Source organism: Klebsiella sp. 141153, from assembly GCF_032601995.1.
In the GTDB taxonomy this organism is placed as follows: domain Bacteria; phylum Pseudomonadota; class Gammaproteobacteria; order Enterobacterales; family Enterobacteriaceae; genus Klebsiella; species Klebsiella aerogenes.
Map to the genome: position 1 here is coordinate 1 of NZ_JAQIRJ010000013.1, position 179,688 is coordinate 179,688.

General features: G+C 55.9%; 175 protein-coding genes, 3 tRNA genes, 1 rRNA gene and 1 other annotated feature. Of the genes, 91 read left to right on the forward strand and 88 right to left on the reverse strand.

Annotation, left to right across the window (positions count from 1 at the left end; translation table 11 throughout):
• The 3 genes from rrf to PGS10_RS21185 form a co-directional block, all read left to right on the forward strand.
• Window positions 1-87 (forward strand): 5S ribosomal RNA (rrf, locus tag PGS10_RS21175); the annotation flags it as partial.
• A gap of 334 nt (window positions 88-421) precedes the next feature.
• Window positions 422-697 (forward strand): DUF2574 family protein, encoded by a 276-nt coding sequence (locus tag PGS10_RS21180; RefSeq protein WP_020079736.1) that lies wholly within the window; start codon window positions 422-424, stop codon window positions 695-697.
• A gap of 324 nt (window positions 698-1,021) precedes the next feature.
• On the forward strand, window positions 1,022-1,339 hold the full coding sequence (locus PGS10_RS21185) for a hypothetical protein (RefSeq protein ID WP_020079735.1): 318 nt from the start codon (window positions 1,022-1,024) through the stop codon (window positions 1,337-1,339).
• Window positions 1,340-1,366: 27 nt separating this feature from the next.
• Here PGS10_RS21185 and PGS10_RS21190 read toward each other — a convergent pair whose 3' ends face one another.
• From PGS10_RS21190 to PGS10_RS21200, 3 genes are read right to left on the reverse strand one after another with little or no spacing between them, the layout of a single operon-like run.
• Entirely contained in the window at window positions 1,367-2,491 is a 1,125-nt protein-coding gene (locus tag PGS10_RS21190) for an ABC transporter permease (protein WP_047078045.1), read from the reverse strand.
• Window positions 2,491-5,250 (reverse strand): ribosome-associated ATPase/putative transporter RbbA, encoded by a 2,760-nt coding sequence (rbbA, locus tag PGS10_RS21195; RefSeq protein ID WP_316423451.1) that lies wholly within the window; start codon window positions 5,248-5,250, stop codon window positions 2,491-2,493. The genes PGS10_RS21190 and rbbA overlap by 1 nt, the downstream gene beginning before the upstream one ends.
• Entirely contained in the window at window positions 5,247-6,311 is a 1,065-nt protein-coding gene (locus PGS10_RS21200) for an HlyD family secretion protein (RefSeq protein ID WP_045395428.1), read from the reverse strand. The genes rbbA and PGS10_RS21200 overlap by 4 nt, the downstream gene beginning before the upstream one ends.
• Window positions 6,312-6,683: 372 nt before the next feature.
• Between PGS10_RS21200 and PGS10_RS21205 the strand changes: the two genes are divergently transcribed.
• Window positions 6,684-8,078, forward strand: coding sequence for a diguanylate cyclase (locus tag PGS10_RS21205; RefSeq protein WP_063416129.1), 1,395 nt, complete (start codon window positions 6,684-6,686; stop codon window positions 8,076-8,078).
• 47 nt (window positions 8,079-8,125) lie between these two features.
• Here the strand turns inward: PGS10_RS21205 and trpS are convergent, their stop codons facing one another.
• From trpS to dagR, 26 genes are all read right to left on the reverse strand, one after another.
• On the reverse strand, window positions 8,126-9,133 hold the full coding sequence (gene trpS / locus PGS10_RS21210) for a tryptophan--tRNA ligase (RefSeq protein ID WP_063416127.1): 1,008 nt from the start codon (window positions 9,131-9,133) through the stop codon (window positions 8,126-8,128).
• A gap of 275 nt (window positions 9,134-9,408) precedes the next feature.
• Window positions 9,409-9,999, reverse strand: a complete 591-nt coding sequence (locus tag PGS10_RS21215) for a hypothetical protein (RefSeq protein WP_047043809.1) — start codon at window positions 9,997-9,999, stop codon at window positions 9,409-9,411.
• A gap of 7 nt (window positions 10,000-10,006) precedes the next feature.
• Entirely contained in the window at window positions 10,007-10,972 is a 966-nt protein-coding gene (locus PGS10_RS21220) for a hypothetical protein (protein ID WP_047043810.1), read from the reverse strand.
• Window positions 10,973-11,238: 266 nt separating this feature from the next.
• Window positions 11,239-11,568 (reverse strand): DMT family transporter, encoded by a 330-nt coding sequence (locus tag PGS10_RS21225; protein WP_004204123.1) that lies wholly within the window; start codon window positions 11,566-11,568, stop codon window positions 11,239-11,241.
• 17 nt (window positions 11,569-11,585) lie between these two features.
• Window positions 11,586-11,999 carry a DMT family transporter gene (locus PGS10_RS21230; RefSeq protein WP_047043812.1) on the reverse strand — a complete coding sequence of 138 codons (414 nt, stop codon included), beginning with the start codon at window positions 11,997-11,999 and terminating at the stop codon, window positions 11,586-11,588.
• Window positions 12,000-12,030: 31 nt separating this feature from the next.
• The gene (locus PGS10_RS21235; protein WP_047043814.1) at window positions 12,031-12,699 is read right to left on the reverse strand and encodes a hypothetical protein; all 669 of its coding nucleotides are present in this window, start codon (window positions 12,697-12,699) and stop codon (window positions 12,031-12,033) included.
• Window positions 12,700-12,711: 12 nt separating this feature from the next.
• Window positions 12,712-13,332 (reverse strand): phosphate propanoyltransferase, encoded by a 621-nt coding sequence (locus PGS10_RS21240; RefSeq protein ID WP_047043816.1) that lies wholly within the window; start codon window positions 13,330-13,332, stop codon window positions 12,712-12,714.
• Window positions 13,329-13,727 carry a BMC domain-containing protein gene (locus tag PGS10_RS21245; protein WP_045395442.1) on the reverse strand — a complete coding sequence of 133 codons (399 nt, stop codon included), beginning with the start codon at window positions 13,725-13,727 and terminating at the stop codon, window positions 13,329-13,331. The genes PGS10_RS21240 and PGS10_RS21245 overlap by 4 nt, the downstream gene beginning before the upstream one ends.
• Before the next feature lie 12 nt (window positions 13,728-13,739).
• Window positions 13,740-14,687, reverse strand: a complete 948-nt coding sequence (gene cutD / locus PGS10_RS21250; protein WP_047043817.1) for a choline TMA-lyase-activating enzyme — start codon at window positions 14,685-14,687, stop codon at window positions 13,740-13,742.
• Between the two features lie 85 nt (window positions 14,688-14,772).
• A complete protein-coding gene (gene cutC / locus PGS10_RS21255) occupies window positions 14,773-18,159 on the reverse strand; it encodes a choline trimethylamine-lyase (RefSeq protein WP_316423453.1) in 3,387 nt (1,128 codons plus the stop codon).
• Window positions 18,160-18,292: 133 nt separating this feature from the next.
• Entirely contained in the window at window positions 18,293-19,474 is a 1,182-nt protein-coding gene (locus tag PGS10_RS21260; RefSeq protein ID WP_047043818.1) for a 1-propanol dehydrogenase PduQ, read from the reverse strand.
• A 17-nt stretch (window positions 19,475-19,491) separates the two neighbouring features.
• A complete protein-coding gene (locus PGS10_RS21265; RefSeq protein WP_015368471.1) occupies window positions 19,492-19,749 on the reverse strand; it encodes a EutN/CcmL family microcompartment protein in 258 nt (85 codons plus the stop codon).
• Window positions 19,750-19,773: 24 nt separating this feature from the next.
• Window positions 19,774-21,375: an acetaldehyde dehydrogenase (acetylating) gene (locus PGS10_RS21270; protein WP_316423454.1), complete on the reverse strand. Its 1,602-nt coding sequence runs from the start codon at window positions 21,373-21,375 to the stop codon at window positions 19,774-19,776.
• A 53-nt stretch (window positions 21,376-21,428) separates the two neighbouring features.
• Complete coding sequence (locus tag PGS10_RS21275; RefSeq protein ID WP_004146125.1) at window positions 21,429-21,707, reverse strand: BMC domain-containing protein; 279 nt, start codon at window positions 21,705-21,707, stop codon at window positions 21,429-21,431.
• Window positions 21,708-21,719: 12 nt separating this feature from the next.
• Complete coding sequence (locus PGS10_RS21280; RefSeq protein WP_002442227.1) at window positions 21,720-22,004, reverse strand: BMC domain-containing protein; 285 nt, start codon at window positions 22,002-22,004, stop codon at window positions 21,720-21,722.
• Between the two features lie 17 nt (window positions 22,005-22,021).
• On the reverse strand, window positions 22,022-22,300 hold the full coding sequence (locus tag PGS10_RS21285; protein WP_012542984.1) for a BMC domain-containing protein: 279 nt from the start codon (window positions 22,298-22,300) through the stop codon (window positions 22,022-22,024).
• 446 nt (window positions 22,301-22,746) lie between these two features.
• The gene (locus PGS10_RS21290) at window positions 22,747-23,265 is read right to left on the reverse strand and encodes a FidL-like protein (RefSeq protein WP_023322003.1); all 519 of its coding nucleotides are present in this window, start codon (window positions 23,263-23,265) and stop codon (window positions 22,747-22,749) included.
• A complete protein-coding gene (locus tag PGS10_RS21295; RefSeq protein ID WP_063416117.1) occupies window positions 23,262-24,065 on the reverse strand; it encodes a winged helix-turn-helix domain-containing protein in 804 nt (267 codons plus the stop codon). Before PGS10_RS21295 ends, PGS10_RS21290 begins: the two co-directional genes overlap by 4 nt.
• A gap of 21 nt (window positions 24,066-24,086) precedes the next feature.
• A complete protein-coding gene (locus PGS10_RS21300) occupies window positions 24,087-24,671 on the reverse strand; it encodes a TetR/AcrR family transcriptional regulator (RefSeq protein ID WP_015704263.1) in 585 nt (194 codons plus the stop codon).
• 166 nt (window positions 24,672-24,837) lie between these two features.
• On the reverse strand, window positions 24,838-25,584 hold the full coding sequence (gene dagF / locus PGS10_RS21305) for a 2-dehydro-3-deoxy-phosphogluconate aldolase (RefSeq protein ID WP_047043821.1): 747 nt from the start codon (window positions 25,582-25,584) through the stop codon (window positions 24,838-24,840).
• The gene (dgaE, locus tag PGS10_RS21310; RefSeq protein WP_047043822.1) at window positions 25,571-26,680 is read right to left on the reverse strand and encodes a D-glucosaminate-6-phosphate ammonia lyase; all 1,110 of its coding nucleotides are present in this window, start codon (window positions 26,678-26,680) and stop codon (window positions 25,571-25,573) included. Before dgaE ends, dagF begins: the two co-directional genes overlap by 14 nt.
• 3 nt (window positions 26,681-26,683) lie before the next feature.
• The gene (locus PGS10_RS21315; protein WP_162182316.1) at window positions 26,684-27,544 is read right to left on the reverse strand and encodes a PTS system mannose/fructose/sorbose family transporter subunit IID; all 861 of its coding nucleotides are present in this window, start codon (window positions 27,542-27,544) and stop codon (window positions 26,684-26,686) included.
• Window positions 27,541-28,290 carry a PTS mannose/fructose/sorbose/N-acetylgalactosamine transporter subunit IIC gene (locus tag PGS10_RS21320; RefSeq protein ID WP_015368463.1) on the reverse strand — a complete coding sequence of 250 codons (750 nt, stop codon included), beginning with the start codon at window positions 28,288-28,290 and terminating at the stop codon, window positions 27,541-27,543. Before PGS10_RS21320 ends, PGS10_RS21315 begins: the two co-directional genes overlap by 4 nt.
• Before the next feature lie 25 nt (window positions 28,291-28,315).
• Window positions 28,316-28,801 (reverse strand): PTS system mannose/fructose/N-acetylgalactosamine-transporter subunit IIB, encoded by a 486-nt coding sequence (locus PGS10_RS21325; protein WP_315712487.1) that lies wholly within the window; start codon window positions 28,799-28,801, stop codon window positions 28,316-28,318.
• 10 nt (window positions 28,802-28,811) lie between these two features.
• Window positions 28,812-29,240 (reverse strand): PTS sugar transporter subunit IIA, encoded by a 429-nt coding sequence (locus PGS10_RS21330; protein WP_015368461.1) that lies wholly within the window; start codon window positions 29,238-29,240, stop codon window positions 28,812-28,814.
• 119 nt (window positions 29,241-29,359) lie between these two features.
• Entirely contained in the window at window positions 29,360-32,161 is a 2,802-nt protein-coding gene (dagR, locus tag PGS10_RS21335) for a transcriptional regulator DagR (protein WP_316423455.1), read from the reverse strand.
• Window positions 32,162-32,340: 179 nt separating this feature from the next.
• Here dagR and fosA point away from each other — a divergent pair, with 179 nt between their 5' ends.
• Complete coding sequence (gene fosA, locus PGS10_RS21340) at window positions 32,341-32,760, forward strand: FosA5 family fosfomycin resistance glutathione transferase (RefSeq protein ID WP_047078040.1); 420 nt, start codon at window positions 32,341-32,343, stop codon at window positions 32,758-32,760.
• Window positions 32,761-32,860: 100 nt separating this feature from the next.
• Here fosA and PGS10_RS21345 read toward each other — a convergent pair whose 3' ends face one another.
• Window positions 32,861-34,273 (reverse strand): PLP-dependent aminotransferase family protein, encoded by a 1,413-nt coding sequence (locus tag PGS10_RS21345; RefSeq protein ID WP_020079716.1) that lies wholly within the window; start codon window positions 34,271-34,273, stop codon window positions 32,861-32,863.
• 177 nt (window positions 34,274-34,450) lie between these two features.
• Here PGS10_RS21345 and PGS10_RS21350 point away from each other — a divergent pair, with 177 nt between their 5' ends.
• The 4 genes from PGS10_RS21350 to PGS10_RS21365 all read left to right on the forward strand — a co-directional run bounded on the left by PGS10_RS21350 (window position 34,451) and on the right by PGS10_RS21365 (window position 37,355).
• Window positions 34,451-34,615 carry a DUF1127 domain-containing protein gene (locus PGS10_RS21350; protein ID WP_015368455.1) on the forward strand — a complete coding sequence of 55 codons (165 nt, stop codon included), beginning with the start codon at window positions 34,451-34,453 and terminating at the stop codon, window positions 34,613-34,615.
• Between the two features lie 147 nt (window positions 34,616-34,762).
• On the forward strand, window positions 34,763-35,227 hold the full coding sequence (locus PGS10_RS21355; RefSeq protein WP_045395468.1) for a MarR family winged helix-turn-helix transcriptional regulator: 465 nt from the start codon (window positions 34,763-34,765) through the stop codon (window positions 35,225-35,227).
• Between the two features lie 6 nt (window positions 35,228-35,233).
• Window positions 35,234-36,301: an HlyD family secretion protein gene (locus tag PGS10_RS21360; RefSeq protein WP_316423456.1), complete on the forward strand. Its 1,068-nt coding sequence runs from the start codon at window positions 35,234-35,236 to the stop codon at window positions 36,299-36,301.
• Window positions 36,291-37,355 carry a DUF2955 domain-containing protein gene (locus PGS10_RS21365; protein ID WP_045395472.1) on the forward strand — a complete coding sequence of 355 codons (1,065 nt, stop codon included), beginning with the start codon at window positions 36,291-36,293 and terminating at the stop codon, window positions 37,353-37,355. The genes PGS10_RS21360 and PGS10_RS21365 overlap by 11 nt, the downstream gene beginning before the upstream one ends.
• On the opposite strand, the gene PGS10_RS21370 is transcribed toward PGS10_RS21365, so the two are convergent.
• From PGS10_RS21370 to PGS10_RS21395, 6 genes are all read right to left on the reverse strand, one after another.
• Complete coding sequence (locus PGS10_RS21370; RefSeq protein WP_063415902.1) at window positions 37,352-37,606, reverse strand: DUF3343 domain-containing protein; 255 nt, start codon at window positions 37,604-37,606, stop codon at window positions 37,352-37,354. The genes PGS10_RS21365 and PGS10_RS21370 overlap by 4 nt on opposite strands.
• Window positions 37,603-38,370 carry a putative 2-hydroxyacyl-CoA dehydratase activator YjiL gene (gene yjiL / locus PGS10_RS21375; RefSeq protein WP_047078037.1) on the reverse strand — a complete coding sequence of 256 codons (768 nt, stop codon included), beginning with the start codon at window positions 38,368-38,370 and terminating at the stop codon, window positions 37,603-37,605. Before yjiL ends, PGS10_RS21370 begins: the two co-directional genes overlap by 4 nt.
• Window positions 38,371-38,379: 9 nt before the next feature.
• Complete coding sequence (locus PGS10_RS21380; protein WP_316423457.1) at window positions 38,380-39,531, reverse strand: double-cubane-cluster-containing anaerobic reductase; 1,152 nt, start codon at window positions 39,529-39,531, stop codon at window positions 38,380-38,382.
• A gap of 97 nt (window positions 39,532-39,628) precedes the next feature.
• The gene (locus PGS10_RS21385; RefSeq protein WP_045395479.1) at window positions 39,629-39,868 is read right to left on the reverse strand and encodes a DUF2164 domain-containing protein; all 240 of its coding nucleotides are present in this window, start codon (window positions 39,866-39,868) and stop codon (window positions 39,629-39,631) included.
• Window positions 39,869-39,892: 24 nt separating this feature from the next.
• Entirely contained in the window at window positions 39,893-41,137 is a 1,245-nt protein-coding gene (gene mdtM / locus PGS10_RS21390) for a multidrug efflux MFS transporter MdtM (protein ID WP_047078036.1), read from the reverse strand.
• A 56-nt stretch (window positions 41,138-41,193) separates the two neighbouring features.
• Entirely contained in the window at window positions 41,194-42,486 is a 1,293-nt protein-coding gene (locus PGS10_RS21395) for a DUF445 domain-containing protein (protein WP_165430622.1), read from the reverse strand.
• Between the two features lie 205 nt (window positions 42,487-42,691).
• Here PGS10_RS21395 and PGS10_RS21400 point away from each other — a divergent pair, with 205 nt between their 5' ends.
• Entirely contained in the window at window positions 42,692-43,630 is a 939-nt protein-coding gene (locus PGS10_RS21400) for an Rpn family recombination-promoting nuclease/putative transposase (protein ID WP_316423502.1), read from the forward strand.
• 166 nt (window positions 43,631-43,796) lie between these two features.
• On the forward strand, window positions 43,797-45,167 hold the full coding sequence (locus tag PGS10_RS21405) for an NAD-dependent succinate-semialdehyde dehydrogenase (protein WP_047078034.1): 1,371 nt from the start codon (window positions 43,797-43,799) through the stop codon (window positions 45,165-45,167).
• Window positions 45,168-45,224: 57 nt separating this feature from the next.
• Here PGS10_RS21405 and yjiA read toward each other — a convergent pair whose 3' ends face one another.
• The 14 genes from yjiA to PGS10_RS21475 form a co-directional block, all read right to left on the reverse strand.
• Window positions 45,225-46,181 (reverse strand): GTPase, encoded by a 957-nt coding sequence (gene yjiA / locus PGS10_RS21410; protein ID WP_015368442.1) that lies wholly within the window; start codon window positions 46,179-46,181, stop codon window positions 45,225-45,227.
• A gap of 11 nt (window positions 46,182-46,192) precedes the next feature.
• Window positions 46,193-46,396, reverse strand: a complete 204-nt coding sequence (locus PGS10_RS21415) for a YbdD/YjiX family protein (RefSeq protein WP_002887451.1) — start codon at window positions 46,394-46,396, stop codon at window positions 46,193-46,195.
• Window positions 46,397-46,505: 109 nt separating this feature from the next.
• On the reverse strand, window positions 46,506-48,656 hold the full coding sequence (locus PGS10_RS21420; RefSeq protein WP_045395482.1) for a carbon starvation CstA family protein: 2,151 nt from the start codon (window positions 48,654-48,656) through the stop codon (window positions 46,506-46,508).
• Between the two features lie 300 nt (window positions 48,657-48,956).
• Window positions 48,957-49,469: a 4-hydroxyphenylacetate 3-monooxygenase reductase subunit gene (locus PGS10_RS21425; RefSeq protein ID WP_002887467.1), complete on the reverse strand. Its 513-nt coding sequence runs from the start codon at window positions 49,467-49,469 to the stop codon at window positions 48,957-48,959.
• Window positions 49,470-49,488: 19 nt separating this feature from the next.
• Window positions 49,489-51,051 carry a 4-hydroxyphenylacetate 3-monooxygenase, oxygenase component gene (gene hpaB, locus PGS10_RS21430; RefSeq protein ID WP_002887473.1) on the reverse strand — a complete coding sequence of 521 codons (1,563 nt, stop codon included), beginning with the start codon at window positions 51,049-51,051 and terminating at the stop codon, window positions 49,489-49,491.
• Between the two features lie 225 nt (window positions 51,052-51,276).
• Window positions 51,277-52,167, reverse strand: coding sequence for a 4-hydroxyphenylacetate catabolism regulatory protein HpaA (hpaA, locus tag PGS10_RS21435; RefSeq protein ID WP_004182836.1), 891 nt, complete (start codon window positions 52,165-52,167; stop codon window positions 51,277-51,279).
• 9 nt (window positions 52,168-52,176) lie between these two features.
• Complete coding sequence (gene hpaX / locus PGS10_RS21440; RefSeq protein ID WP_316423459.1) at window positions 52,177-53,535, reverse strand: 4-hydroxyphenylacetate permease; 1,359 nt, start codon at window positions 53,533-53,535, stop codon at window positions 52,177-52,179.
• Between the two features lie 21 nt (window positions 53,536-53,556).
• On the reverse strand, window positions 53,557-54,354 hold the full coding sequence (gene hpaI / locus PGS10_RS21445; RefSeq protein WP_045395484.1) for a 4-hydroxy-2-oxoheptanedioate aldolase: 798 nt from the start codon (window positions 54,352-54,354) through the stop codon (window positions 53,557-53,559).
• A gap of 10 nt (window positions 54,355-54,364) precedes the next feature.
• The gene (gene hpaH / locus PGS10_RS21450) at window positions 54,365-55,168 is read right to left on the reverse strand and encodes a 2-oxo-hept-4-ene-1,7-dioate hydratase (RefSeq protein WP_002887487.1); all 804 of its coding nucleotides are present in this window, start codon (window positions 55,166-55,168) and stop codon (window positions 54,365-54,367) included.
• A gap of 137 nt (window positions 55,169-55,305) precedes the next feature.
• Window positions 55,306-55,686 (reverse strand): 5-carboxymethyl-2-hydroxymuconate Delta-isomerase, encoded by a 381-nt coding sequence (locus tag PGS10_RS21455; protein ID WP_213797743.1) that lies wholly within the window; start codon window positions 55,684-55,686, stop codon window positions 55,306-55,308.
• Window positions 55,687-55,695: 9 nt separating this feature from the next.
• Window positions 55,696-56,553: a 3,4-dihydroxyphenylacetate 2,3-dioxygenase gene (gene hpaD, locus PGS10_RS21460; protein ID WP_009485358.1), complete on the reverse strand. Its 858-nt coding sequence runs from the start codon at window positions 56,551-56,553 to the stop codon at window positions 55,696-55,698.
• A 1-nt stretch (window position 56,554) separates the two neighbouring features.
• Window positions 56,555-58,021 (reverse strand): 5-carboxymethyl-2-hydroxymuconate semialdehyde dehydrogenase, encoded by a 1,467-nt coding sequence (gene hpaE / locus PGS10_RS21465; RefSeq protein ID WP_063415892.1) that lies wholly within the window; start codon window positions 58,019-58,021, stop codon window positions 56,555-56,557.
• The gene (locus PGS10_RS21470) at window positions 58,018-58,782 is read right to left on the reverse strand and encodes a fumarylacetoacetate hydrolase family protein (protein WP_316423460.1); all 765 of its coding nucleotides are present in this window, start codon (window positions 58,780-58,782) and stop codon (window positions 58,018-58,020) included. Before PGS10_RS21470 ends, hpaE begins: the two co-directional genes overlap by 4 nt.
• Window positions 58,779-59,411, reverse strand: coding sequence for a fumarylacetoacetate hydrolase family protein (locus PGS10_RS21475; protein ID WP_004894500.1), 633 nt, complete (start codon window positions 59,409-59,411; stop codon window positions 58,779-58,781). The genes PGS10_RS21470 and PGS10_RS21475 overlap by 4 nt, the downstream gene beginning before the upstream one ends.
• A 287-nt stretch (window positions 59,412-59,698) precedes the next feature.
• Between PGS10_RS21475 and hpaR the strand changes: the two genes are divergently transcribed.
• Window positions 59,699-60,139 (forward strand): homoprotocatechuate degradation operon regulator HpaR, encoded by a 441-nt coding sequence (gene hpaR / locus PGS10_RS21480; RefSeq protein ID WP_045395485.1) that lies wholly within the window; start codon window positions 59,699-59,701, stop codon window positions 60,137-60,139.
• A gap of 3 nt (window positions 60,140-60,142) precedes the next feature.
• Here the strand turns inward: hpaR and PGS10_RS21485 are convergent, their stop codons facing one another.
• From PGS10_RS21485 to PGS10_RS21500, 4 genes are read right to left on the reverse strand one after another with little or no spacing between them, the layout of a single operon-like run.
• Window positions 60,143-61,405 (reverse strand): FAD/NAD(P)-binding oxidoreductase, encoded by a 1,263-nt coding sequence (locus PGS10_RS21485; protein ID WP_316423461.1) that lies wholly within the window; start codon window positions 61,403-61,405, stop codon window positions 60,143-60,145.
• Complete coding sequence (locus PGS10_RS21490) at window positions 61,386-61,649, reverse strand: (2Fe-2S)-binding protein (protein WP_045395487.1); 264 nt, start codon at window positions 61,647-61,649, stop codon at window positions 61,386-61,388. The genes PGS10_RS21485 and PGS10_RS21490 overlap by 20 nt, the downstream gene beginning before the upstream one ends.
• Window positions 61,646-62,755, reverse strand: coding sequence for an NAD(P)/FAD-dependent oxidoreductase (locus PGS10_RS21495; protein ID WP_289578323.1), 1,110 nt, complete (start codon window positions 62,753-62,755; stop codon window positions 61,646-61,648). Before PGS10_RS21495 ends, PGS10_RS21490 begins: the two co-directional genes overlap by 4 nt.
• Complete coding sequence (locus PGS10_RS21500; RefSeq protein WP_316423462.1) at window positions 62,752-63,699, reverse strand: 4-hydroxyproline epimerase; 948 nt, start codon at window positions 63,697-63,699, stop codon at window positions 62,752-62,754. The genes PGS10_RS21495 and PGS10_RS21500 overlap by 4 nt, the downstream gene beginning before the upstream one ends.
• Window positions 63,700-64,009: 310 nt before the next feature.
• Here PGS10_RS21500 and PGS10_RS21505 point away from each other — a divergent pair, with 310 nt between their 5' ends.
• The 5 genes from PGS10_RS21505 (at window position 64,010) to PGS10_RS21525 (ending at window position 70,170) form a co-directional block, all read left to right on the forward strand.
• Complete coding sequence (locus tag PGS10_RS21505) at window positions 64,010-64,834, forward strand: AraC family transcriptional regulator (RefSeq protein ID WP_023288209.1); 825 nt, start codon at window positions 64,010-64,012, stop codon at window positions 64,832-64,834.
• Window positions 64,835-64,985: 151 nt separating this feature from the next.
• The gene (locus PGS10_RS21510; protein WP_008807565.1) at window positions 64,986-65,906 is read left to right on the forward strand and encodes a dihydrodipicolinate synthase family protein; all 921 of its coding nucleotides are present in this window, start codon (window positions 64,986-64,988) and stop codon (window positions 65,904-65,906) included.
• 14 nt (window positions 65,907-65,920) lie between these two features.
• Window positions 65,921-67,525, forward strand: a complete 1,605-nt coding sequence (locus PGS10_RS21515; RefSeq protein WP_213797746.1) for an aldehyde dehydrogenase (NADP(+)) — start codon at window positions 65,921-65,923, stop codon at window positions 67,523-67,525.
• Window positions 67,526-67,540: 15 nt separating this feature from the next.
• Window positions 67,541-69,142: an APC family permease gene (locus PGS10_RS21520; RefSeq protein WP_045395494.1), complete on the forward strand. Its 1,602-nt coding sequence runs from the start codon at window positions 67,541-67,543 to the stop codon at window positions 69,140-69,142.
• 11 nt (window positions 69,143-69,153) lie between these two features.
• A complete protein-coding gene (locus PGS10_RS21525; RefSeq protein ID WP_316423463.1) occupies window positions 69,154-70,170 on the forward strand; it encodes an Ldh family oxidoreductase in 1,017 nt (338 codons plus the stop codon).
• Between the two features lie 137 nt (window positions 70,171-70,307).
• Here PGS10_RS21525 and PGS10_RS21530 read toward each other — a convergent pair whose 3' ends face one another.
• The gene (locus PGS10_RS21530; RefSeq protein WP_316423464.1) at window positions 70,308-71,528 is read right to left on the reverse strand and encodes an amino acid deaminase; all 1,221 of its coding nucleotides are present in this window, start codon (window positions 71,526-71,528) and stop codon (window positions 70,308-70,310) included.
• A gap of 43 nt (window positions 71,529-71,571) precedes the next feature.
• Window positions 71,572-71,751 carry a hypothetical protein gene (locus PGS10_RS21535; RefSeq protein ID WP_316423465.1) on the reverse strand — a complete coding sequence of 60 codons (180 nt, stop codon included), beginning with the start codon at window positions 71,749-71,751 and terminating at the stop codon, window positions 71,572-71,574.
• Between PGS10_RS21535 and PGS10_RS21540 the strand changes: the two genes are divergently transcribed.
• From PGS10_RS21540 to PGS10_RS21560, 5 genes are all read left to right on the forward strand, one after another.
• A complete protein-coding gene (locus PGS10_RS21540) occupies window positions 71,729-73,168 on the forward strand; it encodes an N-acyl-D-amino-acid deacylase family protein (protein ID WP_316423466.1) in 1,440 nt (479 codons plus the stop codon). The two genes, PGS10_RS21535 and PGS10_RS21540, sit on opposite strands and share 23 nt — an antisense overlap.
• A 10-nt stretch (window positions 73,169-73,178) precedes the next feature.
• Complete coding sequence (locus tag PGS10_RS21545) at window positions 73,179-73,571, forward strand: RidA family protein (protein ID WP_047043872.1); 393 nt, start codon at window positions 73,179-73,181, stop codon at window positions 73,569-73,571.
• A 186-nt stretch (window positions 73,572-73,757) separates the two neighbouring features.
• On the forward strand, window positions 73,758-75,245 hold the full coding sequence (locus PGS10_RS21550; protein WP_047043874.1) for a sodium:solute symporter family protein: 1,488 nt from the start codon (window positions 73,758-73,760) through the stop codon (window positions 75,243-75,245).
• Window positions 75,246-75,254: 9 nt separating this feature from the next.
• A complete protein-coding gene (locus tag PGS10_RS21555; RefSeq protein WP_047043876.1) occupies window positions 75,255-76,127 on the forward strand; it encodes a 2-dehydro-3-deoxygalactonokinase in 873 nt (290 codons plus the stop codon).
• Window positions 76,114-76,713, forward strand: coding sequence for a 2-dehydro-3-deoxy-6-phosphogalactonate aldolase (locus tag PGS10_RS21560; RefSeq protein WP_213797748.1), 600 nt, complete (start codon window positions 76,114-76,116; stop codon window positions 76,711-76,713). Before PGS10_RS21555 ends, PGS10_RS21560 begins: the two co-directional genes overlap by 14 nt.
• Here the strand turns inward: PGS10_RS21560 and PGS10_RS21565 are convergent.
• Both PGS10_RS21565 and PGS10_RS21570 read right to left on the reverse strand, forming a co-directional pair.
• On the reverse strand, window positions 76,710-77,573 hold the full coding sequence (locus tag PGS10_RS21565; protein WP_015368411.1) for a MurR/RpiR family transcriptional regulator: 864 nt from the start codon (window positions 77,571-77,573) through the stop codon (window positions 76,710-76,712). The genes PGS10_RS21560 and PGS10_RS21565 overlap by 4 nt on opposite strands.
• Before the next feature lie 81 nt (window positions 77,574-77,654).
• Window positions 77,655-78,188 (reverse strand): GNAT family N-acetyltransferase, encoded by a 534-nt coding sequence (locus PGS10_RS21570; protein ID WP_047043880.1) that lies wholly within the window; start codon window positions 78,186-78,188, stop codon window positions 77,655-77,657.
• Window positions 78,189-78,220: 32 nt separating this feature from the next.
• On the opposite strand from PGS10_RS21570, the gene PGS10_RS21575 reads away from it, so the two are divergent.
• Complete coding sequence (locus PGS10_RS21575; protein ID WP_047043882.1) at window positions 78,221-79,036, forward strand: GNAT family N-acetyltransferase; 816 nt, start codon at window positions 78,221-78,223, stop codon at window positions 79,034-79,036.
• A gap of 27 nt (window positions 79,037-79,063) precedes the next feature.
• On the opposite strand, the gene opgB is transcribed toward PGS10_RS21575, so the two are convergent.
• The 6 genes from opgB to PGS10_RS21605 form a co-directional block, all read right to left on the reverse strand.
• On the reverse strand, window positions 79,064-81,355 hold the full coding sequence (gene opgB / locus PGS10_RS21580; protein WP_045395509.1) for a phosphatidylglycerol--membrane-oligosaccharide glycerophosphotransferase: 2,292 nt from the start codon (window positions 81,353-81,355) through the stop codon (window positions 79,064-79,066).
• 256 nt (window positions 81,356-81,611) lie between these two features.
• Window positions 81,612-82,106, reverse strand: a complete 495-nt coding sequence (locus PGS10_RS21585; RefSeq protein ID WP_316423468.1) for a DUF2501 domain-containing protein — start codon at window positions 82,104-82,106, stop codon at window positions 81,612-81,614.
• 65 nt (window positions 82,107-82,171) lie between these two features.
• The gene (dnaC, locus tag PGS10_RS21590) at window positions 82,172-82,909 is read right to left on the reverse strand and encodes a DNA replication protein DnaC (protein WP_316423503.1); all 738 of its coding nucleotides are present in this window, start codon (window positions 82,907-82,909) and stop codon (window positions 82,172-82,174) included.
• A 2-nt stretch (window positions 82,910-82,911) separates the two neighbouring features.
• Window positions 82,912-83,451, reverse strand: a complete 540-nt coding sequence (gene dnaT, locus PGS10_RS21595) for a primosomal protein DnaT (RefSeq protein ID WP_289578334.1) — start codon at window positions 83,449-83,451, stop codon at window positions 82,912-82,914.
• A gap of 85 nt (window positions 83,452-83,536) precedes the next feature.
• On the reverse strand, window positions 83,537-84,010 hold the full coding sequence (locus PGS10_RS21600) for a threonine/serine exporter (RefSeq protein WP_045395512.1): 474 nt from the start codon (window positions 84,008-84,010) through the stop codon (window positions 83,537-83,539).
• Window positions 84,001-84,777 carry a threonine/serine ThrE exporter family protein gene (locus PGS10_RS21605; protein ID WP_047043890.1) on the reverse strand — a complete coding sequence of 259 codons (777 nt, stop codon included), beginning with the start codon at window positions 84,775-84,777 and terminating at the stop codon, window positions 84,001-84,003. The genes PGS10_RS21600 and PGS10_RS21605 overlap by 10 nt, the downstream gene beginning before the upstream one ends.
• 270 nt (window positions 84,778-85,047) lie before the next feature.
• Between PGS10_RS21605 and pobA the strand changes: the two genes are divergently transcribed.
• The 4 genes from pobA to bglJ all read left to right on the forward strand — a co-directional run bounded on the left by pobA (window position 85,048) and on the right by bglJ (window position 88,747).
• Window positions 85,048-86,232, forward strand: coding sequence for a 4-hydroxybenzoate 3-monooxygenase (pobA, locus tag PGS10_RS21610; RefSeq protein WP_045395516.1), 1,185 nt, complete (start codon window positions 85,048-85,050; stop codon window positions 86,230-86,232).
• 24 nt (window positions 86,233-86,256) lie between these two features.
• Window positions 86,257-87,126, forward strand: a complete 870-nt coding sequence (locus tag PGS10_RS21615) for a helix-turn-helix domain-containing protein (protein WP_045395518.1) — start codon at window positions 86,257-86,259, stop codon at window positions 87,124-87,126.
• Between the two features lie 257 nt (window positions 87,127-87,383).
• Window positions 87,384-88,106, forward strand: a complete 723-nt coding sequence (locus tag PGS10_RS21620; protein WP_047043894.1) for a helix-turn-helix domain-containing protein — start codon at window positions 87,384-87,386, stop codon at window positions 88,104-88,106.
• A complete protein-coding gene (bglJ, locus tag PGS10_RS21625; protein ID WP_045395522.1) occupies window positions 88,067-88,747 on the forward strand; it encodes a DNA-binding transcriptional activator BglJ in 681 nt (226 codons plus the stop codon). Before PGS10_RS21620 ends, bglJ begins: the two co-directional genes overlap by 40 nt.
• An 8-nt stretch (window positions 88,748-88,755) precedes the next feature.
• Here bglJ and PGS10_RS21630 read toward each other — a convergent pair whose 3' ends face one another.
• On the reverse strand, window positions 88,756-89,214 hold the full coding sequence (locus tag PGS10_RS21630; RefSeq protein WP_045395524.1) for a YbaK/EbsC family protein: 459 nt from the start codon (window positions 89,212-89,214) through the stop codon (window positions 88,756-88,758).
• A 336-nt stretch (window positions 89,215-89,550) separates the two neighbouring features.
• Here PGS10_RS21630 and PGS10_RS21635 point away from each other — a divergent pair, with 336 nt between their 5' ends.
• Window positions 89,551-90,894, forward strand: coding sequence for a PTS sugar transporter subunit IIC (locus PGS10_RS21635; protein ID WP_045395526.1), 1,344 nt, complete (start codon window positions 89,551-89,553; stop codon window positions 90,892-90,894).
• A 37-nt stretch (window positions 90,895-90,931) separates the two neighbouring features.
• On the opposite strand, the gene fhuF is transcribed toward PGS10_RS21635, so the two are convergent.
• Window positions 90,932-91,720: a siderophore-iron reductase FhuF gene (gene fhuF / locus PGS10_RS21640; RefSeq protein WP_045395528.1), complete on the reverse strand. Its 789-nt coding sequence runs from the start codon at window positions 91,718-91,720 to the stop codon at window positions 90,932-90,934.
• Between the two features lie 112 nt (window positions 91,721-91,832).
• Entirely contained in the window at window positions 91,833-92,879 is a 1,047-nt protein-coding gene (locus PGS10_RS21645) for a GGDEF domain-containing protein (RefSeq protein WP_316423470.1), read from the reverse strand.
• Between the two features lie 265 nt (window positions 92,880-93,144).
• On the opposite strand from PGS10_RS21645, the gene PGS10_RS21650 reads away from it, so the two are divergent.
• On the forward strand, window positions 93,145-93,384 hold the full coding sequence (locus tag PGS10_RS21650; protein WP_045395533.1) for a DUF1435 domain-containing protein: 240 nt from the start codon (window positions 93,145-93,147) through the stop codon (window positions 93,382-93,384).
• A 21-nt stretch (window positions 93,385-93,405) separates the two neighbouring features.
• Here the strand turns inward: PGS10_RS21650 and PGS10_RS21655 are convergent.
• The 4 genes from PGS10_RS21655 to rsmC all read right to left on the reverse strand — a co-directional run bounded on the left by PGS10_RS21655 (window position 93,406) and on the right by rsmC (window position 94,925).
• Window positions 93,406-93,492, reverse strand: a tRNA-Leu gene (locus PGS10_RS21655).
• A gap of 29 nt (window positions 93,493-93,521) precedes the next feature.
• Window positions 93,522-93,608, reverse strand: a tRNA-Leu gene (locus tag PGS10_RS21660).
• 28 nt (window positions 93,609-93,636) lie between these two features.
• A tRNA-Leu gene (locus PGS10_RS21665) sits at window positions 93,637-93,724 on the reverse strand.
• A 172-nt stretch (window positions 93,725-93,896) separates the two neighbouring features.
• Window positions 93,897-94,925, reverse strand: coding sequence for a 16S rRNA (guanine(1207)-N(2))-methyltransferase RsmC (rsmC, locus tag PGS10_RS21670; RefSeq protein WP_316423471.1), 1,029 nt, complete (start codon window positions 94,923-94,925; stop codon window positions 93,897-93,899).
• A gap of 102 nt (window positions 94,926-95,027) precedes the next feature.
• Between rsmC and PGS10_RS21675 the strand changes: the two genes are divergently transcribed.
• The 12 genes from PGS10_RS21675 (at window position 95,028) to deoD (ending at window position 106,165) form a co-directional block, all read left to right on the forward strand.
• Window positions 95,028-95,441: a DNA polymerase III subunit psi gene (locus PGS10_RS21675; protein WP_045395927.1), complete on the forward strand. Its 414-nt coding sequence runs from the start codon at window positions 95,028-95,030 to the stop codon at window positions 95,439-95,441.
• Window positions 95,410-95,856, forward strand: coding sequence for a ribosomal protein S18-alanine N-acetyltransferase (rimI, locus tag PGS10_RS21680; RefSeq protein WP_015368389.1), 447 nt, complete (start codon window positions 95,410-95,412; stop codon window positions 95,854-95,856). The genes PGS10_RS21675 and rimI overlap by 32 nt, the downstream gene beginning before the upstream one ends.
• Before the next feature lie 14 nt (window positions 95,857-95,870).
• Window positions 95,871-96,548 carry a pyrimidine 5'-nucleotidase gene (yjjG, locus tag PGS10_RS21685; protein WP_045395924.1) on the forward strand — a complete coding sequence of 226 codons (678 nt, stop codon included), beginning with the start codon at window positions 95,871-95,873 and terminating at the stop codon, window positions 96,546-96,548.
• Window positions 96,549-96,639: 91 nt separating this feature from the next.
• Window positions 96,640-98,229 carry a peptide chain release factor 3 gene (gene prfC / locus PGS10_RS21690; protein ID WP_045395922.1) on the forward strand — a complete coding sequence of 530 codons (1,590 nt, stop codon included), beginning with the start codon at window positions 96,640-96,642 and terminating at the stop codon, window positions 98,227-98,229.
• Window positions 98,230-98,446: 217 nt separating this feature from the next.
• Window positions 98,447-99,058 (forward strand): molecular chaperone OsmY, encoded by a 612-nt coding sequence (gene osmY, locus PGS10_RS21695; RefSeq protein WP_020079668.1) that lies wholly within the window; start codon window positions 98,447-98,449, stop codon window positions 99,056-99,058.
• 123 nt (window positions 99,059-99,181) lie between these two features.
• Entirely contained in the window at window positions 99,182-99,343 is a 162-nt protein-coding gene (locus tag PGS10_RS21700; RefSeq protein WP_015368384.1) for a DUF1328 domain-containing protein, read from the forward strand.
• 151 nt (window positions 99,344-99,494) lie between these two features.
• Complete coding sequence (locus PGS10_RS21705; RefSeq protein ID WP_047078014.1) at window positions 99,495-100,568, forward strand: patatin-like phospholipase family protein; 1,074 nt, start codon at window positions 99,495-99,497, stop codon at window positions 100,566-100,568.
• Window positions 100,565-101,350, forward strand: a complete 786-nt coding sequence (locus tag PGS10_RS21710; RefSeq protein ID WP_047078013.1) for a metal-dependent hydrolase — start codon at window positions 100,565-100,567, stop codon at window positions 101,348-101,350. Before PGS10_RS21705 ends, PGS10_RS21710 begins: the two co-directional genes overlap by 4 nt.
• A gap of 407 nt (window positions 101,351-101,757) precedes the next feature.
• Entirely contained in the window at window positions 101,758-102,537 is a 780-nt protein-coding gene (gene deoC, locus PGS10_RS21715; RefSeq protein WP_047078012.1) for a deoxyribose-phosphate aldolase, read from the forward strand.
• Window positions 102,538-102,650: 113 nt separating this feature from the next.
• Window positions 102,651-103,973, forward strand: a complete 1,323-nt coding sequence (deoA, locus tag PGS10_RS21720) for a thymidine phosphorylase (protein WP_045395933.1) — start codon at window positions 102,651-102,653, stop codon at window positions 103,971-103,973.
• 52 nt (window positions 103,974-104,025) lie between these two features.
• Window positions 104,026-105,249: a phosphopentomutase gene (gene deoB / locus PGS10_RS21725; protein WP_045395913.1), complete on the forward strand. Its 1,224-nt coding sequence runs from the start codon at window positions 104,026-104,028 to the stop codon at window positions 105,247-105,249.
• A 196-nt stretch (window positions 105,250-105,445) separates the two neighbouring features.
• A complete protein-coding gene (gene deoD, locus PGS10_RS21730) occupies window positions 105,446-106,165 on the forward strand; it encodes a purine-nucleoside phosphorylase (RefSeq protein WP_002887789.1) in 720 nt (239 codons plus the stop codon).
• Between the two features lie 79 nt (window positions 106,166-106,244).
• Here the strand turns inward: deoD and lplA are convergent, their stop codons facing one another.
• Window positions 106,245-107,261: a lipoate--protein ligase LplA gene (lplA, locus tag PGS10_RS21735; RefSeq protein ID WP_289578340.1), complete on the reverse strand. Its 1,017-nt coding sequence runs from the start codon at window positions 107,259-107,261 to the stop codon at window positions 106,245-106,247.
• A 17-nt stretch (window positions 107,262-107,278) separates the two neighbouring features.
• Window positions 107,279-107,911: a YtjB family periplasmic protein gene (locus PGS10_RS21740; protein WP_015368377.1), complete on the reverse strand. Its 633-nt coding sequence runs from the start codon at window positions 107,909-107,911 to the stop codon at window positions 107,279-107,281.
• Between the two features lie 104 nt (window positions 107,912-108,015).
• On the opposite strand from PGS10_RS21740, the gene serB reads away from it, so the two are divergent.
• The 3 genes from serB to nadR all read left to right on the forward strand — a co-directional run bounded on the left by serB (window position 108,016) and on the right by nadR (window position 111,679).
• Window positions 108,016-108,987 carry a phosphoserine phosphatase gene (serB, locus tag PGS10_RS21745; protein WP_015704324.1) on the forward strand — a complete coding sequence of 324 codons (972 nt, stop codon included), beginning with the start codon at window positions 108,016-108,018 and terminating at the stop codon, window positions 108,985-108,987.
• A 9-nt stretch (window positions 108,988-108,996) separates the two neighbouring features.
• Complete coding sequence (gene radA, locus PGS10_RS21750) at window positions 108,997-110,379, forward strand: DNA repair protein RadA (RefSeq protein WP_015368375.1); 1,383 nt, start codon at window positions 108,997-108,999, stop codon at window positions 110,377-110,379.
• 67 nt (window positions 110,380-110,446) lie between these two features.
• A complete protein-coding gene (nadR, locus tag PGS10_RS21755; protein ID WP_045395907.1) occupies window positions 110,447-111,679 on the forward strand; it encodes a multifunctional transcriptional regulator/nicotinamide-nucleotide adenylyltransferase/ribosylnicotinamide kinase NadR in 1,233 nt (410 codons plus the stop codon).
• A 175-nt stretch (window positions 111,680-111,854) separates the two neighbouring features.
• On the opposite strand, the gene ettA is transcribed toward nadR, so the two are convergent.
• Window positions 111,855-113,522, reverse strand: a complete 1,668-nt coding sequence (ettA, locus tag PGS10_RS21760) for an energy-dependent translational throttle protein EttA (RefSeq protein WP_023291900.1) — start codon at window positions 113,520-113,522, stop codon at window positions 111,855-111,857.
• 219 nt (window positions 113,523-113,741) lie between these two features.
• On the opposite strand from ettA, the gene sltY reads away from it, so the two are divergent.
• Window positions 113,742-115,679, forward strand: a complete 1,938-nt coding sequence (gene sltY / locus PGS10_RS21765) for a murein transglycosylase (protein WP_047043908.1) — start codon at window positions 113,742-113,744, stop codon at window positions 115,677-115,679.
• 87 nt (window positions 115,680-115,766) lie between these two features.
• Entirely contained in the window at window positions 115,767-116,093 is a 327-nt protein-coding gene (gene trpR, locus PGS10_RS21770) for a trp operon repressor (RefSeq protein WP_015368371.1), read from the forward strand.
• Here the strand turns inward: trpR and yjjX are convergent.
• A complete protein-coding gene (gene yjjX, locus PGS10_RS21775) occupies window positions 116,080-116,595 on the reverse strand; it encodes an inosine/xanthosine triphosphatase (RefSeq protein WP_045395903.1) in 516 nt (171 codons plus the stop codon). The two genes, trpR and yjjX, sit on opposite strands and share 14 nt — an antisense overlap.
• Window positions 116,596-116,708: 113 nt before the next feature.
• Here yjjX and gpmB point away from each other — a divergent pair, with 113 nt between their 5' ends.
• On the forward strand, window positions 116,709-117,356 hold the full coding sequence (gene gpmB / locus PGS10_RS21780) for a 2,3-diphosphoglycerate-dependent phosphoglycerate mutase GpmB (RefSeq protein ID WP_015368369.1): 648 nt from the start codon (window positions 116,709-116,711) through the stop codon (window positions 117,354-117,356).
• Here gpmB and robA read toward each other — a convergent pair.
• A complete protein-coding gene (gene robA, locus PGS10_RS21785; protein WP_045395899.1) occupies window positions 117,353-118,222 on the reverse strand; it encodes an MDR efflux pump AcrAB transcriptional activator RobA in 870 nt (289 codons plus the stop codon). The genes gpmB and robA overlap by 4 nt on opposite strands.
• Before the next feature lie 208 nt (window positions 118,223-118,430).
• Here robA and creA point away from each other — a divergent pair, with 208 nt between their 5' ends.
• The 4 genes from creA to creD are packed head-to-tail and all read left to right on the forward strand — an operon-like array spanning window position 118,431 to window position 122,445.
• The gene (gene creA / locus PGS10_RS21790; protein WP_020079661.1) at window positions 118,431-118,904 is read left to right on the forward strand and encodes a protein CreA; all 474 of its coding nucleotides are present in this window, start codon (window positions 118,431-118,433) and stop codon (window positions 118,902-118,904) included.
• Between the two features lie 12 nt (window positions 118,905-118,916).
• On the forward strand, window positions 118,917-119,606 hold the full coding sequence (gene creB / locus PGS10_RS21795; RefSeq protein WP_316423473.1) for a two-component system response regulator CreB: 690 nt from the start codon (window positions 118,917-118,919) through the stop codon (window positions 119,604-119,606).
• Window positions 119,606-121,030, forward strand: a complete 1,425-nt coding sequence (gene creC, locus PGS10_RS21800) for a two-component system sensor histidine kinase CreC (protein ID WP_316423474.1) — start codon at window positions 119,606-119,608, stop codon at window positions 121,028-121,030. The genes creB and creC overlap by 1 nt, the downstream gene beginning before the upstream one ends.
• 59 nt (window positions 121,031-121,089) lie before the next feature.
• Window positions 121,090-122,445, forward strand: a complete 1,356-nt coding sequence (gene creD, locus PGS10_RS21805; protein WP_316423475.1) for a cell envelope integrity protein CreD — start codon at window positions 121,090-121,092, stop codon at window positions 122,443-122,445.
• A gap of 65 nt (window positions 122,446-122,510) precedes the next feature.
• Here the strand turns inward: creD and arcA are convergent, their stop codons facing one another.
• Window positions 122,511-123,227, reverse strand: a complete 717-nt coding sequence (gene arcA, locus PGS10_RS21810; protein WP_002887843.1) for a two-component system response regulator ArcA — start codon at window positions 123,225-123,227, stop codon at window positions 122,511-122,513.
• 95 nt (window positions 123,228-123,322) lie between these two features.
• Between arcA and yjjY the strand changes: the two genes are divergently transcribed.
• The 7 genes from yjjY (at window position 123,323) to PGS10_RS21845 (ending at window position 130,078) form a co-directional block, all read left to right on the forward strand.
• Complete coding sequence (gene yjjY, locus PGS10_RS21815) at window positions 123,323-123,463, forward strand: protein YjjY (RefSeq protein ID WP_001541509.1); 141 nt, start codon at window positions 123,323-123,325, stop codon at window positions 123,461-123,463.
• Between the two features lie 395 nt (window positions 123,464-123,858).
• The gene (locus PGS10_RS21820) at window positions 123,859-124,545 is read left to right on the forward strand and encodes a tRNA/rRNA methyltransferase (protein ID WP_047078009.1); all 687 of its coding nucleotides are present in this window, start codon (window positions 123,859-123,861) and stop codon (window positions 124,543-124,545) included.
• A gap of 210 nt (window positions 124,546-124,755) precedes the next feature.
• On the forward strand, window positions 124,756-124,824 hold the full coding sequence (gene thrL / locus PGS10_RS21825; protein ID WP_004222578.1) for a thr operon leader peptide: 69 nt from the start codon (window positions 124,756-124,758) through the stop codon (window positions 124,822-124,824).
• Window positions 124,763-124,881: a sequence feature (Thr leader region), on the forward strand. It overlaps the preceding gene by 62 nt.
• 25 nt (window positions 124,882-124,906) lie before the next feature.
• Window positions 124,907-127,369, forward strand: coding sequence for a bifunctional aspartate kinase/homoserine dehydrogenase I (gene thrA, locus PGS10_RS21830; RefSeq protein ID WP_045395882.1), 2,463 nt, complete (start codon window positions 124,907-124,909; stop codon window positions 127,367-127,369).
• A 1-nt stretch (window position 127,370) separates the two neighbouring features.
• The gene (gene thrB / locus PGS10_RS21835) at window positions 127,371-128,300 is read left to right on the forward strand and encodes a homoserine kinase (protein WP_045395879.1); all 930 of its coding nucleotides are present in this window, start codon (window positions 127,371-127,373) and stop codon (window positions 128,298-128,300) included.
• A gap of 3 nt (window positions 128,301-128,303) precedes the next feature.
• Entirely contained in the window at window positions 128,304-129,584 is a 1,281-nt protein-coding gene (thrC, locus tag PGS10_RS21840; protein WP_047078008.1) for a threonine synthase, read from the forward strand.
• 194 nt (window positions 129,585-129,778) lie between these two features.
• Window positions 129,779-130,078, forward strand: coding sequence for a DUF2502 domain-containing protein (locus tag PGS10_RS21845; protein WP_316423477.1), 300 nt, complete (start codon window positions 129,779-129,781; stop codon window positions 130,076-130,078).
• Between the two features lie 38 nt (window positions 130,079-130,116).
• Here the strand turns inward: PGS10_RS21845 and yaaA are convergent, their stop codons facing one another.
• Together yaaA and PGS10_RS21855 are read right to left on the reverse strand one after the other, a co-directional pair.
• The gene (gene yaaA, locus PGS10_RS21850; protein ID WP_316423479.1) at window positions 130,117-130,890 is read right to left on the reverse strand and encodes a peroxide stress protein YaaA; all 774 of its coding nucleotides are present in this window, start codon (window positions 130,888-130,890) and stop codon (window positions 130,117-130,119) included.
• A gap of 77 nt (window positions 130,891-130,967) precedes the next feature.
• Window positions 130,968-132,398 carry an alanine/glycine:cation symporter family protein gene (locus tag PGS10_RS21855; protein WP_213797759.1) on the reverse strand — a complete coding sequence of 477 codons (1,431 nt, stop codon included), beginning with the start codon at window positions 132,396-132,398 and terminating at the stop codon, window positions 130,968-130,970.
• Between the two features lie 202 nt (window positions 132,399-132,600).
• On the opposite strand from PGS10_RS21855, the gene tal reads away from it, so the two are divergent.
• The 3 genes from tal to PGS10_RS21870 all read left to right on the forward strand — a co-directional run bounded on the left by tal (window position 132,601) and on the right by PGS10_RS21870 (window position 135,670).
• Entirely contained in the window at window positions 132,601-133,554 is a 954-nt protein-coding gene (tal, locus tag PGS10_RS21860) for a transaldolase (RefSeq protein ID WP_045395864.1), read from the forward strand.
• Between the two features lie 110 nt (window positions 133,555-133,664).
• Window positions 133,665-134,252: a molybdopterin adenylyltransferase gene (mog, locus tag PGS10_RS21865; RefSeq protein ID WP_047078005.1), complete on the forward strand. Its 588-nt coding sequence runs from the start codon at window positions 133,665-133,667 to the stop codon at window positions 134,250-134,252.
• 113 nt (window positions 134,253-134,365) lie between these two features.
• Window positions 134,366-135,670: an MFS transporter gene (locus PGS10_RS21870; protein WP_045395857.1), complete on the forward strand. Its 1,305-nt coding sequence runs from the start codon at window positions 134,366-134,368 to the stop codon at window positions 135,668-135,670.
• 40 nt (window positions 135,671-135,710) lie between these two features.
• Here PGS10_RS21870 and satP read toward each other — a convergent pair whose 3' ends face one another.
• Window positions 135,711-136,277 (reverse strand): acetate uptake transporter, encoded by a 567-nt coding sequence (gene satP, locus PGS10_RS21875; protein ID WP_045395854.1) that lies wholly within the window; start codon window positions 136,275-136,277, stop codon window positions 135,711-135,713.
• 443 nt (window positions 136,278-136,720) lie between these two features.
• Here satP and dnaK point away from each other — a divergent pair, with 443 nt between their 5' ends.
• From dnaK to PGS10_RS21895, 4 genes are all read left to right on the forward strand, one after another.
• A complete protein-coding gene (gene dnaK, locus PGS10_RS21880; RefSeq protein WP_045395850.1) occupies window positions 136,721-138,637 on the forward strand; it encodes a molecular chaperone DnaK in 1,917 nt (638 codons plus the stop codon).
• Window positions 138,638-138,724: 87 nt separating this feature from the next.
• Entirely contained in the window at window positions 138,725-139,867 is a 1,143-nt protein-coding gene (gene dnaJ, locus PGS10_RS21885) for a molecular chaperone DnaJ (RefSeq protein WP_020079653.1), read from the forward strand.
• A 170-nt stretch (window positions 139,868-140,037) separates the two neighbouring features.
• Window positions 140,038-140,982: a LysR family transcriptional regulator gene (locus tag PGS10_RS21890; RefSeq protein ID WP_047043928.1), complete on the forward strand. Its 945-nt coding sequence runs from the start codon at window positions 140,038-140,040 to the stop codon at window positions 140,980-140,982.
• 125 nt (window positions 140,983-141,107) lie between these two features.
• Window positions 141,108-141,452 carry a phage holin family protein gene (locus PGS10_RS21895; RefSeq protein ID WP_047043930.1) on the forward strand — a complete coding sequence of 115 codons (345 nt, stop codon included), beginning with the start codon at window positions 141,108-141,110 and terminating at the stop codon, window positions 141,450-141,452.
• Between the two features lie 60 nt (window positions 141,453-141,512).
• On the opposite strand, the gene PGS10_RS21900 is transcribed toward PGS10_RS21895, so the two are convergent.
• Both PGS10_RS21900 and PGS10_RS21905 read right to left on the reverse strand, forming a co-directional pair.
• Window positions 141,513-142,046, reverse strand: a complete 534-nt coding sequence (locus PGS10_RS21900) for a glycoside hydrolase family 108 protein (protein WP_316423480.1) — start codon at window positions 142,044-142,046, stop codon at window positions 141,513-141,515.
• 15 nt (window positions 142,047-142,061) lie between these two features.
• The gene (locus tag PGS10_RS21905; RefSeq protein WP_316423481.1) at window positions 142,062-142,505 is read right to left on the reverse strand and encodes a winged helix-turn-helix domain-containing protein; all 444 of its coding nucleotides are present in this window, start codon (window positions 142,503-142,505) and stop codon (window positions 142,062-142,064) included.
• 390 nt (window positions 142,506-142,895) lie between these two features.
• Between PGS10_RS21905 and PGS10_RS21910 the strand changes: the two genes are divergently transcribed.
• The 14 genes from PGS10_RS21910 to nhaR all read left to right on the forward strand — a co-directional run bounded on the left by PGS10_RS21910 (window position 142,896) and on the right by nhaR (window position 159,616).
• Window positions 142,896-145,007: a glycosyl hydrolase family 18 protein gene (locus PGS10_RS21910; protein ID WP_316423482.1), complete on the forward strand. Its 2,112-nt coding sequence runs from the start codon at window positions 142,896-142,898 to the stop codon at window positions 145,005-145,007.
• An 88-nt stretch (window positions 145,008-145,095) separates the two neighbouring features.
• Window positions 145,096-148,119, forward strand: a complete 3,024-nt coding sequence (locus PGS10_RS21915; RefSeq protein ID WP_316423483.1) for a chitinase — start codon at window positions 145,096-145,098, stop codon at window positions 148,117-148,119.
• Between the two features lie 320 nt (window positions 148,120-148,439).
• Window positions 148,440-149,132: a winged helix-turn-helix transcriptional regulator gene (locus tag PGS10_RS21920; protein WP_047043940.1), complete on the forward strand. Its 693-nt coding sequence runs from the start codon at window positions 148,440-148,442 to the stop codon at window positions 149,130-149,132.
• A 314-nt stretch (window positions 149,133-149,446) separates the two neighbouring features.
• Window positions 149,447-149,989: a fimbrial protein BcfA gene (locus PGS10_RS21925; protein WP_047043942.1), complete on the forward strand. Its 543-nt coding sequence runs from the start codon at window positions 149,447-149,449 to the stop codon at window positions 149,987-149,989.
• A 69-nt stretch (window positions 149,990-150,058) separates the two neighbouring features.
• Window positions 150,059-150,745, forward strand: a complete 687-nt coding sequence (locus tag PGS10_RS21930; RefSeq protein WP_045395831.1) for a fimbria/pilus periplasmic chaperone — start codon at window positions 150,059-150,061, stop codon at window positions 150,743-150,745.
• 7 nt (window positions 150,746-150,752) lie between these two features.
• The gene (locus PGS10_RS21935) at window positions 150,753-153,356 is read left to right on the forward strand and encodes a fimbrial biogenesis usher protein (protein ID WP_316423504.1); all 2,604 of its coding nucleotides are present in this window, start codon (window positions 150,753-150,755) and stop codon (window positions 153,354-153,356) included.
• Window positions 153,357-154,364, forward strand: a complete 1,008-nt coding sequence (locus PGS10_RS21940) for a fimbrial protein BcfD (protein WP_316423484.1) — start codon at window positions 153,357-153,359, stop codon at window positions 154,362-154,364.
• Window positions 154,364-154,900: a fimbrial protein BcfE gene (locus PGS10_RS21945; RefSeq protein ID WP_063413944.1), complete on the forward strand. Its 537-nt coding sequence runs from the start codon at window positions 154,364-154,366 to the stop codon at window positions 154,898-154,900. The genes PGS10_RS21940 and PGS10_RS21945 overlap by 1 nt, the downstream gene beginning before the upstream one ends.
• Before the next feature lie 10 nt (window positions 154,901-154,910).
• Complete coding sequence (locus PGS10_RS21950) at window positions 154,911-155,429, forward strand: fimbrial protein BcfF (protein WP_047043951.1); 519 nt, start codon at window positions 154,911-154,913, stop codon at window positions 155,427-155,429.
• The gene (locus tag PGS10_RS21955) at window positions 155,422-156,120 is read left to right on the forward strand and encodes a pili/flagellar-assembly chaperone (RefSeq protein WP_316423485.1); all 699 of its coding nucleotides are present in this window, start codon (window positions 155,422-155,424) and stop codon (window positions 156,118-156,120) included. The genes PGS10_RS21950 and PGS10_RS21955 overlap by 8 nt, the downstream gene beginning before the upstream one ends.
• Window positions 156,121-156,178: 58 nt before the next feature.
• Window positions 156,179-157,018: a DsbA family protein gene (locus tag PGS10_RS21960; RefSeq protein WP_316423486.1), complete on the forward strand. Its 840-nt coding sequence runs from the start codon at window positions 156,179-156,181 to the stop codon at window positions 157,016-157,018.
• Between the two features lie 60 nt (window positions 157,019-157,078).
• A complete protein-coding gene (locus PGS10_RS21965; RefSeq protein ID WP_045395811.1) occupies window positions 157,079-157,369 on the forward strand; it encodes a hypothetical protein in 291 nt (96 codons plus the stop codon).
• A gap of 121 nt (window positions 157,370-157,490) precedes the next feature.
• Entirely contained in the window at window positions 157,491-158,666 is a 1,176-nt protein-coding gene (nhaA, locus tag PGS10_RS21970; protein WP_045395807.1) for a Na+/H+ antiporter NhaA, read from the forward strand.
• 50 nt (window positions 158,667-158,716) lie between these two features.
• The gene (gene nhaR, locus PGS10_RS21975; protein WP_045395806.1) at window positions 158,717-159,616 is read left to right on the forward strand and encodes a transcriptional activator NhaR; all 900 of its coding nucleotides are present in this window, start codon (window positions 158,717-158,719) and stop codon (window positions 159,614-159,616) included.
• 97 nt (window positions 159,617-159,713) lie between these two features.
• Here nhaR and rpsT read toward each other — a convergent pair whose 3' ends face one another.
• Complete coding sequence (gene rpsT / locus PGS10_RS21980; RefSeq protein WP_001518655.1) at window positions 159,714-159,977, reverse strand: 30S ribosomal protein S20; 264 nt, start codon at window positions 159,975-159,977, stop codon at window positions 159,714-159,716.
• A 330-nt stretch (window positions 159,978-160,307) separates the two neighbouring features.
• Here rpsT and ribF point away from each other — a divergent pair, with 330 nt between their 5' ends.
• The 6 genes from ribF to rihC all read left to right on the forward strand — a co-directional run bounded on the left by ribF (window position 160,308) and on the right by rihC (window position 167,114).
• Window positions 160,308-161,246, forward strand: a complete 939-nt coding sequence (ribF, locus tag PGS10_RS21985) for a bifunctional riboflavin kinase/FAD synthetase (protein WP_045378895.1) — start codon at window positions 160,308-160,310, stop codon at window positions 161,244-161,246.
• Between the two features lie 45 nt (window positions 161,247-161,291).
• Complete coding sequence (ileS, locus tag PGS10_RS21990; protein ID WP_049052817.1) at window positions 161,292-164,108, forward strand: isoleucine--tRNA ligase; 2,817 nt, start codon at window positions 161,292-161,294, stop codon at window positions 164,106-164,108.
• Window positions 164,108-164,605 carry a signal peptidase II gene (gene lspA, locus PGS10_RS21995; protein WP_015368327.1) on the forward strand — a complete coding sequence of 166 codons (498 nt, stop codon included), beginning with the start codon at window positions 164,108-164,110 and terminating at the stop codon, window positions 164,603-164,605. Before ileS ends, lspA begins: the two co-directional genes overlap by 1 nt.
• A gap of 125 nt (window positions 164,606-164,730) precedes the next feature.
• Complete coding sequence (gene fkpB / locus PGS10_RS22000) at window positions 164,731-165,180, forward strand: FKBP-type peptidyl-prolyl cis-trans isomerase (protein WP_015368326.1); 450 nt, start codon at window positions 164,731-164,733, stop codon at window positions 165,178-165,180.
• A gap of 1 nt (window position 165,181) precedes the next feature.
• On the forward strand, window positions 165,182-166,132 hold the full coding sequence (gene ispH / locus PGS10_RS22005; protein WP_015368325.1) for a 4-hydroxy-3-methylbut-2-enyl diphosphate reductase: 951 nt from the start codon (window positions 165,182-165,184) through the stop codon (window positions 166,130-166,132).
• Between the two features lie 67 nt (window positions 166,133-166,199).
• Window positions 166,200-167,114 carry a ribonucleoside hydrolase RihC gene (rihC, locus tag PGS10_RS22010; protein ID WP_047065103.1) on the forward strand — a complete coding sequence of 305 codons (915 nt, stop codon included), beginning with the start codon at window positions 166,200-166,202 and terminating at the stop codon, window positions 167,112-167,114.
• Between the two features lie 9 nt (window positions 167,115-167,123).
• Here rihC and PGS10_RS22015 read toward each other — a convergent pair whose 3' ends face one another.
• Window positions 167,124-168,053 (reverse strand): LysR family transcriptional regulator, encoded by a 930-nt coding sequence (locus tag PGS10_RS22015; RefSeq protein ID WP_045395794.1) that lies wholly within the window; start codon window positions 168,051-168,053, stop codon window positions 167,124-167,126.
• Between the two features lie 270 nt (window positions 168,054-168,323).
• Here PGS10_RS22015 and PGS10_RS22020 point away from each other — a divergent pair, with 270 nt between their 5' ends.
• From PGS10_RS22020 to PGS10_RS22040, 5 genes are all read left to right on the forward strand, one after another.
• Entirely contained in the window at window positions 168,324-169,379 is a 1,056-nt protein-coding gene (locus PGS10_RS22020) for a 4-oxalomesaconate tautomerase (protein ID WP_063413954.1), read from the forward strand.
• A gap of 45 nt (window positions 169,380-169,424) precedes the next feature.
• Complete coding sequence (locus tag PGS10_RS22025) at window positions 169,425-170,858, forward strand: anion permease (RefSeq protein ID WP_316423499.1); 1,434 nt, start codon at window positions 169,425-169,427, stop codon at window positions 170,856-170,858.
• A gap of 91 nt (window positions 170,859-170,949) precedes the next feature.
• A complete protein-coding gene (locus PGS10_RS22030) occupies window positions 170,950-172,212 on the forward strand; it encodes an SLC13 family permease (protein WP_316423500.1) in 1,263 nt (420 codons plus the stop codon).
• Window positions 172,213-172,266: 54 nt separating this feature from the next.
• Window positions 172,267-174,552, forward strand: a complete 2,286-nt coding sequence (locus PGS10_RS22035; protein WP_316423501.1) for a hydratase — start codon at window positions 172,267-172,269, stop codon at window positions 174,550-174,552.
• Window positions 174,553-174,728: 176 nt separating this feature from the next.
• Window positions 174,729-175,094, forward strand: coding sequence for a DUF805 domain-containing protein (locus PGS10_RS22040; RefSeq protein ID WP_047050152.1), 366 nt, complete (start codon window positions 174,729-174,731; stop codon window positions 175,092-175,094).
• Here the strand turns inward: PGS10_RS22040 and PGS10_RS22045 are convergent.
• Window positions 175,039-175,971 carry a LysR family transcriptional regulator gene (locus tag PGS10_RS22045; RefSeq protein WP_045395780.1) on the reverse strand — a complete coding sequence of 311 codons (933 nt, stop codon included), beginning with the start codon at window positions 175,969-175,971 and terminating at the stop codon, window positions 175,039-175,041. The two genes, PGS10_RS22040 and PGS10_RS22045, sit on opposite strands and share 56 nt — an antisense overlap.
• Before the next feature lie 92 nt (window positions 175,972-176,063).
• On the opposite strand from PGS10_RS22045, the gene PGS10_RS22050 reads away from it, so the two are divergent.
• Complete coding sequence (locus PGS10_RS22050) at window positions 176,064-176,693, forward strand: alanyl-tRNA synthetase (protein ID WP_047043975.1); 630 nt, start codon at window positions 176,064-176,066, stop codon at window positions 176,691-176,693.
• Between the two features lie 5 nt (window positions 176,694-176,698).
• On the opposite strand, the gene citB is transcribed toward PGS10_RS22050, so the two are convergent.
• The 3 genes from citB to PGS10_RS22065 all read right to left on the reverse strand — a co-directional run.
• Window positions 176,699-177,403: a citrate response regulator transcription factor CitB gene (citB, locus tag PGS10_RS22055; protein ID WP_045395773.1), complete on the reverse strand. Its 705-nt coding sequence runs from the start codon at window positions 177,401-177,403 to the stop codon at window positions 176,699-176,701.
• A complete protein-coding gene (gene citA, locus PGS10_RS22060) occupies window positions 177,396-179,024 on the reverse strand; it encodes a citrate sensor histidine kinase CitA (RefSeq protein WP_047043977.1) in 1,629 nt (542 codons plus the stop codon). Before citA ends, citB begins: the two co-directional genes overlap by 8 nt.
• A gap of 514 nt (window positions 179,025-179,538) precedes the next feature.
• Window positions 179,539-179,688: sodium ion-translocating decarboxylase subunit beta (locus PGS10_RS22065; protein ID WP_142285316.1), on the reverse strand; the 150-nt coding region annotated here is incomplete at its 5' end.

Consider the following 179,688-nt stretch of genomic DNA (forward strand, 5'->3'; position numbering starts at 1 on the left):
TGACCCCATGCCGAACTCAGAAGTGAAACGCCGTAGCGCCGATGGTAGTGTGGGGTCTCCCCATGTGAGAGTAGGGAACTGCCAGGCATCAAATAGAACGAAAGGCTCAGTCGGAAGACTGGGCCTTTTGTTTTTGTGTTTTGCGGCCAGACGCGCCGCCGTCTTCCCCGGTGGCGCTGCGCTTACCGGGGCTACCGCTCCTTCCCCGGCCTACACCGCCTCCGGGGAAACACCCTGCCCAGCCGCCTGGTCCGCTAACATCAGTAATACCTATCACACTAATAGCTCTCAGTATAATTGTCCTTATTAATTATATGGATTATCTTTCCTGCGTGATGACATCAACGCATCACTTCTCCTGAGGGAGAAAAATAGAAAGCAAATCGCTTATTTCTCATCCTGTTAACTGGTTATAAATTCAATGAAAAAACCGCTAATTGGGATTCTGACATTAGCTTATGGATTGAGCTTGCCTGCATTCGCTGCTGATACCGCTACATTAACCATCTCCGGGCGTGTGGCGACACCTACCTGCAGCACCAATATCATTAACGAAAAAGCTCAACAGCGTTGTGGGCAAAATACTTACCTCATTAACACGCAAAATATGGCAGTCCCTTCTCATGGGGTGGTTACCCAAACGGTGAATTTACCGAATGATGCGAACAGGAAAATAATTATCAGCAGCTACGATTAATCATTCACTTATATTTCCGCGCCATTATATTGCCCAGCGGCGAAATAATGGCGCACTGCTATCAGATATAAAAATCAGCCAGTTGTGGACTTGAAAATTTATTCTCGCCGCTTAATACTTCTCCCCCCGCTTATTTCCATGAACGACAGGGTTATCTACTCTTTTTGGGGTTGATGCGATACATCATTAACACTTTGTTAACTTGATCTGGTTTAAGTGACGGTAAATTTGATATACAAATAGGGTAGATTGCCTGTACGGACGCTGCCCGGAATGCCTTGCGATGAATGTTGCAGGTCATCGGCTGGCAATATGAGAATATAAATGAAAATCCTGCTTAACTGGCCGCCGCTGCGCCAGATCGTTACTTACATTCAGGAGCGCTTTACCTTTCTGGTTCTGCTCTGCTGGCCGGCGATTATCTGGCTGTTCTGCCGGGTTGGCGTGTGGCTTACCGATAGCGCCTATCAACTGCTGGGAAAATCGCCTGCCCACTCTTTCACCGTTTATCTTCAGCCATTTATGACGCCTGGCACGTTGCTACGCATTTCTATCAGTTGGATTGTGCTGTTATTCATCCTTTTCAGTATGGCGATGGCCTTCACCTGGGGTCTACGTCGCTTTATGAATCGTCAAAAATAAGCCATCGGCGCAGCGCCCGGTTCAGGTTTATGCCATCTCACCAATTGTCTTGCGAAAACGCAGCAGCGCAATGGTAAAGAAAGCACTGCCGATAGCGAACAAAATTAAAAACTGCGGCCAGACGATGGCAAAGCTGGCGCCGCGGTACAGTATCGCCTGCGCGAGGCTGACGAAGTGGGTGGTCGGCATGGTCAACATAATGTCCTGAACCAGCTGCGGCATACTCTCCCGTGGCGTGGATCCGCCGGAGAGCATCTGCAGCGGCAGCAGCACCAGGATCATCAGTAGCCCCAGTTGCGGCATAGAACGGGCGAGCGTGCCCATAAAAATGCCGATGGAGGTGGTGGCGAACAGGCTGAGCGCTACCCCCAGCATAAACAGCGGGATCGACCCTTCAATCGGCACCTGCAACACTCCCTGTACCATAAGCAGTAGCGACAGCCCGGAGACAACCAGCACCACCAGACCCATCGACCATATCTTGGCCATCATTATCTCAAACGGCGTTACCGGCATCACCAGCAGGTGCTCAATGGTGCCGTGCTCTCGCTCGCGGATAAGCGCCGAACCGGTGAGGACAATGGCCAGCATGGTGATGTTGTTGATAATCGCCATCACCGCGCCGAAGCGCTCTTGTTCAAGGTTAGGGTTAAAGCGCATCCTCACCGCCAGCTCCACTGGCAGCGTACTGTTGTCGCGATAGCGGGCAACAAAGCTGTTCACTTCACCGCTGATAATATTCTGGATATAGCCGTTGCCGGTAAAGGCCTGGCTCATTCGCGTGGCGTCGACGTTGACCTGCACCTCCGGCTGACGACCGGCTAGCACATCGCGCTGGAAGTTTGGCGGAATATTAATGGCGAATGTGTATCGTCCGGCATCCAGCCCGGCATCCATTTCATCGGCGCTGATCAACTCTGGCGTTAAAAACCATGGCCGATAAAAGCCGTTAATGATCCGCGATGAGAGCTGTGATTTATCCATATCGGCAATAGCGATAGGCGCCAGGTGTAGAGAGCCGGGCATTACCGTGGCCGAGGAGTAAACCGACACGGTAAAAGCAAACACGATCAGCGCCAGCATCGCTTTATCGCCGAGCAGGCTGCGCAGCTCTTTGATGCCGAGGTTATAAATATTGCGTAATCCGCGCATCATCCCTCCTGTTTCTTCAGCAGCAACACGCTCAGCCCGAGCACCAGCGGCACCGCAATCAATAGTGGAATGAACGAAACCCACAAATCGCTAATATTCAGTGCCTTGGAGAAGGTGCCGCGGGCGATGGTCAGGAAATGGCTGGTCGGGTAGATTTGTCCGATCCAGCGACCTGGCCCCTCCAGAGATGCCACCGGATCGATCATCCCGGAGAATTGGGTGGCCGGAATCAGCGTAATAATCGCGGTACCGAAAATGGCGGCGATTTGGCTCTTCATAAATGTCGAGATCAGCAATCCCAGCCCGGTGGCGATGGTGACATACAGCAGCGCCGCCAGGGTGAGGGTCAGGAAACTCCCCTTATGCGCGACGCCAAACACGAAGACCGACAGCGCGCACAGCAGAAAGAAGTTAAACATGCCCAGCACGATGTAAGGCAGCTGTTTGCCGAGCAGGAATTCGCTGCGGGTGGTCGGCGTCACGTACAGGTTGATGATCGAACCGAGCTCTTTTTCCCGCACCACGCTCAGCGCGCTGAGCATTGCCGGGATCATCATCAGCAGCAGCGGGATCACCGCCGGGACGATGGCCGGCAGGCTCTTCACGTCCGGGTTATAGCGATAGCGGGTCTCGATAGAAATGAGCGAAGTATCACGAGTCGGGCTACTTTGCCGCCCGGCCATCTCCTGCAGCCAGGCCAGATGCATCGCCTGCACGTACCCGCGCACCGTTTCGGCGCGATTTGGCATTGCGCCGTCCACCCACACGCCAATCTGCACCGGCGTACCGCGAGCGATATCGCGGCCAAAGTTCGGCGGAATTTCTATCGCCACCGCCAGCTCGCCGTTACGCATTCGACGATCCAATTCGTCATAACTCTGCAGTGGCGCCTGCTCGATAAAGTAGCGTGAGCCAGCAATGTTCTGCGACCAGTTCTGGCTGCTGATCGTTTGATCGCGGTCGAGGACGGCAAAGCGCAGATCCTCGACATCCATGCTGATCCCATAGCCCATGATAAACATCAGGATCACCGTTCCCAGCAGCGCCAGCGTCGATCGCACCGGATCACGGCGCAGTTCCAGCGCTTCGCGGCGGCTATAGCTAAACAGGCGGCGCAGGCTGAATGACTGGCGTGGGGACGCGTTCTGCTGGCGTGCGGCGACAGCAGACTGGGTAGATTCTGTGGGGGCAGAAACGGTCGGCTGTGTGGCATCCGCCGCCTCCTGCAGCCAGGCGATAAACGCCTCTTCGAGGCTGGCGGAGCCACGTTGCTCAACCAGCGCCTGCGGCGTATCGCTGGCCAGCACCTTGCCGGCGTGCATCAGCGAGATGCGATCGCAGCGTTCCGCCTCATTCATAAAGTGGGTGGAGATGAAGATGGTGACGCGATCCTGCCGCGCCAGGTCAACCATCAGTTGCCAGAACATATCGCGCGCCACCGGGTCAACGCCGGAGGTGGGTTCATCGAGGATCAGCATCTCCGGGCGATGAATTACCGCGACCGCTAATGAAAGTCGCTGGCGGATCCCCAGCGGCAAGTCGGCGGGAAGCGCGTCTTCAACCTCGCTCAACATAAAACGCTCGCTCATTTCAGCTACCCGGCCGGCTATTTCATGATCCGGAATGTGAAACAAGCGGGCGTGTAGCTCCAGGTTTTGCCGTACGCTCAGTTCGCTATAGAGCGAGAAAGCCTGCGACATATAACCCACTCGCTGGCGGGTGGCGATATCTTTCGGGTCGACCGGTTGGCCAAACAGCCAGGCCTCGCCTTCGCTGGCGGGCAACAGGCCGGTGAGCATTTTCATGGTGGTGGATTTGCCGCAGCCGTTAGAGCCGAGGAAGCCAAAAATTTCGCCACGGGCGATACGAAAGTTAACGTGGTCGACGGCAACAAAGTTGCCGAAGCGCATAGTCAGGCCGCGCGCTTCAATGGCGATCTCTTCCTCGCTACAGTCGCGCGGCGGAATGACCACGTCTTTATGCGCCAGGCGCTGCGCTTCCGGCAGCAGGGCTATAAATGCCTGTTCCAGGGTCTGGCTGCCGGTCTGTTTTTTGAGCGCCGCCGCGCTACCGGTCGCCAGTATCTCGCCGGCGTTCATCGCCACCAGCCAGTCGAAGCGCTCGGCCTCTTCCATGTAGGCGGTAGCGACCAGTACGCTCATTTCCGGCTGGCGCTGGCGAATGCTGTCGATTAGATCCCAGAACTGCGCGCGGGAGAGCGGGTCGACGCCGGTAGTCGGTTCATCAAGGATGAGTAGCTGCGGATCGTGGATAAGAGCACAGCACAGCCCGAGCTTTTGTTTCATTCCACCGGAGAGTTTACCGGCAGGGCGATCGCGAAACGGCGCCAGCCCGGTGCTCTGCAGCAGTTCGTTAATACGAAGTTCACGCTCGGCTTTATCATGACCAAACAGGCGGGCGAAGAAGTCGACGTTTTCATAGACCGATAACGTATGGTAGAGGTTTTTCCCCAGGCCCTGCGGCATCCAGGCGATTTTCGGGCATACCTGCTGGCGGTGACGAACGTCGCGCATATCGCCGCCGAGCACCATCACGTTACCCTGCTCGATGGCCCGCGCCCCGGCGATAAGCGAGAGCAGGCTTGATTTGCCGACCCCGTCCGGGCCAATCAGGCCAACCATACGCCGCGCCGGGATCGCCAGGTTGATATCGCGCAACGCGATGGTGGCGCCAAACTGCTGGCCAACGTTTTCCAGCAGGGCGACGGGAGGCGAAGTATCCTGCGGCTTGAGTTTCATTGCGGCAACCTCACCGTCAGCGCTTCAGGCCAGCTTTTCTGCTTATCCAGTCGTACCCAGGCCATCCCAGGCAGGCCGGTTTTGACATATTCCAGATGCTGCTCCAGCAGCTCTGGCGGAATGCGCGCCTTGACGCGGAACATCAGCTTGAGCCGCTCGTCGCTGGTTTCTACCGTTTTTGGGGTGAATTGCGCGACGCTGGCGACAAAGCTGATATTTGCCGGGATCACTAGATCTGGCGCGGCATCCAGGATCAAGCGCGCTTCACTGCCGAGCGCCAGGAGACCCGCCTGTTCCGTTGGCAGGAAGAAGGTCATATAGACGTCTGCCAGGTCGACCATGTTTAATACCCGCCCCCCGGCGGCCAGCACTTCGCCTGGTTCGGCGACGCGGTACTGGATGCGGCCGTCGCGCGGCGCTTTCAGCTGGCTATCGTCAATATCGGCGAGGATCCGCCGCTCGGTGGCTTCGGCGGCTTCAACGCGGGTTTTAGCCTGGATGATGCTGGTGCGGGCAGCCTCGATGGCGGCGCGGGCGGCGGAGACCTGCGCTTTCGCCGATTCCAGCGCCGCGCGGGCGCTTTCAGCGGCCGCGCGATCGTCATCCAGCTGCTGAGCGGAGACGGCGCCGCGCTGTGAAAGAGTGCTGGAACGGACGTGACGTTTAGCGGTGGAGTCTAGCTCCGCCTGGCGCTGTTTCACCACCGCTTCGGTGGCGCGCATTTCGCTCTGCCGCTGGTCGAGTAACGCGTTGGCGGCGGCAACCGCGCTTTGCGCTTCTTTGATTTGCGCGGCGGCTTCGAGGCGCTGCTCGTTAAGTACCCGCGTATCCATCCGCGCCAGCACATCGCCTTTATGGACGAACTGCCCCTCTTTGACCAGAATCGTCTCGATACGCCCGGCAATTTTGGTGGCGATATCGACTTCCGTCGCCTCGATGCGGCCATTACTGGCGGCGAAGCCCGGCGGTAGCCCAGCCGGGCGCAACATCCACCATGCGGCGGCGATGACCACCGCTGCAACTACGATATACCCGGTCCAACGTCGTTTGTTCTTGTCCATACGCGACTCGCTCTGTTCCATATTGCTGAGTGGTGCGCGTTTCGCTATTTCGCCCGGCGGGACGATAAAACAAAAGGGAGATAAGGCCGTCCGGCGCAAAATCCTGTTACGTTGCCAACCGGTGGGGAAGATGTGATTTTAGAGTGGTCATCATCAGCAATCCTGGCCTTAAATGAAACACGCATATTTATAATCTGGATACTAACATCGGTAGCGTCAAAGTCCATATATAAACTATGGAATTGCGACCCCCTCGCTATAATGACTGAGAACTACGCTATCCCTATGATTTTCTTCGTCTGGTTGACCTGCGGCAACTCATGTATGATCGGCAACCCCGAAATAGACTAACGCCCGGCGAGCGCTTTATTCATGAACGATGAAAGCAAAAAATATATCTCTGTTATTTTTAAGGAGTGGCTACCGCTGTATGACAGCCTGACGCCAGCCGTTAAGGAGGTACTTAAAAATATCGCAGAGGAGCAATCGGAAGCGTTAGCGGCCCGGTTTTATGATTTTATTTTTCAGGATCCTGATATTGCCCGCCACCTGACTTATGATTTAGTTCAGGAACGACTGAGCCGCTCGCTGGCGCTATGGGTGAAGGAGATCCTGACCAGCGACAAAGCACAGTTGCCGGCGCTGGCGGAACGGCAATATCAGATTGGCAGCATCCATGCGCGGATCGGCATCCCGGCGGAGGCGGTGCTGCGCGGCGCCCGGCAAATTAAGGCCGGGCTTATCGAGTATATCCGCAGCCACGTTAACGACCGCCAGATTGCCGTCGATGCCATCTATTACGCTATTATGGCGATTAATATGGCCGTTGAGATGATGTGCCATGCCTATACCTTATCGCACTATCGGGCGACCAAAAACGAAGAGGCTTATCGCCTGTATAGTTTGATGGACAATGTCCCGATGGAATATGGCAAACAGCAGGCGGCGCTTTCCGGTTGGGAAAATACGGCAATTTTTAATATTGTTAGCGAAAATAAAGCGCATACTAACGCTACGTTATTATCTGAATCGGAATTTGGTCTCTGGTTCCGCCATAAATGTGTACGCTATTTTAACAAAAATAGCCAGATGGACGAAATCGCCGCATTAATTTCTCAGGTCGACGACTTATTAATAGGATGGCGGGCATCCGCCTCTGCCATGGATTATAAAAATACACAAAACCTGATTCAGGGGATCCATATTCATTGCCAGCAAATCGGCTGCCAACTGGGCGTAATTTTTAGCAGCCTGTCGCAGATGCAAAACGGCAAAGATGCATTAACCAGCCTGCTTAACCGCCGCTATTTGCCGGTGGTGCTCAAGCATGAAGTGACGCTGGCGATGGAGCATGAGTTGCCGATGACGGTGGCGATCGTCGACATCGATCATTTCAAAGGCATTAACGATAACTGGGGCCATATGGTCGGCGACCGGGCGATTAAACATGTCGCGGAACTGCTCAGCGACAATATCCGTTCCAGCGACTATATCTTCCGCTACGGCGGGGAAGAGTTTCTGCTGGTGCTGGTGGAGACCGGCGTGTCAGAAGCGTTTACCATCCTCGACCGCCTGCGGAAGAAAATTAGCCAACTGGCGTTTAACGTTGGCGGCGATACGCAGATCCCGATCACCGCCAGCATTGGCTACGCCGTGCACTCCGGCCATCCCGATTACAACCTGCTGTTGCGCGATGCCGATAATGCGCTGTACGCCGCCAAACGCGAGGGGCGCAACTGCGTGAAGATGCACAAAGGCAGGGTATAAAACCGAGCCCCGACAAGCGTAGCGCGACCGGGGTAGGGCTCTGAAGCTCAGAACAGCACCGGCAGCCCCAGCCCGCGCTTCACTTCATGCAGCGTCCGCTGTGTGAGCTGGTGGGCGCGTTCGCTGCCCTGGCGCAACAATTCCAGCAGCATTCCTTTATCCTGACTGTAAGTGGCCCGGCGTTCGCGGATCGGCGCCAGTAGCTCCTGCAAGCAGGTTTCCAGTTCATTCTTACACTGGCGATCGCCCAGCCCGCCGCGCTGATAGTGGGCTTTCATCTCAGCAACCAGCGCCTTATCGCTATGAAAAGCGTCAAGATAGGTGAACACCACGTTGCCGTCGACATGCCCCGGATCGCTGACTCTCAGGTGTGTCGGGTCGGTATACATCGCGCTAACCGCGCGGTGAATCTCCTCTTCACTGGCCGATAACGTCAGCGTATTGCCCAGCGATTTCGACATTTTGGCATTACCGTCGACGCCCGGCAGGCGGCTCACTTCGCTGAGTAGCGCTTTGCAGTGGCGCAGTACCGGTTCGCCGGTGAGGCTATTCATTTTGTGGACGATTTCGTTGGTCTGCTCAATCATCGGTAGCTGATCGTCGCCCACCGGCACCAGCTTGGCCTTGAAGGCGGTGATATCGGCGGCCTGGCTAATCGGATAGGCGAGAAAGCCAACCGGCAGCGAGCGGGCAAATCCCTTCTGGGCAATCTCATTTTTTACCGTCGGATTACGTTCCACGCGGGCGACGGTGACGATATTCATATACAGCGCGCTGAGCTCCGCCAGCGCGGGTAGAGCGGACTGCAGGCAAATAGTGGTGAGCCTGGGGTCGATGCCGACGGCCAGATAATCGGCCATGACTTCGAGGATATGGTGGCTGATTTTTTGCGGGTTGCTGCCGTTATCGGTGAGCCCTTGCAGGTCGGCGATCAGGATAAACTGCTGGTGGTCGTGCTGCAGCGCGACGCGCTGGCGCAGCGAGCCGACGTAGTGGCCAAGATGTAGTTGGCCGGTCGGGCGGTCGCCGGTGAGGATGGTTTGTGGATGGTTCATCAGGGACTCCTTATCAGACTGTTCAGCCGAAAGACGTCCTGAAAATAACAAAGCCGCCTTCCGGCGGCTTTGAAAATGGAAACGTGTATCGTGCCGCCTGTTATGCAGGCAGCCACCAACGACGGGGGTAGGTAACGATAACGTTTCTGTTCATCTTTTTATCCTGCCACGAAATCACGGCGGGGTAAACCTGTTGCGTACAAAGTATTACTCAGCAATCTGAAATCCTGCTCGTAAGCAGGTTTTGCTGAATTTGGTACCTCTGACTGGGAGGATCACATATGCTGTTCTTCAATTTTCAATTGCTTACGCCATACGCGGTTATGTAACGTCAAGACGATCGACTGGTAAAATGATGATGAATTCATCCACATGATATTCAGGCAGAAAAACATCAAACCTAAAGCAGATGTTATCTGTGGCGTATAATTGTCTACCGTGCCGAATAAAAATGAAAACCAGGAACCGATAAAGTAGATAATGCTAGTTATTCCTGTCATCGTGATAATAATCAGATGTAATTTATATCCGTTTAAAGAGCCTCGAGCAGTCAGTAACGTTGTAGTCATGATAACTACGCAATATACGATCGCTGCAAAAAAAACGCCCATCAGTACTTTGTATTCAGGTATTCCTAACCAGCGAAAGAGTAGCATCCATACATAAACCTGGGGCATCGCGTAGCAAAAGATAGCAAGTATCATGCTGATCGCGATAGGAATACCGGCCATGTGTATACCAGGCGCCGCGCCGAATCGGCTTTTTAACCGATCCTTTAGTTGTTCCAGGTGTTGCAGATCGCTGGTTGCCAGTTTTTTCTTGATGATAGCGCTCAACACGAGGCTCTTCTTAATATATTTCATCATTGTCGGATCAATGTGGTCCAGTGAATGAAAACGACTGAATTAAGCCAAAAATATACTTCCCAGATTGTGTCATATTCTGAGGGTTCCTGATGGTGCCCGAGATCGCGCTACCAAAAAATGCCGAGGAGTTGGCAATGGCATTCATTAATTCTCGTTGCAAGAGCATCTGTAAGGCTTCCGAAGGATAACGCTTGGGATAGATGCCAGCTTTCATTGCCACTTTGATACCAGAATTAGAGATTCCGGGGTTTCTAATTCGAATAATTTCCTCCGTCAATCGTGTTCGGTCGGCTCGGTTCATTTTTTTTAATAAAGAAAGTAAACTTTCCGACGTAGACCGATTAAGTAATCGATATGTTAGCATGGCGCTTTTTAAACCAGCACCAGCCCCGGCAAGTGAGATCATATCAAGTGCTGTATTGGTTGCCGTATACCACTCATGAGAGTCAAGCCATGCTACATAGTCATCATGGTTCATGGCAATTAATGAAAGGCGCCCGAGGCCATTTGCACATTGGATTCCTGTTGCTACGCCACCAGCGATAATTACAGCAGCAACTGCACTTGAGGTGCCTGCGGTGAGAGGAATCGCCATGCTTGCACCAACAGAAAGTATGATAGTGAGAATTGCTGCTCCGCAGGAAATGGCTGTTGAACCGATTTCAGTAACTAAGGAAGATGACTGAATTGCATTCGTCGTTAGCTGGGCTGGATTATTTGCTGAAGTGGTTACTTTCGTTACAACGACGTGGCTTACCGAGCTTTCATTTGGCGTTGCGATCCGTCTTGATGGCCTTACTAACCACTGACGAGAACCATCTGAATAAATTATCCCAACTTGGCTAAAGTTTCTATAACAATCCAACTGGTTAGCAAGAGCTATGAAATCAATTTCAGCGCCGCTGACAAGGCCTAAACTTCGGGCAAAGCCATAATCAGGTAGAGCTTTTGAAAATTGTCCTGGAAATGTCATCCTTTTTCTCCATGCACCTAATGCTCTTAAGATGAGGGATCAAGAGTAATGCTCTTAAGATAGTAATAAATTAGGAATATTCCGGATGACACCTACAAAATAACCTACCAGCGTAAGTAAGAAAAGAGTGGGTATAGTGCGGATTTCTTGCGAGAGCGTCTCAGCGATTTTGAGGTTACCAACACTGGCGGTTTCAGCCAGCATGGTGAATTTACGGTAGGCCGGGCAAGGCGTAGCCGCCGCCCGGCAAGATAAACAAACCGTTGTTACATGGTCGAGAAGACGTTCATGATCACGCCGCCGGAGATAATCAGCGCCATGGCGATAATGGCCGCCAGGTCCGGCTTCTGCTTATAGAGGATCATGGAGCAGATAGTCACGCCGACGATACCGAAGCCGCACCACAGCGAGTAGGCTACGCCCACCGGAATGGTGCTCATCGCGCGGGTGAGGGCGAAGTAGCACAGGCCGTAGGCGCAGACCACCAGCACTGAAGGCGCCAGCTTGCTGAAGCCGTTGGTCTTTTTGATCATCGAGGTGCCGGTGATTTCGGAGCCGATAGACAGCGCCAGCCATAAAAATCCGAGATTAAACATAGGGTATTCCTTTCCTGTTAGTTGGCGATTTTCTTATCCATGGAGGCGACTGGCGTGACGGGTGCTGCCTCTTCGCTCTCTTCGGAACCCATTTTCGAGAACAGGTTCATGATAACGATGCCGCTGGCGATCACCGCCATGCCGATGATGGCGGCGGTATCCGGGTGCTGGCCGTAGAATGCCATTCCCAGCGTCGAGACCACCAGGATACCGGTGCCGGACCAGGTGGCGTATGCCAGGCCGACCGGGATATCTTTCACCGCCCTTGAGAGCGAGTAATAGCAGGTGCAGTAGAGCGCAATCAGCAGGCCGAGCAGCAGCATTTTTGTGCTGCCTTCGCTGCTACCGAACATTTTTAACGTCGAGGTTGCCGAGGTTTCTGAGAGGATAACCAGCAGCATCCATAACCAGCATTTTGTTTTCGAAGACATCGTTAAGCTCCAGGTTCATAGTTGGGTAAGGTCATATCTTTCTGTTTTTTAAATAATCAATGGCCGCATCGGTCAGCTGCGCGTGCGGGGCCGCCGCCAGCGCCGGATTATTCACCACGTCTGTGACGGTGAGATAACGGCGCGGTTCGCTGCTGGTGGCGGCAGGCGCGGTGGGCGCGTCCAGCGTCGCCAGCAGCTCATTCATCGTGCCGAGGAAGACGCCGCAGGCTTCCAGACGAGCCAGCGTGGCCAGCAGATGCCCGGTATAGGCGCTGTCGGCCTGCGCGCCGCGTAGCTGGTTGAGTTCGCTAAGCGGATCGCAGTGATAGCGCAGCGCCAGCACGGGAATACCCTTCAGCAGCGCCTCGTGCGCGCAGCGGGCGAGCGGGCTGCTGCGCGTGCCGTTCAGCAGGTCTGAAGCCAGCGGGTAATCGAGAAACGGCAGCAGTACCGCCCGCCACGGCGCTGACGGCAGGGCATCCTGCCAGGTCGATGACGGGATAATCTCGCCCACCTCTCGCCACGCGGCGGCGTCGGCGAGACCATCCTCCAGCGCGAGGCGCAGCGGGTAGCCGCAGCTTGCCAGGCGCTGGCGGATTGCCGCGCGGTAGCCGTCAGCGGCGGTCACCATCACCAGTACCGGCGGTTGCAGGCGCTGTAAAATCCGCGCGACTAAACCTTCAATCTGTTCGTCGGTCATGGCGAGCCTCCGTTAGCCGATGAGCGTCACCTGCGCGCCGTTTTTCAACCCGGCGGCATTGGCTTCTTCGGTGTCAATGTGAAACTCCAGCGCGAAGTCATCGCGCACCCGCACCACCACTTCATCGAAAGTTAGCTGGCGCTCGCCGTTGCTGCGCACGCTGACCTTCTGGCCATTGCTAACGTTGAGTCGGCGCGCGTCCTGCGGCGACATATGAATATGGCGCCAGGCGCAGATCACCTGCGAATGGAGTTCAACGTGGCCTGCGGGGCCAATCAGCAGCGCGCTGCCGGCATTCTCCAGCTGGCCGGACTCACGAACAGGCGCCTTAATGCCCAGCGTGAAGCAGTCGGCGCGCGACACTTCCAGCTGCGATAGCGGGCGGGTTGGCCCCAGCACGCGGACGTTGGTCAGCGAGCCCTTCGGCCCGACAACGGTCACGCACTCCTGGGCGGCGAACTGCCCCGGCTGGCGCAGCGGTTTGAACGGCGTCAGGCTGTAGCCTTTGCCGAATAGCGCCTCGACGTCCTGTTGCGCGAGATGGACGTGGCGGTTGGAGATCCCCACCGGGATCGCCGGCGCCGTTGCGCTCAGGCGAACGGTGATTTTTTCGCGAAGCAAGGTGTCGATCATGACTTCTTCCCTTTCTTCAGCGCCGGGTGCTTATCTTCCGCTTCGTTCGGGGCGGCAGGCGGAACGATGGGTTCCGGGGCGGCGATAACCACAGGCTCGGCCGCTTTTTTCGCAGGCGGCGGGTTGCCTTTGAGGTTGCTTAACGCTTCAACCACGCAGCGCTCCGGGCGGGCAATGACCAGCGACTTCACGGTGTGCTCGGCGCCAGCCACCGCCACGCCGCGCTCGATAGCGGTGTGGATGGCGCTGATTTCCCCTTCAAAGCAGACGCTCACCAGCCCGGAGCCTGGTTTGCGATAGCCAATGCAGGTCACTCCCGCGGCTTTACAGGCGGCGTCGACGGCCTGAATGGCGGCGACCCATCCTCGCGTTTCAATTACGCCTAAACTTTTCATGGTCGGCTCCTGTTAATGGCGGACTAAGCGAATATCAAAATCAAATTGCTGGAAGAAGGTTTCCAGCCGGTCAAGTTCGTCCGGTGAATAAGACGGGTCCTGGGTAATCGGGTAGGGCATATCCAGGCGTTCGTATTTTTTGCGCCCCAACTGGTGGTACGGCAGCATGTCGATGCGGCGGATATTCCCGCGCTTCGCCAGCTTCTGTACGTAATCAATGGCGCCGGTAATGGCGTCGAATGAGTCGTTGTAGCCGCGAATGAGCGGCATGCGCACAATCACATTGGCGCCGGAATCCACCAGCCATTCGAGATTGCGGCGAATCCCTTCGTTGCCGATGCCGAGCAACGCCTTGTGGTGTTCGCTGTTAATCTGCTTTATGTCGAACAAGAAGGTGTCGGTGACCGGCGCCAGCTTCTGGTAGTTGGCAAGCGGAGTGGTGCCCTGGGTTTCGACGGCGGTGTTAATCATCATCTTTTTGCATTCGCTAAATAAGGCGACGGCAAAATCGGTCTGCAGACTCATCTCGCCGCCGCCGATGGTCACGCCGCCGCCGGAGGAGATGTAGAAGTCGTAGTCCTGCATGATGATCTCCATCAGCTCGCTGACGGTGACGTCCTTGCCCATAATATCCAGCGCGTTCTGGGTGCAAATCTCTTCGCATTTGCGACAGCCAATGCAGTCTTTGTTGCGGTCGACGAAGTGCTTCATTTCGCCGTTTTCTTCCGCCCGATAATGAATACCCGCCGGACAGACGCTGACGCAGTCGCCGCAGTTAATGCATTTGTCGTGCGAGAACATCACCTGGAACTGGCTGCTCAGCCCTTCCGGGTTAGCGCACCACGGGCAGCGAATGTTGCAGCCCTTAAAAAACACCAGCGTGCGAATGCCATCGCCGTCATAGATCGAATATTTCTGGATATTGAAAATTCGGCCCGTTAATTCTTGTTTTGCGATCACGCTTGCCTCCCGCTCCGTCCCGTTACGGGACGGAGAACTTCCGGTTATTTCTCAAATACAGCTCATTTAATTCTCTTTAAGAGAACTAGAACTTCTCAATCACCGTACGGCTGATGATCTCGTCCTGGACCTCTTTACACAGCTCAACGAAGTAGGCGCTGTAGCCGGCGACGCGAACGATCAGGTCGCGGTATTTCTCCGGCTCCTGCTGCGCCTTCTTCAGTACTTCGTTATCGACGTAGCTGAACTGCATCTGGCCGTTGCCGAGAATCGAGGCGGTACGCAGCAAGGTAATCAAGCCGTGGCGACCTTCCGGGGTATCCAGCAGCCCTTTGAGGAACTTGAAGTTGTGCACCATGCCGATGTTCATGGTTTCCACGTTCATCTTGCTGACCGACTTGATAATCGCCGTCGGGCCTTGTTTATCCGCGCCCTGAGTCGGGCTGATGCCGTCGGAGAGCGGCATCCACGCCAGGCGGCCGTTAGGCGTGGCGTTGGTCAGCTCGCCGATTGGCGTGTTGTTGGAGATAGACAGGGTGCCGTGGCTCAGGGTCGAGTAGAGCATTTTGTATTTACGGCACTCTTTCTCGGTCCATTCGGTAATATCCAGCGCGTACTGGTCGACGTAGTTATCGTCGTTACCGTATTTCGGCGCGTTCAGGCAGTCGCGGCGCAGCGCTTCGTAACCTTCAAAGTTGGCCAGCAGCGCATCGCGGATCTGCTCAAGGGTGTATTTCTTCTCTTCGAACACCAGCTTGCGGATCGCCGCCATCGAGTCGACGTAGGTCGCCAGGCCGGAGAAAATCAGCCCCGGACCGTGGTTGACCATCGCGCCGCCTGCGGCGACATCTTTGCCGCTCTCCATGCAGCCTTCGACCAGCAGCGACATCAGCGGCTTCGGCGCCACATCGCGGTGGACGCGCTGGCTGATGACGGTGCCGATGGCCGACAGGCGCACGATGTGGGCGATCTGCTGTTTCACCGCCGCGTCGAAATCTTCGAAGGTGCGCAGGTCGCGCAGGTCGCCGGTATCCAGCCCTTGATAGCTATCGAACAGCACCATCCGCCCGCGGTTGAGCACGAATTCGATAGCGATAGGCCACTGGGTGTAGCCGGTGGAGGTCCACTGGTAGATGCGCCCGGATTTTTGCGGCTCAACGCAGCCCATCAGGCAGTAGTCGCGGGCGTCTTCAAAATCGAAGCCTTTGCGCAGCATCATCTTGATGTGGGAGTCATCAAAGTGGCAGGCCGGGAAGCCCATTCCTGCTTTCACCACGTCGACGATTTTTTCCATGTATTTCTGCGGCGACTGGTTGTGGATACGGCAGGCCAGCGACGGCTGATAAACCTTCACAAAGCGCACCGCGTCCATAATCAGGTAGGTCAGATCGTTACAGGCATCGCCGCCGCTACGTTTCTGGCCGCCAACGGTGAGGTTGATAAACGGCTGATAACCTGCGAAATATTTCGCTCCCAGCTCGCTCGACATCCACATCAGTTCGGCACATTTGATGATGAACGCCTGCAGCAGCTCCAGCGCGCTGTCGTGGGTCAGGCGGCCTTCGCGTATATCGGCTTCGAACATCGGGTAGCAGTACTGGTCGACGCGCCCCAGCGACAGCCCGGTCTGGTTCTCTTCGATTTCAAACAGTGACTCGACGGTCCAGATACTCTGCAGCGCTTCCTGCAGGGTCTTCGGCGGATTGGCCGGCACGTTTTCGTTGACGTCGGCGATGGTCAGCAGTTCGGCGCGGCGCTGGGCGTTTTGCTCTTTAGCCGCCAGTTCGCGGGCGTGGGCGGCAATGCGGCGGGCGTAGTTGACCACCCCTTCACAGGTTTCAATCGCCGCTTTGTAGTAGTAGATACGGTCGATATCTTCCGGGTTCTCCATGCTCAGGTTGGCCAGATGCGCCTCGGCATCGGCTTTAATGCCGTTCATCCCTTTGGTGAACAGCAGCACGTCGTAGCCCGGACAGGTATCGCCGCCGCCGTTAATCTGGTGATAGGAGAGGTCGCTGACGAAGGTCTCGCCGCTGAAGGCCCAGACGCCGGCCTCACGGTATTGCGCTTCGCAAATCTCATCCAGCGAACGGCCTTCCCAGAACGGGACAATCTCTTCGCGAATGGTTTTTTTATCCGCTTCGCTGATTTCAAACGGATCCTGCGGGCGGGTGCTCATGGTGTCGAGCTCATCGCGCACCCAGCGCCAGGCGATATCCGGCGAGAAGGCGCCCGCGCGCGGCTTGCCGCACGGATGGCCGACGATCAGCTCATCGTCCTGAATCAGAATCGGCGCGGTTTCGCAGGCGTGGCGGAAAGCTTTGGCGCGCAGCAGAATGGTCGGCATGCCCGGGTTGGCTTTGACCACTTCGGTAAAGGCCAGCGCGCGGTAGATAGAGACGCTCGGGCGTACCGTCAGGTAGTGGTTACGCAGGCGCTGCATACGCGGAGTTAAGCCTTCCATCGCCGGCGTGTCGGCACAGGCGGCGAACGGCGCGTGGCTGACCTGTTGCGCGCCGCTAAACAGACGCACCGGCAGATTCAGCGCGCTGAGGTTGCGCTGGGCGCTGATAAACATCGCCGAGAGTTCGTTCACTTCGGCGTTATCAAAAGAGGCGCCGTGCAGCATGGCGTCGAGCATCGGATAGCCGTCAATGGCGCAGGCGGCGCGGACTTCGCTCAGTTCAGCCAGCTTGAACCACAGGCACTCCACGATTTCATAGGCCTGCTGGGTATTCAACGCGCCGCTGTTGATATCGCGTTGGAAGTAAGGCAGTAGCGCTTTATCCGCCCCTTGCGGGTTAACCGCATAGCTGCCGTTATCCAGCTGTAGCGCCAGCTGGAACAGATAGAACGCCTGGCAGGCTTCTTTGAAATTACGCGCCGGATGGGCCGGAACGTGGTGCAGAATGGCCGCGCTATCGAGCAGCTCGGCTTTGCGATAAGCATTGGTTTCTGCGGCCGCCAGCTGCTCGGCGCTGTTGGCCAGATTTTGCGCCAGCGCTAACAGGGCGTCACAGGCGTAGATGGCGGCGCGGCAGCCGTTGACTTCATCCATACCGCTGCGGCTAACGGCGCTACCGAGGGCGCGGGTTTTCTCTTCCAACTGGTGCTTAATCGCCAGCACGCCTTTTTCGACGACCAGGTTGTAGTCCGGTGAATCGAGATCGCTGTTGAGGTTGAGGAACTGGAATACGGATGGCCGATGCGCGGCGCTTTCATCATGGAAAATCGCCCCGTGCGGTTTACGGGTCTGGTTACCGACGATCAGTTCGTCGGCGCTGATGGTCAGCGGCAGCTGGCGCATCAGTTCATAGAAACGGCGAGCCGGTTTGACGGCGGCGGGAATGCCCGCGATATCGCTATCCAGCGCGCTGAGGATCGCGGCGTGCTCGGTGCACAGGGTGCTTGCCTGTGAGCGTAAACGGTCTGCCAGCACTTTGACGCGCGGCGTTAAGCTGTAGTGTGCCATGTAGTATTCTCCAGATGTTCTTTTTCCGCGGCTGATGACAACCCGGTTGTGGATACAGTGTCCGTATTCCTGCCGGGTGGCGGCTGACGCCTTACCCGGCCTACAAATAACTCAGCGATCACCCGGTTATTTGTTACCCGTAGGCCCGTGCAAGCGGAGCGCCGTCGGGCGATTCCAGGCAACCGGACCAGGCCCGGCGATAAAGCTCGGTTAACGCGTTAGCGTCCGGCGCGCGTGGGTTAGTTGGGGTACAGCTGTCGCGCAGCGCCTGGCCGACCATCTCCGGCAAACGGCGTTCGAATTCAGCCGCCTCAATGCCGGTGTCGCTAATGCCGGAGGGCATATTCATCTCTTCTTTTAAAGCCTGAATGGCGACTAGCAGGCTGGCGACGCCCTGGCGCGGCGAGGCGGCTGGCAGATCCAGCAGATGCGCCAGACGGGCATATTTCGTTGCTGCAAGGGTGTCGCACTGACCGTCGAAATCGGCGTTCCAGGCGACGACTTGCGCCATCAGCAGGGCGTTGGCGCGGCCATGGGGTACGCGGAAGACGCCGCCGAGGGCGTGGGCCAGGCTGTGGGTTATCCCAAGCGACGCGTTGGTGAAGGCCATCCCCGCCATGCAGGAGGCGTTATGCATCTTTTCGCGCGCTTGCAGGTTGTCGCCGCTGCGCCAGCAGGTCGGCAGATAGCGGAATACCTGCTGCACCACTTTCTCCGCCAGCGCGTCGGAAAAGTCGCTGGCGGCGCGAGAGACGTAGGCTTCCAGAGCGTGACACAGTACGTCCATGCCGGTGTCGGCGGTAATTGCCGGCGGCACCGAAGCCACCAGCGCCGGGTCAAGAATGGCGATATCCGGTAGCAGCGACGCATCCACCAGCACCAGCTTCTCCGCATTGGCTTTCACCACCGAAAAGGCGGTGACTTCCGAGCCGGTGCCGCTGGTGGTGGGGATGGCGACGAAGCACGGGCGGGGACGGTTGCCCTGCGGACGGGTCTGCGCCAGGGAGAAAATAACCGCTTTGGCGGCATCGATTACCGAACCGCCGCCGAGCGCGATAACCAGATCCGGATAGTGGTTATCCATCAGCTTCATGCCGCGCACCACGGTGGCGATATCCGGATCCGCCACTACGTCGTCCCACATCTGCCAGGCGATCCCGCGCTGGCGCAACAGGGCGGTGACGCGCTCGGCGAGGCCAAACTTCACCATCGCTTTATCGGTCACCAGCAGCACGCTGCGGGCGGAAAGTTCGTTCAGCACCGAGAGGGCGTCCTGACCGAAGCAAATCCGCGGTTTCAGTAAAAATTCACTCATTGGGCTATTCACTCCTGTTAGGCGTCCCGAAACACGTTCTCGACAATGGCGACCACCGACATCGCTTTGTAGCGGTCTTTATTGAGCGCGAAGTACTCTTCCGCCAGCACGATGTCGTGCATGCCGGCGCCGACGTTATCGACGGCGACCCAGGTCTGGTCTTTCATCGGCTGCTGTTTGTCATCTAAGCGGGTGATCAACAGCAGGTTGCTGCCGCGTAGCTCATCGCATTTCTGCGTGGCGACGACATGGCCGGTTACCTTTGCGAGAATCATCGTTTATCGCCTTATATCAGTGCGTTACTTAGCGAGGCGCTCCAGCACCTGGCGAATCACGCGTTCCACGTTTTGTTCGTTGATTTCAACTTCCATACTGGCGGCGCCTGCGCTGGCGAAACGGTCATCGTTGCCTGCGGAGCACGCTGGCGCGGCATTGGCCGGAGCGTTGAAACGCACGTCATCAAGAATGCTGCGCTGCGGATCGCTCGCCGGAGTAACGATGGTCGGCTGGGGCTCAGGGCGGCTGCCCGGCGCGCGAAGCTCGTCAATCGAACGCACGCCATAGCCGACTTTGCGGATATTGAGCAGGTTCATCGGGCCGACGTTGTCGGAGCTGGAGCCGCCGCCGACCGCGCCGCAGCCGAGGGTCAGCGCCGGAGAGATGTTGGTGGTCGCGCCGATACCGCCGAGCGCCGCTGGGGTGTTAATCAGAATGCGGTTGACCGGTTTTTCGAGGCAGAACTGGCGGATGACGTCCTGATTACGGGTGTGGATCACCAGCGTATGGCCGAGTCCTTCGTTGGTCAGCAGCTCCACCACGCGGTGGCAGGCGGCTTTCCAGTCCTCTTCCACGTACAGGCCGAGTACCGGGCACAGTTTTTCGCGCGAGTAGGGGTTTTTCGGCGATACGGTGGTCTGTTCGGCGATCAGCACTTTAGTGCTGGCCGGTACGCAGAATCCCGCCATCTGGCTGAGGTATAGCGCGGTTTTGCCGACCACTTTCGGGTTGATGGTGCCGTTCGGGCGCAGCAGCAGTGCCGCCATTTTCGCCGCCTCATCTTCATTCATGAAGTAGACGCCCTGCGCTTCCAGCTCGCGGTGAACCTCGTCGTAAATGCAGCGTTCGACGATAATCGACTGCTCGGAGGCGCAGATCACGCCATTATCGAAGGTTTTACTGGTGACGATATCTTTCACCGCGTGGTGGATATCGGCGCTGCGTTCGATAAACGCCGGGCCGTTACCCGGGCCGCCGCTGATGGTCGGGGTGCCGGAAGCGTAGGCCGCCCGCACCATGCCTTCGCCGCCGGTGGCGAGGATCAGCGACACGTCTTTGCTGTGCATCAGTTCGGAGGTGGCTTCGAGCGTTAACTGGGTGATGCCGTCAACGCTGCCTGCCGGGGCGCCGGCCGCTTCTGCCGCGCGTTTGACGATTTCAATCGCCTTCCAACTGCACTGACGCGCGCCCGGATGCGGGGAGAAGATAATGGCGTTGCCGGCCTTGAGGGCGATCAGCGCTTTGTAGATAACCGTAGAAGTTGGGTTAGTTGAGGGGACCAGCGCGCAAATCACGCCGAGCGGCACGCCCACGTCCATCACTTTTTTTACCGGGTCGTCATGAATGATGCCAACGGTCTTCATATCTTTGATGGCGTCGTAGACGCGCAGCGAGGCGAAACGGTTTTTCAGCACTTTGTCCTGCCAGTTGCCAAAACCGGTCTCTTCCGCGGCCATTTTCGCCAGCGCTTCGGCGTGGTGCGCTGCTTCCTGGGCCACGTTTTTCACGATGGCGTCGATTTGCTGTTGCGAAAAGGTGGCCAGAATCGCCTGCGCCTTTTTGGCGTTGCGCACCAGTTCCCGCGCGTTCTGCCGGGACTGCAAATCGTTATCCAGTTCAATCATGAGTCTATCCTTCATCAGACGAAAAGAGTGGAGACGGGGCGCGCCCTGTCAGGTCATGCTTTGTGCTGCGCCGCGATTTTTTCGATGTCGTTATGTGGACGCGCAATGACGCGAGAACTGACGACTTCGCCGATGCGTTTCGCCGCTTCCACGCCGGAGTCGACCGCCGCGTTGACCGCGCCGACGTCGCCTTTCACCATTGCGGTGACGAGGCCGGAACCGACGTTTTCATAGCCGATAAGCTCGACGTTGGCGGCTTTACACATCGCGTCCGCGGCTTCAATGCAGGCCACCAGACCTTTGGTTTCGATAAGACCAAGCGCTTCTTTCATCAGGATTCTCCGTTAGTCCGCAATCTTGTAATGCGAGACGATTTTGTTGATGTCGTTATGCGGACGGGCGATAACCAGCGAGGTCACCACTTCGCCGATGCGCTGCGCCGATTCCACACCGGAATCCACCGCCGCTTTCACCGCGCCGACGTCGCCTTTCACCATCGCGGTGACAAGGCCAGAGCCGACGTTTTCATAGCCGATAAGTTCGACGTTGGCGGCTTTACACATCGCATCCGCCGCTTCAATGCAGGCCACCAGACCTTTGGTTTCAATCAGACCTAATGCATCACCCATTTGCGTTCTCCTGGCCTTCAGGCCTTGTGTTTAATGACGATTTTGTTGATGTCGTTATGCGGACGCGCGATGACCAGCGAGGTCACCACTTCGCCGATGCGCTGCGCGGATTCCACACCGGAATCCACCGCCGCTTTCACCGCGCCGACGTCGCCTTTCACCATCACGGTGACAAGGCCAGAGCCGACGTTTTCATAGCCGATCAGTTCGACGTTGGCGGCTTTACACATCGCGTCCGCTGCTTCAATACAGGCCACCAGACCTTTGGTTTCGATAAGCCCCAATGCATCACCCATCGTGATTTCCTCCAGAACAGGTTTTGTTATTCGGGAAAACCGTCCGCGTAACGGCATCAACACGCGGAAGCGGCGTTCGGGGTTCACTATAGGGAATGGGGAAAGAAGTGAAATTTAAATCCGTGGAGATGAATATTTTAGGTTTTTACTCTGTGATTTAGCCTTATTTAGCCTTCCATTTATCTTTTCGTTCTGTTTTATGCGTGTTGATTTTTATGATGATATGGCGCTTTTTTAGACTATTTATCGGCGAGAGGTGAATGTTAATAAGATGCTAATTACTTGCCAGCAGGCGGTAATATAGCCGCGTGATAATTGTGGGTATGCGCAAGTTTTGGCGTCGAAGCTAAATGCAAAACGTGCGCTTTTAGCATCGTGGAAAGAGGGGGCAATAACGGAGCGTGAGCGAGGGCGCATTTTCCTCGCGGCGATACAGAGGGGACGGGTTAGTTAAGCGTGCTGCCGGACTTCAGCGTGCAGATGTAGAGCGGTGAGTTGATAGAGCTCAGCAGGATAGCTTTGTCGTTAAGCTTCTGCGCGTTGAGGAACAGGCCATCGTGGCTGTCGGACATCTCGCGCATGAAGTAGTCGAAGATGACATTCGGCGATTCGTCGATGGACGAGGCGCTGGATTCCCATTTTTTAATGCGGTAGTGGCGTTCGGTTGCCGAGATACGTTGGCTGGTGTAGCTGAATTTGACGTAGCGCTGCAGATAGAGCCAGCCGGCGGCGGAATCGGTATAGCCTTCCACCACCATCGAACCGTTACCGTTGGCGGCAAAATTAAAATGGATATTGCCGTTCACATTCTCTTTTTCCATGTTTTCAAAACGCATGATCGCTTTGGTGGAGCAGCTCATCACGCCGTCGTTGGCATCCGGCAGCAGGCGCCAGGCGCTAAACCCGGCGGCGGCGATAAATGCGAGGGCGGAGAGGGCGAAAAAGGTGCGGGGCGCGAGTCTCATTGCGGCTTCCAGGAGTAGTAAAAGTAGTTATCGCAATAGCTAAATGGGTTGTCTTCGTGCATCGCGCAGTGGGCGAGAAATACCCGGCCCAGGCCGTTAGTCTCCAGCCGGTCGCCGTAGAAGAAAACGAAACGCTCCCCCGGCTTGCAGCTAAGCTTCAGCCGCTGACGCACCTCATCAAAATTCTTACCATAGGCCGTGGCCGAGACCGAACGCAGCATTTCATCGCTGGCCAGCAGTTCGCACTGGCTGTGGCTCATCAGCGTCAGATTGATTGGCCGGGCGACGTGGGTGCCGGCGAGACTAAATGCCACCAGCAGCAGGGCGATGAGCAACAGACAGCCGCCGGCCAGATACCAGCACATACCGCGCGCATGTAGAGAAGCGGTGGGCGGCGTTGGCGCCGCAGCGGGGGCGGCTTCATCAGGCGTATCGCATGTGAGAACGGCATCGGCGGGCGTCGGCTCGGCGTCGAGCAGTTCGATGCTGAGATCCTGATTCAGCTGCAGCATGCCGCGCGACACGGTGACAATAATGTTATCGATATCGTAGTGGCGGAAGGTTTTGCGCAGCATGCTCAGGTATTGATTGAGATTGCTGTTGGATGAGGTTAAGCCGTTATCGTCCCAGACCTTTTTCAACACTTCATCGCGACTGACAACGCCGGTATGGCGAAGAAAGAAATAGAGCAGCGCGTTGGCGGTAATGGATAGCTGACTATCCGGCTCATTGCCGCCCGGTAATGTTAGGGTGCCGTCCGTTGCGTCATAAATGAGACGGGCATTGATGTTGTAGCGCATCGCGGCCTCACTCTACTCGCTTCACGCGGGAAGCGTCATTTTTGTCAGATCGTTTACCAGCGCCTGGCGGTGTTCGCTGCTCATGGTGCGCCCTTCGGTCAGTTCCGATAACCAGATGCCGTCGGCGGCGTAGCGCACCAGCGTGCCGGTCGGGCCGTTGTCGAGCGCATCGCCCTGCGCCAGATGATCCAGCATCCAGTCGCGCCAGCATTTTCGCAGCACCGGTTCGTCCGGCATCGCCAACGACAGCACCATCAGCTGGCGGCTCTCGTGGGTATCCGTCAGCTCCGGGTTGGACAGATAGCGCAAATAGGCGCGGGTAAAGCGTCCATAAGCGATGTTATCGGCGGCCATCAGCTCGCTAATCGCCTTTTCCATGATCGCCAACAGCCGGGCGAACAGGGCGAAAATCAGCGCCTGTTTATTGGGAAAATGGTGCATGAGCCCGCCTTTGCTGACACCAGCTTCGCGGGCGACGGCGTTTAGCGATAGGGCGGCAATACCATCCCGACCGGCGATCATCGCTGCGGATTCAAGCAGTTGACGATGCAGACGGACGGGGTCTTTTTTACGATGCTGGGCTTCCATGTTCATGGCCCGAATCATACCGACCAGACGGTATGATTATTCTTGATCGCTATCAATATGAGAGGGCGCTTCGGACGGCGGGATGTCGTTATTGCGTGGAGGCTCACAGATTGACAGTGACCTTCAGCAGATCAGGAAGTTAGCGCGTGCGGTAATAGTGGCCTATACCGCACGCGCGGGGGGATTAATCGACCAGTTCCTTGACGATGTTCATCAGAGCATGGACATCTTGCGGGCGGGTATTGCCGCTTTGCGGATCGATAATGGAACTATAAATATGCGGCATGACCTGCGCGACGCCGGCCTGCAGGCAGGTTTGTAGAATCAGCGCAAAGTTATCGAGATCGATGCCCCCGGTGGGCTCAATCAGCGTCATACCGTTTTCTACCGCGCTTTGGGCGAGCGCTTTCAGCTCCGCCAGCGACTTTTCGCCGCCCATCGGGAAAAATTTAGCCGCATGCGCGCCCATATCCTGCATCATTCTGACCGCCGCATCGCAGGATACCTGGGCCGGAATGCCCTGGGCGCTGCGCACGCCGGTGGAGATGCGTACTTCACCGGGCGTGCCGCTGGGGCTGACCAGCGCATTAATAAAGGTTTGCTGGCCGCCGGTCGCCGCCAGCGCCCCGGCGGCAAAGCCGCTGCCGGTGAAGGTCTGGTTGACGTGAGCGGGGTGGACCTGCGCGGCGATCATTGCCGCTTTGTAAAACTGCGCCGGATCGCCGGCGCCGAGACCGACGGAAATAGAAGGCACTTCCGCCATCCAGCGGCGCACTTCTGCAACGCCTTGTTCGACGCTGGTAAATTGCGCCGAGAGTACGCCAATCACCGCGTGCCCTTCAGCGGCGTCATAGATTTCCCGGGCGTTGGCGATGTCCTTCGCCAGCACGTTAATCGCCACCCGCTGGCGATAAAAGTTAATCCGCTGCATGCTGCGTAATCTCCTGTAAGCGCGTGACGATGAGCGACATTTCTCCTTCGCCGACGGTGCGAGGGTCAAGGCTAAAATGACCCTCATGCAGATAGTAGCGGCGGGCGTAAATAGCGATATCGCCGCCGCGTAGCTGGGCTTCAACCTCATGGGCGCTGAGTCCCAGTTCATTGGCGTCGACGCTGACCCGAATGCGCCAGATGGCGCGCCCGGCCTCATCCTGCTCGATATCGGCGCGCAGGCCGGGTAGCGCGGAGATCGCCTCGGCGAATGGACGCAGCGCGGCGGCGTCGGGCGCCGGTGCCGCCGTCCGGTAACGGTCCAGCGCGTAAACGAGACCGACCATATTCTCTTTGCCGATTTTCATCGCCCGCGCGATGCCGTGGTGCTGGGCTTTACAAGCGGCGATCCAGTTGCGCTTGCCGCTAATAAAGCCTGAGGTTGGGGCGTTAAAGGCTTTCGCCCCGCTGTAGATAACCATGTCCGCGCCGCTGGCGACCCACTGGCGCAAGTCTTCTTCGGCGGCGGCATCGACGATCAGCGGCAGATTATGCTGGCGGGCGACCTGCACGAAATCGTCAATACCGAGCATCCCTTTTTGCACGCAATGGTGGGATTTCACATACAGTAGCGCCGCCGTGCGTGCGTTCACCGCGCTCTCCAGCTGCCAGCGTGCCGCCAGATTGCTGGAGCCGACTTCGACAATGCGCCCGCCGCCGAGGCGGATAGCGCTGGTGATTGGTGCGCCGTAATCGACATTATGCCCGCGCAGTATCACTATCTCGTTCGGCCACTGGCTGCTGTCCGGCATCTGCGCCACCTTTTCCGGCTCGCCGCGGGTGATCGCCGCCGCGACGGCGATGGCGATACCGGCGGAGGCGCAGGAGGTGATATAGCTGTCTTCCGCGCCGGTGTGGGCGGAAACCAGTTCGCCCGCGCGGTCGGTTAATTTATCGATTTCGACGAAGGCTCCCGCCGCCTGCGCGGTGGCCTGCATCACTTGCGGGTCGACGGCGGACACGCCGAGGATGGTCATTTTGCCGCAGGCGTTAATCACCCGTTTTAAGCCCAGTTGCTGGTAGATATTGCCGTTCATGATTTACAGCACTCCCAACAGCGAGCAGACGATGCTGATAGCGACTATCGACAGTAAAATGGTGGTGTAGCGCGGCCCTTTTTTCAGTAAGTAGAAATAGATAGCGAACACCGCCGCCAGCGGCAGCAGGCCGGGGGCAATTGAGTCGAGGATCTGCTGGACCACCACTTCCGAGCCTTTAAGCGCGCTGATTTTCAGCGGGGTGGTGATTTTGACGTAGCTTGCCGACAGCGCGCCCATCATGATGAGACCCAGTACGTTGGCGCCGTAAATCAATTCTTTAATTCGCCCCCCTTGCAGCAGGCCGATAATGGAGTCACGGCCCAGGGTGTAGCCTTTATGCACCAGTCCGTAGCTTATCGCCATGGTGATCGCCGGGTAGAGGATCAGCGGGGCGATCCCGCCGAACGCGCTGCCGCTGGCGGCGAAGGGGATGAAAATCGCAATCAGCAACGGCATCACCGCGGCCCAGATAATCGAGTCGCCCATCCCGGCCAGCGGGCCCATCAGGCCGGTTTTTATCCCGGTGATTGAAGCGTCGCTGATCGGCTCGCCGCGGGTTTTCTGCTCTTCCATGGCGATGGAGATACCCTGGATAACCGAGCCGAAAGTCTGTTCCGAGTTAAAGAAGTTCAGGTGGCGTTTGAGCGCCTCGGTCTGCTCCTCTTTTTCCGGGTACAGCTTTTTGATGATGGGCGTCATTGAGGCGCAGAAAATCAGGCTCTGCAGACGTTCGTAGGAGCTGGATACTTCCGCCCCCAGCCAGTAAATCAGCCAGGCTTTGGTGATATCGGCTTTGCTCAGCGCCTGGGTTTCGCGGGCGCGTTCAACCAGTTCATGTTCCATTACATCGCTACTCATCATGCAGCTCCTTCATTTTTGGCCAGGCCTTTAATCAGGAAGGCGACGCAGGTACCGAAAATCGCCATCGCCATGATGTCCACCTTCAGGTAGAGCACCGCGAAAAATCCGCCGATAAACCACGGCAGCAGGCTCTTTTTGCCGATCACCATGATGGTGATGGCAAAGCCCAGCGCCGGCAGGATACCGCCCATAATTTCAAAGGAGTGGGTCAGCCAGTGCGGCATCAGTTTGAGGAATTTTTCCACTACGCTTTGGCCAAAGTAGTTGGCGGCGAAGACCACCGGGAAGCGCAGCACCAGCCCCAGCAGCGCCGGATAGATAAAGGCGCAGCGCATGATGCCCGCCATGTTGGCGCTTTCGGCGTGTTTGTCGGCCATGTGCACCCACGCGGCGTTGAGCGTGCGGCGCAGCTGATCGAGGAATACCCCGATGACGCCAAACGGGATCGCCAGCGCGATCGCCAGGTTGGGCTCCATCCCAGCCTTCACGGCGATCGGAATGGCGATACAGGCGGCCAGCGCCGGGTCCGACGGCACGTTGCCGCCCGGCGTGGAGGTCACTCCAAGATAGACCAGCTGCATACCCGCGCCGATGATCATCGCGGTTTTCATATCGCCCAGCAGCAGGCCGACGAATACGGCGATCACCACGGGTTGCAGCAACATGGCGGAGAAGGTATAGCCTAAACGTAATCGGGCGAACCAGTAATACAACCCCATCAGGCTCGCAAAAAGTAAGGTATCCATAGTTTTTTACCTTTTTATCAACTGGTTAGAATTTTTTCAGGATGTCGTCCAGTGACTGTGGTTTATCTTCCGGGATGGTCTGAAAGAACACCTGAATGCCGCTATCCTTCAGAGCGCCGAGGATGCCGACATCTTTTTCATCAAGGGTGATGTTCTGGAATACGGCCTTGCGGTTCGGCCCGCCGCCCAGCCCGCCAACCTGAATCGTCTGCACGTCAAAGCCCAACTGGACGGCTTCCTGAATGGCCGATAGTGACGGGAATAGCACCAGCACATTGCCATCGCCGAGCTGATTCTCTTTCCAGGCGGCGGCGAAGCTGGCGTTGCTGTAACAGTCGACTTTGATGTTCGGCGGCGCGGCCATTAAATAGATATTTTTCATAAACGGATCGGCATCCAGCTCGTCGCTGACCACGGCGATACGATTGGCCTGCGACTGGCCGACCCATTTGGTGACGACCTGACCGTGGATCAGACGGCTATCGATACGACATAAAACGATTTTTGCCATGATGGGCTCCTTAAGAGGTTAACTGGTTCACGTGGGCGACAACGTCGCGGCAGCTGCTGCGTCCTGCTTCGACCAGCGCATTAACGCAGCCGGTGAGCGGGCCCTGCTCGCGCAGATCCAACGCCTCCAGCAGCAGCGAGGCGTTGAGCCCGCAGACGACGGCGATGGGGTAATCCGCGCTCAAGCGCGCGGCGACGTTGGAGGTAGTGCCGCCGAGAAAATCGGTCAAAATCAGCGAGCCTGCCGGCATCGCCTGCACGGCCGCTTCGACGCGCTGATAAAACTCGCCGAGGGTATCGACAGGCATAAGCGCGATTTCGCTGACGCCGGCGATTTCGCCGGTCACCATGCGCAGACTGTCGCAAAGTTGCGTGCCCCAGCCGCCGTGCGTCAGCAGCAGAATTTGGGGTAACTGGGTGGTAGGTTCAGTGGATGACAAAGTGGCCTCCTGGCGCCGAATCGTTGACGCACTAATAAGAGCAAAGCGCGTGCCACAATTTGTGTCATCTACCGAAGAGGAAAAGGCTGGCGGGCCGCAAAGCCGCGCCAGAACAGGCGTTAACTAAATAATAATTCGTAGATATAAATGTACTCGGCATCGGATAAACGGATGGCGTAGGCCTCCTCAACCGGATGGAAAGCCGATTTAATGACACTAAATGCCTGAGCGTCCATATCCGGCCGCGTTTCCAGCGCCATCTGTAACGGTTTCCGGTTAATCACGATACGCTCGACCATACAGCAGCAGTGGATCAGAAAGCGTAGTGTCACCTGGCGGTTAGGCGCGATGGACAGCGTGTTCCTGAGCTGGTTCAGGATCCCTTCCATTTCTTTTAATATGCGCTGCGGATTGAGCACCGAAATATGGTTGATAATGCTTTCCATGGTCAGGGCGCTGATAAACCGTGAAGCGCTGCGCTCCATCTCCAGACGGCGCTCGCTGCTGGATAAATCCGGGGTCAGCAGGCTGAGCACCAGCTCCGGCCCCTGCTCGGAAAACAGCTCCTCCAGCGAGATAAACGGGATATCGGGCAGCCCCGGCTGGAATGTCCCGACAATACCCGCCAGCCGTTCATGCGCCCTGATTGCCTGCTGTAGGCGCTCCGGGCTGCGAACTTCGTTGTAATCGAGGATCACCATCCGGGTATCCTGCGACATCAGCTCGCCAAAGCTCTCCTCCAGCACCTTTTTGATTTTTTCCGCCGTGCCCATGCCGGTAATGCAGGAGATAACCAGCACCTTGCCGGCGTTCTCCTGCTGCGGCGTGCACAGCTGGCTAGCGATGCCTTTTTCCTGCATCAGATTGACCAACCGCGGCAGGTCGCCGGTTTCGTAGCTGAGATCGAGACCGATCTCCAGTAGGCTGGTCAGGGTGATATTCGGCATCAGCAGGACATCGATCTGGAACAGTTTGCTGATGGTGCTGCCGAAATGGACCAGCGATCCGATGTCGACCATCAGGATCAGCCGCTGCCAGCCTTTGCTGTGGATCAACTGGATCAGCTTTTCCAGCGTATCGTGCACCGATTGTTCGAACGGCATGTCGATAGCGTTGAACAATTCGCGCTCCAGCACCCGATTGACGTATTGCGCCATGCTGGTGGCCGTGGTGGCGCCATGGGCAATGAGGATCGCCCCGCAGTCAGGGCTGGCGGTGATGCGCTGGCGGTAATGGCGGCACTCTTTGAGGAACAGGCACAGCCAGACCACCTCGGTGGCCGGACACTGGATATGCAGCAGGTCGTTGATCTTCTTGCACAACAGAGTGGCATTATCGTATTCATCTTTGCAGCGATCGAGGATCAGGCTCGAAGAGTATAACTGCGGGATCAGGCCGCGTTGTACGTAGCTGATGAGAGCGAGAAAGTGTTTACGCAGCGGGTTGACCAGGTTTTCCGGCAGGGCGAAGCCGAGTACCTGCTCAACGTAGCCGATAAGCAGGGTCACGCGCTCCTCAATCCGATCGCCATAGCGTGGCGCGTGGCTGGCGTTATCGCGGCTGTAGAGGCCATATTCAAAAATCGAGCTGAGCTTATTTTTAAGGATCGCCAGCGTCTCGGCGGGCGGCACGTTGCTATTGCGCAGGTTAACGTATTCGCGGGTCAGGAAGCTGTAGAACAGATCGCTCTCCTCGACGCTGTCATCGGCCGCCGAACTTTTCAGCTGCGGAAGAGTTCGGGCATCGATGTTCAGCAGGGGACGGCCGTTAAACAGCGCATCGACCAGCTGTCGTTGCTCCGGCGTGGCATTGATCGGGCCGTCCGCCAGTTTGCTGTCCAGCAGCAGTATCTCGTTATTAGCCGCCATTCCCAACGCCCATGCCTGGGCGCACAAGAACTGGATGTCGCTTTTAAGCTGGCCGATGTTGCCTTCCAGCGGCTTGTTCAGCAGCCACAGCAGCAAGGTTTTATCGATACTCACCGTGCGCTCGATCTTGCGACTTTCACGCTGTAAAAAGCCGATGATCAGTTCGATTTGCTCTTCTACCGTACGCTGGCGGATGCCGGGTAGATCGATGGCGACCTGGATACGCCGCTGAAAGGTACGTAATAGCGATGAGCTGACGGGCTCGGTGGTGGCGCAGATTAGACGTACGGCGATATTGCGCGCCGGACCACTGGCGCCGAGCGGGCGATATTCGCCTTTATCCAACAGCGAGAAGAGCTTTTCCTGCCCTTCATAGGGCAGGCGATGCACTTCATCCAGCAGCAGATAGCCGCCGTCGGCCTGTTCGATCAGACCGCTTTTATTTTCCGTCGCCCCGGTAAAGGCGCCCTGACGGTGGCCAAAGAGATGCGATGACAGCAGCTCCGGGTTGTTGGCGTATTCCGCGCAGTTGAAGTAGACCAGCGGCGGCCGTTTTTCGCCGCCATGCTCGCAGGCGTAGCGGTGCATCAGTTCGGCAAAAAAGGTTTTGCCGACCCCGGAAGGGCCGGTCAGCAGGACGTGCAGCCCGTGGGGATACAATACCGCGGCTTTCCCTTTTTCCACGGCATCGTGCAGGCTGCGATCGTGGCCGATCAGCATGGCGAACGGGTCGACAGCCTCATTGTTATCTTGCGGCTGCGGCAGGAGATCGGCGAGAGTCGCCGGCTCGCGTTCGCTTTCCGTCAGCGTACGGTCGAGCAGCGTTTCCGTCGTCCGGCGATGTAAAAAGAACACCGGGCGGCCGCGCGTTTTAATCACCAGCCCGTCGCTCCATAGCTGATTGAGATCTTTACTCACCGAGTTGCGCGCCAGCCCGAGGTTAAAGCCGATTTGCTCTGCGGTGAAGGCGTTCGAGCCCCTGGCTAAATCCTCCAGCGTCACGGCCTGGCTCAGCCTCTCCAGCTCCCGCAGTACTATCTCAATACGTCTCATCTCGTTACCGGGTTGTTCAATGTCGATAGTTGAGAACATACACTATTACGCGGCGTCAGAAAGAGACCGGGGGCGAAGTTGGCGGTCTTAACGATATCTACAGAGTGTCCTTTCACTGCCACAATGGTGGTTTAGGGTGGGATTGGATATGGTTAGCGCATCTCACCGGAGGAACAGATATGTTGAGCGGATTAAATCATCTGACCCTGGCGGTCAGCCAGCTGGCGCCGAGCGTGGCGTTTTATCATCAGCTACTTGGCATGACGCTGCACGCGCGCTGGGATAGCGGCGCGTATCTTTCCTGCGGCGATCTGTGGCTGTGCCTGTCGCTGGATCCGCAGCGGCGCGTCACTCCGCCAGAAGAGAGCGATTACACCCATTATGCGTTTAGCATCAGCGAGGCGGATTTCGCCAGCTTTGCCGCCCGTCTTGAGGTCGCTGGCGTAGCGGTATGGAAGCTAAACCGTAGCGAAGGCGAATCGCACTATTTCCTTGACCCCGACGGTCACAAGCTGGAATTGCACGTCGGCAGCCTCGCCCAGCGCCTGGCCGCCTGTCGCGAGCAGCCGTATAAGGGGATGGTGTTTTTTGACGAGTGATGGAGAGTCTCCCGGAGGCGGCGCATGCCGCGCCTTTTCCGGGCTACCGGCCCTGTAGCCCCGGTAAGCGTCAGCGCTACCGGGGATAACAGACAAAGCCTCACTCCATCGCCACCTTCACCGCTTCCCCCAGCTTGACCATCACCTCTTTATGCTTCTCGATCGGCGGCAGGGCGCAGTTGATCCTTAAGCAGTTACGATATTTCCCCGATGCCGAAAACAGCGAGCCCGGCGCGACCTGGATCTTCAGCCGACACAGCTGCTTGGCGACGCAGACCATATCCACCTGCTCTGGTAGCTCGACCCACAGCATAAAGCCGCCTTTTGGCCGGGTGACGCAGATGCCGCAGGGGAAAAACTCCCGCAGCCAGCAGGTGTAGATCTCCATATTACGCTGATAGATCTGCCGCATCCGCCGCACGTGGCGGTGGTAATGGCCTTCGCGAATAAAGTTACAGGCCGCCAGTTGGGTTGAAGGGACGTTAGTGCCGCTGGCGGCGTACTTCATCTGCAGCAGACGATCGTAGTAGCGCCCGGGGGCAATCCAGCCGATGCGCAGGCCGGGGGCGATGGTCTTGGTAAACGAGCTGCAAAGTATCACCCGACCGTCGATATCCCATGAATGAATCGTACGCGGGCGCGGGTATTCCGTCGCCAGCTCGCCGTAAATATCATCTTCGAAAATCACGATATCGTGGCGCTGAGCAAGGGACAGCACCGCGCGTTTGCGCGCGTCAGGCATGATGTATCCCAGCGGATTGTTGCAGTTAGGCACCAGGATCACCCCTTTAATTGGCCACTGATCCAGCGCCAGCTCTAAGGCCTCGATGCTGATCCCGGATTCCGGATCGGTTGGGATCTCAATGGCTTTCAGCCCCAGGCCGCGAAGTATCTGCATGGTGCCGTAGTAGCAGGGGGATTCGACAGCGACGATATCGCCGGGATGACACACCGATAGCAGCGCCAGCGATAATGCGTTGTGGCAGCCGCTGGTGATCAGCAGATCGTCGGCGGTGACGACTGAGCCGCCGTCGAGCATCAGGCGGGCGATCTGTTCGCGCAGTTCGCGACGCCCGGCCAGCTCGTCGTAGTTAAGCACTTCGCTGAGGTTATGCTGAATTGCCCGGCTCAGTTCGCGCCAGATAGGCTTAAGGCTTGGTTGGGTGACGTCCGGCGAACCGCCGCCAAAGGTGATGATCGATTTATCGTTGCGCGCATCGAGCATGGTCAACACCTGGTCCCACTGGGTGATCTCCACCGGGCGCTGCACCGGTCGCGACATCGGCGGCACCGGCGCCTGGGCTTTGCGCGGGGCGACGAAATAGCCGGAGCGCGGCTGCGGCACGATCAACTGTTGCTGTTCCAGCGTCTGGTAGGCCTGCTGAACGGTACTGATGCTGACGCCATGCTCCTGGCTCAGGCTGCGCACCGACGGCAACTTTTCGCCGTGGCGATACAGACCTTGTTCGATACGCTCAGCCAGCAGGCTGGCCAGATGTTGATAACGGGTCATGCTGTATCCTTAATTATCGCCATACAGATAGATAAACCAGTACAGATGGCGGTCAAAAATGGGGCATGGTGTACGTTTTAGCCAATCTGTATGTTAAAGAAAAGTGTTTTGTGAATCTGTATTGTTCTGGCCCGGATCCGTGAAGATAAAGCCTCTGGCAAGGCGAGGAGGTAGAGGATGGAATTTCACGAGAATCGGGCAAAACAGCCGTTTATCGGCTGGGTATTTCTGGTGCGAGCGATTAAAAAATGGTGGCTTCGTGGGCAAACGCGCAAAATATTGCAGCGAATGAGCGACGAACAGCTGAAAGATGTCGGGTTGCGCCGGGATCAGATTAATTAAAAAGTGCGTTTTGTAGCCCCGGTAAGCGTCAGCGCTACCGGGGAATTACATTCACAAAATTTATCAATTGATGCTTCTACATCCTTCGTTTCTTGATACTTACCCTGATAAGTATTATTTTCCCCACAGCTAAGTGAGGAAAGTAACATGACCGAAGACGAACTGTTTGCCCGCCGCCCGATGGGGATGCGCATGGCGATGGTGGTGCGCCAGTGGCGCGCGATTATCGACAGCGCCATTACCGATACCGGCCTGACCCAGTCAAGCTGGACGGTGCTGATGCAGCTGCATCAGCTGGGGTGCAACGTCTCGGTAAGCGAACTGGCGGAAGTGCAGGGTATTGAACTGCCGCCGCTAATGCGCACCCTCACGCAGCTGGAAAAGCAGGGGTATCTACTGCGCTCAACATCGCCATACGACAAGCGCATTCGTCTGCTTACGCTGACGGTAGAAGGCCGTACAGTCCTGGAAAAGCTGAACCGCGTGATTGAAACCTATCAACGGCGCGTGACGGAAACTATCCCCGATGCGGACCTCGACACCTTCAGCGCCACGTTAAATCAAATCGCCTGCAACTTGCGGATTATCCGCGAAGAAGATAACAAGATCTAAAACACTATGATGACGCCAGAACAAAAATTTGCCCGCTGGGTAAGGGTAAGTATTGCCGCTTTCCTGGCGATATTCGCCTGGTTTATTGTTGCCGATATCTGGATCCCGTTGACCCCGGACTCCACCGTGATGCGCGTGGTGACTCCGGTCTCGTCGCGGGTCTCCGGCTACGTCTCGCACGTCTACGTGCATAACAATAGCCAGGTCAAAAAGGGCGACCTGCTGTATGAGCTCGATCCCACGCCATTCATTAATAAAGTTGAAGCGGCGCAAATCGCCCTTGAACAGGCCAAACTGAGCAACCAGCAGCTGGATGCGCAAATCGCCGCCGCTCGCGCCAACCTGCGCACCGCGCAATATACCGCGCGTAATGACAAAGTCACCCTCGACCGCTACCAGCGCCTGAGCACCATGCAAAACGTGTCGCAATCGGATCTCGATAAGGTGCGCACGACATGGCAGACCAGCGAACAATCGGTCAGCGCCCTGAATGCGCAAATTCAGAACCTGTTGATCCAGCGCGGCGAGCGCGACGATAAGCGCAACGTGACGCTGCAGAAATACCGCAACGCGCTGGAAGAGGCGCAGCTCAATCTCGGCTGGACCCAGGTACGCGCCGAGACCGACGGTATGGTCAGCAACCTGCAGCTTAACCCGGGAATTTACGCCACCGCCGCCACCGCCGTGCTGGCGCTGGTTAACAACAACACCGATATCGTCGCCGACTTCCGTGAAAAAAGCCTGCGCCACACGGCGGTGAATACCGATGCGGCGGTAGTGTTCGATGCCCTGCCGGGTAAAGTCTTCCCGGCGCACGTGACCAGCAGCGACGCCGGTATTCTTGCCGGTCAGGAAGCGGTGAATGGCCAACTGTCGCAGCCTGAGCAGTCCACCCGCTGGGTGCGCGATGCGCAGCGCATGCGGATCCACGTCGCGCTGGATCAACCGCTGGATAAGCCGCTGCCGACCGGCGCCCGCGCTACGGTGCAGTTGTACAATAGCGACGGCCCTTTCGCCCGCACCTTTGCCGGCCTGCAGATCCACCTGGTGAGCTGGTTGCACTATGTCTATTAACACCCTGGCGCACGTCTTTACCCCGCATGGCAATATCGTCTACACGGCCAATGATTTTCGTCAGACGGTACGCATTGCCGTCGCCGGGACCATCGCGCTGAGTATTTCGACTTTCTACGACGTGCAGTACGGCGTGTTTTTCGTCGTTTATCCGCTGATGCTGATGTCGCTGGTGCCGGTGTTTAACCGTCACGTCGCCCGACAGTTTGTGTTCAGCGCGGCGGTCAATTGCGTCGAAATGGTGCTCATCGTCGGCTATCTGTCGCAGTGGCCGGTGATAATGACGTTAGTTGTCTTTGGTCTGTATGTGATGCGCTTTCGCTTTATGAGCCAGGGGCCGCTGTTCTTGCTGGGGTCGATGGGCGTGGTGTGCCAGAGCACGATGCTCAATTTTATGAGCTATCCCTCCAGCAACTGGCACACGCTGATGTTCTCCAATATGGAGGCCTGCGTGATGGCGGTGGCGCTGAGCGCGCTACTGCACTACCTGATCCCGGATGTCGAACCGCGTAAGCCGCCGCCGCGCATAGAGAAAGACGCCGCGAGGATCCGCCATGAATCGCTGCTTTCCGGCACGGTCGCGACCATTATCTTTGTGATCTTCCAGATCTGCGATCTGAGCGATTCGCTATCGGCGCTGATGGCCGGGGTGCTGATCCTGTTTCCGATGCACTATCGCGGCGCGGTGATAAGCTCGATCTGGCGTGTGGCGGGGGTCGTGCTGGCTTGTCTTTACATTCTGGTGGTGCAGCTGATTATCTATGATTTCAGCAACCACATGATCCTGATGATGCCGCTGATTGGTCTTGGTCTGGCTTTTAGCGCCCGCCTGCACGTGATGGAAAAAGTGGGCGCGGGCGTGGGTTTCGCCAGCATTACTACTATCGGTATTATGTTTGGCCAGAACCTGCATCCGAATCAGGATCTGGTGTTCAGCGACCTGTACCGTATTACTTCGGTCACGGTCTCGCTGGTGGCGACGCTGACCATGGTATTTCTGGTCCATCGGGTGCTGAACTGCTTCGCGCCGACGCGTTTTGTAGTGACCGATTAATCCTCCTGCGGGAAGCGGGTGATGCAGCGCCACGCTTCCCCGTTTTGCTGATAAAGCGCCGCAGTATGCCCGGCGATTATCCAACTTCGCGCCGCTTCTTCGCTCCCCTCAATCAATACGCACAGGCCGCAGCCGCTGCGCAGCTGGCGGGGAATATCCTTTACCTCGAAGGTTATCCCTGCCGCCTGCAGGGCTTTGCGCATCCGCACGACGCCCACTGTTGAATGGAATAAGAATAGATATTTGCTCATCCGCGCCTCCGCTGGCGCTGGCCGATCAGCGCCGCGCCGATCGCCCCGGCAAATTGGGCGTCGGGATGGGTCGCGACCGGCATGCCGAGATGCGTCTCCAGCATGCGGGCGAAGGCGGCGCAGTGGCTGACGCCGCCGGTGAACAGCAGCGGTCCTTGCGCCGATAAACGACCAATAAAGTTCGCGCTGCGCCGCGCCATGGCGTTGATCACCCCGGCCAGAATCGCCTCCGGGGCAACCCCCGCGGAACGCAGGCTGATGACTTCCGATTCGGCAAAAACCGTACACATGCTGGTGATGGCGTGCGGTTCTACACCTTCGGTAATGGCGTCAAGCTGTTCGACGCTGGCGCCGAGGGTCCGTGAAATCACTTCCAAAAAGCGCCCGGTACCAGCGGCGCATTTGTCATTCATCAGAAAGTCGCTGAGATTGCCCTGCGCATCCAGTTGAATGACTTTGCTGTCCTGGCCGCCGATATCAATTACCGTGCGGGTTTTCGGCGCCAGCAGACGCGCGCCGAGCCCGTGACAGGAAATCTCGGTGACTTGTTTATCGGCGAAATCGACCAACTGGCGACCATAGCCGGTGAGGGTTAAAAAAGGCGTTGCCGCGAGGCCCGCGCGCAGCGTCTCCCAGGCCTCGTGAATGGCATCGGCGGGGCGAAAAGGTGTCGGGCCGAGGAAACGGCGCACGATGGCGGCGTCTGCCAGCAGGATACCTTTGGTGGCGGTGGAGCCGGAATCAATACCTACCGAGTAGATCACGCTTGCTCCTTATAGCATTTCAATAAAGGCGGCGACGCGGGTGCTGAGCTGGCCGAGATCCGCCGTCGAATAGTCGGTTTCAATCGCGATATAAGGAATGTCGTGCCGCTGGCGAACGTGGCGCTTGATCGCCAGCGATTCCACGGCGTAGGTATGGCAAGCCTGCAGAATCACATCGACCACGCCGTCGGCCTGATACTCCTCAACCATCTGACTTAGTAATTGCAGGCGCTGGTCGTTAGGTGAAATACAGGAGCAGCCGATGGTGAGATATTTATCGGTTAAGGCATCGTAGACGTCGCCATCTTCCGCTACGCAGCGTTCGGTGGCCTTCGCGCCGGTACAGTTCTCGTAGCCCACCACCCAGCCGCCGTTGTCTTCGATAGCGCGGACGACTTTTTCCGCCGCGCCGCCGATCGGGCAGCCGGTGATCAGAATACGCGGACGAGACGCCAGCCGTTGGCCTCCTTGCCATTGCTGATGGATACGTTCCGCCATCGCGTTCAGTTCGTCAATCAGCGCGCTTTTGTCGAAGCGGAAGGTCGCGCCATAAACCACCTTTAGAATATCGCTGCCGCTAAGCGCCGGCGGATTGAGCTGCCCGAGGCGATAGAAGTTGGCCAGCGCCCGGCGTTCGCGATTTTTCAGTACGATGGCTTCACGCAACGCCGCTTCGCTAATGGGCGTGGCGAACCGGGTTTCAATCACCTGCTGCAGGCGCTTAATTTCCGCTTTCCACAACGCGCGGGAGGCGGCGTCGCTGGCGCTGTTCGGCAGTTGCATTACGTGTACCGCCTTGAATTCGGCCATGTACTCGTACATCTTCTTTTTGCCGTCGCAGGTGGTTTCGCCGACCACCAGATCGGAGAAATAAAAGTAGGGGCATTTGTCGGTTTTGCCGAAGCCGTAGCTGCTTTTAATCAGCGGGCAGAGGTTGCGCGGCAGGTCTTTCTCCGCCTCTTCAATGGTTTCATCAGAAGTGGAGCACAGCGAGACGACGACGGCGCCCGCCGCCATGGCTATCTCCTGGGGCATAAAAGTGCAGTAGGTACCGACCAGCGGCACGTTCTGCTCTTTGAGTTCCATTACGCTGAGAAAGCCTTTCTGGCGAGCTTCTGAGAATTGATCGAAGAGGGCGGGTAGATCGGTGATAAGCGACATGATTTTCCTTCCCCGTACACGGGAGATGATGAAAGAGTCGCCATTATAACCATGTTGTTTGTGTGTATTTATTGATCTCCCGCCCATCCTGACGGCGTTAATAGACCTTCTTCAAATCCATCTCTTCCTGAATGCGCTCGCTCCATGCCAGATGGGTGCGGATGGCTTCCTCAATACCGGCGTTGTAGAACAAAGGCCCCAGCTCTGTGGCGATAAAGTCGACAAAAAACTCGGCGTCGAACTGTTCCAGCTCCAGGTTAAAGGTCTCTTCGCAGTACTTGCTTAGCCGCTCGCGCAGCAGATCGCGCTGCGCCGGGCTGAGTTCAATATCGCTCATGCGTGGTTAATCTCGGTGAGTTAGTCAGGATTGCCGGGCTTCGATGACCGCCTCTGAACGCTGGCGCAAATTACGGAGTAACCCCGCCAGACAGCAGGCGGCGACGATCCCGGCGGCCACCGCCAACAGGTGGAACGGCAATCTGCCGCCATGGAACCATAACCAGCGCGCGCCTTCAATCGACAATGCGCTGACGCTAAGGATCACGATATTCAGCGAGGCGGAAACGGTGCCTTTCGGCAAGTCGTTGGAAAACAGGGTAAAACGGAACAGCGTCGGGAAAATCAGCCCGATGCCGAAGGCGTAGAAACAGGTGCCGAGCACCGACCACAGCCAGACGTGCGGCCACGTCAGATTACCGATAATCAGGATCGCCAGGCCAACCATCTGGATGGGCACGGCGCTTAACACAAAGCGTGGGCGAGTCGGGTCTTTCACCCAGCGCGCCACCGACAGGTTAGCGATAATCACCGCGCTGAAGACCGGCACCTGGCTCCAGGCAAACTCGCTGGAGGTGAGCCCGCCGGCGTCCATTAAAATCACCGGCGATACTGCCACCCAACTCATCAGCGGAATATAGCTCAGCGCCAGCGTGGCGGCGCCGAGTAAAAAGATGCGGTTGCGGAAGACGTCGCGAAAATCGCGCACCACGCCGAGCGGGCTAAACGGCACGTCGCCGCGACGCACCGTCTCCGGCATGTTAAACAGTAAACCCAGCCAGGCCACCAGCCCCATCGCGGCGATAATACCAAACAGCGCTTTCCAGTGGATAAAATGCATCAACGCCGCACCGGAAAGCGGGCCGACGATCGGCGCCACCAGCACGATGGAGGTAATCACCGCCATCAGCTTGATTGACCGCTTTTCGTCAAAGGCCTCCTGCACGGTGACGTAGCCGACGGTGGCGATAAAACAGATGCTGGTGCCCTGCACAAAGCGGGCAATCAGGAACTGGGTCATTGAGGTCGTCCACAGGGTGGCGAAGCAGGCGAGGGTAAAAATCAGCGCGCCGCTCAGCAGTACCGGTCGGCGGCCAATACGATCGGAAAGCGGTCCCAGCAGCCACTGTAGCGCCATCCCACCGGCCATATACAGGCTCACCGAGGCCGGAGCCAGCGCCACATCGGCGTTAAAATCCCGTACTACGTGCAGTATCCCCGGCTGGATGAGATCGGTGGTCAGGTAGGCGGAAAAGTCATACAGGATCAGCGCCATCGGAAAGAACAGCGATGCGCTGTAGCGGGCGCTCAATCGCGAAATCCATGACATAACCTTCTCCTTGCCGTCGGGTATTCATCGTTCGAATGGTTATGATGCTACCATTGTCAGCCGATATGCAGATGCAGCAGCGCCGGAATTTGCGATAACAGCCACAGGCCGAGGCCGATAGTGCCGCCGACCAGCGTGCCGTTGATGCGAATAAACTGCAGATCCTTGCCGATGTTGAGCTCGATCTGTCGCGACATATCGCGCGCGTCCCAGCTTTTGACCGTATCGCTGATATGGCGAGTGAGGAAAGCGGAGAATTCCGGCGCCACCCGATGCGCCGCCTGCTCAAGATGCTCATTCAGCGATTCACGCAGCGCGTCGTCGCGCACCAGCGTTTCGCCGAACCACTGACCGGCCTCGGCGATCCGCTGCTTGATGCGCGAATCGTCACTGCTGATATCGTTTTTCACCCAGCCGCGCAGATCCGCCCACACCTCGCCGAGATAGCGATTAAAGGTCTCATCGTTTTTCAGATACGCTTTGATGTTATCGGCTTTTTGCGCCATTTGCGGGTCGGATTTCAGATTGTCGATAAGCTTCTGCGCCGCGCGGTCGAAGGCCTGACGAATCTGGTGCGTGCGGTCCTGAGTGACCTCATCGAGCAGCGTATTCACCGCGTCAGTCACCATTTCGGCGCTGTGCTCGCCAAGCCACTCGGTGGGTAACAGTTTGGCCTTCAGCGGATGTTCGGTCTCCAGCCAGTGCACGATACCGCGGGCGATAAAGGCGCGGGAGCTGTCGCGCTGTAGCAGGGCGATCAGCTGGCTTATTAGTGAATCCAACAGCTTTTGATGACGGTTATCGCGGGTTAGCCCCTCCAGCATCATGGCGCTGGTCTGCGTCAGGTCGACCTTATCGATAGCCTTGTGCACCGCGCGCCGCAGCAGACGCTGAATACGGGTATCATCGGTGAGCTCGAGAAAACCGCTCATCACCTGTAGCAGATGTTGACCCACACGGCGGGCGTTTTCGGGCTGGCTGAACCAGTTGCCGAGCATCAGGGCCGGTTCATAGCGGCGGATCAGCGCCACCAGAGATGGGGTATCAAGAAACTTCTCCTGCACGAAATGGCCAAGATTATCGGCGATCCGGTCTTTATTACGCGGGATGATCGCCGTATGGCGGGCGACAAACGGCAGCGGAATGCGGCGAAACAGGGCCACCACCGCAAACCAGTCGGCCAGCGCCCCGACCATCGCCGCTTCGGAAATAGCCTTTAGCGCGCTGACCCACGGCGTCGGCGGTAGCAGCAGCGTAGTGATAAACAGCGCCGCCGCAATGAGCAGCAGCGACAGCGCCAGCAGTTTGGCGCGTTTTAATTCAGCGAGTTTTTCCATAGGTTTAAGCATATAACCTGACGGCGAGGTCATGCAAAAATTGGCAGCACTTCCTGTGCCTGCGGGTCAATTTGCGAGTGGGCTGCCAATATTGGATAACGATTGCAGCACGCAGAAATTAGCTTTCGGCACGGCTCGTGAAAACGCTTTTTGCCAGGTGTCTGAGGAAAACCAGCAGCGTAAAGTCGCAGCAGAATTGGCTGGCAGGGGCGAACACATGGAAAAGTCCACAACGTCTACGCCGCATGATGCGGTTTTCAAAAAATTTCTCACGCACACTGATACCGCGCGTGATTTTTTGTCGATCCACCTACCGCCCTTGCTGCGTCAGATTTGCGATCTCAATTCGCTACAGCTGGAATCAGGTAGTTTTATCGAAGAGAATCTGCGAGCCTGGTATTCGGATGTGCTGTGGTCGGTAAAAACGACTTCTGGCGAGGGCTACATCTACGTGGTTATCGAGCATCAGAGTTCACCCGATGCGCAGATGGCGTTTCGCCTGATGCGCTATGCTATTGCCGCTATGCAACGTCATCTCGACGGTGGCCATAATACCTTGCCGCTGGTGGTGCCGATGCTGTTCTACCATGGCTGCGTGTCTCCGTATCCCGGGTCGCTTAACTGGCTCGATAGGTTTGCTGACCCGCTGCTGGCGAGGGCGCTTTATTCGTCACCCTTTCCGCTGGTAGATATCACCGTTATCCCGGACGATGAAATTGTGGGACATCGACGCGTGGCGCTATTAGAACTTATGCAAAAACATATTCGTCAGCGTAATTTAATGGGCATCGTCGAGCAGCTAACGTCAATTTTACTTAGCGGTTACGCTAATGACAGGCAGCTAAAAACGCTATTTAATTATTTGCTGCAAACTGGCAACGTGCGCCGCTTCGGCCGGTTTATTCGCGAAGTCGCGCATCGGGTTCCTCAGCATAGGGAGAGATTGATGACCATCGCCGAAAGATTACAGGAAGTTGGCCGCAGAAAAGGCAAACGTGAAGGGCGGCTTGAAGGATGGCAAGAAGGTAGACAAGAAGGGCAGCACGCCGAAGCGCAGCGAATTGCGAGGATGATGCTTGCCGACGGTATTGCACCTGAAACCGTACTGAAGATCACCGGTCTGGACGCCGAAGAAATAGCCACGTTATCACATTAATGATGCCGTTATGCCGGGGCGCTCCAGGGACGTCCCTGCTATCCACCCTCATGGAATATTCCGGATATACCTAACTTTACCCGCATCGTCAGCTATCTCGACTACCCTTAATATCCTTAGCGGCATTTTTGACTGCGTTAATAGCGATAACAAGGAGACATGCGATATGGCTTATCAGACAGTGAATCCTGCGAATAACCAGCTAATTAAGAGCTATCCCGCACACAGCGATGCGGACGTGGAGGCGGCGCTAAAACAGGCCAATGCGCTTTATCATTCTGCATGGGCGAAAGGCGATATTGCGCAGCGTCTGCCGGTGTTGCATAAGCTTGCCGATCTTATCGACAGCCGGGCGGAGGAGCTGGCGAAAATCGCCAGCCAGGAGATGGGGAAGCTCATTAAACAGAGCCGCGGCGAGGTCAAACTCTGCGCGCAGATCGCCCGCTATTATGCCGACAACGCCGAACGGTTCCTGGCGCCGGTGAAGTATCCCTCCGAGTCTGGCGAAGCCTGGGTTGAGCATCATCCCATCGGCGTCTTAATGGCGGTGGAGCCGTGGAACTTCCCCTATTACCAGTTAATGCGCGTGCTGGCGCCAAATCTGGCGGCCGGTAACCCGGTGATTGCCAAACATGCCAGCATCGTTCCGCATTGCGCCGAGACCTTCGCGTATCTGGTGCGCGAGGCTGGCGCGCCGGAAGGGGCGTGGACCAATCTGTTTATCTCCCAGGATCAGGTGGCGAAAATCATCGCCGACGATCGGGTGCAGGGCGTGGCGCTGACCGGTTCGGAAAAAGCGGGCGGCATCGTAGCGGCGCAGGCGGCGAAACATATCAAGAAAGCGACGCTGGAGCTGGGCGGCAACGATGTGTTTGTAGTGCTCGACGATGCCGACCTGGAACGCGCGGTGAAAATTGGCGTACAGGCGCGGCTGAACAACGCCGGGCAGGTTTGCACCGCCGCCAAGCGCTTTATTTTGCATGAAAAGATCGCCGAGTCGTTCCTGACCAAATTTAGCGATGCCTTCCGCCAGGTGAAGATCGGCGATCCGCTGGATGAAAGCACTACGCTTGGCCCACTTTCCTCGAAAGATGCGCTGGAAACCTTAAGCAAGCAGGTCGACGAGGCGGTGAAGCATGGGGCCAAATTACACCTTGGCGGCAAGCCGGTTTCGGGCGAAGGCAACTTCTATGAACCCACCATTCTGACGGGAATTACCCGTGATAACCCGGCGTACTTCGAGGAGTTCTTTGGCCCGGTGGCGCAGATTTACGTGGTGAAAGACGATGATGAGGCGATTGCGCTCGCCAACGACTCTCACTACGGCCTGGGCGGCGCGGTGTTCAGTCAGGACATTGAGCGGGCGAAGCGCATGGCTTCGGGGATTGAAACCGGCATGGTCTATATCAACTGGTTAACGGATACCGCGCCGGAGCTGCCTTTTGGCGGCGTGAAGCGTTCCGGCTTTGGCCGCGAGCTCTCCGACCTCGGTATCAAAGAGTTTGTGAATCAGAAGCTGGTGGTCGTTCGCCGCTAAACCACCCTGCGCGCAATATCCCTCTCCCATCGGGAGAGGGTAACCTTTTTGCCGCGGCTATTTGCGTAGCCCGGCAAACGCGGCGCGGATTTCCTCTTCCGGCAGCTGAATGCCGATAAACACCAGCGTGCTGTGCGGCGTTTCATCGCCCCACGGGCGGTCCCAGTCGGCGCTGTAGAGGCGCTGCACGCCCTGGAACAGCAGGCGATTTGGCTCGCCGTCGATCCATAGCATGCCTTTATAGCGCATCAGTTGCTCGGCGAAGGAGAGCAGCAGGTTTTCCATCACCCGTGACACCTCACTGATATCCACCGGATAGTCGAGCTCGACCACAATCGACGAGACGTCGTTCTGTTTTTCCGCCACGAAGTGAAAGCGCGGTGTGGCGCTGACAACCTTCTCTTCGAGCATAAAACCGCTGGTATTAAAGAGCAGGCTTAAATCGATATCGCCGTGGATGACGGTATAAATTGGCGCCCGCGCGTTGATGCGCGCCAGCCGTTCGCGCAGCTTTTCGGTGTCGCCGGCGACATCGGTTTTGGTTAACAGAATCCGGTCCGCGTAGCCGACCTGCGACTGGGCAATGGTGAACTGATCCATCTGCTGGTCGGCATGGACGGCGTCGACCAGGGCGATCACGCCGTCCAGCAGATAGCGTTCGCAAAGCACCTCGTGGGAGAAAAAGGTCTGGATAATCGGCCCCGGGTCGGCCATGCCGGTGCACTCAATCACCAGTCGGTCGAAGGCAATCTCGCCGCGATCGCGGCTGTCGAGTAGATCGAGCAGGGCATCCTCCAGTTCGTTGGAGCGCGTACAGCAAATACAGCCGTTGGTCAGGGTTTTAATCTGCGTGGCGCGATCGCCGATCAGCTGGTCGTCAACGGACACTTCGCCAAATTCATTTTCAATCACGGCGATTTTGAAACCGTGCTGCTCATTAAGGATGTGGCGCAGCAGGGTGGTTTTTCCCGCGCCGAGAAAACCGGTGAGTAGGGTGACTGCAATCGGTGCCATTATTGCCTCCATTAACAGCAGCGTACGCCGCCTTTGCCGTCGCCGCCGTAGCGGGCCTGCTGGCGTTCGCGGAAGAATTCTTCATAAGTCATGTACGGCTGATCCGGATGGTTGGTTTGCATATGGGTGACGTAGTTGTCGTAATCCGGAATGCCGATCAGCATTTTTGCCGCCTGACCGAGATATTTTTTTGCCTGACCTAAGTTACCAAACATTGTGAGTTCCAGATAACGAATAAAGCCGGATGGCGGCTAGCGCCATATCCGGCCTACGTTAATGCGCTTTTGGTAGGCCGGATAAGCGTAGCGCTATCCGGCATCAGGGTTAATGATGTGACGAGGTTTTCACGCCGCCTTCCGGTACCGGCACATACGGAGTCTCTTTGTCGGTACGCACCTTATTGTTGCGGACATTGAGCCAGGTTTTGATGCCGTAGAAGATGATGCTGTACACCACCACCAGGAACAGGATGCTCAGGCCGGCGTTGGTGTAGTTGTTAACCACGATATGGTTCATGTTGGCGACCTGCTGCGCGGTCAGCTCGCCGCCGGCGGCAATCTTCTCTTTATACTGCTGAGCCATAAAGAAGAAGCCTTCCATCTGCGGGTTGGTGCTGAACAGTTTCAGACCCAGCGCCCAGGTGGTGCACAGCAGCAGCCACGCAGCCGGAATAACGGTAACCCAGATATATTTGGTGCGCTGCATTTTGATCAGCACCACCGTGCCGAGCACCAGCGCCACCGCGGCCAGCATCTGGTTAGAAATACCGAACAGCGGCCACAGGCTCTTCACGCCGCCCAGCGGGTCGACCACGCCCTGATACAGCAGGTAACCCCACAGGCCGACGCAGCCGGCGGTACCGATAATACCGGCGACCAGCGAGTCGGTTTTTTTCAGGAACGGCACGAAGTTACCCAACAGATCCTGCAGCATAAAGCGGCCTGCGCGGGTACCGGCATCCAGCGCGGTGAGGATAAACAGCGCTTCAAACAGGATACCGAAGTGGTACCAGAAGCCCATATCCGCCATCGGGATGATTTTGTGGAACACGTGAGCGATACCGACGGCCAGCGTCGGCGCGCCGCCGGCGCGGTTCAGTACGGAAGGTTCGCCGATATCTTTCGCCGTTTGCAGGATCTGCTCAGGTGAAATTACGAAGCCCCAGGAGCTGACGGTCGCCGCCGCGTGGACGGTCACTTCTTTCAGCTGCGCAGCGATCATCGCCGCGTTTTCACCGCCCATTTCGTGCAGGTTTGGCATGACGATGCCAAGGCCCGCCGGCGGGGTGTTCATCGCGAAGTAGAGACCCGGTTCGATAATTGATGCCGCGACCAGCGCCATGATGGCGACGAACGACTCCATCAGCATCGCGCCGTAGCCGATAAAGCGGGCGTCGGTTTCGTTGGCCAGCAGCTTCGGCGTGGTGCCGGAGGCGATCAGCGCGTGGAAGCCGGAGACCGCGCCGCAGGCGATGGTGATAAACAGGAACGGGAACAGCGCGCCTTTCCACAGCGGGCCGGTACCATCAATGTACTGGGTCACTGCCGGCATTTTCAGGTCCGGGTTGAGGATAACGATCCCCAGCGCCAGGCCGACGATCACGCCGATTTTCAGGAAAGTGGCCAGATAGTCACGCGGCGCCAGAATCAGCCATACCGGCAGCAGCGCGGAGATAAACGCGTAGCCAATCAGGGTAAAGGTGATGGTGGTGTCTTTAAAGGTCAGCGCCGGGCCCCAGTACGGGTCGTGGGCAATGATGCCGCCAAACCAGATAGACGCCACCAGCAGCACGATACCGATAACCGAGACTTCACCGACGCGGCCAGGGCGCAGGAAGCGCATATAAATACCCATAAACAGCGCGATAGGCACCGTCGAGCAGACGGTAAAGACGCCCCACGGGCTCTCCGCCAGCGCTTTCACCACGATGAGCGCCAGCACCGCGAGGATGATGATCATAATCAGGAAGCAGCCGAACAGGGCGATAGACCCCGGTACCGGCCCCATCTCCTGTTTAATCATCTCGCCCAGCGAGGCGCCGTTGCGCCGCGAGGAGATAAACAGCACCATGAAGTCCTGTACCGCGCCCGCCAGCACCACGCCGGCCAGTAGCCACAGGGTGCCCGGCAGATAGCCCATCTGCGCGGCCAGTACCGGGCCGACCAGCGGGCCGGCGCCGGCAATAGCGGCGAAGTGGTGGCCGAACAGCACGTAGCGGTTGGTCGGCACGTAGTTCAGGCCATCGTTATTAATGACCGCCGGCGTCGCGCGCGTTGGGTCAAGCTTCATCACCTTCTGCGCGATATACAGGCTGTAATAACGGTAGGCGACGAGGTACACGGAAACCGACGCGACGACGATCCACAGCGCACTGACGTGCTCACCGCGGCGCAACGCGACGACTGAGAGGCAAAATGCCCCGATGATTCCAAGAATCACCCAGGGTATGTGCTTGAGTAGTTTTTTGGTATCCATAGTAAAACCTGGCGTTAATTAGATTAATAATTGGCCGAAGCCGTCTGGTTTTGTGTTTGGGTTGGTGGAGGTATTGATTAGCTAGGCTAGCGTCGATCTTGCCAGAACTGCGCGCGCGTAAAGTTGGGTAAATGAGTGAGTGGTTGTATGGGGGGTTAAGCGGTCGCTAGCTGGGGTAAGCGGTTGGCTATGAAGTGAACAGGAGATAAATATGTGATTGAGATCACAGGGTATTATGACCGGGAAGATGGTCATGAAAGATAAGGCTCCTCCCCGGGCGGAGAGGAGCAGACGAGGCCATTACACCGCGACTTCCATTTCCATCATCACCGGATGGAAACGGCGTTTAAAGTAAATCAGGCCGTGCCCTTGCGGGCTCAGGGTAATATTGCGGATCTCCACCAGATACACCAGGTGGGTACCAATGGTTTGCACCTGGCTTATCTCGCCTTCGAGGCTGGCCAGCGAGCCTTTCAGCACCGGCTGCCCGAGCGCGCCCTGCTGCCAGCCGCTGAGGGCAAACCGCTCTTCCATCGTCACCCCGGTCATCCCGGCGAAGTGACGGGCCATGATTTCCTGTTCGTGGTTCAGCACGTTGATGCACAACTTGCCGTTGCCCTGAAAGACCGGGTTCATCGCGCTGTTGGCGTTGATACAAACCATTACCGATGGCGGCGTATCCGTCACCGAGCAAACCGCCGTGGCGGTAATGCCGCAGCGGCCGGCTTCGCCTGCGGTGGTGACAACGTTAACCGCCGCCGACAGGCTGGCCATGGCATCGCGAAAACGCAGGCGTTGTTCATCTAATTGCATTATGACCTCCCGCTGTGAATTACTTCAGCAGCTTATCCAACATGTTGATATCAGCGTTATTGTGCAGATGCGGCACCGTCCAGCCGTTCTGGTCGTACTCGGACAGGCAGCGGTCAACCATCGCCATCATTTTGTCCATATTGCCGGAGCTCTGCGCCTGACGCAGACACTGCAGGCGAATTTCATCCTGGCTACCGGAGTAGTTGATTTCATACAGTTCATGACGGCCGCCGAATTCGCTGCCGATCGCGTCCCACATTAGTTTGAGGATCTTGATACGTTCAACGTGATCCATACCGTTGGAGCCGCGCACGTACTTCGCCAGATACTGGTCGATCTGCGGGTTGTTCAGATCGCGGGCGCTGGACGGCAGATAAATCAGGCCGCTGGTGACGTTACGCTCGATGATGTTCTTGATCTTGGCGTAGGCCATCGGCGCCATCACGCGATAGGTCTGCAGCGCGGCGTGATCCGGCAGCCATGCGCCGTTGACCCACGGCGTCGCTTCCGAGCACATAGAATCGCTTAACGCCCAGAACATGTTGCGCCACGCCACCACTTCGCCAAGGTCGGCCTGCACGCCGCGGAATTCGAGGGTGCCGGTACATTCCAGAGAACGCTTCAGCAGGGCGGTGATAAAGTCCAGTTTTACCGCCAGGCGCACGCAGGCCTGCAGCGGGTACATGCGGGCGAAACCGCCTTCCATGGTCCAGCGGCGGCAGCGGTCGAAGTCGCGATAAATCAGTACGTTCTCCCATGGGATCAGCACCTTATCCATCACCAGAATCGCGTCGTTCTCGTCGAAACGGCTGGAAAGCGGATAGTCGTACGGCGAGCCGGTCGCACCGGCGACCATCTCATAGGAGGCGCGGGAGATAAGCTTGACGCCTTCGGCATCCATCGGCGCGACGAACATCAGCGCGAAGTCCGGGTTCTCGCCCATCACCTGCGCGGAGCCGAAGCCGATCATGTTGTAGTGGGTCAGCGCTGAGTTGGTGGCGACCACTTTCGCGCCGCTGACGATGATCCCGGCATCGGTCTCTTTTTCCAGCTTGATGTAGACGTCCTTCACTTCATCAGCCGGCTTGTGGCGGTCGATCGGCGGGTTGACGATTGCGTGGTTAAAGTACAGGCCGGTTTCCTGAATGCGGGTGTACCAGTTGCGGGCGTTCTGCTCGAACTGGCCGTAAAACGCCGGGTTGGCGCCCAGCGCGCAGCCGAAGGCGGCTTTGTAGTCCGGGGTGCGGCCCATCCAGCCGTAGCTTAAGCGCGACCACTCGGCGATGGCGTCGCGCTGCTGGCGCAGATCGTCGGCGCTTTTCGCCACGCGGAAGAATTTATGGGTGTAGCCGCCGCTACCGGTATCGGTGCCCCAGCACAGGGAATCCTGCATCTCCGGTTTGTGCAGCGCATCGTACAGCTGAGCGACAGAAGCCGCGGCATTACGGAAGGCCGGATGCGTGGTGACATCCTTCACGCGCTCGCCGTAGATATAAATTTCGCGGCCATCCTGCAGGCTTTTTAAATACTCTTCGCCAGTTAACGGGCGTTTCGCGTCGGCGCGGAAATCTTCAGGTTTCATAGGGGCCTCTTCAGTATTTATCGGAATAATGATGTTAAATATATGTTTTGTTTTTGTTGTTTAATTGAAGCGGTTATTGCGCTTGTCGTGAAGGGACGTTTGCGACAACGGCGGGTACTTTTCAGGCGGGAGTGAATTTTGTGATCTCTGCAGCTTTTGGCGGGCGGCGCGGCGCTGACAGGCCCTATGGACCGTAGCCCCGGCAAGCGCGGCGCCGCCGGGGTATTACGACACCGGTACTTTTTGCGCCCGGTAACTGCTTGGCGAGCAGCCGACCTGGCGGCTAAAAAAGCGCGCAAAATAGGCGGGATCTTTAAACCCCAGTTGCCAGGCTATCTCATTGACCGCGCTATCGGAAAACAGCAGCAGCCGCTTCGCCTCGCGTAGCTGGCGGTCGAATATCAGCCGCTTCGGGGGGCGGTTGGCGAAGCGGCGGCAGATATCGGTCAACCGCGATTCGGTCAGATGCAGCTCGTTGGCGTAATCCGGTACCGTCCAGTGTTGATGAAAGTGGCTGTCGATCATCTGGTTAAAGCGCTGGAATAATTTCAGCTCGCCGCGCATGCCGCTGGCGGCATGATCGTCGAGCCTGGCGTTGCGCAGCAGCAGGGTAAATACCGCCTGCGCCAGCAGCGCCAGGGTATGCTCGCGCCCCGGCAGCTGAGCGGTGGATTCGCGGCGAATCAGCTGCCAGTAGTGCGCCAGCGCCGCCAGCTCGTCGGGTTTATCCGCCAGCGACAGGCAGATCCCCGGCAGGCCGAAGGTCTCCCGCGTGCCGGGATAAAGCACCTCCAGCAGCGGCCAGATGAGCTCTTCGTGCACCGTCAACACGTGACCATCGCTATCGGACTCGGTAATAAAGGCGTGCGGCACCGAAGGCGGCGTTATCACAAACAGCGGCGCCTGCACCGAGTAGCGATGGTCATCAAGCTGCAGCTCAATCTGCCCGGTATCAAGAAAGTGCATCTGAAAATAGCGGTCGTGGCGATGCGCCTGCATGTCGCGGCCAAAAAAGGCCGCCATACGGGCAAACGACTGATAGTGCACCTCTTCGGTACCCAGGCTCTCGTCGTAATCTTTATTGATATCGATGTTGGCGATTGAATGCTGACACATACCCGCTCCTTAGTGGCCTTTTTGCGCCGCTAAGCCCGGCGCGGCGGCGGCGGCATCGCGCTGGCTCATCGGAATGCGGTTGAGCACCAGCGCGCCGACGATTAGCAGCCCGGCGACAAACCACAGCCCGGAGCTAAAGCTGCCGGTGGTATCGCGCAATATGCCGATCAACAGCGGGCTGACGGCAGAGCCGACGTTGCCGATGGCGTTGATCACCGCCAGTGCCACCGCGCGCGATTGCAGGCTGATCACCCGATCCGGGGTGGTCCAGAAAATGGCCATCGCGGTAAAGGATCCCACCGAGGCCATAACAATACCGATCAGTTGGATCAGGCTGTGGTGGGTTGCCGAAGCCAGCAGCCAACCCGCCGCGGCGAACAGGTAGGGCAGGATGGTATGCATCTTGCGCTCTTTGCGGCGGTCGGAGCGGCGACTCCACCAGATCATGCCGAAAATGGTGCAGAACTGCGGGATCGCCGCCAGCAGGCCAATCATGATGTTGCTGCTGCCGGTGTTAAAGCTCTGCAGGATCTGCGGCGTCCAGATATTAATGGCGCTGAGGGTATTGGTCAGGCAGAAGTAGGCGAGGGTATACATCAGCACCGCCGGCGTCAGTACTTCGCGCAGCGTGGAGCGCGGCGAGGCCGGGACGATCGCCGCATGTTCCCGTTCGCGATCGATCATCGCCTTCAGCGCCTGTTTCTCTTCGTTGTCCAGCCAGTTGGCTTTATCCGGCGTGTCGTTGAGGAAGAACCAGGTGACGACGCCGAGTACCACCGACGGCAGGCCTTCCAGCAGAAACAGCCACTGCCAGCCTTTCAGGTTCCACAGGCCGTCGAGCGCCAGAATATAGCCGGAAAGTATCGAGCCGAGCATCATGGTCACCGGCATGGCGATCATAAACAGGGCGTTGGCGCGGGCGCGATGGTAGGCCGGAAACCACCAGGTCAGATAGACGAGGATCCCCGGCAGAAAGCCGGCCTCGGCGATGCCGACCAGCATGCGCAGGATGTATAGCGTATGTGGATTGGTGGCGAACATGGTACAGGTCGAGGCGATCCCCCAGACCACCATGATCCCGGCAATCCAGCGGCGCGCGCCGACTTTCGCCAGCATGATATTGCTGGGGATCCCGCACAGCACGTAGGTGACGTAGAACAGCGTCGCCGCCAGGCCGAACATGGTGGAGGTCAGGCCGAGATCTTTGCCCATCGTCAGGCCGGCGAAACCGATATTAATTCGATCCAAAAATGAGAAAACAAAGAGAACAAACAGGAAGGTAATCAGGCGGCGGAACAGCTTTTTGATCACCCGGTTTTCTACTTCAACGGCTTTATTATCATTGTGTTGCAGGGTAGAGGTAGTCATGTTGCGCTCCACATTATCCGTTCAATAGACGGATTTATTGTTATCGGTTGTGGTCGTTGCGGTGTGGGTAAAACGGGCCGCCAGCGCTTCTGCGCCGCGGGCCAACAGGGTGGTATCGACGCCGACGGCGACGAACAGCGCGCCCAGTTCGAGATAGCGTTTCGCCAGTTGTTCATTGGCCATCAGGATCCCCGGCGCCTTGCCGGCCTGACGGATTTGCTGGATGGCATCTTCGATGGCGGCCTGCACTTCCGGGTGCTGCGGATTGCCGCCGTGGCCCATATCGGCGCTGAGATCCGCCGGACCGATAAACACGCCGTCCACCCCGTCGACATCGAGGATCTGCGGCAGATTTTTCAGCGCTTCGCGGGTCTCAATCTGTACCAGTACGCACATGGCGTCGTTGGCCCGGTGGATATAGTCCGGGACGCGATTCCAGCGCGAGGCGCGGGCCAGCGCGCTACCGACGCCGCGGATGCCGGCTGGCGGGTAGCGGGTGGATCTGACCGCCAGCCGCGCTTCTTCGGCATTCTGCACCATCGGCACCAGCAGGGTCTGTGCGCCGACATCCAGCAGTTGTTTAATTTGTACCGGATCGTTCCACGACGGGCGCACCACCGGCTGGCTGGGGTAGGGCGCAATGGCCTGAAGCTGGGCCAGCACCGTTTGTACATTGTTGGGCGCGTGTTCGCCGTCGATCAGCAGCCAGTCGAAGCCCGCGCCGGCCAGCAGTTCGGCGCTGTAGCTGCTGCACAGCCCGAGCCACAGGCCGATTTGTGGACGCCCGGCCTTGAGCGCCTCTTTAAATGCGTTGTTCATGTTGCTCTCCTCAAACAAAGCGGCAGCTGATGGCGCCCATGTTGCCGTAGTCGACGTGGAAGGTATCGCCCTTGCGCGCCGGGACCGGGCGGGTGAACGAGCCGCCGAGGATAATTTGCCCGGCTTCGAGCTGGACATCGTACGGCGCCAGCTTGTTGGCCAGCCAGGCCACGCCGTTGGCCGGATGATTAAGCACGCCCGCGGCGACGCCGGTCTCTTCAATCACGCCGTTGCGATACAGCAGGGCGGAGATCCAGCGCAGGTCGAGCTCGTCCGGTTTAATCGGCCGGCCGCCGAGGATCACCCCGGCGTTGGCGGCGTTGTCGGAGATGGTGTCGAACACTTTACGCGGACGCTGGGTTTCCGGGTCGATGTTGTGGCAACGCGCGTCGATAAGCTCAAGCGCCGGGATAACGTAGTCGGTAGCGTTGTAGACATCAAACAGCGTGCAGTTCGGGCCGCGTAGCGGTTTGGCCAGCACGAAGGCCAGTTCGACTTCGATACGCGGCACGATAAAGCGGTCGGTGGGAATATCGCTGCCGTCGTGGAAGAACATATCATCGAGCAGCGCGCCGTAGTCCGGCTCGCTGATCTGCGAACTGGCCTGCATCGCTTTAGAGGTCAGGCCGATCTTGTGGCCTTTGAGCACGCGGCCTTCGGCGATCTTCATTTCGACCCATTCGCGCTGGACGGCGTAGGCGTCCTCAATGGTGATCGACGGATAATCCAGCGAGATCGCGCGGATCTGTTCACGCTGTTTTTCGGCCTGGTTCAGCCGCTGGGCAATCAGGGTTCGGGTCTGTTTATCGAGCATAGTGATTCCTGTGGCATTACCGGAAATGTGCACAATCGAGTAGCCCGGGCGAGGCGTTTACGCCGACCCCGGGGTGGCCCGGAGCAAACCCCGGCGTCGCGTTGCTCGGCCGGGCTACCTGCTTGAGCCTCGATGTATTATTTAAATAACGCGTGCACGTTGTTCTGTTTGTAGTTCAGCGTCGGGTCGAGCTCTTCCATGGCGAACGATAACGCCAGATAACGGCTCTCCATCAGCGCGGCAAAGTGGGCCTTGATCAGCGCGAACAGCATTTCGCCCACCTCCTGACGGCTCTCCAGGCTACGTCCGGCGCCGATCTTCAGGGTCATATGCACGAAGGCGTAATCCTGCTTGCCGTCGGCCATCTGCCAGGTATCCAGCCAGTGGGCGCGGCTGCGAATACCGCCAATCGGAAAGATGCCGGTGGCGGCCAGCGCCTCGTTGACTTTGGCGAACAGCCCCGGTAAATCGGCCTGTTCGCGGATATTGTCGCTACACTCGGCGATAAAATGCGGCATGGGGCCTCCTTACGCCTGCGCCGGCAGCGGGAACACGGCGTTAACCTGGCCGGTACCGGAGCTGGCGAATAACTCGGTGATAAACTCCACCTTGCCGTCGTATTTATCCCAACCCAGCAGGCCGAGCAGCATCACCGTGTCGTGCATGTTGCCTTCGCCGTAGCAGTAATCGGCGTACTCCGGCAGCATGGTGCAGAACTCTTTGAATTTGCCTTCGCGCCACAGCTTCACCACGCGCTCATCCATCTGATGGTCAAACTCGCGGGTATAGCTGTTCATGCCCTCTTCGGCGCGCTGGTCGTCGATAAAGCGATGCGACAGCGAACCGCTGGCCAGCACCGCCACGGTGCCGTCATATTTGTCGATGGCCTTGAGGATGGCCTCGCCCAGCTTGCGGCTGTCGGCAAAATCGTGAACGGTACAGAAGGCGGAAATGGACACCACTTTGAAATGCTTATCGCTATTCATGTAGCGCATCGGCACCAGGGTGCCGTATTCCAGCTTCAGGCTCGGAATATTGTGCGCTTTGGCGCGTACGCCAAGCTTGACGGCCTCGTCGGCAATCAGGTGACCCAGTTCCGGGTTGCCGTCGTAGTCGTAGGTCATGTCGCGAATAAAATGCGGCAGTTCGTTACTGGTGTAGACGCCCTGGAAATGGTCGGCACAGTTGATGTGGTAGGCGCTGTTGACCAGCCAGTGGGTGTCGAACACGATAATGGTATCGACGCCCATTTCACGGCAGCGCTTGCCAATTTCTTTATGTCCGTCGATCGCGCCCTGACGGCAGCCGTGGTTTTTCCCCGGCAGCTCAGACAGATACATCGACGGCACGTGAGTGATTTTTGCTGCTAACGCTAACTTACCCATATCAGACTCCCCATTTCGGGATCGGATGGTCGCCCATCGAGATGCAGACGTTTTTCATTTCGGCGAACACTTCAAAGCTGTACTCGCCGCCTTCGCGGCCGGTGCCGGAGGCCTTCACGCCGCCGAACGGCTGACGCAGGTCGCGCACGTTCTGGGTGTTGACGAACACCATTCCGGCTTCAATACCGCGCGCCAGACGCAGCACTTTGCTGACGTCCTGGGTCCAGATGTACGACGCCAGGCCGTATTCCACATCGTTGGCCAGGCGCAGCCCTTCCGCTTCATCTTTGAACGGCAGCAGGCAGGCAACCGGGCCAAAAATCTCTTCCTGGGCGACGCGCATGCGGTTGTCGACATCCGCCAGTACCGTCGGGCGCAGGAAGTTGCCGGCTTTCAGATGCGCCGGCAGATCGGACGGCTTATCCGCGCCGCCGGCCAGCAGGGTGGCCCCCTCTTCGATACCGAGGCGAATGTAGCCGGACACTTTCTCCCAGTGCTGCTTGCTAATCAGCGCGCCGACCTGGGTATTCGGATCGGTCGGATCGCCTACGCGCAGGCGGTTGGCGCGCTCGGCGAAGCGCTTGACGAACTCCGGATAAATACTCTGCTGAATGAAAATGCGTGAACCGGCGGTGCAGCGTTCGCCGTTGATCGAGAAAATGGTGAACAGCGCGGCGTCGAGCGCGCGCTCAATATCGGCGTCTTCAAAAATCAGCACCGGCGATTTTCCGCCGAGCTCCATGGAGTACTTTTTCAGGCCGGCGTTCTTCATAATGTTGCGGCCAGTGGCGGTGCCGCCGGTGAAGGAGACGGCGCGCACATCATGATGGCGTACCAGCGCGTCGCCAGCGGTGGCGCCATAGCCCTGCACCACGTTGAGCACGCCAGCCGGGATCCCGGCTTCCAGCGCCAGTTCGCCCAGACGATCGGCGGTCAGCGGCGACAGCTCGGACATTTTCAGCACCGCGGTATTGCCCAGCGCCAGGCACGGCGCCACCTTCCAGGTGGCGGTCATAAATGGCACGTTCCACGGCGACACCAGCGCGCAGACGCCAACCGGCTGCACGAGGGTGTAGTTAAGCATCTTGTCGTCGACCGGATAGGTCTTGCCGTTCATCTGCTGGCATACTTCGGCGAAAAATTCGAAGTTATGCGACGCCCGCGGGATCAGCACGTTTTTGGTCTGGTGGATAGGCAGGCCGGTATCGGCGGTTTCCATCGCCGCGATCTCCGGGACGTTCTGATCGATCAGATCGCCCAGGCGGCGCATCAGGCGCGCGCGCTCTTTCATCGGCAGGTTAGCCCACTTCGGGAAGGCCTCTTTCGCCGCCGCTACCGCCTGGTTGATTTCGGCTTCGCCGCCGGAGGCGACTTCAGCCAGTACCTCGCCGGTGGCCGGGTTGGTGGTATGAAAATAGTCTGTGCCGGCAACGTTTTTACCGTTGATCCAATGGTTAATCTTTTTCATGACAGTGTCTCCTCATACGCTTGCTGGCTGATGATATGGTTGACCAGGCGGCCCACGCCCTCGACTTCAACGATCACCTCATCGCCCGGCACCACATCGGATAGCCCTTTCGGCGTGCCGGTGGCGATCATGTCGCCCGGTTGCAGGGTCATAAATTCGCTTAAATAAGCGATGAGGAACGGGATGCTGAAGATCAGATCGGCGGTGGTGCCCTGCTGGCGCAGTTCGCCGTTGACCCAGGTACGCAGGGCCAGATTATGCGGATCCGGGATCGCCTCTTTGGCGACGATCCACGGGCCGATCGGCGTCAGGGTGTCGCGGCTTTTCACCCGCAGGTTCGGGCGGTAGTAGTTTTCCAGATAGTCGCGGATCGCGTAGTCGTTGCACACGGTATAGCCAGCGACATAGTCCATGGCCTCGGCTTCGCTGACGCGGCGCGCGGTTTTCCCGATCACCACCACCAGTTCGGCTTCGTAGTGCATGTATTCGACGTTATCCGGGCGTACCGACTGCTGCTGGTGGCCAATAAAAGTGTTCGGCGCTTTGATGAATACCAAAGGCTCGGTTGGCGGTTTAAACTCCAGCTCGCTGGCGTGGTCGGCGTAGTTGAGCCCCAGCGCGAACAGCGTGCTGTCGGCGGGCGGCAGCCAGCGGAATTCGCCTTCTTTCAATACCGTGCCATCGGGCAGGCGCACCTGGTCGCGTTCATCGACCAGCACGTCGCGTACCTGTCCCTGCCATTCAATACGTGCCTGTTTCATGCCAGCTCTCCTTCTGCGACAACCGGGTTTTCGAGCGCCGGGAAACCGTCGGCGAGAATACGTACGCGGTCGCCGGGGCGCAGCGTGACGCGGGAGTGGGGCGTGCCGATAAGGATCGCGTCGCCGGGATTGAGGGTAGCGAACTCGCTTAAGGCGCTCAGCAGCTGCGCGGCGCTACGCTGCAGATCGCCGGTATGCCAGCTATCCGCCTCGCGGCCGTTGATTTCGGTGATGATGGTCAGGTTATCGACGTTGCGCACCGCCGACAGCGCGCCGATGGGGCAGAAGCCATCGCGGCATTTGGCCTTGATCGCCGGGCGATAAAAACTCTCTTCCGGCAGGCTAACGTCGTTAGCCAGCGCGTAGCCGGCGATATAGTTCGCCGCCTCTTCCGCCGCCACTTTACGCGCGGTTTTGCCGACAATCAGCGCCACCGTCGCGCCGCTTTGTACGGTCTCGCCCTGCGGATGGGGAATGGCTTCGCCATCGCCAATCACGGTATTACGGGGTTTGATGAACCAGACCGCAGTTTTCGGCGGCGTCTTGTAGGGGGCCTGTTGAAACGCTTCGCGCCAGGCGTCGAGCTGGCTGCGATGATTGAGCGCAACGGCGAAGATGGTACCTTTCATTCACCACTCCTCTGGTACTGATTTCGGATTCGAAGGGATTTCATTAATATGTTAATGATCATCTTTTATTCTTTGCGCGAAGGTTTGGCAAATAGAAGTGAATGTTTTGTGATCGGATTAACACAATATTTACATGTTTTTTATTTATATCTTATATATCAATTAGATATATTTATTTTTGATAGCGACTGGTACTTTTCAGGTGCAGAAACCGGTTGTACATGGCAGGATTAGGGCTAATTATTAAAGTGTTAATAAGTTTTGGTTAGCGTTGTTGAGGGGATACCATGCATGATTCATTAACCATTGCGCTGCTGCAGGCGCGAGAAGCGGCGATGGGCCATTTCCGGCCGATCGTTAAACGCCACAACCTGACCGAACAGCAGTGGCGTATTGTGCGTATCCTTGCGGAAAACCCATCGATGGATTTTCACGACCTGGCCTGGCGCGCCTGCATTTTGCGCCCCAGCCTGACCGGGATTTTGACGCGCATGGAACGCGACGGTTTAGTGCTGCGCTTAAAACCGGTCAACGATCAGCGCAAGCTCTACCTGTCGTTAACGCCCGCCGGGCTGGCGCTGTATGAGAGCGCCCAGGCGCAGGTGGAAGAGGCCTACCGGCAGATAGAAGCGCAGTTTACGGCGGAAAAGATGCGCCAGCTGACCACGCTGTTGGAGGAGTTTATTGCGCTTGGCGTCCCTGCCGCGCGCGGTGATGAAGAAGAGTAGCGGTTAAGGCTCGGCGCTCGGCCGGGCGAGGGCAATAAGCGTTTCCGCGCGGGCGGGGGCCAGCGGTTCTCTTGGCTGCGGTAGCGGCCAGCCGTACAACCAGCGGGCGCTGGCGGCGCAGGTGCGCCCCTGACAGGCGCCCATTCCGCAGCGCTGGGTGAGTTTGGCCTGCGGCCAGCCCCCGGCGGCGTCAACATCGCCGCAGCGCACATCTTCGCAGCGGCATAGCAGGCTCTCCGGCGTTGCGGCGTTTTTCAAGGACTCCCTCAGCCGGAAGGTACGGTTGATTGCTGCGGCGAAACGCTGCCAGCGGGCGCGGCGGGCAAATAACGCCTGCGCTTGACGGCTGGCCCCGGCGGCGGCAAAACCGGCGATTTCGCCCTCCAACAGCGCCAGCTCGCTACCGCCGAAACCGGTGCACTCGCCGGCGGCGTAGATATCCTCGATGCTGGTCTGCTGCCAGCGGTTAACCTGTATCGCCTCCTGCGCCGTGGCGCAGCCGAACAGCAGCGCCGTCTCGATATTGGGTATCAGCCCGTAGCCGATAGCCAGCCGATCGCAGGCGATAGTCCGCTCGATGCCGCGCTGGCGAAGCGTAACGGCTTCCAGCCGCGTTGTACCGTGAGCGCGGATCGCCTGCGCGCCGCTAAGATAGCCTTTCGGGGCCAGCGTCGCTAACTGGCGCAGCTTCTGCGGCCAGCGCCACAGACCGCTGGCGAAGCGCAGCAGCGTCGGGAGCGGCGCTTGCTCAATGATATTCGTCACTTCGCCTCCGGCCTTGTTCACCGTATCCGCCACCGCCAGCAGTAGCGGACCGCTGCCGGCAATCACCACCTTTTCACCTTTCAGCGACAGCCCATGTTTGATTTGCGCCTGTAGGCCGCCCGCGCCGGTCACGCCGGGTAAGGTCCAGCCGGGAAAGGGCAGCGACAGCTCGCGCGCGCCGCAGCAGAGGATCAGTTTCTGCCAGTAAACCACGCCGCCGCCGTCGGCGGTTTCAAACAGCACGCTGTGCGCGGAGGGGCGGGCAATCAGCCGCGCGCCGTTCACTACCCGGATGGCGGCAGACGCGGCGATGGCGTCGCGGTAGCGCCGGGCCAGGGCGGGTAGCGTCGCCTGCGGACCCGCGCGCCAGATTTGTCCGCCAGGGGCGGGGTTATCGTCGAGGATGATGACCTGTTTATCGCAGGCGGCGGCGGAGAGCGCGGCCGCCATGCCGGCGGGGCCGGCGCCGAGGATTAAAATGTCACAGCGCAGCGTGTTCATCGCGGCTCCTTTCTATTTGCATACCGGCCCGGCACAGGGTCTGGCAGGCCAGCACCCGTAGGCCATCGACGGCGATCCGGCACTCCTGGCAGACGCCCATGCCGCAAAACGGCGCGCGGAGCTCGCCGTTAACCGCCTGGCGGGTGGTGGGGTCGCCGGTCAACGCCAGCGCCGCCGCCACGCTGATCCCTTCCGGCACCGTCAGAGGCTGGCCATCGACGGTGATGTTGAGAGTGGCCTTCATGCAATCGCCTCCTGTTGACACAAACGAGCCGGGAGCCAGGCGTCGGGCGCCAATGGGCAGCGTTCATCGAGGATCTGCGCCGCCAGCAGTTCGGCCGTGGCCGGAGCGGTGGTGACGCCCAGCCCTTCATGGCCCAGCGCTAACCATACGCCACGGCGAGCGGGGTGCGGGCCGATCAGCGGGTTGCCATCCTGCGAGGCGGCGCGCAGACCGCTCCAGCAGCGGATAATATTCAACGTCGCCAGCGCCGGCACGAAGTGGCGGGCGCGATCGAGCATCTGCGCCAACAGGGGCAGATCCAACTCGCGCTCGCGGTTATCAAACTGACGCGAAGAGCCAATCAGCAGCTGGCCGGTGGGCCGCGGCTGAAGGTTAAACGCCACCGAGGTGCCGCCGCCGTGGGCGCTGGCGCCGTAGCCCAGCTCAACCAACTGATGATGCACCCGCGGCCGGTAGCGATCGGTAATCGCCAGTTGGCCTTTTTTCGGTCGCAGCCAGTTTTCCGCTAACAGCACATTGGCTTCAAGGCCGCAGGCCACCACGATCGCTCGCGCCTGTAGCCGTTGGCCGCTGGCGAGCAGCACCTGCGGCTCTTCAATCGTCTGTACGCTGTCGCGCAGGCAGGTAAGATGGTCTCCGGCATCGGTAATCAACCAGCGGGCGACGTTCGGCGCGTAGACGATGCCATCGCCCGGCACCCATAGCCCGCCGGCCAGCCCGCCGCGCAGCAGCGGCTCGCGCCCGGCGATCTGCTGCGGAGTCTGGAGTTCGCTGTGCACCTGATGGCCGGCCATCCGCCGCTGTTTTTCGTCGGCGACGGTCATCTCTTCTTCGCTTTCCGCCAGCCACAGCGTGCCGCAGCCGCGCCAGGCGCAATTGTCGGGCATCCGTGGCGTGATAGCGCGCCAGCGTTCCAGCGACCACGCCGACAAGGCAAGCTCGGCGGGGTCATCATCCATGCACACCAGATGGCCCATACCGGCCGCCGTGGCGCCGGGCTGACCGTTATCGATAAGCGTCACGCTCTGCCCCCGCTTCGCCAGCTGCCACGCGCAGGCGGCGCCGATGATCCCGGCGCCGATCACGATGACATCGCTCTGCTTCACGGCGCGATCCCCCAGCAGAAGGGATCGTCAGGGTTGAGGATCAATTGGTTATCGCCGCAGACCCAGGCTTCGCCGCGGATCGTTGGGATGATGCCTTCAGCGGTGCGCTGGTAGCTGGCGGTAAACTGGCTGCCGATGATGCTGGCCTGACGCCATATTTCCCCCTGCTGCAGCTTGCCATCCTGCGCCAGACAGGCCAGCTTGGCGCTGGTGCCGGTACCGCACGGCGAGCGATCCCAGGCCTTTCCCGGACAGAGTACGAAGCTGCGGCTGTCGGCGGTATCGTCATCGGCGAAGAGTTCGATATGGTCGATAACGCCGCCGTCGTCGCCGTGGATCCCCGCGGCTTCCAGCCCCTCGCGCACTGCCCAGGCGTAGTCGGTGAGCTGTGGAATTTGTTCGGGGGTAATGGCGAACGGGTGGTCGTTAATCAGGAAAAACCAGTTGCCGCCCCAGGCAATATCGCCGATGACGGGACCCAGCGCGGTTTCAACGCGGATCTGTTTTTTCCAGCGACGGGCCGGGACGTTTTGCACCGATACGCTGCCATCGTCGTGCAACGTGGCGCTTACGTCGCCGACCGGCGTTTCAATCAGATGTACGCCGGGCTTGATACGCCCAAGCCAGGCCAGCGAGGCGATAAGCCCGATAGTGCCGTGGCCGCACATATTCAGAAAACCGGCGTTGTTGAAGAAAATCACCCCAGCGGTAGCCGCCGCCGAGACCGGTTTGCACAGCAGCGCGCCGACCAGTACGTCATTGCCGCGCGGTTCGAGAATGGCCGCCTGACGCCAATGGTCGAAGTCGCGGGCGAAGCGGTCGCGGCGCTCCGCCATGCTGCCGTCGCCGAGGTCGGGGAAGCCGTCAACGATCAGGCGGGTCGGTTCGCCGCCGGTATGTGAATCGATAGCTCTCAGCGTAATAGGGGGGCGTGGCGCGGTCATCAGACTCTCCGGAAGTTAACAACATGTTTCATCATGCTGGCGCAACCTTTCCCGGCCTGCTTGAGCGCTTTCGTCAGAGAAAATGACGAAATCTGCATAGTACTGAGCGCGGTATATTTCTATTTCACATAGTTATTTCTTATTAATCATTTGCTTAATGCTGTGGTAAACCGAAAGTGACCATTGCGCCAGTGGCTAAATCAGGGGAAGGCGTAAAGCGGATCCAGGATCGCAAATCCAGCGCTTGCTGCTTGTGGTGTTAACGGAAAGTGAATAAATATCCCTCGGTCACTTACCATGAGGAGGCCTTATGATCGGTGTTTCTGATGCGGCGCCGCCGCGCGCGGTTAACCAACCTGAGCTGGCCGTCGATGAGCTGAGCCAGATCTGCGAAGGGCTGGCGCGCCAGCGGCCGGAAAATATGCCGGCGCTGCTGAATGCGCTGGCGCTGATTGCGCCCCTGCTCAATGCCATTCCTAATGTGGTCTTTTTTATCAAAGATCGCCAGGCGCGTTATTTGTTGGCGAACCTGACGCTGGCCCGCCGCTGTGGTTTCAAAAGCGTCTCCTCGCTGCTGGGCAAAACCTCCGCCGATGTCTTTCCTTCCGCGCTGGGTCAGGGTTATACCGAACAGGATCTTCGGGTACTACGGGAAGGCGTGACCCTGCGCGATCAGCTGGAAATGCATCTCTACAATGGCCGCGAGCGCGGCTGGTGCCTGACGCAGAAATTGGCGCTACGCGATATCAGCGGCCAGGTGATCGGCATGGCCGGGATCTCGCACGATCTGCAGGAGGCCCACGCCCGCCATCCGGCATGGCAGCGGCTGGCGATCGTCGACGATCATATCCGCCGCCACTATCACCGGCCGATCGCCATGGAAGAGTTAACCGCCTTAAGCGGGATGTCGATTGCGCAGATCGAACGCTACTGCAAGCGGATCTTTCATCTCACCCCGCGGCAGATGATCCACAAAGTGCGGCTGGAAAAAGCCACCGAACTGCTGGCTGGCGATACGCCGATTACCGATATCGCCCTGCAGTGCGGCTATACCGATCACAGCGCTTTTAGCCGCCAGTTCAAGGCGATGACCGGCTCGACGCCGCGCGATTTTCGCCTCACGCTGCTCGGATAAACGCTGGCTCACACTTTTGCCGACTGTGCTAATTTCGTCATCGTATTGAGGGAAAACCGACAAGCCGCCGGTTCCGCGACACGTCAATCTGTCAGTGAATATTCACCATTAATTCACTTTGATTTAACAAAATGACGACAAGGAACCGAGCATGAGCAAAAAAGCGATTCACTGGAGCGGCGTATTCCCGGCGGTCAGCACGCAGTTTCGTAGCGACTACTCCCTCGATTTAGACGCCACTCACGCGGTGATGAAAAACCTGGTGAAAGATGGCGTTTCCGGGCTGGTGGTGTGCGGCAGCGTAGGTGAAAACACCTCGCTGAGCACCGATGAAAAACTGCAGATTATCGAGGTGGCGAAGGATGCCGCCGGCGGCAAAATTCCGGTCATCGCCGGGGTGGCCGAGTTCACCACCGCCTTTGCCCAGAAAATGGCGAAAGAGGCGGAGCGCGTCGGCGTCGACGGGATCATGGTGATGCCGGCGCTGGTCTACTCCTCAAAACCGCATGAAACCGCGGCCCACTTCCGCAGCGTGGCGAGCGCTACCGACCTGCCGATTATGGTCTACAACAACCCGCCGATTTACAAAAACGACGTGACGCCGGACATTCTCGCCACCCTGACCGACTGCGACAACATCGTCTGCTTTAAAGACTCCTCCGGCGATACCCGCCGCTTTATCGACCTGCGTAACACCGTTGGCGACCGCTTCGTGCTGTTTGCCGGGCTGGATGACGTGGTGGTGGAAAGCATCGCCGTCGGCGCGGAAGGCTGGATCTCCGGGATGTCCAACGCCTTCCCGCGCGAAGGGGAAACGTTATTCCGTCTCGCCCGTCAGCAGCGTTACGAAGAGGCGATGGCGCTGTACCGCTGGTTCATGCCGCTGCTGCATCTCGATGCGCGTCCGGATCTGGTGCAGTGCATCAAGCTGTGTGAAGAGTTGCTGGGTCGCGGCAGCGCGATCACTCGTCCGCCGCGTCTGGCGCTGGAAGGCGAAACGCGCCAACAGGTAGTGGCGATCGTTGAACAGGCGCTGGCGACTCGTCCGACGCTGCCGGATGTCGGCCTCTGAGCACAGGAGTCAATATGAATGCATCTCAGACCACGGCGGGACGGCAGTTTATTGCCGGACGCCGCATTGCCAGCGGTGAAGCGACGCTATTGAGCCTGCGGGCGGTGGACGGCGAAGCCACCGGCCACCGCTTTTATCCGGCTTCACGCGAGGAAGCCGCTCAGGCCGCAGAAGCCGCGCAGCAGGCCTTTGCCGTCTATTCACAAACCACGCCGCAGCAGCGGGCGCGCTTTCTCAACGCCATTGCTGATGAACTGGATGCGCTGGGCGAGGCGTTTTTTGCTATCGCCGGGCAGGAGACCGCGCTGCCGCTGGCGCGGCTGCAGGGTGAACGGGCGCGCACCAGCGGCCAGCTGAGAATGTTTGCTGGCGTGATTCAGCGCGGCGATATCTTCGCCGCCCGTATTGATACCGCCTTAGCCGACCGTCAGCCGCTGCCGCGCCCGGACCTGCGCCAGTATCAGCTGGCGTTAGGGCCGGTGGCGGTGTTTGGCGCCAGCAACTTTCCGTTGGCCTTTTCCACCGCCGGCGGCGATACCGCCTCGGCGCTGGCGGCTGGCTGCCCGGTGGTGGTGAAGGCCCATCCGGGCCATATGGCCACCGCCGAGCTGACCGCTGAAGCGATCGTCCGGGCGGTGGTGCGGTGCGGTTTACCCGGCGGCGTATTCAATATGATTTTCGGGACCGATATTGGCGCCGAATTGGTCTGCCATCCGGCGATTCAGGCCGTTGGCTTTACCGGTTCGCTGGCCGGTGGTAAGGCGCTGTATCAGCTGGCGCAGCAGCGCCCGCAGCCAATCCCGCTGTTTGCTGAAATGTCGGCGATTAACCCATTGATTATTCTGCCGCAGGCGCTGCAGACGCGGGCCGAGGCGCTGGCAAACGAGCTGGTGGCGTCATTCACCCTCGGCGGCGGCCAGTTCTGTACCCGTCCGGGGCTGATTCTGGCGCTGCGCGGCGCCGGGCTGGAACGCTTTAAGTCGGCGCTGTGCGCGGCGGTAGCGGGCTCTCCGCCGCAGGTGTTGCTCAATGCGCCGACCCTTCAGCACTACCATCAGGGCGTGGCGGCGCTTGCGGCGCACCCGCGTATCGAGAAGCTGGCGAACGGCATCGCCGCCGGCGCCGGGCAGGCGCAGACCCTGCTGTGGCAGGCTCAGGCCGAGGATCTACTGGCGCAGGATACGCTGCTGCAGACTGAGGTTTTCGGCCCGTTATCGCTACTGGTGGAAGTGGACGACGTGGCCCAGCTGCAGGCGGTGGTGAAAGCGCTGCAGGGGCAGCTCACCGCGACGCTGCATGCCGAGGCGGATGATGGCCCGCTGGCGGCGAGCCTGCTACCGCTGCTTTGCGAAAAGGCCGGACGGGTACTGTTTAACGGTTATCCCACCGGCGTGGAAGTGTGCGATGCGATGGTCCACGGCGGCCCGTGGCCGGCGACCACCGACGCGCGCGGGACTTCGGTTGGCAGCCGGGCGATTGAACGCTTTCTGCGCCCGGTCTGTCTGCAGAACGCGCCCGCCGCCCTGTTACCGCCGGCGCTGCAGGATGCGAACCCTTTGAACCTGCTGCGCCTGGTCAACGGCCAGTGGACCCGGGAAGCGATTTCCTCCTCTCATTGACGCAAGGGCATCACCATGACCATTCACTCTACGCATAATAGTCAAACCCGCGTTGCAGAGTCGGGTAAGTTTAAAAAACAGCTGACCCTAACGGATCTCACGTTTATCGGCCTGGGCGCGATTTTCGGCTCCGGATGGTTATTCGCCGCCAGCCACGTGGCCTCCATCGCCGGTCCGGCCGGGATCGCGTCGTGGGTGATCGGCGGTTTTGCAGTATTGCTGTTGGGGATTGTCTACTGCGAACTGGGGGCGGCGCTGCCGCGCGCCGGCGGCATTATTCGCTACCCGGTCTTTTCCCACGGTGAGCTGATGGGCTATCTGCTGGGGTTCATCACCTTGATCGCTTTCTCCAGCCTGATCTCAATTGAAATCGTCGCCGCCCGGCAATATGCCGCGGCCTGGTTTCCGGCGTTGACCCAGCCGGGTTCCAGTTCGCCGACGCTGCTGGGGTGGGTGGTGCAGTTCCTGCTGCTCTGTTTCTTCTTTGCGCTGAACTACTACAGCGTCAAGACCTTCGCCCGATCGAACAACTTCATCAGCGTGCTCAAGTTTCTGGTGCCGCTGCTGGTGGTGGTGACGCTATTCGCCTTCTTTAAACCGGAGAACCTGCACGCTCAGGGTATTGCGCCATTCGGCATGTCCGGGGTGGAAGCGGCGATCAGTGCGGGGGGAATTATCTTCGCTTATCTGGGATTGACGCCGATTATCTCGGTAGCCAGCGAAGTGCAAAAGCCGCAGCGCACTATCCCTATCGCGTTGATTTTATCAGTGGTGCTGTCGACGATTATCTACGTGCTGCTGCAGCTGGCGTTCCTTGGCAGTATCCCCACCGAGATGCTAAGCGGCGGTTGGGCCGAGGTGAGCAAACAGTTCTCGCTGCCGTATCGCGATATCGCTATTACCCTCGGCATGGGCTGGCTGGCCTTTATGGTGATAAGCGATGCGATCATCTCCCCGAGCGGCACCGGCAATATCTATATGAACGCGACGCCGCGGGTGATCTACGGCTGGGCGAAGGCGGGTACCTTCTTTAAAGCCTTTACCCATATTGATAAAGAGTCCGGGATTCCGCGCCCGGCGCTATGGCTGACTTTTGGACTGTCGATTTTCTGGACGCTGCCGTTCCCCTCCTGGGAACAGCTGATTAGCGTGGTGTCGGCTGCCCTGGTGCTGAGCTACGCCATCGCCCCGGTAACCGCCGCCGGGCTGCGCCGCAACGCGCCGGATCTGCCGCGGCCGTTCCGCGTGCGCGCCTTCGGCATTATCGGCCCGGTATCGTTTATGATCTCGGCGCTGATTGTCTACTGGTCCGGCTGGAATACGCTCTCGTGGCTGTTGGGGCTGCAAATCGTGATGTTTGTCGTCTATGTGATGTGCAAAGGTAAGGTGCCGGAACATACCGTGAGCCTGGCGCAGCAGGTGAAATCGTCGCTGTGGCTGATCGTTTTTTATGCGTTGATTATCCTCTTTTCCTGGCTGGGCAGCTTCGGTGGGCTTAATGTCATAGGTCACCCCTGGGATACGGTGCTGGTGGCGGCGATGTCGTTGGGGATTTACTACTGGGGCGCGCGCAGCTGCCTGCCGCAGGCTAACTTTAGCGGAGACGAAGAAGAGTAAAGGAGAACAGTATGGAGTCGGTAACTCTATCGTTACCTGAAGCTTATGACCTGGCGTTGGAGGTACTCAGCGCCAATGGATTTAGCGCCGACCACGCGGCGGCCATTGCACGTAATGTGGCCGCCGGGGAGCGCGACGGCTGCGCTTCCCACGGCCTGTGGCGGCTGTTGGGCATTGTCGATACCTTGCGTAAAGGCAAGGTATCGCCTGATGCCGAGCCGCAAATCCACGATCAGGCGCCGGCGATTGCGCGGGTGGACGCCGGCGGCGCTTTTTCGCTGCTGGCCTACGAGCGCGCGCTGCCGTTACTGCTGGAGAAGGCGCGGCACAGCGGCATTGCGGCGTTGGCGATTAACCGCTGCGTCCATTTTTCCGCGCTGTTTGCCGATATTGAGCCGTTGACCGAGGCAGGGCTGGTGGGGCTGGCCTGCACGCCAAGCCACGCCTGGGTCGCCCCAGCGGGCGGCACGCGTCCGCTGTTCGGCACCAACCCTATCGCCTTTGGCTGGCCGCGGCGGGATAAGCTGCCGTTTATTGTTGATATGGCGACCAGCGCCGCGGCGCGCGGCGAGATCCAGCTGCATCAGCGCGCCGGCAAAGCGCTGCCGCAAGGGTGGGGAATCGACAGTCAGGGACAGCCGACGACCGATGCCGCGGAGGTGCTGAACGGCGCGATGTTAACCTTCGGCGGCCATAAGGGCTCGGCGCTGGCGGCAATGGTCGAGCTGCTGGCCGGACCGCTTATCGGCGATATGACCAGCGCCGAATCGCTGGCGTGGGATAACGGCGCGGGCGGTCTCCCCTACGGCGGCGAGCTTATCCTGGCGCTGGATCCGCAGCGCTTTCTCGGCGCGCAGGCACAAGAGCAGCTGGAGCGCGCCGAAACGCTGTTCAATGCGATGCAGGTTCAGGGCGCGCGGCTGCCGGGCGAGCGGCGTTTCGCCTGCCGCCAGCAGAGTGAGCGGCAGGGGGTAGTCATCAGCCGTTCATTGCATGATGAGATTTGCGCCTTGCGCCAGGGCGGGTAAGGCGCAGCCGCCACCCGGCGCGAAATTGGCTCTTTACCCGCGGTTATTGCCCGGCGGCGCTGCGCTTGCGCGGGCCTACAAATCACATGCCGGCGTAGCCCGGGTAAGGCGCGAAGCGCCGCCACCCGGGATGCCGGTCAAAACAGCGTGTCGAGCTCGTCCAGCACGTTGTAGTCGTCATCGACCAGCAGCAACGTCTTCCACTTATCAAAGGTCAGACACGGGTGCGAGGTGCCGAACAGCAGAATATCGCCGACCTGCACATCGCTGCCAGGCGCCAGGCGCAGCATGCAGTGCTGATCCATGATGCCGGTGCTGACGATCGACTCCGCGTGCAGCGCTAACTGGAGGCCGTTACGATAATGGGCGATCGGCTGCGGCAGCCCGGCGTCGAAAGCGCAGTCGCGCTTGCCGAAATTCACCACCGCGCGATCCGCCTCCGGCACCGATTGCACCATCGCCATCAGCTCCAGCGCTGAAGTGAGATCGCCGGCGAGATCGCAGGCAATCGGATCGCGGGCGATCAGCTCTTGTTGTGCGAGATCGTAGATCCCGCGATCGTGGGTGATATAACAGCCAGGGCGAATAACGATACGGCAGCGGCGCGGTTTTGCCGCCGCCAGCCAGATGTTGCACACCACGTCATACCAGACTGTGCCCGCGCCGGTGAGAATAAATTCGCCGTCAACCAGCGGCTCCATGCGGCAGGCAAGCGCCGCGGCCTGTTGTAATAACGCTTCCACCTGCGGTTGCGGATCGTCGCCGTGCAGCACTCCTTCATACAATTCCAGTCCGCGTAGCCGTAACCCCGGCAGGTCGCTTACCCGCTGCGCCAGCGCCAGCGCGTCATCGACGCTACGACAGCCGCAGCGCCCGCCCGGCACGCCAAGTTCAATCAGCACATCCAGCGTTTGCCCCTGGGCGGCGAAGAATGCGGAGAGGGCGCGTACGTTGGCCTCGCTATCGACGCAGCAGATAAAATCCACTGCCCGATAGTGCCCTTTTAGCTGCGCGACCACCTGCATATTGGCCTTGCCGACCAGCTGATTGACCATCAGGACGCGTTGGATGCCGCTGGTCATCGCCGCGCTGGCCTGCCAGGCGCTACCCACGCCGATCCCCCACGCTCCCGCTCGCTGCTGCGCCTGAAATATCCATGGCGTCATTGTCGTTTTACCATGCGGCGCCAGCGACACGCCGCGGGCGTCGGCATAGCGCTGCATCCATGAAATATTGTTTTCCAGCGCCGACTTTTTTAACAGCGCGGCGGGCAGACAGACCTCTTCCGACAGCAGATTAGCCGGCGCGGACATGAGGGCGGATTTGTGCGGGATGAGCGGTGCTGAATGGTATTTCATAACACTATCCTTTCAGGGTTTATAATCGGTTAGTCGCTGGGTATCAGTTATAACTATTTGATAAATATATTTTTAATATAAAAATGTTATTTGTTTTGAATAAAAGTATCACAAAATGATCTGGGTTTTGCGTAGTTTTCCACTGTTTTTTGCGCTTGTAAATGGTTAACTTATCGGCATGTCGAAAGGGAGTAATTGCTATGAAAGTTGACTGGCTTTTCAAAAACGTCACGGTGACCGACGGGAGCGGCGGGCCGCAATACCGTGCCGATGTGGCGGTGAAGGGCGACCGAATAATCGCTATCGCCCCGGCGCTGGACGTCGCGGCGGAGCAGGAAATTGATGGCCAGGGGCGGGTACTGGCGCCGGGCTTTATTGATGTGCATACCCATGATGATATCAACGTTATCCGCATGCCTGAGTACTTGCCGAAGCTCAGCCAGGGGGTGACGACGGTGATCGTCGGCAACTGCGGGATTAGCGCGGCGACCGCCACTATGCGCGGCGAAGTGCCGGACCCGATGAATCTCCTCGGCGAGCAGCAGCACTTTATCTATCCCACCGTGGAGGCTTATGCCCATGCGGTTGAAGCGGCGCGGCCGTCGCTGAATGTCGGCACGTTAATCGGTCACACCGCGCTGCGCAATAACCATATGGACGATCTGTTTCGGCCGGCGAACGAGACGGAAATCGCCGGCATGCGCGTACAGCTACGCGATGCGCTGCGCCAGGGGGCATTAGGGCTCAGTACCGGGCTGGCCTATGCCAGCGCCTTCCAGTCGACCACCGAAGAGGTGATGGCGTTGGCGGAAGAGCTAGCCGCCGGGAAGGGTGTCTATACCACCCATTTACGTTCAGAGTTCGAGCCGATTCTTGAGGCGCTGGACGAAGCCTTCCGTATCGGCCGTCACGGCAACGTGCCGGTGGTGGTTTCTCACCACAAGTGCGCCGGGGCGAAAAACTGGGGGCGTACCAAAGAGACGCTGGCGTTTTTCGATGAGATGCGCCAGCAGCAGGATATCGCCTGCGACTGTTATCCCTACTCCGCCAGCTCGTCGACGCTGGATATGAAACAGGTGACCGATGAGTTTGATATCGTGATCACCTGGTCCGAAGCGCAGCCGGAGCAGGCGGGGAAAACGCTGCAGCAGATCGCCGATGAGTGGCAGGTGAGCCTGCACGAGGCCGCGGCGCGGCTGATGCCGGCGGGCGCTATCTACTACAACATGGATGAGCAGGATGTACGGCGGGTGATGCGCTATCCGGTCACCATGATTGGCTCTGACGGGCTACCGAACGATCCGATGCCGCATCCGCGCCTGTGGGGCGCCTTCCCGCGGGTACTTGGTCACTATAGCCGCGACGAGCAGCTATTCCCGCTGACTACCGCGGTACACAAGATGACCGGGCTGTCGGCGGCGCGCTTCCAGCTGGCGGATCGCGGGCTGGTGAAAATTGGCTACTTCGCCGACCTGGTGCTGTTTGACCCGCAGACGGTGCGCGATGTCGCCAGTTTCTCCGACCCGAAACGCCCGGCGGACGGCATTGAGGCGGTGATGGTCAACGGTGTGATGAGCTACGGCAGTGATAAGAAAATTACCGGGCGGGCAGGGCGTTTCCTGCGCCGTCGGATGGACTAAGGAGTTGAGTATGAGTATCAAACGTTATGGCGTGGAAGGCGGTACCGGAACCGGCGGTCAGCATCTGCCGTTCGCCCGCGCGGTGGAAGCGGGCGGCTGGCTATATGTCTCCGGGCAGACGCCGATGAAAAATGGCGAAGTCGTGGAAGGCGGCATCGTCGAACAATCGCGGCTGGCGATCCAGAACTGCGTCGACATCATGAGCGAAGCAGGTTACGGCATGGCGGACGTGGTGCACGTGAAAGTGATCCTCACCGACGCGCGCTATTTTCAGTCGTTCAATAAGGTTTTTCGCGAGTTCTTTGGCGATAATCCGCCAGCGCGCATTTGCTGCGTGGCGGACCTGGTGGTGGATTGTAAAGTAGAAGTGGATGTGACCTGTTTTAACGCTGCGCGACAATAACGCCCGAAACCTAAAAATAAATCCCTCCCTTTGCGGGAGGGAGCATCAAAAAAGTGTGATATCGGCACCAGAGTGAATAAATAAATCGGTGCCACTGGGTTCGCTATGCCTTTTTTCAGGCATGGTTCCTGTTAACTCATAATATTCAGCGGCACGAATATTATTTATTACGTCTGGATGTGAGCCATGAATAATATGTCATTTATGATTTGGTTTTCCGTTTATGCCTGCGCGATGATTACCTTAGGCTGGTACGTTTCGCGCAAACAGAAAACCGGCGAAGACTTTTTACTTGGCGGCCGTTCGCTGCCGATGATCCTCACTCTCGGTTCGACGGTCGGCACCATGGTGGGCACCGGCTCCAGCGTCGGCGCCGTCGGCTTTGGCTACAGCAACGGCTGGGCCGGGATGCTTTACGGCCTCGGCGGCGCGGTGGGGATTCTGCTGGTGGCATGGTTATTCGCTCCGGTACGTAAACTTCGCTTCATGACCATGAGTGAAGAAATGTCGTATTACACCGGCGGCAGTAAAATAATTAAAAACCTCGTCGCGATACTTATTTTTATTGCCTCTATCGGCTGGCTGGGAGCGCATATATTAGGTGGCGGATTATATCTGGCGTGGGCCAGCGGCATTGATATTAATGTCGCGAAAATTATTATCGCGCTGGCTTTTGTGGTTTATGTCGGTATTGGCGGCTATTCCGCGGTGGTGTGGATCGATACTATTCAATCGATCGTGCTGTTCGTCGGCTTTATTTTAATGGCGGTACTCGCAGTCCATCACGTTGGCGGCTGGAGCCATATTCAGCAGGCCGTCGATCCGGCGGCGCAAAGCCTGTTCGCGGTCGATAAATTAGGCGTGCTGCCGGCGCTATCGCTGGCGATGGTGATCGGCGTCGGCGTGCTGGCGACCCCTTCTTATCGCCAGCGTATTTACTCGGCGAAGACCGTCTCTTCGGTACGTCAGTCCTTCACGATTACCGGCCTGCTGTATTTGGGATTTTCCTTCCTGCCGGCGATCATCGGTATGGCGGTATGGACCATGAACCCGCAGTTGGAGAACAGCGGCTTCGCCTTCTTGTTTGCCACCCAGGTGCTGCCGCCGGTGCTGGCGATGGCGATCCTGATTGCCGGCATGTCGGCCAATATGTCTTCCGGCAGCTCTGATGCCATCGCCGCGGTGTCCATTATGCTGCGCGACCTCTACACCCTGGTGACTGGCCATATGCCCGCGCCGGAGAAAGCGATTCGCCTGTCGCGGATCTTCCTGGTTCTGGTGATTGCGCTGGCGCTGCTGTTTGCCCTGACCTCCAACGACATCATCAGCTATATCACCAAAATGATCTCGATGATTATGTCCGGGATGTTTATCTGCACCATGCTTGGCCGTTTCTGGACACGCTTTAACTGGCAGGGCGCGGTCGCTGCGCTGGCCGGCGGCGCTGGGGCATCGGTTGCGGTGCTGGTGGATAGCGACTGGCTGGCGTTCTGGGGCAACCCGTGTATTCCGGCGGTACTGACGAGCCTGGTGGCTTCGGTTGTGGTGACGTTAGTGACCCCGGCCAGCAGCCTGAGCCGCGAGCAGGCGCTGGAAATGATTACCCACGAACGTGAAAGCCGCCCAACGCCGCCGCCGCTGCCAATTGGCAAACGTCATACCTCACGCGGGTAAGGGGCCATCATGAACGAGTATATTGCCGTCGATTGGGGCTCTACGCAGCTGCGGGCATGGCGGATGCGCGATGGCGAATGCATCGACAAGCTGAAGCTGCCTTACGGCATCACGCGCCTGAACGGGCAACGCGCCGAAGCGGTTTTTCAGCAGCAGCTGGCGCCGTGGCGCGGCGACCCCGCACTGCCGGTGGTGATGGCAGGCATGATCGGTAGCGATGCCGGTTGGCAACCGGTGCCTTATCTGGCCTGCCCGCTGGCGCTGGAGGCGCTCAACGGTCAGTTACATGAGGTGGCGGAAAAAGTGTGGATCGTGCCGGGGCTGAAAGTAGCGCAGGCCGCAGAGTACGACGTGATGCGCGGCGAGGAGACCCAGCTACTGGGGGCCTGGCAACGGATGCCCGCGGAGTGTTACGTGATGCCCGGCACCCACTGCAAATGGGTGCAGGTGCAGAACGGCGTGGTGCGCCAGTTCGCCACCGCGATGACCGGCGAACTGCATCACCTGCTGCTTAACCATTCGCTGCTCGGCCAGCAACTGCCGGCACAACAACCTGATGACGCCGCTTTCGCCCTCGGTATGGAAAAAGGGCTAAATCAGCCGGCGCTGCTGGACGGGTTATTCAGCGCTCGCGCCGCGCGGGTGTTAGGGGCGCTGGCGGCAACTTCGGTGAGCGATTATCTCTCCGGGCTGTTGATTGGCGCGGAGGTGGCGACCTTTAGCGAACGCTACCGCGCCAGCCGCGTGGTGCTGGTTGGTGAGCACTCGCTCAGCGCACGTTATCAGCAGGCGATGGCGGCACGCGGATTGGCCGTTTCTTGTTGTTCCGGCGAGGCGGCGTTTCTTTCGGGTATGGCGAGGATGATAGATGGACAAGGTTAAACTGGTGGCGATTTTACGCGGTATTCAACCCGATGAGGCGGCGGAGCATATCGCCGCGCTAATCGATGCGGGTTTTCGCTATATTGAAATTCCGCTTAACTCGCCGGACTGGCAGCAGAGTATTCCAGCGATGGTGCGCCAGTTTGGCGAGCGGGCGGTGATTGGCGCAGGGACGGTGCTGAAGGTTGAACAGGTTGATTTTCTGGCTGAAGCCGGGGCGAAGCTTATCGTGACGCCCAATACGGCCCCGGCGGTGATCCGCCGCGCGGTAGATAAGGGGATGCTGGTGTGCGCCGGCTGCGCGACGGCCTCCGAGGCGTTTAGCGCGCTGGATGCCGGTGCGCAATGGCTGAAAATCTTTCCGTCATCGGCATTCGACCCGGACTATATCCGCGCGCTGAAAGCGGTGTTGCCGCCGGAGGTGCCGGTGCTGGCGGTAGGCGGCGTGACGCCGGAAAATCTGCACAGCTGGCGTCAGGCGGGCTGCGCGGGGGCGGGATTAGGCAGCGACCTCTACCGCGCCGGGCAGCCGTTGGCGCGTACCCGCCAGCAGGCGCAACGCTTTATCGCCGCCTGCGGCGATTAATCGCCGAGCGGCAGTCGGTCGACGCCGTCACGGTGGTCGTCGAGCGCCAGCTTAATGCGGCGCAGACGGTCTTTCGCCTGCGGTTTATTGGCCATCGCCAGCTCGGTGGCCAACACATCTACCATCGCCAGCATCGCATAGCGTGAAGCGCTGGGCTTAAAGATATAGTCGTTTTCGCTCACCAGTAGCGGCAGCACGATATCGGCCTGCGCCGCCAGCGGCGTTTCCGGCGGGGTAATGGCAACAATTTTCGCCCCGTATTGCCGGGCGATGGCGGCGCTTTCGATCATCTCTTTGGTATAGCCGCCGAGCGACAGCACAATCACCACATCTTTCGCCGTCACCGCTGAACTCATCATGCGTACCAGCAGGCCATCGCTCTGGCTGACTACCGGTAACCCGAGGCGGAACAAGCGATACTGGATCTCCTGCGCGCAGATGGTCGAACCGCCGCCCATACCCAGCGCAAGCACCTGACGGGCGTCGCTAATCCATTCCACCGCGCGTTTCAGCGCCGCAAGATCCAGCGCCCGGCGGTTGGTTTCCAGCACGCTGATGATCGACTCATAAATTCCCTGTACGCCTTCCAGATCCGGCACATCGAGAATAAAGCGCTGACCAATGGCCAGCGACTGGGCGAGCTTCATTTTCAGTTCGCGCACGTCTTTACAGCCCAGCGCACGCGCAAAGCGCGTCACCGATGCCTGGCTGGTGTCGGTCAGGCGCGCCAGTTCGGCAATCGGCATTTCCGCCGCGGCGGCGACGTCGTCGAGAATAAACTGCGCAATGCGCTTTTCGGTCGCGGTCAGCGCCATAAAGCGGTCGGTGATGCAGGAGATGATATCGATCGAGTAGGCCATTCCGGGTATCAGGTTATGTATTGGGAATGGTACTTTGTACCATATACCGGTGACAAAATCAGCGCGGCGCCTCTCGCGGCGTTAAAAATCAAGGCGCATCGCGCAGCGGGTTTCCGCCGTCAGGCCGTGCTCTGCTTCCAGCGCGCGTTTCGCCGCCAGCCCTTCGGGTAGGTGCAGTTCATTGAGGATGGTGAAGCCCAGCCGGGTATAAAAGGGCGCGTTCCACGGCACCTCGCGAAAGGTGGTGAGCGTCACCGCCGGGAAGCCGTCGCGGCGGGCGGTGTCGATAGTTTGGCTAAGCAAGGCGCGGCCAATGCCCTGGCCCTGCCACTGCTGATGGACGGAGATTTCTACAATAAATAGCGCATCGTCCAGCGGCTCGCTCAGCAGGAAACCGACGGGCCTGTCGTCAGCGAGCGCCAGTAGACTGTGGCCGGTTTCCAGGTATTGCCGGTGCTGTTCAACGCTCATCACTGGGCTTTCCGCCAGCCAGGCGAAAGCGGGAATGCGCGCAAAGGACTGTGCCGCCGAACGTTCCAGCGCGGGCAGCAGCGGCAGATCGCGTTCTTCGGTCAGGCGAAAAGTGATGGTGGGGTTTATAGTGTTAGTTTTCATTGCCTCAGCATAGCAGCCTCAGGGAGAAATGCATGGAGTTCACCGCCGTTCCTGCCGTCCAGTTTAGCGGCGCGCAGTTGACTACGATTTTGAATGACTGCTTTGCCGATTATCTGGTGCCGGTGTCGATGTCGGTAGATCTGTTTGTACAGCGCTTTAGCGCCGAAGGGTTAAACCTGTTGCAGTCTAAAGTGTGGCTGGCAGGAGATGAACCGGCCGCTATCGGGCTCATCGCCCGCCGCGGGCGCGATGCGCGGCTGGCGGCTTTTGCTATTCATCCCGGCTTTCGCGGCAAAGGACGAGGGCGACAATTGATGGCTTCGCTTATCGCCGATTTACGCGCTCAGGGCGTACAGCGAATGTGGCTGGAAGTGATCCGCGATAATCACCGGGCGGTGGCGCTGTATCAGTCATTGGGTTTTACCGTGCGTCACGGGCTGTGCGGCTATCTCAGCTCGGTGCAAGCGGACCCGCGTGAGTCCACCCTGGAGGATTACGATTTGCTGAGCCTGCTGCGTCATGCAAGCCTGGAGCAGGAAGGGCAACTGCCGTGGCTGCTGGATCCGCTGACCTTTATTACCTTGCCCTGTCGGGCGTTGACGCTGCAGCAGCAGGCCTTCGCCGTGCTGGCAACCACCGCCAGCAAGCCCCAGCTACAGTTTTTATGGCTGACGCCGGCGGCGCGCGGACGCGGGCTGGGGCGAGAAATGCTGCTCGCGCTGGCTCAACAGTTTCCTGGACTAAGCACTTCGGTGACCATCCCGGAAACCTTCACGCCGCTGTTTAAATCGGCGGGCTATGCGCCGCTGGCGCTGCAGCAGTACGAGATGTGCCTGCCGTTGAACTAGCCCGGCGGCGGAGCCGGGCTACGGGTATTAGCCTTCGCGGCTGACGATTTTAATATCCACCATGCCAATGCCTAACTGGCGCGGCGCGTGACCGACAATGTTGCCTTCGTTGGTGGACTGCGGTTCCGGCGGAGTGATAGTTAAGGTGTTGCTGCGCGCCGGATTGTCGAAATGCAGCGTTGTGGTGGTCACTTCATTGGCTAAAGTAAGTACTTGCTCACTTTTCCCGACGCGTACCGGTATCGGCTGGTTGGCGTTCGGGCCGAAGGCTTTGGCGGTGATCACCAGGTCGAATTTTTCCGGCAGTGGCTCTTTGTACTCAATCTTCACTTCGTCTCCGAGCTGGGCGTTGGACCAGCGTCCCCATAGCTCAGGTCGCGAGATGCCGCTGAACTGTTTAACTTCTTCCGGCGCGCCGGCGACGTTAAACACGAAACTGTCGGCTTTGTAGCGAATATCGTTATCGACAATTTTCAACGTATCGACGTTGCCTTTATAGCGCTCCATATCGATGACGGTATCTTTGAAGGCGGTTTTGCCCTGCCACTGCGGCTTATCGACATGCTGTACTTTTTGTTCGCCGCCCAGTTGACCCTGAGAGACGCACCAGTCGGTGGACAGCGCCAGTTCCGGCCGCCACAGTTGGCCCATCTTGTAGCAGCGGTCGACCCATACGAAGTTGTCGCGCGGGGCGAAGTCCGCCAGCTGAAAGCGCAGCGGCGCCGAGTATTCGCTTTCCGGAATCGGTTCGACGCGCTGATCCGAGACCCGCAGCAGCAGCGGCAGACGGAAGTGGCTACCGGAGAATGCGATCATGTTCTTCTGCGAGTCGATACTGAAGCTCTTAATCTCCTTCGGGAAATTCCACAGACGAATGACATCCGGCTTCCAGGCCAGCACTTTCTCTTTCATATTCATGAAAATGGTTGAAAGCGATTCGGCGGAAAGGCTGCTGCGGCCGAGGCCGATATAGTTATCGCCGCCGAGAATATCCAGCACCGTTGCGCCGTTATCCATGGTATTACGCTTCACGGCCAGCACATCCTGTTGAGGCTGGTCGCCGCGCAGGATAAAGAACAGATTGCTGCGATCCTGTTTGTTCAGATAATCCCAGGCGCTGTTTTTCATCGCCAGATGATCGGACGAGACCACGATGACCGTATTTTTGAAGTACGGCGAGGCCTTAATCTTTTCAATCAGCGCGGCGATGTGCTCCTGGCTACAGGCCACGGCGCTGAAGGAGAGGTTCTTTTTGCCATCCATGTCATAGCGTTTGCGCTCACAGGTGCGCGAGATAAAGCCGTCAGGGTGGTGGGTATCGACGGTGAGGGCGAACAGCGAGAAGCGTTTGCCGGATTGGGAGAGCTCTTCGAACTTTTTCCACGTTTCGTCGAGCACGGTGTCATCGTAGAAGCCCCAGTCGTTGCGGTAGGAGGGGTCGGCCACCGTTGTTTTCAGCTCTTCCGCGCCGAACAAGTGATCGAAACCGTGAGATTTGAGGAAAACGTCTTTACCGGCAAAACGCAGGTTGGCGCCCTGCACAAAGTAGTTTTCGTAACCGGAGTTTTTCAGGATATCGCCAAGGCAGATATTTTGCGGGAAGAAGCTGGATACCGCCGCGGAAGCGTTGCCTTCGAACGGCGCGAACAGCGGAATACCGCACTGGGAAGCGACCATACCGGCGATGGTGTAATCGGTGCCGGGAAGCTGTGCGGTGTTGCTGAAATCCAGCCCTTCGCTTTTGATTTTACCCAGTTCCGGCGTCAGCTCCGGGAAAGCCTCGTTATTGAAGTAGGTGCGTTCCAGGCTCTCGCCGTAGATATAGACCAGATTCAGATGCGGATTGTTGATGCTTTTCGACGGCTCTTTGTAGTAAGCCGTGAAGTCCGGATCGCCGTCGCGGGACTGCGATTTCACGAGTTCGGTGATTTGGCGGAACGCCGGGCTGGCATCGACGGAGGCCAGCGCCAGTACCAGCGCAATCAGGCTGTAGCCAAAGTGATGCGGATGATGGCGGCGACGGCGTAATATCCAGCCGAGAGCGCCAAATACGGCGACCAGCGCCAGCACCAGACCGATACCTGGCAGAATATATTTACTGACGCCCGCGCCGGTCAGGCTGTTGGTCAGGGTATAAAGTACCGCGTCGTTAATACCGTCGCCGGTGAAGTAGTCGCTGGCGTAGAGGGTGATATTGAGCACAACAAACAGCCCCAGCACCGCAAGAGTGGCAGAAAACCACCAGGTATTGCGACCGGCTTTCCAGGCATAGATCACCACCGAGGCGAGAAACAAGGCGATGGATAACAACTCTGACACAGCTAACCCTCATGTGCGCCAGCGGCGGGCTGGCCGGATAGATCGATTTTCACGCTACACTGTAATGGCAGCGTCTTTCTGCTGCAATTGTAGTGTCATGAAAGTGTGCTGTGATTCAGAATTGGTTTAGAAAGCCTCTTTTTTGTACGATGTCTCATCCTGTCATAGCGCGGAAAACAGGAGCAGAAAAGTAAAAATAGCGATTGCGGCCGCGCTGGCAACGCTAAAGCGCCAAACGCGGCATCGGCGGGGAAATTTAAGACAGGAAATTAACGCCCTGTTTCAGCACCAGGTCACAGGCCTTGGTCTTCACTTTTTCAGCCAGCGGGCTGCTGCCGAGGGTGTTGAGATTCAACTGCTGGCCGTTATTGCTGCTCAGCAATCCCTGTAGCCCTTCTAGATAACCGGTATCTTGTTTCTGTTTCTCCGGCGTGCTCAGGCCAAGCTTATCCAGTACCTGGTTTTTCACGTTGTCGGCGTTGGTGACCGAGGTCAGTTTTTTTTGTGCGCAGTAAGAGAGAACGCCGGCGGCATTGTTCATGCTGCTGGAGGTGAGCGCCTGGTTGCCGCCGTTGAGCAGGCTGGTTAAGGACGACATCGACATACCGCCGCCGCTCTGTTGGGAACTGCTGCTGCTGAGCTGGCTGGCGGCGCTATTGAGTGAGTCCTGCCAGGAGGCGGCGTAGGTGGGGGCCGCCATCACCGCGCCGGCTGCGATAGCGGCGCAAAAAGCTGTCTGCAAAGATTTCATAAACGTACTCTTCGTCGTTACTTAAGAATCTCTTCAGTATAACGCCGCTTGAGCTCGGAAATCTCTCAATACTCTTTACCGGTAACGCGATCGCGGTAGCTATCCCAGGTGAAGTTCACCCACAGGCTATTGCCGAGGCGCATGCGATCCATGACGCGTTCGCCGAGCAGTTTGTTCATTTCGTCCATCGTACTGTTGGTCAGCATGCCGGTTGGGCGTTTCGAGGAGGAGCGACGATCGACAATCTGGTTGATGATCACTTTCTCGTAGCGCGATTCCGTTTGCATACCGATTTCGTCGATAACCAGCAGATCGACCCGGCTCAGGTCGCTTAGCAGTTGCTCTTCGCTGGTTTCCCGATTACTGAAGGTATCTTTCATTGCCGACATAATATCGGCGACGGTGATGATTAATACCGATTTACCGCGCAGCAGCAGCTCGTTGCAGATAGCGGCGGCAAGATGATTTTTACCGGTGCCCGGCTTGCCGGAGAAGATGAAGCTCGCGATGTTGCCGTCAAACTCTTCAACGTACTGACGAGCGCGGGACAAGGCGATCATCTGCCCGTCGTTTTCGACGCGGTAATTATCGAATGAACAATTTTGATGTAAGGGGCGGATCCCGGAGCGGTTAAAGGTGCGCTGCATTTTCATCGCCCGGTTTTCCCGCTCCAGCGCCTCCGAACGCAGCTTGCCTTGTTCTTTTTGCCAGGCCAACAGCTCTTCGCCGGTTTTAAACGCCGGTTGCACGTGGGCTGGCATCATTTTTTGCAGGCGCTTCATAAGATCGCCAACGTTTTTCATGCTCATCCTCGGAAACCTCGCGGGATCTGGTTATCGGGTTCGCTAATGGTGTTTACGTCGCGCTTCGGCTGCCCGCCGTTGCTGGCGCGGCCAATTTGCACGCTACGCGCCAGCTTTTGCTGCCACTGCACGTGGTGGAAAACTTTGCCTTCCGCCTGCCAGTAGGCGACGAAGGCGGCCAGTTCTTCCGGGGTGACCGGCTGCGTCAGGGCGATGCCCCATAACGCCGCCAGACGTTGAAAATCGGCATCCGGCTGCCAGCCGGGATACATGGCGAATTTACCCATCGGCACGGCGACGGGCGCGGCGCTCGGCTCGTCAAAGAACTGCGCATCCAGCGCGATATCGCTGGTGGGGCGCGCCAGTTTCGCTTCCAGCTCCAGCAGCTGCGCCAGGCGCTCCGGCGTCAGCGCGTAAAACGCCGGGGCGTTATTGGCAAACACGGCGACGGCGCCGCTGGCTGATTTTTGCAGCCTGGCCGCGTGGTTCTCGACGAAATCGTCAAGACCGCAAAAGTCGGTGGTTAAAATTCGTGAAGACATAACGCTATCTCAACTCTGAACAGCAAAGAGTGGGGGAATTGCTGACATAGTAGCATAGTGCGAGGCCAGGAAGCAGCGCTGCCGGTTACACGCGCGGGCGTTTGCGGTACAGCCACAGCCCAGGGATAGAAAGCCCGATAGAGAGCGCCCCGACGATGGAGGAGGCTTTTAAAAAATTGCTCAGCAGCATAATCATCATCTCCTCGGAATAACCAAAATGGCTGATTTTGACGGCCGAGATCATCGCCGTATAGGCCGAAATACCCGGAAACATTGGGATCACCGCGGCGACGGTAAATATCTTCGGATGCGCCAGATACCAGCGCGACCACTGAATGCCGATACTGCCGACCAGTAACGCGGCGAGAAAGGTGGCCCATTCAATGTTGAAGCCTGCGCTCATCATTACCATCCGCGAGCCGTGGCCGATAGCGCCCAGTAATGCGCACCAGCGCAGCGCGCGCTGTGGGACGTTGAACACCATCGCAAAGCCGACAGCAGGGATGGCCGCCAGCGCCATATCCTGCGCCAGGTCGAAAAGAAAAGAGATTATGCCCATCCGCGTAGCCCCCACACGGTCATTGCCATCACCACCCCGATACAGGTCGCCAGCGTCAGCAGGCTGGCGATCGCCCAGCGGGCCAGCCCGGTATTGATATGGCCCTTGAACATATCGGCGACGGCGTTAATTAACGGAAAGCCGGGAACCAGCAACAGCACGCTGGCGGCCATGGCGATAGTCGGCGTGTCGCTAAATGCCGGCAGGCGCAGCATCAGCCCGGAAATCGTGGTGGCGACGAAGGCGGTAATGCAGAAATTAATCTGCGGATGCATGGATCGATGGGTCAGCAACTGGCGAATATACATGGCGACGGTGCTGGCAAAGAAGGTGACCACCGCGCCATCCCAACCGCCGTTGTTCAATTTACAAAAGCAGGCGCAGGAAAGGCCAACCATCAACACCAGCAGCCAACGCGGGTAGCGTAGGGGTTTAATTTGCGCGAAGCGCTTCTCGACGTCTTTATAATCCAGCAGCTTATGTTCGGCCATGATCACGATATGCTGTACCTCCGTCACCACGTGCATGTTAATTCCGCGATCGCTGTTTTTGCGCGTGGACGTCAGGCATTCACCATCTTTAATCGTCGTTAGCACAATCGCGTTAGAAGAGATGGCGCTCTCAACGCTATCCATGCCTAATGCCCGCCCAAGGCGGGTAGAAAGCTCTTCCACCAGCGCGCTTTCCGCGCCGTGCTGGAGTAAATAAAGGGCACACTGAATACACAGCCGGGTGATGGCGCGCTGTTCTGATTTATCTACCTGCATAAGTACCTGCTGTCCGCGTCTCTATTGATACTTTTACCTGAACTCCACCCCGTTGTGCGGCGTGCGGGATCAAACAATGTGCAAAAATTGCTCCATCAATGGCGTTGGCTGAAATTTGAACCGCGCCACACTTTCGTCACTTCGTTGGAAAGTGCAATTTTTACCGCCATTCATCCCTTCTTTTTCCCGTTTGAGTTATCAAAAATGCATCTGTGAACTTTTAATAAACAAAAAACAAACAAATAATTAACTTTCGAGAGCGAGTACCCTATGAGAACACAGGTTGCCATTATTGGCGCGGGCCCGTCGGGGCTGCTGTTGGGCCAACTGCTGCATAATGCTGGTATTCATACCGTTATCCTTGAGCGTCAGAGTGCGGAATATGTGCTGGGGCGCATCCGCGCCGGGATACTGGAAAATGGTACCGTCGAGCTACTGCGCGAAGCAGGGGTGGCAAAGCGAATGGACGCGGAAGGGCTGGTTCATCATGGCGTAGAGTTTTTATTTGAAGGCCAACGAGTGCCGGTACCGCTCAGCGAGTTGACCGGCGGTAAAAGCGTGATGGTCTATGGTCAGACCGAAGTTACCCGTGACCTGATGGCGGCAAGACGCGACAGCGGCGCGCCGATTATTTATGGCGTTAGCGAGGTTGCACTCGAAGATGTTAAAAGCGATCGGCCGGCAGTCTCATACGTAAGCGGCGGCGAAAAATGTCGCCTGGAGTGCGATTTTATTGCAGGTTGCGATGGCTTCCACGGCGTTTCGCGGCAAAGCATTCCACGTGACATTCTCAAAGAGTATGAAAGCGTGTGGCCGTTTGGTTGGTTAGGTTTGCTGGCGGATACGCCGCCGGTGAATCCGGAACTGATTTACGCCCATCATGAACGCGGGTTTGTATTGTGTAGTCAGCGCTCACTCACCCGCAGCCGCTATTACCTGCAGGTACCGCTAAGCGATAGCGTCTCGGCGTGGTCTGATGAACGCTTCTGGGATGAGCTAAAACGCCGTCTGCCGGAGGATCTGGCAAATAAGTTAGTGACTGGTCACTCACTTGAGAAAAGTATTGCGCCGCTGCGCAGTTACGTCGTTGAGCCGATGCAGTACGGCAGACTGTTTCTGGTCGGCGATGCCGCGCATATCGTGCCGCCAACCGGCGCAAAGGGGCTGAATCTGGCGGCGTCGGATGTCAATTATTTATGGCGGATCCTGCGCGAATATTATCACCATGGCCGCGAGGACCTGATCGCCAGCTATTCACGCTTTGCTCTCGATCGCGTGTGGAAAGGAGAAAGATTCAGCTGGTTTATGACTCGCCTGTTGCACGACTTTCCTGAACAGAATGAATTCGATAAAAAAATGCAGGCCGCCGACCGCCGCTACTATCTGGGTTCTCGCGCTGGGCTAACGACCATTGCCGAAAACTATGTGGGGTTGCCGATGGAGCGCGTCACGTAACGACAAACGAAAACTGGAGAGACCATGTTAACCGCGAACACGATTCCCGTTTTTACCTTGTATGGCGAAGAGCGCGGTTGGCCGACGCCGGATCTGCTGCATTGCGAATCCATTTTGCAGCGCAGCAGCCTTTATGAGTGGCATATCCGCGTACATCAACATGCCGAAATGGTACAGCTGTTATATCTGCATAAGGGGCGTGCTGAAATTGAAATTGAAGGCGTCACCAGGGTGATGACCGAAGCCTGTATTCAGGTCGTGCCGGCATTATGCATCCACGGCTTTCGTTTCTCGCCCGGTACCCAAGGGTTTGTCCTGTCGCTGTCGCAGCCGTTGCTGAGCCGCTTTGAAAACCAGTTTGGGCGTACGCTTGATGTGCTATCGCAGCCGCAGTGCGTGGCGGTGAAACGCTCCCGCGGCCATATTCGTTCACTGTTTACCGCCTTGCGTGAAGAGTATTGCGAGGAGCATGATGCGCGCGAAATGATGCTGCATTCGCTGCTGGGAGCACTATTGGTATGGTTAAATCGCCAGTGCCAGCCGACACCAATGACAGAGGACAAAGCAGAGCGTAAGCGCAGCGTCATGCGGCATTTTTCACGTCTGATTGAAAGCCACTATCGGGAACATCTGCCGCTGGCTGAATATGCAAGGCTAGTGGGGCTCTCCACAACGCATTTAAATTATTTGTGTCGTGAATTTCATGGCTGCAGCGCATTAGGCGTATTACATCAACGTTTAATGTTAGAAGCACGGCGTAACCTACAATATACCAGCATGACTATCACCCAACTTTCTGATTATTTAGGATTTACTGATGCTGCTTATTTTTCGAGATTCTTTAGGCGCTATAGCGGGATCTCACCGAAAGCATTTAGGAAAGAAATTAAATAAGTTATTTATTTAATTTTAAAGGTAATTTTACTAATGAGGCTTTTAATTTTTTCTAATTTATTGATGACATCATTTTGTGTTAGGGTAAATCGCTGGTGAGAGTAATGCTAATATATCTCTCATGGTTATGGAATGAAGTTCAGGGCATACGTCATGCCCGCCAGGGACGATAAAGATTCAATTGGCAAATAATATTATTGTAGCCATTAATCCATTACTTATTTGGGTTTGAATCTTTGACAGGAGGTGGAGGTTTTATGTTGCCAGGACAAGGTAAGTTTGGCGTCATCATTAGTAGAATACCGGTTATGCAATCGGGTTTGAACGCTATTTTAAGGGAGCATCTCCCTGATTACGATTTGAGTTTCTGTGCTTCACAGGATGAACTCACGCTACTTCAGCTTCGGCGCGCCGTGCTGGTCCTCGTCGACCTCTCCGGTCACATTGAACACCCGCGAGATATTTGTGAGCATTATTATTCATTAATGAATCAATACCGGGACATTCACTGGATCTTTATGGTTGGTCACTCCTGCTTTCCACTGGCAGTTGAGTTTTTGATGCGGCCGGAAAGCTCTCTGATTTCTGATAGCGAGCCGGTTAAACGTTTCATCGAGGTCATCCGTGCTGGTAAAGCTTCTGCCGAAAGAATTAGTCAGACACTTTTTTCACCCGAGATGGACAACTTAGGTGATGATGCTAGTGATACGGTCATCTTAACCTTTTCAGAGCGTAAAGTTTTGCGGCTACTGGCAAAAGGGTGGGGAATTAACCAAATTGCTGCCTTGCTGAAAAAAAGCAATAAAACGATAAGCGCGCAGAAAAATAGCGCCATGCGCCGACTGTCGTTACGCAGTAATGCAGAAATGTATGCCTGGATCAATAGCGCTCAAGGAATGAAGGAACTGAATCTGTATTCAGCCTATGGAGATAACACGGAATGGAAAAAAATCTCACAACACGATGTGTCGCTATCGTAGAAAAATGCGCAATGACTGAAATGGCGCTTCGTTATATTTTAGATAACGAAGCAGGTAAAAAATATAGCATTCATTTTTATAAAAATACTCAGGCCTTAAAGCGTGAATTCGCTTCCAAAAACTTTATCGCCGTTATCTTTTCCCTTTCCGGTAGTCGACGTATTCGTCTGGAAAGCCTGCTTTTTTTACATGAAATAGCGCAAACACGCCCCGAAATACAGCGAATTGTACTGGCGGATAATACTGCGGAAATGCGTCTGATCAGTCATCTGACACCTTCAAGCCCGCAAACTATTTTGAATAAATCATCTTGTCTTACTCGTTTGCAGGAGCGTTTACTGCAGCTGATCGAGCAGGCGCCGCTGGATAAAGAAAGCATTCTGGAGCGTAGCAATAGCTCCTGCGGGCAAATTCTTAGCCCGACGGAGCATACGATACTTCGTTATATGACCTATGGTTATTCGTTGCCCGAAATCGCTACCCAGCTTGATAGAAATATCAAAACTATTCGCGCACATAAATTTAACGCGATGACCAAACTGGGCGTTAACTCTGATATTGGCCTGCTCAGCGCGGCGGACATTCTGCTGTGTCTGCCGGCGAATAACGACGATGGGCAGGGAATGTGCCTGGCGCAATAATTGGCAATTTACAGACAGACGTCAACCCAGTCGGCTTCTGTCAGTTGTGCCATGCGCTCAGGCGAAATTCGTACCGCGCTATGAATGGCACCTGCTGCCGGTAGAACTTCGGCATACTGCTTGAGTGAAACATCACAATAGACCGGCAGAGGGTTTTCCAGGCCAAACGGACAGACGCCGCCGACGGGGTGGCCGGTTAGCGTAACAACTTCATCACTGCTGAGCATCCGCGCTTTTGCGCCGAAGGCGTCTTTCAGCTTCTTGTTATCAAGGCGAGCATCGCCTTTAGCGACGATCAATATAACCCGATCTTTTACCTTTAAAGATAAAGTCTTAGCGATTTGCCCCGGCTCGACACGATGCGCGGCGGCGGCAAGCGCAACGGTCGCCGTACTTTGATTCAACTCGATGATTTCAATATCGGGGGCATGTTCAGCAAAAAACTGCCTCACGGACTGCAGACTCATGGGGTTCTCCTGGTAGTTATCCGCTTAAATCTGTCACAAGGCCGGAAATCTGTAAATATTGTCGATGGATAATCAGGAATTATTCCGATTTCTGGATCTTCTTCACAATCGCCGCAACCGGTTACTGTAACCGGTTGCAGGATCGCGCTCGTCGATGAATACTGACAGGGTAACTCCCTGTTCCAAAGATAACTAACAGCCGCGCATGAGATGTTCCTGCTGACAATATGGCGACCTGACATCCCGGTCAGCCACAGTCCGTAGGCAGTTAATTTCAGCATAGCGGCAAGATTACCGTTGTTGGGCCTGTTTCGATAGCCTGTCAGGAGGGCTGCTATGTCTGCAAACCATGCTGCGTTTAATCTGATATTTCGCTTTGTAGAGAACTATATAAGTCCCGTTGCCGGGCGCATTTCTTCGCAGCGCCACGTCATGGCTATTCGTGACGGATTTATCTCGGCCATGCCGTTTATGATCGTAGGTTCCTTTCTCTTAGTCTTCGCTTATCCGCCTTTTTCACCGGATACCACCTGGGGCTTCGCCCGTGCCTGGTTGGATTTAGCCAAAGAGTTCGAAGGACGCATTCTGACGCCTTTTGATATGACCATGGGCATCATGTCCATTTATATCTGCGCGGCAATTTCCTACAATCTGGGCAAACATTATGAAAAGGCGCACCAGCTCGATCCTTTCATGTGCGCCATGCTGTCGATCATGGCGTTCCTGCTGATCGCTGCGCCAAAAACCAATGGTAATCTGCCGGTTGATAGTTTGGGAGGCACCGGGATCTTTACCGCGATCCTGGTGGCGATTTACTGTGTAGAGATGATGCGTTTCTTAAAGGCGCACAACATCGGGATCCGTCTGCCGGATCAGGTGCCGCCGATGATCAAAAACTCATTTGATCTGTTGATCCCAGTTCTGGTGGTGGTACTGACGCTTTATCCGCTGAGCTTGTTTATCCAACATCATTTCGACATGCTGATCCCGCAGGCAATCATGGCTATCTTTAAGCCATTGGTCTCTGCCGCAGATTCATTACCGGCTATTTTACTGGCTGTTTTGATTGGCCACCTGCTATGGTTTGCCGGGATTCACGGGGCGGCGATAGTCTCCGGTATGCTGCAGATGTTCTGGCTCACTAATCTGGGGATGAACCAGCAAGCACTGGCGCAGGGCGCACCGCTGCCGCATATTTTTATGGAAGCGTTCTGGACGTTCTTTATTGTCGTTGGCGGTTCCGGCGCCACGATGGGGCTGGTGTTCTGTTATTTGCGCAGTCGTTCTGCGCATTTGCGCTCGATCGGTCGTTTAAGCGTGGTGCCAAGCCTGTTTAACATTAACGAACCGGTTATCTTCGGCACGCCCATCGTCATGAACCCGGTATTCTTTATTCCGTTCCTGTTGGCGCCGATGGTTAACGCAGTCATTGCCTGGGCGGCCATGAAGTTAGATCTGATCGGCCGTGTTATCTCCGTTGTGCCGTGGACGGCGCCGGCGCCGATTGGCGGCGCATGGGCTTTGGGATGGGATTTCCGTGCGGCGATCCTGGTCGTTATTCTCGCTTGCGTGTCGGCTATCATCTACTTCCCGTTTTTTAAGGTGTACGAAAAGCAGCTGCTGGCGCAGGAAGCTGAAGAGGCGCAGCGCGCGGCGCAGGAGAACGAGCAGACCGCGTAAAATAACAACGGGCGGCATATTGCCGCCCGTCAGATGATTACTTTAACGTGCAGTCGCCGCATTGCTGAACGTCCGGCAGGCGATAACGCTGACAGCAAGTTCGGCGTACCAGTAGACCTTCACGCAAGACCACCGTTCGCCACAGCGGGTTATCCTCGCCACTGGTCTGCTGCTTTGCAAAAAAACAGTGTTGACGTAACGCGTTCACCCGCTCGTCGCCAAGCAGATTTTTCATTTCACCGAGATACCAGTTAATCAGATAGCCGGTATTGCTCCAGATAAGCTTACCGTTAATGTCGCCGGTCGCTTCCAGCGCTTCCACCACCGGTTTCAGCGCTTTATTGACCAACATATCCATACGCGCTTGTGCGGAAAGCGTCAACGCATCATGGTTGGCATGCACGTCAATCCAGAAGCAGGCCGCGCGCCCGCTTTCATGGAATTCAACGCGGAAATGCTCCGGTTCAAGGCTAATAGCCTGTTCTTCAGTGAGTAACGCCAGCATCAGCGGCGGTACCAGCAGGCCGATATACCACTGCGCCCACAGTGAAAGCAGGGGTTTTTGTTCGCGCGGCTGGCTGGGTTGGTGACGGTAAATATGGTCGGAATAGGTGGCCAGCAGCGAAGTAAGGGTAGTAGGTTGCGACCATTGCGCGAGGGTTAGAGCACGCGGCGGCGCTTCTTCATCCAGACGCAGGAAATCCAGCAGATGCGGGCGTACCGCCGCGATCTTTTCCCGTACCGCATTCGCCAATGCATGCTCGACGGGCGCAAGCGGCGCACGCCAGATGATTTCATCGCTGAAGGAGAAGGTACGGTAAGCCATCAGATTTCCAGATACAAATCTAAATGATAATGATTGCTGATACTAGTTGTTCGTTGCAGGGAGCGCAAGCGATTTGTCAGCGCCGCATATCCCTCGCGGCGGGCTGGAGGGGTTAGTTGGCGAGAATGATATTACGCCCCTGGTTTTTGGCTTCATATAGCGCGCTATCGGCGCGTTTTATCGCACTGTCGATATCGCCATTCACCAACGGAGTCATACCGATACTGATGGTGACATTGGTGGCGACGCTTTCATTAAAACGGTGTGCGATTTTTAAATCGTAAACCCGCTGGCGAATACGCTCTGCTGTCTGGAATGCGGTTTCCGCCGTGCTACTGGTCAGTACCACCATAAACTCTTCACCGCCAAAGCGAGCAACGATATCGCGTGAGCGCACGGAATTACGAATCGCCGCCGATACCTGAATTAGCGCCTGGTCGCCCATCATATGGCCATAGTTATCGTTGTAGGCTTTGAAGTGATCAATATCCAACAGCAGGATGAAATGTTCGCGCGAATCCACTGTCAGGATGTTATCCAGCCGGTTTTGCAGGCCACGACGGTTATACAGGCCGGTCAATGGATCAAGCATACTGAGATCGTTCAGGGTGTTACGCTCTTGCAGCAGTTTATCCATTAGCCCTTGGGTAAAATTATCGCTGCGCTTTTGCATAATGTTCTGCAACGTAATTCCGGCAACCGGCAGGACAAAGCAGTAAAACATCCGCATCCATTGTTCTCCGCCAGCCAGCGCCAGACACACAATAAAAGTGGGTAGGGAATGTAGAGTAAAGGCAATGATATTGTTAGAAAAAGCGATAGTTCCAATAAACAGAATGCTTAATAAGGCGATAACCAGGAAGTTAAAATGCGGTGGCGGTAACAATGAGGCTTTTATTACGATGTGCCAGGCCCATAGCATGCCAAATAACAGAGAAATAACAGGAATATTTATTTTCTGTTGTGGGAATTTCCAATTCCATAACAAGAGGCCCAGGCTGGCCGCGCATATCAGCGCACACGGTAGCGTGACGGTGACAATGGTAAACAGCGGGCTGAGCAGCGACAGAGCGGCAGAAACACAATTAAGTAATAAAAAAAGTCGTAAGGAATACTGATATTTTTGCTCGTAATGAGCCCGCCAGGTTTGTGCAGTCATATTGGTACTATCATTATTAGTAGTTAAGTTTCAAGATGATGGCTGCCAAAGGGGAAAAATATAAAACAACACGTAATATAAGGCTATCAGCGCAAATGATCAGACAATTTAATATATAGATTTAATTTGCTTAATTTATCATCTCAGTGAATGTATGTCATTACTCCTGAGTGCAAGAGTAATAAAAGTTAAACGGCTCGGCATGACAAATGATAAAAATTATCATATGACATTGGTTATCATTATCGTTGTGAGAGGCGAAACCATGTTGCAGCGAGCTTTAGGGAGTGGTTGGGGAATTCTGCTGCCGGGCGTACTGGTGATGGCGTTAGGCATAATTGGCCTGCCGGTAGAAGCCTGGCGCGTGATGATTGCTCTGGGATTACTACTATCGGCGGCAATGATCTGGCACCGTCAGTTGCGTCATTTCGTACTGTTGCCGTCAAGCGTAGCGCTGATCGGTGGAATGATGCTGATAATGTTGAATTTGAAGCTGATGGGATAAAACACAGAAGGGTAAGAATATTGGTGCGAGGGGGGGGACTTGAACCCCCACGTCCGTAAGGACACTAACACCTGAAGCTAGCGCGTCTACCAATTCCGCCACCTTCGCACAGTATTCTTAATCTGATATCGCCTCGTTGGTGCGAGGGGGGGGACTTGAACCCCCACGTCCGTAAGAACACTAACACCTGAAGCTAGCGCGTCTACCAATTCCGCCACCTTCGCACAGTGCGAGCGATATCAACGTGGATTATGGTGCGAGGGGGGGGGACTTGAACCCCCACGTCCGTAAGGACACTAACACCTGAAGCTAGCGCGTCTACCAATTCCGCCACCTTCGCATACCATCGACACTATAAAAGTATCGTTACCACGGAGGCGCATTCTAGTGGTTTTCGGCGACACGTCAATAGTTAATTATGCAGGTTTTCTCGATTGCTGCAAAAATGGGCTATTCAGAGCGTAGGGAAGTACCGGCGGCACGTCGAGCATGCCGCCGATGAGAAACGAAGATTATTTCTTCGCCTGGCGAGTCATCACCGTGCGGTAAACTTTGAAACGGCCGGTTTGGGCGATCACTTCATGAAAACCAAACGTCTCATCCAGCACCTGCGGATAGGGCAGGAAGGCGTTGGCGACGATACGCAGTTCGCCGCCGCTGTTCAGATGGCGGACCGCGCCGCGGATCAGCGCCTGCGCCGCTTCAAGGCTGGTTTGCAGGCCGTCGTGGAATGGCGGATTTGAGATGATCATGTCAAAACGGCCGTTGACCTCAGAGAAGACGTTGCTGGCAAAAACCTCGCCTTCAAAACCATTCGCGGCAAGCGTCGCGCGGCTGGCGTCGACCGCCGGAGCGCTGACGTCGCATAGCGTCAGGCGTACCTTCGGCGAATGGCTGGCCAGTACCGCGGCCAGCACCCCAGCGCCGCAGCCGACATCGAGCACTTTGCCTTTGGTATGCGGTTGCAGAGTCGACAGCAGCAGTTGGCTGCCAACATCAAGGCCGTCACGGCTGAACACGCCCGGCAGCGTTTTAATGGTCAGGTTATCGAGCGCGTACTCGTTCCAGTACTGTTCGGCGTTGAAGGAGGGCTGTTTTTCCAGACGGCCGTGGTAGAGACCGCAGCGGCGGGCGCTATCCACTTTATTCAGCGGCGCGTATTCGGCGAGCATCTGCTCGGCGCTACGCACGCCGCTACGGTTTTCGCCGATCACGAAAATATCGATCCCCACCGGCAGCAGAGAGAGCAGGTTCATCAGCTGGAACTGCGCTTCCGGCTTGTTCTTCGGCCAGTAGTAGATCAGGGTGTCGCAATCGGCGACGTCGGCGGCCTCGGCGACTAAGCTAAAACGAACGTTATCGCCCATCTGGCGATTGAGGACCTGCCAGTGGTGGAATTGTTGGGTATGAGCGCGGCTGGCCGCGGTATCCAGACGTGCAGGCAGGTCATCCTGCAGGTCACCGGCAAACAGAACGCGGGCGGACTCGAAATCATCACTGTGGCGCAGCAAGACTTCACTTGCCGGGGTAAAAGCTGACATGAAACACTCCTTCAATAAGACTGGCGCCGATTATAGTAGTTTGTTGGCGCAGATACGACGGATTTGCTATATTGCGCGCTTGTTTAACAGGAGTGTTTCGCTATGACTTCCCGACGAGACTGGCAATTACAGCAACTGGGGATTACCCAGTGGTCGCTGCGTCGCCCGGGGGCGTTGCAGGGCGAAATCGCTATCTCGCTTCCTGAACATATTCGTCTGGTGATGGTGGCGGAAACCCCGCCGTCGCTGACTGAACCGCTAATTAGCGATATTCTGCGCGCGCTCTCGATTAATGCCGATCAGGTGCTGCAACTTACGCCGGACCGGGTAGCTATGCTGCCGCAAAATAGCCGCTGCAACAGCTGGCGACTGGGCTGCGAGACGCCGCTGTCGCTGGCGGGCGCCCAGGTCTCGACGCCCGTTTTTGATGAACTTCAGAGCAGCGTGCCGGCTCGCATCGCGCTCTGGCAACAAATCTGCGCACATGAACACGATTTCTACCCTCAGCACGGCTGATTTATCCAAAGCCTGGCAAATCGAAAAACGCGCCCACGCTTTTCCGTGGAGCGAACAAACCTTTGCCAGCAATCAGGGTGAACGTTATCTGAATTACCAACTAGCAGTTGATGGGGAAATGGCGGCCTTTGCCATCACCCAAATTGTCCTTGATGAAGCGACGCTTTTTAACATCGCCGTCGACCCCGCATACCAGCGCCGCGGCCTGGGACGGGAACTGCTGGAACATGTTATTGATGAAGTCGAAAAACTCGGCGTCGTTACGCTGTGGCTGGAGGTGCGGGCATCGAATGTCGCCGCCATCGCGCTCTACGAAAGCTTAGGCTTTAACGAGGCGACTATCCGCCGCAATTACTACCCTACGGCCGATGGGCGTGAGGACGCAATTATCATGGCTCTGCCAATCAGTATGTAAGACAAGGTGAAACGATGAAATGGGACTGGATTTTCTTTGATGCCGATGAAACGTTGTTTACGTTTGACTCTTTCAGCGGCTTACAGCGGATGTTTCTCGACTATAGCGTGACATTTACCGCCGAAGATTTTCAGGACTATCAGGCCGTTAATAAGCCGCTGTGGGTGGATTATCAAAACGGCGCCATCACCTCGCTACAATTACAGCATCAGCGTTTTGATAGCTGGGCGGAACGTTTGAACGTCCCCCCGGGCGAACTGAACGACGCTTTCATGAATGCGATGGCCGAAATCTGCGCGCCGCTGCCGGGCGCCGTATCGCTGCTGGATGCGCTGCAGGGCAAGGTAAAAATGGGCATCATCACCAACGGTTTTACCTCGTTGCAGCAGACTCGTCTGGAGCGTACCGGCCTACGCGATCACTTTGATTTGCTGATTATTTCTGAGGAAGTCGGCGTCGCGAAGCCGGATGCGCGTATCTTCGATTATGCGCTGGCGCAGGCGGGTAATCCGTCGCGCGACAGGGTATTGATGGTCGGCGATACCGCCGAGTCGGATATCCGCGGCGGCGTCAACGCCGGGCTTGCCACCTGTTGGCTGAATGCGCACCAGCAAACGCTGCCGGCAGACCTGCAGCCCGACTGGACGGTGACCTCTTTAAGCGAACTGGAGCAACTCCTGTGTAAACACTAATTGCCTCCCCCCCATTGATGGGTAAAATAGCCGCAATTTTTCGTATTCCACATGCGCGGCCCATTGCCGCGTTTACTTAGAAGATTGAATTATGACGTTGTCTCCTTATCTGCAAGAGGTGGCCAAACGCCGCACTTTTGCCATTATTTCTCACCCGGATGCCGGTAAGACCACCATCACTGAAAAAGTGCTGCTGTTCGGACAGGCGATTCAGACCGCTGGTACCGTGAAGGGCCGTGGTTCCAGCCAGCATGCAAAATCCGACTGGATGGAAATGGAAAAGCAGCGTGGGATCTCGATTACCACCTCGGTGATGCAGTTCCCGTATCATGACTGCCTGGTTAACCTGCTGGATACCCCGGGGCACGAAGACTTCTCCGAGGATACCTACCGTACCCTGACGGCGGTTGACTGCTGTCTGATGGTTATCGATGCGGCGAAAGGCGTCGAAGATCGTACCCGCAAGCTGATGGAAGTTACTCGTCTGCGCGATACGCCGATCCTCACCTTTATGAACAAACTCGACCGTGATATCCGCGATCCGATGGAATTGCTGGATGAAGTCGAAAATGAGCTGAAAATCGGCTGCGCGCCGATTACCTGGCCTATCGGCTGCGGCAAGCTGTTTAAAGGGGTTTATCATCTTTATAAAGATGAAACTTACCTCTATCAGACCGGTAAAGGGCACACCATTCAGGAAGTGCGCGTGGTTAAGGGGCTGAATAACCCTGAACTCGATGCCGCGGTGGGCGACGATCTGGCGCAGCAGCTGCGCGATGAACTGGAACTGGTACAGGGCGCATCGAACGAGTTCGATAAGGATCTGTTCCTGGCGGGCGAAATTACTCCAGTGTTCTTCGGGACCGCATTAGGCAACTTCGGCGTGGATCATATGCTGGATGGCCTGGTGGAGTGGGCGCCGGCGCCGATGCCGCGTAACACTGATACCCGTGAAGTGACGGCCGCAGAAGAGAAATTCACCGGCTTCGTGTTTAAGATTCAGGCCAACATGGACCCGAAACACCGCGATCGCGTGGCGTTCATGCGCGTGGTTTCCGGCAAATACGAGAAAGGCATGAAGCTGCGTCAGGTGCGTATCGGCAAAGACGTGGTGATTTCCGACGCGCTGACCTTTATGGCGGGCGACCGTTCGCACGTTGAAGAAGCCTACCCGGGCGATATTATCGGCCTGCATAACCACGGCACCATTCAGATTGGCGACACCTTTACCCAGGGCGAAATGATGAAGTTCACCGGTATTCCGAACTTCGCGCCGGAACTGTTCCGTCGTATTCGCCTGAAAGATCCGCTGAAGCAGAAACAGCTGCTGAAAGGGCTGGTTCAGCTCTCTGAAGAGGGCGCGGTACAGGTCTTCCGTCCTATTGCTAATAACGATCTGATCGTCGGCGCCGTCGGCGTGCTGCAGTTCGATGTGGTAGTTGCGCGTCTGAAAAGCGAATATAACGTTGAAGCGATTTACGAATCCGTCAACGTGGCCACCGCGCGCTGGGTTGAATCAACTGACGTGAAGAAATTCGAAGAGTTCAAGCGTAAGAACGAAGTTCAGCTGGCGCTGGATGGCGGCGATAATCTGACCTATATCGCCCCGACGATGGTTAACCTGAACCTGACGCAAGAGCGTTATCCTGATGTGGTGTTCCGCAAAACGCGCGAGCACTAATATCTCTCTGGAGCGCGGCGATGCTGCGCTCCAGCCCGTTTTGTCCGCCTTCATCCTTACCATAGAAAGTTCTTAAATCTGCGCAAATCGTAGCTTTTTTATTCAAACCCTCCGCCGCATCTCCGCTCATCTACTATATTTATTAAGCACTTTTCAGAAACCTGGCTGAATAAATAGCCATTTGTTTTACCAAAGCAGACATCGTGAGGGCATACCAATGACCAGACTAAAGAGCGCCAGGCTATTGCTGCCTCTCTTCTTAGGCTCAGCGTTGATAAGCGCCTCGACCTATGCGGAAACCACCGCAACCGATAGCGCGAAGGCTGCCGCGACCAGCGCCGGAGAAAGCGTCGATAAATCGATCAACAAGGTTGGCGATTTTATGGATGACAGCACGATCACCGCCCGTGTTAAAGCGGCGCTGATTGATGACAAAAGTATCCGTAGCACCGATATCTCGGTGAAAACGGAAAACAAAGTCGTGACCTTAAGCGGGACCGTGGAGAGCGCTGAGCAAAAATCACAGGCCGTCAGCGCGGCGAAAGGCGTCGAAGGAGTGAGTTCGGTAAGCGATAAGCTGACCGTGGCGGGGGAAAAATCAGCCAGCCTGAAGGGCTATGCTGGCGACACCGCAATCACCAGCGAAGTCAAAGCCAAACTGCTGGCGGACGATATCGTTCCGTCGCGTAAGGTTACGGTGGAGACCAGCAACGGGGTAGTTCATCTCTCCGGGACGCTGGAATCCAGCAAGCAGGTCGATCGCGCGGCAGACATTGCCAAAGCGGTAACCGGTGTTAAGAGCGTGAAGAACGATCTTAAAGTGCAGTAAGGGTATTCATTAAAAGATATTCGCCAGCGGCGAGACCGCTGAGCGAGTTGTACGCAGGGTTGATGTATGCGCGGCCTGAGCGCGCAGAAAAGCGACCGTTAATCATATGGTAAGGAGAACAGTATGTTTAGATGGGGCATTATTTTTCTGATCATCGCGTTGATTGCCGCCGCATTGGGCTTTGGTGGTCTGGCGGGTACCGCGGCGTGGGCGGCTAAAATCGTCTTTGTTGTCGGTATTATCATTTTCCTGGTCAGCCTGTTTACCGGTCGAAAACGACCCTAGAGGCGATGTGCCGAAAGGCGTGAATCAATAACCGCGCAGTGATGACATAACGTCTTACATAAAGCCAGTCAATGTGACTGGCTTTTGCGGTTTCAGGGGACGACAATTTGCGTTACTTTAATGACAGAAAATAAACAAACAGGAAAGCAGGGTGGGGCAGCGCATTCCCGTGACGTTGGGCAATATTGCCCCGTTAGCGGTAAAACCCTTCCGTCCAGGCAAACTTGCTCTGGTGTGCGAAGGCGGTGGTCAGCGAGGTATTTTCACAGCCGGGGTTCTGGACGAATTCATGCGCGCCGGATTTAACCCTTTCGACCTGATGCTTGGCACTTCCGCTGGCGCGCAAAACATCTCCGCTTATATCTGTAATCAGCAGGGCTACGCCCGCAAAGTCATTACGCGTTATACCACCTCAAGGCAGTTTTTCGACCCGATGCGCTTTGTTCGCGGCGGCAATCTTATCGATCTCGATTGGCTGGTCGATTCCACTTCGCAACAAATGCCGCTGGCGATGAACTATGCCGAGGAGCAGTTTGCGCTGGGTAAAGAGCTGTGGATGTGCGCCTGCCGCGGTGACGACTACACGGCAAACTATTTTTCCCCCACCCGCCAGACCTGGCTCGACCTGATCCGCGCCTCCAGCGCCATTCCCGGTTTTTACCGTAGCGGTGTCCTGCTGGATGGCGTGAATTATCTCGATGGCGGCGTCAGCGATGCGATCCCTGTGCAGGAGGCGGCGCGCCGCGGCGCGCAGACTATCGTGGTGATCCGTACCGTCCCTTCGCAGATGTTCTACACCCCGCAGTGGTTTAAACGAATGGAACGCTGGCTGGGAGAAAGCAGCCTGCAGCCTTTTGTGAACCTGGTACAGCACCACGAAACCACCTATCGCGCGACGCAGCAGTTTATTGAAAAACCGCCGGGTAAACTGCGGATATTCGAAATTTATCCGCAGCGGCCGCTGCGCAGTATGGCGCTTGGCAGCCGTCTGCCGGCGCTGCTGGAAGATTATAAAACCGGGCGCCAGTGCGGCCGCTACTTCCTTGCCACGGTAGGGAAACTGCTGACCGAGCAACCGCCGCTGTTACGCCATGCGCCGCGTGTGGCAAGGCCGACGCCGGTGGTGGTGCCGCCGCTGCCGGTGGCTAACGAAACGCCGCAACAGGCGATTATCACCGCGCCGCAGGCTAATGACCCCAGCTTTAATAACGAGGATCTGGCGTGACGTTACGCTTTATTGATACCCACTGTCACTTCGATTTTCCCCCGTTTACAGAGGATGAACCCGCAAGTATCGCGAGGGCGGCGCAGGCCGGCGTTGGGCATATTATCGTGCCGTCGATATCCGCCGCGCGCTTTGCTCGCGTGCTGGCGCTGGCGGAGCAACACGAGCCGCTGTATGCCGCGCTAGGGATGCATCCTATTGTTATCGAACAGCATGATGACCGCGGATTAGCGCAACTGGAAAGCTATCTTGCACAGCGTCATCCGAAACTCGTGGCCGTCGGAGAGATTGGCCTCGATCTCTACCGCGACGATCCGCAATTCGATCGCCAGCAGGCGCTGCTGGAAGCGCAGCTGCGGCTGGCGAAGCGTTACGATTTGCCGGTGATCCTGCATTCGCGGCGCACCCACGATAAGCTGGCGATGTTGCTAAAAAAACATAACCTGCCGCGCGCTGGGGTGGTGCATGGTTTTGCCGGCAGCCTGCAGCAGGCGGAACGTTTTGTACAGCTGGGCTATAAGATTGGCGTCGGCGGCACCATTACCTATCCCCGCGCTAGCAAAACTCGTGATGTCATGGCGCGTCTGCCGCTTTCTTCGCTGTTGCTGGAAACCGATGCTCCGGATATGCCGCTCAATGGTTTTCAGGGGCAGCCGAACCGCCCGGAACAGGCGGCCCGCGTCTTTGACGCGCTCTGTGAACTGCGCGCGGAACCGGCGCAGGAAATTGAAGCGGCGCTACTGGCGAATACCAAAAGCCTCTTTACCGCGCTAACCCTCTAACGCCCCACATTCTGGACAAAATCGTCCCGGTTTTGACGGATTGTGACAATCCCATCATTTTTGGTAAATATAAAATCTATTAAATTTCAATACGAAAGTGTTTTTATGTCCCGGTATTGCACAATTTGTGCGCCACGACGTCGAGATAATACGTTTCGTTATGTTAGAATAATAACATCATCATGAGCTTCGATTTGCCAATTATGCTTAAACAGGACCTCACGGTGAGGATCGAAGTAAATGGTAGGTAATTGTGATTTGGGTCACGTTACAGTAATGCAAATTAGTAACTAGTTTTCATTAACTGTGATGAATGTCGAAGTGTAATGGCGAGCGGATGTTACAATAGTAACAGGCTCGCATGGTGAACAAACTATTGAACCGGCAACACGCCGTCGGAGTATGAAATGACTGATTTAAAAGCAAGCAGCCTGCGCGCGTTGAAACTGATGGATCTGACCACCCTGAATGATGACGACACCAATGAGAAGGTGATCGCGCTGTGCCATCAGGCAAAAACCCCGGTGGGCAATACCGCTGCAGTCTGCATTTACCCGCGTTTTATCCCGATTGCCCGTAAGACGCTGAATGAGCAAGGAACACCGGACATCCGTATCGCGACGGTGACCAACTTCCCGCATGGTAACGACGATATCGATATCGCGCTGGCGGAAACCCGCGCGGCAATCGCCTATGGCGCGGATGAAGTGGATGTGGTTTTCCCGTACCGCGCGCTGATCTCTGGTAACGAGCAGGTGGGTTTTGATCTGGTGAAAGCCTGTAAAGACGCCTGTGCGGCGGCGAATGTGCTGCTGAAAGTGATCATCGAAACCGGCGAGCTGAAAGAAGAGGCGCTGATTCGTAAGGCATCTGAAATCTCTATTAAAGCGGGCGCGGATTTCATCAAAACTTCTACCGGTAAAGTGCCGGTGAATGCGACGCCGGAAAGCGCGCGCATCATGATGGAAGTCATCCGCGATATGGGCGTTGAGAAAACCGTTGGCTTCAAACCTGCCGGCGGCGTGCGCAGCGCGGAAGACGCGCAGCAGTTCCTGGCGATTGCCGATGAACTGTTCGGCGCCGACTGGGCTGATTCCCGTCACTACCGTTTTGGCGCATCAAGCCTGTTGGCTAGCCTGCTGAAAGCCCTGGGTCACGGCGACGGTAAGAGCGCCAGCAGCTACTAATCCCTTGATATGCCGGATGATTATGCGCTTATCCGGCCTACGAATTGATGCCTGTAGGCCGGATGAGGCGTTCGCGTCGCCATCCGGCAATTGATACCATTTGGGAGGTTACCGTGTTTCTCGCACAAGAAATTATTCGTAAAAAACGTGATGGTCATGCATTAAGCGATGAAGAAATTCGCTTTTTCATCAACGGCATCCGCGATAATACTATCTCTGAAGGACAGATCGCCGCGCTGGCGATGACCATCTTCTTCCATGATATGTCTATGCCGGAACGTGTCTCGCTGACCATGGCGATGCGGGATTCAGGGACCGTTCTCGACTGGAAAAGCCTTAACCTCAACGGCCCGATCGTTGATAAACACTCGACCGGCGGCGTGGGTGACGTTACCTCGCTGATGCTGGGGCCAATGGTTGCCGCCTGCGGCGGTTACGTACCGATGATCTCCGGGCGCGGCCTCGGCCATACCGGCGGTACGCTTGATAAACTGGAAGCGATCCCGGGCTTCGATATCTTCCCGGACGACGCGCGATTCCGCGAAATTATTAAAGATGTCGGCGTGGCGATCATCGGGCAGACCAGCTCGCTCGCGCCGGCTGACAAACGTTTCTATGCCACCCGCGATATTACCGCGACGGTGGATTCCATCCCGCTGATTACCGCATCGATCCTGGCCAAGAAACTGGCGGAAGGTCTGGATGCGCTGGTGATGGACGTTAAAGTCGGCAGCGGCGCCTTTATGCCGACTTATGAGCTTTCAGAAGCGCTTGCCGAAGCGATCGTTGGCGTCTCCAACGGCGCCGGCGTGCGCACGACCGCACTGTTAACCGATATGAACCAGGTGCTGGCCTCCAGCGCAGGTAACGCCGTTGAAGTTCGCGAAGCGGTACAGTTCCTGACCGGGGAATACCGTAACCCGCGTCTGTACGACGTCACCATGGCGCTGTGCGTGGAAATGTTGATTTCCGGCAAGCTGGCGGCGGATGACGCCGAGGCGCGCGCGAAATTGCAGGCGGTGCTGGATAACGGTAAAGCGGCGGAAGTCTTTGGCCGCATGGTGGCGGCGCAGAAAGGGCCGAACGACTTTGTCGAAAACTATGCGAAATACCTGCCGACGGCAATGCTGAGCAAAGCGGTCTATGCTGAAGGCGCCGGATTTGTCTCTGATATGGATACCCGCGCGCTGGGGATGGCGGTGGTGTCGATGGGCGGCGGTCGTCGTCAGGCATCCGATACCATTGACTACAGCGTTGGTTTTACTGATATGGCGCGCCTTGGCGATAAAGTCGATGGCGAACGTCCGCTGGCGGTGATTCATGCGAAAGATGAATCCAGCTGGCAGGAGGCGGCCAAAGCCGTGAAAGCGGCAATTAAACTGGACGCTCAAGCCCCAGAAATTACACCGACGGTCTATCGCCGAATCACCAAGTAGCGATATACTGATCTGATCGCTTTTTTGCAGCGCATGATGTATGGAGAACAAGATGAAACGTGCATTTATTATGGTGCTGGACTCCTTTGGGATTGGCGCAACGGAAGACGCTGACCGCTTTGGCGATGTGGGCGCCGATACCATGGGCCACATTGCGGAAGCCTGCGCCAAAGGTGAAGCTGACAATGGTCGTAAAGGCCCGTTGAATTTACCTAACCTGACCCGCCTGGGCCTGGTGAAAGCGCATGAAGGTTCTACCGGTAAAATTGCCGCCGGTATGGACGGTAATGCTGAAGTCGTTGGCGCTTACGCCTGGGCGCATGAACTCTCTTCCGGTAAAGATACGCCGTCTGGCCACTGGGAAATCGCCGGCGTGCCGGTGTTGTTTGACTGGGGCTACTTCAGCGATCATGAAAACAGCTTCCCGCAGGAACTGCTGGATAAACTGGTTAAGCGCGCGAACCTGCCGGGCTACCTCGGCAACTGCCACTCTTCCGGTACCGTGATTCTGGACCAGCTGGGTGAAGAACATATGAAAACCGGGAAACCGATTTTCTATACCTCTGCTGACTCGGTATTCCAGATCGCCTGTCACGAAGAGACTTTCGGCCTCGACAAGCTGTATGAGCTGTGCGAAATCGCCCGTGAAGAACTGACCGAAGGCGGCTATAACATTGGCCGCGTGATTGCGCGTCCGTTTGTCGGCGACAAAGCCGGTAACTTCCAGCGTACCGGTAACCGTCACGACCTGGCGGTCGAGCCGCCGGCGCCGACCGTGCTGCAGAAGCTGGTCGACGAGAAAAACGGCCACGTGGTTTCCGTGGGTAAAATCGCCGACATTTACGCCAACTGCGGTATCACTAAGAAAGTGAAAGCCACCGGGCTGGACGCGCTGTTCGACGCGACCATCAAAGAGATGAAGGAAGCGGGCGACGAGACTATCGTCTTCACTAACTTCGTCGACTTTGACTCCTCCTGGGGTCACCGTCGTGACGTCGCGGGCTACGCGGCGGGTCTGGAACTGTTTGACCGCCGTCTGCCGGAGCTGATGGAGCTGGTTGGGGAGGACGACATTCTGATCCTCACCGCCGACCACGGCTGCGACCCGACCTGGACCGGTACCGACCACACCCGCGAGCACATTCCGGTGCTGGTATATGGCCCGAAAGTGAAACCAGGTTCGTTAGGCCACCGCGAAACCTTCGCCGATATCGGCCAGACCCTGGCGACATACTTTGGTACGTCGCCAATGGCGTACGGTAAAAACATGCTGTAATACCCGTTGTCTTTCGCGCTGTAGATGCGTTGACTTCATTCGCTCACCCCGGTCACATAGTTAATCTATGCTCCGGGGATTCACGAATTCGTCGCCTTCCTACACCGCGAAATCTTTAGGGTATTTGAATACGTTTTGTAGGCCTGATAAGGCGTAGCCGCCATCAGGCACGAACAATTTATATAAGGATAAAACGATGGCTACCCCACACATTAACGCAGAAATGGGCGATTTCGCTGACGTAGTTTTGATGCCGGGCGACCCGCTGCGCGCGAAGCACATTGCCGAAACTTTCCTTGAAGACGTGCGTGAAGTCAACAACGTGCGCGGCATGTTGGGCTTCACCGGTACCTACAAAGGCCGCAAAATCTCCGTGATGGGCCACGGTATGGGTATCCCATCCTGCTCTATCTACACCAAAGAGCTGATCACCGATTTCGGCGTGAAAAAAATCATCCGCGTTGGATCCTGCGGCGCGGTACGTGAAGATGTCAAACTGCGTGATGTGGTTATCGGCATGGGCGCGTGCACCGACTCTAAAGTCAACCGTCTGCGTTTCAAAGACCATGATTTCGCGGCGATTGCCGATTTCGGCATGGTGCGTAACGCGGTAGACGCGGCGAAAGCGCTGGGCGTTGACGCGCGCGTCGGCAACATCTTCTCTGCTGACCTGTTCTATACGCCGGACCCGTCTATGTTCGACGTGATGGAAAAATACGGCATTCTGGGCGTGGAAATGGAAGCGGCCGGCATCTATGGCGTCGCGGCGGAGTTCGGCGCGAAAGCGCTGACCATCTGCACCGTTTCCGATCATATTCGTACCCACGAGCAGACCACTGCCGCTGAACGTCAGACGACCTTCAACGATATGATCAAAATCGCGCTGGAATCCGTACTGCTGGGCGATAAAGAGTAAGGCCTGTTGTGCCGGGTGGCGGCTTCGCCTGACCCGGCCTACGGTTTCCCAGGCCCGCTAAGCGCAGCGGGCTTTTTTATTAGCGCACCGCGCCGGCCATCCACGCCGACAGTTCTTTCAGTTCCGCTTCCTGCTCAGGGTAATCTCTAATCAACGCCTCACACTGCTGCTGCAGGACCTCCGCCCGATACTGACAGCCGACTAAGCGTGCCGCCAGCGCCTCCAGCGGCGCCGGATTCAGGCTATCGGTAAAAGCCTGGGCGCGGGTGATATGGCCTTTTTCCACGTCAAAATGCAGCTCGACGCCGCCCCAGCGAAAGCGCTCATCCAACAGGTGGGAGAAAGCGGGCGCCTGACCGAAGTTCCACTCCCAGCTGCTCTGGCGAGCGAAGGTCTCGGCAAAATTCGGCAGATCCGGCGTATTGTCCGGCGATATGACTTCCGCCTCTACCCGCTCGCCGTAATGGCTGAAGAATGCTTCCTGAATGGCTTCGCAAATTTGCTGATGGGTGATACCCGGCAGCAGCTCAACCAGGTTCGCTACGCGCCCGCGCACTGAGGTAATGCCTTTGGCCTGCAGCTTTTTCTTGTCCGGATTGAGGTAGTTAGCGAGACGGCTTAGGTCGGCGTTCAGTAGCAGGGTGCCGTGATGAAAACCGCGGTCCATCGTTTCGCGATAGGCGGACCCGGAAACTTTGCGGTCGCCGTTGTCGGTTTTGACCACCAGATCGTTGCGCCCGGAGGCTTCAGCCGTTACGCCGAGCGAATTCAACGCCGCCAGCACGATAGCGGTGGAGACGGTTTTGTCGTATTCCGGTTTACCCGCCATAAAGGTAAAGCAGGTGTTGCCGAGGTCGTGGAATACCGCGCCGCCGCCGCTGCTGCGTCGGGCCAGCCGCACGTTATCTTCTTCCATGCGCCGGGTATTGCACTCCTTCCACGGATTCTGCGCGCGACCAATAACCACGGTATCGGCGTTGCGCCACAGAAACAGCACCCGTTGGGTGGCCGGCATCTGGCGGAAAATACACTCTTCGACCGCGAGGTTAAACCAGGGGTCGTAGGAGTCGGAGAGCAGCAGGCGGAGCGTCGGCATAGGATATCCTTGTCTGGTTAATCTTTATCTTCGTCCTGGACGGGCTTATTCGCGGTGAGCAGGAAGGGCGATTGCTGCCAGCGGGTACGTTTGCCCTGCAGCAACGTGCGGGTCAGCACCACGCCGATGGCCAGCGACAACAGCAGCATCAGGCGTAAGATATTGGTGGTATTATCCACCTGTTTCGCCTCGGTCGCCAACGTGTGGGTATCCAGCGTCAGGCGCAGATAGCCGACCGGGCCGTTTTTGCCGAGGATCGGCTCGACGATTTGCTGGTTAAAGTAGCCGCCGGCTTTTTTGCCATCCAGCGCCAGGCGGTCGCGCACATCAACGCTTTCGCCGGAGCGAGCCACCAAATCGCCTTGTTCATCATATACCCCGGCATCGAGCACCCGACTTTTATCCGTCAGCTGTTCCAGCAAGCGGGTAATGCGCTTTTCGTCGGGCGTTTCGCTGCGCATCAGTGGCGCCAGGTTCAGCGTAACCTGCTGCGCCAGCGTCCGCGCCAGCTCTTCCAGCTGCGGATTACGCTGCTTTTGGCTATTCTGACTGAACCACGAGGCGCCCTGCATCAGCGCGACGAGAAGCGCGAGACAGATCAGAACAATGACGGCGCGATGCAGTCGGAATTTCAGTTTTGCTCGTACCATATTCCACCTTTGAAAATTTGCAGCTTAATGTTGCCAGAAGCGCTGGTTACAAGGTAGCCTCATGCGTTATTTTCCTCGCCTGAATGAAGAGATGTGGAGCCGTAATGCCTAACAGTTTGACCTGGTGCGACCTGCCCGAAGATGTTTCCTTGTGGCCTGGGTTGCCGCTTTCCCTGAGCGGCGACGAGGTCATGCCGCTGGATTATCACGCCGGGCGCAGCGGCTGGCTGCTGTATGGTCGCGGTCTCGATAAACGTCGGCTGACGGCGTGGCAGCGCGAACTCGGCGCGGCGCTGGTTATCGTCTCTTCCTGGGTCGTGGAAGACTATCAGGTGATTCGCCTGGCGGGCTCGCTGACGCAGCGCGCCACACGCCTGGCCCATGAAGCCGGGCTGGACGTCGCGCCGCTGGGCAAAATCCCGCATCTGCGCACGCCGGGCCTGTTGGTGATGGATATGGACTCCACGGCGATTCAGATCGAATGTATCGATGAAATTGCTAAGCTTGCCGGCACCGGCGAGCTGGTTTCGGAAGTGACCGAACGCGCGATGCGCGGCGAGCTCGACTTCACCGCCAGCCTGCGCCAGCGCGTCGCCACCCTGAAAGACGCCGACGCGAACATCCTGCTGCAGGTGCGGGAAGCGCTGCCGCTGATGCCGGGGCTGACGCAACTGGTGCTGAAGCTGGAAACGCTGGGCTGGAAGGTAGCCATCGCCTCCGGCGGCTTTACCTTCTTTGCCGAATACCTGCGCGATAAGCTGCATCTCGACGCGGTATTCGCCAACGAGCTGGAAATCATGGACGGCAAGCTCACCGGCAACGTTATCGGCGACATTGTCGATGCCAAATATAAAGCCAATACTCTGCGTAAACTGGCGGAAAAATATGAGATTCCGCCGGCGCAAACCGTGGCGATTGGCGATGGCGCCAACGATCTGCCGATGATCAAGGCGGCAGGCCTCGGCATTGCCTATCATGCGAAACCAAAAGTCAATGAACAGGCGGAAGTCACCATCCGCCACGCTGACCTGATGGGGGTATTCTGTATTCTCTCCGGCAGCATGAATCAAAAGTAAGAGGTTAACGTGGCGAAAGCTCCAAAACGCGCATTTGTCTGTAATGAATGTGGTGCGGATTATCCGCGCTGGCAGGGGCAGTGCAGCGCCTGCCATGCCTGGAATACCATCACCGAGATGCGCATCGCCGCCTCGCCGCAGGTGGCGAGAAACGAGCGTCTGTCAGGCTACGCCGGTAATGCCGGCGTGTCGAAGGTACAGAAGCTATCGGAGATAAGCCTGGAGGCGCTGCCGCGTTTCTCCACCGGATTTAAAGAGTTCGACCGCGTGCTCGGCGGCGGCGTGGTACCGGGTAGCGCCATTCTAATCGGCGGCAACCCCGGCGCCGGGAAATCGACGCTGCTGCTGCAAACGCTCTGCAAGCTGGCGGAAGGAATGAAAACGCTGTACGTCACCGGGGAAGAATCCCTGCAGCAGGTCGCGATGCGCGCGCATCGTCTCGGGCTGCCGACGGCGAATCTGAATATGCTCTCGGAGACCAGCATCGAGCAAATCTGCCAGATCGCCGATGAAGAAAAGCCTCAGCTGATGGTCATCGACTCCATCCAGGTGATGCATATGGCTGATGTCCAGTCGTCGCCGGGGAGCGTGGCCCAGGTACGCGAAACCGCGGCCTATCTGACGCGCTTTGCCAAAACTCGCGGCGTGGCGATTGTGATGGTCGGCCATGTCACCAAAGATGGCTCGCTGGCCGGTCCGAAAGTACTGGAACACTGTATTGACTGCTCGGTGCTGCTGGACGGCGATGCGGATTCCCGTTTCCGCACGTTGCGCAGCCATAAAAACCGCTTTGGCGCGGTCAATGAACTCGGCGTCTTCGCGATGACCGAGCAGGGCCTGCGCGAAGTCAGCAACCCCTCCGCCATCTTCCTCAGCCGCGGCGATGAAGTCACCTCTGGCAGCTCGGTCATGGTGGTATGGGAAGGCACCCGTCCGCTGCTGGTTGAGATCCAGGCGCTGGTCGATCACTCGATGATGTCTAATCCGCGTCGCGTCGCGGTAGGCCTGGAGCAGAACCGTCTGGCGATCCTGCTGGCGGTGCTGCACCGTCATGGCGGCCTGCAGATGGCCGATCAGGACGTCTTCGTTAACGTGGTTGGCGGGGTCAAAGTCACTGAAACCAGCGCCGACCTGGCGCTGCTGCTGGCGATGGTTTCGAGCCTGCGCGATCGCCCGTTGCCGCAGGATCTGGTGGTCTTTGGCGAAGTCGGATTAGCCGGTGAAATTCGCCCGGTGCCAAGCGGCCAGGAACGTATTTCCGAGGCGGCGAAGCACGGGTTCCGTCGCGCCATCGTACCTGCGGCAAACGTGCCTAAAAAAGCGCCGGAAGGGATGCAAATCTTTGGCGTGAAAAAACTGGCCGATGCGCTGAGCGTTTTTGACGACTTATAATGATACCCGTCATACTTCAGGGTATGACGGGTATCAAACCCGAGTTTGCAGGAGGCACGCATAAACTATGTCGTCATTCGACTATCTGAAAAACGCCATTAAGCAAAAGGGTTGTACGCTGCAGCAGGTGGCGGAAGCCAGCGGGATGACCAAAGGTTATCTCAGTCAGCTATTAAACGCGAAAATCAAAAGCCCGAGCGCCCAGAAGCTCGAAGCCTTACACCGCTTCCTCGGCCTTGAATTCCCGCGCAAACAGAAAAGCGTCGGGGTGGTTTTTGGTAAATTTTATCCGCTGCATACCGGGCATATTTACCTGATTCAGCGCGCCTGTAGCCAGGTCGATGAGCTTCATATCATCATGGGCTATGACGACACTCGTGACCGCGAGCTGTTCGAGGAGAGCGCCATGTCGCAACAGCCGACGGTTCCCGATCGTCTGCGCTGGCTGCTGCAAACCTTTAAATATCAAAAAAACATTCGCATCCACGCCTTCAACGAAGAGGGGATGGAGCCGTACCCGCACGGCTGGGACGTCTGGAGCCGCGGGATCCGCGCCTTCATGAGCGAGAAAGGGATCGAACCTAACTGGATCTACACCTCGGAAGAGGCCGATGCGCCGCAGTATCTGGAGCATCTGGGGATCGAAACCGTGCTTATCGATCCGAAGCGAACCTTCATGAGTATCAGCGGCGGCCAGATCCGCGAAAACCCGTTCCGCTATTGGGAATATATTCCGACCGAAGTAAAACCGTTCTTTGTGCGTACGGTGGCGATCCTCGGCGGCGAGTCGAGCGGTAAATCGACGCTGGTGAATAAGCTCGCCAATATCTTCAATACCACCAGCGCCTGGGAATACGGCCGCGATTACGTCTTTTCACACCTCGGCGGCGATGAAATGGCGTTGCAGTATTCCGATTACGATAAAATCGCGCTGGGGCATGCACAGTACATTGATTTCGCGGTGAAGTATGCCAATAAGGTGGCGTTTATCGATACCGACTTCGTCAGCACTCAGGCCTTCTGCCTGAAGTACGAAGGCCGCGAGCATCCGTTCGTGCAGGCGTTAATCGATGAATACCGCTTTGATCTGGTGATCCTGCTGGAGAACAACACGCCTTGGGTGGCCGATGGGCTGCGTAGCCTCGGTAGTTCGGTAGATCGCAAAGAGTTTCAGACGTTGCTGGTGTCGCTGCTGAAAGAAAACGGCATCGAGTTCGTCCACGTGGAAGAGTCGGACTACGACGCCCGGTTCCTGCGCTGCGTTGAGCTGGTGAAGCAGCTGATGGGCGAGCAGGGGTAGAAGCTCTGCGGGCTGTAGCCCTCACCCCAACCCTCTCCCAATGGGAGAGGGAGCAAACACTAAAAAAGGCAACTTGCGTTGCCTTTTTACATTTACCTTACCCTCACCCCGGCCCTCTCCCAATGGGAGAGGGAGCAAACATTAAAAAAGGCAACTTGCGTTGCCTTTTTGTATTTTATTTTGAGATACGTTTGTACTTGATACGCTTCGGCTCCAGCGCATCGGCGCCGAGGGTGCGTTTCTTGTACTCTTCGTACTCGGTAAAGTTACCTTCGAAGAACTCAACTTTACCTTCATCCTGGTAATCCAGAATGTGGGTCGCAATACGGTCAAGGAACCAGCGGTCGTGCGAGATAACCATGGCGCAGCCCGGGAACTCCAGCAGGGCGTTTTCCAGCGCGCGCAGGGTTTCGATATCCAGGTCGTTGGTCGGTTCATCGAGCAGCAGTACGTTACCGCCGACCTGCAGCAGCTTCGCCAGGTGCAGACGACCGCGTTCACCGCCGGACAGCTCGCCAACGCGTTTGCCCTGGTCGACGCCTTTGAAGTTAAAGCGGCCAACGTAGGCGCGGCTTGGCATCTCTGTGTTGCCGATCTTCATGATATCCAGGCCGCCGGACACTTCTTCCCAAACGGTCTTGCTGTTGTCCATCGCGTCACGGAACTGATCGACAGAGGCCAGCTTAACGGTTTCACCCAGCGTGATGGTGCCGGAATCAGGCTGTTCCTGGCCGGACATCATGCGGAACAGGGTGGATTTACCCGCGCCGTTCGGACCGATGATACCAACGATAGCGCCTTTCGGTACGGAGAAGCTCAGATCGTCAATCAGTACGCGGTCGCCGTAAGATTTGCGCAGATTGCTGACTTCCAGAACTTTATCGCCCAGACGCGCTCCTGGCGGAATGAACAGTTCGTTGGTCTCGTTACGTTTCTGGTATTCGACGTTGTTAAGCTCTTCAAAGCGCGCCAGACGGGCTTTGCCCTTAGACTGACGGCCTTTCGCGCCCTGGCGAACCCACTCGAGTTCTTTCTCGATGGATTTGCGACGCGCGGCTTCCTGGGAAGCTTCTTGCGCCAGACGCTGATCTTTCTGCTCCAGCCAGGAGGAGTAGTTGCCTTCCCACGGAATACCTTCGCCGCGGTCAAGCTCGAGGATCCAGCCGGCGACGTTATCGAGGAAGTAACGGTCGTGGGTAATCGCCACTACGGTGCCTTCGAAATCGTGCAGGAAGCGCTCCAGCCAGGCGACGGACTCGGCGTCGAGGTGGTTGGTCGGTTCGTCGAGCAGCAGCATGTCTGGTTTTTCCAGCAGCAGGCGGCACAGCGCGACGCGGCGGCGTTCACCACCGGAAAGATTGGCGATTTTCGCATCCCAGTCCGGCAGGCGCAGGGCATCGGCCGCACGCTCCAGCTGCACGTTCAGGTTATGGCCGTCGTGCGCCTGGATGATCTCTTCGAACTTGCCCTGTTGCGCGGCAAGCTTATCGAAGTCGGCATCCGGCTCGGCGTATTTGGCATAAACTTCGTCCAGGCCTTTCAGCGCGTTAACCACTTCGGCGACCGCTTCTTCAACGGATTCGCGTACGGTGTGCTCCGGATTCAGCTGCGGCTCCTGCGGCAGGTAGCCGATTTTGATCCCGGGCTGCGGGCGCGCTTCACCTTCGATCTCGGTGTCGATACCGGCCATGATGCGCAGCAGGGTAGATTTACCGGCGCCGTTCAGACCGAGAACACCGATTTTCGCGCCAGGGAAGAAACTGAGGGAGATATTTTTCAAAATATGACGTTTCGGCGGAACCACTTTGCCGACACGATGCATGGTATAAACGAATTGAGCCACGTTGGACTTCGCCTCTTTCTATTCTGATAGATAGTTCAAAGGCGAAGTGTAGCCTTTTTCGCGCGGTAATCCCAGCGAGGCGACAGGATTCACAGAAGCGTAAAAAAATGTTCAGGACATGGCATGTTTTCAGTTGTCTGATTAGCATAACTAAGCAATACCTGATTTTTTTGAAGCGGCACGATGCCGCGGTGATGCACCAAACTAGAGGAAGAGCTTGTGGAAAAAGCCAAAACTACGGCATGGCGTCTTCTGGCTGCTGGCGTGAGTCTGCTGACGCTAAGCCAGCTGGCGCATGCGGATTCACTGGATGAACAGCGCAGCCGCTATGCTCAAATTAAACAGGCGTGGGACAACCGCCAGATGGATGTCGTCAACCAGTTGATGCCCACGCTCAGCAGCTATCCGCTGTATCCCTACCTGCAATATCGACAAATTACCGATGACCTGATGAACCAGCCGCCGCTGGTGGTCACTAATTTCATTGCGGCGAACCCGACGCTACCGGCGGCGCGTTCGCTGAAATCACGCTTTGTTAATGAGTTGGCGCGGCGTACCGACTGGCGAGGCTTACTGGCGTTCAGCCCGGATAAACCGGCGACAACCGAAGCGCAGTGTAACTACTACTACGCTAAACTCAGCGTCGGCCAATCGCAGGAAGCGTGGAGCGGGGCGAAAGAGCTGTGGCTGACCGGTAAGAGCCAGCCAAATGCCTGCGATCCGCTGTTTAGCGCATGGCGCGATTCCGGGCAGCAGGATCCGCTGGCCTATCTCGAACGAATCCGCCTGGCGATGAAGGCCGGCAATACCAGCCTGGTCCGCGTGCTTGCTCAGCAGATGCCGTCAAACTATCAGAGCATCTCTTCGGCAGTGGTGGCGTTGGCCAACGATCCTAATAGCGTGATGACCTTTGCCCGCACCACCGGGGCCACCGACTTTACCCGCCAGATGGCGGCGGTCGCTTTTGCCAGCGTCGCGCGTCAGGATGTGGAAAACGCCCGTCTGATGATCCCATCGCTGGTGCAGGCGCAGCAGTTGAATGAGGATCAAACCCAGGAGCTGCGCGATATCGTCGCCTGGCGCCTGATGGGCAGCGATGTGACCGAAGCGCAGGCGGAGTGGCGCGATGACGCGATCATGCGTTCGCAATCGACCCCGCTTGTGGAACGCCGGGTTCGTATGGCGCTCGGCAACGGCGATCGTCATGGGCTGAACACCTGGCTGGCGCGTCTGCCGATGGAGGCGAAAGAGAAAGACGAGTGGCGCTACTGGCAGGCGGATCTGCTGCTGGAGCGCGGGCGCGATGACGAAGCGAAAGCCATCTTGCATTCGCTGATGCAGCAGCGCGGCTTCTATCCGATGGTTGCCGCTCAGCGTCTGGGCGAAGAGTACACCTTCCGCATTGATAAAGCCTCCGGCACTATCGACCCGGCGCTGGCCTCTGGCCCTGAGATGGCGCGCGTTCGCGAGCTGATGTACTGGAACATGGACAACACCGCGCGCAGCGAATGGGCGAACCTGGTGAGCAGCCGGACCAAATCGCAGCAGGCGCAGCTGGCGCGTTACGCTTTTGATCAACACTGGTGGGATCTTAGCGTACAGGCGACGATCGCCGGTAAATTGTGGGATCAGCTGGAAGAGCGCTTCCCGCTGGCGTACAACGATCTGTTCGCGCGTTATATTAGCGGCAAAGATATTCCGCAGAGCTACGCGATGGCGATTGCGCGTCAGGAGAGCGCCTGGAACCCGAAAGTGCGTTCACCGGTCGGCGCCAGCGGCTTGATGCAGATTATGCCGGGCACCGCGACACATACCGTTAGCATGTTCAGCATTCCTGGCTATAGCGGTCCGTCGCAGCTGCTGGATCCGGAAACCAATATCAACATTGGTACCAGCTATCTGCAGTACGTCTACCAGCAGTTCGGCAATAACCGTATTTACGCTTCCGCCGCCTATAACGCCGGGCCTGGACGCGTGCGAACCTGGCAGGGCAATAGCGCCGGGCGCATCGATGCGGTGGCATTTGTCGAGAGTATTCCGTTCTCGGAAACCCGCGGCTATGTAAAAAACGTCCTCTCTTACGATGCCTATTACCGCTACTTTATGGGCAAGCAGGATAACTTGCTGAGCGACGCCGAATGGCAACAGCGTTACTGATTGTTCGGAAGTATGTTATTCTTTGTACTCGTTGATGAGTACATTCGACGGGCAGCCTGGCTGCCCGTCTCAACATGGCGACGTAACATGACCCAACAATCTCCCTATTCAGCGGCCGTGGCCGAACAACGTCATCAGGAGTGGCTACGTTTCGTGGCGCTGCTGCAGCAAGCTTACGCCGAAGACCTTCACCTGCCGTTACTGCAGCTGATGCTGACGCCCGACGAGCGCGAAGCGCTGGGCACCCGGGTGCGTATTATTGAAGAGTTGCTGCGCGGCGAGATGAGCCAGCGCGAGTTGAAAAACGAACTCGGCGCCGGTATTGCCACCATTACCCGCGGTTCGAATAGCCTGAAATCGGCGCCGGTAGAGCTACGCCAGTGGCTGGAACAGACCCTGCTTAACGATAAATAGCGTTATGGAATGGGCTGAGTGCCAGCACGACCGCCTGATGGTAGACGCTGCTGCGCGTCAGCTTGCCGCCGGTAAAGACGCCAATAGCGCCCTCTTTGCGGCCTATCTCATCGATACCGGTATGCTGCGACATGACCGGCCCCAGCGCTTCCCCGGCGCGAACCTGCGCAAGAATGACTTCCGGCAGCGGCAGGGTTGCCGAGCGCGCTTCGCCGCGCTGCTGCTGGCTCTCAATTACCACCCAACTGAAGGTGCTGCCTTCATCGATCCCGGCTTCTATCGCCACCCAAAAATCGGCTTGCGGCTGCGCGATACGGGCATTAGCGACGCGATTTCGTGCGCCAGCCCGCGTTTCCTCGCTGCCGAAGGGCTGTTCCGGCACGCCGCTCTCGACGGCGACGGACTCAATGTGGCAGGATCCTTCGCCGAAGATCTCGTTAAAAGCCTGCAGAATTGCCTGAATTTTGGCGGGATTAGTGGTAGCTGAGACAACATGGTGCATAATCAAAACAACTCAGAATTAATTAACGTCATCGCAGTATACTCTAAATCACTCTGGCGGTAGCCGATAGCGCCGATCGTCGATTGATGAAGGGTTCAGAACGGAAAATAAGCATGTTACAGGTATACCTTGTTCGCCACGGTGAAACGCAGTGGAACGCCGAGCGACGTATTCAAGGCCAGTCCGATAGCCCACTGACCGCTCACGGCGAGCGCCAGGCATGGCAGGTGGGCGAGCGCGCCAGAACGTTGGGGATCACCCATATTATCGCCAGCGACCTCGGACGTACCCGCCGCACGGCAGAAATTATCGCTGAAGCCTGCGGCTGCGGCGTCGTTACCGATCCGCGCCTGCGCGAGCTGGATATGGGGGTGCTGGAGAAGCGCCATATCGACTCGCTTAGTGAGGAAGAAGAGGGCTGGCGCCGTCAGTTGGTCAACGGTACGCCGGATGGGCGCATACCGCAGGGCGAATCCATGCAGGAGCTGAGCGAGCGTATGCGCGCGGCGCTATCATCCTGTCTGGAATTACCGCCAGGTAGCCGGCCGCTGCTGGTGAGTCATGGGATGGCTCTGGGCTGTCTGGTGAGCACAATCCTCGGGCTGCCTGCTTATGCGGAGCGCCGTCTGCGCCTGCGCAACTGTTCGATTTCACGCGTTGATTATCAGCAGAGCCCGTGGCTGGCGTCAGGATGGGTGGTGGAGACCGCGGGGGACGTTTCGCATCTCGATGCCCCCGCGATGGACGAACTACAGCGTTAACGACGAATCGGAATCAGGTATTCGCAGCGCAGCTGAATTGGCGTGGCCTGGTTCCGGTTATCATCTTCCGGATAGAAGCGCTCAATATCCAGGCCTTTGCGGCGGGTGAGGTTCAGCATCGGCATACAGGTGCCGTATACCGTCAGGATAAACTCCTGCAGCCCGGTGCCTAATCCTTCGTAAGTGAACATTACATACTCGCCGCCTTCCAGAATCACCGGATGAGAGTTATGCAGGTGCCCGTTCGCCATCTCCGGCGTCAGCGCGGTGGTGTAGAACACCTCCTGTTCGTCATCTTTTTCCAGACTTGGACGCGGTTCATGCAGGCCGTACAGCGTTGGCGGAATGCTGGGCGCATTGCCGAGGAATTCGCGCCAGAACTGAACGCGCATCTGGTTACGGAATTCAGAAATCTCTTCAAGCTTACAGGTATAGCTTTGGGTCACGCCGACCAGTTGCGTGGTGCTCAGGGTCACAAACTCATGCTTCGGCATGGTAAATTCGCCGAGCCGCAGCGGCGGACGCATACCGAACGAGCTCCAGTCCGGAGAACGGCGGTAGAGCGCTGGGGTCAAATTAAACTGTTTTTTAAAGGCGCGGGTGAACGTCTGTTGAGAATCGAAGCGATACTGCAGCGCGATGTCGAGAATCGGGCGTGCGGTCAGGCGTAGCGCCACGGCGGATTTGGAGAGACGGCGTGCGCGAATATAGGCACCGATAGCTTGACCCGTGACGTCTTTAAACATACGTTGCAAATGCCACTTGGAATAACCTGCCTTCGCCGCCACATTATCCAACGAGAGGGGCTGATCCAGGTGACCTTCCAGCCAGCTCAGGAGATCGCGAATAATCCCAGCTTGATCCATAAAATGTCCCCATCCTTTAAACTCAGGTACCTATATTAAGGTAGCGGATAATAGCATTTTTTGATGTTTTAGCATTCAGTGTTTTTTTTGCTTATAAATGCGATTATCTGGTGGATATCGTTGGTAATTTTGTAAAGCTGTGATCTTTAAACCTTTTCCACAGCGTTTGTGATTATCACGCAGCGGAATTTTAAGAAATGGTAACAATATGAAATACAAGAAGTTAGTGGCAGGTTTGTTCTTGCTGGCCGCAGGCCAACTGGCGCACGCCGAGCAAATCGGCTCCGTCGATACGGTATTTAAATGGCTGGGGCCGGATCATAAAATCGTGGTCGAAGCCTTCGACGATCCCGATGTACAAAACGTCACCTGCTATATTAGCCGGGCAAAAACAGGCGGCATTAAAGGCGGGCTGGGGCTGGCGGAAGATACCTCAGACGCCGCCATCTCCTGCCAGCAGGTCGGGCCGATTGAGTTGACGGATAAAATCAAAAACGGCAAAAGCCAGGGCGATGTGGTATTCCAGAAACGTACCTCGCTGGTGTTCAAAAAACTGCAGGTCGTACGCTTCTATGACGCTAAACGCAATGCGCTGGTGTACCTGACCTATTCGGATAAAGTGGTCGACGGCTCGCCGAAGAATGCCATCAGCGCCGTGCCGATCATGCCGTGGAATAAATAAACGGGAGTCACAATGCAACAGCCACGGATTTGGTTAGTTGAGGATGAACAGAGTATCGCCGATACCCTTGTTTACATGCTGCAGCAGGAAGGATTCGACGTGACCGTCTTCGAGCGCGGGTTGCCCGCGCTTGATGCGGCGCTGCATCAGAGCCCGGATTTAGCGATCCTCGACGTCGGCTTGCCGGATATTAGCGGCTTTGAACTATGCCGACGACTGCTGGCGCGCCATCAGGCATTGCCAGTACTGTTTTTGACCGCACGCAGCGAAGAGGTTGATAAGCTGCTGGGGCTGGAAATTGGCGCTGACGACTACATCGCCAAACCGTTTTCGCCGCGCGAAGTCTGCGCGCGGGTGCGTACCGTTCTGCGTCGCCTGCAGAAATTTTCTACCCCTTCGCCGGTGGTGCGCGTTGGCGAGTTCGTGTTGGATGAGCTGGCGATGACAAATAGCTGGTATGGTCAACCGCTGAGCCTGACGCGTTACGAATTCCTGCTGTTGAAAACCCTCATTAACGCCCCCGGTCGCGTGTTCTCTCGCCAGCAGTTGATGGAGCGAGTGTGGAGCGATGCTTACGAGAGTATCGATCGTACCGTCGATACCCATATCAAAACCCTACGCGCCAAGCTGCGGGCGGTGAATCCTGATATTAACCCGATTAATACGCATCGCGGTCTGGGCTATAGCCTGGGGGGCTATTGATGCGTATCGGGATGCGCCTGTTACTGGGGTATTTCTTGATTGTCGGCATTGCCGCGTGGTTTGTGCTCTCTATCTTTGTGCAGGAAGTCAAACCGGGCGTGCGCCGGGCAACGGAAGGCACGCTTAACGATACCGCAACGCTATTGGCGGCGCTGGCCCGGGAGGATCTTCTTTCGGTAAATCCGCAGCAGGGGCGGCTGGCGCAGGCCTTTCAGTCGCTTAATCAGCAGCCCATCAACGCCAATATCAGCGGTATCAGGAAAATGCGCAATGAGTATCGCGTCTATCTGACGGATGCTCAGGGGAAAGTGGTGTTTGACTCCAGCGGGGAGGCGGTTGGCCAGGATTATTCGCGCTGGAATGACGTCTGGCTGACCCTGCGCGGCCAGTACGGCGCCCGCAGTTCGCGCAGTGACCCCAATGATGATAATAGCTCCGTCATGTACATTGCCGCGCCGGTGATGGATAACGGGCGTATCATCGGCGTGGTCAGCGTCGGTAAACCTAATCTGGCAATGACGCCGGTGATTAAACGCAGCGAGCGGCGGATATTGTGGGCCGGTGGCGCGCTGCTGGGGATTGCTTTACTGATCGGCGCCGGGATGGTCTGGTGGATTAACTTCTCTATTGGCAAACTGGTGCGTTACGCTGATTCGGTGACTGCCGAGCGTCCGTTGCCTCTGCCGAACGTCGGCAGTAGCGAGTTAAGCAAGCTGGCGCAGGCGCTGGAGAGCATGCGCGTGAAGCTAGAAGGCAAGAACGCGATCGAAAACTATGTCTACGATCTCACTCATGAACTCAAAAGCCCGCTGGCGGCGATCCGCGGTGCGGCGGAGATCTTGCGCGAGGGGCCGCCGCCTGAGGTCGCCGCGCGTTTCACGGCAAATATTCTTGCGCAGAATACCCGCATGCAGCTGTTGGTGGAAAAACTGCTGCAACAGGCGCGGCTGGAAAATCGGCTGGAGATAACGCCGCAGTTGGTTTCGGTTGATGCGCTTTTCCAACGTCTGGCGGATGAACGCGACATTGCTCTGGAGGCGAAAGCCATCACCCTGCGCTGGCAGAAGAGCGGGGTAACGGTGAATGGCGATAGCGAACTACTGGCGCAGGCGCTGGGCAATCTTATCGATAATGCGATTGACTTTACCCCCCGCGGCGGTGAAATCGCTCTGGCGGTGGAGACGTGCCACGAAGAGGCGCAGCTAAGCGTGACGGATAACGGTCGCGGTATTCCTGACTTTGCGCTGGCGCGCCTCTTTGAACGCTTTTACTCGCTGCCGCGGGAAGATGGCCATAAGAGCAGCGGTTTAGGACTGGCGTTTGTGCGTGAGGTGGCGCGTCTGCATCAGGGTGATATTAGCCTGCGTAATCGCCCTGAAGGCGGCGTTGTCGCGACGCTACAACTTCACCGTCCCTTCACATAGCTTCAAACACACTGCACATAGCCGCCCTACAGTGAGCCCATCACGATAGGGAGAAGGCTATGATGAAATCACCATTATTCTGGAAAATTAGTACGCTGTTGGGCTGTATTTTGCTGTTGTCCGTGCCGCTGATGATGGTCAGAGCGCTTATTAGCGAGCGTGCGGACTATCGCAGCGATGTAGTGGATGCGATAGAGCACAGTACCAGCGGTTCACAAAAGCTGACGGGGCCGCTGGTTGCTATCCCGGTGACCGAGACGCTATTTCGTATGGAGAACCAAAAAGAGGTCGAATATCAGCGTCGCTGGATCTACTACTGGCTACCGGAAACGCTGACGGTTAACGGTGTGCAAAATGTGGAGTCGAGAAAAGTCGGCATATACAGTGGGCAGGTCTGGCATAATGCCCTGCAAATTCAGGCGCAGTTCGATCCTTCGCGGCTGAAAGAGCTGCAAAAGGCAAATATCAATTTAGGAAAACCGTTTTTAGTGCTTAGCGTGAGCGATGCCCGCGGCATCGGCGTGATCAACGCGCCGGTAATTGACGGTAAGGCACTGACCGTTGAACCGGGATTGGGATTGAACGGCGGCGGGGTAGGTATTCATATGCCGATGCCGGCGTTAAACGCAGACAATAAACCGCTGGATATTGCTTTTACCCTCAATCTTAACGGTACCGGCGGCTTCTCCGTTGTACCGTTGGGCCGCAACAGCGAGCTGCAGCTAACCAGTAACTGGTCGCATCCAGGATTCCTTGGCAGATTCCTGCCTACGAAACGCGAAGTGAGCGCCTCGGGTTATAGCGCGCACTGGCAGAGCAGTTGGTTTGCCAACAATATGGGCAACTATTTCGCCGATGACACCGATATTGAGTGGTCGCGTTTACCCGCCTTTAGCGTGGACGTGATGTCGCAGGCCGATCAATATCAGCTCACCGACCGGGCGACTAAATACGCCATCCTGTTAATCGCACTGACTTTTATGGCCTTCTTCGTTTTCGAGAGCCTGACGCATCGTCGTCTGCACCCGATGCAGTATCTGCTGGTCGGCTTATCGCTGGTGATGTTCTACCTCGTGTTGCTGGCGCTCTCTGAGCATATTGGCTTTACCCGAGCCTGGGCGATAGCCAGCCTGATTGGCGCGGTAATCAACGGTATTTATTTACAGGCGGTACTGAAAGGGTGGCGTAATAGTCTGTTATTCGTCGTGGCGCTGCTGCTGCTGGATGGCGTGATGTGGCTACTGCTGCGTTCTGAGGATAGCGCGCTGCTGCTCGGCACCGGGGTGCTACTGCTGGCGCTGTGCGCGTTGATGTTCCTGACCCGCCGCGTGGACTGGTATGCCTTATCTCTACCGCAGAGCAAACCGGAAAAACCGCAAAGCAAGGATGACGACACGCTACGTATCTGGAAGTAAAAGTAGCATAAAAAAACAGCGCCAGAAGGCGCTGTTTTTGCATTATAGCTGCGGGATAACCAGAATTATTCCTGCAGATCGCCGCAGAAACGGTAACCTTCACCGTGAATCGTGGCGATGATTTCCGGAGTATCCGGCGTGGATTCGAAATGCTTACGAATGCGACGAATGGTCACGTCCACGGTACGGTCATGCGGCTTCAGCTCGCGACCGGTCATTTTCTTCAGCAGCTCTGCGCGTGACTGGATTTTGCCCGGGTTTTCGCAGAAGTGCAGCATCGCGCGGAATTCGCTACGCGGCAGCTTGTACTGCTCGCCGTTTGGGCTCACCAATGAACGGCTGTTGATATCCAGTTCCCAACCGTTGAACTTGTAGCTCTCAACGCTGCGACGCTCTTCGCTCACGGTACCCAGGTTCATGGTACGGGAGAGCAGGTTACGCGCGCGGATAGTCAGTTCACGCGGGTTAAACGGTTTAGTGATATAGTCATCGGCGCCGATTTCGAGGCCAAGAATTTTATCAACTTCGTTGTCGCGGCCGGTAAGGAACATCAGCGCGACGTCAGCCTGCTCACGCAGTTCACGCGCGAGCAGAAGACCATTTTTACCTGGCAGGTTGATATCCATGATCACCAGGTTGATATCATTTTCAGACAGGATCTGATGCATTTCCGCGCCATCGGTCGCTTCGAATACATCATAACCTTCTGCTTCGAAAATACTTTTTAACGTGTTGCGTGTTACCAACTCGTCTTCAACGATAAGAATGTGCGGGGTCTGCATGTTTGCTACCTAAATTGCCAACTAAATCGAAACAGGAAGTACCAAAGTCCCTGACCTGCCTGGTACATGCCACAAATTAACATGTCCGGCGTAACATGACTAAAGTACGTAATTGCGTTCTTGATGCACTTTCCATCAACGTCAACAACATCATTAGCTTGGTCGTGGGTACTTTCCCTCTGGACCCGACGGTGTCAAAAACGGCTGTCATCCTAACCATTTTAACAGCAACATAACAGGCTAAGAGAGGCCGAACACCCAATAAAACTACGCTTCGTTGACATATATCAAGTTCAATTGTAGCACGTTAACAGTCTTGTGAAATCATTGCATCGATTTGCGATTTATCGTCACATTTCTTACACAGCTCAATTAGTTGCAGCTATGAATTAATAAATGCAATGAATCCAAAGCCCGTAGACAAATGAAAACTGAAATATCATTGCCAAACATATGGATAAATGCGTTCTGTTAACATACTCCGTATTGGTGTCCAATGTGAACAGTTTAGTTTTTTTTAAGAGTAATAAAGCTCATTTTTAGTGATTTTTGTTGCAAATTTGTAAATTTTCGCCGCGTAAAATGGGGGAGACCGCAGAGTCGCGCCGCGTAAGTGGATAAGGGAAGCATAATGCGTTTATCGATCATTTTAGTGGCCCCCGCGAGGGCTGAAAACGTCGGCGCGGCGGCGCGAGCGATGAAAACCATGGGATTCAGCGAACTGCGGATTGTCGATAGCGAAGCGCATCTGCAGCCCGCCGCGCGCTGGGTTGCGCATGGTTCGGGAGATATTTTAGATAATATAAAAACCTATCCGACGCTTGAGCAGGCCCTGCACGATGTCGACTTTACCGTCGCCACTACCGCCCGCAGTCGCGCGCGTTTTCACTACTACGCCACGCCGCAGCAGTTGCTACCGCTGCTGGAAGAAAAAGCGCAATGGATGAAACATACGGCGCTGGTCTTTGGCCGTGAAGATTCCGGATTAACTAACGATGAACTGGCGCTGGCCGATGTGCTTACCGGCGTGCCGATGGTCGCCGATTATCCCTCCTTGAATCTTGGGCAGTCGGTAATGGTGTATTGCTATCAGCTGAGCTCGCTGCAGCAGCAGACTGCGGTTCAGGCGCCTGAAACCGACGAAAAACAATTGCAGGCGCTACGTCAGCGGACGCTTTCGCTACTTGGACGCTTGGGTGTCGATGACGACATAAAACTGGCCGACTGGCTACAGCAGCGGATCGGCCTGTTACAACAGCGCGACACCGCCATGTTGCATCGATTGCTGCATGATATTGAAAAAAAACTATCTGAATAAAATCCTGTTGTAAGTAATTTTTATGGTTGAATGTACTAATTTCAACAGCAACCGTCTGGCAATGCGGCGGAAATATCGGGGCGCTGTGGCGTAATGACGGTGTTGGTTGAAAAGTCGCCAATTTAGAAATTCGTTGACTTAAGCAGGCAGATACTTTAACCAATATAGGCAGGACACAAGACAGATAAAAATACAGAGTACACAACATCCATGAATCGCATCGGCATGATTACCACCATTATCACCACCACCATTACCACAGGTAACGGTGCGGGCTGACGCGTACAGGAAACAACAGAAAAAAGCCCGCACCTGAACAGTGCGGGCTTTTTTTTTGACAAGAGATCAAGGGGTAAGAACCATGCGAGTGTTGAAGTTCGGCGGTACATCAGTGGCAAATGCAGAACGTTTTCTGCGGGTTGCCGATATCCTGGAGAGCAATGCCAGGCAGGGGCAGGTTGCGACCGTGCTGTCTGCCCCGGCGAAAATCACCAACCATCTGGTCGCAATGATTGAAAAAACCATTAGCGGTCAGGACGCTCTTACCAATATCGCCGACGCTGAACGCATTTTTGCCGACCTGCTGCAGGGACTGGCCGACATTCAACCAGGCTTCCCGCTCGCACAGCTGAAAACTTTCGTAGACCAGGAATTCGCGCAGATTAAACACGTGTTGCACGGTATCAGCCTGCTGGGCCAGTGCCCGGACGGCGTTAATGCCTCGCTGATCTGCCGCGGTGAAAAGCTCTCTATCGCTATCATGGCGGCGCTGCTGGAAGCGCGCGGCCATAAGGTCAGCGTGATTAATCCGGTCGAAAAACTGTTGGCCGTCGGCCACTACCTTGAATCCACTGTTGATATTGCTGAATCTACCCGCCGTATCGCCGCCAGCCAAATCCCGGCAGACCACATGGTGCTGATGGCCGGCTTTACCGCCGGTAACGAAAAGGGTGAGCTGGTGGTTCTCGGGCGTAATGGTTCTGATTACTCTGCTGCCGTGCTGGCAGCCTGTATGCGCGCCGACTGCTGCGAAATCTGGACCGACGTTGATGGCGTTTATACCTGCGACCCGCGTCAGGTACCGGATGCGCGGCTGCTGAAATCCATGTCTTATCAGGAAGCGATGGAGCTCTCCTATTTCGGCGCTAAGGTGCTGCATCCGCGCACTATTGCTCCCATTGCCCAGTTCCAGATCCCCTGCCTGATTAAAAATACCGGTAATCCGCAGGCGCCGGGTACGCTTATCGGCGCCAGCCTTGATGAAGACGGCCTGCCGGTAAAAGGGATCTCTAATCTTAACAATATGGCCATGTTCAACGTTTCCGGGCCGGGAATGAAAGGCATGGTCGGTATGGCGGCGCGCGTTTTCGCCACCATGTCCCGCGCCGGTATCTCCGTGGTGCTGATTACCCAGTCTTCTTCGGAATACAGCATCAGCTTCTGCGTGCCGCAAAGCGACAGCGCGCGGGCGAAGCGAGTGATGGAAGAGGAATTTTATCTCGAACTGAAAGAAGGGCTGCTGGAGCCGCTGTCAATCATGGAGCGGCTGGCGATCATCTCCGTCGTGGGCGATGGAATGCGCACGCTGCGCGGTATCTCGGCGAAATTCTTCGCCGCGCTGGCGCGCGCCAATATTAATATCGTGGCGATTGCCCAGGGCTCTTCCGAGCGTTCAATTTCGGTGGTCGTCAGCAACGACGACGCGACTACCGGCGTGCGCGTCACGCATCAGATGCTGTTTAACACCGACCAGGTCATCGAAGTCTTCGTGATTGGCGTCGGCGGCGTCGGCGGCGCGTTAATCGAACAGATTAAGCGCCAGCAGAGCTGGTTGAAGGGCAAGCATATCGATCTGCGCGTATGCGGCGTCGCCAATTCACAGGCGCTGCTGACGAACGTCCATGGCTTGAATCTGGAAAACTGGCGTAGCGAACTCGCGGAAGCGAAAGAGCCCTTTAATCTGGGCCGTTTAATCCGTCTGGTGAAAGAGTATCACCTGCTGAACCCGGTTATCGTCGATTGTACCTCCAGTCAGGCGGTGGCCGATCAGTACGCTGACTTCCTGCGTGAAGGTTTCCATGTGGTGACTCCGAATAAAAAGGCCAATACCTCTTCGCTGGATTACTATCACCAGTTGCGTCACGCCGCCAGCAGCTCGCGGCGCAAGTTCCTCTACGACACCAACGTCGGCGCGGGTCTGCCGGTCATTGAAAACCTGCAGAACCTGCTGAACGCTGGTGATGAGCTGGTGCATTTTTCCGGGATCCTCTCCGGCTCGCTTTCCTTTATTTTTGGTAAGCTGGATGAGGGCATGAGCCTTTCTGAAGCCACTAAACTGGCGCGCGAGATGGGCTATACCGAACCGGACCCGCGCGACGATCTTTCCGGCGTGGATGTGGCGCGCAAGCTGCTGATCCTTGCCCGCGAAACCGGGCGCGAGCTGGAGCTCTCGGATATTATCGTTGAGCCTGCGCTGCCTGCCGACTTCGACGCCAGCGGCGATGTCGAAAGCTTTATGGCGCGACTGCCGACGCTTGACGATCAATTCGCCTCGCGGGTTGCTAAAGCGCGCGACGAGGGTAAAGTCTTACGCTACGTCGGCAATATTGAAGAAGATGGCGTCTGCCGGGTGAAAATCGCCGAAGTCGACGGCAACGATCCGCTGTTCAAGGTGAAAAACGGCGAGAACGCGTTGGCATTTTACAGCCACTATTATCAGCCTCTGCCGCTGGTGCTGCGCGGCTATGGCGCGGGGAATGACGTGACGGCGGCTGGCGTGTTCGCCGACCTGCTACGCACCCTGTCATGGAAGTTAGGAGTTTAAGATGGTCAAAGTATACGCCCCGGCTTCCAGTGCCAATATGAGCGTCGGTTTTGATGTGCTGGGAGCCGCGGTGACGCCGGTTGACGGCACCTTGCTGGGGGATAACGTCTCGGTAGAGACGGCGGCGGAGTTTAGCCTACGTAATGTAGGCCGCTTCGCCGGCAAATTACCGTCGGCGCCGCAGGAAAATATCGTTTATCAATGCTGGGAAGCCTTTTGCCGCGAGATCGGTAAAACGGTTCCGGTGGCGATGACCCTGGAAAAAAATATGCCGATCGGCTCGGGCCTTGGCTCCAGCGCTTGTTCGGTGGTCGCCGCGCTGGTGGCAATGAATGAGTTTTGTGGTAAGCCGCTGAATGAAACCCGAATGCTGGCGCTGATGGGCGAGATGGAAGGGCGCATCTCCGGCAGCGTTCACTATGATAACGTGGCGCCGTGCTACCTTGGCGGTATGCAACTGATGATCGAAGAAAATGGCATCATCAGCCAGCAGATCCCGGGTTTTGATGAATGGTTGTGGGTGCTGGCCTATCCGGGGATTAAGGTCTCTACCGCCGAAGCGCGTGCGATTCTTCCGGCGCAGTATCGCCGCCAGGACTGTATCGCCCACGGTCGTCACCTTGCAGGGTTTATTCACGCCTGCTATAGCCGTCAGCCGCAGCTGGCGGCAAAGTTAATGAAAGATGTTATCGCCGAACCGTACCGTACCAAACTGCTGCCGGGCTTCAGTGAAGCGCGTCAGGCGGCGATGGAGATCGGCGCGCAGGCTTGCGGTATCTCCGGCTCCGGCCCGACGCTGTTCGCGTTGTGCGATAAACCGGACACCGCGCAGCGCGTCGCCGACTGGCTGGCCGCGCATTATCTGCAAAATCAGGAAGGCTTCGTTCATATTTGCCGGCTGGACACGGCGGGCGCTCGAGTAGTGGGATAAGTGATGAAACTGTATAACTTAAAAGATCATAACGAACAGGTCAGCTTCGCGCAGGCCGTGACGCAAGGGCTTGGCAAACAACAGGGGCTGTTCTTTCCGCACGATCTGCCGGAATTCAACCTGACCGAAATCGACGAAATGCTGGAACAGGATTTCGTGAACCGCAGCGCGAAAATCCTGTCGGCCTTTATTGGCGACGAGATCCCGCAGAATGAACTACAGGCCCGCGTTGCCGCGGCGTTCGCCTTCCCGGCGCCGGTAAGTCAAGTACAGGATGATATCGGCTGCCTGGAACTGTTCCACGGTCCGACGCTGGCGTTTAAAGACTTTGGTGGCCGCTTTATGGCCCAAATGCTGACGCATATCGCGGGCGATAAGCCGGTGACGATTCTGACCGCTACCTCCGGCGACACCGGCGCGGCCGTGGCGCACGCCTTCTACGGCCTGCCGAACGTCAAAGTGGTTATCCTCTATCCGCGCGGTAAGATCAGCCCGCTGCAGGAGAAGCTGTTCTGTACCCTGGGCGGCAATATCGAAACCGTGGCGATTGACGGCGACTTCGACGCCTGTCAGGCGCTGGTTAAGCAGGCGTTTGACGATGAAGAGCTGAAGGTCGCGCTTGGCCTCAACTCCGCCAACTCTATTAACATCAGCCGCCTGCTGGCGCAGATCTGCTACTACTTCGAGGCGGTCGCGCAATTGCCGCAGGAAGCCCGCAATCAGCTGGTGGTGTCGGTGCCAAGCGGCAACTTCGGCGATCTTACTGCCGGCCTGCTGGCGAAATCGCTGGGGCTGCCGATTAAGCGTTTTATTGCCGCGACCAACGCCAATGACACCGTGCCGCGCTTCCTGCAGGATGGCAACTGGGCGCCGAAGGCGACGCAGGCGACCCTGTCTAACGCGATGGACGTCAGCCAACCGAACAACTGGCCGCGCGTGGAGGAGTTATTCCGCCGTAAAATATGGCGTCTGAATGAACTGGGCTATGCTGCGGTGGATGATGAAACCACTAAAGCGACCATGCGTGAATTGAAAGCCATCGGCTATACCTCGGAACCGCATGCGGCCATTGCCTATCGCGCGTTGCGCGACCAGCTGCAGCCGGGAGAGTATGGGTTATTCCTCGGAACGGCGCATCCGGCTAAATTCAAAGAGAGCGTAGAAGAGATCCTACAGGAGACGTTGCCGCTGCCGAAAGAACTGGCCGACCGCGCCGACCTGCCGCTGCTCTCGCACAATCTCCCAGCCGACTTCGCCGCGCTGCGTAAGCTGATGATGGGCTAGCATTGCCATTCCGCTGTTCGTTAAACCGGGTTCCGCGCCCGGTTTTTTTACGCCCGAAAATGGAGAGATTGTGTATAACTGACCAATAAATGCGGAAGAGCATAAATTCAGATTGCGGAGAATAAACAGGGTAGTTTTGCAGGGTTAATATTTTGTTATCGACCCATAATGGGGGCGAATAGAAGGGGTTGCTTATGACAATACTGAAACCTGTTTTGCTGGCGCTTTCTCTGCTGCTGGTCGCTCCTGCGTTGGTTCATGCAGATGAAATTACCCTGATCCCGGCGGTGAAGCTGCAAATCGGCGACCGTGATGATTATGGACGCTACTGGGACGGCGATCGCTGGCGCGATCATGACTGGTGGGCGAGCCATTATGACTGGCGCGACGACCGCTGGCGTCCGCATGATGATTATCGCCGCCACGATCGCGATGACGATGACGATCAAGGCCATCATGGTCATGGCCACGAGCGGCATCACCACGACGACTAATCGTGCCGCCCCCGGCGCCATACCGGGGGCATTCAGGCTTACTGCTCGTGGCGTTTAAACACCAGTTCGCCGTTCTCCGATGCCTGCGCATCAAAGAAATAACCTTCGCTATCAAACTCCTGCAGTTGATCCGGACGGGTTAAACGGTTCTCTATGATAAAGCGGCTCATCAGGCCGCGCGCTTTTTTGGCATAGAAGCTGATCACCTTGAATTTGCCGTTTTTCTCATCGAGGAATACCGGCTTAATCAACTGTCCCAGCAATTTTTTCGGTTTTACCGATTTAAAATACTCATCGGACGCCAGGTTGATAACGATATCGTCGCCCTGCGCCTGCAGCGCCTGATTGAGCTTATCGGTAATGACATCGCCCCAGAAATGATACAAATCTTTGCCCTGCGGATTTTCCAACTTGATGCCCATCTCCAGACGATAAGGCTGCATCAAATCCAGCGGACGCAACACGCCGTAAAGCCCGGATAGCATACGCAGATGCTGCTGGGCGAAATCGAAATCCGCTTCGCTAAAGGTTTCAGCCTGCAGGCCGGTATAAACGTCGCCTTTGAAGGCCAGTATCGCTTGACGGGCATTCTGCGGGGTAAAGTCCGGATGCCAGTCGTGAAAACGGGTGGCGTTGAGGTCGGCAAGCTTGTCGCTAATGCTCATCAGCTTACCGATTTGCGGCGCTGTCAGCTTACGGGCGATACCGATAAGCTGTTGAGAATACTCCAGAAGTTCGGGCTGGGTATAGCGCGTCGTTGCCAGCGGGCTTTGATAATCGAGCGTTTTAGCAGGTGAAATCAGAATCAGCATATCCAGTCCTTGCAGGGAATTTCGACGAATTTTAACAAAAAAAGAGTACGGTGGGAGCGATTGCTGCGATTACCGCGCTATTCACGCGGTATCTCATCCCAGGCGCCTGGCGCCAGATGTTGCTGAATTTCCGGATAGCGAGCGGGATCGAAGACCGGCTGTACGCCGAGTTTTCGCTGGCGCAGATAATCGCTGGCGAGGATCCGTACCGTTGGCGACAGCAGCAAAATCGCCGTTAAGTTAGTGATAGCCATCAGCGCCATAATAATATCCGCCAATTGCCAGACCACCGGCAGGCTTACCAGAGTGCCTGCCAGTACCATGAATACGGTAATGACCCGGAGCGTCCAGATATGCAGCGGCTTATTGAGTCGCAGAAAGATCAGATTATTTTCGGCATAAATATAATTGGCGACAATCGAACTGAAAGCGAAAAGCAGTAGTACGGCAGCCACCAGACCAGGACCCCAACTGCCAATGAGATCGCCCATCGCGTGCTGCATGGTTTGAATCCCACTGACCACATTATCGCGGTTTTCGCGCGGCGCCAGCAGGATAATCACCGCGCTGGCGGTACAGATAACGATGGTATCAATAAAGACGCCAATCATCTGGACGATGCCTTGCGCCGCCGGATGCGGCGGCCATGAAGCCGCGGTAGCCGCCGCGTTTGGCGTGGAACCCATCCCCGCTTCATTGGAGAACATCCCGCGCTGGAAACCGCCGGTAAGCGCCTGGCTGATGGTATAGCCCACCGCGCCCGCCGCTGCTTCTTGCCAGCCGAAAGCGCAGCGGAAGATGGTTTCAAAGACCGCGGGTAGGGCGGAGAAGTGCCAGAGGCCAATCAACAGGCTGGCGCCGACCCACAGCATGGCCATCAGCGGGACAAACCACTGCATCAATCGCGCCACGCCGCGTAAACCGCGGACGATAATCAACAGCGTCGCGGCAGCCAGCGCGGCGCCGACGGCGGCCATCGGAAAATCGAAGGCATAGGCCATGGCGTGCGCCACCGAGTTGGCCTGCACGGTATTGAAAATCACCCCGTAGGCAAGCAGAAGTAGAATCGAGAAGACCACGCCCATCCAGCGCATCTCAAGGCCGCGAGCCATATACCACGCCGGGCCGCCGCGGAACTGGCCTGCGCTATCGCGCTCTTTGTACAATTGGGCAAGCGAGCATTCAGCGAAGCTACTGGCCATACCGAGTAGCGCGGAGACCCACATCCAGAACACCGCGCCGGGGCCGCCGGCGGCAATCGCTAACGCCACGCCCGCCAGATTACCGCTGCCGACGCGCGCCGCCAGACTGGTGCACAGCGCCTGAAAAGACGTTAAGCCGCCGGGCTGCGGGCGGAGGCTTTTTTTAAGGCTTTTGCCAAACTGACGAATATAACGGAACTGCACAAATTGCGTTCGCCAGGTGAACCAAATACCGGCGCCCAGTAACAGATAAATCATTACCGAGCCCCAGAGTATTTCATTGATAAACGAGAGAAAATCAGGCATTAAACGTCCTCTTGTCCATGCCGGCGCGCGGTGTAAGCGCTACCACTCCGGTGACAATCCTTTAGCATTCAGATAATTAATATGTCGAGTTTATCACACTCTGCGCTCTTGCATTGTCGGCGGTTGCGCTGACCCTATGGCGTGTTATCATCTTGGCAGACCGGTTACATCCCCTTAACTGCTGTTTAAGAGAAACACTATCATGACGGATAAATTGACTTCTCTGCGTCAGTACACCACTGTCGTAGCTGACACCGGAGATATCGCGGCAATGAAGCTGTATCAGCCTCAGGATGCCACCACCAACCCTTCTTTGATCCTCGGCGCGGCTCAGATCCCTGAGTACCGTAAGCTGATTGACGACGCTGTTGCCTGGGCTCGCAGCCAGAGCAGCGATCGCGCACAGCAGATTATCGATGCTTCCGACAAACTGGCGGTGAACATCGGTCTCGAAATCCTTAAACTGATCCCGGGCCGTATTTCTACTGAAGTTGATGCCCGTCTGTCCTACGACACCGACGCTTCCATCGCTAAAGCAAAACGCCTGATCAAACTGTATAACGATGCCGGTATTGGCAACGATCGCATTCTGATCAAACTGGCTTCGACCTGGCAGGGTATTCGCGCCGCCGAGCAGCTGGAAAAAGAAGGCATCAACTGTAACCTGACCCTGCTGTTCTCCTTCGCTCAGGCTCGCGCTTGCGCCGAAGCGGGCGTCTTCCTGATTTCTCCGTTTGTTGGCCGTATCCTCGACTGGTACAAAGCGAACACGGATAAGAAAGAGTACGCGCCGGCAGAAGATCCGGGCGTGGTTTCCGTTAGCGAAATCTACGAGTACTACAAGCAGCACGGCTATGAAACCGTGGTAATGGGCGCAAGCTTCCGTAACGTTGGCGAAATCCTTGAGCTGGCCGGCTGCGACCGTCTGACCATCGCCCCTGCGCTGCTGAAAGAGCTGGCGGAAAGCGAAGGCGCTATCGAACGTAAACTGGCGTTCAGCGGCGAAGTGAAAGCGCGTCCGGAACGCATTACTGAATCCCAGTTCCTGTGGCAGCACAACCAGGATCCGATGGCGGTAGACAAACTGGCGGAAGGTATCCGTAAGTTTGCCATCGACCAGGAAAAACTGGAAAAAATGATCGGCGACCTGCTGTAATCATCCCAGCGTGACCGGGCTGCCGGTCACGCTACTTCTTTTGAATCCTGTCTGTAATTCTCTCCAGCGTGTATCATTCCGCTTAATTGCACTATTTGAACGGAATGAATATGAATAAATTACGCATCGGCTTAGTTTCTATTTCTGACCGCGCCTCCAGCGGCGTTTACCAGGACAAAGGTATTCCTGCGTTGGAAGAGTGGCTGTCGCGTGCGCTGACAACGCCCTTTGAACTGCAGACTCGCCTGATTCCCGATGAACAGCCCATCATTGAACAGACGCTGTGCGAGTTGGTTGACGAGATGGGCTGTCATCTGGTGTTAACCACCGGCGGCACCGGCCCGGCGCGTCGTGATGTGACCCCGGACGCAACTTTAGCCATTGCCGATCGTGTGATGCCCGGTTTCGGTGAGCAAATGCGCCAGGTTAGCCTACACTTTGTGCCGACGGCTATCCTATCCCGGCAGGTTGGCGTCATCCGCAAGCAGGCGCTGATCCTCAACCTGCCAGGCCAGCCGAAAGCCATTCAGGAAACCCTCGAAGGGGTGAAAGACGCTGAAGGTAAAGTGCTGGTGCATGGTGTCTTTGCAAGTGTACCTTATTGTGTACAGTTGCTTGAGGGGCCGTATGTGGAGACGGAAGCGAGCGTTGTAGCAGCTTTTCGCCCGAAAAGCGCACGGCGTGAAACTTTATCCTGAATTTAATGCATTGCTGATATAACCTGTATTGCCGGTGGTGTGCTGTTTTATTTACGGTATAGTGTTTTTTACTTTACACATTGCGTAATATTACTGCGGACGAAACGTCAGTTATGTCACAACACACCCGAGCACTGAATCGACAAGATTATAAAACTCTGACGCTGGCCGCCCTCGGCGGGGCGTTGGAGTTTTATGACTTCATCATCTTTGTCTTCTTCGCCGCCGTCGTCGGCGAACTATTCTTCCCGGCGGATATCCCGGAATGGCTACGTCAGGTACAGACCTTCGGTATTTTTGCCGCGGGTTATCTGGCGCGCCCTCTTGGCGGCATTATCATGGCCCACTTTGGCGACCTGGTCGGTCGCAAAAAAATGTTCACCCTCAGTATTCTGCTGATGGCGCTGCCGACGCTGGCGATCGGCCTGCTGCCGACCTATGCCTCAATGGGCATCGTTGCGCCGCTGCTATTACTGCTCATGCGTATTTTACAAGGGGCGGCGATTGGCGGTGAAGTGCCGGGTGCCTGGGTCTTTGTAGCCGAACATGTCCCGGAAAAACGCATCGGTATCGCCTGCGGCACCCTGACCGCGGGGTTGACCGTTGGGATCCTGTTGGGATCGGTAGTGGCGACGCTTATCAACACCAGCATGACGCCGCAGGGTATCCACGACGGCGGCTGGCGTATTCCTTTCCTGCTGGGTGGCGTGTTCGGTCTGGTAGCCATGTACCTGCGTCGTTGGCTGCAGGAGACGCCGATATTTCTTGAGATGCAACAGCGCAAAGCGCTGGCGCAGGAGCTGCCGGTGAAGGCGGTGGCGCTCAAGCACCAGAAGGCCGTTATCGTTTCGATGCTACTCACCTGGCTGCTTTCCGCCGGGGTGGTAGTGGTGATCCTGATGTCGCCGGTGTGGCTGCAAAAACATTATGGCTTTGCGCCGGCGATTACCCTGCAGGCCAATAGCATCGCCACGATTATGCTGTGTATTGGCTGTTTACTCGCCGGTCTGGCGGCAGACCGATTCGGCGCCAGCCGCACTTTTATCGTCGGTAGCCTGCTGTTAGCGGCGGCCAGTTGGGCCTTTTACCACCTTTCCGGCGCCAGCCCGCAGCGGCTGTTCCTGCTGTATGGCACGGTTGGACTGTGTGTCGGCGTGGTGGGGGCGGTACCTTACGTAATGGTGCGCGCCTTCCCGGCGGAAGTGCGTTTTACCGGCATCTCGTTTTCCTACAATTTGTCATACGCCATTTTCGGCGGCCTGACGCCGATTGCCGTCACGATGCTGATGGGGGTTTCGCCGATGGCGCCGGCCTGGTACGTACTGGCGCTGTCGCTGATGGGGCTGGGTCTGGGTATTTGGCTGCGTCAGGGGTTGACGGCGCAGGCGGTTTTACCGCAAGGAGAACTGCAGCGTTAAATTTAACGCCGCCGCCCGCGTTGTGGGCGGCGGCAGGCCATTAGCGTGGCTCGCCAATCGGCAGGACGGTACGGCCGAACTGCTCGTTCAACACTTCACCCATCGCCAGGTAAATAGCGCTCGCGCCGCATACCAGGCCGATCCAGCCGGCAATTTTAACAATGCCTTCGTTATCAACCAGGTGGCCAATCGCCAGCAGCGCGAACAGCACCGTCAGGCTCAGGAACACGAACTGCAGCATGCGCGCGGCTTTCAGCGTGCCGAAGAACATGAACAACGTAAAGATACCCCACAGGCCAAGATACATGCCCAGGAAATGCGGATTCGGCGCATCAGCCAGGCCCATTTTCGGCATCAGGAGGATCGCGACCAACGTCAACCAGAAGGAGCCGTAGGACGTAAAAGCGGTTAAACCAAAGGTGTTGCCTTTTTTATACTCGAGCAGGCCGGCAAAAATTTGCGCAATGCCGCCGTAAAAAATGCCCATCGCCAGGATAGCTACATCGAATGCGAAAAGGCCGCTATTCGCCAGGTTAAGCAGAATAGTGGTCATGCCGAAACCCATAAGGCCCAGCGGTGCCGGATTAGCCAACTTAGTGTTGCCCATAATTCCTCAAAATAATGATTAGAAAGGGAAGCATTACCCCGCCACTTGCGGTGGGGCGCGGCATAATAATGAGGCGTGCAGAGGCTGTCTATGATCTGGCGGGGTATTTTTCAGCAATTTACCTTTCGCGGCGATAATGGCGAACTCTTTGGCGAACTCGTGCGATATCCAGTGAATATGTTCTTATTTACTATTTATTTTTTTGTATGGATTATGACGGCTATTTTGTCCGTCTGGCATGTTGTTCGCTCTCGCACCTGTGCTCTGCCATAAAAATTTTTTTTGGCCTGCCCCTTGATGAAAACCAGCGCGACCCCATCTTGTAGTCAACCGCAGTGAAGAACCTGAAAAAAAATGATGTCAGGGTAGTTGAAACCGCACGTTTCGCCCTTATTACAGGTTCACAACCACATGTTGATCGAATTTTTAGTGGAGACGTTTAGATGGGTAAAATTATTGGTATCGACCTGGGTACTACCAACTCTTGTGTAGCGATTATGGATGGCACTACCGCTCGCGTGCTGGAGAACGCCGAAGGCGATCGCACCACGCCTTCTATCATTGCCTATACCCAGGATGGTGAAACTCTGGTTGGTCAGCCGGCTAAACGTCAGGCAGTGACAAACCCGCAAAACACCCTGTTTGCGATTAAACGCCTGATTGGTCGCCGCTTCCAGGATGAAGAAGTTCAGCGTGACGTTTCCATCATGCCGTACAAAATCGTTGCCGCAGATAATGGCGACGCATGGCTTGATGTGAAAGGCACCAAAACCGCGCCGCCGCAGATTTCTGCTGAAGTGCTGAAGAAAATGAAGAAAACCGCTGAAGATTACCTGGGTGAGCCGGTAACTGAAGCTGTTATCACCGTACCTGCGTACTTCAACGATGCTCAGCGTCAGGCAACCAAAGATGCCGGCCGTATCGCGGGTCTGGAAGTCAAACGTATCATCAACGAACCGACTGCCGCTGCGCTGGCATACGGTCTGGATAAAGAAGTCGGCAACCGTACTATCGCGGTATACGACCTCGGTGGTGGTACCTTCGATATTTCTATTATCGAAATCGACGAAGTTGACGGCGAAAAAACCTTCGAAGTGCTGGCAACCAATGGTGATACCCACCTGGGTGGTGAAGACTTCGATACTCGTCTGATCAACTACCTCGTTGACGAGTTTAAGAAAGAGCAGGGCATTGACCTGCGCAACGACCCGCTGGCGATGCAGCGTCTGAAAGAAGCTGCAGAAAAAGCGAAAATTGAGCTGTCTTCCGCTCAGCAGACCGACGTTAACCTGCCGTATATCACCGCAGACGCGACCGGTCCGAAACACATGAACATTAAAGTGACTCGCGCGAAACTGGAAAGCCTGGTTGAAGATCTGGTTAACCGTTCCATCGAGCCGCTGAAAGTTGCCCTGCAGGATGCCGGTCTGTCCGTTTCCGATATCAACGACGTGATCCTCGTTGGTGGTCAGACTCGTATGCCGATGGTGCAGAAGAAAGTTGCCGAGTTCTTTGGTAAAGAACCGCGTAAAGACGTTAACCCGGATGAAGCTGTGGCTATCGGCGCAGCGGTTCAGGGGGGTGTTCTGACTGGTGAAGTTAAAGACGTTCTGCTGCTGGACGTTACCCCGCTGTCGCTGGGTATCGAAACCATGGGCGGCGTGATGACCGCGCTTATCAGCAAAAACACCACTATCCCGACCAAGCACAGCCAGGTGTTCTCTACTGCGGAAGACAACCAGTCCGCGGTAACCATCCATGTGCTGCAGGGTGAGCGTAAACGCGCTTCTGATAACAAATCTCTGGGTCAGTTCAACCTGGATGGTATTAACCCAGCGCCGCGCGGTATGCCGCAGATCGAAGTAACCTTCGATATCGATGCTGACGGTATCCTGCACGTTTCCGCGAAAGATAAAAACAGCGGTAAAGAGCAGAAGATCACCATCAAGGCTTCTTCCGGTCTGAATGAAGAAGAAATTCAGAAAATGGTTCGCGAAGCGGAAGCTAACGCTGAATCTGACCGTAAGTTCGAAGAGCTGGTTCAGACCCGTAACCAGGGCGACCATCTGCTGCACAGCACCCGTAAGCAGGTTGAAGAAGCAGGCGACAAACTGCCGGCTGATGACAAAACTGCAATCGAGTCTGCGCTGACCGCGCTGGAAGCTTCCCTGAAAGGTGAAGATAAAGCGGACATCGAAGCGAAGATGCAGGCGCTGGCCCAGGCTTCCCAGAAGCTGATGGAAATCGCTCAGCAGCAGCATGCACAGCAGCAGGCTGGCGGTGCTGACGCGCAAGAGAACAGCGCGAAGGACGACGATGTTGTCGACGCTGAGTTCGAAGAAGTGAAAGACAAAAAATAATCGCCCTTTGAACGGGTAAAACACTGGCACGGGCGAAGAGGTTTCCTCTCCGCCCGTGCACGCATGTTAAGGGGCTGAAAAACACCAATGGCAAAGCAAGATTATTACGAGATTTTAGGCGTTTCCAAAACAGCGGAAGAGCGTGAAATCAAAAAGGCGTATAAGCGCCTGGCCATGAAGTATCACCCGGACCGTAACCAGGGTGACAAAGAGGCCGAAGCCAAATTTAAAGAAATCAAAGAAGCGTATGAAGTCCTGACTGATGCCCAGAAGCGTGCAGCCTACGATCAGTACGGCCACGCCGCGTTTGAACAAGGCGGCATGGGCGGCGGCGGTTTCGGCGGCGGCTTCGGCGGCGGCGCGGATTTCAGCGATATCTTTGGCGACGTGTTCGGCGATATCTTCGGCGGCGGTCGTGGCCGTCAACGCGCGGCGCGCGGCGCAGATCTACGTTACAACATGGAATTGACGCTGGAAGAAGCGGTCCGCGGCGTTACCAAAGAAATCCGCATTCCAACGTTGGAAGAGTGTGATGTCTGCCACGGCAGCGGCGCCAAATCCGGCACTCAGCCGCAGACCTGTCCAACCTGTCACGGTTCCGGTCAGGTCCAGATGCGTCAGGGCTTTTTTGCCGTTCAGCAAACCTGTCCACACTGTCAGGGACGCGGTACGCTGATTAAAGATCCGTGCAATAAATGTCACGGTCACGGTCGCGTTGAAAAAACCAAAACCTTGTCGGTGAAAATCCCGGCTGGCGTCGATACCGGCGATCGCATTCGTCTGGCTGGCGAAGGCGAAGCCGGCGAGCATGGCGCTCCGGCGGGCGATCTGTACGTTCAGGTACAGGTCAAACAGCACGCGATCTTCGAGCGTGAGGGGAATAATCTGTACTGCGAAGTACCGATCAACTTCACCATGGCTGCGCTTGGCGGCGAGATTGAAGTACCGACGCTGGATGGCCGCGTTAACCTGAAAGTGCCTGGCGAAACGCAAACCGGCAAACTGTTCCGCATGCGCGGCAAGGGCGTTAAGTCCGTTCGTGGCGGTGCTCAGGGCGATCTGCTGTGTCGCGTGGTGGTTGAAACACCGGTCGGTCTTAACGATAAGCAGAAGCAATTGCTTAAAGAGTTGCAGGAAACTTTCGGTGGTCCGACGGGGGAGAAAAACAGCCCGCGTTCCAAAAGCTTCTTCGATGGCGTGAAAAAATTCTTCGATGATTTAACGCGTTAATTGCGTTTACCCACGTTATTAGCACAAGCCTGAACATTTTTGTTCAGGCTTTTTTCTATCCCAACTTCGGTCGCTGGCGGAAAACGCTATACTTTGTTTAACATGTCCGGATTTGATTTATTTTGAGTATTATCTATATTGCTTTTTTCGATAAAAGAGGCTGACAGTGGATGGGATCGAAAGGTGCCAATAAGGGCTTTGATTATAATTTAATCAAGGTTCTTGACGCTGTCATTTCGGCAGGTAATGCCGCGAAGGCGGCGAAAAAATTGGCCATTACACCTGCTGCGGTCTCTCTGGCATTAAGACGACTACAAAACTTCTATCACCAGGAGCTGTTTGTCAGAAGTAAAGATGGTTTACTGCCAACGGCGAAAGCGCTTGAGATCCACCATAGTTTTCGCCAGGCCATGTTGCTTGTCGATAATACCTTTCTGACAGAAAACAAGGATGATGATACCCGGATTACGATCCTTGGTAGCGACTTCATTGAAAGTTATTACCTTTCCCAACTGTACGGTAGCGCGCTTTTTGAACAGGGCGTTATCAATCATTTTTCATCCCGCAATATTAGCCGCGATAAAGCTAAAGAGCTTTTACTGACGGCGCAATGCGATTTATCGATCGGATCTGAGCCGCTGGTTGAGCCCGGGCTCGATAATCAAATGATTGATAGCTTCAGAAATTTCGTCTGTATTTGTGCCAAAAGTCACTTATTCAGCGAACTATCGCAGCTTTCTTTGCATCAGTTCTACTCTTCCCGCCATGCCATGTATCAACCCGGCATTTCCTCGCCTTCCATCATCACTGATAACGGATTATTTAAAGATGATGTTTATTATGACGGTTCACGTACCATGGGCTATTGCAGCGACTCTATCACCGGGCTGGTTGGCATGGTAGAAAGAACCGCGTTGATTGCGTTATTGCCTTTAAAGCTGGCGCTATTTTATAAAAATCAGCGTAAATACGATATAAATTTTATCCAACCGCCACCAGAGTTAATGTTCAAGTCCGTGCAGGTTTATGCTTCATGGAACAAAAATAGCAAAAATATATCAGCGATCAATGAAACGGTTTCCATGTTACATACGCTGTCATCATTCAGACGGTAAGTTCCATCATCTTACCGTCATTAAGATGATGTGGTTAGTCTTGATATTCTTTGATTACCTTTCCCCTACTGCGCCACTTACACTCCTGATGAATCTTTTTTAACTTTAGTGATGCAGGAGCGATTATGTCTATACCTAATCATTTAGAAACAACGGAAGTTGTATTACTGGAAGTAGAAATACTTCTAACCATTATTTCTATCGGCGCCTGGGGTGGATTCGTCAGTTTCCTTCTCCGTAAAAATAAGGAAGAGAGTAGCGAAACGCATCAGGGAATTATGAACTGCCTGACCCAGGTGGTGATATCTTGTTTTACCAGTTTTCTCCTTAGCGCTCTCGCAATCGAAAAAGGATTTAGCTTTAATATGGTACTGTTAGCCGCAGGATTAGGCGGCGTTTTTGCCGGTCCAATTTTAAAAATACTGGGCGAGAAAGTAAAAAATACGCTTGGTGGTACTAAGCTTAAGTAGTATTACTACGTAATAAAAGGCTCATCCTTGAGTCTTTTATTACCGATGCGCGCGCGTCAACTATGTCACCCGGTTTTTAATCCAGCCGTAAATGAACTCTTCATTTTGTCGATGCTTTTCGCCGATCTCCAGGTAATAAGCCCCCTGGCTGCAGTTCAGCGCTTTGACTAACACCTGTTCTCCTTCTTTACCTCGTCGCGTCAAATAGTCATTCAGCGCATTCAGGGTTAGCGGGCCGATGTTGCCATCTGTTTTTATATCCGGGTAGTATTGCTGCTCGCGATTCATCACGTTAAGCCAGCGCTGTAGCCACATGCAGGGATGGTGAGGACCAATATTCACCGCAGCGTCGCACAGCTCAAATGCTACCGACCAGGAGAGTTGCGATACCTGATCGAAGCCGGGTTTGATCCAGTAATCGGTCTCCAGAATCGTATAGGCCTCATTGTGAGAAAGCTCGCTCATCTTTCCCTGATAACCGTGCGCTCGCGCCGTTGCTTCGGTGATACCCCAGTTAGTTTCTCCGCCTTTGTCCTTTGGATTGGCGCTATAGCCGCCTTCCAGCCCCAGGATCCCATCAATAATTGGATTCATTTTATTCTCCCTGAATTAATGAATGTGCATGTACATCATTGTACCTAGCGTGACGGAAAAGACGGTGGTGAGAGCCGCCAGGGTTTTACGGAAAAACTGATTTCTGACTTTCGGTTTCCTGGATTCGACTTTCTCAATGGCGATGTCTTTGTTTACCTGCAGCCCCTGGCGCGGGATAGTGATGAAAAGATCGTTTATACCGAGTGCTTTGAGATCTCGTCTGATTAAATACAGTATCTGCGTTAGATTGGCATCATTCACAAAATGACTTCTGCTACCCCATAACTCATTGGCGATTTTCTGCCGTTCGATAATCTCCAGATGAGCGTTTTCAATAATGAAGCTAAGACATTTAGAACGCATTGCTGTCATTCGAATAACTTGCGAATTTGAGCTCGTTCTTAGTTCATATTTCTGTTCGTTGTAGATGCAGTTGTTATTGATGAGATAAGTTTTCATAACGTCTTCCTTTAGATTTGCACATCCTGATTGTCGTCGATGAATATATTGCACAAGAAATGGCTTAATCCATTTTTTGTCATCGGTTTTATTGTAGTGTTGTTTGTTGGGGAGACCTTTGTCACATAATCTCATGTAAGTTAAATGACAATTAATTACTACCTAAATCATACTTAATATGCTGTCTGTTTTTTACTCTTCAGGTGGGTTTGGTAGCCTGTTAGACCCGATGATGTTGGGCTGATGTTCCTCATCGATGTCTCAGTACGATAATTATCTGGCGTTGATGAATTACTGATGGTTTGTGATTAGCTAATTTTTAATGCGCAATGGATTATTGCTCTCGCAGAACGAACTGCGATAATTTTTAAACTTAAAAGGAAATTTAAAATGGCTACCAGCAAACTGATTAAAGGCGATACTCTTACCGAAACCAGCAACGCCGCTGATGGTTTTAATCCAGCAACTGAAGTCAGCAACTATAGCTATACTTCAGCGCGTGTCGCAAAGCCGGTCTATAACAAATATAAAGCAGCAACCACTAAGCCGAAGGTATTTGGCTATTATACCGACTGGTCTCAGTATGATGGTCGCCTGCAAGGAGACGACTCTAAAGATAACCGCGGTCGCGGCTACGACCTGACCAATATATCCCCGACTGCTTACGATAAAATCATCGTTGGCTTCGTCGGCGTAACCGGCTTCCATAAAGTGGATGGTCTGTATCGCGATGTGGTGGCCGAAGGGGCAGAGCAGTGCGGCAAAGTGAAGTACGAACCGACCTTCCTCGACCCGTGGGGCGACTTCCAGTCTTACGTCAACGTTGGACATAGCGTTAGCGGCTGGGACGTTGATCCGAAAACCGTAACCCAGGAGAACACCAAAGGCCTGCTCGGAGGTCTGCGTGACCTGCAGGCGAAAGCGAAACAGCAGGGCCACAACCTGGTACTGTCGATGAGCATCGGCGGCTGGACCATGAGCAACGGTTTCCATGAAACCGCAGCGTCTGATTCCGCCCGTAAAACCTTCGCCAAAGGCGTGGTGAAACTGTTCAAACAGTTCCCGATGTTCAGCGAAGTGGATATCGACTGGGAATATCCGAATGCCGAAGGCGCCGGTAACCCTTGCGGTCCGGAAGATGGCGAAAACTACGCCTTGCTGATTGGCGAACTGCGTAAACAACTCGATTCCGCCAACCTGAGCAATGTGAAAATCTCCATCGCCAGCTCCGCGGTCGTGAAGACGTTTGATTACTCCAACGTGAAAGCGCTGATGAAAGCGGGCTTGTACGGCATCAACCTGATGACCTATGACTTCTTCGGCACCCCGTGGGCGGAAACCGTTGCCCATCATACTAACCTGAATGCGCTGGAAGCGGGCGGTTGGGGTGTAAACACTATTGTGGAGCATCTGCTGTCCGAAGGTTTCCCGGCTGAAAATATCAACATTGGTTATGCCGGCTATACCCGTAATGGCCGTAACGTTGAGCTGGAGTCGCTGTCTCCGCTGAAAGGCACCTATAACCCAGGTAACGGCGATACCACCGGTACTTTCGAGTCCGGTACCAATGAATGGTATGACGTGATCTACAACTACCTGGATCTGGAAAACCAGAAGGGTCGTAATGGCTTCAACGTTTATACCGATCGGGTGGCTGACGCTGACTATCTGTACAACCCGGAATCCAAACTGTTTATGTCGCTGGATACTCCGCGCAGCGTCAAAGCCAAAGGCGAATACGCGGCGAAACTGGGTCTGGGCGGCATGTTCACCTGGACTATCGACCAGGACAACGGCGTGTTGCTGAACGCGGCTCGTGAAGGTCTGGGTTATGAAATTGAGTCTGAAACTATCGATATGGACCCGTTCTACTTCGAAGGCATCAATGTTGAAAAAGATGAATCTGAAGAAGACGATCAGAAAACGGACGTCAATCATGCGCCGAAAGCGGCTATTGAGCTGCTGGTTGTGGGCGGCTCTACCGTTCAGTTGTCCGGCGCCGGTTCTTCCGATGAAGATAAAGACGAGTTGACCTTTAGCTGGGGCGTGCCGTCAGAAATTAGCGTCGCGGATAAAACGGCGGAAGTGATTGAGTTCGTCGTGCCTGAGGTCAGCGCGAAAACGGCGTTCCAGTTCACCTTATTCGTTCGTGACTGCTACAACGAACCGTCCACTCAGCAGCGTTTTGTGTTGACTGCGGTTCCGGCTGCTGCCCAGGTTGAACCAAAACCGGCTGATGAAGAAGATGAAACCGACGTTATTCCGCTTCCTGACGAAGATACCAAACCGGCTGAAGATGACTCCTCTTCCGATGATGCGGCAGGCCAGGATGCGCCTCACGCGCTGTGGGATGCCAACACCGTGTACGGCGCAAGCTGGGGTACCTTCGAAACCGTGAGCTGGAAAGGTCACAACTACCAGGTGAAATGGTGGTCCCAGGGCGACCAGCCTGACCTGAACTGCGGTCAGAGCGGCGCATGGACTGACTTAGGCGCTTACTAATATTTCTGCGCTTAACGAGGTATGGGCTCCATGACAAAGCCCCGGTTTACCGGGGCTTTTTTCCACCAGGGAATGAGGAATCGAGTTGATGACCGTTGTAATTAAAAATAGCCGGATTGATGTGAATAGCTGGTATCAGAAAGTCACGTTAACCTTCACAAACGAAAGTAACCGCCCGGTAGATCTGAACCAGGCTGCAATTAGCTTTACCGCCTCCGGGCATCCGGATCCGTGGGGAAATACAGGAGGTACGCTGAAAGGGGATCGTTCGCTAACGTTGCGTGATACCGCTCAGGGAACCCTGGAATTCAATGAAATCATTATAAACAACAGCAGTGAGCTGCTGCTGCAGGCTGGGGAAAGCGGTACCCTATACTTTAGCCTGGCGGCCACCCAGGTACCGGTAAAATTATCTACCTTCACCCTGACTCTGGCGGCTTCCGATAGCGCAGATGAGGTTGAACCAGAACCTGAAGAACCGGCGGATGACACCGCTGATGAAGTTGAACCAGAACCTGAAATACCCGCGGATGATTCTGCTGATGAAGTTGAACCTGAAGCGCCCGCCGATGAGGCGATTACCGGCGCAGGACTGACCCTGGTTTCCGGGGAGGTAAAAGCCGCCAGCTGGTATCAACGCATAGCCCTGACGCTGACGAATCAGTATTCGCAGTCCGTCGATATTAATCAGTTGAAATTAGGCTTCACGGCGACAGCGCATCCCGATCCGTACAGCCCATTTAGCGGCACCATGATGGGTAACCAGGCGGTAACGCTAGCCAGCGACGGTGGCTGGCCGACAGAAAAAAATACCATCACAATCAATAATGACGGCGAGTATCTGTTGGCTGCTGGTAAATCGGCGGTACTGGAGTTTTATCTTTCGGCCACGCAAACGCCCGTCGTGCTGAGTGACCTGACGGCGACGCTGGCTCACGACCCTGGACGCCAGGGACAAATTATTCTGCAATTCCCGACGCAGGCGCAGAGCACCTCGCTGAAGCCGGAAATTGAGCTGCAATACTCTGATGGCCGCCAGCAGCGCTTTACCGGAGAGTGGGGCGCGACGCTGACCATTGGCGATCTGAGCGCCGGTAGCTACGTTATTACGGCACTGGAACTGTGTAACGATGAGATGAGAATTTCGCCCGTTACAGAATGCTATACGCTGGCGCTTGCTGCAGGTAATGCCGTTGAGCGCTGTCAGATTGCTTATCAACCGCCGGTAATTTTTGCCGCGATCGATCTGCTGCTGGCGGACGATGATCTGGCGGGCGCGGAAGTCGTTGTTGAGCTATGGTCGGAAGCAGGCGTGTGTGAAAGAACGCTGACGCTGATGGCGAATCAACCACAGCGCGTTACCCGGCTATTGGCCAATCATCAATATGCTATCTGTCTGCAGCCGACGACGATGAACAACCAGTTGCTCACCACCGCGGCGCAGGCCGCAACCATTGTGCCGAAGGTCGACACGACGGCGCAGGTTAACGTGGCATTACAAAAAACGCCCGTTGCGAGCGACAGCTTTGTTGAGGTCGCGGTGACGGTATTAGGCTTACCGCAGGGGACGGCCGCGCAGCGTTATCGTTTCTGCTGTGGCAGCTATCAGTATAGTTTCGTGCTGCAAAGCGACGCTCGCCAGCAGAAGCTGCCGCTGCGTTTGGCCGCCGGGGAATATAGCGTACAGGTAGCGGATGTGTATATTGCCGGTACGCCGTGGCGTTGCGACATCGGCTCGCCATTGCGTTTACTGCAAAGCGTTAATAGTGTCGCGCTTGAATTTGTCCAGGGCGTTCCGCTGCAGGTAAAAGGGTGGCCGAATTATCTGGCGCACGGCGGTGTGACGGTGAATGCGGCAGAGACGGTTGATTTGTATCGCAATGTGCCTTGCAGCGCGCTGTTTAAATATGATGGTTTTGATGGCGGCGGCGATCCGATCCCGGCGGCGGAAGTGGACAGCAATGGCGATGGTTTCCTGGATTATGCTTCGCTACCGATCCACAAAACGGTGCCGCTGGTTCGCCAGATCGAAGCCGAAGCGGGCCGCGCGGTAATGCCGGTAATGGTGGTCTATACCGCCAATGCCAGCGGCGGCAGCGCGGTATCGGATCTGCAGGATGAACAACGTTTACGCAATCACTTTGGTAACTTCATTACCCAGTGTCTGGCGGCGCAATCCTGGAAAGATGAGCAGCATCCGGTTCCGGCAACCTTCGTCCTCAATCCGGACTTCCTGGGCGCTATGCAGCAGGAGCCTTATGGCTATACCGCGCTGCGGAAAGCCAATAGCGTGCAGGTGAATGTACAACTGGCGGCGGCGATTAACGCGCTCCCTGCGACTCCTGGTTTCAGCGCGCCGGCACTGCCGACCTTCAGCAACGATTTGTATGGCTACGTGCAGGCGATTAACTATATCGTTCGCCAGTTCGCGCCTGATATCGCTTTTGGTTGGCAGACTAACGTCTGGGCGACGGGCACGGCAGATTGGCTGCTGCGCGCCAATGCCGCACCGATTGAACAAGGGGCGGCGATTGCTGAATTCATTAATGAATTGGGCGTGTACAGCGGCGACTATGCGCCAGACTTTATCGTATTTGATAAATTCGAACGCGACTGCTTCAGCTCGGATGCCTTAGCCCACTACGGTTGGAACGCCACCTGCTGGTTTAACTATCTGGGTATGGTGAAGGAGACGGCCAGAGCGTTGCAGAAACCAGCGATGTTGTGGCAGATCCCGGGCGGCCATATGCCGACAGTGGCTGAGGGAACCAGTAAAATCGCTGCGGCGCATTTTGCATCCGGCGGGACGTTCTTCATGGGGGATTCGCGGATTGGCAGCGATATCAACGCCATTACTCCGGCGTTGTTAAATACCGCGGTGAACAGCACAACGTATGGTGTTGCGACGGTAGGCGATTTTCTGCGCCGGGATGGCGGATACGATTGGAGCCAAATGCAGGCGTTAAATCTGCCGGACTATAACGTCTTTGCCGTGCTGTGGGGCGGAGGTTCTACAGTCAGTATCACTACCATTCATTCCAACGGTGAAGATGGCGGTTGGTTAGCGGAGAAAATGGCGGGGTACTACGCGGCCCCGCGCTATTTTAATTAATTGAGCTTTATTCCATGTAGCGTAAAGGCGGTGATTCAGCATAGGTACTATTCTGGATCGCTGCCTTTTCACTTTCTTGTTATATCATAAAAAATAATTTCATTTGTCATGAACGGCTGATGTTAAAAATGATTAATGATATTTTGAGAACTTTGTTGGTTATTTGTTTGAGGATTATCTTATTTGATAAATGATTGATTATTTGTGCTTTCATCATACATTTATACTATATTTAATATTTATTTATTATTAATTGCAGGCTAACGAATGTGTGTATATCTTTATTTCTCATATGATTATGGATATTTAATGAAGATATAATGAAATTAAATGGTTTCGAAAATGATAATGAGAATGCCTTGCACTCATATATTTTCTCTCAACAGGCTAAACCTCATGCTGCGATTGATGCCTTATTTTCTGCACTTCTGCCATTTGGTAAGCCTTTCATCGTGCAGCCGGGTGAAGAATTTTCGCTGTATACCGAGCAGAGCAGCCGCATTGTGTTGCTGGAGTCCGGCATCTTCTCTATTTGTCGCAGCGACAGAGGGTTGAATGTGTTATCGGTTTTTGCTCCGTCAATTGCAGGGCTGATTGATAGCTACGGCGTCACCTACGATGTTCCTACCCGCCCGGAACATTTTTTGATTGCTGAAACAGAATGCTGTGGTCGCGCGGTCCCGCTAGCGGATTTCATTAAGGTCACGGATGAGTGCAATCTTTGGCACGATGTCGCCCGTTTTCTCGCCTATCGTTTGATGGTGATGAACGTTCGCGATCGGGAACTGGTTGGCGTTGACTCTTATCTCAAGGTTCGTGCGTTATTAATCGAAATTGCCGCCTATAGCGACGAATATCGCCAGAGTATTAATGTTCTGAATTTTATTCAACGACGAACCGGAATATCGCGAAGTCGTACTATGAAGCTACTTTCTGAATTGCGCAAGGGCGGTTATATCAATATAGATGGCGGACGTTTGTTAGGGGTTAAGAAACTGCCTCTGGCCTACTAAAGACTGCATTAAATAACAGATTCAAGAAATTATTTCCTGGAAAAACATGTAGTTAAGAAAGGTCCTATAAAAACAGTCATTGTAGATTGCAACTCCCTGGCCAATTTATAATAATTAAATAACGGCAGAAATTTATTCTCTATTAGCGCTTATAAATCAGTGCAGGGCTTGCTATTCATTGAATATAGTATTTCTGTACGCTACAACTTTTAACGTTTTTGCGCCCGGTACCAGCATGAGATCTCTGTGAAGAGGGCTCGGTACTAAAATTCGTTATTAATTTATTTTCGACTTGTGTATTTAAAAGGTTATTTATGAAAAAACATCTTTTAGCGATGGTAATAACTGCCATGGCGGCGAGCGGTATGACCTGCGCTGCGAATGCGGACACCACGACGGTCTCCGGCGGTACGGTGAATTTTACGGGGCAGGTTGTGAATGCCGCATGCTCCGTTTCCGCTGACTCTATCGATCAGACCGTAATCCTGAGCCAGGTTCGCACCAGCAAACTGACGGCATCTGGAATGGTTGCCAATCAGAAAGAAGATTTCTCAATCAAACTGGAGGACTGCGACACCACGGTCAGCCAGAATGCGGCGGTGATTTTTAATGGTCAGCAGGACAGCACGCTCGCAGGTTCGCTGGCGAACACCGCTGGCGCGGGTGCGGCGACAAACGTTGCGCTGCAGTTATATGGCCCGGATGGGCAGGTTCTGAATATCGGCGATACCTCCGGCACCATCACCCTGATTGATGGTGAAAACACCGTGCCGCTGAGCGTGGATTATGTCGCTACCGGCGCGGCCACGGCGGGTAACGTTGCGGCAACCGCGACCTTCAGTATGGTCTATTCCTGATTGGTATCCGCATCCCTCCGCTGTTGTCAGCGGAGGGATGCATTTCATCTTCTCCCTGGTTATCAAATAATGAGTACGCGAATTACCCCGATTTTATTTTCGTTCTTGCTGCTGGCGGCGTTGGGAATGACTCAACTGGCCCATGCGGGTGGCATAGCGCTGGGTTCGACCCGAGTTATTTATCCGCAGGGCGATAAGCAGGTTTCTCTGCCGGTGATTAACTCTTCCAGCAATAATGTATTTTTAATCCAGTCGTGGGTGGCGAACGCCGATGGCGGCAGAAGCGCAGATTTTGTCGTTACCCCGCCGCTGTTCGTCATTCAGCCGGGAAAAGAAAATCTGCTGCGTATCATGTACGTTGGCCCCTCGTTGCCGACAGATCGCGAAAGCGTCTTTTATCTCAACAGTAAGGCCATCCCTTCGGTTAATAAAAGTAAGCTGGCGGCTAATTCACTGCAAATCGCCACGCAAAGCGTTATTAAACTGTTTATTCGCCCTAAACACTTGTCTGTTGCCTCGGTAGACGCGCCGGGAATGTTACGCTGTCAGCGTGCCGGTGACCGCCTGAGTATCGCCAATCCTTCCCCGTATTATGTCTCGCTGGTTGATATTCATGTGGGCGGGCAGAAATTAGCCAATGCGATGGTGCCGCCGAAAAGCGAGATAAACTTGCACGGCGGAACAGGGCAGGTGACTTTCCAGTCGATTAACGATTTCGGCGCCACCACGCCGCAGCAAACCTGTCTGAGCCAGTAAGATTGTGTTGAAACTCGATGTCGCCGCTCGCCAGTTGACGGTGGGTAGACTACCTGCGCTTATCAGCCTGGCTCTAATCTCGGCAAGCGTATGTACGCTGCCGCGCGGCTGGGCGGAAAACTATTTTAACCCTGCCTTTTTATCTGACGACCCGTCGAAAATCGCTGACCTGTCGCATTTTGAGGGTAACGGTCAGGCGCCGGGAGTTTATCGGGTCGATGTCTACCTTAATGGCGCATTGCTGACGACGCGCGATATCGCTTTTCGCGCGAACCCGCAAGCTACCGATGGCTCAGGTCTACGCGCCTGCCTGACGCCCGAAATGCTCAACGGCATGAACGTGAATATCAGCGCGTTTCCACCGTTGGCGAAGGCAAGCGTGGGGGACTGCGTCGATCTCGCGGCGGCGATCCCTGCCGCCTCCAGCGCTTTTGACTTTAATCAGCAGCGGCTGAATATCAGCATTCCGCAGGCGGCGCTGAACACCCGGGCGCGGGGCTATATTCCGCCGCAAAACTGGGATGAAGGTATCAATGCATTGCTGCTCAACTATACGTTTACCGGCGCGAATAGCCGGGACCGTAGCGCTGGCGGCACCAATAGCGACAGCTACTTCCTGGGGCTTAACAGCGGCTTAAATCTTGGCGCCTGGCGTTTACGTGATTACTCGACATGGAACTACAACAGCGGTAATCAGCAGAATAAAAGCGACTTGCAGCACATCAGCACCTACATTGAACGTGATGTAGCGAAGTTAAAAGGCGAACTGACGGCAGGCGACAGCTATACCCCTGCAGGCGTTTTCGATAGCCTGCCGTTTCGCGGGCTACAGCTGGCGTCTGATGACAATATGCTGCCGGACAGCATGAAAGGCTTCGCGCCGACTATCCACGGCATCGCGAAAAGCAATGCCCAGGTGACGATTCGCCAGAATGGCTACACCATCGACCAGCGCTATGTACCGCCTGGCGCCTTCACTATTGACGATCTCTATCCGACCTCCTCCAGCGGCGATCTCAACGTCGAGCTCAAGGAGTCCGATGGCAGCATTTCCAGTTATAGCGTCCCTTATGCCGCCGTACCGGTTTTGCAACGCGAGGGGCGGGTGAAATACGCCGCCACTGCGGCGACCTATCGCGGCGATAGCAGCCAGAAGCGGGATGTGAGTTTCGGCCAGGCGACCCTGATGTGGGGGTTGCCGCACGGCTTTACGCTGTACGGCGGAACGCAGTTTGCCTCCGATTACCGCGCGTTGGCGCTGGGTACAGGGGCTAACTTCGGCGACTGGGGAGCGATTTCTGTCGATCTTACCCAGGCTTACAGCACTCTGGCGGATGAGAGCGAACATCAGGGACAATCGCTGCGCTTTTTATATGCCAAATCATTGAACGACCTGGGCACCCATTTTCAACTGTTGGGCTATCGCTACTCGACCTCTGGTTTTTATACGCTCGATGATACTGCGTGGAAGCGAATGTCAGGCTATAACGGCCAGCAGGACGACGACGGCGAGCGCGATGCCGGCGATGAATACAACCTCTATTACACCAAACGCGGCAAGGTACAGGTCAATATCTCTCAGCAGTTCGGGCATTTTGGCTCGCTGTACATCACCGGCAGCCAACAGAGCTATTGGCACACCGATGAAAGCAATAAATTACTGCAAATTGGCTACAGCGACACGCTGGCCGGGGTCTCGTGGAGCCTGTCATATAGCAGCAGCCGCGCGCCCGGCGAGGAGGAACGCGACCAGGCTCTGGCGCTTAATATCTCGCTACCGCTCAGCCAGTGGCTTACCCACGGCGACGATATCACCCAGCGTCGTCATAACGTTTATGCGACGTTTTCCACCAGTAGCGATGGACACGGCGGCGTAACGCAAAATAGCGGTATCAGCGGCACGTTGTTGGATCAAAACAATCTGAGCTACAGCGTGCAGCAGGGCTACCAGAATCAGGGCGTTGGCGAGAGCGGTTCCGCCAGCCTGGAATACGATGGCGCGAAGGGTAACCTGAATGTCGGCTACAACAACAGCAATCATGGCGATTATCGACAACTGAACTATGGCCTCAGCGGCGGCATGGTCGCGCATGCTCATGGTCTTACCCTCAGCCAGCCGTTGGGCGATACCAATGTTCTTATCGCCGTGCCGGGGGCTGGCAACGTTAATATCGAAGATCAGCCGGGGATCCACACCGATGGTCGCGGCTATGCGGTGGTGCCGTATGCCACGACCTATCGCCAGAACCGCATGGCGCTGGACGTTAATTCGCTAAAAGACGATGTCGATATTGATGATGCGGTGATCAATGTCGTTCCCACCCAAGGGGCGCTGGTGCTGGCGAACTTTACCGCTCGAATCGGCGAGCGCGCGCTGTTGACGCTAAACCATGAAGGAAAACCGCTACCGTTCGGCGCCACGGTCACTATTGCTGGCGCGCCTGAAGAAGGCATCGTTGGCGACGACGGTGAAGTGTATCTTTCCGGCCTTAGCCCGCAGGGCACGCTGAAAGCGCAGTGGGGGCCGCAGCCCGACCAACAATGCCTCACTCATTATCATCTCCCCGACGTGAGCCAACCGCTGGCGCGTCAGCATCTGGAATGTCGCTAAATGAAGCCTGTCTCTTTTCTTGTTCTGTTAATGGGGCTGCTGCTGGCCCGCGGTAGTCTGGCAGCCGTTTGCCAGAATACCAATGGCTCGCCTGCGACGGTCGATTATGACCTGACGACGACGCTGACGGCAGCGCAAAATCAGGCCGGTTCGACCACTCAGCTGAGTAAAAACCAGGATGTAAACGTGCAGGCGATTTGCCCTGCGGGTTCTTCAGATTCCGGGCGGACGTTTCGTTCGTATGTCGCTTCTTCATCGATAGTGGAAACCAACGGCGACTGGAAATATATGCAGCTGGATGGCACCTATCTTGAAGGGGCGATGCGCATCGAAGACTCGGCGGCCGGGGTGTTTTATCCTCCAATGGATTATGTCTATATGGGCTATGACGCCAACGTTAACAATGGCTCACCATTCCCGGTACATGATTCAAACCTGGTATTTCAGCTTAAGGTGGTTAAACCATTTATTGGCACGGTAAATATCGAACCGAAGACCATGTTTAACGTTTATGTCACCACCACCGGGGATGATCCGCTGAGTACCGTGGTATACAGCATTGTCTACAGCGGCAGCGTGACCGTGCCGCAAAGCTGCGAGATTAACGCCGGGCAAACCATCCTCGTTGATTTTGGCTCACTGTACAGCGGCGGTTTCAATCGCGTCGGAGAAAAACCAACCGGTGTCCGTAATAAAAGATTCACCGTGCCGGTGAAGTGCAGTGGGGTGGATTCACAGGTTAGCCTGAGTCTGCGGTTGATAGCCACCGCCGATAGCCACTTAAGCCAGGCTATCGCCACCGATAATCCTGATGTTGGCGTTGTGGTCGAAAGCAGCGATGGCACGGTATTAACACCCAATGACGCCAGCAGCGTCGAGCCTTTTACTACCGATGAAAACGGACAGGCGACCCTTTCCCTGCAAGCGTATCCGGTCAGCACCACCGGCCAGACGCCGGCGGAAGGCGCTTTTACCGCGTTGGCTAACTTACGGGTGGATTTCGATTAATGCGCCTGTTTCAGTACTTTATCTTACTTATCCTGCTGTGCGGTAACGGCTGCTACGCCGACGATAGCGGTTACAACCTGGAATTTACCGGCACGATTGTCGCGCAAACCTGCGATGTCGAAATTTCCAGCCTCAGCCAGAGTATCGATTTAGGTCAGTTCTCGGTGGAGGATTTCCCCTCTACCGGTACGACGACGAAGTTCAAGCCGTTCAACATCAATCTAAAAAACTGCTCGCGGGGCATTACCGGCAGCAAAATCTGGTTTACCGGCATTGCCGACAGCGACAACCCGGCGTTACTGGCGCTGAGTGACACCGGGATGGGTAGCGAAAAAATGCTGGCTGGCGGCGTTGGCGTGGAGATCCTTGATGAGGACCAGGATGCCGTCAGCATCAATAACACCAGCTCGGTGGTCTATCCGCTGAAAACGGGCCGCAACACCTTATCGTTTTATATCCGCTACAAATCTACCCGACCAACCGTGACCTCCGGCAATGCGACGGCGGTGATGTATTTCGATATGCAATATGAATAGGCGAGCGGCAATGATCAAACAACTGTGCTTCTGCTGTGGGCTTCTTCTGGCGGTAAGCGGCGCGCTGGCGCATGACGGGAGGGTTTATGTGACGGGAACGATTACCGACAACACCTGCACGCTGTCGCCGGATTCTGAAAACATTCAGGTCGATATGGGAACCGTCAGCAACCGCCAGTTTTATCAAACGGGGGCCGGCGCGGAATGGCAGCCATTTTCAATCACGCTGCAAAATTGCGGTAGCACCGCCAGCGGCGTAACGCTGAGCTTTAACGGCGTCAGCGACTCGCAAAGCGGCGACCTTTTCGCATTGGATAGTGGAGCGAACGCGGCCTCTGGTATCGGGATTGCGTTATACGACAAGAACAAACAACAGATCGCGCCGGGGGCGCAAAGCGATGTGCAGGCGCTAAGCGCGGGCGCTGCGTCCCAACGTTTACAGTTTTATGCCCGCTATGTGGCTGATGGCGCCCCGGTGGCGCCGGGTGTAGCCGATGCTTCCGCGACTTTTGTGCTGAGTTATGAATAGACGATTTTTCTGCTGGTTTTGGCTCTGGCTGTTGCCCTTTGGAATAGGTCATGCGGGCGTGGTGATTGGCGGCACGCGTTTTATTTATCACGCTGAGCGGACGACGCTGAGCGTTCCGCTACGCAATACCTCTGAGAGCGACTGGCTGGTGGACAGCCACGTGCTGAGCGGTGGACGCTGGCCAGGCGCTGATAATTTGTCACCCCGTAAACCGCCATTCGTGGTCACGCCGCCGCTCTTCTTATTGCGCGCAGGGCAGGAGAACACGCTACGTGTCGCGTGGAGCGGCGAGGCGCTGGCGCAGGATCGTGAAACTTTGTTCACCCTGAGTATTGCCGCTATTCCATCGGGAAAAACCGGCGTCAATAGCGTGCAGATGGCCTTTCGCTCGGCGTTAAAGCTGATTTATCGGCCCGTAGGGCTAACCGGCGATCCGCAGCAGGCTTATCGCCAATTAGCTTGGAACTTAACGGCGGATGGTCTGACGGTACGCAATGCCGGGCCCTACTACGTCACCCTCTTTTCAACCCGCGTCAACGGTGCGCCTATAGACGCCGCGGGGGTGGTCGCGCCCTTTTCTACCCGCCGCACGTCGTGGTGTCGACTGGCGACACGCTGCGTCGTGCGCTGGCAAAGTCTCAACGATGCCGGAGGAGTAATGCCGCCGGTTACGGTAACGGCGCAACGGTGATGACGATTTTACTCAGCCCCTGTGGGCATCCCCTGAACTTAATAATGAGAACTCAATAATGCGCAAACTTTCCTGTAAATCGGCGGTGTGCATGGCGCTTGGCGGCGTCATCTCTTTTTCCGTACTGGCGGCGAATACCACTCCAGCTGCCAGCGATATTGGACCGGCAGCTGAAGCCTATATCGCCAGCCATCCTGATAAAGTCGGCGAAGCGGTGGCGACGTATCTGGCGGATCATCCGGAATTCCTGATTGCCGCCAGCGAAACGCTACATCAGCGCCAGCAGGTCGCCCAGAAGCAGGCTTATGCGCAGCTGGCGCTGCAGTACCGCTCTGAACTGCTGAGCGATAGCTCTCCCTCCGTTGGCCCGGCGGATGCCAAAGCAGCGGTGGTGATGTTTTTTGATTACCAGTGTTCCTGGTGCAGCAAGATGTCGCCCGTGGTGGAGGAGCTCGTGAAATCCAATCCTGACACGCGTTTTATCTTTAAAGAGTTCCCGATTTTTTCACCCCGCTGGCCGGTGTCAGGTTTGGCGGCGAGGGTCGGTGAACAAGTGTGGTTGAAGGATGGCGGCACGAAATATTTGGCCTGGCATAATGCGCTGTACGCTACCGGCAAAGTGGAGGGGCAGTTAACCGAGCAGGATGTTTACACGCTGGCGTCGCATTATCTCACCCAGCCGCAAATGACGGCGGTAAAAACCGCCGAGCAGAGCGGGGCGGTGCATGACGCGCTGATGAGCAATCAGGCGCTGGCTCAACATATGAACTTTTCCGGTACTCCGGCTTTTGTGGTCATGCCGCAGGCTGCCGCTCCGGACGCCGGTCGTATCTCGGTAGTGCCGGGCAGTACGTCGCAGGATGCGTTGCAGATGGCGATTCAGAAAGCTAAAGGCTAAGTCTCAGCGACCGGGGCGCGGTTCCCGGTTATCTGCTTCCTCCGACCGAGGATTTCGCGTATGCAATTCAAGAAACGCTGGTTAGGGCTGGCGGCCATTTCACTGTTCACGATCGGCGGCGTGCGGGCGCACACTGTCGGTAATATCCAATTTTTTGGCAACGTAGTTACTGAAAGCTGCTGGAACGAAACGGAAAGTAGCGAGATTTTTTGCCAGCGCGCCGATCGCATCGAACGCCACGTGATTGTGGAAAATATCACGACTTCGCTGGCCTCAGCTTACGCGACGGTGGAAAAAAGCTATCTCGATACCGACAAGCAGCTCACCCTGCTACGGGTGGTCTATGATTAACGAGAGGTGCTTATAGCTCGGAAAAAATGAGTGTAATGGCAACTTAAATCTGATTTTTTCGATGTGTTAGCGGTTGTATCATACTTTTATCGAGTTATTGACCAACAAGGTGAGAGTAAAAGTGAAACATCTGCAACGATTTTTCAGTAGCGATGCTTCCGGGGGCATTATCTTAATCTGCGCCGCCGCGCTGGCGATGATGATGGCCAATAGCGGCGTCACCAGCGGTCTGTATCATGCTTTTTTGGAAACACCGGTACAGCTGCGCGTCGGTGCGCTGGAAATTAACAAAAACATGCTGTTGTGGATCAACGATGCGCTGATGGCGGTGTTTTTCCTGTTAATTGGTCTGGAGGTTAAGCGTGAGATGATCCAGGGGGCGCTTGCCAGTCGCCGTCAGGCGGTGTTCCCGGTGGTTGCCGCGATTGGCGGCATGGTGGTGCCTGCGCTTATCTACTTAGCCTTCAATGCCCAGGATCCCGTTGCGCGGGAAGGGTGGGCGATCCCGGCGGCGACAGATATCGCCTTCGCGCTTGGCGTTTTGGCGCTATTAGGCAACCGTGTACCAACGGCGCTGAAAATTTTCCTGATGGCGCTGGCTATCATCGATGACCTTGGGGCGATCGTTATTATTGCGCTGTTTTATACCAACGATCTATCGGTGCTATCGCTGGCCGTCGCCGCAGGCGCGATTGTGGTGCTGGCGGCGCTTAATCTGAGCGGCGTGCGGCGCACCGGTATCTATATACTGGTAGGCGCGGTGCTGTGGACGGCGGTACTGAAATCCGGCGTACATGCGACCCTGGCGGGGGTTATCGTCGGTTTTATGATTCCGTTGAAGGAGCAGAATGGCAAATCGCCAGCGAAGCAGCTTGAACATGTGCTGCATCCGTGGGTCGCGTTTCTTATCCTGCCGCTGTTTGCTTTTGCCAATGCCGGAGTTTCGCTGCAGGGCGTCACATTCGCGGGGCTGACCTCACTGCTGCCGCTGGGGATTATCGCCGGGCTGTTTGTCGGTAAGCCGCTTGGCATCAGCCTGTTCTGCTGGCTGGCGCTGAAGTTTAAGTGGGCCTCGCTGCCGCCAGGAACCCGCTTCCCGCAGATTATGGCGGTCGGCGTACTGTGCGGAATCGGCTTCACCATGTCGATTTTCATCGCCACGCTCGCTTTTAGCAGCGTGGATCCCGGATTGATCAACTGGGCTAAGCTGGGCATTCTGATAGGGTCTATCCTGTCTGCCGTCATCGGCTACATGATTCTGCGTAAGCGCGAAACGGATCTTACTCACAGCGTGTAACTTCATCGGGAGGGCCTGTGGGCTCTCCCGGACATATCAGGGAGGGATGCATGTCGCATATCAATTACAACCATTTGTACTACTTTTGGCACGTCTACCGTGAAGGCTCGGTCGTCGGCGCCGCCGAGGCGCTCTATTTGACGCCGCAGACGATCACCGGGCAAATAAAAGCGCTGGAAGAGCGACTGCAGGGAAAGCTTTTTAAACGCAAAGGGCGAGGTCTGGAACCGAGCGAATTGGGTGAGCTGGTATTTCGCTACGCGGATCGCATGTTTACGCTGAGCCAGGAGATGCTCGATATCGTCAATTACCGCAAAGAGTCGAACCTGCTATTTGATGTCGGCGTCGCCGATGCGCTTTCCAAGCGGTTAGTGAGCGGCGTGCTGGATGCCGCAGTAGTGGAAGATGAGCAAATTCATCTGCGCTGTTTTGAATCCACCCACGAGATGCTGCTGGAGCAACTGAGCCAGCATAAGCTGGATATGATTATCTCCGATTGCCCAATTGACTCTACTCAGCAGGAAGGGCTGTTCTCGGTGAAAATCGGCGAGTGCGGGGTCAGCTTCTGGTGTATGAATCCGCCGCCGGAAAAAGCGTTTCCCGCCTGTCTTGAGGAGCGTCGCCTGCTTATTCCCGGCCGTCGTTCAATGCTCGGGCGCAAGCTGCTGAACTGGTTTAATTCGCAGGGGCTACAGGTGGAAATTCTCGGCGAGTTCGACGATGCGGCGCTCATGAAAGCCTTCGGCGCGGCGCACAACGCGATTTTTGTGGCGCCAACCCTCTATGCTCACGATTTTTATGCCGATGAGTCGATTGTGGAAATCGGGCGCATGGAGAACGTGATGGAGGAGTATCACGCTATTTTTGCCGAACGAATGATTCAGCATCCTGCGGTACAGCGTATCTGCAATCGCGATTATTCATCGCTGTTTGCGCAGCCGCAAAGTTAAGCGCGACTATGGCCGGCAGAGGTCGGCCCAGACGAACAACAGACATAAAAAAACCCGCTTTCGCGGGTTTCTTTAACAAAGTTCAGCAAGCGGGCGATTAAGCCAGTTTGTTGATCTGTGCAGTCAGGTTTGCTTTATGACGCGCAGCTTTGTTTTTGTGGATCAGACCTTTAGCAGCCTGACGGTCCACGATTGGTTGCATTTCGTTAAATGCTTTCAGTGCAGCAGCTTTGTCGCCAGCTTCGATAGCTGCGTATACTTTCTTGATGAAAGTACGCATCATAGAGCGACGGCTTGCGTTGTGCTTGCGAGCCTTTTCAGACTGAACGGCGCGCTTCTTAGCTGATTTGATATTAGCCAAGGTCCAACTCCCAAATGTGTTCTATATGGACAATTCAAAGGCCGAGGAATATGCCCGTTTAGCCTTCTTTTGTCAATGGATTTGTGCAAATAAGCGCCGTTTAAGATAACGAGGCTTCATTACGTAGTGATGGCGCAAGATTCTACCAGCTTGTTGTAGTCGAATACAGTCTTTCCACCATAAAAATCGACGGCCGCGTATAGTTTTTCCTGCATTCTTACGCTGAGTGAATGAATTAGCAGGAACTTTCGTAATCGAGGTGCAATCGCTGGTTAACGTCGCCTGTTGTACAAGGTATACTCGGACGATTTTCACTGTTTTGAGCCAGACATGAAGCTGATACGCGGCATACATAATCTCAGTCAGGCCCCGCACGGGTGCGTGCTGACCATTGGAAATTTCGACGGCGTGCATCGCGGACATCAGGCGCTGCTGCAGCGCCTGCGCGCAGAGGGCCGCCAGCTCGGTCTGCCGGTTGTGGTGATGATTTTTGAGCCGCAGCCGCTGGAGCTGTTTGCCGCCGATAAAGCGCCGGCGCGGATCACGCGGCTGCGTGAAAAGCTGGGCTACCTGGCGGAAAGCGGCGTCGACTACGTGCTGTGTGTCCGTTTCGACCGGCGTTTCGCCGCGCTGACGGCGCAAGATTTTATCAGCGAACTGCTGGTGCGCCAGCTTGGCGTGCAGTTCCTTGCCGTGGGGGATGATTTCCGCTTTGGCGCTGGTCGTCAGGGGGATTTCTTGTTATTACAGAAGGCCGGGGCGGAGTACGGTTTTGACGTCACCAGCACTCAGACCTTCTGTGAAGGCGGCGTACGTATTAGCAGCACCGCGGTGCGTCAGGCGCTGGCCGACGATGACCTCGCGCAGGCGGAAAACCTGCTGGGGCATCCATTTACCATCTCTGGTCGCGTCGTCCACGGCGATGAGCTGGGGCGCACTATAGGTTTCCCGACGGCGAACTTACCGCTGCGTCGTCAGGTTTCCCCGGTTAAAGGGGTCTTTGCGGTAGAAGTGGCAGGGCTCGGCGATAAGCCATTACCCGGCGTCGCCAACATTGGCACTCGTCCAACGGTCTCCGGCGTGCGACAGCAGCTGGAAGTTCACCTTCTGGACGTTGTAATGGACCTCTACGGTCGCCATATAGATGTAATACTGCGTAAAAAAATACGTAACGAGCAGCGTTTTGCGTCGCTGGATGAGCTAAAAGCGCAAATCGCACGAGATGAGTTAACGGCCCGCGAGTACTTTGGGCTCACCAGGCAGGGATAATCCTACTGGTATTTATCAAACCGAAATAACGGAACCGAGAATCTGATGAGTGACTATAAATCCACCCTGAATTTGCCGGAAACAGGGTTCCCGATGCGTGGCGATCTCGCCAAACGCGAACCGGGAATGCTGGCGCGTTGGACCGATGATGACCTGTACGGCATCATCCGTGCGGCGAAAAAAGGCAAAAAAACCTTCATTCTGCATGATGGCCCTCCTTATGCGAATGGCAGCATTCATATTGGTCACTCGGTTAACAAGATTCTGAAAGACATTATCGTTAAGTCCAAAGGACTGACGGGTTTTGACTCGCCGTACGTTCCGGGTTGGGACTGCCACGGTCTGCCGATCGAACTGAAAGTCGAGCAGCAATACGGTAAGCCGGGCGAGAAATTCACCGCCGCAGAATTCCGCGCCAAGTGCCGTGAATATGCCGCCGAGCAGATCGACGGCCAGCGTAAAGACTTTATCCGCCTGGGCGTACTGGGCGACTGGTCGCGTCCGTACCTGACCATGGACTTCAAAACTGAAGCCAATATCATCCGCGCGCTGGGTAAAATCATCGGCAACGGTCACCTGCATAAAGGCGCTAAGCCGGTGCACTGGTGCGTTGACTGCCGTTCCGCGCTGGCGGAAGCGGAAGTTGAGTATTATGACAAAACGTCTCCGTCTATCGATGTGGCGTTCCACGCGGTAGATAAAGCCGCGGTACTGGCCAAGTTCGGCGTAGCCGACGTCACTGGCCCGGTTTCGCTGGTTATCTGGACCACGACGCCGTGGACCCTGCCGGCTAACCGCGCCATCTCTCTGTCGCCTGAGTTCGACTATGCGCTGGTGCAGGTTGACGGTCAGGCGCTGATCCTGGCGAAAGACCTGGTTGAGAGCGTGATGCAGCGCATTGGCGTGGCGGATTACACCATCCTGGCGGCGGTACAAGGTTCTGAACTTGAACTGATGCGCTTCAAGCATCCGTTCCTCGATTTTGACGTGCCGGCTATCCTTGGCGACCACGTGACGTTGGACGCGGGTACCGGTGCGGTGCATACCGCCGGCGGCCACGGTCCGGACGACTACACTATCAGCCAGAAATACGGTCTGGAAATCGCCAACCCGGTTGGCCCGGACGGTTCTTACCTGCCAGGTACTTACCCGTCTCTGGACGGTATCAACGTCTTCAAAGCCAACGACATCATCGTTGAGATGCTGCGTGACAGCGGCGCGCTGCTGCACGTGGAAAAAATGCAGCACAGCTATCCGTGCTGCTGGCGCCACAAATCGCCGATCATCTTCCGCGCCACCCCGCAGTGGTTCGTCAGCATGGATCAGAAAGGCCTGCGCGCGCAGTCTCTGAAAGAGATCAAGGGCGTGCAGTGGATCCCGGACTGGGGCCAGGCGCGTATCGAATCGATGGTAGCCAACCGTCCTGACTGGTGTATCTCCCGTCAGCGTACCTGGGGCGTGCCGATGTCGCTGTTCGTGCATAAAGAAACTCACGAGCTGCACCCGCGTACCCTCGAACTGATGGAAGAAGTGGCGAAACGCGTTGAAGTTGACGGCATCCAGGCATGGTGGGATCTCGATTCCCGCGACATCCTGGGCGATGACGCTGACAGCTACGAAAAAGTGCCGGATACCCTCGACGTGTGGTTTGACTCCGGGTCTACCCACTCTTCGGTGGTTGATGTGCGTCCGGAATTCGCCGGTCACGCCGCGGACATGTATCTGGAAGGCTCCGATCAGCATCGCGGCTGGTTCATGTCTTCGCTGATGATCTCCACGGCGATGAAAGGCAAAGCGCCATATCGTCAGGTACTGACCCACGGCTTCACCGTCGACGGTCAGGGCCGCAAAATGTCCAAGTCTATCGGTAACACCGTTAGCCCGCAGGACGTGATGAACAAACTGGGCGCCGATATTCTGCGTCTGTGGGTGGCTTCCACCGACTACACCGGCGAAATGGCGGTCTCCGATGAGATCCTCAAACGCGCCGCGGACAGCTATCGTCGTATCCGTAACACCGCGCGCTTCCTGCTGGCGAACCTTAACGGTTTCGATCCGGCAAAAGACATGGTCAAACCGGAAGAGATGGTCGTTCTGGATCGCTGGGCGGTCGGCTGCGCGCAGGCGGCTCAGGAAGATATCCTCAAAGCCTACGAATCCTACGACTTCCACGAAGTGGTACAGCGCCTGATGCGCTTCTGCTCCATCGAGATGGGTTCGTTCTACCTCGATATTATCAAGGACCGCCAGTACACCGCGAAAGCGGACAGCGTGGCGCGCCGCAGCTGCCAGACCGCGCTGTTCCACATTGTGGAAGCGTTGGTGCGCTGGATGGCGCCGATCATGTCCTTCACCGCGGACGAAATCTGGGGCTATCTGCCGGGCGAGCGTGAAAAATACGTCTTCACCGGCGAGTGGTATGAAGGCCTGTTCGGCCTGGCCGACGACGAAGCGATGAACGACGATTTCTGGGATGAATTGCTGAAAGTGCGCGGCGAAGTCAATAAGGTGATCGAACAGGCGCGTGCTGATAAGAAAGTCGGTGGTTCTCTGGAAGCGGCGGTTACGCTGTATGCCGATGCCGAACTGGCGGCCAAGCTCAACGCGCTGGGCGAAGAATTACGATTTGTCCTGTTGACCTCCGGCGCTAACGTTGCCGATTATGCACAGGCGCCGGCTGATGCCTGGCAGAGCGATCTGCTGAAAGGGCTGAAAGTGGTCCTGAGCAAAGCCGAGGGCGAGAAGTGCCCACGCTGCTGGCATTACACCAGCGATGTCGGCAAGGTGGCGGAACACGCAGAAATCTGCGGTCGCTGTGTCAGTAACGTCGCCGGTGACGGCGAGCAACGTAAATTCGCCTGATGAGTAAATCGATCTGTTCAACGGGGCTACGCTGGCTGTGGGTCGTCGTAGCCGTGCTGATTATCGATCTGGGCAGCAAATTCCTGATCCTCCAGAACTTCGCTCTGGGGGAGACGGTTTCGCTGTTTCCATCGCTTAATCTGCATTATGCGCGCAACTACGGCGCGGCTTTTAGCTTCCTCGCCGACAGCGGCGGCTGGCAGCGCTGGTTCTTCGCCGGGATTGCCGTTGGTATCTGCGTGGTGCTGGCGGTGCTGATGTACCGTTCGAAGGCGACGCAAAAGCTGAACAACATTGCCTACGCGCTGATCATTGGCGGCGCACTGGGTAACCTGTTCGACCGTCTGTGGCACGGCTTTGTGGTCGATATGATCGACTTCTATGTCGGCGACTGGCATTTCGCCACCTTCAACCTTGCCGATAGCGCCATCTGCATTGGCGCGGCGCTGATTGTACTGGAAGGCTTCTTGCCTTCCAGTGATAAAAAAACATCATAAAAAATTGCCGGATGGCGACGCTAAAGCGTCTTATCCGGCCTACAGTATATATCGCCCTTTGTAGGCCCGGTAAGCGCAGCGCCACCGGGCAAACAAGCGGCGGCAATATAAAAGAGCAAACCTGCATGTCTAACTCTGTACAGAGCAACAGCGCGGTGCTGGTGCACTTCACGCTGAAACTGGATGATGGCTCCACCGCCGAATCCACGCGCGGCAACGGCAAACCAGCGCTGTTTCGTCTTGGCGATGCCTCGCTTTCCGAAGGGCTGGAGCAGCATCTGCTGGGGCTGAAAGCCGGCGATAAAACCACGTTCTCGCTGGAACCTGACGCCGCCTTCGGCGTACCTAGCCCGGATCTGATCCAGTACTTCTCTCGCCGCGAGTTTATCGACGCCGGCGAGCCGGAAATCGGCGCGATTATGCTCTTTACCGCAATGGATGGCAGCGAAATGCCCGGTGTGATCCGCGAAGTGAACGGCGATTCCATCACCGTCGACTTCAACCATCCGCTGGCCGGGCGTACCGTTCATTTTGATATTGAAGTGCTGGAAGTCGATCCGGCGCTGGAGGGGTAAGATGCAGATCCTGTTGGCTAACCCGCGCGGTTTTTGCGCCGGCGTTGACCGCGCTATCAGCATTGTCGAAAACGCGCTGACGCTGTACGGCGCGCCGATCTACGTTCGTCACGAAGTTGTCCATAACCGCTACGTCGTCGATAGCCTGCGCCAGCGTGGAGCGATTTTTATCGAACAGATTAGCGAAGTGCCGGACGGCGCGATCCTGATTTTCTCCGCCCACGGGGTTTCACAGGCGGTACGCAACGAAGCGAAGAGTCGTGACCTGACGGTTTTCGACGCTACCTGCCCGCTGGTAACTAAAGTCCATATGGAAGTCGCCCGCGCCAGCCGCCGCGGCGAAGAGTCGATCCTGATCGGCCACGCCGGGCATCCGGAAGTTGAAGGCACCATGGGTCAGTACAATAACCCGGAAGGGGGCATGTACCTGGTTGAGTCGCCGGAAGATGTGCTGACGCTGGAAGTGAAAAACGATGCCCGACTGTCGTTTATGACTCAGACCACGCTCTCCGTCGACGATACTTCTGACGTTATCGACGCGCTGCGCGAGCGCTTCCCGAAAATCGTCGGCCCGCGTAAAGACGATATTTGCTACGCCACGACTAACCGTCAGGAAGCCGTACGCGCGCTGGCGGAACAGGCTGACGTGGTGCTGGTGGTCGGTTCGAAAAACTCCTCTAACTCTAACCGTCTGGCCGAACTGGCGCAGCGGATGGGGAAAGCGGCTTATCTTATCGACGATGCCACCGATATTCAGGAACAGTGGGTGAAATCCGCTGCCTGCGTTGGGGTAACGGCGGGCGCGTCGGCCCCGGATATCCTGGTGCAGAACGTGATTGCCCGCCTGCAGGAGCTGGGCGGCGGTGAAGCGGTGCCGCTGGAAGGCCGTGAAGAGAATATCGTTTTTGAAGTGCCGAAAGAGCTGCGTGTGGATGTCCGTGAAGTAGAGTAAGTTCTTTCATCCATCAGTATGAGAAGATGCCAGACTTAACGTCTGGCATTTTTTTTGGGAGAAAACCATGCGCTTACCGATTATTCTCGACACCGATCCGGGTATTGACGACGCGGCGGCGATCGCCGCCGCGCTCTTCTCACCGCAGCTGGATTTGCAACTCATGACGACGGTCGCGGGTAATGTCTCGGTGGAGAAGACGACCCGCAATGCGCTGCAGTTGCTGCATTTCTGGAATGCTGATGTACCACTGGCGCAAGGGGCATCGATGCCGCTGGTGCGTCCGCTGCGCGATGCCGCCTCGGTGCACGGCGAATCCGGCATGGAGGGCTATGATTTCGTCGAGCATAACCGCCAGCCGCTGGCTAAACCGGCTTTTCAGGCAATTCGCGATGCGCTGATGCACGCGCCGGAACCAGTAACCCTGGTGGCCATCGGCCCGCTAACCAATATTGCTCTGCTGATTACGCAGTATCCTGAGTGCCTGTTTAATATTCGTCGACTGGTGCTGATGGGCGGCTCGGCCGGTCGCGGCAACTTTACCCCTAACGCCGAGTTCAATATCGCCATCGATCCGGAAGCCGCCGCGAAAGTCTTCCAGAGTGGGTTGGACATTGTGATGTGCGGACTGGATGTCACCAATAAGGCGCTGCTGAGTGCGGACTATCTGGCAACCCTGCCGACGCTCAATCAAACCGGTAAAATGCTTCATGCACTGTTTAGCCACTATCGCAGCGGCAGTATGAGCAGCGGCCTGAGAATGCACGATCTCTGCGCTATCGCGTGGTTGGTTCGCCCGGATCTATTTACGCTCAAACCCTGCTTTGTAGCGGTGGAGACGCAGGGGACCTGGACGGCCGGCACCACCGTGGTGGATATCGAAGGGCGTTTGGGACAACCGGCCAACGCCCAAGTGGCGCTGGATTTGGATATCACTGGTTTTCAACGTTGGGCGGCGGAGGTTTTCGCTCTCGCGCCGTGACAGGTAAAGCTAGTGTGAATCGACCACATTACACCATAACTCGCTCGCTTCATCCGTCCACATGAGTAGCAATAATGAAGCGAAGCGTTCAGCCGCCGCGGAAAGAGGACGGTTTTTAACGCGAATCATGCCAAGCGTGCGCCTGATGACCGGTTCAACCAGCGGCACGCTGACGACAGCGCTGTTAGCGTGATGCGGCATGGCCAGGCAGGGCAGAGCCGATATGCCAAGCCCCGCCTCGACCAGACCCAGAGAGGTGGATAAATGTCTGACTTCGTAAAACCAATCTAACCTCCACGGTTTATCCTGCAGGCAACTTTCAATAAGTTGCCGATTACCGCTTGAGCGTCTGACGCCTATTAATCTCTGCGAGACGAGCTCGCGCCATTCCACTAATTTTTTACTGGCGAGCGGATGATCCTGCCGGCAAGCCAGCACGAAGGGTTCGTTGACCAGCGGGCTAAATTCGATATCGGGATGTGTGATGAAGTTCATATTTATTCCAAAATCGACTTCGCCTTTTCTCACCGAAGTCATGCAATTTTCTATACCTTGTTCATAAATTCGAACTTTGATGTGGGGATAGCGCTGATTAAATTGAACGATAGCACGTGGTAAAAAATAAAATACCGCCGTCGGGATACAAGAAAGCGTTACCGTATCATGCACATTCGAAGTCAGATTGCTGATGTTGAAAATGGCGGCATCTAGGCTGGCAATCAGTGATTTCGCTTTAGGAAGGAGCATTTGTCCTGCCTGGGTGAGCATGATTTTTCGGGTGGTTCGTTCGAAAAGCGGGGTATTAAGATTACTTTCTATTTTCTGTATTTTTCGGGTTAGGGCGGGTTGCGTCAGGTTAAGTACTTCAGCGGCTTTGCTAAATGAACCCAGTTCGGCAACAGTGACAAAGGCTTTCATACCGGATAGTTCATTGTTCATTGTTACTCCGTAATCTGAGATGAATTATTAATATGTAGAATGGCCTTGTTAATTATTACCGTGCCGATAGTTATTATTAATGTTTTGTAGGTATAAGTCTTATTTTCATATTTTATCAATCACTATCCGCCTTGCAAGTAGAATCAGATGGTGAACGGTTGTGCGATTAATGAATAATAAAGTAAATAAAAAACTTTAAATGCATTAAGTTCATTAAATTCACGCCCCGTTTATTTATTCTTTTTCTTCTATATTTGTAAGGAGCGTGTTATGAAACAAATTCCGTGTGTTCTCATGCGTGGAGGAACGTCAAAAGGGGCTTTTCTTTTAGCGGATGATCTACCTGAAGATATTCAAAAACGTGATGAGGCGTTATTAACCATCATGGGTTCTGGCCATGAACTGGAAATTGATGGTATTGGCGGTGGTAGCCCGCAAACCAGTAAAGTGGCTATTGTCAGTCAATCGTCCAGCCCACAAGCAGACATTGACTATTTATTTGTGCAGGTCATTGTCAATGAACGGCGGGTCGATACCACGCCTAATTGCGGCAATATGCTGTGCGCGGTAGGTGGATTTGCTATCGAAAAAGGTCTCATCGCGGCGAATTCACCGGTAACGCGGGTGCGTATCAGAAACGTAAATACCAATACCTTTGTCGATGCTGACATTCAAACACCGAACGGCCAGGTCGTTTATGAAGGGAATACCCATATTGATGGCGTTCCCGGGCAGGCGGCTCCCGTTGCTCTGACATTTCTAAACGCCGCCGGGGCGAAGTCGGGCCAACTTTTCCCCACCGGTAACCGGGTCGATATTTTTGATGATATTCGCGTCACGTGTATTGATATGGCGATGCCGATGGTGATTATCCCTGCACACAGTCTCGGTAAAACCGGATATGAATCTGCTGCTGAATTAGACAAGGACAGTGCATTTTTCCAGCGTCTTGAATCTATACGTCAACAAGCTGGCGCGGCAATGGGGTTTGGCGATGTATCCAACATGGTTATACCTAAACCGGTACTGGTTGCTCCACCGCAACACGGCGGAACAATGAGCGTGCGTTATTTCATGCCCCACAGCTGCCATAAGTCTCTGGCGATTACGGGCGCTATCGGTCTGGCGAGCTCTTGTGTTATCGCCGACACCGTGGTTAATGAGCTTACGCGAATGTCTGGTGAAGGATTAATTAGCGTTGAACACCCTAGCGGCAGCATTGAGGTGAACTTAAGTAACGCGAATGGAAATCCTGAAAATATTCGCGCATCGGTTATTCGTACCGCACGTAAGATTCTTTCTGGCATGGTTTATCTCCCTGAATAACTTAATCAGTGTTCTTCTATAATTTTATTCAGGTAAGGGATCAAAATGGATAAAAAAACAGTATGCAAGCTATTAGTGCTTGTCGCCATCCCATTGCTTATTAGTCTATTTCCGGCTCCAGCGGGATTGACCAAACTGGCTTGGGTGCTATCAGGGATTTATCTGGCGGCGATTGTTGGTTTGGTTATTAAGCCGTTTTCTGAACCGGTAATATTGTTAGTCGCTGTCGCCACATCAATGGTCGTTATTGGCAATTTAGGTGATGGCGTAATAAAATCATCGAGTGTATTAAGTGGCTATGCATCGGGAACTACCTGGCTGGTTTTCTCAGCGTTTACCTTAAGTGCCGCCTTTGTTATTACTGGTTTAGGTAAGCGGATTGCTTATATTCTTATTGGCAAGATAGGGAGTTCCACGCTTGGCTTAGGCTATGTTACCGCCTTTCTTGATCTCATCCTTTCCCCCGCAACACCGTCGAATACGGCTCGCGCCGGCGGTATCGTCTTACCTATCATCAATAGCGTGGCTGTTGCGTTAGGCTCGGAACCGGAGCATACGGCAAAACGCGTTGGCCATTATTTGATGATTAACGTCTATATGGTTACCAAAACGACCAGTTATATGTTCTTTACCGCAATGGCTGGGAATATACTGGCGCTCAAAATGATTGAAGATATTTGTCATATCAAATTGAGCTGGGGCGGATGGGCATTAGCCGGAATATTACCTGGCATTATTATGCTGTTATTAACACCGCTCATTACCTATAAGTTATATCCACCAGAGTTAAAGAAAGTGGATAATAAGGCAATTGCCAAAGAGGGTCTTGAGTCTTTAGGGCCGATGACCTTACGTGAAAAAATGCTCTCCTGTCTGTTTGTCATGGCATTAGCCGGTTGGGTATTTAGTAAGTCTCTTGGCGTTAACGAATCAACGGTAGCTATTTGTGTCATGGCATTGATGCTGGTGTTAAAAATCGTCACCTGGGATGATGTGATAAAAAATAAAGGGGGATGGAATACCCTGATTTGGTACGGCGGGATCATTGGCTTGAGTTCACTATTATCTAAAGTGGGCTTTTTCTTGTGGTTAGCTGAATTGCTGAAGGACAATATATCGTTTGGCACTCATAGCACGCTGGCTTTTGTCGTTATCGTAGCATTAAGTATATTAGTGCGTTATTTCTTCGCCTCCGGCAGCGCTTATATTGTGGCGATGGTCCCGGTCTTCGCTATGTTGGCGAATGTTTCCGGTGCGCCAGTGATGTTAACCGCATTAGCCCTGCTGTTTAGTAATTCGTATGGCGGTATGGTCACCCATTATGGCGGGGCCGCTGGCCCGGTGATATTTGGCGTTGGTTATAATGATATTAAATCGTGGTGGATTGTCGGCGGTATATTGGCTCTGCTGACGTTCATCCTGCATATCACCATCGGGGTATGGTGGTGGGAGTTATTAATGTACTGGAAGGTAATCTAATAAATTAATTATTGATTTTAATCTTTTTTATAATCTGCGTTCATGGAACAAGGATATATTTTAAAAACGCTAAATGGAGTGTCGCATTTTTATGTCTCCAGTAACAATTACATTGTCACTATTGTTATTTTCAATTGTGATGTTTATTTGGGAGAAGATCCCGCTGGCGGCGACCGCGATGATCGTATGCATTGTCCTGGTCGTAACCGGCGTGTTTGATGTGAAAACGGCCTTCTCGGGGTTTATTAACCAGAATGTCATTTTATTTGTCGCCATGTTTGTGGTTGGCGGCGCCTTATTCGAAACTGGCGTCACAGATAAAATTGGAGGAATAGTTACCCGTTACGCTCGGTCGGAGAAGCAACTCATCGTTATTATCATGTTGGTTTGCGGAATACTCTCCGGCTTTCTGTCTAACACGGGAACGGCCGCGGTACTGATCCCCGTAGTTATCGGCGCCGCGGTGAAGTCTGGCTATGCGCAATCTCGTTTGTTGATGCCATTAGCGTTTGCGTCGGCGCTGGGTGGAAACTTATCGCTTATTGGCTCGCCGGGTAATTTGATCGCCCAGTCGGCGCTGGAACAAGTCGGGCAACGCTTCGGTTTTTTCGAGTATGCCAAGCTGGGTATCCCTATGCTGCTTTGCGGGATCATCTACTTTTTGACAATAGGTTATAAATTGTTACCGGCACAATCTGTGCGTACCGAGGGAAAAGCAGAAAAGAGCAGGAAAGTTGACTGTCCTAAATATAAGCAAGTTATTGCGGTTTTAGTGTTGGTATTTACCGTACTGGGCATGATTTTTGAGAGCGTCATTGGTTTGCCAATTGCAATTATTGGTTCAATTGGCGCCTTATTTTTGGTTGTTACGCGAGTGATTACTGAAAAACGGGCCTACCAGTCAATTGACTCACAGACGATTTTTCTGTTCGGCGGTACTTTAGCTTTAGCGAAAGCACTCGAAACCACTGGCGCGGGTGAAATCATGGCCCGTTCTATTATCGATCTGCTGGGTCAACAGGCTTCGCCGTTCTTACTGTTAAGTGCTGTGTTAATCATATCCTGTGTATTAACGAACTTCATGTCGAATACCGCAACAGCGGCCTTGCTGATTCCTATTGGTCTGTCTATTGCGAATTCCATGGGGGCCGATCCGCGAGCGGTGCTAATGGCTATTGTCATTGGTTGTTCATGTGCTTATGCGACCCCGGTGGGGACGCCGGCGAATATGATGATTTTTTCCGCCGGAGGATATCGGTTTATGGATTATGTCAGGGTCGGATTACCGCTGATTATTATATCTGTGGTGGTGAGCTTTATTTTACTGCCGATATTTTTTCCTTTCTATTCGTAATAATACGGATAAAAGCATCGCCTAATTATTTAATCTATCTGAAGGACACAAGTCATGATTAAATTACATGATAGTGGGGTATATTTATCCCATCAGCATGGGATTATCCCAGAACAGGAATGCGCCAATCCTGTCGCCAAAGAGATTGCACGAAAGGGAACCATAGCATGGTCAATTTTGTCATCTCATAGCCACTCGGGAGATGAACAGAAATTAAAAATTAAATTTGATTCTATGACCTCCCATGACCTTACCTTTGTTGGCATCATCCAGACGGCAAAAGCCTCCGGCATGACCCGCTTTCCATTGCCGTATGTTTTAACCAACTGCCACAATTCACTTTGTGCGGTGGGAGGAACCATTAACAGCGACGATCATATTTTTGGTCTCACTTCCGCGCAGAAATATGGCGGGATTTACGTTCCGCCGCATATTTCGGTTATTCACCAGTATATGCGTGAAATGATGGCTGGTAGCGGCCAAATGATACTGGGATCGGATAGTCATACGCGTTATGGCGCGCTGGGGACGATGGCCGTCGGTGAAGGCGGCGGTGAGCTAGTTAAACAACTGCTGGGAAACACCTGGGATATTGATTATCCCGATGTCGTCGCGGTGTATTTAACTGGCAAACCTGCCGCTGGCGTTGGCCCTCAGGATATTGCGTTGGCATTAATTGGCGCGGTATTCAAAAACGGTTATGTGAAGAACAAAGTGATGGAATTCGTTGGTCCCGGCGTGGCCAGTATGTCGACCGACTATCGAAACAGTATTGATGTCATGACTACTGAGACGACCTGCTTATCCTCTATCTGGCAGACCGATGAAGAGACGCGGCATTTTTTACGCCTTCATGGTAGAGAGAAAGATTATCGTGCACTGTCAGCAAAAGAGATGGCCTACTACGATGGTTGTATCGAAATCGATTTAAGTACCATCAAGCCGATGATCGCGCTACCGTTTCATCCAGCCAATGTCTATGAAATTGATACACTTAATCAGAATTTACCGGACATTTTACGCCAGGTTGAAATTGAAGCTGAGAAAATCTCGCTGGGACGCGCGAAGCTTTCACTGCTGGACAAAATAGAGAACGGTAAATTACGCGTTCAGCAGGGCATTATTGCTGGTTGCGCCGGGGGAAACTATGTCAACGTCGTACAGGCGGCGAATGCCCTGAGGCATCACTCCTGTGGCGATAATATTTTCTCGCTTTCAGTTTACCCCTCCTCACAACCGGTGCTGATGGCGTTAACGAAGAAGGGAATGATCAATGACTTAATGAGTGCGGGCGCCATTATTCGTACCGCGTTCTGCGGTCCTTGCTTCGGCGCCGGTGATACCCCGATGCATAATGGCTTAAGTATCCGTCATACGACGCGTAACTTTCCGAACCGTGAAGGTTCCAAGCCGGGAAATGGGCAGATGTCGGCGGTGGCATTGATGGACGCGCGTTCAATTGCCGCGACGGCCGCTAACGGGGGATTGTTAACCTCGGCGGCGGAGCTCGATTGCTGGCATGATGCTCCGGAATATGAATTTGATGTTTCCCCCTATAAAAACCGGATTTATCAGGGATTCGTTAAAGGCGCTACACAGCAGCCGCTAATCTATGGCCCGAATATAAAAGATTGGCCGGAAATGAATGCATTAACGGATAATGTTCTGTTAGTGGTCGCCGCAAAGATAATGGATCCGGTAACGACTACCGACGAGCTGATACCGTCAGGGGAAACATCATCGTTTCGTTCGAACCCCCTGGGGCTGGCGGAATTTACGCTCTCCCGTCGCGATCCGCAGTATGTGGGGCGGGCTAAAAAAATTGCCGTTATGGAGCAACAACGCGTTAAGGGTGAAGATCTTTGCCGTTTAAATCCACAGCTGGAAAATATATTTTCCCAGATACGTCTGCTACCGGGTCAGGAAAATATTAGCGCGGCACAGACTGAGATAGGTAGCATGATCTATGCGGTCAAACCCGGTGATGGCTCAGCGCGAGAGCAGGCCGCTAGCTGCCAGCGCGTGCTTGGCGGGCTGGCCAATATTAGCCAGGAGTATGCGACCAAGCGCTATCGTTCCAATGTGATTAACTGGGGGATGCTGCCGCTGCAGATGAAAGAGGCGCCTGATTTCGAGGTCGGCGATTTTATCTATATCCCGGCAATAAAAAGCGCACTAACCGGTGAGTTTAGTGATATCACCGCTTTTGTAGTCAGCGATAATCGACCTGTGAAGCAGATAACGCTTTATATGGAGAAATTAACCTCGTCGGAGCAGGAGATTATTAAGGCCGGTGGTCTTATTAATTATAATAGAAATCAATTAATCCTCGCTAATTAATATCTGGTCATGCTTGCAGTGTTTCTCTGCCAGCAATCCTTTCAACATTAATATATCTTTTCTTGTGCCAGCACATTAATTTATGCTGAAGCGTTGTTTAGGCTAAGGAGTGTTTGGTTTGAAGGGGGCTCCGATGTGCCCCGCTGTCATTAATTCGTTCTCATGGAGAGAATATCATGACCTATGGACAGGCCTATCTTAAAGGCTGGAAACAGGCTTTTAATTTCGTTGGACGCTCTGACCGCCGTGAGTTCTGGTCATTTTTTCTTATCAACGCCCTGATTGTGGCAACCCCTTTACTCATCTGGTATCTGGCTACGCTTTATGACTACCGGTATGGCGTTTTGAGTCTGTTTCTCTTCCCGTTGGCTTTTGTGCTTCATTTACCGATGATTATCCCAATATTGGCGGTAGGTTTTCGCCGGATGCATGATATTGGCCGCTCTGGTTTCTGGTTTTTACCGGGGATCGTTTTCCCGGTGTTTATTATTTTATCTTTGGCAATGTGCTGCCTGCGTTCAGCGCCGGAACCGTCTCGCTAAGAAAATCAATCATTGCCCGCATTCTGGCGGGCATATGCTTATGCCCCGCCCATAACAGCCACAGATTGCCAGAGTAGCTGCTGATAAACTCCCACTCCGCCAGCACCTGCACGATTTCACCCTTTGCCAGCGCTTCACGGGCGGTAAACAGTGGCAGACTGCCAATCCCCAGATGCTGTTTAACCGCATCAAGACGCACCGCAGTGTGGTTAGCGGCGTAGCGTCCGTACGTCTGCACCGTTTCGTTTTTGCCTTCGCGGCGAAATTTCCAACGCGCGTCGGCGGGCGTTTCGCCAAGACTGATACAGCTATGCGCGCGCAGATCCTGCGGGGTACGCGGCATTCCGTGGCGCTGTAAGTACTCTTTAGTGGCGCAGATGACATGAACAATCGGCATCAGCGGTTTGCCATGCAGTCCAGGGGAAGGGGTATGGGTAATACGCAGCGCGAGATCGATGCCGTCATCAATAAAGTCGAGATCGCGATCTTCTAAACGTAAACAGACGTCAACCTGCGGATAACGGTTGAAAAAGTCGATCATTAGCGGATGAATGACAAAGCGCCCGACGGCTTTTGGTACGCTCAGCGTGAGTTTACCCTGCGCCACCGTCTGGGTACTTCCGGCGCAGTCCATAGCCTGGCGCGCCGCTTCCAGCATTTCCAGCGCATGTTCATACACCGCTTTCCCGGCATCGCTCAGCCGCAGCTTGCGGGTGGTTCGGTGCAACAGTTTGCAGCGCATCTCCTGTTCCAGCCGCGAGACGCTGCGACTGACGGCGGATGGCGTAATCCCGCTCTGACGGGCGACGGCGGAAAAGCTGCCTTGTTCGACAATCTGTACGAAGAGGGCGAGGTCGGGGAGAAGGTTCAGATTCATTTGTGCTCTCAAAGCAAAAGTGCATTGGTTGTGGAGGCCATTATCGCGGTCAATATTATCAATATACTGTGCTGACAGAGAGGAGAACAATCATGACTGAACGTATTTATTACGCCAGCGACGCCACCGAAGGGTGCGCACACATTATCAGCTGCAGCGCTGAAGCCGATGGTGGTTATGCCATTGAACTTGATCGCACGTTGTTCCATCCGCAGGGCGGCGGGCAGCCGTCCGATCGCGGCTGGATCGATGAGCAGCCCGTAATGGCGGTCACGACGCGCGGCGATAGTGTCCTGCATATCGTTGCCCAGCCGCTGCCGTTAGGCGAGGTGGAGCTACGAATTGATGCGCCTGTGCGGCAACGGCATGCCCGTTTGCACTCTGCTGGTCACTTGCTGGGACTGGCCGGCGAGCAGTTCGGCTGGCGACCGGTGAAGGCGCATCACTGGCCGGGAGAGGGACGGATTACGTTTGCTGCCGGCGCTGGCGCCGCGTTACCGGAAGCCAGCGCGCTGCTGGCGCAGGTGAGCGCGTGGCAGAAGCAGGATTTACCGCGCCGCATCACCTTCGCTAATGGTCTGCGCGCCGTAGGATTCGGCGAACTGGCAGCTTATCCCTGTGGCGGTACCCATGTCGTTAGTCTGGCGGCGTTGGGAAATATCGTCATCAGCCAGCTGAAAATGAAAAAAGGGCAGATGATCGTCAGCTATACCCTCGAATAAGCGTTTCAGACGTGCTCAGGGTAGGGATGTTTGCCGCGATAAATGCGTTCCGGCCGGCCGACTTTGCCATAACTGATTTCCGCTTCCAGAAAATCGTTTTTAACGCCTTGTTCGAGATAACGGCGGGCAGTGGTTTTACTGCTGCCGAGGATGCGGGCCAGAGAGTCGGCGGTATGCACGACTTCCGGGTCGGAGAACAGCTGCAGCACGCGGTGAAAGGTGCTTTCATCAATCCCGCGCAGCGGCGCGTCAGCAGGTTCAGTGTGCTCGCGAGCCTGGATATTAAACAGGGCGTCGACGTGGGTCTGGCTGGCCTGTTCGCTCGAACGCAATGAGCTGCGGTAGCGGGCGAAACGCTCGAGCGTATGTTGTAAACGTTGATAGTGTACGGGCTTAATCAGGTAATCGAATACTCCCAGTCGCAGGGCTTCGCTGATGGTCTCCATATGATTATCGGCGGTAATGAAAATGATTCGCCCTTTGTAGTTAGTGCTGACAGCGTGGCGAATCAGATCCAACCCCTTGCCGTCAGGGAGAAAGTTATCCAGCAGGATCAGCTGCGGCTGGTAGAGACGCATCAGCTTTTTCGCGCTTTCCAGTTTATCCGCGATGCCGATTACGTTGAACTGGGGGAACTGTTTGATGGTATCCACCAGGATTTCCGCCAGCATAGGTTCGTCTTCAACGATAAGAGTAGTAATGCTATCCATGATGTTCATCTCGGGTCAGGGGGATATAAAGGGTAAAGATGGTGCCAAAGGGAATGTTATTTTCGACGACGATAGTGCCGCCTGCTTGTTCTACGTAACTGCGCACCAGCCAGAGCCCAATACCGTGCTCGGCGCTGGCGCTACTGGTGACGCCACGCTCAAAGATGCGATCGCGTAGCGTCTCGTCAATACCGCATCCCTGGTCGGCGATCTCGACGATCAGTTCATGACCGTCGCTATTTATTAAACACTCGATCTGCTTCGATCCCAGCGGCTGGCGTAACGAGGCATTGTAGGCGTTATCGAGCAGATTCCCTACGATCGAGATCCATTCGCTGGGAGAAAGCGCGCTGGGAAGGATATCGACGAAGCAGGCGGGGTCGAATACCAGTTCAAGACCAAGCTCTTTGGCCCGATAATATTTACCGATCAGCAGCCCGGCAAGGTGGTTATCCTGGAAATTACGCGCAATAAAATCGAGTACCTTCTGGTGGCTTTCTGACTGTTGCTGAATCAGATCCAGCGCGTGATCGTAGCGTTTAAGAAACAACAGTCCGGCGATGGTCGAGATCAGGTTGCGGTGTTCATGCTGCACGGCGCGCAGATTATCGGCGTACTGCTGTACCTGGCTGAGCTGCAGACTGAGGGTGTTGATATCGTCTTTACTGCGAAAACTGATGACCCAACCCTGTGGGGCATTATTTAAGATCACCGCCATCCGGCTGGCGATCACTTTGATCTGATTAAAAGTGACGATCGCGTCTTTCTTATTCTCATGCGGCGCATCGTAGAAGAATGCCTCTTGCGCAATGACGCTACTGATCTTTTTACCGATCAGTACGGGCTCCGGCTGGCTTAGATTAAGCAGACGACGGGCGGTCTGATTAATGGCGGTTATCTTATAATTTGAGTCGATGGCGATGAGCCCTTCAAACACCGATTCAAAGAGCACGCTTTGCTGGATGAGCAGCTGCGAGAGCTGCTGGGGCTCCATATTGAGCATTTGCTTTTTGATATGCAGCGAGAAGCGGCGAGCGCAGTACAGCAGCAATAGCAGGATAATCGCCATCGGGATCAGTAGCGAGCTTATCTGCAGGCTGAGCCAGTTTTCTAACTGTTCAATGGTATAACCGACCGACACGATGCCGATGACTTTCCCGGTGGCGTCCTGCACCGGCGATTTACCCCGTAATGATGAACCTAGCGAACCTTTGCGTACCGAGACATAGCTTTTGGCGTTATACAGCGCCTCATCGCTATCGCCACCTTCCATTGATTTACCGATTTCGTCCGGGTTGACGTGATAAAGACGCTGTCCGTTGGCATCGCCGACGGTGATGTAGGTGGCGTCTGAGAATGAACGCATGGGGTCGATAAGCTCTTTAATTCTGGCGAGATCGCGCTTCTGTACCGCTTCTACCAGCTCCGGCATTGCTGAAATCTGCATCGCCTGAATCAATGCCCGTTGCCCGACCTGGTAATGAAGACGTTCTTCGGTAATATCTGTTAGATACCAGGACATACCCAGCATGACGACAGTTGAGGTAAATAAGATCAGCAGGAAGATGCGGTTCTGAAAGGACCGCCGCGCAAACCAGTGGGTTATTTTTCGGGTGTACATAGGGCCGATAGACATTAAATGGCTAGTTTCCTCGTTTGGCGGTCCGGGTACCTGCAGATGGCGCACAGATCCAAAAAATTCAGAAAAACGCCCGTTCAAAACCATTGAATCGGGCGCTGGTTTGGTAGCCCGGATAAGGCGCCAGCCGCTATCCGGGAACCTCTCCCCGGTGGCGCTGCGCTTACCGGGGCTACAAACCGGAGCGGACCGGTAGCCCGGCTAAGGCGCCAGCCGCTATCCGGGAACCTCTCCCCGGGTGGCGCTGCGCTTACCGGGGCTACAAACCGGAGCGGACGGGTAACCCGGATAAGGCGCCAGCCGCTATCCGGGAACCTCTCCCCGGTGGCGCTGCGCTTACCGGAGCTACAAACCGGAGCGGACCGGTCGCCCGGATAAGGCGCCAGCCGCCATCCGGGAACCTCTCCCCGGTGGCGCTACGCTTACCGGGGCTACAAACCGGAGCGGACGGGTAGCCCGGATAAGGCGCCAGCCGCTATCCGGGATGGATGCCGGCCTACATCGCCAGCACGTACTTGAGCATCACCCCGGCGGCGATCGCCGAGCCGATCACCCCGGCCACGTTCGGGCCCATCGCGTGCATCAGCAGGAAGTTCTGCCCGTCCGCTTCCAGACCCACCTTGTTGGACACCCTCGCCGCCATCGG

What these genes read in the sequence shown, in the direction of transcription:
- PGS10_RS21180 (WP_020079736.1), top strand. Translation starts at nt 422, where the DNA reads ATGAAAAAACCGCTAATTGGGATTCTGACATTAGCTTATGGATTGAGC.
- PGS10_RS21185 (WP_020079735.1), top strand. Translation starts at nt 1,022, where the DNA reads ATGAAAATCCTGCTTAACTGGCCGCCGCTGCGCCAGATCGTTACTTAC.
- PGS10_RS21190 (WP_047078045.1), bottom strand. Translation starts at nt 2,491, where the DNA reads ATGCGCGGATTACGCAATATTTATAACCTCGGCATCAAAGAGCTGCGC.
- rbbA (WP_316423451.1), bottom strand. Translation starts at nt 5,250, where the DNA reads ATGAAACTCAAGCCGCAGGATACTTCGCCTCCCGTCGCCCTGCTGGAA.
- PGS10_RS21200 (WP_045395428.1), bottom strand. Translation starts at nt 6,311, where the DNA reads ATGGACAAGAACAAACGACGTTGGACCGGGTATATCGTAGTTGCAGCG.
- PGS10_RS21205 (WP_063416129.1), top strand. Translation starts at nt 6,684, where the DNA reads ATGAACGATGAAAGCAAAAAATATATCTCTGTTATTTTTAAGGAGTGG.
- trpS (WP_063416127.1), bottom strand. Translation starts at nt 9,133, where the DNA reads ATGAACCATCCACAAACCATCCTCACCGGCGACCGCCCGACCGGCCAA.
- PGS10_RS21215 (WP_047043809.1), bottom strand. Translation starts at nt 9,999, where the DNA reads ATGATGAAATATATTAAGAAGAGCCTCGTGTTGAGCGCTATCATCAAG.
- PGS10_RS21220 (WP_047043810.1), bottom strand. Translation starts at nt 10,972, where the DNA reads ATGACATTTCCAGGACAATTTTCAAAAGCTCTACCTGATTATGGCTTT.
- PGS10_RS21225 (WP_004204123.1), bottom strand. Translation starts at nt 11,568, where the DNA reads ATGTTTAATCTCGGATTTTTATGGCTGGCGCTGTCTATCGGCTCCGAA.
- PGS10_RS21230 (WP_047043812.1), bottom strand. Translation starts at nt 11,999, where the DNA reads ATGTCTTCGAAAACAAAATGCTGGTTATGGATGCTGCTGGTTATCCTC.
- PGS10_RS21235 (WP_047043814.1), bottom strand. Translation starts at nt 12,699, where the DNA reads ATGACCGACGAACAGATTGAAGGTTTAGTCGCGCGGATTTTACAGCGC.
- PGS10_RS21240 (WP_047043816.1), bottom strand. Translation starts at nt 13,332, where the DNA reads ATGATCGACACCTTGCTTCGCGAAAAAATCACCGTTCGCCTGAGCGCA.
- PGS10_RS21245 (WP_045395442.1), bottom strand. Translation starts at nt 13,727, where the DNA reads ATGAAAAGTTTAGGCGTAATTGAAACGCGAGGATGGGTCGCCGCCATT.
- cutC (WP_316423453.1), bottom strand. Translation starts at nt 18,159, where the DNA reads ATGGCACACTACAGCTTAACGCCGCGCGTCAAAGTGCTGGCAGACCGT.
- PGS10_RS21260 (WP_047043818.1), bottom strand. Translation starts at nt 19,474, where the DNA reads ATGAGTGAATTTTTACTGAAACCGCGGATTTGCTTCGGTCAGGACGCC.
- PGS10_RS21265 (WP_015368471.1), bottom strand. Translation starts at nt 19,749, where the DNA reads ATGATTCTCGCAAAGGTAACCGGCCATGTCGTCGCCACGCAGAAATGC.
- PGS10_RS21270 (WP_316423454.1), bottom strand. Translation starts at nt 21,375, where the DNA reads ATGATTGAACTGGATAACGATTTGCAGTCCCGGCAGAACGCGCGGGAA.
- PGS10_RS21275 (WP_004146125.1), bottom strand. Translation starts at nt 21,707, where the DNA reads ATGAAAGAAGCGCTTGGTCTTATCGAAACCAAAGGTCTGGTGGCCTGC.
- PGS10_RS21280 (WP_002442227.1), bottom strand. Translation starts at nt 22,004, where the DNA reads ATGGGTGATGCATTAGGTCTGATTGAAACCAAAGGTCTGGTGGCCTGC.
- PGS10_RS21285 (WP_012542984.1), bottom strand. Translation starts at nt 22,300, where the DNA reads ATGGGTGATGCATTGGGGCTTATCGAAACCAAAGGTCTGGTGGCCTGT.
- PGS10_RS21290 (WP_023322003.1), bottom strand. Translation starts at nt 23,265, where the DNA reads ATGAGACTCGCGCCCCGCACCTTTTTCGCCCTCTCCGCCCTCGCATTT.
- PGS10_RS21295 (WP_063416117.1), bottom strand. Translation starts at nt 24,065, where the DNA reads ATGCGCTACAACATCAATGCCCGTCTCATTTATGACGCAACGGACGGC.
- PGS10_RS21300 (WP_015704263.1), bottom strand. Translation starts at nt 24,671, where the DNA reads ATGATTCGGGCCATGAACATGGAAGCCCAGCATCGTAAAAAAGACCCC.
- dagF (WP_047043821.1), bottom strand. Translation starts at nt 25,584, where the DNA reads ATGCAGCGGATTAACTTTTATCGCCAGCGGGTGGCGATTAACGTGCTG.
- dgaE (WP_047043822.1), bottom strand. Translation starts at nt 26,680, where the DNA reads ATGAACGGCAATATCTACCAGCAACTGGGCTTAAAACGGGTGATTAAC.
- PGS10_RS21315 (WP_162182316.1), bottom strand. Translation starts at nt 27,544, where the DNA reads ATGATGAGTAGCGATGTAATGGAACATGAACTGGTTGAACGCGCCCGC.
- PGS10_RS21320 (WP_015368463.1), bottom strand. Translation starts at nt 28,290, where the DNA reads ATGGATACCTTACTTTTTGCGAGCCTGATGGGGTTGTATTACTGGTTC.
- PGS10_RS21325 (WP_315712487.1), bottom strand. Translation starts at nt 28,801, where the DNA reads ATGGCAAAAATCGTTTTATGTCGTATCGATAGCCGTCTGATCCACGGT.
- dagR (WP_316423455.1), bottom strand. Translation starts at nt 32,161, where the DNA reads ATGAGACGTATTGAGATAGTACTGCGGGAGCTGGAGAGGCTGAGCCAG.
- fosA (WP_047078040.1), top strand. Translation starts at nt 32,341, where the DNA reads ATGTTGAGCGGATTAAATCATCTGACCCTGGCGGTCAGCCAGCTGGCG.
- PGS10_RS21345 (WP_020079716.1), bottom strand. Translation starts at nt 34,273, where the DNA reads ATGACCCGTTATCAACATCTGGCCAGCCTGCTGGCTGAGCGTATCGAA.
- PGS10_RS21350 (WP_015368455.1), top strand. Translation starts at nt 34,451, where the DNA reads ATGGAATTTCACGAGAATCGGGCAAAACAGCCGTTTATCGGCTGGGTA.
- PGS10_RS21355 (WP_045395468.1), top strand. Translation starts at nt 34,763, where the DNA reads ATGACCGAAGACGAACTGTTTGCCCGCCGCCCGATGGGGATGCGCATG.
- PGS10_RS21360 (WP_316423456.1), top strand. Translation starts at nt 35,234, where the DNA reads ATGATGACGCCAGAACAAAAATTTGCCCGCTGGGTAAGGGTAAGTATT.
- PGS10_RS21365 (WP_045395472.1), top strand. Translation starts at nt 36,291, where the DNA reads ATGTCTATTAACACCCTGGCGCACGTCTTTACCCCGCATGGCAATATC.
- PGS10_RS21370 (WP_063415902.1), bottom strand. Translation starts at nt 37,606, where the DNA reads ATGAGCAAATATCTATTCTTATTCCATTCAACAGTGGGCGTCGTGCGG.
- PGS10_RS21380 (WP_316423457.1), bottom strand. Translation starts at nt 39,531, where the DNA reads ATGTCGCTTATCACCGATCTACCCGCCCTCTTCGATCAATTCTCAGAA.
- PGS10_RS21385 (WP_045395479.1), bottom strand. Translation starts at nt 39,868, where the DNA reads ATGAGCGATATTGAACTCAGCCCGGCGCAGCGCGATCTGCTGCGCGAG.
- mdtM (WP_047078036.1), bottom strand. Translation starts at nt 41,137, where the DNA reads ATGTCATGGATTTCGCGATTGAGCGCCCGCTACAGCGCATCGCTGTTC.
- PGS10_RS21395 (WP_165430622.1), bottom strand. Translation starts at nt 42,486, where the DNA reads ATGCTTAAACCTATGGAAAAACTCGCTGAATTAAAACGCGCCAAACTG.
- PGS10_RS21400 (WP_316423502.1), top strand. Translation starts at nt 42,692, where the DNA reads ATGGAAAAGTCCACAACGTCTACGCCGCATGATGCGGTTTTCAAAAAA.
- PGS10_RS21405 (WP_047078034.1), top strand. Translation starts at nt 43,797, where the DNA reads ATGGCTTATCAGACAGTGAATCCTGCGAATAACCAGCTAATTAAGAGC.
- yjiA (WP_015368442.1), bottom strand. Translation starts at nt 46,181, where the DNA reads ATGGCACCGATTGCAGTCACCCTACTCACCGGTTTTCTCGGCGCGGGA.
- PGS10_RS21415 (WP_002887451.1), bottom strand. Translation starts at nt 46,396, where the DNA reads ATGTTTGGTAACTTAGGTCAGGCAAAAAAATATCTCGGTCAGGCGGCA.
- PGS10_RS21420 (WP_045395482.1), bottom strand. Translation starts at nt 48,656, where the DNA reads ATGGATACCAAAAAACTACTCAAGCACATACCCTGGGTGATTCTTGGA.
- PGS10_RS21425 (WP_002887467.1), bottom strand. Translation starts at nt 49,469, where the DNA reads ATGCAATTAGATGAACAACGCCTGCGTTTTCGCGATGCCATGGCCAGC.
- hpaB (WP_002887473.1), bottom strand. Translation starts at nt 51,051, where the DNA reads ATGAAACCTGAAGATTTCCGCGCCGACGCGAAACGCCCGTTAACTGGC.
- hpaA (WP_004182836.1), bottom strand. Translation starts at nt 52,167, where the DNA reads ATGTGTCAGCATTCAATCGCCAACATCGATATCAATAAAGATTACGAC.
- hpaX (WP_316423459.1), bottom strand. Translation starts at nt 53,535, where the DNA reads ATGACTACCTCTACCCTGCAACACAATGATAATAAAGCCGTTGAAGTA.
- hpaI (WP_045395484.1), bottom strand. Translation starts at nt 54,354, where the DNA reads ATGAACAACGCATTTAAAGAGGCGCTCAAGGCCGGGCGTCCACAAATC.
- hpaH (WP_002887487.1), bottom strand. Translation starts at nt 55,168, where the DNA reads ATGCTCGATAAACAGACCCGAACCCTGATTGCCCAGCGGCTGAACCAG.
- PGS10_RS21455 (WP_213797743.1), bottom strand. Translation starts at nt 55,686, where the DNA reads ATGCCGCATTTTATCGCCGAGTGTAGCGACAATATCCGCGAACAGGCC.
- hpaD (WP_009485358.1), bottom strand. Translation starts at nt 56,553, where the DNA reads ATGGGTAAGTTAGCGTTAGCAGCAAAAATCACTCACGTGCCGTCGATG.
- hpaE (WP_063415892.1), bottom strand. Translation starts at nt 58,021, where the DNA reads ATGAAAAAGATTAACCATTGGATCAACGGTAAAAACGTTGCCGGCACA.
- PGS10_RS21470 (WP_316423460.1), bottom strand. Translation starts at nt 58,782, where the DNA reads ATGAAACAGGCACGTATTGAATGGCAGGGACAGGTACGCGACGTGCTG.
- PGS10_RS21475 (WP_004894500.1), bottom strand. Translation starts at nt 59,411, where the DNA reads ATGAAAGGTACCATCTTCGCCGTTGCGCTCAATCATCGCAGCCAGCTC.
- hpaR (WP_045395485.1), top strand. Translation starts at nt 59,699, where the DNA reads ATGCATGATTCATTAACCATTGCGCTGCTGCAGGCGCGAGAAGCGGCG.
- PGS10_RS21485 (WP_316423461.1), bottom strand. Translation starts at nt 61,405, where the DNA reads ATGAACACGCTGCGCTGTGACATTTTAATCCTCGGCGCCGGCCCCGCC.
- PGS10_RS21490 (WP_045395487.1), bottom strand. Translation starts at nt 61,649, where the DNA reads ATGAAGGCCACTCTCAACATCACCGTCGATGGCCAGCCTCTGACGGTG.
- PGS10_RS21500 (WP_316423462.1), bottom strand. Translation starts at nt 63,699, where the DNA reads ATGACCGCGCCACGCCCCCCTATTACGCTGAGAGCTATCGATTCACAT.
- PGS10_RS21505 (WP_023288209.1), top strand. Translation starts at nt 64,010, where the DNA reads ATGATCGGTGTTTCTGATGCGGCGCCGCCGCGCGCGGTTAACCAACCT.
- PGS10_RS21510 (WP_008807565.1), top strand. Translation starts at nt 64,986, where the DNA reads ATGAGCAAAAAAGCGATTCACTGGAGCGGCGTATTCCCGGCGGTCAGC.
- PGS10_RS21515 (WP_213797746.1), top strand. Translation starts at nt 65,921, where the DNA reads ATGAATGCATCTCAGACCACGGCGGGACGGCAGTTTATTGCCGGACGC.
- PGS10_RS21520 (WP_045395494.1), top strand. Translation starts at nt 67,541, where the DNA reads ATGACCATTCACTCTACGCATAATAGTCAAACCCGCGTTGCAGAGTCG.
- PGS10_RS21525 (WP_316423463.1), top strand. Translation starts at nt 69,154, where the DNA reads ATGGAGTCGGTAACTCTATCGTTACCTGAAGCTTATGACCTGGCGTTG.
- PGS10_RS21530 (WP_316423464.1), bottom strand. Translation starts at nt 71,528, where the DNA reads ATGAAATACCATTCAGCACCGCTCATCCCGCACAAATCCGCCCTCATG.
- PGS10_RS21540 (WP_316423466.1), top strand. Translation starts at nt 71,729, where the DNA reads ATGAAAGTTGACTGGCTTTTCAAAAACGTCACGGTGACCGACGGGAGC.
- PGS10_RS21545 (WP_047043872.1), top strand. Translation starts at nt 73,179, where the DNA reads ATGAGTATCAAACGTTATGGCGTGGAAGGCGGTACCGGAACCGGCGGT.
- PGS10_RS21550 (WP_047043874.1), top strand. Translation starts at nt 73,758, where the DNA reads ATGAATAATATGTCATTTATGATTTGGTTTTCCGTTTATGCCTGCGCG.
- PGS10_RS21555 (WP_047043876.1), top strand. Translation starts at nt 75,255, where the DNA reads ATGAACGAGTATATTGCCGTCGATTGGGGCTCTACGCAGCTGCGGGCA.
- PGS10_RS21560 (WP_213797748.1), top strand. Translation starts at nt 76,114, where the DNA reads ATGGACAAGGTTAAACTGGTGGCGATTTTACGCGGTATTCAACCCGAT.
- PGS10_RS21565 (WP_015368411.1), bottom strand. Translation starts at nt 77,573, where the DNA reads ATGGCCTACTCGATCGATATCATCTCCTGCATCACCGACCGCTTTATG.
- PGS10_RS21570 (WP_047043880.1), bottom strand. Translation starts at nt 78,188, where the DNA reads ATGAAAACTAACACTATAAACCCCACCATCACTTTTCGCCTGACCGAA.
- PGS10_RS21575 (WP_047043882.1), top strand. Translation starts at nt 78,221, where the DNA reads ATGGAGTTCACCGCCGTTCCTGCCGTCCAGTTTAGCGGCGCGCAGTTG.
- PGS10_RS21585 (WP_316423468.1), bottom strand. Translation starts at nt 82,106, where the DNA reads ATGAAATCTTTGCAGACAGCTTTTTGCGCCGCTATCGCAGCCGGCGCG.
- dnaC (WP_316423503.1), bottom strand. Translation starts at nt 82,909, where the DNA reads ATGAAAAACGTTGGCGATCTTATGAAGCGCCTGCAAAAAATGATGCCA.
- dnaT (WP_289578334.1), bottom strand. Translation starts at nt 83,451, where the DNA reads ATGTCTTCACGAATTTTAACCACCGACTTTTGCGGTCTTGACGATTTC.
- PGS10_RS21600 (WP_045395512.1), bottom strand. Translation starts at nt 84,010, where the DNA reads ATGGGCATAATCTCTTTTCTTTTCGACCTGGCGCAGGATATGGCGCTG.
- PGS10_RS21605 (WP_047043890.1), bottom strand. Translation starts at nt 84,777, where the DNA reads ATGCAGGTAGATAAATCAGAACAGCGCGCCATCACCCGGCTGTGTATT.
- pobA (WP_045395516.1), top strand. Translation starts at nt 85,048, where the DNA reads ATGAGAACACAGGTTGCCATTATTGGCGCGGGCCCGTCGGGGCTGCTG.
- PGS10_RS21615 (WP_045395518.1), top strand. Translation starts at nt 86,257, where the DNA reads ATGTTAACCGCGAACACGATTCCCGTTTTTACCTTGTATGGCGAAGAG.
- PGS10_RS21620 (WP_047043894.1), top strand. Translation starts at nt 87,384, where the DNA reads ATGTTGCCAGGACAAGGTAAGTTTGGCGTCATCATTAGTAGAATACCG.
- bglJ (WP_045395522.1), top strand. Translation starts at nt 88,067, where the DNA reads ATGGAAAAAAATCTCACAACACGATGTGTCGCTATCGTAGAAAAATGC.
- PGS10_RS21630 (WP_045395524.1), bottom strand. Translation starts at nt 89,214, where the DNA reads ATGAGTCTGCAGTCCGTGAGGCAGTTTTTTGCTGAACATGCCCCCGAT.
- PGS10_RS21635 (WP_045395526.1), top strand. Translation starts at nt 89,551, where the DNA reads ATGTCTGCAAACCATGCTGCGTTTAATCTGATATTTCGCTTTGTAGAG.
- fhuF (WP_045395528.1), bottom strand. Translation starts at nt 91,720, where the DNA reads ATGGCTTACCGTACCTTCTCCTTCAGCGATGAAATCATCTGGCGTGCG.
- PGS10_RS21645 (WP_316423470.1), bottom strand. Translation starts at nt 92,879, where the DNA reads ATGACTGCACAAACCTGGCGGGCTCATTACGAGCAAAAATATCAGTAT.
- PGS10_RS21650 (WP_045395533.1), top strand. Translation starts at nt 93,145, where the DNA reads ATGTTGCAGCGAGCTTTAGGGAGTGGTTGGGGAATTCTGCTGCCGGGC.
- rsmC (WP_316423471.1), bottom strand. Translation starts at nt 94,925, where the DNA reads ATGTCAGCTTTTACCCCGGCAAGTGAAGTCTTGCTGCGCCACAGTGAT.
- PGS10_RS21675 (WP_045395927.1), top strand. Translation starts at nt 95,028, where the DNA reads ATGACTTCCCGACGAGACTGGCAATTACAGCAACTGGGGATTACCCAG.
- rimI (WP_015368389.1), top strand. Translation starts at nt 95,410, where the DNA reads ATGAACACGATTTCTACCCTCAGCACGGCTGATTTATCCAAAGCCTGG.
- yjjG (WP_045395924.1), top strand. Translation starts at nt 95,871, where the DNA reads ATGAAATGGGACTGGATTTTCTTTGATGCCGATGAAACGTTGTTTACG.
- prfC (WP_045395922.1), top strand. Translation starts at nt 96,640, where the DNA reads ATGACGTTGTCTCCTTATCTGCAAGAGGTGGCCAAACGCCGCACTTTT.
- osmY (WP_020079668.1), top strand. Translation starts at nt 98,447, where the DNA reads ATGACCAGACTAAAGAGCGCCAGGCTATTGCTGCCTCTCTTCTTAGGC.
- PGS10_RS21700 (WP_015368384.1), top strand. Translation starts at nt 99,182, where the DNA reads ATGTTTAGATGGGGCATTATTTTTCTGATCATCGCGTTGATTGCCGCC.
- deoC (WP_047078012.1), top strand. Translation starts at nt 101,758, where the DNA reads ATGACTGATTTAAAAGCAAGCAGCCTGCGCGCGTTGAAACTGATGGAT.
- deoB (WP_045395913.1), top strand. Translation starts at nt 104,026, where the DNA reads ATGAAACGTGCATTTATTATGGTGCTGGACTCCTTTGGGATTGGCGCA.
- deoD (WP_002887789.1), top strand. Translation starts at nt 105,446, where the DNA reads ATGGCTACCCCACACATTAACGCAGAAATGGGCGATTTCGCTGACGTA.
- lplA (WP_289578340.1), bottom strand. Translation starts at nt 107,261, where the DNA reads ATGCCGACGCTCCGCCTGCTGCTCTCCGACTCCTACGACCCCTGGTTT.
- PGS10_RS21740 (WP_015368377.1), bottom strand. Translation starts at nt 107,911, where the DNA reads ATGGTACGAGCAAAACTGAAATTCCGACTGCATCGCGCCGTCATTGTT.
- serB (WP_015704324.1), top strand. Translation starts at nt 108,016, where the DNA reads ATGCCTAACAGTTTGACCTGGTGCGACCTGCCCGAAGATGTTTCCTTG.
- nadR (WP_045395907.1), top strand. Translation starts at nt 110,447, where the DNA reads ATGTCGTCATTCGACTATCTGAAAAACGCCATTAAGCAAAAGGGTTGT.
- trpR (WP_015368371.1), top strand. Translation starts at nt 115,767, where the DNA reads ATGACCCAACAATCTCCCTATTCAGCGGCCGTGGCCGAACAACGTCAT.
- yjjX (WP_045395903.1), bottom strand. Translation starts at nt 116,595, where the DNA reads ATGCACCATGTTGTCTCAGCTACCACTAATCCCGCCAAAATTCAGGCA.
- gpmB (WP_015368369.1), top strand. Translation starts at nt 116,709, where the DNA reads ATGTTACAGGTATACCTTGTTCGCCACGGTGAAACGCAGTGGAACGCC.
- robA (WP_045395899.1), bottom strand. Translation starts at nt 118,222, where the DNA reads ATGGATCAAGCTGGGATTATTCGCGATCTCCTGAGCTGGCTGGAAGGT.
- creA (WP_020079661.1), top strand. Translation starts at nt 118,431, where the DNA reads ATGAAATACAAGAAGTTAGTGGCAGGTTTGTTCTTGCTGGCCGCAGGC.
- creB (WP_316423473.1), top strand. Translation starts at nt 118,917, where the DNA reads ATGCAACAGCCACGGATTTGGTTAGTTGAGGATGAACAGAGTATCGCC.
- creC (WP_316423474.1), top strand. Translation starts at nt 119,606, where the DNA reads ATGCGTATCGGGATGCGCCTGTTACTGGGGTATTTCTTGATTGTCGGC.
- creD (WP_316423475.1), top strand. Translation starts at nt 121,090, where the DNA reads ATGATGAAATCACCATTATTCTGGAAAATTAGTACGCTGTTGGGCTGT.
- arcA (WP_002887843.1), bottom strand. Translation starts at nt 123,227, where the DNA reads ATGCAGACCCCGCACATTCTTATCGTTGAAGACGAGTTGGTAACACGC.
- yjjY (WP_001541509.1), top strand. Translation starts at nt 123,323, where the DNA reads ATGACTAAAGTACGTAATTGCGTTCTTGATGCACTTTCCATCAACGTC.
- PGS10_RS21820 (WP_047078009.1), top strand. Translation starts at nt 123,859, where the DNA reads ATGCGTTTATCGATCATTTTAGTGGCCCCCGCGAGGGCTGAAAACGTC.
- thrA (WP_045395882.1), top strand. Translation starts at nt 124,907, where the DNA reads ATGCGAGTGTTGAAGTTCGGCGGTACATCAGTGGCAAATGCAGAACGT.
- thrB (WP_045395879.1), top strand. Translation starts at nt 127,371, where the DNA reads ATGGTCAAAGTATACGCCCCGGCTTCCAGTGCCAATATGAGCGTCGGT.
- thrC (WP_047078008.1), top strand. Translation starts at nt 128,304, where the DNA reads ATGAAACTGTATAACTTAAAAGATCATAACGAACAGGTCAGCTTCGCG.
- PGS10_RS21845 (WP_316423477.1), top strand. Translation starts at nt 129,779, where the DNA reads ATGACAATACTGAAACCTGTTTTGCTGGCGCTTTCTCTGCTGCTGGTC.
- yaaA (WP_316423479.1), bottom strand. Translation starts at nt 130,890, where the DNA reads ATGCTGATTCTGATTTCACCTGCTAAAACGCTCGATTATCAAAGCCCG.
- PGS10_RS21855 (WP_213797759.1), bottom strand. Translation starts at nt 132,398, where the DNA reads ATGCCTGATTTTCTCTCGTTTATCAATGAAATACTCTGGGGCTCGGTA.
- tal (WP_045395864.1), top strand. Translation starts at nt 132,601, where the DNA reads ATGACGGATAAATTGACTTCTCTGCGTCAGTACACCACTGTCGTAGCT.
- mog (WP_047078005.1), top strand. Translation starts at nt 133,665, where the DNA reads ATGAATAAATTACGCATCGGCTTAGTTTCTATTTCTGACCGCGCCTCC.
- PGS10_RS21870 (WP_045395857.1), top strand. Translation starts at nt 134,366, where the DNA reads ATGTCACAACACACCCGAGCACTGAATCGACAAGATTATAAAACTCTG.
- satP (WP_045395854.1), bottom strand. Translation starts at nt 136,277, where the DNA reads ATGGGCAACACTAAGTTGGCTAATCCGGCACCGCTGGGCCTTATGGGT.
- dnaK (WP_045395850.1), top strand. Translation starts at nt 136,721, where the DNA reads ATGGGTAAAATTATTGGTATCGACCTGGGTACTACCAACTCTTGTGTA.
- dnaJ (WP_020079653.1), top strand. Translation starts at nt 138,725, where the DNA reads ATGGCAAAGCAAGATTATTACGAGATTTTAGGCGTTTCCAAAACAGCG.
- PGS10_RS21890 (WP_047043928.1), top strand. Translation starts at nt 140,038, where the DNA reads ATGGGATCGAAAGGTGCCAATAAGGGCTTTGATTATAATTTAATCAAG.
- PGS10_RS21895 (WP_047043930.1), top strand. Translation starts at nt 141,108, where the DNA reads ATGTCTATACCTAATCATTTAGAAACAACGGAAGTTGTATTACTGGAA.
- PGS10_RS21900 (WP_316423480.1), bottom strand. Translation starts at nt 142,046, where the DNA reads ATGAATCCAATTATTGATGGGATCCTGGGGCTGGAAGGCGGCTATAGC.
- PGS10_RS21905 (WP_316423481.1), bottom strand. Translation starts at nt 142,505, where the DNA reads ATGAAAACTTATCTCATCAATAACAACTGCATCTACAACGAACAGAAA.
- PGS10_RS21910 (WP_316423482.1), top strand. Translation starts at nt 142,896, where the DNA reads ATGGCTACCAGCAAACTGATTAAAGGCGATACTCTTACCGAAACCAGC.
- PGS10_RS21915 (WP_316423483.1), top strand. Translation starts at nt 145,096, where the DNA reads ATGACCGTTGTAATTAAAAATAGCCGGATTGATGTGAATAGCTGGTAT.
- PGS10_RS21920 (WP_047043940.1), top strand. Translation starts at nt 148,440, where the DNA reads ATGAAATTAAATGGTTTCGAAAATGATAATGAGAATGCCTTGCACTCA.
- PGS10_RS21925 (WP_047043942.1), top strand. Translation starts at nt 149,447, where the DNA reads ATGAAAAAACATCTTTTAGCGATGGTAATAACTGCCATGGCGGCGAGC.
- PGS10_RS21930 (WP_045395831.1), top strand. Translation starts at nt 150,059, where the DNA reads ATGAGTACGCGAATTACCCCGATTTTATTTTCGTTCTTGCTGCTGGCG.
- PGS10_RS21940 (WP_316423484.1), top strand. Translation starts at nt 153,357, where the DNA reads ATGAAGCCTGTCTCTTTTCTTGTTCTGTTAATGGGGCTGCTGCTGGCC.
- PGS10_RS21945 (WP_063413944.1), top strand. Translation starts at nt 154,364, where the DNA reads ATGCGCCTGTTTCAGTACTTTATCTTACTTATCCTGCTGTGCGGTAAC.
- PGS10_RS21950 (WP_047043951.1), top strand. Translation starts at nt 154,911, where the DNA reads ATGATCAAACAACTGTGCTTCTGCTGTGGGCTTCTTCTGGCGGTAAGC.
- PGS10_RS21955 (WP_316423485.1), top strand. Translation starts at nt 155,422, where the DNA reads ATGAATAGACGATTTTTCTGCTGGTTTTGGCTCTGGCTGTTGCCCTTT.
- PGS10_RS21960 (WP_316423486.1), top strand. Translation starts at nt 156,179, where the DNA reads ATGCGCAAACTTTCCTGTAAATCGGCGGTGTGCATGGCGCTTGGCGGC.
- PGS10_RS21965 (WP_045395811.1), top strand. Translation starts at nt 157,079, where the DNA reads ATGCAATTCAAGAAACGCTGGTTAGGGCTGGCGGCCATTTCACTGTTC.
- nhaR (WP_045395806.1), top strand. Translation starts at nt 158,717, where the DNA reads ATGTCGCATATCAATTACAACCATTTGTACTACTTTTGGCACGTCTAC.
- ribF (WP_045378895.1), top strand. Translation starts at nt 160,308, where the DNA reads ATGAAGCTGATACGCGGCATACATAATCTCAGTCAGGCCCCGCACGGG.
- ileS (WP_049052817.1), top strand. Translation starts at nt 161,292, where the DNA reads ATGAGTGACTATAAATCCACCCTGAATTTGCCGGAAACAGGGTTCCCG.
- lspA (WP_015368327.1), top strand. Translation starts at nt 164,108, where the DNA reads ATGAGTAAATCGATCTGTTCAACGGGGCTACGCTGGCTGTGGGTCGTC.
- fkpB (WP_015368326.1), top strand. Translation starts at nt 164,731, where the DNA reads ATGTCTAACTCTGTACAGAGCAACAGCGCGGTGCTGGTGCACTTCACG.
- ispH (WP_015368325.1), top strand. Translation starts at nt 165,182, where the DNA reads ATGCAGATCCTGTTGGCTAACCCGCGCGGTTTTTGCGCCGGCGTTGAC.
- rihC (WP_047065103.1), top strand. Translation starts at nt 166,200, where the DNA reads ATGCGCTTACCGATTATTCTCGACACCGATCCGGGTATTGACGACGCG.
- PGS10_RS22015 (WP_045395794.1), bottom strand. Translation starts at nt 168,053, where the DNA reads ATGAACAATGAACTATCCGGTATGAAAGCCTTTGTCACTGTTGCCGAA.
- PGS10_RS22020 (WP_063413954.1), top strand. Translation starts at nt 168,324, where the DNA reads ATGAAACAAATTCCGTGTGTTCTCATGCGTGGAGGAACGTCAAAAGGG.
- PGS10_RS22025 (WP_316423499.1), top strand. Translation starts at nt 169,425, where the DNA reads ATGGATAAAAAAACAGTATGCAAGCTATTAGTGCTTGTCGCCATCCCA.
- PGS10_RS22030 (WP_316423500.1), top strand. Translation starts at nt 170,950, where the DNA reads ATGTCTCCAGTAACAATTACATTGTCACTATTGTTATTTTCAATTGTG.
- PGS10_RS22035 (WP_316423501.1), top strand. Translation starts at nt 172,267, where the DNA reads ATGATTAAATTACATGATAGTGGGGTATATTTATCCCATCAGCATGGG.
- PGS10_RS22040 (WP_047050152.1), top strand. Translation starts at nt 174,729, where the DNA reads ATGACCTATGGACAGGCCTATCTTAAAGGCTGGAAACAGGCTTTTAAT.
- PGS10_RS22045 (WP_045395780.1), bottom strand. Translation starts at nt 175,971, where the DNA reads ATGAATCTGAACCTTCTCCCCGACCTCGCCCTCTTCGTACAGATTGTC.
- PGS10_RS22050 (WP_047043975.1), top strand. Translation starts at nt 176,064, where the DNA reads ATGACTGAACGTATTTATTACGCCAGCGACGCCACCGAAGGGTGCGCA.
- citB (WP_045395773.1), bottom strand. Translation starts at nt 177,403, where the DNA reads ATGGATAGCATTACTACTCTTATCGTTGAAGACGAACCTATGCTGGCG.
- citA (WP_047043977.1), bottom strand. Translation starts at nt 179,024, where the DNA reads ATGTACACCCGAAAAATAACCCACTGGTTTGCGCGGCGGTCCTTTCAG.